The sequence below is a fragment of the Pseudomonas muyukensis genome, assembly GCF_019139535.1.
GTDB classification, from domain to species: Bacteria; Pseudomonadota; Gammaproteobacteria; order Pseudomonadales; family Pseudomonadaceae; genus Aquipseudomonas; species Aquipseudomonas muyukensis.
Map to the genome: position 1 here is coordinate 4,515,656 of NZ_CP077073.1, position 228,901 is coordinate 4,744,556.

Annotated in this window: 209 protein-coding genes, 6 tRNA genes and 1 pseudogene (1 of these 216 only partly in view); 68 read left to right on the top strand and 148 right to left on the bottom strand. The window is 64.8% G+C overall.

Translation table 11 applies throughout. The features are described 5' to 3' along the window. The 4 genes in view from ccmD to ccmA are tightly spaced (at most 46 nt apart) and all read right to left on the bottom strand, a layout consistent with a single transcriptional unit that may run on beyond the window. Positions 1–27, bottom strand: partial view of a heme exporter protein CcmD gene (gene ccmD / locus KSS95_RS19845; RefSeq protein ID WP_011534872.1) — the 5' end (the start) only. 150 nt of this gene lie to the left of the window's left edge; only the first 27 of its 177 coding nucleotides appear in the window; the start codon lies at positions 25–27; its stop codon lies off the left edge, out of view. Beyond that, positions 24–791, bottom strand: a complete 768-nt coding sequence (locus KSS95_RS19850) for a heme ABC transporter permease (protein ID WP_217848948.1) — start codon at positions 789–791, stop codon at positions 24–26. Before KSS95_RS19850 ends, ccmD begins: the two co-directional genes overlap by 4 nt. 46 nt (positions 792–837) lie before the next feature. Then, positions 838–1,506, bottom strand: a complete 669-nt coding sequence (ccmB, locus tag KSS95_RS19855) for a heme exporter protein CcmB (protein WP_134693825.1) — start codon at positions 1,504–1,506, stop codon at positions 838–840. Further along, positions 1,503–2,135, bottom strand: coding sequence for a cytochrome c biogenesis heme-transporting ATPase CcmA (gene ccmA / locus KSS95_RS19860; RefSeq protein ID WP_217848950.1), 633 nt, complete (start codon positions 2,133–2,135; stop codon positions 1,503–1,505). The genes ccmB and ccmA overlap by 4 nt, the downstream gene beginning before the upstream one ends. Positions 2,136–2,298: 163 nt before the next feature. On the opposite strand from ccmA, the gene fliK reads away from it, so the two are divergent. The 4 genes from fliK to KSS95_RS19880 all read left to right on the top strand — a co-directional run bounded on the left by fliK (position 2,299) and on the right by KSS95_RS19880 (position 10,356). Then, positions 2,299–3,873: a flagellar hook-length control protein FliK gene (fliK, locus tag KSS95_RS19865; protein WP_217848952.1), complete on the top strand. Its 1,575-nt coding sequence runs from the start codon at positions 2,299–2,301 to the stop codon at positions 3,871–3,873. Then, positions 3,870–4,205, top strand: a complete 336-nt coding sequence (locus KSS95_RS19870; RefSeq protein WP_217848954.1) for an EscU/YscU/HrcU family type III secretion system export apparatus switch protein — start codon at positions 3,870–3,872, stop codon at positions 4,203–4,205. Before fliK ends, KSS95_RS19870 begins: the two co-directional genes overlap by 4 nt. Positions 4,206–4,286: 81 nt before the next feature. Next, positions 4,287–7,034 carry a dermonecrotic toxin domain-containing protein gene (locus KSS95_RS19875; RefSeq protein ID WP_217848956.1) on the top strand — a complete coding sequence of 916 codons (2,748 nt, stop codon included), beginning with the start codon at positions 4,287–4,289 and terminating at the stop codon, positions 7,032–7,034. A gap of 646 nt (positions 7,035–7,680) precedes the next feature. Further along, entirely contained in the window at positions 7,681–10,356 is a 2,676-nt protein-coding gene (locus KSS95_RS19880) for a dermonecrotic toxin domain-containing protein (RefSeq protein ID WP_217848958.1), read from the top strand. 38 nt (positions 10,357–10,394) lie between these two features. On the opposite strand, the gene KSS95_RS19885 is transcribed toward KSS95_RS19880, so the two are convergent. The 55 genes from KSS95_RS19885 to KSS95_RS20155 all read right to left on the bottom strand — a co-directional run bounded on the left by KSS95_RS19885 (position 10,395) and on the right by KSS95_RS20155 (position 65,395). Beyond that, positions 10,395–10,790, bottom strand: coding sequence for a DUF2802 domain-containing protein (locus KSS95_RS19885; RefSeq protein ID WP_134693819.1), 396 nt, complete (start codon positions 10,788–10,790; stop codon positions 10,395–10,397). Between the two features lies 1 nt (position 10,791). After that, positions 10,792–11,271: a chemotaxis protein CheW gene (locus KSS95_RS19890; RefSeq protein WP_023630607.1), complete on the bottom strand. Its 480-nt coding sequence runs from the start codon at positions 11,269–11,271 to the stop codon at positions 10,792–10,794. Positions 11,272–11,338: 67 nt separating this feature from the next. After that, on the bottom strand, positions 11,339–12,265 hold the full coding sequence (locus tag KSS95_RS19895) for a CheW domain-containing protein (protein WP_217848983.1): 927 nt from the start codon (positions 12,263–12,265) through the stop codon (positions 11,339–11,341). Next, positions 12,265–13,053 (bottom strand): ParA family protein, encoded by a 789-nt coding sequence (locus KSS95_RS19900; RefSeq protein ID WP_217848985.1) that lies wholly within the window; start codon positions 13,051–13,053, stop codon positions 12,265–12,267. Before KSS95_RS19900 ends, KSS95_RS19895 begins: the two co-directional genes overlap by 1 nt. A gap of 82 nt (positions 13,054–13,135) precedes the next feature. Next, the gene (motD, locus tag KSS95_RS19905) at positions 13,136–13,993 is read right to left on the bottom strand and encodes a flagellar motor protein MotD (protein WP_134693816.1); all 858 of its coding nucleotides are present in this window, start codon (positions 13,991–13,993) and stop codon (positions 13,136–13,138) included. Positions 13,994–13,996: 3 nt separating this feature from the next. Beyond that, on the bottom strand, positions 13,997–14,737 hold the full coding sequence (locus KSS95_RS19910) for a flagellar motor protein (RefSeq protein WP_134693815.1): 741 nt from the start codon (positions 14,735–14,737) through the stop codon (positions 13,997–13,999). Then, entirely contained in the window at positions 14,737–15,864 is a 1,128-nt protein-coding gene (locus tag KSS95_RS19915; protein WP_217848987.1) for a protein-glutamate methylesterase/protein-glutamine glutaminase, read from the bottom strand. The genes KSS95_RS19910 and KSS95_RS19915 overlap by 1 nt, the downstream gene beginning before the upstream one ends. Positions 15,865–15,909: 45 nt before the next feature. After that, positions 15,910–18,156, bottom strand: coding sequence for a chemotaxis protein CheA (locus KSS95_RS19920; RefSeq protein ID WP_217848988.1), 2,247 nt, complete (start codon positions 18,154–18,156; stop codon positions 15,910–15,912). 12 nt (positions 18,157–18,168) lie between these two features. Further along, the gene (locus tag KSS95_RS19925; RefSeq protein WP_134693812.1) at positions 18,169–18,957 is read right to left on the bottom strand and encodes a protein phosphatase CheZ; all 789 of its coding nucleotides are present in this window, start codon (positions 18,955–18,957) and stop codon (positions 18,169–18,171) included. Between the two features lie 18 nt (positions 18,958–18,975). After that, positions 18,976–19,350, bottom strand: a complete 375-nt coding sequence (locus tag KSS95_RS19930; RefSeq protein WP_134693811.1) for a chemotaxis response regulator CheY — start codon at positions 19,348–19,350, stop codon at positions 18,976–18,978. Between the two features lie 103 nt (positions 19,351–19,453). Further along, positions 19,454–20,194 carry an RNA polymerase sigma factor FliA gene (gene fliA / locus KSS95_RS19935; RefSeq protein ID WP_134693810.1) on the bottom strand — a complete coding sequence of 247 codons (741 nt, stop codon included), beginning with the start codon at positions 20,192–20,194 and terminating at the stop codon, positions 19,454–19,456. After that, the gene (gene fleN / locus KSS95_RS19940) at positions 20,191–21,024 is read right to left on the bottom strand and encodes a flagellar synthesis regulator FleN (RefSeq protein WP_016393812.1); all 834 of its coding nucleotides are present in this window, start codon (positions 21,022–21,024) and stop codon (positions 20,191–20,193) included. Before fleN ends, fliA begins: the two co-directional genes overlap by 4 nt. A gap of 114 nt (positions 21,025–21,138) precedes the next feature. After that, positions 21,139–22,452 (bottom strand): flagellar biosynthesis GTPase FlhF, encoded by a 1,314-nt coding sequence (flhF, locus tag KSS95_RS19945; protein WP_134693809.1) that lies wholly within the window; start codon positions 22,450–22,452, stop codon positions 21,139–21,141. Between the two features lie 11 nt (positions 22,453–22,463). Then, positions 22,464–24,593, bottom strand: a complete 2,130-nt coding sequence (flhA, locus tag KSS95_RS19950) for a flagellar biosynthesis protein FlhA (RefSeq protein WP_217848990.1) — start codon at positions 24,591–24,593, stop codon at positions 22,464–22,466. Positions 24,594–25,568: 975 nt separating this feature from the next. After that, on the bottom strand, positions 25,569–26,711 hold the full coding sequence (flhB, locus tag KSS95_RS19955; protein ID WP_217848992.1) for a flagellar biosynthesis protein FlhB: 1,143 nt from the start codon (positions 26,709–26,711) through the stop codon (positions 25,569–25,571). 2 nt (positions 26,712–26,713) lie between these two features. After that, positions 26,714–27,490 carry a flagellar biosynthetic protein FliR gene (gene fliR, locus KSS95_RS19960; protein WP_217848994.1) on the bottom strand — a complete coding sequence of 259 codons (777 nt, stop codon included), beginning with the start codon at positions 27,488–27,490 and terminating at the stop codon, positions 26,714–26,716. Positions 27,491–27,497: 7 nt separating this feature from the next. After that, positions 27,498–27,767, bottom strand: coding sequence for a flagellar biosynthesis protein FliQ (gene fliQ, locus KSS95_RS19965; RefSeq protein ID WP_023630488.1), 270 nt, complete (start codon positions 27,765–27,767; stop codon positions 27,498–27,500). A gap of 21 nt (positions 27,768–27,788) precedes the next feature. After that, positions 27,789–28,544, bottom strand: a complete 756-nt coding sequence (gene fliP / locus KSS95_RS19970; protein WP_217848996.1) for a flagellar type III secretion system pore protein FliP — start codon at positions 28,542–28,544, stop codon at positions 27,789–27,791. Next, complete coding sequence (fliO, locus tag KSS95_RS19975) at positions 28,544–28,993, bottom strand: flagellar biosynthetic protein FliO (RefSeq protein WP_217848998.1); 450 nt, start codon at positions 28,991–28,993, stop codon at positions 28,544–28,546. The genes fliP and fliO overlap by 1 nt, the downstream gene beginning before the upstream one ends. Then, entirely contained in the window at positions 28,994–29,452 is a 459-nt protein-coding gene (gene fliN / locus KSS95_RS19980; protein WP_134690820.1) for a flagellar motor switch protein FliN, read from the bottom strand. A 46-nt stretch (positions 29,453–29,498) separates the two neighbouring features. Next, positions 29,499–30,467, bottom strand: coding sequence for a flagellar motor switch protein FliM (fliM, locus tag KSS95_RS19985; protein ID WP_134690822.1), 969 nt, complete (start codon positions 30,465–30,467; stop codon positions 29,499–29,501). A gap of 10 nt (positions 30,468–30,477) precedes the next feature. Next, positions 30,478–30,975: a flagellar basal body-associated protein FliL gene (gene fliL, locus KSS95_RS19990; RefSeq protein ID WP_217848999.1), complete on the bottom strand. Its 498-nt coding sequence runs from the start codon at positions 30,973–30,975 to the stop codon at positions 30,478–30,480. A gap of 290 nt (positions 30,976–31,265) precedes the next feature. Beyond that, a complete protein-coding gene (locus KSS95_RS19995; RefSeq protein WP_217849001.1) occupies positions 31,266–32,612 on the bottom strand; it encodes a flagellar hook-length control protein FliK in 1,347 nt (448 codons plus the stop codon). 73 nt (positions 32,613–32,685) lie between these two features. Beyond that, complete coding sequence (locus KSS95_RS20000) at positions 32,686–33,024, bottom strand: Hpt domain-containing protein (RefSeq protein ID WP_217849003.1); 339 nt, start codon at positions 33,022–33,024, stop codon at positions 32,686–32,688. Between the two features lie 67 nt (positions 33,025–33,091). Beyond that, positions 33,092–34,783, bottom strand: a complete 1,692-nt coding sequence (locus KSS95_RS20005; protein ID WP_217849005.1) for a fused response regulator/phosphatase — start codon at positions 34,781–34,783, stop codon at positions 33,092–33,094. 8 nt (positions 34,784–34,791) lie between these two features. Further along, complete coding sequence (locus KSS95_RS20010; protein WP_217849007.1) at positions 34,792–35,097, bottom strand: STAS domain-containing protein; 306 nt, start codon at positions 35,095–35,097, stop codon at positions 34,792–34,794. A 202-nt stretch (positions 35,098–35,299) separates the two neighbouring features. Continuing rightward, complete coding sequence (fliJ, locus tag KSS95_RS20015) at positions 35,300–35,752, bottom strand: flagellar export protein FliJ (RefSeq protein WP_217849009.1); 453 nt, start codon at positions 35,750–35,752, stop codon at positions 35,300–35,302. Positions 35,753–35,758: 6 nt separating this feature from the next. After that, positions 35,759–37,114, bottom strand: a complete 1,356-nt coding sequence (gene fliI, locus KSS95_RS20020) for a flagellar protein export ATPase FliI (protein ID WP_217849011.1) — start codon at positions 37,112–37,114, stop codon at positions 35,759–35,761. Further along, a complete protein-coding gene (gene fliH, locus KSS95_RS20025; protein ID WP_217849013.1) occupies positions 37,104–37,877 on the bottom strand; it encodes a flagellar assembly protein FliH in 774 nt (257 codons plus the stop codon). Before fliH ends, fliI begins: the two co-directional genes overlap by 11 nt. A 176-nt stretch (positions 37,878–38,053) precedes the next feature. Further along, positions 38,054–39,073 (bottom strand): flagellar motor switch protein FliG, encoded by a 1,020-nt coding sequence (gene fliG / locus KSS95_RS20030; RefSeq protein WP_028692791.1) that lies wholly within the window; start codon positions 39,071–39,073, stop codon positions 38,054–38,056. After that, a complete protein-coding gene (gene fliF / locus KSS95_RS20035) occupies positions 39,066–40,844 on the bottom strand; it encodes a flagellar basal-body MS-ring/collar protein FliF (protein ID WP_217849015.1) in 1,779 nt (592 codons plus the stop codon). Before fliF ends, fliG begins: the two co-directional genes overlap by 8 nt. A gap of 15 nt (positions 40,845–40,859) precedes the next feature. Continuing rightward, on the bottom strand, positions 40,860–41,192 hold the full coding sequence (gene fliE, locus KSS95_RS20040; RefSeq protein WP_217849017.1) for a flagellar hook-basal body complex protein FliE: 333 nt from the start codon (positions 41,190–41,192) through the stop codon (positions 40,860–40,862). A gap of 106 nt (positions 41,193–41,298) precedes the next feature. Continuing rightward, on the bottom strand, positions 41,299–42,678 hold the full coding sequence (locus tag KSS95_RS20045; RefSeq protein ID WP_217849019.1) for a sigma-54-dependent transcriptional regulator: 1,380 nt from the start codon (positions 42,676–42,678) through the stop codon (positions 41,299–41,301). Continuing rightward, positions 42,678–43,892, bottom strand: coding sequence for a sensor histidine kinase (locus KSS95_RS20050; RefSeq protein WP_217854044.1), 1,215 nt, complete (start codon positions 43,890–43,892; stop codon positions 42,678–42,680). Before KSS95_RS20050 ends, KSS95_RS20045 begins: the two co-directional genes overlap by 1 nt. Before the next feature lie 272 nt (positions 43,893–44,164). Continuing rightward, positions 44,165–45,640: a transcriptional regulator FleQ gene (gene fleQ / locus KSS95_RS20055; protein WP_217849021.1), complete on the bottom strand. Its 1,476-nt coding sequence runs from the start codon at positions 45,638–45,640 to the stop codon at positions 44,165–44,167. 165 nt (positions 45,641–45,805) lie between these two features. Further along, positions 45,806–46,102, bottom strand: a complete 297-nt coding sequence (fliT, locus tag KSS95_RS20060) for a flagellar protein FliT (RefSeq protein ID WP_217849023.1) — start codon at positions 46,100–46,102, stop codon at positions 45,806–45,808. Between the two features lie 9 nt (positions 46,103–46,111). Further along, complete coding sequence (gene fliS / locus KSS95_RS20065) at positions 46,112–46,513, bottom strand: flagellar export chaperone FliS (RefSeq protein ID WP_217849025.1); 402 nt, start codon at positions 46,511–46,513, stop codon at positions 46,112–46,114. Positions 46,514–46,641: 128 nt separating this feature from the next. Further along, a complete protein-coding gene (fliD, locus tag KSS95_RS20070; RefSeq protein WP_217854045.1) occupies positions 46,642–48,030 on the bottom strand; it encodes a flagellar filament capping protein FliD in 1,389 nt (462 codons plus the stop codon). An 83-nt stretch (positions 48,031–48,113) separates the two neighbouring features. Further along, complete coding sequence (locus KSS95_RS20075) at positions 48,114–48,464, bottom strand: flagellar protein FlaG (RefSeq protein WP_217849027.1); 351 nt, start codon at positions 48,462–48,464, stop codon at positions 48,114–48,116. Between the two features lie 75 nt (positions 48,465–48,539). Next, positions 48,540–49,982, bottom strand: a complete 1,443-nt coding sequence (locus KSS95_RS20080) for a flagellin N-terminal helical domain-containing protein (RefSeq protein WP_217849029.1) — start codon at positions 49,980–49,982, stop codon at positions 48,540–48,542. A 402-nt stretch (positions 49,983–50,384) separates the two neighbouring features. Further along, positions 50,385–51,314 (bottom strand): ketoacyl-ACP synthase III, encoded by a 930-nt coding sequence (locus KSS95_RS20085; RefSeq protein ID WP_217849030.1) that lies wholly within the window; start codon positions 51,312–51,314, stop codon positions 50,385–50,387. Positions 51,315–51,597: 283 nt separating this feature from the next. Beyond that, the gene (locus tag KSS95_RS20090) at positions 51,598–53,160 is read right to left on the bottom strand and encodes a flagellar hook-associated protein 3 (protein WP_217849032.1); all 1,563 of its coding nucleotides are present in this window, start codon (positions 53,158–53,160) and stop codon (positions 51,598–51,600) included. A 12-nt stretch (positions 53,161–53,172) separates the two neighbouring features. Then, positions 53,173–55,215, bottom strand: a complete 2,043-nt coding sequence (gene flgK, locus KSS95_RS20095; protein WP_217849034.1) for a flagellar hook-associated protein FlgK — start codon at positions 55,213–55,215, stop codon at positions 53,173–53,175. A 10-nt stretch (positions 55,216–55,225) separates the two neighbouring features. After that, complete coding sequence (gene flgJ, locus KSS95_RS20100; RefSeq protein WP_217849036.1) at positions 55,226–56,425, bottom strand: flagellar assembly peptidoglycan hydrolase FlgJ; 1,200 nt, start codon at positions 56,423–56,425, stop codon at positions 55,226–55,228. Positions 56,426–56,436: 11 nt separating this feature from the next. Next, positions 56,437–57,546, bottom strand: a complete 1,110-nt coding sequence (locus tag KSS95_RS20105) for a flagellar basal body P-ring protein FlgI (RefSeq protein ID WP_437179561.1) — start codon at positions 57,544–57,546, stop codon at positions 56,437–56,439. A 12-nt stretch (positions 57,547–57,558) separates the two neighbouring features. Further along, positions 57,559–58,254 (bottom strand): flagellar basal body L-ring protein FlgH, encoded by a 696-nt coding sequence (gene flgH / locus KSS95_RS20110; RefSeq protein ID WP_217849039.1) that lies wholly within the window; start codon positions 58,252–58,254, stop codon positions 57,559–57,561. Between the two features lie 79 nt (positions 58,255–58,333). After that, a complete protein-coding gene (gene flgG / locus KSS95_RS20115; RefSeq protein WP_217849041.1) occupies positions 58,334–59,119 on the bottom strand; it encodes a flagellar basal-body rod protein FlgG in 786 nt (261 codons plus the stop codon). A gap of 48 nt (positions 59,120–59,167) precedes the next feature. After that, positions 59,168–59,908, bottom strand: a complete 741-nt coding sequence (locus KSS95_RS20120; protein WP_217849043.1) for a flagellar basal body rod protein FlgF — start codon at positions 59,906–59,908, stop codon at positions 59,168–59,170. Between the two features lie 161 nt (positions 59,909–60,069). Next, positions 60,070–60,258, bottom strand: coding sequence for a hypothetical protein (locus tag KSS95_RS20125; RefSeq protein WP_134690853.1), 189 nt, complete (start codon positions 60,256–60,258; stop codon positions 60,070–60,072). A gap of 67 nt (positions 60,259–60,325) precedes the next feature. Further along, positions 60,326–61,648: a flagellar hook protein FlgE gene (flgE, locus tag KSS95_RS20130; RefSeq protein WP_217849045.1), complete on the bottom strand. Its 1,323-nt coding sequence runs from the start codon at positions 61,646–61,648 to the stop codon at positions 60,326–60,328. Positions 61,649–61,678: 30 nt separating this feature from the next. Next, positions 61,679–62,377, bottom strand: coding sequence for a flagellar hook assembly protein FlgD (gene flgD, locus KSS95_RS20135; RefSeq protein ID WP_217849047.1), 699 nt, complete (start codon positions 62,375–62,377; stop codon positions 61,679–61,681). Positions 62,378–62,390: 13 nt separating this feature from the next. Further along, entirely contained in the window at positions 62,391–62,834 is a 444-nt protein-coding gene (gene flgC, locus KSS95_RS20140) for a flagellar basal body rod protein FlgC (protein WP_104445064.1), read from the bottom strand. Positions 62,835–62,836: 2 nt separating this feature from the next. After that, on the bottom strand, positions 62,837–63,244 hold the full coding sequence (flgB, locus tag KSS95_RS20145; RefSeq protein ID WP_104445063.1) for a flagellar basal body rod protein FlgB: 408 nt from the start codon (positions 63,242–63,244) through the stop codon (positions 62,837–62,839). Between the two features lie 340 nt (positions 63,245–63,584). Continuing rightward, a complete protein-coding gene (gene cheR, locus KSS95_RS20150; protein ID WP_217849049.1) occupies positions 63,585–64,412 on the bottom strand; it encodes a protein-glutamate O-methyltransferase CheR in 828 nt (275 codons plus the stop codon). A gap of 53 nt (positions 64,413–64,465) precedes the next feature. Further along, on the bottom strand, positions 64,466–65,395 hold the full coding sequence (locus KSS95_RS20155) for a chemotaxis protein CheV (protein ID WP_104445061.1): 930 nt from the start codon (positions 65,393–65,395) through the stop codon (positions 64,466–64,468). 63 nt (positions 65,396–65,458) lie between these two features. On the opposite strand from KSS95_RS20155, the gene flgA reads away from it, so the two are divergent. The 5 genes from flgA (at position 65,459) to KSS95_RS20180 (ending at position 68,721) form a co-directional block, all read left to right on the top strand. After that, positions 65,459–66,208, top strand: a complete 750-nt coding sequence (gene flgA, locus KSS95_RS20160) for a flagellar basal body P-ring formation chaperone FlgA (RefSeq protein WP_217849051.1) — start codon at positions 65,459–65,461, stop codon at positions 66,206–66,208. 174 nt (positions 66,209–66,382) lie between these two features. Further along, positions 66,383–66,697, top strand: coding sequence for a flagellar biosynthesis anti-sigma factor FlgM (flgM, locus tag KSS95_RS20165; protein ID WP_217849053.1), 315 nt, complete (start codon positions 66,383–66,385; stop codon positions 66,695–66,697). Positions 66,698–66,744: 47 nt separating this feature from the next. Then, a complete protein-coding gene (locus KSS95_RS20170; RefSeq protein WP_217849055.1) occupies positions 66,745–67,212 on the top strand; it encodes a flagella synthesis protein FlgN in 468 nt (155 codons plus the stop codon). Positions 67,213–67,292: 80 nt separating this feature from the next. Continuing rightward, the gene (locus tag KSS95_RS20175) at positions 67,293–68,036 is read left to right on the top strand and encodes a flagellar brake protein (RefSeq protein ID WP_217849057.1); all 744 of its coding nucleotides are present in this window, start codon (positions 67,293–67,295) and stop codon (positions 68,034–68,036) included. 139 nt (positions 68,037–68,175) lie between these two features. After that, the gene (locus tag KSS95_RS20180; protein WP_217849059.1) at positions 68,176–68,721 is read left to right on the top strand and encodes a hypothetical protein; all 546 of its coding nucleotides are present in this window, start codon (positions 68,176–68,178) and stop codon (positions 68,719–68,721) included. Between the two features lie 38 nt (positions 68,722–68,759). Here the strand turns inward: KSS95_RS20180 and KSS95_RS20185 are convergent, their stop codons facing one another. The 3 genes from KSS95_RS20185 to bkdR all read right to left on the bottom strand — a co-directional run bounded on the left by KSS95_RS20185 (position 68,760) and on the right by bkdR (position 72,188). Beyond that, complete coding sequence (locus KSS95_RS20185) at positions 68,760–70,100, bottom strand: MFS transporter (protein ID WP_217849061.1); 1,341 nt, start codon at positions 70,098–70,100, stop codon at positions 68,760–68,762. 130 nt (positions 70,101–70,230) lie between these two features. Continuing rightward, positions 70,231–71,472 (bottom strand): glutamine synthetase family protein, encoded by a 1,242-nt coding sequence (locus KSS95_RS20190; RefSeq protein WP_217854046.1) that lies wholly within the window; start codon positions 71,470–71,472, stop codon positions 70,231–70,233. A 227-nt stretch (positions 71,473–71,699) separates the two neighbouring features. Further along, the gene (gene bkdR / locus KSS95_RS20195; protein ID WP_217849063.1) at positions 71,700–72,188 is read right to left on the bottom strand and encodes a Bkd operon transcriptional regulator BkdR; all 489 of its coding nucleotides are present in this window, start codon (positions 72,186–72,188) and stop codon (positions 71,700–71,702) included. 198 nt (positions 72,189–72,386) lie between these two features. Here bkdR and KSS95_RS20200 point away from each other — a divergent pair, with 198 nt between their 5' ends. From KSS95_RS20200 to lpdA, 4 genes are read left to right on the top strand one after another with little or no spacing between them, the layout of a single operon-like run. Further along, positions 72,387–73,619, top strand: a complete 1,233-nt coding sequence (locus KSS95_RS20200) for a 3-methyl-2-oxobutanoate dehydrogenase (2-methylpropanoyl-transferring) subunit alpha (protein ID WP_217849065.1) — start codon at positions 72,387–72,389, stop codon at positions 73,617–73,619. Between the two features lies 1 nt (position 73,620). Further along, positions 73,621–74,679: an alpha-ketoacid dehydrogenase subunit beta gene (locus tag KSS95_RS20205; RefSeq protein WP_217849067.1), complete on the top strand. Its 1,059-nt coding sequence runs from the start codon at positions 73,621–73,623 to the stop codon at positions 74,677–74,679. Further along, positions 74,680–75,951, top strand: coding sequence for a dihydrolipoamide acetyltransferase family protein (locus KSS95_RS20210; RefSeq protein ID WP_217849069.1), 1,272 nt, complete (start codon positions 74,680–74,682; stop codon positions 75,949–75,951). It abuts the gene before it with no gap. Positions 75,952–75,953: 2 nt separating this feature from the next. Further along, the gene (gene lpdA, locus KSS95_RS20215) at positions 75,954–77,333 is read left to right on the top strand and encodes a dihydrolipoyl dehydrogenase (RefSeq protein WP_217849070.1); all 1,380 of its coding nucleotides are present in this window, start codon (positions 75,954–75,956) and stop codon (positions 77,331–77,333) included. A 178-nt stretch (positions 77,334–77,511) separates the two neighbouring features. On the opposite strand, the gene KSS95_RS20220 is transcribed toward lpdA, so the two are convergent. Then, positions 77,512–78,510: a diguanylate cyclase domain-containing protein gene (locus KSS95_RS20220; protein ID WP_217849073.1), complete on the bottom strand. Its 999-nt coding sequence runs from the start codon at positions 78,508–78,510 to the stop codon at positions 77,512–77,514. Between the two features lie 221 nt (positions 78,511–78,731). On the opposite strand from KSS95_RS20220, the gene KSS95_RS20225 reads away from it, so the two are divergent. Further along, positions 78,732–79,289 (top strand): hypothetical protein, encoded by a 558-nt coding sequence (locus KSS95_RS20225; RefSeq protein WP_217849075.1) that lies wholly within the window; start codon positions 78,732–78,734, stop codon positions 79,287–79,289. 41 nt (positions 79,290–79,330) lie between these two features. On the opposite strand, the gene KSS95_RS20230 is transcribed toward KSS95_RS20225, so the two are convergent. Both KSS95_RS20230 and phnN read right to left on the bottom strand, forming a co-directional pair. Beyond that, positions 79,331–79,407: transfer RNA gene (locus KSS95_RS20230), tRNA-Arg, on the bottom strand. Between the two features lie 73 nt (positions 79,408–79,480). Next, complete coding sequence (gene phnN, locus KSS95_RS20235; protein WP_217849077.1) at positions 79,481–80,104, bottom strand: phosphonate metabolism protein/1,5-bisphosphokinase (PRPP-forming) PhnN; 624 nt, start codon at positions 80,102–80,104, stop codon at positions 79,481–79,483. Positions 80,105–80,450: 346 nt separating this feature from the next. On the opposite strand from phnN, the gene KSS95_RS20240 reads away from it, so the two are divergent. Next, entirely contained in the window at positions 80,451–80,777 is a 327-nt protein-coding gene (locus KSS95_RS20240) for an Arc family DNA-binding protein (RefSeq protein WP_003254499.1), read from the top strand. Between the two features lie 251 nt (positions 80,778–81,028). Here the strand turns inward: KSS95_RS20240 and mgtE are convergent, their stop codons facing one another. The 9 genes from mgtE to alaS all read right to left on the bottom strand — a co-directional run bounded on the left by mgtE (position 81,029) and on the right by alaS (position 88,008). Continuing rightward, positions 81,029–82,471, bottom strand: a complete 1,443-nt coding sequence (gene mgtE, locus KSS95_RS20245) for a magnesium transporter (protein WP_217849079.1) — start codon at positions 82,469–82,471, stop codon at positions 81,029–81,031. Positions 82,472–82,965: 494 nt separating this feature from the next. Then, positions 82,966–83,042, bottom strand: a tRNA-Arg gene (locus KSS95_RS20250). A 70-nt stretch (positions 83,043–83,112) separates the two neighbouring features. Beyond that, positions 83,113–83,189: transfer RNA gene (locus KSS95_RS20255), tRNA-Arg, on the bottom strand. Between the two features lie 70 nt (positions 83,190–83,259). Beyond that, a tRNA-Arg gene (locus KSS95_RS20260) sits at positions 83,260–83,336 on the bottom strand. 70 nt (positions 83,337–83,406) lie between these two features. Further along, positions 83,407–83,483: transfer RNA gene (locus tag KSS95_RS20265), tRNA-Arg, on the bottom strand. A 61-nt stretch (positions 83,484–83,544) separates the two neighbouring features. Continuing rightward, positions 83,545–83,635 (bottom strand) — tRNA-Ser (locus KSS95_RS20270). A 72-nt stretch (positions 83,636–83,707) separates the two neighbouring features. Then, positions 83,708–83,896 (bottom strand): carbon storage regulator CsrA, encoded by a 189-nt coding sequence (csrA, locus tag KSS95_RS20275; protein ID WP_003254503.1) that lies wholly within the window; start codon positions 83,894–83,896, stop codon positions 83,708–83,710. 168 nt (positions 83,897–84,064) lie between these two features. Continuing rightward, positions 84,065–85,300, bottom strand: a complete 1,236-nt coding sequence (locus KSS95_RS20280) for an aspartate kinase (RefSeq protein WP_217849081.1) — start codon at positions 85,298–85,300, stop codon at positions 84,065–84,067. An 83-nt stretch (positions 85,301–85,383) separates the two neighbouring features. Next, the gene (alaS, locus tag KSS95_RS20285) at positions 85,384–88,008 is read right to left on the bottom strand and encodes an alanine--tRNA ligase (RefSeq protein WP_217849082.1); all 2,625 of its coding nucleotides are present in this window, start codon (positions 88,006–88,008) and stop codon (positions 85,384–85,386) included. 240 nt (positions 88,009–88,248) lie between these two features. Between alaS and KSS95_RS20290 the strand changes: the two genes are divergently transcribed. Then, complete coding sequence (locus KSS95_RS20290; protein ID WP_217849084.1) at positions 88,249–89,424, top strand: M91 family zinc metallopeptidase; 1,176 nt, start codon at positions 88,249–88,251, stop codon at positions 89,422–89,424. A 15-nt stretch (positions 89,425–89,439) separates the two neighbouring features. Here KSS95_RS20290 and astE read toward each other — a convergent pair whose 3' ends face one another. The 13 genes from astE to acs all read right to left on the bottom strand — a co-directional run bounded on the left by astE (position 89,440) and on the right by acs (position 104,026). Beyond that, complete coding sequence (gene astE / locus KSS95_RS20295; RefSeq protein WP_217849086.1) at positions 89,440–90,447, bottom strand: succinylglutamate desuccinylase; 1,008 nt, start codon at positions 90,445–90,447, stop codon at positions 89,440–89,442. Positions 90,448–90,457: 10 nt separating this feature from the next. Beyond that, positions 90,458–90,745, bottom strand: coding sequence for a topoisomerase II (locus KSS95_RS20300; protein ID WP_134690889.1), 288 nt, complete (start codon positions 90,743–90,745; stop codon positions 90,458–90,460). Positions 90,746–90,761: 16 nt separating this feature from the next. Further along, on the bottom strand, positions 90,762–92,111 hold the full coding sequence (gene astB, locus KSS95_RS20305; protein ID WP_217849088.1) for an N-succinylarginine dihydrolase: 1,350 nt from the start codon (positions 92,109–92,111) through the stop codon (positions 90,762–90,764). Between the two features lie 23 nt (positions 92,112–92,134). Further along, complete coding sequence (astD, locus tag KSS95_RS20310; protein WP_217849090.1) at positions 92,135–93,598, bottom strand: succinylglutamate-semialdehyde dehydrogenase; 1,464 nt, start codon at positions 93,596–93,598, stop codon at positions 92,135–92,137. Then, entirely contained in the window at positions 93,599–94,627 is a 1,029-nt protein-coding gene (gene astA / locus KSS95_RS20315) for an arginine N-succinyltransferase (protein ID WP_217849092.1), read from the bottom strand. A 55-nt stretch (positions 94,628–94,682) separates the two neighbouring features. Then, the gene (gene aruF / locus KSS95_RS20320) at positions 94,683–95,702 is read right to left on the bottom strand and encodes an arginine/ornithine succinyltransferase subunit alpha (RefSeq protein ID WP_217849094.1); all 1,020 of its coding nucleotides are present in this window, start codon (positions 95,700–95,702) and stop codon (positions 94,683–94,685) included. A gap of 140 nt (positions 95,703–95,842) precedes the next feature. After that, a complete protein-coding gene (locus KSS95_RS20325; RefSeq protein ID WP_217849096.1) occupies positions 95,843–97,063 on the bottom strand; it encodes an aspartate aminotransferase family protein in 1,221 nt (406 codons plus the stop codon). 325 nt (positions 97,064–97,388) lie between these two features. Beyond that, a complete protein-coding gene (gene argR, locus KSS95_RS20330; protein WP_217849098.1) occupies positions 97,389–98,369 on the bottom strand; it encodes a transcriptional regulator ArgR in 981 nt (326 codons plus the stop codon). A 103-nt stretch (positions 98,370–98,472) separates the two neighbouring features. Continuing rightward, positions 98,473–99,237 (bottom strand): ABC transporter ATP-binding protein, encoded by a 765-nt coding sequence (locus KSS95_RS20335; protein WP_011534967.1) that lies wholly within the window; start codon positions 99,235–99,237, stop codon positions 98,473–98,475. Positions 99,238–99,259: 22 nt separating this feature from the next. After that, positions 99,260–99,958, bottom strand: a complete 699-nt coding sequence (locus KSS95_RS20340; protein WP_134690911.1) for an ABC transporter permease — start codon at positions 99,956–99,958, stop codon at positions 99,260–99,262. Beyond that, positions 99,955–100,644, bottom strand: a complete 690-nt coding sequence (locus tag KSS95_RS20345; RefSeq protein WP_028691070.1) for an ABC transporter permease — start codon at positions 100,642–100,644, stop codon at positions 99,955–99,957. The genes KSS95_RS20340 and KSS95_RS20345 overlap by 4 nt, the downstream gene beginning before the upstream one ends. A gap of 91 nt (positions 100,645–100,735) precedes the next feature. After that, positions 100,736–101,521 (bottom strand): ABC transporter substrate-binding protein, encoded by a 786-nt coding sequence (locus KSS95_RS20350; RefSeq protein WP_217849100.1) that lies wholly within the window; start codon positions 101,519–101,521, stop codon positions 100,736–100,738. 543 nt (positions 101,522–102,064) lie between these two features. Continuing rightward, on the bottom strand, positions 102,065–104,026 hold the full coding sequence (gene acs / locus KSS95_RS20355) for an acetate--CoA ligase (RefSeq protein WP_217849102.1): 1,962 nt from the start codon (positions 104,024–104,026) through the stop codon (positions 102,065–102,067). 406 nt (positions 104,027–104,432) lie between these two features. On the opposite strand from acs, the gene KSS95_RS20360 reads away from it, so the two are divergent. Further along, positions 104,433–104,687 (top strand): DUF2790 domain-containing protein, encoded by a 255-nt coding sequence (locus KSS95_RS20360; RefSeq protein ID WP_134690915.1) that lies wholly within the window; start codon positions 104,433–104,435, stop codon positions 104,685–104,687. Positions 104,688–104,902: 215 nt separating this feature from the next. Here KSS95_RS20360 and KSS95_RS20365 read toward each other — a convergent pair whose 3' ends face one another. Further along, the gene (locus KSS95_RS20365) at positions 104,903–106,462 is read right to left on the bottom strand and encodes a sigma-54-dependent transcriptional regulator (RefSeq protein ID WP_217849104.1); all 1,560 of its coding nucleotides are present in this window, start codon (positions 106,460–106,462) and stop codon (positions 104,903–104,905) included. 255 nt (positions 106,463–106,717) lie between these two features. Between KSS95_RS20365 and phhA the strand changes: the two genes are divergently transcribed. The 5 genes from phhA (at position 106,718) to KSS95_RS20385 (ending at position 110,755) form a co-directional block, all read left to right on the top strand. Further along, on the top strand, positions 106,718–107,506 hold the full coding sequence (gene phhA / locus KSS95_RS20370; RefSeq protein ID WP_217849106.1) for a phenylalanine 4-monooxygenase: 789 nt from the start codon (positions 106,718–106,720) through the stop codon (positions 107,504–107,506). A 38-nt stretch (positions 107,507–107,544) separates the two neighbouring features. Further along, entirely contained in the window at positions 107,545–107,901 is a 357-nt protein-coding gene (locus KSS95_RS20375; RefSeq protein ID WP_062574779.1) for a 4a-hydroxytetrahydrobiopterin dehydratase, read from the top strand. Next, complete coding sequence (locus tag KSS95_RS20380; RefSeq protein ID WP_217849108.1) at positions 107,898–109,094, top strand: amino acid aminotransferase; 1,197 nt, start codon at positions 107,898–107,900, stop codon at positions 109,092–109,094. Before KSS95_RS20375 ends, KSS95_RS20380 begins: the two co-directional genes overlap by 4 nt. Before the next feature lie 243 nt (positions 109,095–109,337). Beyond that, on the top strand, positions 109,338–109,466 hold the full coding sequence (locus tag KSS95_RS24650; protein ID WP_263974800.1) for a hypothetical protein: 129 nt from the start codon (positions 109,338–109,340) through the stop codon (positions 109,464–109,466). Positions 109,467–109,567: 101 nt separating this feature from the next. Next, positions 109,568–110,755, top strand: coding sequence for an MFS transporter (locus KSS95_RS20385; RefSeq protein ID WP_217849110.1), 1,188 nt, complete (start codon positions 109,568–109,570; stop codon positions 110,753–110,755). A 58-nt stretch (positions 110,756–110,813) separates the two neighbouring features. Here the strand turns inward: KSS95_RS20385 and ydiJ are convergent, their stop codons facing one another. Next, on the bottom strand, positions 110,814–113,834 hold the full coding sequence (gene ydiJ / locus KSS95_RS20390) for a D-2-hydroxyglutarate dehydrogenase YdiJ (protein WP_217849112.1): 3,021 nt from the start codon (positions 113,832–113,834) through the stop codon (positions 110,814–110,816). Between the two features lie 161 nt (positions 113,835–113,995). Between ydiJ and KSS95_RS20395 the strand changes: the two genes are divergently transcribed. Further along, a complete protein-coding gene (locus tag KSS95_RS20395; RefSeq protein WP_217849113.1) occupies positions 113,996–114,877 on the top strand; it encodes a LysR substrate-binding domain-containing protein in 882 nt (293 codons plus the stop codon). Positions 114,878–114,956: 79 nt separating this feature from the next. Here the strand turns inward: KSS95_RS20395 and KSS95_RS20400 are convergent, their stop codons facing one another. The 6 genes from KSS95_RS20400 to KSS95_RS20425 form a co-directional block, all read right to left on the bottom strand. Further along, positions 114,957–116,375 carry an amino acid permease gene (locus KSS95_RS20400; RefSeq protein ID WP_217849115.1) on the bottom strand — a complete coding sequence of 473 codons (1,419 nt, stop codon included), beginning with the start codon at positions 116,373–116,375 and terminating at the stop codon, positions 114,957–114,959. A gap of 858 nt (positions 116,376–117,233) precedes the next feature. Beyond that, a complete protein-coding gene (rluB, locus tag KSS95_RS20405; protein ID WP_217849117.1) occupies positions 117,234–118,304 on the bottom strand; it encodes a 23S rRNA pseudouridine(2605) synthase RluB in 1,071 nt (356 codons plus the stop codon). 128 nt (positions 118,305–118,432) lie between these two features. After that, the gene (scpB, locus tag KSS95_RS20410; protein ID WP_217849119.1) at positions 118,433–119,191 is read right to left on the bottom strand and encodes an SMC-Scp complex subunit ScpB; all 759 of its coding nucleotides are present in this window, start codon (positions 119,189–119,191) and stop codon (positions 118,433–118,435) included. 11 nt (positions 119,192–119,202) lie between these two features. Then, the gene (locus tag KSS95_RS20415; protein ID WP_496198556.1) at positions 119,203–120,030 is read right to left on the bottom strand and encodes a segregation and condensation protein A; all 828 of its coding nucleotides are present in this window, start codon (positions 120,028–120,030) and stop codon (positions 119,203–119,205) included. Continuing rightward, positions 120,027–120,656 (bottom strand): L-threonylcarbamoyladenylate synthase, encoded by a 630-nt coding sequence (locus KSS95_RS20420; protein ID WP_217849120.1) that lies wholly within the window; start codon positions 120,654–120,656, stop codon positions 120,027–120,029. Before KSS95_RS20420 ends, KSS95_RS20415 begins: the two co-directional genes overlap by 4 nt. A 13-nt stretch (positions 120,657–120,669) precedes the next feature. After that, complete coding sequence (locus KSS95_RS20425) at positions 120,670–121,530, bottom strand: PHP domain-containing protein (RefSeq protein ID WP_217849122.1); 861 nt, start codon at positions 121,528–121,530, stop codon at positions 120,670–120,672. A gap of 67 nt (positions 121,531–121,597) precedes the next feature. Between KSS95_RS20425 and KSS95_RS20430 the strand changes: the two genes are divergently transcribed. The 6 genes from KSS95_RS20430 (at position 121,598) to KSS95_RS20455 (ending at position 125,856) form a co-directional block, all read left to right on the top strand. Beyond that, on the top strand, positions 121,598–122,194 hold the full coding sequence (locus KSS95_RS20430; protein ID WP_134690939.1) for a septation protein A: 597 nt from the start codon (positions 121,598–121,600) through the stop codon (positions 122,192–122,194). A 1-nt stretch (position 122,195) separates the two neighbouring features. Further along, positions 122,196–122,495 (top strand): YciI family protein, encoded by a 300-nt coding sequence (locus tag KSS95_RS20435; RefSeq protein ID WP_217849124.1) that lies wholly within the window; start codon positions 122,196–122,198, stop codon positions 122,493–122,495. Between the two features lie 212 nt (positions 122,496–122,707). Continuing rightward, a complete protein-coding gene (locus tag KSS95_RS20440) occupies positions 122,708–123,100 on the top strand; it encodes an SH3 domain-containing protein (protein ID WP_217849126.1) in 393 nt (130 codons plus the stop codon). 7 nt (positions 123,101–123,107) lie between these two features. Further along, on the top strand, positions 123,108–123,785 hold the full coding sequence (locus KSS95_RS20445; protein WP_134690945.1) for a response regulator transcription factor: 678 nt from the start codon (positions 123,108–123,110) through the stop codon (positions 123,783–123,785). Between the two features lie 253 nt (positions 123,786–124,038). Next, positions 124,039–124,455, top strand: coding sequence for a Spy/CpxP family protein refolding chaperone (locus KSS95_RS20450; protein ID WP_217849128.1), 417 nt, complete (start codon positions 124,039–124,041; stop codon positions 124,453–124,455). A 69-nt stretch (positions 124,456–124,524) separates the two neighbouring features. Next, on the top strand, positions 124,525–125,856 hold the full coding sequence (locus tag KSS95_RS20455; RefSeq protein ID WP_217849130.1) for a sensor histidine kinase: 1,332 nt from the start codon (positions 124,525–124,527) through the stop codon (positions 125,854–125,856). 32 nt (positions 125,857–125,888) lie between these two features. Here KSS95_RS20455 and KSS95_RS20460 read toward each other — a convergent pair whose 3' ends face one another. After that, entirely contained in the window at positions 125,889–126,446 is a 558-nt protein-coding gene (locus KSS95_RS20460) for an NAD(P)H nitroreductase (protein ID WP_217849132.1), read from the bottom strand. A gap of 158 nt (positions 126,447–126,604) precedes the next feature. On the opposite strand from KSS95_RS20460, the gene KSS95_RS20465 reads away from it, so the two are divergent. Continuing rightward, complete coding sequence (locus KSS95_RS20465) at positions 126,605–128,059, top strand: TrkH family potassium uptake protein (RefSeq protein WP_217849134.1); 1,455 nt, start codon at positions 126,605–126,607, stop codon at positions 128,057–128,059. Here the strand turns inward: KSS95_RS20465 and KSS95_RS20470 are convergent. After that, the gene (locus KSS95_RS20470) at positions 128,016–129,062 is read right to left on the bottom strand and encodes an AraC family transcriptional regulator (RefSeq protein WP_217849136.1); all 1,047 of its coding nucleotides are present in this window, start codon (positions 129,060–129,062) and stop codon (positions 128,016–128,018) included. The two genes, KSS95_RS20465 and KSS95_RS20470, sit on opposite strands and share 44 nt — an antisense overlap. A gap of 155 nt (positions 129,063–129,217) precedes the next feature. On the opposite strand from KSS95_RS20470, the gene KSS95_RS20475 reads away from it, so the two are divergent. Beyond that, positions 129,218–129,529: an Mpo1-like protein gene (locus KSS95_RS20475; RefSeq protein ID WP_134690956.1), complete on the top strand. Its 312-nt coding sequence runs from the start codon at positions 129,218–129,220 to the stop codon at positions 129,527–129,529. A 320-nt stretch (positions 129,530–129,849) separates the two neighbouring features. On the opposite strand, the gene KSS95_RS20480 is transcribed toward KSS95_RS20475, so the two are convergent. Beyond that, the gene (locus KSS95_RS20480; protein ID WP_217849137.1) at positions 129,850–130,665 is read right to left on the bottom strand and encodes a UDP-2,3-diacylglucosamine diphosphatase; all 816 of its coding nucleotides are present in this window, start codon (positions 130,663–130,665) and stop codon (positions 129,850–129,852) included. Positions 130,666–130,788: 123 nt separating this feature from the next. Between KSS95_RS20480 and KSS95_RS20485 the strand changes: the two genes are divergently transcribed. Beyond that, the gene (locus KSS95_RS20485; protein ID WP_217849139.1) at positions 130,789–131,583 is read left to right on the top strand and encodes an AraC family transcriptional regulator; all 795 of its coding nucleotides are present in this window, start codon (positions 130,789–130,791) and stop codon (positions 131,581–131,583) included. Between the two features lie 140 nt (positions 131,584–131,723). Continuing rightward, a complete protein-coding gene (locus KSS95_RS20490) occupies positions 131,724–132,611 on the top strand; it encodes a DMT family transporter (RefSeq protein WP_217849141.1) in 888 nt (295 codons plus the stop codon). Here the strand turns inward: KSS95_RS20490 and KSS95_RS20495 are convergent, their stop codons facing one another. Further along, a complete protein-coding gene (locus KSS95_RS20495; protein WP_217849143.1) occupies positions 132,612–132,893 on the bottom strand; it encodes an Rdx family protein in 282 nt (93 codons plus the stop codon). A 66-nt stretch (positions 132,894–132,959) separates the two neighbouring features. Between KSS95_RS20495 and KSS95_RS20500 the strand changes: the two genes are divergently transcribed. Beyond that, a complete protein-coding gene (locus KSS95_RS20500) occupies positions 132,960–135,143 on the top strand; it encodes a patatin-like phospholipase family protein (RefSeq protein WP_217849145.1) in 2,184 nt (727 codons plus the stop codon). An 81-nt stretch (positions 135,144–135,224) separates the two neighbouring features. On the opposite strand, the gene KSS95_RS20505 is transcribed toward KSS95_RS20500, so the two are convergent. Both KSS95_RS20505 and recQ read right to left on the bottom strand, forming a co-directional pair. Next, complete coding sequence (locus tag KSS95_RS20505) at positions 135,225–135,662, bottom strand: MarR family transcriptional regulator (RefSeq protein ID WP_217849147.1); 438 nt, start codon at positions 135,660–135,662, stop codon at positions 135,225–135,227. A gap of 138 nt (positions 135,663–135,800) precedes the next feature. Further along, positions 135,801–137,948, bottom strand: coding sequence for a DNA helicase RecQ (recQ, locus tag KSS95_RS20510; protein ID WP_217849149.1), 2,148 nt, complete (start codon positions 137,946–137,948; stop codon positions 135,801–135,803). Between the two features lie 245 nt (positions 137,949–138,193). Between recQ and KSS95_RS20515 the strand changes: the two genes are divergently transcribed. Further along, entirely contained in the window at positions 138,194–138,781 is a 588-nt protein-coding gene (locus KSS95_RS20515) for a YecA/YgfB family protein (RefSeq protein WP_217849151.1), read from the top strand. A gap of 8 nt (positions 138,782–138,789) precedes the next feature. Continuing rightward, positions 138,790–139,155: a YbaN family protein gene (locus tag KSS95_RS20520; RefSeq protein ID WP_217849153.1), complete on the top strand. Its 366-nt coding sequence runs from the start codon at positions 138,790–138,792 to the stop codon at positions 139,153–139,155. 159 nt (positions 139,156–139,314) lie between these two features. On the opposite strand, the gene KSS95_RS20525 is transcribed toward KSS95_RS20520, so the two are convergent. Then, complete coding sequence (locus KSS95_RS20525) at positions 139,315–147,150, bottom strand: retention module-containing protein (RefSeq protein ID WP_217849155.1); 7,836 nt, start codon at positions 147,148–147,150, stop codon at positions 139,315–139,317. 479 nt (positions 147,151–147,629) lie between these two features. Between KSS95_RS20525 and KSS95_RS20530 the strand changes: the two genes are divergently transcribed. The 3 genes from KSS95_RS20530 (at position 147,630) to KSS95_RS20540 (ending at position 152,607) form a co-directional block, all read left to right on the top strand. Further along, the gene (locus KSS95_RS20530) at positions 147,630–149,003 is read left to right on the top strand and encodes a TolC family outer membrane protein (RefSeq protein WP_217849157.1); all 1,374 of its coding nucleotides are present in this window, start codon (positions 147,630–147,632) and stop codon (positions 149,001–149,003) included. A gap of 62 nt (positions 149,004–149,065) precedes the next feature. Then, positions 149,066–151,210 (top strand): type I secretion system permease/ATPase, encoded by a 2,145-nt coding sequence (locus KSS95_RS20535; protein ID WP_217849159.1) that lies wholly within the window; start codon positions 149,066–149,068, stop codon positions 151,208–151,210. 41 nt (positions 151,211–151,251) lie between these two features. Further along, complete coding sequence (locus KSS95_RS20540) at positions 151,252–152,607, top strand: HlyD family type I secretion periplasmic adaptor subunit (RefSeq protein ID WP_217849161.1); 1,356 nt, start codon at positions 151,252–151,254, stop codon at positions 152,605–152,607. A gap of 295 nt (positions 152,608–152,902) precedes the next feature. Here the strand turns inward: KSS95_RS20540 and KSS95_RS20545 are convergent, their stop codons facing one another. The 4 genes and pseudogenes from KSS95_RS20545 to KSS95_RS20555 all read right to left on the bottom strand — a co-directional run bounded on the left by KSS95_RS20545 (position 152,903) and on the right by KSS95_RS20555 (position 156,251). Beyond that, complete coding sequence (locus tag KSS95_RS20545) at positions 152,903–153,499, bottom strand: tRNA-uridine aminocarboxypropyltransferase (RefSeq protein ID WP_217849163.1); 597 nt, start codon at positions 153,497–153,499, stop codon at positions 152,903–152,905. A gap of 152 nt (positions 153,500–153,651) precedes the next feature. Next, positions 153,652–154,680, bottom strand: coding sequence for a methyl-accepting chemotaxis protein (locus KSS95_RS20550; protein ID WP_437179626.1), 1,029 nt, complete (start codon positions 154,678–154,680; stop codon positions 153,652–153,654). 234 nt (positions 154,681–154,914) lie between these two features. Further along, positions 154,915–155,259: pseudogene (locus KSS95_RS24925) on the bottom strand (PAS domain-containing protein); the annotation flags it as partial. 98 nt (positions 155,260–155,357) lie between these two features. Beyond that, positions 155,358–156,251, bottom strand: a complete 894-nt coding sequence (locus KSS95_RS20555) for a LysR family transcriptional regulator (RefSeq protein ID WP_217849166.1) — start codon at positions 156,249–156,251, stop codon at positions 155,358–155,360. 223 nt (positions 156,252–156,474) lie between these two features. Here KSS95_RS20555 and speB point away from each other — a divergent pair, with 223 nt between their 5' ends. Both speB and KSS95_RS20565 read left to right on the top strand, forming a co-directional pair. Beyond that, positions 156,475–157,425, top strand: coding sequence for an agmatinase (gene speB / locus KSS95_RS20560; protein WP_217849168.1), 951 nt, complete (start codon positions 156,475–156,477; stop codon positions 157,423–157,425). A gap of 276 nt (positions 157,426–157,701) precedes the next feature. Further along, complete coding sequence (locus tag KSS95_RS20565) at positions 157,702–159,081, top strand: sodium:solute symporter family protein (RefSeq protein ID WP_217849170.1); 1,380 nt, start codon at positions 157,702–157,704, stop codon at positions 159,079–159,081. Between the two features lie 699 nt (positions 159,082–159,780). Here the strand turns inward: KSS95_RS20565 and KSS95_RS24655 are convergent. The 3 genes from KSS95_RS24655 to ptrR all read right to left on the bottom strand — a co-directional run bounded on the left by KSS95_RS24655 (position 159,781) and on the right by ptrR (position 161,121). Further along, complete coding sequence (locus KSS95_RS24655; protein ID WP_263974801.1) at positions 159,781–159,906, bottom strand: hypothetical protein; 126 nt, start codon at positions 159,904–159,906, stop codon at positions 159,781–159,783. A gap of 77 nt (positions 159,907–159,983) precedes the next feature. Beyond that, positions 159,984–160,112 (bottom strand): PA1414 family protein, encoded by a 129-nt coding sequence (locus KSS95_RS24660; protein WP_256660254.1) that lies wholly within the window; start codon positions 160,110–160,112, stop codon positions 159,984–159,986. Positions 160,113–160,227: 115 nt separating this feature from the next. After that, entirely contained in the window at positions 160,228–161,121 is an 894-nt protein-coding gene (gene ptrR, locus KSS95_RS20570; RefSeq protein ID WP_217849172.1) for a putrescine utilization regulator PtrR, read from the bottom strand. Positions 161,122–161,227: 106 nt separating this feature from the next. Here ptrR and KSS95_RS20575 point away from each other — a divergent pair, with 106 nt between their 5' ends. Beyond that, positions 161,228–162,448 (top strand): YbfB/YjiJ family MFS transporter, encoded by a 1,221-nt coding sequence (locus tag KSS95_RS20575; protein WP_217849174.1) that lies wholly within the window; start codon positions 161,228–161,230, stop codon positions 162,446–162,448. Here the strand turns inward: KSS95_RS20575 and KSS95_RS20580 are convergent. Together KSS95_RS20580 and KSS95_RS20585 are read right to left on the bottom strand one after the other, a co-directional pair. Next, positions 162,399–163,325, bottom strand: a complete 927-nt coding sequence (locus KSS95_RS20580) for a DMT family transporter (RefSeq protein ID WP_217849176.1) — start codon at positions 163,323–163,325, stop codon at positions 162,399–162,401. The two genes, KSS95_RS20575 and KSS95_RS20580, sit on opposite strands and share 50 nt — an antisense overlap. Before the next feature lie 91 nt (positions 163,326–163,416). Then, the gene (locus KSS95_RS20585) at positions 163,417–163,821 is read right to left on the bottom strand and encodes a transcriptional regulator (RefSeq protein WP_217849178.1); all 405 of its coding nucleotides are present in this window, start codon (positions 163,819–163,821) and stop codon (positions 163,417–163,419) included. A 141-nt stretch (positions 163,822–163,962) separates the two neighbouring features. Between KSS95_RS20585 and KSS95_RS20590 the strand changes: the two genes are divergently transcribed. Further along, entirely contained in the window at positions 163,963–164,232 is a 270-nt protein-coding gene (locus tag KSS95_RS20590; RefSeq protein WP_134691001.1) for a hypothetical protein, read from the top strand. Positions 164,233–164,244: 12 nt separating this feature from the next. On the opposite strand, the gene KSS95_RS20595 is transcribed toward KSS95_RS20590, so the two are convergent. The 3 genes from KSS95_RS20595 to KSS95_RS20605 all read right to left on the bottom strand — a co-directional run bounded on the left by KSS95_RS20595 (position 164,245) and on the right by KSS95_RS20605 (position 166,245). Next, positions 164,245–164,478: a BrnA antitoxin family protein gene (locus tag KSS95_RS20595; protein ID WP_217849179.1), complete on the bottom strand. Its 234-nt coding sequence runs from the start codon at positions 164,476–164,478 to the stop codon at positions 164,245–164,247. Beyond that, positions 164,435–164,734, bottom strand: a complete 300-nt coding sequence (locus KSS95_RS20600) for a BrnT family toxin (protein WP_217854048.1) — start codon at positions 164,732–164,734, stop codon at positions 164,435–164,437. The genes KSS95_RS20595 and KSS95_RS20600 overlap by 44 nt, the downstream gene beginning before the upstream one ends. Positions 164,735–164,919: 185 nt before the next feature. Further along, complete coding sequence (locus KSS95_RS20605; RefSeq protein ID WP_217849181.1) at positions 164,920–166,245, bottom strand: DEAD/DEAH box helicase; 1,326 nt, start codon at positions 166,243–166,245, stop codon at positions 164,920–164,922. A 144-nt stretch (positions 166,246–166,389) separates the two neighbouring features. Here KSS95_RS20605 and KSS95_RS20610 point away from each other — a divergent pair, with 144 nt between their 5' ends. Beyond that, positions 166,390–167,691 carry a mechanosensitive ion channel family protein gene (locus KSS95_RS20610; protein ID WP_217849183.1) on the top strand — a complete coding sequence of 434 codons (1,302 nt, stop codon included), beginning with the start codon at positions 166,390–166,392 and terminating at the stop codon, positions 167,689–167,691. Between the two features lie 138 nt (positions 167,692–167,829). Then, positions 167,830–169,035: an MFS transporter gene (locus tag KSS95_RS20615; RefSeq protein ID WP_217849185.1), complete on the top strand. Its 1,206-nt coding sequence runs from the start codon at positions 167,830–167,832 to the stop codon at positions 169,033–169,035. A 12-nt stretch (positions 169,036–169,047) separates the two neighbouring features. On the opposite strand, the gene KSS95_RS20620 is transcribed toward KSS95_RS20615, so the two are convergent. The 3 genes from KSS95_RS20620 to KSS95_RS20630 form a co-directional block, all read right to left on the bottom strand. Next, positions 169,048–169,920, bottom strand: a complete 873-nt coding sequence (locus KSS95_RS20620; RefSeq protein WP_217849187.1) for a carboxylate/amino acid/amine transporter — start codon at positions 169,918–169,920, stop codon at positions 169,048–169,050. 183 nt (positions 169,921–170,103) lie between these two features. After that, positions 170,104–170,703 carry an FMN-dependent NADH-azoreductase gene (locus tag KSS95_RS20625; protein ID WP_217849189.1) on the bottom strand — a complete coding sequence of 200 codons (600 nt, stop codon included), beginning with the start codon at positions 170,701–170,703 and terminating at the stop codon, positions 170,104–170,106. A gap of 110 nt (positions 170,704–170,813) precedes the next feature. Further along, entirely contained in the window at positions 170,814–171,128 is a 315-nt protein-coding gene (locus KSS95_RS20630) for a 3-phosphoglycerate kinase (protein WP_217849190.1), read from the bottom strand. A gap of 49 nt (positions 171,129–171,177) precedes the next feature. Here KSS95_RS20630 and KSS95_RS20635 point away from each other — a divergent pair, with 49 nt between their 5' ends. The 4 genes from KSS95_RS20635 to KSS95_RS20650 are packed head-to-tail and all read left to right on the top strand — an operon-like array spanning position 171,178 to position 175,362. Then, positions 171,178–172,101 (top strand): LysR family transcriptional regulator, encoded by a 924-nt coding sequence (locus KSS95_RS20635; protein ID WP_186661216.1) that lies wholly within the window; start codon positions 171,178–171,180, stop codon positions 172,099–172,101. Between the two features lie 13 nt (positions 172,102–172,114). Continuing rightward, positions 172,115–172,927, top strand: a complete 813-nt coding sequence (locus KSS95_RS20640; protein ID WP_217849192.1) for an alpha/beta fold hydrolase — start codon at positions 172,115–172,117, stop codon at positions 172,925–172,927. Beyond that, positions 172,921–173,478 carry a peptidylprolyl isomerase gene (locus KSS95_RS20645; RefSeq protein ID WP_094010027.1) on the top strand — a complete coding sequence of 186 codons (558 nt, stop codon included), beginning with the start codon at positions 172,921–172,923 and terminating at the stop codon, positions 173,476–173,478. Before KSS95_RS20640 ends, KSS95_RS20645 begins: the two co-directional genes overlap by 7 nt. Positions 173,479–173,529: 51 nt before the next feature. Beyond that, positions 173,530–175,362 carry an ABC transporter ATP-binding protein gene (locus KSS95_RS20650; protein WP_217849194.1) on the top strand — a complete coding sequence of 611 codons (1,833 nt, stop codon included), beginning with the start codon at positions 173,530–173,532 and terminating at the stop codon, positions 175,360–175,362. 155 nt (positions 175,363–175,517) lie between these two features. Here the strand turns inward: KSS95_RS20650 and KSS95_RS20655 are convergent, their stop codons facing one another. Continuing rightward, a complete protein-coding gene (locus KSS95_RS20655; protein ID WP_217849196.1) occupies positions 175,518–176,645 on the bottom strand; it encodes a GNAT family N-acetyltransferase in 1,128 nt (375 codons plus the stop codon). 239 nt (positions 176,646–176,884) lie between these two features. Between KSS95_RS20655 and KSS95_RS20660 the strand changes: the two genes are divergently transcribed. Next, on the top strand, positions 176,885–178,129 hold the full coding sequence (locus tag KSS95_RS20660) for a putative porin (RefSeq protein ID WP_217849197.1): 1,245 nt from the start codon (positions 176,885–176,887) through the stop codon (positions 178,127–178,129). Between the two features lie 210 nt (positions 178,130–178,339). On the opposite strand, the gene KSS95_RS20665 is transcribed toward KSS95_RS20660, so the two are convergent. Together KSS95_RS20665 and hrpA are read right to left on the bottom strand one after the other, a co-directional pair. Next, positions 178,340–179,461 carry a beta-ketoacyl-ACP synthase III gene (locus tag KSS95_RS20665; RefSeq protein ID WP_217849199.1) on the bottom strand — a complete coding sequence of 374 codons (1,122 nt, stop codon included), beginning with the start codon at positions 179,459–179,461 and terminating at the stop codon, positions 178,340–178,342. A 257-nt stretch (positions 179,462–179,718) separates the two neighbouring features. Further along, positions 179,719–183,624, bottom strand: a complete 3,906-nt coding sequence (hrpA, locus tag KSS95_RS20670) for an ATP-dependent RNA helicase HrpA (RefSeq protein WP_217849201.1) — start codon at positions 183,622–183,624, stop codon at positions 179,719–179,721. 500 nt (positions 183,625–184,124) lie between these two features. On the opposite strand from hrpA, the gene KSS95_RS20675 reads away from it, so the two are divergent. Beyond that, complete coding sequence (locus KSS95_RS20675) at positions 184,125–185,489, top strand: glutamine synthetase family protein (protein ID WP_217849203.1); 1,365 nt, start codon at positions 184,125–184,127, stop codon at positions 185,487–185,489. Between the two features lie 26 nt (positions 185,490–185,515). Then, the gene (locus tag KSS95_RS20680) at positions 185,516–186,823 is read left to right on the top strand and encodes an NAD(P)/FAD-dependent oxidoreductase (RefSeq protein WP_217849205.1); all 1,308 of its coding nucleotides are present in this window, start codon (positions 185,516–185,518) and stop codon (positions 186,821–186,823) included. Between the two features lie 160 nt (positions 186,824–186,983). Here the strand turns inward: KSS95_RS20680 and fadD1 are convergent, their stop codons facing one another. Further along, entirely contained in the window at positions 186,984–188,681 is a 1,698-nt protein-coding gene (fadD1, locus tag KSS95_RS20685) for a long-chain-fatty-acid--CoA ligase FadD1 (protein WP_217849207.1), read from the bottom strand. 342 nt (positions 188,682–189,023) lie between these two features. Continuing rightward, positions 189,024–190,712 carry a long-chain-fatty-acid--CoA ligase FadD2 gene (gene fadD2 / locus KSS95_RS20690; RefSeq protein WP_217849209.1) on the bottom strand — a complete coding sequence of 563 codons (1,689 nt, stop codon included), beginning with the start codon at positions 190,710–190,712 and terminating at the stop codon, positions 189,024–189,026. 202 nt (positions 190,713–190,914) lie between these two features. Here fadD2 and KSS95_RS20695 point away from each other — a divergent pair, with 202 nt between their 5' ends. Together KSS95_RS20695 and KSS95_RS20700 are read left to right on the top strand one after the other, a co-directional pair. Continuing rightward, complete coding sequence (locus tag KSS95_RS20695) at positions 190,915–191,859, top strand: alpha/beta hydrolase (protein WP_217849211.1); 945 nt, start codon at positions 190,915–190,917, stop codon at positions 191,857–191,859. A 33-nt stretch (positions 191,860–191,892) separates the two neighbouring features. Then, the gene (locus tag KSS95_RS20700; protein ID WP_134693593.1) at positions 191,893–192,363 is read left to right on the top strand and encodes a MaoC family dehydratase; all 471 of its coding nucleotides are present in this window, start codon (positions 191,893–191,895) and stop codon (positions 192,361–192,363) included. A gap of 35 nt (positions 192,364–192,398) precedes the next feature. On the opposite strand, the gene KSS95_RS20705 is transcribed toward KSS95_RS20700, so the two are convergent. The 5 genes from KSS95_RS20705 to KSS95_RS20725 form a co-directional block, all read right to left on the bottom strand. Continuing rightward, entirely contained in the window at positions 192,399–193,637 is a 1,239-nt protein-coding gene (locus tag KSS95_RS20705) for an RNA polymerase sigma factor (RefSeq protein ID WP_217849213.1), read from the bottom strand. 47 nt (positions 193,638–193,684) lie between these two features. Continuing rightward, positions 193,685–194,029: a YciI family protein gene (locus KSS95_RS20710; RefSeq protein WP_217849215.1), complete on the bottom strand. Its 345-nt coding sequence runs from the start codon at positions 194,027–194,029 to the stop codon at positions 193,685–193,687. Between the two features lie 43 nt (positions 194,030–194,072). Continuing rightward, the gene (locus KSS95_RS20715; protein ID WP_217849217.1) at positions 194,073–194,498 is read right to left on the bottom strand and encodes a YybH family protein; all 426 of its coding nucleotides are present in this window, start codon (positions 194,496–194,498) and stop codon (positions 194,073–194,075) included. A 108-nt stretch (positions 194,499–194,606) separates the two neighbouring features. Continuing rightward, positions 194,607–195,248 (bottom strand): LysE family translocator, encoded by a 642-nt coding sequence (locus tag KSS95_RS20720; RefSeq protein ID WP_217849219.1) that lies wholly within the window; start codon positions 195,246–195,248, stop codon positions 194,607–194,609. A gap of 82 nt (positions 195,249–195,330) precedes the next feature. Next, positions 195,331–196,284, bottom strand: coding sequence for a threonine dehydratase (locus KSS95_RS20725; protein ID WP_217849221.1), 954 nt, complete (start codon positions 196,282–196,284; stop codon positions 195,331–195,333). A 90-nt stretch (positions 196,285–196,374) separates the two neighbouring features. On the opposite strand from KSS95_RS20725, the gene KSS95_RS20730 reads away from it, so the two are divergent. Further along, positions 196,375–197,718, top strand: coding sequence for an aminotransferase-like domain-containing protein (locus KSS95_RS20730; protein ID WP_217849223.1), 1,344 nt, complete (start codon positions 196,375–196,377; stop codon positions 197,716–197,718). A gap of 44 nt (positions 197,719–197,762) precedes the next feature. On the opposite strand, the gene KSS95_RS20735 is transcribed toward KSS95_RS20730, so the two are convergent. Next, positions 197,763–198,020 carry a DUF2790 domain-containing protein gene (locus KSS95_RS20735; protein WP_217849224.1) on the bottom strand — a complete coding sequence of 86 codons (258 nt, stop codon included), beginning with the start codon at positions 198,018–198,020 and terminating at the stop codon, positions 197,763–197,765. A 255-nt stretch (positions 198,021–198,275) separates the two neighbouring features. On the opposite strand from KSS95_RS20735, the gene KSS95_RS20740 reads away from it, so the two are divergent. Next, positions 198,276–198,716: a GNAT family N-acetyltransferase gene (locus tag KSS95_RS20740; RefSeq protein WP_217849226.1), complete on the top strand. Its 441-nt coding sequence runs from the start codon at positions 198,276–198,278 to the stop codon at positions 198,714–198,716. On the opposite strand, the gene def is transcribed toward KSS95_RS20740, so the two are convergent. The 3 genes from def to KSS95_RS20755 all read right to left on the bottom strand — a co-directional run bounded on the left by def (position 198,671) and on the right by KSS95_RS20755 (position 200,562). Further along, a complete protein-coding gene (def, locus tag KSS95_RS20745) occupies positions 198,671–199,207 on the bottom strand; it encodes a peptide deformylase (RefSeq protein WP_217849228.1) in 537 nt (178 codons plus the stop codon). The two genes, KSS95_RS20740 and def, sit on opposite strands and share 46 nt — an antisense overlap. Continuing rightward, complete coding sequence (locus KSS95_RS20750; protein WP_217849230.1) at positions 199,207–200,163, bottom strand: YihY/virulence factor BrkB family protein; 957 nt, start codon at positions 200,161–200,163, stop codon at positions 199,207–199,209. Before KSS95_RS20750 ends, def begins: the two co-directional genes overlap by 1 nt. A 219-nt stretch (positions 200,164–200,382) precedes the next feature. Further along, positions 200,383–200,562: a CsbD family protein gene (locus tag KSS95_RS20755; RefSeq protein ID WP_023629533.1), complete on the bottom strand. Its 180-nt coding sequence runs from the start codon at positions 200,560–200,562 to the stop codon at positions 200,383–200,385. Positions 200,563–200,735: 173 nt separating this feature from the next. Between KSS95_RS20755 and KSS95_RS20760 the strand changes: the two genes are divergently transcribed. Next, positions 200,736–201,116 carry a hypothetical protein gene (locus KSS95_RS20760; protein WP_134693582.1) on the top strand — a complete coding sequence of 127 codons (381 nt, stop codon included), beginning with the start codon at positions 200,736–200,738 and terminating at the stop codon, positions 201,114–201,116. Here KSS95_RS20760 and KSS95_RS20765 read toward each other — a convergent pair whose 3' ends face one another. The 5 genes from KSS95_RS20765 to KSS95_RS20785 form a co-directional block, all read right to left on the bottom strand. After that, complete coding sequence (locus KSS95_RS20765) at positions 201,117–201,953, bottom strand: CvfB family protein (RefSeq protein WP_217849232.1); 837 nt, start codon at positions 201,951–201,953, stop codon at positions 201,117–201,119. Between the two features lie 116 nt (positions 201,954–202,069). Then, positions 202,070–203,746, bottom strand: coding sequence for a peptidoglycan D,D-transpeptidase FtsI family protein (locus tag KSS95_RS20770; protein ID WP_217849234.1), 1,677 nt, complete (start codon positions 203,744–203,746; stop codon positions 202,070–202,072). After that, on the bottom strand, positions 203,743–204,090 hold the full coding sequence (locus KSS95_RS20775; RefSeq protein ID WP_217849236.1) for a peptidoglycan-binding domain-containing protein: 348 nt from the start codon (positions 204,088–204,090) through the stop codon (positions 203,743–203,745). The genes KSS95_RS20770 and KSS95_RS20775 overlap by 4 nt, the downstream gene beginning before the upstream one ends. Continuing rightward, positions 204,075–204,512, bottom strand: coding sequence for an OmpA family protein (locus tag KSS95_RS20780; RefSeq protein ID WP_217849238.1), 438 nt, complete (start codon positions 204,510–204,512; stop codon positions 204,075–204,077). The genes KSS95_RS20775 and KSS95_RS20780 overlap by 16 nt, the downstream gene beginning before the upstream one ends. 107 nt (positions 204,513–204,619) lie before the next feature. Continuing rightward, positions 204,620–205,912 (bottom strand): serine hydrolase, encoded by a 1,293-nt coding sequence (locus KSS95_RS20785; protein ID WP_217849240.1) that lies wholly within the window; start codon positions 205,910–205,912, stop codon positions 204,620–204,622. A 49-nt stretch (positions 205,913–205,961) separates the two neighbouring features. Here KSS95_RS20785 and KSS95_RS20790 point away from each other — a divergent pair, with 49 nt between their 5' ends. Both KSS95_RS20790 and KSS95_RS20795 read left to right on the top strand, forming a co-directional pair. Next, positions 205,962–206,873, top strand: a complete 912-nt coding sequence (locus KSS95_RS20790) for a LysR family transcriptional regulator (RefSeq protein ID WP_217849242.1) — start codon at positions 205,962–205,964, stop codon at positions 206,871–206,873. Between the two features lie 123 nt (positions 206,874–206,996). After that, entirely contained in the window at positions 206,997–207,857 is an 861-nt protein-coding gene (locus KSS95_RS20795; RefSeq protein ID WP_217849243.1) for a DUF6279 family lipoprotein, read from the top strand. Between the two features lie 107 nt (positions 207,858–207,964). On the opposite strand, the gene aceK is transcribed toward KSS95_RS20795, so the two are convergent. Further along, on the bottom strand, positions 207,965–209,680 hold the full coding sequence (aceK, locus tag KSS95_RS20800; RefSeq protein ID WP_217849245.1) for a bifunctional isocitrate dehydrogenase kinase/phosphatase: 1,716 nt from the start codon (positions 209,678–209,680) through the stop codon (positions 207,965–207,967). 161 nt (positions 209,681–209,841) lie between these two features. Here aceK and KSS95_RS20805 point away from each other — a divergent pair, with 161 nt between their 5' ends. Beyond that, positions 209,842–210,717, top strand: coding sequence for a DMT family transporter (locus KSS95_RS20805; protein WP_217849247.1), 876 nt, complete (start codon positions 209,842–209,844; stop codon positions 210,715–210,717). A 37-nt stretch (positions 210,718–210,754) separates the two neighbouring features. On the opposite strand, the gene KSS95_RS20810 is transcribed toward KSS95_RS20805, so the two are convergent. From KSS95_RS20810 to cysK, 3 genes are all read right to left on the bottom strand, one after another. Continuing rightward, entirely contained in the window at positions 210,755–211,636 is an 882-nt protein-coding gene (locus KSS95_RS20810; RefSeq protein ID WP_217849248.1) for a DMT family transporter, read from the bottom strand. A gap of 383 nt (positions 211,637–212,019) precedes the next feature. Beyond that, positions 212,020–212,955 (bottom strand): aspartyl/asparaginyl beta-hydroxylase domain-containing protein, encoded by a 936-nt coding sequence (locus tag KSS95_RS20815; RefSeq protein WP_217849250.1) that lies wholly within the window; start codon positions 212,953–212,955, stop codon positions 212,020–212,022. Between the two features lie 156 nt (positions 212,956–213,111). Next, positions 213,112–214,086 carry a cysteine synthase A gene (gene cysK, locus KSS95_RS20820; protein WP_217849252.1) on the bottom strand — a complete coding sequence of 325 codons (975 nt, stop codon included), beginning with the start codon at positions 214,084–214,086 and terminating at the stop codon, positions 213,112–213,114. Between the two features lie 133 nt (positions 214,087–214,219). On the opposite strand from cysK, the gene KSS95_RS20825 reads away from it, so the two are divergent. From KSS95_RS20825 to KSS95_RS20835, 3 genes are all read left to right on the top strand, one after another. Continuing rightward, on the top strand, positions 214,220–215,302 hold the full coding sequence (locus KSS95_RS20825; protein WP_217849254.1) for a DUF748 domain-containing protein: 1,083 nt from the start codon (positions 214,220–214,222) through the stop codon (positions 215,300–215,302). Between the two features lie 191 nt (positions 215,303–215,493). Beyond that, positions 215,494–216,339, top strand: a complete 846-nt coding sequence (locus tag KSS95_RS20830; protein ID WP_152953989.1) for an AAA family ATPase — start codon at positions 215,494–215,496, stop codon at positions 216,337–216,339. A 13-nt stretch (positions 216,340–216,352) separates the two neighbouring features. Next, complete coding sequence (locus KSS95_RS20835; protein WP_217849255.1) at positions 216,353–217,531, top strand: vWA domain-containing protein; 1,179 nt, start codon at positions 216,353–216,355, stop codon at positions 217,529–217,531. 111 nt (positions 217,532–217,642) lie between these two features. On the opposite strand, the gene KSS95_RS20840 is transcribed toward KSS95_RS20835, so the two are convergent. The 4 genes from KSS95_RS20840 to KSS95_RS20855 are packed head-to-tail and all read right to left on the bottom strand — an operon-like array spanning position 217,643 to position 221,337. After that, positions 217,643–218,581 carry a 5-oxoprolinase subunit C family protein gene (locus tag KSS95_RS20840; protein WP_217849257.1) on the bottom strand — a complete coding sequence of 313 codons (939 nt, stop codon included), beginning with the start codon at positions 218,579–218,581 and terminating at the stop codon, positions 217,643–217,645. Further along, positions 218,578–219,264 carry a 5-oxoprolinase subunit PxpB gene (pxpB, locus tag KSS95_RS20845; RefSeq protein ID WP_217849259.1) on the bottom strand — a complete coding sequence of 229 codons (687 nt, stop codon included), beginning with the start codon at positions 219,262–219,264 and terminating at the stop codon, positions 218,578–218,580. The genes KSS95_RS20840 and pxpB overlap by 4 nt, the downstream gene beginning before the upstream one ends. Continuing rightward, positions 219,261–220,040 carry a 5-oxoprolinase subunit PxpA gene (locus tag KSS95_RS20850; RefSeq protein ID WP_217849261.1) on the bottom strand — a complete coding sequence of 260 codons (780 nt, stop codon included), beginning with the start codon at positions 220,038–220,040 and terminating at the stop codon, positions 219,261–219,263. The genes pxpB and KSS95_RS20850 overlap by 4 nt, the downstream gene beginning before the upstream one ends. A gap of 10 nt (positions 220,041–220,050) precedes the next feature. After that, positions 220,051–221,337 (bottom strand): MFS transporter, encoded by a 1,287-nt coding sequence (locus tag KSS95_RS20855; RefSeq protein WP_217849264.1) that lies wholly within the window; start codon positions 221,335–221,337, stop codon positions 220,051–220,053. Between the two features lie 129 nt (positions 221,338–221,466). Between KSS95_RS20855 and KSS95_RS20860 the strand changes: the two genes are divergently transcribed. After that, positions 221,467–222,378 carry a LysR family transcriptional regulator gene (locus KSS95_RS20860; RefSeq protein ID WP_217849266.1) on the top strand — a complete coding sequence of 304 codons (912 nt, stop codon included), beginning with the start codon at positions 221,467–221,469 and terminating at the stop codon, positions 222,376–222,378. A gap of 235 nt (positions 222,379–222,613) precedes the next feature. Here KSS95_RS20860 and KSS95_RS20865 read toward each other — a convergent pair whose 3' ends face one another. The 3 genes from KSS95_RS20865 to KSS95_RS20875 are packed head-to-tail and all read right to left on the bottom strand — an operon-like array spanning position 222,614 to position 224,444. After that, positions 222,614–223,135, bottom strand: a complete 522-nt coding sequence (locus KSS95_RS20865) for a DUF2937 family protein (RefSeq protein ID WP_217849268.1) — start codon at positions 223,133–223,135, stop codon at positions 222,614–222,616. Between the two features lie 9 nt (positions 223,136–223,144). Continuing rightward, positions 223,145–223,918, bottom strand: a complete 774-nt coding sequence (locus tag KSS95_RS20870; protein ID WP_217849270.1) for a class II glutamine amidotransferase — start codon at positions 223,916–223,918, stop codon at positions 223,145–223,147. 16 nt (positions 223,919–223,934) lie between these two features. Further along, on the bottom strand, positions 223,935–224,444 hold the full coding sequence (locus tag KSS95_RS20875) for an MFS transporter (protein WP_217849271.1): 510 nt from the start codon (positions 224,442–224,444) through the stop codon (positions 223,935–223,937). 125 nt (positions 224,445–224,569) lie between these two features. On the opposite strand from KSS95_RS20875, the gene KSS95_RS20880 reads away from it, so the two are divergent. Together KSS95_RS20880 and KSS95_RS20885 are read left to right on the top strand one after the other, a co-directional pair. Further along, positions 224,570–226,612: a S9 family peptidase gene (locus tag KSS95_RS20880; protein ID WP_217849273.1), complete on the top strand. Its 2,043-nt coding sequence runs from the start codon at positions 224,570–224,572 to the stop codon at positions 226,610–226,612. A 175-nt stretch (positions 226,613–226,787) separates the two neighbouring features. Beyond that, on the top strand, positions 226,788–227,261 hold the full coding sequence (locus tag KSS95_RS20885) for a cyclic nucleotide-binding domain-containing protein (RefSeq protein ID WP_217849275.1): 474 nt from the start codon (positions 226,788–226,790) through the stop codon (positions 227,259–227,261). 137 nt (positions 227,262–227,398) lie between these two features. Here the strand turns inward: KSS95_RS20885 and KSS95_RS20890 are convergent, their stop codons facing one another. Beyond that, complete coding sequence (locus KSS95_RS20890; protein WP_217849277.1) at positions 227,399–227,674, bottom strand: hypothetical protein; 276 nt, start codon at positions 227,672–227,674, stop codon at positions 227,399–227,401. Positions 227,675–227,806: 132 nt separating this feature from the next. Between KSS95_RS20890 and KSS95_RS20895 the strand changes: the two genes are divergently transcribed. Both KSS95_RS20895 and KSS95_RS20900 read left to right on the top strand, forming a co-directional pair. Next, positions 227,807–228,172, top strand: coding sequence for a YajD family HNH nuclease (locus tag KSS95_RS20895; protein ID WP_023632486.1), 366 nt, complete (start codon positions 227,807–227,809; stop codon positions 228,170–228,172). A 71-nt stretch (positions 228,173–228,243) separates the two neighbouring features. Then, the gene (locus KSS95_RS20900) at positions 228,244–228,714 is read left to right on the top strand and encodes an RNA methyltransferase (protein ID WP_046856681.1); all 471 of its coding nucleotides are present in this window, start codon (positions 228,244–228,246) and stop codon (positions 228,712–228,714) included. Positions 228,715–228,901: the final 187 nt, after the last annotated feature.

A 228,901-nucleotide genomic window follows, 5' to 3' on the forward strand; every position in this document is an offset into this window, starting at 1 on the left:
GAAATCACTGAAGGACGCGAAGCTCATCTGGCGGCCTCCCGGCCCAGGCTGTTCAACACTTCATCGCGCACCCAGCTGGCGCGGGCCTCGCGCTTGAGCACTTCGAGGCGCATGCGCAGCAACAGCACGGCGCCAAAGAAGCAATAGAAACCCAGCGCCGTAATCAGCAGCGGCGCCCACATTTGCACCGGCATCGCCGGCTTTTCGGTGAGGGTGAAGGTGGCGCCCTGGTGCAGGGTGTTCCACCACTGCACCGAGTACTTGATGATCGGGATGTTGACCACGCCGACGATCGCCAGCACCGCGCAGGCCTTGGCCGAGCTGTCGCGGTTGCTGATCGCCTGGCCCAGGGCGATGATGCCGAAATACAGGAACAGCAGGATCAGCATGGAGGTCAGGCGCGCGTCCCACACCCACCAACTGCCCCAGGTCGGCTTGCCCCAGATCGCCCCGGTCACCAGCGCCACCGCGGTCATCCAGGCGCCGATGGGCGCCGCGCATTGCAGCGCGACATCGGCCAGTTTCATTTTCCACACCAGCCCCACCACCCCGGCCACCGCCAGCAGCACATAGCAAGACTGCGCCAGCATCGCCGTGGGCACGTGGATATAGATGATGCGGAAACTGTTGCCCTGCTGGTAGTCCTGGGGGGCAAAGGCCAGGCCCCAGGTGATGCCGACCAGCAGCAACAGGATGGCGGAGACGGTCAGCCACGGCAGCATGCGGCCGCTGATGGCATAGAACCATTTGGGGGAACCCAGCTTGTGGAACCACGTCCAGCTAATTTTCATCAGGGTACATCCAGGGTATTGGCCGGGCTGCGGTGCCCGGGACTCGTTATTCGCCGACGCTGATCTTCAGCCCGGCCGCTATCGCAAAGGGTGCCAGTGTCACGGCCAGGGCAGTCAGGCTGGCAAGCCAGAGCAGATGACCGGTGGCCGGCATATTCTGCAATGCCGCCTGCAACGCACCACTGCCCAGGATCAATACAGGGATATACAACGGCAGAATCAGCAGCGCCAGCAGCAGGCCGCCGCGCTTGAGACCGACCGTCAGCGCCGCGCCCACCGCGCCAAGCAGGCTCAGCACCGGCGTGCCCAGCAGCAACGAGGCCAGCAGCACCGGCAGGCAACTGGCCGGCAGGCCGAGCATCAGCGCCAGCAGTGGCGCCAACAATACCAGCGCCAGCCCGGAAAAGATCCAGTGCGCCAGCACCTTGGCCAGCACCAGCATGGCCAGCGGATGGGGCGAGAGCACCCACTGTTCCAGCGAACCATCCTCGAAGTCGCTGCGAAACAGCCCGTCCAGCGACAACAGCACGGCCAGCAGGGCCGCGACCCAGACCAGCCCCGGCGACAAGGTTTGCAACAATTGTGTCTCGGGGCCGACCGCCAGGGGGAACAGCGCCACCACGATGGCGAAGAACACCAACGGGTTGGCCAGCTCCGCCGGGCGACGGAACAACAGGCGCGCCTCGCGGCGCAACAACAAAAGAAATACGCTCATGCCGCCCACTGCCCCAGGTTCAACTCGCGGTAGCCGCCCGGCTTGCGCGCAAGCGAGTGGTGGGTGGTCAGCACCACGGTACCGCCTTGCTCGCAATGGGCCGCCAAGTGCGCCTCCAATTGCGCCACGCCCTGTTTGTCGAGGGCGGTGAAGGGTTCGTCGAGGATCCATAGCGGCGGGCTGTCCAGGTACAACCGGGCCAGGGCCACACGACGCTGCTGGCCGGCGGACAGGGTATGGCTGGGAACATCCTCGAAGCCACGCAGGCCAACGGCCTGCAGCGCCTGCCAGATCGCCTCGCGCCCTGCGGGGCGGTGCAGCGCGCACAGCCAGGCGAGGTTTTCTTCCGGGGTCAGCAGGTCCTTGATCCCGGCGGCATGGCCGATCCACAGCAGGATGCTGGCCAGGGCGTGACGCTGCTCGGCCAGGGGCTGGCCATTGAACAGGATCTGCCCGGCGGTCGGCTGCATCAGCCCGGCCAGCAGGCGCAGCAGGCTGGTCTTGCCGCTGCCATTGGGGCCGGCGATCTGCAACATGTCGCCGGGACGCAGCTCGAAGTCCAACTGCTCGAACAGCAGCCGCCAGTCGCGCTCGCAGGCCAGGCCCGCGGCTTGGAGGTGAAGGGTCACGGTATCGCCTTATGCAATGTGGCCTTGCGCCCGGTAGCGATCGCAAGGCCTTGTCTCAAGTCGCCTCAAGCCCTGCCGTTATACTGGCAGTGGCGGGCAGGCGGCATTATTACACGCGGTGCCGCCCTGCCAAGAGGGCGGGTTCGACAGGTTGTATACAATCATGACTGAAATCAATAGTCTCGGCGCTCAAACTGCGGTAAGCCCCCAGGTGGCCAAGGCCGCCATGACCGGCGAACTGCTGCGCCTGCTGCAGGCCCAGCCAGGCTTGCTGCCGCCCGGCGAAAGCGCCGAGGCCGAGGTGGTGAGCCTGCGCCAGGTCGGCCCGGACTTCCAGTTGCTGCTGCGCCTGACCCAGGCCAATGGCAGCCAGAGCCAGGTACTGGCCAATGCCAGCCAGCCCCTGGCCCCTGGCAGCCAGATTATTGTCAGCCAGCCCGACAGCAACCGCCTGGCGGTCATGGTGCAACTGGGCAACGCCGCCAGCGTCGCCACCCTCACCCAACTCGACACCCGCCAGGTCCCGCTTGGCACCCTGTTGCAGGGCAAGGTCCTGACCAGCCAGGCGCTGCCTCCGGCGCCTGGCGAAACCACCAGTTTCCGCTCGCTGGTGAGCCTGCTCAACAGCAGCCAGGCCGGCGCCACCCTGGTCATCGACAGCCCGCGCCGGCTACCCCTGGGCAGCCTGCTCAGCGCCGTGGTGCAAGGCGACCAGGCCCTGCGTTTCGTGCCCCTGAGCGGTCGTCAGGACCAGCTGGCGGTCACCCAGCACCTGTCGACTCAACAAGCCCAGCAAGCCTCGCTGCCGGGGGTGCTCAACGTGCTGCAGCGCATCGCCAGCGCCCCGGATGCCGGTGTCGAATTGCGCGCCAGCGCCGAGCGCCTGCTCGCCAGCCTGCCCGACGCGCGGCAACTGGGGGATGCGAAGAACCTCGCCCAGGCGCTCAACGACAGCGGCACCTTCCTCGAGGCCAAGCTGCTCGGCGGCCAGGCCGCCACCGTCGCCCCGGACCTCAAGGCGCAGTTGATCCGGCTGGTGGCCCAGGCCCTGCCCAACCAGCCGGGCCACCCCGCCCAAGCCCTGCCCCCCAGCCTGGCCGGCACGCCCCTCGCCCACGCCCTGCCGGGCCTGGCCCGCAGTGCCCTGGGCATGCTCGGCCAGGTCAGCCCGCGCCCCTTGCCCAGCGCTTTCCCCTTGCCCTCGCGGCTGCTGCAGAAGCTGGAAAGCGAGGGCGACCTGCAGCAACTGCTGCGCCTGGCCGCGGCGGCAATTTCCCGGCTGCAGAGCCATTCGCTGTCAAGCCTGCAGCAGACCGGCAACCTCGATAACGGCAACCAACAGACCACCTGGCAGAGCGAGATCCCGGTGCGCCACGGGCAGGAGTTCATTCCCCTGCAAGTGAAGCTGCAACGCGAGGAAACCCCGCAACAGCAAGCTGACCGCGAACGCGATCAGCACGACCCGCTGCAGGCCTTGTGGCGCATCGAACTGGCCTTCGACCTGTCGCCGCTCGGCCCGCTGCAAGTCCAGGCACAGCTGGCCCAGGGGCGCCTGTCCGGCCAGTTGTGGGCACAACAGGAACACACCGCGCGCCTGATCGACAGCCAGTTGGGCACCCTGCGCGAGCGCCTGCTGGCCCGCGGCCTGGACGTCGGCGACCTGGAGTGCCACCCTGGCACCCCGCCGCAAGGCCCGCGCACACGCCTGGAACAACGCTGGGTGGACGAGAACGCATGAGCAAAAAGCCACCACGCCAGGCCATCGCCCTGAACTACGATGGCCAGCAGGCCCCGACCCTGACCGCCAAGGGCGACGACGAGCTGGCCGAGGCCATCCTCGCCCTGGCCCGCGAGCACGAGGTGCCAATCTACGAGAATGCCGAGCTGGTGCGCCTGCTGGCGCGCCTGGAGCTGGGCGAGCAGATCCCCGAAGCGCTGTACCTGACCATCGCCGAAATCATCGCGTTCGCCTGGCAGCTGCGCGGCAAGGTGCCGGTCGGTTTCAGCGACGAACCCGCCGCCGAGCGTGATATCACCCCACAACTGCCAGGCCTGCCCTACCGCCCTTGATGGCGGGTGGTAACCCGCTGCCGCTCGCGCGCAGGCCGCATCGATCATCCTGGCGCCCCCTTTCCATGCTGGGTCACCACGATGAACACCCGTTACGTCAGCCATGCCGGTGTACGCTTTGTAAGCGACCACCTCAAGGACTTCCCTCGCCCTGATCGCGCCGCAGCCACGGCCATCCGCAACTGGGCCGCTCGCCGCGGCCAAACCCTCGACCCCGACCGTACCGATGTGGTCGTGCTGCACCATCAATGGCGCCACGGCATTGGCGAGGTTGGGGTGGTGACAGAAAAAATGACACTGACCCAGGCGGTGCTGGCCAACTGGCAGGGCGAGTCGAGCAACAACCTCCTCGGCGCAGCCTTCGGCAGGCCGTGGGCCGGAAGTTTTCCGGATAGCCAACGCATCACCCTGGTCGACCGGCTCGACCCGCCGCAGCCGCTGTCCAACGCTGGCGCCTACGGCATCTACAACGGTCTTTTCCGCCAGACCGTTCCCAGCGAGTACAGCGCCCGCACTCATGTCGCGCTCGCGGCGGAAGACTTCCAGCAGTTCATCTGGGACCTCGACTTCCACACGACCTACAAGACCATGCTGGATACCTACTGGCAGCGCCGCGCCAGCAGTCACCGCCTGGCGGCGAAGATCGCCTTCATCACCGCCTGCAACCGCCAGGTCGCCGAAGGCAGCCTCGACGACCCGGCGCGCCGGCTTGCCTGGCGCGCGGCGGGGCTGGAGCAGGCGCCCGCACCCTTGCACCTGCGCTTTCTCAACATCTATGGCTATGTCGCCACCGACCTGCTGCAGATCAGCGACCCGGCAAGCGGCCTGACCCTGCTCTACATCCCGGGCAACGCCGCGCCGCTGCATGCTTTCGCCAGCCCCAGCGCGCTGCAGGACTGGGTCGCCAGCCAGTGTCGCAACCGCGACACCCGCGCCGCGTTGCAACAGCACTTCGCCCTGGCCGACGTACCCGACGGCCTCGACTTCAGCGGCCTGGCCACCGCGCTTGACGGCCTTGGCCTGTACCCCGCGCCCAACCACCTGTCCAGCAACCGCCCAGGGTTCACCGCCGAAGGCCTTTGGCAGCCACACACCTACGTCAACTACAAGCCCGAGCAGTACAGCCCGCTGATCGAGGACGACCTGTTCCTGGCCCTGACCCAGCAGCAACGCACGCGCAGCTACGAGGATGCCGCCTACCGCATCACCGGCAACGGCGCAGTGAACAAAGCCCGCTGGCGGGGCTACCTGAACTCGGCGGTCAACCTGCTCGCTCCGCTGGCTATCGTGGTGCCAGAACTGGCGCCGATCTTCGCCCTGGGCGGCATCGCCCAGTTTGGCCTGGGTCTGGATCAAGCCATCTCTGCGCATGGCCAGCAGGCGCGTGCCGAGGGTGTGGGCAACGCCACCTTCGGCCTGCTCAATGCCCTGCCACTGGTGCATGCAGGCCTGACCCGCGAGGTAGCGCTATACCGGGCCAAGAACGAGGCTTTCATCGCGCCACAGCAGGTCAATGGCCGCCTGGGCTACCCACTGAGCCCAGTCTCGCCACCGCACCTGCCGGTCGACGAGGTCGCGCCTTACTTTCATATTCCCGATGCCATTGCGCCAATCCCGGGGGCCGATGCCGCCACCTACGCAGCCATCGACCGGGTCCCTCGCTACGACGGCACACCCGACCTGCTGAGCGCCTCGGTGGGCGGTTACAACGCCGAGATGGTCTACGACCTGGAGAGTGACAGCTTCATCTTCGAAGGCGACCTCAACGAAGTCGACCCGCTCCATTACACTCCCCAGGCCGGCAGCCGCGACCTGCTGCCGGTGAACCTGCGCAACCGGGCCGTCAGCCACCCGATGCGCATGGCCACCCTGCGCGCACTCGGCGTGGACCTGCACCTGCCGGTGGCGATACCTGATGTGCCAACCACCGGCATGCGGCCCATTCCACGGCAGTTCCTCGGTCTGTGGGTAGGCGACAGGCTCATCGACACGCCATTGCTGACCAACCTGGGCAACAACGCCGCGCGGCTCGACGGCACCTCATATAACCTGCGCCTTTATCTGTCCCAGGCCAACGCTGGCGCCTACGCCGAAAACCTGCGCCTGCTGGGCATCCATGCACCCGGCGTCCAGGTGCTGGCCCTGGAACAACAGCCATGGTTCAGCCGTTTTCGAGAGAGCCCCTACCATGCCCAGTACCAAGCCGCGATTGCCGGCGGCAACTTCTCGTCGGCCTCGGATGTATTGCGTTATCCAATGCTAGATAGCGAGGGCGGCATCTACATGGACGTGGACGACAGCCTGCTGGCCGTGGGAGAGCATCCTCACGTCGCCGCCGGCCAGCCGCTCGGCAACCCCGGCGAAGCCATCGAACACGTCGAGCTCAGAACCCGCGACGACGGGCTGCTGCTGTTCCCACCGATGTCCAATGAAAAGCTCGGCATGAACTGGCAGTTCAATACCAGCGTGATCGGCAGCCATGCCGACAACCCGACATTGCGGGCGATCAGCGAGGAAATGCGCAGCCGCTACCTGGCCGAACCAGGCTTCTATGCCAGCCGGCCCAGTTTGCGCCAGGACCCGCAGGGCTTCTATCGCTATGCCGCCAAACTCAACCGCCTGACCGGTCCCGGGCTGCTCACCGACGTGGTCGACCGGCACCTGCCGACGCTGAAGATCCTGCGCCAGATCACCAACCTGTACCAGATGCCCCGTATCAACGCCGGCCTGTACGTGGACCTGGACCGCTATCGGGCGGTCTCGCGGCAGTTGCTGCCGTTCAATCGCCTGGTGCGCGTGGGTGGCAATCACTCATGGGCCAAGCCCTGAAGGCCTGACACCTCCACCGAGCCAGTAGGAGCCAGCCTTGCTGGCGAACCAGGCGCCGCGGTGGATGGCACCGGCCATGCCGGTGTTCGCCGGCAAGCCGGCTCCTACAACGTTACGGCCTGCAATCCCTGTAGGAGCCAGCCTTGCTGGCGAACCAGGCGACGCGGTGGATGGCACCGGCCATGCCGGTGTTCGCCGGCAAGCCGGCTCCTACAACGTTACGGCCTGCAATCCCTGTAGGAGCCAGCTTGCTGGCGAACCAGGCGCCGCGGAGGATGGCACCGGCCATGCCGGTGTTCGCCGGCAAGGCCGGCTCCTACAACGGTTACGGCCTGCAATACCTGTAGGAGCCAGCCTTGCTGGCGAACCAGGCGACGCGGTGGATGGCACCGGCCATGCCGGTGTTCGCCGGCAAGGCCGGCTCCTACAACGTTACGGCCTGTAATCCCTGTAGGAGCCAGCTTGCTGGCGAACCAGGCGCCGCGGAGGATGGCACCGGCTGCGCCGGTGTTCGCCGGCAAGGCCGGCGCCTACAACCGTTTAGCGGCCAAGGACTGAGCGCCTCGAGGTAGTAAGCATGTACAACAAGTCGAGCCATGGCCCTCGCTACCGTGGCGTCTCATTTCGCCACAACGGTAGCCTTCCCATGAGCTCGACCCTGGTAAACGCTGCGGGCAAACAATTCGTCCGCGACCACCTTAAACACATTCCGCAGCCCTACGAGCAAGCTTCCATCGCCATGCGTGCCTGGCTGCAAGAACAAGGTCATGACCTCGACCCGGATCAGACAGACGTCGTCACCCTGCGCTACCACGGCAATCATGCCGTCATCGACCAGCGCCTGTCCCTCACCCAGGCACTGCTCTCGGACTGGCAGGGTGAAAGCGAGGTCCTGGTCGGGATTTTCACAGGCCACTGGGCAGGCCGCTTTCCACAAGGGGCTCTGACCATTGTCGATCGCCTCCCAGATATCGGGACGCTCAACGGCGCCCTCACCTACAGCGTCTTCAACGGCCTGTTCCGCAGGACCACCCCGCAGCGCTACGACAGCACCACGCTCTTGTCGGTGGATGTCGAGGCCATGCAGAAATACATCTCGCACCTGAATTTCCACACCCTCTTCGTCTCGCAGCTGGATGCTTACTGGCAACAGGGTACGCACAGCCATGCCCAGTCCCTGCAACTAAGCTACCTCGCCGCCTGCAACAAGCAGGTTGCGCAAGGTTCATTGAGCGAGGCTGGCCGACAGATGGCCTGGCAAGCCGCCGGGGTGATGGAGAGGGTCGACAACCTGCAGGTCAGGCCCCTGAACGTGTATGGCTACGCTGCCACCGACCTGATCTACATCAAACGCCCAACACAACCACAGGTGCTGCTGTACCTGCCAGGCAACGCTGCGCCCTTCCATGAGTTCGACACCTTGTCGGCCATGCAGGACTGGTTCGCGCAACAGTGTCGCGACAGCGCGAAGCGCCAGCGGCTGCGCCAATACTTCAAGATGTCCGACGCCCCCGACGGGTTTAATTTCAGTGGCCTGGATACTGCCCTCCAGGGCCTTGCCGCCTACCCACAGCGCTACGAACGAGGCTATGAGTCCGGTTTTACCTACGACGGCTACTGGCCCGCTGGCGAATACGTCAACTACAAGGCCGACCATTACAGCCCAGTGCTCGAAGGAGACCTGTTCACCGCCATTACCGAGCGACAGCGAGAACACAGCCTGGACGATGCGCATTTTTCCATCACCACCAATGCCCAAGTGTCCAAGGCACGCTGGCGCGGCTACCTGGTGACCACGCTCAATCTGGTGGCGCCCCTGGCCCTGGTGGTTCCCGAGCTGATTCCACTGCTCGCCGTCGGCGGTATCGCGCAGCTTGGCCTGGGGATCGACCAGATCGTCAACGGCAAGACCGCCCAGGACACGCCAGATGGCCTGGAAAACATCGGGTTCGGCCTCTTGAATGCCACCCCCTTTGCCGCCTTGGCTGCCGAGCGCGTGCGCATGTTCTTCCCAGGAAAAAGCTCGAGATTCATCGTGCGCGTGAATGATCGGCTGGGCCACCCGCTGGGGCCAACCCGGCCGCCGCGGTTGGAAGACTACTTCTCCCCGCCCGCGCCCCCGGTGCCGAGCAACCAGATCATCAGGCTGCCGACCAGCAGGCTGGACGGTACCCGTGGAATCTTGGCGGCCCTGAGTGCCGACGGCGCTGAGCGACAGGCCGCAGAAGTGCTGTACGACCCAGAAAACGATGCATTCCGCCTCAAGTCGCAGGCTAACGAGGTGAATCCACCCTACTACCAGATCACTGACGGAACGGCCGACCTGCACCCAGTCAACCTGTCCGCACGCCAGGTCGACGATCAGATGCGCGAAGCGACACTGGAAAAACTGGGGGTTGAGCTGGAACTCCCCCTCGACATGCCCCCCGAGGACGACAACAGCCCTGCGCTTGCACTGAAAAAGCAAGTGCTCAGCCTCTGGGTCGGCAACAAGGAAATTCCAGCGCATCTGCTGAGCAACATAGCAGCCAATGCCAGGATGCTTAAACAAGCGGGCTATGACTTCAAGTTATACCTGACCCAGACCGACAAGGCCTTGTTCAATACCAACAGAGCAGCGCTGCAAACCTTGATCGACGACGGAGTTCTGGACTTGCGCCCGCTGGAGGATGAACAGTTCTTCAAGACCTTCATCGACTCTGCAAACCACGCTCAATATCAGCACGCCCTGACCGGCGAGGGCGCAAACTTCTCATCGGCTTGCGACGTGCTCCGCTACCCTATGCTGTTCGACGAGGGAGGCATTTACATGGACATCGATGATGAAGTGGTCCATGTCGCGGACACCGTGCCGCCCTTTGTAAAACTCTCCATCACCGACCTGCACACCCCCAAGGAAGGGCTTATCCTGGGCGCGCCGATGGACAATGAGCTGATGAACATGCAGTGCCATTACAACACCAACGCGATCGGCAGCCATGCGCAAAACCCGCTGCTGACACAGATCTCGGAAGAGATGGAGTTTCGCTACGCGCAAAACACCACGTTCTACGACAGCAAGCCGGCAAAAGGCGAGCCGGCGTTTGAACACTATGTCCAAGAGTTGAGCAGGATGACCGGGCCTGGCTTGCTTAACGATGTGATTGCCGAGTACATGCCGCGCCTGGAGTTTCTGCGAAAAGTCATCAAGCTGGAGTCCATACCGATGACCGTTCGTGGTTATTTCACCGAGCCGCTGGCGGCAGACATCAAGCTTGCCCGGGAACGCGACCTGGCACTGACCACGGTGATCAAACCCGGCAACGAGCACTCCTGGAGCTGACCCTGAAAAAAACCGGGCGACTGACGTCGCCCGGTTCATCACTCGCCGCGGTGCAGCTTGCTCATCAGCTGCGCCTCGGCCTGGGTCAGGCCGCAGGTCTGGGTCAGCTCTTCGACACTGGCGCCCATCACCACCAGCTTGGCCGCCTGGGTGAAGGTGACGCTGTTGGGGTCGCGTTGCTCGAGTTGCTGCAGTTTCTCGGGCAACGGCGCGACCACCGCGCGCAGTTCGTGGATCGCCTCGCCCATGCGCACGGTGCCGTTCTGGTAGTCGTCCAGGCGCTTGGCCAGGTCCTTGATGCGCTGGTCACGCAGCGCATCGCCCTCGGCCTGCTGGGCGGCCAGCTCGCGCTGGCGCTTGCTGTAGTTGAGGAAGAACCACAGGCTCAGCGCCCAGAGCAGCGCCAGGAAGATGACAGCAACCTCGAAGATCAACTCAGATGTTCTCCAGCTCGGACCACTCTTCCTCGGTCATCATCTTGTCCAGTTCGACCAGGATCAGCAGCTCGCCGTTCTTGTTGCAAACGCCCTGGATGAACTTGGCCGACTCTTCGTTGCCGACATTCGGCGCGGTCTCGATCTCCGACTGGCGCAGGTACACCACTTCAGCGACGCTGTCGACGAGGATACCGACCACCTGCTTGTCCGCCTCGATGATGACGATGCGGGTGTTGTCGGTGACTTCGCTGGACATCAGGCCGAAGCGCTGGCGGGTGTCGATCACCGTCACCACGTTGCCGCGCAGGTTGATGATGCCCAGCACGTAGCTCGGTGCGCCCGGTACCGGGGCGATCTCGGTGTAGCGCAACACTTCCTGCACCTGCATCACATTGATGCCGTAGGACTCGTTGTCCAGACGGAAGGTGACCCATTGCAGGATCGGATCTTCGGAACCTTGTGCAGACGACTTTTTCATTCCCCTAGCCCTCTAAATCCGCCTTTGGCGGTGTGCTCTGTGTAGCCGCGGCAGTAGCGGCGTTGATTCAGTTGTGTTTGGTGTTCATCTGCTTGACCGCGCCACTGGCGATCAGCTCGGCCAGTTCGGCCACATCGAGCAGCGCGCACATGTGTTCGATCACCGTGCCCGCCAGCCACGGACGCTGGCCGCGTTGGCTGCGCCACTTGATCTCGGCCGGGTCCAGGCGCAGCGAACGGCTGACCTGGTGTACCGCCAGGCCCCATTCGTAGCCCTGCACGGAAATCACGTACTGCAGGCCCTGGCGAAAATCGTCGCGGTAGCGGTCGGGCATGACCCAACGCGCCGTATCCAGCACCTTGAGGTTGCCCGCCTGGCACGTGAGGATGCCGAGGAACCAGTCCGGCTGGCCGAACAGCGGTGTCAGCTCCTGCCCGGCCAGGGTGTAGATCGAACCGAGGCAGACCAGGGGGACCGCCAGGGTCAGGCCGGCCACGTCGAACAGCAAGCATTCGAACGGCTCGGCGGCCCAGGCCGGACGCCCATCGACCGTGGCCGGTGGGGTCGGCGCAGCAGGCGCGACCGGGGCCTGCAGTTCGACCAGTGGCACCACCAGCTCGGCGGCCGGGGCTTCGCTGGGTAGCGCAATGCTGGCTTCGGCCACCTGGGTGGTTGCCACCACGCTGACCACCGGCGCCTCTACAGGGGGCGCCGGGGGCAGAACAGTGGGCAGGACCTTGGCGTGCGGCTCGGCGAAAGGCCGTGCCGGTGCCGGCACAGGCGCAGGCGCGTCCTGACGCTGGGCGTCGCGGGCCTGCTCCTCACGGACGGCCGCCTCGAATTCATCGCTGGGCGCCGCTTCGATCGCCGGCGCGCTGACTGCCGGTGCATGCTCCGGCAGGTCGAATATTTCGGTGGCCTCCTGCAGCAACCCATCGAGGTAGGACTGCAGGGCCATCTGGGGCTTGCTGGTGATAGGCCGCGCCTGGTTCATCACGCCACCTGCAACGCAGAGCGGTAGGTAAGCAGGTGCTTGAGCAGCGCCCGGTAGGCCACCACACCACGGCTCTTGCCGTCGAACTGCGACGGCGTGACACCGTTGCGGCTGGCGTCGCGCAGGCGCGTGTCAACCGGGATGTAACCCTGCCAGACCTGCTCGCCATAGGTGTCGCGCAGCACTTTCAGGGTGCCCAGCGAGGCCTGGGTACGGCGGTCGAACAGCGTGGGCACGATCTGATACGGCAGCGCCTGCTTGCGCGAGCGGTTGATCATGCCCAGGGTCCCGACCATGCGCTCCAGGCCCTTGACCGCAAGGAACTCGGTCTGCACCGGGATCACCAGTTGCTGGCTGGCGGCCAGGGCGTTGACCATCAGCACGCCGAGCAAGGGCGGGCTGTCGATCAAGGCGAAGTCGAAATCCTGCCACAGCTGCGCCAGACTCTTGGCGATCACCAGGCCCAGGCCGCTCTGCCCTGGCGACTGGCGCTCGAGCACCGCCAACGCGGTGCTCGACGGCAGCAGCGAGATGCGCTCGTCGCTGGTGGGCAGCAGCAGTTGGCCCGGCAGGCCCTCGGGCACCGTGCCCTTGTGCAGGAACAGGTCATAGCAACTGTGCTCGAGCGCGTCGGGGTTATGCCCGAAGTAGCTGGTCATCGAGCCGTGGGGGTCCAGGTCGACCACGACCACGCGCTTGCCCGCCTCGGCCAGCAGGCCGGCCAGAGCGATGGTGGTGGTGGTCTTGCCGACGCCACCTTTTTGATTGGCTACTGCCCAGACTCTCATAGGACAACTCTTGACTCGTTAATGTCGCCGAACCCTGTGGAAACCGGCTCCCACAGGCACGCGGCGACAGAGAATTGACGAGTTATTGCCCCGCCACCGATGCAGGCGTGGCTGGTGCACTTTGTGTGCCAGCCCGGCGCAGCGCGGCATCGGGGGTGGCATTGGCGCTGCCGCTGCCGGTCAGGCTGCGACGTACCTCGAGGTTGCGCGAAATCACCAGGACCACGCGGCGGTTGCGCGCGCGGCCCTCGGCACTGTCGTTGCTGGCCACCGGCTGGTACTCGCCGTAGCCCACCGAGGCCATGCGCGCCGGGTTGACCCCTTCCATGGCCAACAGGCGGACGATGCTCGCCGCCCGCGCCGAGGACAGTTCCCAGTTGGTCGGGTACTGGGCGGTGCGGATCGGCAGGTTGTCGGTGAAGCCCTCGACGTGCACCGGGTTGGCGAACGGCTTGAGGATCTTCGCCACCTTCTCGATGATCTCGAAGGCGACATCGCTGGGCATGGCATCGGCACTGGCAAACAGCAGCGAGGAGTTGAGCTCGATCTCGACCCACAGCTCGTTGCCGCGCACTGTCATCTGGTTGGACTTGATCAGGTCACCGAAGGCATCGCGAACATCGTCGCTGATGGTCTTGAGCGGGTCGGCGCTACTCTGCGCCAGGCCCGCGTCGGTCTGCTCGCTGTCCTTGATCAACGGCTCGGCCGGGCGCACCGACAATGGCCGCTCCTCGCCGATGGGGATCGGCTTCATGGTCCGATCGGGGTCGTTGAACACCCCGATCAGCGCCTGGGAGATGACCTTGTACTTACCCTCGTTGATCGAGGAGATCGAGTACATGACCACGAAGAAGGCGAACAACAGGGTGATGAAGTCGGCATACGACACCAGCCAGCGTTCGTGGTTTTCATGTTCCTCGGTATGACGACGGCGGGCCATGGCTTACTCCATGAAGCCTTGCAGCTTCAGCTCGATCGAGCGCGGGTTCTCGCCTTCGGCGATCGACAGCAGGCCCTCGAGGAGCATTTCACGGTAGCGCGACTGGCGCAGGGTGATGGCCTTGAGCTTGTTGGCGATCGGCAGCAGGATCAGGTTGGCGCTGGCCACGCCATAGATGGTGGCGACGAAGGCCACGGCGATGCCGTTGCCCAGCTGCGACGGGTCGGCCAGGTTGCCCATCACGTGGATCAGGCCCATGACCGCGCCGATGATGCCGATGGTCGGCGCGTAGCCGCCCATGCTCTCGAACACCTTGGCAGCCTGGATGTCACGGGCTTCCTGGGTCAGGAAGTCGACTTCGAGGATGCTGCGGATGGCTTCCGGCTCGGCGCCATCGACCAGCAGTTGCAGGCCCTTGCGCGCATAAGGGTCGGGCTCGGCGTCGGCCACGCCTTCCAGGCCCAGCAGGCCTTCCTTGCGCGCGGTCAGGCTCCAGTTCACCACCCGGTCGATGCCGCCCACCAGGTCGACCCGTGGCGGGAAGAAGATCCAGCGCACGATCTGCAAGGCGCGCTTGAACGACGACAGCGGCGACTGCAGCAGCGCCGCCGCCAGCGTACCGCCCAGCACGATCAGCGCGGCCGGGCCGTTGAGCAGCGCGCCAACGTGGCCACCCTCGAGGAAGTTGCCGCCGACGATGGCGACAAAGGCGAGGATCAGGCCGATAAGGCTGAGGACATCCATCAGACGCACGCCTCGACCAGGTGCTTGCCGATTTCGTCCAGGCTGTACACGGCATCGGCCAGGTTGGCCTTGACGATGGCCATGGGCATGCCATAGATCACGCAGCTGGCTTCATCCTGCGCCCACACGGTGCTGCCGCCCTGCTTGAGCAGGCGCGCGCCCTCGCGGCCGTCGGCGCCCATGCCGGTGAGCACCACCGAGAGCACCTTGTCGCCATAGGACTTGGCCGCCGAACCGAAGGTGATGTCGACGCAAGGCTTGTAGTTCAGGCGCTCATCGCCCGGCAGGATCTTCACCGTGCCACGGCCGTCGACCATCATCTGCTTGCCACCGGGGGCCAGCAGCGCCAGGCCTGGGCGCAGCACGTCACCGTCCTCGGCTTCCTTGACGCTGATCTTGCACAGCTTGTCGAGACGCTCGGCAAAAGCCTTGGTGAAAGCCGCCGGCATGTGCTGGATCAGCACGATCGGCGCCGGGAAACTGGCCGGCAGTTGCGTCAGCACGCGCTGCAGGGCCACCGGGCCGCCGGTGGAGGTACCAATGGCCACCAACTTGTAAGGCTTGCGCTTGGGCGCCGGCGAGTGCGCGCCAGCCGGTGCCGCGGCTCGGGCCGAGGCGGCGGCGGTACGCGCCGGGGCGCTGCTGGCCAAGCTGCTGGCCGGGGCATGGCTGCTGGCCGCAGCGGGCGCGGCGGCCGGGGCCGGGGCGGCATAGGCGCTGAAACGGCGGTTGCTGCGCGAGATGGTGTGGACCTTCTCGCACAGCATCTGCTTGACCTTCTCGGGGTTGCGCGAGATGTCCTCGAAGTTCTTCGGCAGGTAGTCGACCGCGCCGGCGTCCAGCGCATCGAGGGTAACCCGGGCGCCTTCGTGGGTCAGCGAGGAGAACATCAGCACCGGCGTCGGGCAGCGCTGCATGATGTGCCGCACCGCGGTGATGCCGTCCATCATGGGCATTTCGTAGTCCATGGTGATGACATCGGGCTTGAGCGCCTGCGCCTGGTCGATCGCTTCCTTGCCGTTGGTCGCGGTGCCCACGACCTGGATCGTCGGGTCCGCCGAGAGAATTTCCGAGACACGGCGGCGGAAGAAACCGGAATCATCCACCACCAGGACCTTGACTGCCATAAACACTCCATTAGGCGGCGCACCCGCCTGGGCGCGCCACCGAAATCAAATACGCCGGGCGGCGTAACGCTTGAGCATGCTCGGTACGTCGAGGATCAGCGCAATGCGCCCGTCACCGGTGATGGTGGCGCCGGACATGCCCGGGGTCCCCTGCAGCATCTTGCCCAGCGGCTTGATCACCACTTCTTCCTGGCCGACCAGCTGGTCGACGACGAAGCCGATGCGCTGGGTGCCAACCGACAGGATCACCACATGGCCTTCGTGCTGCTCTTCGTGCTCGTGGTCCTGGACCAGCCAGCGCTTGAGGTAGAACAGCGGCAGCGCCTTGTCGCGCACGATCACCACTTCCTGGCCGTCGACCACGTTGGTGCGCGACAGGTCGAGGTGGAAAATCTCGTTGACGTTGACCAGCGGGAAGGCAAACGCCTGGTTGGCCAGCATTACCATCAGCGTCGGCATGATCGCCAGGGTCAGCGGCACCTTGATGACGATCTTCGAGCCCTGGCCCTTGGCCGAGAAGATGTTGATCGAGCCGTTGAGCTGGGAAATCTTGGTCTTCACCACGTCCATGCCGACGCCGCGGCCGGACACGTCGGAAATCTCGGTCTTGGTCGAGAAACCCGGGGCGAAGATCAGGTTGTAGCAGTCCGACTCGCTCAGGCGGTCGGCCGCGTCCTTGTCCATCAGGCCCTTTTCCACGGCCTTGGCCCGCAGCACGCTGGGGTCCATGCCCTTGCCGTCGTCGGAGATCGACAGCAGGATGTGGTCGCCCTCCTGCTCGGCGGACAGCACCACGCGGCCTGTGCGCGCCTTGCCGGAGGCCTCGCGCTCGTCGGGCATCTCGACGCCATGGTCGACGGCGTTGCGCACCAGGTGCACCAACGGGTCGGCCAGGGCCTCGACCAGGTTCTTGTCCAGGTCGGTCTCTTCACCGACCAGCTCCAGGTTGATCTCTTTCTTGAGCTGGCGGGCCAGGTCGCGGACCAGGCGCGGGAAGCGGCCGAAGACTTTCTTGATCGGCTGCATGCGGGTCTTCATGACCGCGGTCTGCAGGTCGGCGGTGACCACGTCGAGGTTGGACACGGCCTTGGACATGGCCTCGTCGCCGCTGTTCAGGCCCAGGCGCACCAGGCGGTTACGCACCAGCACCAGTTCGCCGACCATGTTCATGATTTCGTCCAGGCGCGCGGTGTCGACCCGCACGGTGGTTTCCGCTTCGCTGGCGCCATGTTTCTCGGCGGCAGCGGCCGGCGCACGGGCTGGCGCGGCAGGCTTGGCGGCAGGCGCCGGTGCGGCGGCGGCAGGCGCCGGTGCGGCGGCGGCAGGCGCCGGCGCTGGCTTGGCAACCGGCTTGACCTCGGCCTTGGGCGCCGCCGGTGCGGCAGTCACGGCGGCGGCAGGGGCCTCGGCCGCGACGGCGTCGCCGGAGAACTTGCCCTTGCCGTGCAGCTGGTCCAGCAGCGCTTCGAACTCGTGTTCGCTGATGTTTTCGTCGCCTGCGGCAACTGGCGCGGCACTGGTGGGCGCTGCGGCCGCCGGCAGGGCGTCGACGGCAAAGGTGCCCTTGCCGTGCAACTGGTCGAGCAGCGATTCGAACTCATCGTCGGTGATTTCGTCGCTGCTCGGCGCCACGGCCGCGGGCTCGCTGACGGCCGCTTCAGCCGAGAACTGGCCCTTGCCATGCAACTGGTCGAGCAGCGACTCGAACTCGGCGTCGGTGATTTCGTCACCCTCGCCTGTGACCTGCTCGCCTTGCAGCTGCTCGTGAACGGCTGCTTCGGCCTTGACCGCATCCAGCGAATCGAGCAGTTGCTCGAACTCGGTGTCGGTGATGTCGGGCTCGGCGGCCGCTGCTTCGGCGACCGGCTCGGCCTCGACCACTGCAGCCGGTGCTTCGGCGCCACCCGGCTCGGCCAGGCGCGACAGCGCCGCCAGCAGTTCCGGGGTGGCCGGGGTCACGGCGCTGCGCTCGCGCACCTGGCCGAACATGCTGTTGACCGTGTCGAGTGCCTCGAGCACCACGTCCATCAGCTCGGCATCGACCCGGCGCTCCCCTTTGCGCAGGATGTCGAACACGTTCTCGGCGATATGGCAGCACTCCACCAGCTCGTTGAGCTGGAGGAAGCCGGCGCCCCCTTTTACAGTGTGGAAACCGCGGAAAATCGCATTGAGCAGGTCCGCGTCATCGGGCCGGCTTTCCAGCTCGACCAGTTGCTCGGACAGTTGCTCGAGGATTTCGCCGGCTTCTACCAGGAAATCCTGGAGGATTTCTTCATCGGCGCCGAAGCTCATTAAACGTGCTCCTTAAAAACCCAGGCTGGACAGCAGATCATCGACATCGTCCTGACCGGACACGACGTCTTCACGCTTATCGGCATGAATCTGCGGACCTTCACCCCGAGTCGGATGTTTTTCTTGATCTTTTTCAGCACGCAGCTGCTGGTGGTCATGTTCGATGCCGGCAAAGCGGTCGACCTGACTGGCCATCAGCACGAGCTTGAGCAGATTGCTTTCTACTTCGGTGACCAGCGCGGTTACCCGCTTGATCACCTGGCCGGTCAGGTCCTGATAGTCCTGAGCCAGCAGAATGTCGTTGAGGTGGCCCGAGACCTTGCGGTTGCCTTCGGCACTGTGCGTCAGGAAACTGTCGACGCGCTTGACCAGCTCGCGGAATTCCGGCGCCGCCACTTCGCGGCGCATGAAGCGCTGCCAGTCGGCGGACAGGTCCTGCGCCTCGCTCGCCAGTGCATTGAGCACCGGGGTGCTCTCCTCCACCAGGTCCATGGTGCGGTTGGCGGCACCTTCGGTGAGGCGCACCACGTAGGAGAGGCGCTCGGTGGCATCGGTGATCTGCGAGACTTCCTCGGCCTGCGGCATCGCCGGGTCGATCTGGAAGCTGACGATCGCGCTGTGCAGCTCGCGGGTAAGCTTGCCCACCTCCTGGTACAGGCCGCGGTCGCGGGTCTGGTTCAGTTGGTGGATCAGCTGCACGGCCTCGCCGAACCGGCCGCGCTCAAGGCTCTCGACCAGTTCCTGGGCATGCTTTTTCAGGGTTGATTCGAACTCACCCAGCGAGTTGTTGATTGACTCCATGGCGCCCCCTGACGTGACTCAGCCGTTGACGCGTTCGAAGATCTTCTCGATCTTTTCTTTGAGCACCTGGGCGGTGAAAGGCTTGACCACATAGCCATTGACGCCGGCCTGGGCCGCTTCGATGATCTGGTCGCGCTTGGCCTCGGCAGTCACCATCAGCACGGGCATGCCCTTGAGACGGTCGTGGGCACGCACCTTGCGCAGCAGGTCGATACCGGACATGCCGGGCATGTTCCAGTCGGTCACCAGGAAGTCGTAATGCCCGGCTTCGAGCATCGGCAGCGCCGTGGTGCCGTCGTCGGCCTCTTCGGTATTGGTGAAGCCCAGATCACGCAACAGGTTCTTGATGATCCGCCGCATCGTCGAAAAGTCGTCAACGATGAGGATTTTCATGTCTTTGTTCAATTAGACCTCCAAGCAGTCTTAAACGCGCTCGGCGCCGAGCGCGCAGTCAATCAATTCGGCACCACAAAATACGACTGCATCGAACCTTGGCTCAACGCGCCCGCCATTCACCCAGACGGCTGCGCAGACGTGCCGCGCACTGGCTGTGCAACTGGCTGACACGCGACTCGCTGACCCCCAGCACCTCACCGATTTCCTTGAGGTTCAGCTCTTCGTCGTAGTACAGCGCCAGGACCAGGCGCTCGCGCTCCGGCAGGTTGGCGATGGCATCGGCCAGGGCGGCCTGGAAGCGCTCGTCCTCCAGGTCCCGCGATGGCTCCAGCTGGCCACTGGCTCCGTCCTCGTGCAGCCCTTCGTGTTCGCCGTCCTGCAGCAGGTCGTCGAAACTGAACAGGCGGCTGCCCAAGGTGTCGTTCAGAATCCCGTAGTAATCATCGAGACTCAATTGGAGTTCGGCAGCAACCTCGTGATCTTTAGCGTCGCGACCGGTCTTTGCTTCAACACAGCGAATCGCATCGCTGACCATGCGCGTGTTGCGGTGCACCGAACGCGGTGCCCAATCGCCCTTGCGCACCTCGTCGAGCATGGCGCCACGGATCCGAATACCGGCGTAGGTCTCGAAGCTGGCGCCCTTGCTGGCATCGTACTTGTTGGCGACTTCCAGCAGGCCGATCATGCCGGCCTGGATCAGGTCCTCGACCTGGACATTGGCCGGCAACCGGGCCAGCAAGTGGTAGGCGATGCGCTTGACCAGCGGCGCGTAGCGTTCAACCAGCTCGTACTGGGCGTCCTTCGCCGCCTTGCTGTACATCTTGAAACCGCTCGCGTTCATAGCACGGGCCCTGCGCTGGTGGGTTGCACCAGGCGCTCGACGAAGAACTCCAGGTGGCCCCGCGGGTTGGCAGGCAGCGGCCAGCTGTCGACCTTCTGCGCAATGGCCTTGAAGGCCAGCGCGCACTTGGACCGAGGGAAGGCCTCATAGACCGCCCGCTGCTTCTGCACCGCCTTGCGCACGCATTCGTCGTAAGGCACGGCGCCAACGTATTGTAGGGCGACGTCGAGGAAGCGATCCGTGACCTTGGTCAACTTGGCGAAAAGGTTGCGACCCTCCTGCGGGCTCTGGGCCATGTTGGCCAGCACGCGGAACCGATTCATGCCGTAGTCGCGGTTGAGCAGCTTGATCAGGGCGTAGGCGTCGGTGATCGAGGTGGGTTCGTCGCACACCACCAGCAGCACTTCCTGGGCGGCGCGAACGAAGCTGACCACCGAGTCACCGATACCCGCGGCGGTATCGATCACCAGCACGTCGAGGTTGTCGCCGATCTCGCTGAAGGCCTGGATCAGCCCGGCATGCTGCGCCGGCGCCAGGTGCACCATGCTTTGCGTGCCGGAGGCCGCCGGCACGATGCGCACACCGCCCGGTCCCTGCAACAGCACGTCGCGCAGTTCGCAGCGGCCCTCGATGACATCGGCGAGGGTGCGCTTGGGCGTGAGCCCCAGCAGCACGTCGACATTGGCCAGGCCCAGGTCGGCGTCCAGCAACATGACCCGGCGGCCGAGCTCGGCCAGCGCCAGGGACAGGTTCACTGAAACGTTAGTCTTGCCGACGCCACCTTTGCCACCGGTCACGGCGATCACCTGTACGGGATGCATGCTACCCATGTCTGTTCTTTACCTTGTCTCGCTTGGACCCAGGCCACATGAGGGGCTGAACAGTCAAGGCCACGGTCCGGCCGGACAACCCCATGATGTAGGTACTTTGCACAGTATTCACCCTCAACCCGCGCGCTTGCCAGGGTTGTGGTACAGATCAGCGAACATGTCGGCCATGGCCTCGTCGCTGGGCTCGTCCTGCAGCTGCACGCTGACCGCGCGGCTCACAAGTTGGTGCTTGCGCGGTAATTGCAGGTCGTCGGGAATGCGCGGGCCATCGGTCAGATAGGCCACCGGCAGTTCGTGACGGATGGCCAGGCTCAGCACTTCGCCAAGGCAGGCCGTTTCGTCCAGTTTGGTCAGGATGCACCCGGCCAGGCCACAGCGCTTGTAGCTGTGGTAGGCGGCAGTGAGCACCTGTTTCTGGCTGGTGGTTGCCAGCACCAGGTAATTCTTCGCGGCGATACCGCGCCCGGCCAGGGTTTCCAGTTGCATGCGCAGGGCCGGGTCGCTGGCCTGCAGGCCGGCGGTGTCGATCAGCACCACGCGCTTGCGCAGCAGCGGCTCGAGGGCCTGGGCCAGCGACTCGCCCGGGTCGACGTAGGTGACCGGCACATTGAGGATTCGCCCCAGGGTCTTGAGCTGCTCCTGGGCGCCGATACGGAAGCTGTCCATGCTCACCAGCGCCAGGTTGTTCGCGCCGTACTTGAGCACATAGCGTGCGGCCAGCTTGGCCAGGGTGGTGGTCTTGCCCATGCCGGCCGGGCCGACCATGGCAATTACCCCACCCTCTTCGATGGGCTCGATCTCGGGCACGTCGATCATCCGCGCCAGGTGCGCCAGGACCATGCGCCAGGCCTGGCGCGGCTCTTCGATTTCGGCGGTGAGCTCGAGCAGTTCGCGGGCCAGGCCACCGGACAGGCCCAGGCGCTGCAGACGGCGCCAGAGATTGGCCTGCTGCGGCTTGCTGCCCTGCAGTTGGCTCCAGGCCAGCGAACCGAGCTGGACTTCGAGCAGCTCGCGCAGGCCATTGAGCTCGAAGCGCATGGCATCGAACAGGCGTGGGTCGACCGCCGCCGCGGCCGGAGCGGCCACTGGCGCGGGTTCATCGACCTGCGGCTCGATCAGCGGCTCGGACGCGGTCAGCGACTGGCCGGCAAACAGCTGGCGATTGCCACCCTCGCCCGCTTCGCCACGGCCGCTCAGCTCAGCCTGGGCGGTGACGATGCGCGACTGGGTCTTGCGCAGCTCGTCCTCCAGCTCGACGTTGGGCACGCGCGGGGCCAGGGCGGACAGCTTGTAGTCCAGCGCAGCCGTCAGTTCGACACCGCCAGCGATGCGCCGATTGCCGATGATGGCGGCGTCGGAGCCGAGCTCATCACGGACCAGCTTCATGGCCTGACGCATATCGGCGGCGAAAAAACGCTTAACTTGCATAACCCACTACCTCAGCCATTGGGGCCCACGGTGGCAACGATGGTGACTTGCTTGTTGTCAGGTATTTCCTGATACGCCAAAACATGCAAATTCGGTACAGCCAGGCGACCGAAGCGCGACAGCATGGCGCGGATCGGGCCGGCAACCAGGAGGATGGCCGGCTGGCCCTGCACTTCCTGGCGCTGGGCGGCTTCGATCAACGAACGCTGAAGCTTTTCGGCCATGCTCGGCTCAAGAAGAACACCGTCTTCCTGACCTTGCCCGGCCCTTTGCAAACTATTGAGCAAAATCTGTTCCAACCTTGGCTCCAAGGTGATCACAGGCAGCTCGGACTCAACGCCGACAATGCTTTGCACGATGGCGCGACACAATCCGACACGCACCACCGCCACCAGCGCGGCGGTATCTTGACTCTTGTTCGCATTGTTGGCGATGGCTTCGGCAATGCTGCGGATGTCGCGCACCGGCACCTGCTCGGCAAGCAACGCCTGCAACACCTTGAGCAGCCCCGACAAGGAAATGACACCCGGCACCACTTCCTCGGCCAGTTTCGGCGAGACCTTGGCCAGTACCTGCAGCAATTGCTGCACCTCCTCATGCCCGATCAGTTCATGGCAGTGCTTCTGCAGGATCTGGTTGAGGTGCGTGGCGACCACGGTACTGGCGTCCACCACGGTGTAGCCCAGCGACTGCGCCTGGGCGCGCTGGCCAACGTCGATCCACACCGCCTCCAGGCCGAATGCCGGGTCGTGCGCGGCGATGCCGTTGAGGGTGCCGAACACCTGGCCGGGGTTGATCGCCAGCTCCCGGTCCGGATAGATCTCGGCCTCGGCCAGGATCACCCCCATCAGGGTCAGGCGGTAGGCGCTGGGGGCCAGGTCGAGGTTGTCGCGAATATGCACGGTGGGCATGAGGAAGCCCAGGTCCTGGGAAAGCTTCTTGCGCACGCCCTTGATGCGCGCCAGCAGCTGGCCACCCTGATTGCGGTCGACCAGCGGGATCAGGCGGTAACCGACCTCCAGGCCGATCATGTCGATGGGGGTGACGTCGTCCCAGCCCAGCTCCTTGGTTTCCATGGCGCGCTGCGGCGAGGGCAGCAGATCCTGCTGGCGCTGGGCTTCCTCCAGCGCAACCACCTTGGCCTTCTGCTGCTTCTTCCAGACCAGATAAGCCCCCCCACCGGCCAATGCCCCGAGGCTGAGGAAGGCAACGTGGGGCATGCCTGGCACCAGGCCCATGACGATCATCAGCGCCCCGGAAACCGCCAGGGCCTTGGGCGAATCGAACATCTGCCGGTTGATCAACTTGCCCATGTCCTCGGAGCCCGAGGCGCGGGTGACCATGATCGCGGCGGCGGTGGACAGCAGCAGCGATGGCAACTGCGCCACCAAACCGTCACCGATGGTCAGCAGGGCGTAGACCTTGCCGGCGTCGCCGAAGGTCATGCCGTGTTGCAGCATGCCGATGAGCATGCCGCCGATCAGGTTGATGAACAGGATCAACAGGCCGGCGATGGCGTCACCGCGCACGAACTTGCTGGCACCGTCCATCGAGCCGTAGAACTCGGCTTCCTGGGCGACTTCGGCGCGACGGGCCTTGGCCTGGACCTGGTCGATCAGGCCGGCGTTGAGGTCGGCGTCGATGGCCATCTGCTTGCCGGGCATGGCGTCGAGGGTGAAGCGCGCGCTGACCTCGGAGATGCGCCCGGCGCCCTTGGTCACCACCACGAAGTTGATGATCATGAGGATGGCGAACACCACCGCACCGACGACGTAGTTGCCGCCGATCACCACTTCGCCGAAGGCCTGGATCACCTTGCCGGCGGCGCCGTGGCCTTCTTGGCCGTGGAGCATGACCACGCGGGTGGAGGCGACGTTGAGGGCCAGGCGCAGCAGGGTCGCCACCAGCAGGATGGTGGGGAACGCGGCGAAGTCCAGTGGACGCAGGGCGTAGACGCAGACCAGCAGGACCACGATCGACAGGGCGATGTTGAAGGTGAAGAATACGTCGAGCAGGAACGGTGGTATCGGCAACATCATCATTGCCAACATCACCAGCAGCAGCAGCGGCACGCCCAGGTTGCCCCGGCCGAGACCGGCCAGGTTGTTGCGGGCGTTGCTGATTAACTGAGTGCGATCCACCGCGAGTCCTCTTCAAGCAAAACTTTGACGCCTGTGTGGCGCCTGGCGCTGCCTTTGCAAGAAGCTTTCCAACTTTTGGGGATGGGGGATTTTCTTGGGGGGCGGGGGCGGGGGCGGGGTCGGGGTCGGGAATTGTTTTGGCTTTTGTATGCGCATTCATTTGCTGTGCCGACGTACAGTCACCCTTCCGCCCTTACGGCGGCCTACTTTTGTCGTGGCAAAAGTAGGCAAAACCGTTCCGCTCCGTTCATCCGGCCCCTACGCTACGCTCCGGGGTTCCCTCGCTCCGTTCTTGCTCCCGTGGGTACCGCGCTGTAGGGCCCATCCTGGGCCCCAGCGCTCGACGGCCATCCATGGCCGTCGCCCCACTACGCAAGAACTCCGCTCGGCCTCCTGAAGTCGCAATTGGCGGCGCCTGGGCTATCGCGCACTTAGAAGCAAAATCAAGAGCAGTTCAAGAGCAGATCAAGAGCAGATCAAGAGCAGAGATTTATGGTTTGTTAGTTGGAACTGTGTTGCTTGTCCAGACGCCATCGAGGGTAAAGCCCACTCCCACGATTGGCCACTTTATCGGCTTGGCGTGGAAGCGGGCTTGCCCCGCGATGCGATCCAGAGTTCCCCCTAATTCAACTAGCGATTAGCTGCGTCAGTGCAGGCGCCGCCCCTAACTTCGCGACTTCAGGAGGCCGAACGCAGGCCTTGCGTAGGGAGGTGACGGGCATGGATGCCCGTCAAGCGCTGGGGCCCAGGATGGGCCCTACAGCGCGGTCCTCCCGGGAGCAAGGCCGGAGTGAGGGAACCCCGGAGCGAAGCGTAGGGGCCGGATGAATGGAGCGAGGATTTTTTGGTTCCTTTTTGATCCTTCAAAAAGGGACCCGCCGTAAGGGCGGAAAGGTGACTAAGCGTCGATATAGAAAATGAATGCGCATACAACTCGCAAAACAAACAACAAACAACAAACAACAAACAACAAACTCAACTATCCCGCCGCAAATCCTCAGGAATCGGCAAATCCTTGTTCAACGGATCAGGCGCCTTACCCCTCCCCGCCCGATACTGCCGAATCTGGAACACATAAGCCAACACCTGCGCCACCGCCAGGTAAAGCCCCGCCGGAATCTCCTGCTCAAGCTCGGTGGAATAGTAGATCGCCCGCGCCAGGGCCGGCGACTCGAGAATCTGCACCTTGTGCTCCACCCCGATCTCGCGAATCTTCAAAGCCATGAAATCCGTGCCCTTGGCCAGCAGCAACGGCGCCGAGCCGCCCTTCTCGGGGTCGTACTGCAAGGCCACCGCATAATGGGTCGGGTTGGTGATGATCACGTCGGCCTCCGGCACCGCCGCCATCATCCGCCGTTGCGACATCTCCCGCTGCAACTGCCGGATCCGCTGCTTGACCTCAGGCTTGCCCTCGCTGTCCTTGTACTCGTCCTTCACTTCCTGCTTGGTCATCTTCATTTTCTTGTTCGTCTGGAACAGCTGGTACGGCACATCGATCGCCGCGATCAGCAACAGCCCAGCCGCCATCCACAAGGCACTCCAGCCCACCACCTGGACGGCATGGATGATCGCCTGCTCCATGGGCTCGTTGGCGATCGCCAGCAACGCCTGGCGGTCGCTGGCCAGCACCAGCAACGCCACCATCAGGATCATGATGAACTTGGCCACCGCCTTGAGCAGCTCGGTCAGCGCATTCATCGAGAACATGCGCTTGATCCCCGACAGCGGGTTCATGCGGCTGAACTTCGGCTGCAGCAGGCTCCCGGAGAACAAAAAACCACCCAGGGCGATGGGTGCAACGAAGGAAATGACGAACAACAGGATCAGGATCGGCTGCACCGACCAGATCGCCATCTTGCCCGAGGCCAGCAGGAACGCCCCCATGCTCCGCTCATCGACGATCACCTCGCGGGGCAGGCTGAAATTCATGCGCATCAGCGTCATCAGCGTCTCGGCCAGGTAGCCGCCGAAGGCCAAAAGCCCACCCGCCCCCGCCAAGGTCACCGCAACGGTATTGAGCTCCTTGGAGCGGGCAACCTCACCTTTCTCGCGCGAGTCGCGCTTGCGCTTCTCGGTGGGTTCCTCTGTCTTGTCCTGACCGCTCTCGCTTTCTGCCATGCTCAGCGCGCCCGTGCCAGTTCACGCAGCCACTGCAGCGCTTCGCTGGCCAGTGCCTGGTAGTGGGAAAGGATATCGGCCAGGCCGACCCAGAAGATGCCCATGCCCAGCACCAGGGTCAGCGGGAAGCCGATGGAGAAAATGTTCAACTGCGGCGCGGCCCGGGTCATCACGCCGAAGGCGATGTTGACCACCAGCAGCGCGGCGATGGCCGGCAAAATCAGCAGCAACGCCGCCCCCAGCACCCAGCTCAGGCGCCCGGCCATTTCCCAGAAATGACCGACCACCAGGGCATTGCCCACCGGCAAGGTGGTGAAGCTCTCGGTCAGCACCTCGAACACCACCAGGTGGCCGTTCATCAACAAAAACAGCACACTGACCAACATGGTCATGAACTGGCTGATCACCGTGACGTTGACACCGTTGGCCGGGTCGACCATGGAGGCGAACGCCATGCCCATCTGCACGGCAATGATCTGCCCGGCGATGACGAAGGCCTGGAACAGCAACTGGAGGGAAAAACCGAACAACGCGCCGACAATGATCTGCTCGGCGCACAGCAGCATGCCACGCAGGCTCAGCGGGTCGACTTCAGGCAACGGCGGCAGGCCGGGCACGATCACCACGGTGATCGCCACGGCGGCATACAGGCGCACCCGCGCCGGCAGCATCTTGGTGCCGAAGATCGGCATGGTCATCAACACCGCCATCACCCGGAACAGCGGCAGGATGAAGGTGGCGACCCAGGTGCCGATCTGCGTGTCGGTCAGCTCCAGCATGGCGGCATCAACCGATCAGCTGCGGAATGCTGGTGTACAGGCCGATGAAGTACTCCATGAACTTCTGCACCAGCCAGGGCCCGGCGACGATCAGGGTGATCAGCATCACCAGCAGGCGCGGCAGGAAGCTCAAGGTCTGTTCGTTGATCTGCGTGGCAGCCTGGAACATCGCCACCACCAGGCCGATCAGCAGGCTCGGCACCACCAGCACGGCCACCATCAGGGTGGTCAGCCACAAGGCATCGCGGAACAGGTCGACGGCGACTTCAGGTGTCATGGGAAGCTCTCCTTGACGGCGTCAGACACCGCCGAAACTGCCGGCCAGGGTACCCATGATCAGCGCCCAGCCATCGACCAGGACGAACAACATGATCTTGAACGGCAACGAGATGATCAATGGCGACAGCATCATCATACCCATGGCCATCAGCACGCTGGCGACCACCATGTCGATGATCAGGAACGGGATGAAGATCATGAAGCCGATCTGGAACGCGGTCTTGAGCTCCGAGGTGACGAACGCCGGCACCAGGATGGTCAGCGGCACCTGCTCGGGCCCGGCGATGTCGGTGCGCTTGGACAGGCGCATGAACATGTCCAGGTCGCTTTGCCGGGTCTGCGTCAGCATGAACTCCTTCAGCGGCCCCTGGGCCTTGTCGATGGCCTGCTGGGCGGTCATCTGCTCGGCCAGGTATGGCTGCAGCGCGTCCTTGTTCACCCGCTCGAACACCGGCGCCATGATGAACATGGTGAGGAACAGCGCCATGCCGGTGAGCACCTGGTTCGACGGCGTCTGCTGCAGGCCCAGGGCCTGACGCAAGATGGAGAAGACGATGATGATGCGGGTGAAGCTGGTCATCAGGATGACGAACGCCGGAATGAAGCTCAGCGCCGTCATGATCAGCAGGATCTGCAGGCTGACCGAATACTCCTGCTGGCCGTCCGCGCCATTGGACAGGGTGATGGCCGGAATCGACAGCGGGTCGGCGGCCAGGGCCAACGGCGCAGCCAGCAGCAGCGCCAGGGTCAACAACACGCGCAGTGCGCCGCTCATCACTTCTTGTCCTTCTGGTCCTTGCCCATCAGCTCGAGCAGCCGCTGGGCGAATTCCGGCGCGGCCTGGCGGGTGCCGGCGGGCACTTCGACAGGCTCGGCCAGCACATGCAAGGCCTCGATACTGCCTGGGGTGTGGCCGATGAGGATCTGTTCCTTGCCCACCTGTACCAGCAGCAAGCGATCACGCGGGCCGATGGCGCGGCTGCCGACAATCTCGATCACCTGGGCGCCCCGCTGCACCGAGCTTTGCATGCGCCGCAGCAGCCAGGCCAGGAAGAAGATCAGGCCGACCACCAGCAACAGGCCGAAGACCATCTGCGCCAGTTGCCCGCCCAACCCGCCGGGCGCGGGCGCCGCAACCGGCACCGCGGACACCTCGGCGGCCATCGCCGCCTCGCTCGCCAGCAATGCGCCCAGGGCCATGACGGCCCGCACCATGCCCTTCACTCAGCGCAGCTTCTTGATACGTTCGCTGGGGCTGATCACGTCGGTCAGGCGAATGCCGAACTTCTCGTTGACCACCACCACTTCGCCGTGGGCGATCAAGGTGCCGTTGACCAGCACGTCCAGCGGCTCGCCAGCCAGGCGATCGAGCTCGATCACCGAACCCTGGTTGAGCTGCAGCAGGTTGCGGATGCTGATCTCGGTGCTGCCCACTTCCATGGAGATGCTCACCGGGATGTCCAGGATCACGTCCAGGTTCGGGCCTTCGAGGCTGACGTTCTCGTTGGGCTTGGGCGAGCTGGCGAACTCTTCCATCGGCAGGCGGCCGGTACCCGAGGCGTCGGCAGCCAGCAGCGCGTCGATGTCGGACTGACCGGCATCGCCGGTCTCTTCCAGGGCCGCGGCCCACTCATCGGCCAGGGCCTGTTCCTCGGGAGAAGTGATCTCGTTTTCGTTAGCCATGATTTCCTCGACAGGCATTCAATACGTTAGAGCGACCGGCACGCCGTCAGCGGCGTTCGATCGGGTCGATGATCTGCAGCGACAGGGTGCCCTTGTGCGAACCCAGCCGCGCCTTGAACGACGGCACGCCGTTGGCGCGCAGCACCAGGTGCTCGGGGAGCTCCACCGGGATCACGTCGCCCGGCTGCATGTGCAGGATGTCGCGCAGCTTGAGCTGGCGCCGGGCAACCGTGGCCGAGACCGGCACATTGACGTCCAGCACGTCCTCGCGCAGGGCCTTGACCCAACGCTCGTCCTGGTCGTCCAGGTCGGACTGGAAGCCGGCATCGAGCATTTCGCGCACCGGCTCGATCATCGAGTAGGGCATGGTCACGTGCAGGTCGCCGCCGCCGCCGTCCAGTTCGATATGGAAGGTCGAAACCACCACCGCCTCGCTGGGGCCGACGATGTTGGCCATGGCCGGGTTGACCTCGGAGTTGATGTACTCGAAGTTGACCGGCATGATCGCCTGCCAGGCTTCCTTGAGGTCGACGAAGCACTGGTCCAGGACCATGCGCACCACGCGCAGCTCGGTCGGGGTGAACTCTCGGCCCTCGATCTTGGCATGCCGCCCGTCGCCGCCGAAGAAGTTGTCCACCAGCTTGAACACCAGCTTGGCGTCGAGAATGAACAGCGACGTGCCGCGCAGTGGCTTGATCTTGACCAGGTTCAGGCTGGTCGGCACGTACAGCGAGTGCACGTACTCACCGAACTTCATCACCTGCACGCCGCCCACCGCCACGTCGGCGGAGCGCCGCAGCAGGTTGAACATGCTGATGCGCGTATAACGGGCGAAACGCTCGTTGATCATTTCCAGGGTCGGCATGCGCCCCCGGACGATACGGTCCTGACTGGTCAGGTCGTAGCTCTTGATGCTGCCGGGCTCGGCGGCACTTTCGGTTTGTACCAGCCCATCGTCCACCCCATGCAACAGGGCATCGATCTCATCCTGGGACAGCAGGTCCTGCACGGCCATCTATGTGCTCCTACTGCAATACGAAATTGGTGAACAGCAGCTGGTCGACGACCGGCCTGCCGACTTCTTTCTGCGCCACTTCCTGCACCACCGCGGTGGCTTTCTGGCGCAGCATCTCCTGGCCGACCGGGCTGCTGGCGAGGGTATCGAAGCCCTGGCCGGAGAACATCATCACCAGGTTGTTGCGGATCACCGGCATGTGCACTTTCAGCGCTTCGAGGTCAGCCTGGCTGCGCCCCTGCATGGTGATGCTCACCTGCATGTAGCGCTGACGGCCATTCTGGTTGAAGTTGACCACGAAGGCCGGTGCCAGGGGCTCGTAGATCGCCGCTGCCTTGACGTTGCTCTGGGCCGCATCCGCCGCGGGCGCCGACTCGCTCTTGTGCATGAAGAACCAGGTTGCGCCCACCGACAGGCCGACCGCCAGGAGCAGGGCCAGCACCAGCAGCAGGATCAGCTTGAGTTTGCCTTTAGTGGCGGGGTCTTTCACTGCGTCGCTCTTCGCCATGCCAATAATCCGTCGTCCATCGCGGTTTCAAAGAAGGATGACGTGGCTTGAGCAAGTGTTATGCCAGATTTGTCAGTTGCGCAGATTGTGTTCGCCAGCCCATCGCGATGAAGGGCACCGGCTGCGCCGGTGTTCGCCGGCAAGCCGGCTCCTACAATGCCGCGACCCACCTGAACCCTGTAGGAGCCAGCCTTGCTGGCGAAGCAAGCGCCGCGATGGACGGCACCGGCTGCGCCGGTGTTCGCCGGCAAGCCGGCTCCTACAATGCCGTGGCCCGCCTGGACGCTGGCTCAGGCGTAGTAGTCGACCGCGCTGTCGCCCACCACCATCTGCTGCTCCACTGGGCGCGCGGCATCGGCCAGCTCGCCGCCCTCGGCGCCCGCCTCGGCACGGCGTGCGGCGACGCCCGACAGGCTGCTCGAACCACCCTGCTGCGCCTGCTGTTGCTGCTGGCCGCGAGACTGGTCGGCAACGCTGACATCCGGCTGGGCCAGGCCCTGCTGGGTGAACAACTCGCGCAGGCGATGCACCTGGCTGTCGAGCGCATCACGCACACCGGCATGACCGCTGACGAAGTGAATCTGCGTCGACTGGTCCGCCGCGACATTGACGCGAATGTCCAGGCGCCCCAATTCAGCAGGCTCGAGCTGGATATCCGCCGACTTGAGGTTCTGGCTGGACAGGTACATCACCCGGTTGACCAGGCCCTCGGTCCAGGCCCCCTGGTTCATCGCCAAGGGCTGCTGCAGCGGGCTCGGGGTCGCCGGCACGGCATTGGCGACTTTCGCGGTCACTGCCTGGGTCAGGTTGGCCAGGCGATTGGCGAAGTCATCGACCCGCGTATCACTGTTGGCGCCCTTGATATCCTTGAGACCGTCGTCGAGCAGGCCGGCGAAAGCCTTGTCGCCGTGCTCGGCATGCCCCGCCTCTGGCTCGCCCTTGCCGGCCAGATTCGCCAAGGTATTGACGGCAACACTGGCGGGGTCGGCGGGTTGCTGACTGGTTTCACTGCGTGGGCTTACCGCATGGGCCGAGGTCGTGCCCTTGGCCTGGGCGTCCTGCTCGAGCGCCAGGCGCAGGGTCGGCATGTCGGCCAGCGGGTCGGCTTCAGGGTCGAACGCGGCCTTGGTCGCCTCGTCCACCGCGCCGAGCGTCGCCGGTACCGGCGCAGCTGCCGGCTGCAATGGCGGCTGCACCGCCGCCTGCAATACCGGCGCCACCGCCTCGGCCTGGGCCTGGAGCAACTGCGCCCCCGGCTGGGCATCGGTTACCTGCCCGGCCACCAGGCTGGCGTCGAGCGGCGCGGTCGCTTCGCTGTCGGTGCTGTCATCGCTGTCGCTGGCGGGCAGCGGCCTGATAGTCGATGGCAAGCGCTTGCCGTCATCGGCAACCGTCTGCGCACTGCTGCCGCCCGCCTTGCCGCCGGCGGCAGGCTCCGCCGCGTCACGATTCTTGCCAGGCGCAGCCTTGTCGTCACGCGCCGGCACACTGTCACGCCCCTGATTGGCCATGACCTTGTCGAAGCCGCCCCCCTGCTCGGGCGCCGCCTGCTGCGGCTTGTCCGCCGCGCCGACAGGCGGACGCGGAGCCTTGCTCAACAGGCCGGCTTGCAACAATGGATTGGGTGCGACAGGCATTGAAAGGTCTCCGCGCCAGAAACTGAAAAATCATATCTGGAGCAGGAAAAGCAAGACTCGCGCCAAGTTTGCGCTACTGCGCGGAAATTCGTTGCCGCTCACCTCGGTAGAACCGCTGGACTTCGAGGTACTCCTGATCGATGCGATTGATCAGGTCTTCGATGCCATACAGCGGCTGTTGCCGCACACGGTCCTCGAGCTGCTGGCACAGAGACGCCAATCCCCTGGCGCCCATGTTACTGCTGCTGCCTTTGAAGCTGTGCGCCGCCATCCCGAGCTCGCCAGCATCCTTGGCCTCATGCAGCTGGCTCAGGCGCCGCTCGGAATCCTCCAGGAAGGTTTCCAGCAACTGCAGGTAGCCATCTTCCATGACCTCGCGCAGGTCATTCAGCACCTTGTGATCAATATGCATGTCCACTTGCTCACTCCCTGATCAAGCCTGATTGCGCCAGGGCCGGCACCTGCCCGACCCATGTCGCTCACCATTCGAAATCCACCTGCGCCACACGCCCACCCTCCAGCCAGCGAGCACGCAACCCCAGGGTTCGCACCAGGCTCAGCCCACGACCACTGAAGCCCTGCGCGGCCGGACCATCGGCCAGCACCTGCGCCACATCGAAGCCCCCGCCACTGTCGCGGACTTCAATCATCAGACGCCCGCCAGCCCCTTGCGGTTCCACCCGCAGGTCGATGCGGACAAAGCCCGCAACCTGCCCCGCCAAGCGTTCGGCACGCTGCCGATAGTACTCCGCGAACCCCTGGGCGTCTTGCTTGAGCCGTGAATTCAGCCCAAGCACACCGTGTTCCAGGGCATTGGAGTACAACTCGCTGAGCACACTGTGCAATCGGCCGCTGCTGGGCCGCAGGCCATGGATCTCCTGCAGCAGTTGCACCAGGTAAGGCACGGGGTTGAAACGCCGCAGACTCTCCCCGCGCAACTCGAAATGCAGCGACCAGTCCAACGGGCTGGAACGCCCGCTGTCGGAGTAGACCACCGCCGCCGCGGCCACCTGTCCGGGCCCAAGCATACGGATGTCGCACAGGCTGATGTCATCGCGCGTCTGCCCGCCGAAACGCGCCAGCGCCTGCATGACCTCGTCGAACAGGCAGGCCGGCTGGCGATTGCTCGCCAACACCTCACGCAAGCGCTGCACGCCGAACAGACGCTCCTGGGCATCAGCGCTATCGACCACGCCATCGGACAACAGGAACAGCCGCTCGCCAGCCGCCAGCGGCATGACCTCGGTGCTGTCGTCGAACTGCTCGGCACTCAGGATACCCAGCGGCAGATGCCGCGATGGCAACACCGCCAGCACCTCGCCCGCAGCGGACAAGCGGTAGCCATCGGGCATCCCGCCATTCCACACCTCGACCGTGGCGCGCTGGAAGCTCAGGTTGAGCAACAGCGCGCAACAGAACATGTCCACGGGCAGGATGCGCTTGAGCTTGGCGTTCATCTCGCGCAATGTCTCGACCAGGCCGTAGCCCTTGGCGGTCATGCCGTAGAACACCTCGGCCAGGGGCATGGCGCCCACCGCGGCGGGCAAGCCGTGGCCGGTGAAGTCGCCGAGCAGCACATGCATGTCGCCAGACGGCGTGAACGCGGCCAGCAGCAGGTCGCCATTGAACAGCGCATAGGGCGATTGCAGGTAGCGGATGTTCGAGGCATTCAAGCAACCGGCATGGGCGACCTTGTCGAACACCGCCTTGGCCACCCGCTGCTCGTTGAGCAGATGATGGTGGTGCCGGGTGATCTGGTCGCGCTGCTCGAGCACCGTGGCCTGCAGCCGGCGCAAGCGGTCCATGGCGCGGATCTTGGCGCCGAGGATCACCGCACTGTAGGGCTTGGCCATGAAATCGTCGCCCCCGGCCTCGAGACAACGCACCAGCGCCTGCTCCTCGTTGAGCGAGGTGAGAAAGATGATCGGCACCAGCGCCTCGCCGGCCAGCGCCTTGATCTGCCGCGCCGCCTCAAAACCGTCCATCACCGGCATCAGGGCATCCAGCAACACCAGTTGCGGACGGTGCCGGGCAAACAGCGCGACCGCCTGTTCGCCGTTTTCCGCGGTGAGCACCTCATGGCCCTGGCGCCGGACGATCTGCGCCAGCAACAGGCGATCGGCGGCGCCGTCTTCGGCCACCAGCACGGTCAACGCCTGTTCGGTCGGCATGACCACACTCAACTGATGTCGAACAGCTTTTCGAAGTTGGAAATAGCCAGGATCTTGCGCACATCCGGGCTGGCGTGGACCACGCGGATATCCGCCTCCTCGCCGCCGACATGGTCGCGCAACAGCAGCAACATGCCCAGCGCCGAGCTGTCGAGGTAGGTGGCCTCCTTCAGGTCGACCACCACCGAATCCGGCTTGGGCCGCTGGCGCTCGTAGGCCTCGCGAAACTCCTGATGCTTGCCGAAATCGAAACGACCCTTGACCTTGATCGTCAGCTTTTTCCCTTCCTGTGAAAAATCAGCTTCGACTGCCATGCCAGCGATTCCTTCGATGATGGCGAATGCGACTCCTGAAGGTTTAGCAGTGCGCACCCCGGGCTGCAAGCTTGCCCTGTGGGCGTAATCGCCTTGGCCGGCCTGTACCGGCCAAGCCTGAAAGCCATACAGCCCCTGCAGGAGCGGCTTTAGCCGCGAACACCGGCACAGCCGGTGCCATCCAACGCAGCGCGCGACCGGCTCAGTGGGGATTTTGCCGCGGCAAGCGCTGGGACAGCTCATCGAGCAATTTCTGTTCGCGCTTGTCCTCGGCCCGGCGCGCTTCGTCCATGTACCGCTGCACCAGCTTGCGCAGCCCTTCGACCCGGGCATAGGTCTGCTGCCAGGTATTGCGCGCGTTATTGAGGTTGGTCTGATGCCAGGCCATGCTTTGACGCTGCTGGGTCATCGCTGTTTCCAGCTGCCCGAGAAAGCGCTGGTAGTTGACCAGCCAGTTACCGTCGACCCCTTGCGAGCCACGGTTGATCCACTGCTGCTGGTAGGCCTCGCGAAAACTCTCGAGCTCGGCCAGCTTGGCCTGGGCGTCACCGAGCAGCTTCTGGAAGTGCCCCAGGCGCTGGGCAGCCTTGCGCTCAGCCTCCTCGGCCATCTCCACCACCGGTGCCAGGCGCGCGGCTCGGCTGGGCTGGGCCATGGCCTATCAACCCGCCGGCGGCGCGAACACCGCGGCCAGCTCTGCACGGCTCTGCGCCATGCCGACGTTTTCGTCCAGGCGCTGGCGCAGGAAGTCCACCAGCTTGGGCTGCAGGGCGATGGCCAGGTCGGTTTCCGGATCGCCGCCGGCCACATAGGCGCCGACGCTGATCAGGTCACGGCTCTGCGACAGGCGCGACCACAACTGCTTGAACTTCTGCGCCTGGCGCAGATGGTCCGGATCGACCACCTGGGGCATGACCCGGCTGATCGAGGCCTCGATGTCGATGGCGGGGTAATGCCCCTCCTCGGCCAGGCGCCGAGACAGCACGAAGTGACCATCGAGCACACCCCGCGCCGAGTCGGCGATCGGGTCCTGCTGGTCGTCGCCTTCGGACAGTACCGTATAGAAGGCCGTGATCGAACCACCACCGGGCTCGCCGTTGCCGGCACGCTCCACCAGCTTGGGCAGCTTGGCGAACACCGAAGGCGGGTAACCACGGGTGGCCGGCGGCTCGCCGATGGCCAGGGCGATCTCGCGCTGGGCCTGGGCGAAACGCGTCAGCGAATCCATCAGCAACAGGACATTCTTGCCCTTGTCGCGGAAATACTCGGCGATACGCGTGCAATACATGGCCGCGCGCAAGCGCATCAGCGGCGCGTCGTCGGCGGGCGAAGCCACCACCACCGAACGCTTGAGCCCCTCCTCGCCAAGGATGTGCTCGATGAACTCCTTGACCTCGCGACCCCGCTCACCGATCAGCCCAACCACGATGATCTCGGCCTCGGTAAAGCGGGTCATCATGCCCAGCAGCACCGATTTACCGACACCGGTACCGGCGAACAGGCCCAGGCGCTGGCCACGGCCAACGGTAAGCAGGCCATTGATGCTGCGGATGCCCACGTCCAGCGGCTGGCTGATCGGGTCGCGGTTGAGCGGGTTGATGATCGGCCCATCCATAGGCACCCAGTCCTCGGCCTTCATGCCGCCCTTGCCGTCCAGCGCACGCCCGGCGCCATCGAGCACCCGGCCAAGCATGCTCATGCCCATGGGCAGGCGACCGCTGTCGTCCAGCGGCACCACTCGCGCCCCCGGCGCCAGGCCGACGATACTGCCAACCGGCATGAGGAACACCTTGCTGCCGGCAAAGCCCATCACCTCGGCTTCGACCTGCACCGGGTGGTAGCTGTCATCGTTGATCACCAGGCAGCGGCTGCCCACCGCCGCGCGCAAGCCCTCGGCCTCGAGGGTGAGGCCGACCATGCGCAGCAGGCGACCTTCGACGATCGGCTGCTCGGGCAGCTTCACCGCGTCGGCGTAGCCTTCCAGGCGCTTGCCGAAACTGGTGCGATCAAGGCGCATCGGCTTGATCCTGGTCGGCACCCAGCTCGACCGAAATGTCCGGCGCCGCCGGGTGCAGCGCCTGGTCATGGGATTGGTCGAACAATTGCGCAATGGCCTTGTCGATCCGCGTTTCCATGGTTGCGTCGATGCGGCTATGGGCGGTTTCGATGCGACAACCCCCTGGCAGCAGCGCCTCGTCCTCGAGCAGCTTCCAGTTTTCCTCGTGACGCTCGCGCAGGGCCTTGGCCAGCTCGAAGTCCTGGGGGTTGAGGTGGATGCGGATATTGTCGGCACCCATCGGCAGCAGTTTCAGCGCTTCACGCAGGACATGGGTGATCTGGCTGGAGTCGCCGCGCAGCTCGCGGCCGATGACCTGGCGGGTCATGCCCGCCACCAGTTGCACCAGCGCCTTTTCGATCTGGGTGTCTTGCTCGGCGATCGGCTCGAGCAAGTGACCCATGACCTGCTCGAGGCTGGCCAGCTTGGCCGCCAGGGCCACTTCGGCCTCCTGGCGCACCTTCAGCTGGGTGCTGTGGAAGCCCTCTCGCTCACCGGTGGCAAAGCCTTCGTTGTAGGCCTCCTGGCGGATGGCCTCGAGCTCCTCGAGGGTCAGTGGCTGGACTTCGTCCAGCGGCACCTCTTCGACTTCTTCCTCGATGACTTCCGGCTCGGGTTCTGGCTCGGGCTCCGGCTGCGGGTCGAAGCTGGGCAACGCCCACACGTCGACGCCCTCGAGGTCGCGGGCGCGGATCAGGTCGCTGGGGTGTTCGGTGGTGGACATGTTTTCAGGTACTCAAAAGCCATCTGCAAGCAACGCGCCCCCTGTAGGAGCGGCCTTGTGTCGCGAAAGGGCTGCACAGCAGCCCCACGATCTCGATGTCACCGCAAAATTGCCGGGGCAGCCTTGCTGCCCTTTCGCGACACAAGGCCGCTTCCACAGTGTCACCAGTCGCTGGCTTAGATCATTTCCTCGGCGCCCTTGCCGCCAAGCACGATCTCGCCGGCCTCGGCCATACGGCGGGCGATGGTGAGGATTTCCTTCTGCGCCGTTTCCACGTCGCTGACCCGCACCGGCCCCTTGGCCTCCAGGTCGTCGCGCAGCAGTTCGGACGCACGCTTGGACATGTTCTTGAAGATCTTGTCCTTGACCCGCTCGTCGGCGCCCTTGAGCGACACCACCAGCACGTCCGAGGACACTTCGCGCAGCAGCGCCTGGATACCGCGGTCGTCGACATCGGCCAGGTTGTTGAAGACGAACATCAGGTCTTCGATCTGCTCCGACAGGTCGCTGTCGATCTCGCGGATCGCGTCCATCAGCGCACCTTCCACCGAGCTGTCGAGGAAGTTCATGATGTCGGCGGCGCGCTTGATGCCACCCAGGGTGGTACGCGCGGCGTTGGAGTTGCCCGAGAACTGCTTCTCGAGGATCTGGTTCAGTTCCTTGAGCGCAGCCGGTTGCACGGTGTTGAGCGACGACACGCGCAAGACGATGTCCAGGCGCACCTTGTGGTCGAAATTGCTCAGCACCTCACCGGCCTGGTCGGGGTCGAGGTAGGCGACCACGATGGCCTGGATTTGCGGGTGCTCGTAGCGGATGACGTCGGCCACCGCGCGCGGCTCCATCCACTTGAGGCTGTCCAGGCCGCTGGTGTTGCCACCGAGCAGGATGCGGTCGATCAGGCCGTTGGCCTTGTCCTCGCCCAACGCCTGGTTGAGCATCTTGCGGATATAGCCGTCGGAGCCGACACCCAGGCTGGTCTGGTCGCCGACGATCTCGACGAACTCGCTCATCACCTGCTCGACCTGCTCGCGATGGACGTTGCCCATCTGCGCCATGGCCACACCGACCCGCTGCACTTCCTTGGGCCCCATGTGGCGCAGCACCTGCGCGGCATCGGTCTCGCCGAGCGAGAGCAGGAGGATGGCCGCCTTGTCGACGCGGCTCAGCTTGGCGGTAATGGCTCGATTGTCACTCATCGGCGTTGATCCACTCTTTCACGACCTGGGCCACGCGGCCCGGGTCTTCGGCCACCAGGCCCTTGATTGCGTTGAGCTGTGCCTCGTAACCCTCGCTGGGGCTTGGCAACAGAATGCTTGTCGGGCCACCCAGGCTGACGCGGTCGTTGGCCAGTTCGCCATCCAGACCGATCATGCCGCCCAGCTCCATGTCGCTGTCCGTGGCCGCCTGCTTGCCGCCACCTGTGATGTTGTTGAGCACCGGACGCAGCACACCGAACACCAGTACCAGGATGAACAGCACGCCCAGCACTTGCTTGACGATGTCCCAGAACCACGGCTGCGAGTAGAACGGAATGTCGCCCAGCTCGTCGCCACGGTCGGCGGCGAAGGGCACGTTGATCACGGTGACACTGTCGCCGCGGCTGGCATCGAAGCCCACCGCGTCCTGCACCAGGCGGGTGAAGCGCGCCAGGTCCTCGGCCCCCCAGGGGGTGCGGGTGGCTTCGCCGCTGGCGGCATCCAGCTTGACCTGGTCGTCCACCACCACCGCCACCGACAGACGAGTCAGGCGACCTTGCTGCTGGCGAGTGTGGCTGATGGAACGGTCCAGCTCGAAGTTCTTGGTGCTCTGCTGGCGCTTGTCGCTCGGGTACGGCGCCAGCATCGGCTGGCCGGTGGCCGGGTCCATGATCTGCTGGCCGTTGGCGTCCACCAGCGGCTGACCTGGCTGGATGGCACCGGCCGGGGTGGCGGCAGCCGTGGCATTCTCAGGCGCGGAGGCACCGGCCGGTGGCTGGTTGCTCAGCGCGCCCGGCACACCCTGCGGGCCCTGGCTGCTGGCACGCTGTTCGTTGACCGACTGCTCGCTGCGCAGGGCCGGCTGATCCGGGTTGAACTGCTCGGAGGTGGATTCGACGGCGCTGAAATCGACGTCGGCCGACACCTCGGCCTTGTAGCGATCGTTGCCCAGCACCGGCTGCAGGATGTTGTGCACGCGCTGGGTGAGCAGGCCTTCCATGCGGCGGCTGTAGTCGAACTGCTTGCCGGCCATGGTCAGGGCGGTGTCCTGCAACTGGTCGGAGAGCAGATTGCCCTTCTGATCGACCACGGTCACCTGGGACTTGTCCAATTCCGGCACGCTGGTCGCCACCAGATTGACGATGGCCATCACCTGGCCGGCCTCCAGGGCGCGGCCCGGGTACAGCTCGACCAGCACCGAGGCGCTCGGCTTGCGTTCGTCACGGACGAACACCGAGCTTTTCGGAATCGCCAGGTGCACACGGGCAGCCTTGACATTGTTCAGGCTCGAAACGGTACGTGCCAGCTCGCCTTCCAGGCCACGGCGGTAGCGGGTGGCTTCCATGAACTGACTGGTACCCAGCCCCTGGTCCTTGTCGAGCAGCTCGAAGCCGACGTTGCCGTCGCTGGGGGCCACGCCGGCAGCGGCGAGTTTCAGGCGCGCACGGGAGAGGTCGTCGGCCTTGACCAGCAGCGCGCCGGAGTTGGGCTCCACGCGGTAGGGAATGTCGGCCGAGGCCAGGGTATCGATCACCTGCTTGGTGTCCATGCCTGCCAGGCTGCCGTACAGCGGCCGGTAATCCGGCTGCTGCGACCAGAGCACCACGGCAAAGCCGATGGCCACGCTCGCGGCCAGGCCGACCAGCAGGCCAACCTGACGCAGCATGGGCATCTGCGAGATGTTTTCCAGGAACGACATGCCGAACAGCGGCGGCTTGGCTGCTGGCGGGCCACTCTTGGCGGGGGCGTTATCGACGACTGCTTCGGCCATGACTCACTCTCGCCCTTATACCGGCATCTGCATGATGTCCTGGTACGCCTGTACCAGCTTGTTGCGCACCTGGGTCAGGGCCTGGAACGACACGGAGGCTTTCTGCGAGGCGATCATCACGTCGGTCAGGTCGACCCCGCTCTTGCCGATCTCGAAGGCGTTGGCCAGCTGGGTGGACGCCTGCTGCGTCTCATGCACCTTGCCAATGGCCTGGCCGAGCATGTCGGCAAAGCTGCTCTGCCCTGGCGCCAGCTCGGGCGCGGCAGCGGCCTTGGGCAGGGACATGGCATCGGCCTGCATGGCACGCATGTCCAACATCAGACGATTGAATTCAACACCTTGGGTCATGGACTTCTCTCTCCGGCGGCCGCATTTTTTTGACACTCATGCAGCGAATGAGCTGGAACTAGCAAGAGGAGTGCCAGCCAGCCCAGGGACTATTCAAAACAGTGCTTCAGCCGAACAGGCTGGCCTCGACATCGAAGCCGGCGTCACGCATCTGCGCCAGCTTGTAACGCAGCGTGCGCGGGCTGATCCCCAGGCGCTCGGCAGCTTCCTTGCGGCGCCCGCGTTCGGCGCGCAGGGTGTCGATGATCATCTGGAACTCGTGACGACGCATGTCATCCTCCAGGCCGCCCACCTCAGCCCCCGCCCCGGCAGCCGTATCGACGCATAATGGCGAAGTAGTGGCCACTTTCGGCGACGACAATGGAATGGCGCCAGCCAGACAGAAATCCGCCGCCTCTATGACGCCGCCCTGCTGCAGGATCAACGCCCGCTGCAGGGCGTTGTCCAGTTCACGCACATTGCCCGGCCAGGCGTAGGCCTGCAGGCAGGCGCGCGCATCGGCAGACAGGGTTACCCGGGCATGGCGCATCTTCGCCACATGCCGGGCCAGCAGGCGCTCGGCCAACGGCAGGATATCGGCAGGCCGCTCGCGCAGTGCCCGCCAGGCCATGGGGAATACCGACAGGCGATAGTAGAGGTCTTCACGAAAACGCCCCGCCGCGACCTCGCCGGCCAGGTCGCGGTTGGTGGTGGCCAGCACCCGGATATCCAGCACGATCGGCTTGCGCCCACCAACCCGCTCGACCTCGCGCTCCTGCAACACGCGCAGCAGCTTGGCCTGCAAGCCCAGCGGCATTTCGGAAATTTCGTCCAGCAGCAAGGTGCCGCCATCGGCCTGCTCGAACTTGCCCGCCTGGGCGGCGATGGCGCCGGTGAATGCGCCCTTCTCGTGGCCGAACAGTGTGGCCTCGAGCATGTTGTCGGGGATCGCCGCGCAGTTGATCGCGACGAAGGCCTGGCCCGCGCGCGGCGACTGCTGGTGGATATAGCGGGCGAGCACTTCCTTGCCCGTGCCCGACTCACCGGAAATCAGTACCGTGGAATCGCTGCGCGCAACGCGCACGGCCAGCTCCAGCAATTGCCGGCTGGCCGGCTCGCAGGCCACCGGCCCCTCCTCTTCCGCGGCGCCCACGGCATGCCGCGCCACCAGGCTGAGCAGGGCCTTGGGCTCGAATGGCTTGACCAGGTAATCGGCAGCGCCTTGGCGCATGGCATCGACCGCCCGCTCCACCGCGGCATGGGCAGTCATCAGCAACACCGGCAACTGCGGCTGCTGGCGGCGCAGTTGCGCCAGCAACTGATGGCCGTCCATGCCCGGCATGTTGACATCGCTGACCACCAGGGCGAAGGCCTCTTCATCCACCACCCGCAACGCCTCTTCGGCGCTGCCGACGGCACGGTGGGCGAACCCGCCGATCTCCAGGGTATCGGCCAGGGCCTGACGCAACACACGATCATCCTCGACCAGCAGCACCTTGATACTCATCACCCCCTCTCCTCACGCGCCTCGAACAGTGGCAGTACCACCGTCACACAGGTACCGCGGCCAAGCTTCGAACGCAGGCGCAACTCGCCACGATGGGCGCGAACCACGGCCTGGACCACCGCCAGGCCCAAGCCGGTGCCGGTGGCCTTGGTGGTCAGGAAGGGTTCGCCCACGCGCTCCAGCAACTGCGCATCGATTCCGCTGCCAGCATCGCTGACACACAGGTGCAAGACCCCCTCGCGGCGCAGCAGGTGCACTTTCAGCCGCGCCGGCTCGGCGCTGGCCTGCAAGGCATTCTCGATGAGGTTGAGCATGGCGCCGACCAAGGTATCGCGATTGCACAGCACCTCACCCAGCTGGGTATCGCACTGCCAACGCACCGCATGCCCCTGGACATGGGCTTGCGCCGCCTGCTGCAAGGCCTGAAACAATGCCTTGGGGCTGATCCGGTCATTGAGCGGCAGCTCGCCGCGGGCGAACACCAGCATGTCGCGCACCTGGTGCTCGAGCTCGTGCAGGCGCTCCTTGAGGTTGCCGGCGAAGCGCTGGCGGGTTTCCCCCGGCAGGTCCTGCGCAGGGTCAGCCAGGTGGCTGGCGTAGAGCATCGCGGCCGACAGCGGCGTGCGGATCTGGTGGGCCAGCGAAGCCACCATGCGCCCCAGCGACGACAAGCGCTGATGGCGCGCCAGCTGATCTTGCAGGCGACGGGTTTCGGTCAAGTCGTTGAGCAGCACCAACTGGCCGGGCTCGGCATCCAGCGAGCGCGTGGCGATCGACAGGCGGCGCCCGTCGCGCAGGGAAACCTCGTGGCCATCGTCCTCGCGCGGCGCAAAGCTGCGGGCGATCACCTGCCGCCAGAGCACGCCGAGCAACGGCTCGCCGAGCAATTCGCAGGCCGCCGGGTTGGCCTCGCGCACATAGCCATCGCCATCGATCACGATCACCCCGCCGGGCAGCAGGTCGAGCAGGTTCTGCAGGCGATTGGCCAGGCGCTCCTTCTCATCCAGCTCGGCCATGCGCTGGCCGCTGACCACCGCCAGCTCACCCTTGAGCTCGCTGACCCGGGCCTCGAGCAGGTTGTAGGACTGGCTCAGCTGGCTGGAAACCTGATCGAACAGGGCGAACGCCTGCTCAAGCCCCTGCCGGCTTTCCTGCTCGAGCGGGGTATGCCCGCGCGGATCGGGGGCTGGGGAACGGTGGGCGGCCTGGGGCATCGTGCTCTCTCGCATGGCTGACCGTCATAAAAACGGTATGTTGCCTGCGGTGTAGCAATAGCCGTGCCGGAGATGGGGATAAAGGAAAGTTGTCGGGCGGGTTGTTGATCAGGCTCAAGGAGCATGGGTCTGAGCCGGCCTGGTTTCTGTGCGAGTAATCCAGGGGCCGCGCAGTGCCCCCTGATTACAGCGCTGAGCCGATGCCGCCGCGCGCCCCTTTCGCGACACAAGGCCGCTCAAGGCACGCGCAAACCTGCGCAGCCGCCAGCCCATCACTCGTCAGCCTGCTCCTCGCCACCCTGGCGGCTCATGCCGTACTTGCGCATCTTCTCCACCAGCGTGGTGCGACGGATGCGCAGGCGCTCGGCGGCGCGCGCAACGATGCCGTTGGCATCATCCAGCGCCTGCTGGATCAAGCCCTGCTCCAGGCTGCCAAGGTAATCCTTGAGGTCCAGCCCTTCGGGCGGCAGCATCGCATGGTTGGCGAAGTTCGGCGCATGCCCGTTGATCGCCACGCGCTCCTCGAGGTCGGAGCGCAGGCTGTCGACCAGTTGCTCGTCCTCGTCGTCGACGTAGCGGAACTTCTTCGGCAGCTCGGCGACCCCGATCACCCCGTACGGATGCATGATCGCCATGCGCTCCACCAGGTTGGCCAGCTCGCGCACATTGCCCGGCCAGCCGTGACGGCACAGCGACATGATCGAGGCAGAGTTGAAGCGGATCGACCCACGTTTCTCGTGCTCCATGCGCGAGATCAGCTCGTTCATCAGCAGCGGGATGTCTTCCACCCGCTCACGCAGCGGCGCCATCTCGATGGGGAACACGTTCAGCCGGTAATACAAATCTTCGCGGAAGGTGCCGTCCTCGATCATGGTCTCGAGGTTCTTGTGCGTCGCGGCGATGATGCGCACGTCGATGCTCTGGGTCTTGTTGCTGCCCACGCGCTCGAAAGTACGCTCCTGCAATACCCGCAGCAGCTTGACCTGCATCGGCAGCGGCATGTCGCCGATCTCGTCGAGGAACAGGGTACCGCCATTGGCCAACTCGAAACGCCCGGCGCGGCTGGTGATGGCCCCGGTGAAGGCGCCCTTCTCGTGGCCGAACAGCTCGCTCTCGAGCAGCTCCGCCGGGATCGCCCCGCAGTTGACCGGCACGAACGGCGCTTCGCGACGCTTGGAGTGGTAGTGCAGGTTACGCGCCACCACCTCCTTGCCGGTACCGGATTCGCCGAGAATCAACACGCTGGCGTCGGTGTCGGCCACCTGCTGCATCATCTGCCGCACATGCTGGATGGCACGGCTGGTGCCGACCAGGCTGCGGAACAGATTAGGCTCGCGCTGGCGACCACGCTCGCGGGCCTGGTCGTACATCTCGCGATAGACCTGGGCACGGTGCAGCGAATCGAGCAGCTGGCTGTAGCTGGGTGGCATCTCCAGGTTGGAGAGCACGCGACGGCGCAGGTCCTCGGGGAACTCCGCGGAAGAAATTTCACCCAAAAGCAGCACCGGAAGGAACTCATCCCACCCCGCCACTGTCTTTAGGAGCCCCAGCACGCTGGCTGGCGCATTTACGGTCCCGATCAGGACACACAGCACTTCACGGCTGGAAGACAAACCTTCGACCACCTGCTGCCAGTCCTGGCTGGAGCAAGAAAGGTTTTCTTCGCCGAGAAAATTCAGGACCACCGCCAGATCGCGGCGGCGTTCGCTGTCGTCATCGATCAGGAGAATCTTGGTTTCACGCCACATGCAATAGCAACTTCCCTAGTCATATCGGCGCCCGAAGGCGTGCACGACATCATTCCGACTGAATGGTCAGTGTTCGGACGTCTGAATTTCGAAAACAGCCACTAGTAAAGTCAAAAAGACTGTAACAGTCAAATTTATGGCGCCTCTTACTCAGTTCGGTGCATCTTAACTGAATAAATGGTAAACCTTCGAAGCATTCTTTGCTTGCTTGATCTGGGTCATCTCATCGGCGATCGCCTGGCGCTCACCGATGGTGGCGTCGAGCAGGTCGCGATAGACCGCCAGCAAGCCTTCCAGCCGCTCCTTGACCAGCGCCTCGTCGAGGCTCGGCGCACTGAGCATGTCGTCGATGCAGGTGCGGCAGCTCTCGTCGAGCGTGCGAATGGCTTCCCAGTCGCGCGCGGCCAAGGCATCGCGCAAGGCGTCCTGGGTTGCTTCGAAACGTTGCAGCTCGCTGCTCATCCTGCCTCCTCAGCCGACCGGCTGTGCATCGGCAATCGCATCCCAGCCGCTCTTGACGGTGATCAGCAGTTGCGCGACCTCGTCGATGATCGCCGGGTCGTTGTCGATGTTAGCCTGCATCAGGCGATTGGTCATGTAGGCGTACAGGCTCGACAGCTGCTCGATGTAGGCCGGATCATGGCTTTTCTGCGCATCGAGGCCGTCGTTCAAACCGATGATGATGTCGATCGCCTTGCCCAGCATCAGGCCTTTTTCAGCGATGTCGCCACGGGCCAGCGCACCTTTGGCCTGGGCCATGCGATCGAGCCCACCCTCCATCAGCATCTGCACCAGGCGATGGGGCGTTGCTTCGGAAATCTGGGCATGGGAATTGACCTTCTGGTACTGACGAAGGGCTCTCATGGGATTCATCTTGCGACCTCGTGACGGGCAAAAACGGTAGGTTCGATAGTCCCTGTATCGGGCCGGCGGCGAAAAACTTTACCGGCCGATGACATGAAGCCGGGCATCATGCCCGGACTTCACGCGACGTTCACGGATTATTTGTCGTTCTTGGCGTTGTTCAGCGCATTCAGCGTGCCCAGCACGTTGTTCTGCTGCTGGCGCAACTGCGAGACCAGGGTATCCATGTTGTTGTACTTGTCCTGCAAGCTGACCCGCAGGGCTTCCATACGTGCATCGAGGGTGTCCTGCTCGGTCTTGAGCTTGGTCAGGCTCTCGGACAGCGTTTTAGAACGCTCGGCAAGGGTACCGGTGCTGGCCTTGGCATAAGGCTCGGTGACTTTCTGTAGGCGAGCGAGCATGCCGTCCTTGCCATTGAAGATACTGGTCAGGTCGGCGGCATTGGTGGCCGCGGCCTTGTCCCACTTCTTGTCGTCCAGGCTCAGCATGCCACCGTCCTGGGACGAAGTGACGCCGAATGCGGCCAGAGACTTCATCACGCCGTTACCGGACAGTGCGTTCATCTCTTCACGGATCGACGATACCAGGGCACGCATGGAGGCATCCCCTGTAAGCGCCGCCGGCGTCATGGTGCCATCGGCGTTCTTGGTCACCCGGGTTTCCGCATTGACCACCTTCATCAATGCGTTATAGCTGTCAATAAAACCCTTCAGGCCCGACTTCAGAGCAGTGGTGCTGGTGGTCAACGACAGCGTGGTCTTGACCAAGGCTTCGCTATCCTTTTCCTTGGGAGAGACACCGACCAACTTGATATTCAGACCGCTCACCGCGTCACTGATATCGTTGGTCTTGGACTCCATGGCAATGCCATCAAGCGTGTACTTGGCATTTTGCGGCGTTTCCACAACGGTATAACCAGTATCAAGACCAGAATTGCCCGACAGGGTGATATCGGAGCCAACGCCCATCTTGCTGGAGGTGATCACCAAGCGCGAACCCGAGGCATCGGTCAGCACGTTAGCACTCAAGCCGGCGGTCCCGAACTGGCTGTTGATCGCCTCGCGCACTTGCTGCAACGTGGCCCCCGGAGGGACGCTGACATCATGCCCCTTGCCATTCTGGGTGATGGTCAGCGTGGTTGCCGTGGTGCCGGGATTGACCACGCTATTCGCACCACCGGCATACACCTTGGTGGACACCTTGGAAGCAGACGCCAATTTTTCCACCTGCAGACTGAACGAGCCATTGGCTGCGCCCGCGCCAGCGGTAATGGTGGCGACCTTCTCATCCGAAGACTTCAATGCCAAACCGCCGAAGCTGTTGTCGTTGGTCATGCTGGTCAACGCGCCACGGAAGGCATCCAGGGCCGCCTGGATCTTACCGATCGAGGACAATGTGGTGGTTGCCTTCAGTGTCTGGGTATTGATCTGTGCCTGCTTCGGCGCCTTTTGCGCGTCCACCAGGGACTTCACAATCGCCTGGGTATCGATGCCCGAACCGATACCGCTGATTGTTGAACCTGCCATCATTGCTCTCCTTGTACGGTGGCTGCCGGATCCTTGGCGGAAAAATCCCTCAAAAGATCGACAGCAACAAAAATCATGCCAGCCTATGCCTTGCCGTCGAACAGCAGGCTGCCAGCTTCGCTGAGGCTTTGTGCCAGCTTCAGCGCGGTTTCCGACGGGAGTTGGCGGATCACGTCACCCGATTCGGTGGCGATCACCTTGACCACGACCCGGCCGGTGGAATCATCAATGGAAAAATCCAGCTTGCGCTGGCTCGACTGGACGAAATCACGAATTTCGCCAACCGCCTTCTCCAGGTCCTCGCGGGTATGCGGCTTGTCGTCCGCGGCCGCTGCCTCCTGCACCTTGGCAGGCGCCAGTGGCTCCTTTACAGCAGCCACCGGCTGGGGCGGCACCGCAGGATACACCTGGCTCAGCTTGACACTCATGTCCATGCTTCGAACTCCTCATGTCAAAAAGGCGAAAGGGCACGTAAACGCGCCCTTCCACCTCTTACTCAGGCGCCTGAATTACTGAAGCAGTTTCAGGACCGAGGAAGGCAGCTGGTTAGCCTGCGACAGGATCGCAGTCGAAGCCTGCTGCAGGGTCTGCTGCTTGGTCAGCTCTGCAGTTTCCGAAGCGAAGTCCACATCCTGCACGGTGGAGCGGGCAGCGGTGGAGTTCTTCTGGATGTTCTGCAGGTTGTCGACGGTGGTGGTCAGACGGTTCTGGGTAGCACCCAGGCCCGAACGGACGCTGTCGATCGAACCAATGGCCTTGTCGATAACGGCCAGGGCGTTTTGGGCCTTGGTGGCGTCGGTGACGTCGGTGTTGGAGATGGTGGTCTTGGTCGACGAAGCGGCAGCAGTTGCGCTGAACAGGTTGGTAACACCGGTACCGTTCAGAGCGTAACCCTTGGCGGAATCCAGCGATACAGCACCGGTAGCGACCATGTCAGCAGCGGTCAGAGCAGTACCGGCTGCAGCGTAGGTACCGTCGCCAGCGCGGGTGTTGGCAGTGATACCTGCCTGGGCACCAGCATCAGCGGCTTTGAACTTGATGTTCTCACCGGTATCGGACTTGATCGACAGCGAACCGTTGGATTCGTCGTAGTTGACGCTGATACCCAGCTTGGCTGCGTTGGACTTCAGCTGTTCGGCCAGGTCTGCAGTCTTGGTGACACCAATGATCTTGACAGTTTGACCACCAACTTCCAGATCGAAGTTAGCCTGAGCAGGGGTAGCACCGGCGATGGCAGCAGCATCAACGCCCAGTTTAACTTCGGTGCTGGCAGTAGCGGTCAGACCACCAATCGCGCCATTCATGTTGGCAGCGATAGTCTTGGCCGAATCGCCAGCAGCGATAGCTACGTCCTTGGTCTGACCATTACCAGTTACGGTGATGGTGCCCGCGGTAACGCCAGCGGCGTTCGGAGCCATAGCAACGCTCTTGATCTGCTGGGAACCGATGTTGCTGGCAGCAACGTTTTCCAGAGTCAGGTTGATGGTTTCGTTGGCGTTGGCGCCGACCTGAATGGCCTTGGTGCCGTACGAACCGTCCAGCAGCTTCTGGCCACCGAAGGTGGTGGTAGCGGAAATACGGTTCAGCTCAGCGGTCAGAGCCTGGTATTCGTCGTTGTTCGACTTACGGTCGTCGGCGCTCAGGGAGCCAGTGGCCGAGGACAGAGCCAGGGTACGCATCTTCTGCAGGATGTCGGTCGAAGCCTGCATCGCGCCTTCGGCGGTCTGGGCGATCGAGATACCGTCGTTGGCGTTCTTGACTGCCTGGCCCAGGCCGTTGATCTGGCTGGTCAGGCGGTTGGCGATCTGCAGGCCGGCAGCGTCGTCTTTGGCGCTGTTGATGCGCAGGCCGGAAGACAGGCGCTGCATCGAAGTGGTCTGTGCGGTGCTGGCCTTGTTCAGGTTAACCTGAGTAGTAACCGAAGCAATGTTGGTGTTTACAGTTAAAGCCATGACGAAATCCTCGTTGGATGGGTACTGCGGCTTCCGGCCCTGGCATCCGCCGGGTATGGCCTAGAGAACCTTCGTAATGGTTATCGTCGTCTGCGTGGGTTGCTTGAGGGCATTTTCAAAAAAAAAATGCCATCACCCCGCCACCCCTACAAAATCAGGGGGTTAAGGAAGACCGGGGCGACCAGCGGCCTGAGGCAAGCGACCTGCGCATGACGGAAACAGGCTTGCTGGCAAAATCGCCGCGGGAGCCGGTTTGCCGGCGAGCACCGGCACAGCTGGTGCCAGACACCGCACCGCCTGGTTCGCCAGCAAGGCTGGCGCCTACACGTTCGCGCACCAGGCGAACGCATAAAAAAAACGCCTGGCGGGATGCGCCAGGCGTTTTTTTGATCAGGCCAAAGGTCAATCCCGATACAGGATCGCCGACCCCCACGACAAGCCCACGCCAAAGCCACTGATGGCCACGCGCTTCCAGCTGCTGTCGAGCATGTGTTTCTGCAGCAGCAGCGGCACGCTGGAGGACACGGTGTTGCCGGTCTCGAGCATGTCCTTGACGAACTTCTCCGGGTGCTGCTCCTCGAAGCGACGCGCCACGGCATCGACGATGGCGGCGCTGCCCTGGTGGATGCAGAACGCGTCGATGTCCGCCGACTGCAGGCCGCTGGCCTCGAGCAGCTCGTGCAGGTGCGCCGGCACCTTGACCAGGGCGAAGTTGAACACCTGGCGACCGTTCATGAAGAAGGTGCCATCGCTGACCTTCAGGTGCTCGGCCCCCGAGCCATCGGTACCGAAGCGCGCCTCGCCCAGCTGCCAGACGGCGTTTTCGCCCATCCAGGTGGCGGTGGCGGCATCGCCGAACAGCATGGTGGTGTTGCGGTCTTCAGGATCGACGATCTTCGAATACGGGTCGGCGGTGATCAGCAAGCCGTTCTTCAGCCCCGCCGCCTGCATGAAGCCTTTGATGGCGTACAACCCATAGACATAGCCGGAGCACCCCAGCGACACGTCGAACGCCGCCACCCGGGTGGACAGGCCCAGCTTGTCCTGAACGATCGCCGCGGTGTGCGGCAGCCCTTCTTCGTCACCGTTCTGGGTGACCACGATCAGCACGTCGATCGCCTGCGGATCGAGCTCGGGATTGTTGGCGAACAGTGCCCGGGCGGCTTCGACGCACAGGTCGGAGGTTTCCTGCTCAGCGGCCTTGCGCGGCAGGAAGGAGGCGCCGATCTTGCCGAACATGAACGCTTCGTCCTTGCCGAACTTCGCACCCTGGACATAGTTGTCCAGGCCAGCGGTAGGCACGTAACTCGCAATGCTTTTGATGCCAATCATTCTGGCTTCCCAATGAAAACAGCCAAAGACCACCACTCGATGAATTGAGGGCGCCAATACCGGGTCGAAACCGCTGCAGCCCGAGACAGACCGAAACCAGGCTGTCGCTCGCACACCGGTAACAAAATGCTGCAGCTACTGCCGCATAGGATACAGGGAAGATGCGCGATTTGACTCATTGGTCACACTCATTTATCGCGAAAGGCCCGGCACCGCCGCGCCACAGACACGAAAAAGCCCCGGCAGCACGAAGCTGGCCGGGGCTTTTTTAGCGCAGGCGCAATCAGAGCTTGTTGAACAGGCTCAACTGGGAGATCCGCGAGAACGCCAGTTGCGAGGCCTCGAGCATGGCCTGCTGCAAGGTCAGCATGATCGACGCCTCAGCCATGTCGGTATTGCCGATGGCGTCCTGGGTGATCTTGTTGGCCGTGCTCAGGCTGGTGTTCTCCTGACGCTGGATATCCAGCGAGTTGCCACGGGCACCGATCGAGCCCCGGGTGATATCGACCTGTTCACGGGCGCTGGCGAAGTTGGCCACCGCCGAGGCGACGGCGTTCTTGATCGCGATATTGTCACCCGCGGTGCCGGGCGGCGCATCCAGTGCCGCACGCAGCTGGCTGAGGGTCTCCAGCACGCTCTGGTTCTGGTGGTTGTTGGCATTGACGGCGAACTGGTCACCGGCCTGCGGCGCACCGGACACCTGGTAGGTCACGCCGGCCACCGTCAACGCTGGCGCGGTGAAGGTGCCGCTGGCCACCGGCTTGCTGTCGGCGGTCAAGGGCTGGGCGTAGAACTCGTAGGTGTTGGCACCGGTGAACTTGATCACCGCACCGTTGCTCGGGAAGGTGCTGCGGTAAGCCGCCTGGTCGGTCACGGCGCTGCTGGTGACCTGGGCACTGGACGGGTTGCCGGCACCGCGCACGGTGGTCAGCGAGTCGGGGCGTGCCTGCACGCTGAACTCACGGCCCGCCACGATGGCATTGGCGTCCTCGCCTTCCTTCAACGAAACCGTGACCTCGAACTCGACACCGCGCAGGGCGATGCGGTTGCCACCCTCGGTCTTGCTGTCGAAGGTGCCGTTGGTCGGGGTTTCAGCGGTGATGTCATTGCCCATGGCATCGGTCACCATGTACTGGGTAGCACTGGTGAAGGTGATCTTGTAGGGCTGGCCCGCGGTGAAGCTGCTGTTGAAGCTGTTGTTGGAAGTCAGCAGGCCCGGCGAGAGCGCGACCTTGCCATCGTCGACCGGCGGCGCCACCAGGCTGGACTCGGTACGGCTCTTGTTCTTGGCCGAATCGAAGATACTGAAACCGGTGTCGTTGGTGGCCAGGCTCAAGGTGTCGGACACCTGCAGGCTCAGCTGGGTCTGGTCGCCCTGGTAGCTGTAGGTGCCATCGGCATTGCGCACATAGGGCGGCGACGAGGTCTTGGTACCGCCGAACATGTAGTCGCCGTTGGCATCGCGCGAATTGAGCAGGCCGAAGATGTTGGCTTCGATTTCCTTCAGCTCGCTGCTGATGGACACGCGATCGGCATCGGTCACCCCGGCGCCACCGGCGCGCAGGGCCAGCTCGCTGGCGCGCTGCATGGCGTCGTTGATGGTGGCCAGCACGCTCTCTTCCTGCAGCAGCGAGTTGTTCACCGTGGTCATGTTGCCGTCGTACTGCTTGAGCAGCGCCTGTTGCTGCTGCAGCAGCAGCAGGCGCGCGGCACCCACCGGATCGTCGGCGGCGGTCTGGATCCGCACGCCGCTGTCGATCTGGGTCTTGCTCTTCATCAGGTCGGCGAAGTTCTTGGTGTAGCTACTGGCGCTCGCCTCATAGAACTGAGCGGTGGAAATACGCACGATGGCTACTCCTTACAAAGCGTTGATCAGGATGCTGAAGGTTTCTTGCGCCGCCTTGATGATCTGCGACGATGCGGTGTAGTAGTGCTGGAACTTGATCAGGTTGGCCGCCTCATCGTCCAGGTTGACACCGGAAACCCCGTTGCGGCTCTCCTTGGCCGAGTCGAGCACGGCCTTGGTCGCGACGGTATCGATTTTGGCCTGGTTGGCCTTGGCCCCGACCCGCTCGACCAGCGAGGCATAGGACGAGGTGAAGCTGGAGCCGGTACCGGAGTTCAGGCCGACCGTGGACTTGGTCTGCAGCCCGAGCAGCGCCTGGGCGTTGCGGTTGTCCGACTTGCCATCGGCATTGAAACCGAAGGTGAAGCTGTCGTTGGTGGCCGGGCTGCCGCCCACGGTGGTCTCGACGCTGAAGGTGCGCGGGTTGCCGCTGCCATCGAGGATCGGCGCGCCCGTGGCATCGCGCATCGGCACATTGATGGTCAGCTTGTTGTCCTGGCCCGGGACGATGGTGCCGGTGCCGATGGAGACGCCCTTGGAGTCGTACAGGGTGTAGCCCTGGGTACCCCCGCTGGCGGCCTGGAACACCATGCGCACTGGCATCGAGTGCTTGATCGAATCCTGGATCAGCGCGGTATCGGCGCCGCCGTAGATATTCAGCTTGTCGCCCAGGTTCGGCTGGGTAATGGTGCCGCTGCCGGTATTGCCGCTGCCCACCACGCCATTGATCGGCCCGGCGAAGGCCAGCTTGTTGGCGTCGGTGAGCACGGTATTGATCGAACCTGCCGCCGAACGGGCCGGGCTGACCTTGAAGCTGTCGCCAGCCGCCAGGCCACCGCCGTTCAGAGCGAGGGTGAAGCCGTCGATCACCGGTGGTGGCGTGGTAGTCAGGTCGAAGTTGCCCATGTCGGTGCCGTCGGAGCGACGCACGCTGTACTGGTTGGGGCCGGTGAACTTGACTTCGTAGTCGTAGGTGGTCAGCGCACCACTGTTGGCGATGGTCACGTCCAGGTTGCCGGAGCCGGCGCTGTTGTTCGACGAGGCCAGGCTGCGCTGGCTGATCGCCGCAGCGCTGTTGATGCTGGAGAACAACGCGCTGCCGAACTGCCCATTGGCGTCCAGGCCCTGCCCCAGCTGGCTGTTGATGCTGTCGGCCACCACCAGGGCGACACGCCCCAGCTCGTTCATCGACGGATTGAGCACGTCGTTGCGATAGCGCAGCAGGCCGCCGATCTGCCCACCACTGGCCACCGAGGTGACATCCGAGGAGAAGTTCGGGTAGTTGATCTGCAGGCTGTACTGGCTCTTGTCGGCGGCGCTTGGCACGGCGCTCAGGGTGTTGGCGCGATTACCGGTGACCAGCGACTGGCCATTACCCATGTACACATCGTAGTTGCCGTCGCGCTCCTGCACGGTGACGCCAACCAGCTCGTTGAGCTGGCGCACCGCTTCGCTGCGCGCATCCAGCAGGTTGTTCGGCGAAGCGCCAGAGGCCGACAGCTGGGTGATCTGCTTGTTGAGATCGGCAATGCTCGAGGTCAGCTTGTTGACCTGCCCGGAGAGGGTCTCGAGCTGGCTGTTGATGCTGCTGTTCTGCTTGTTCATCTCGCTGGAGATGGAGTTGAACCGGTTGCTCAGGGTCTGCGCCTGGGTCAACAGCAACTGCCGGGAGGCGATATCGCTAGGCTTGGCCGAAGCGGTCTGCAAGGCCGAGAAAAAGGCGGTCAGCACCGAGCTGATGCCGGTGCTGCTCTCGGCCAGCAGTTTGTCGATACCCGTGATCTGATCCTGGAATGCCGCCGCATCGGTATTGAGCGAGGTCGCGGTCTGCAGCTGGTTGTCCAGGTAGGCGTTGTAGATGCGACGCACATCCGACAACGTGGTGCCGGTACCGACAAAGCCTGCGCCGATGTTGTGCGACGGCCCCGTGGTCTGGATGGTTTGCTGCCGCGAATAACCGGAAACCGCCGCGTTGGCAATGTTGTTACCGGTGATGGCCAACGCGGTCTGGCTGGCATTCAGGCCCGACAGCCCGATCGAGATCAGGTTAGACATGGTTCAATCCTTATAGATTCGTGGTAGTGCCAGCCATGGCGTATTCCTGGGTCGGCTGCAGTTGCCGGGCAATGCTGATGATCTTGCGGGCATAGTCCGGGTCGGTGGCGTAGCCAGCCTTCTGCAGCTCTCTTGCAAACTGTTCCGGTTTATCGGCCGAGCCGACGGCATCTTTATAGCGACTGTTGTTCTGCAACAGGCTGACCAGGTCGTGGAAGCTGTCCTGGTACGAGTCGTAGGAACGGAACGCCGCCGTCTCCTTGACGAACTGGCCGCCGCGAAATTCGCTGGTGATCGCCCTCGCCTCGCCACCCTGCCAGTTACCGGTGGCCTTGATGCCGAACAGGTTGTGGCTGCTGCTGCCATCGGGGTTGCGCATCACCGACTTGCCCCAACCGGTTTCCAGCGCGGCCTGAGCCACCAGGTAGCGTGGGTCGATGCCAATGCGCTTGGCCGCTTGCTCGGCCATCGGCAGCATGGTGGCAACGAACGCGTCGCTGTCGCTGAAGGCCTTGTTCGGCGCCAGCGGCGGCTGGGCCACGGCGCGGCCGATAATACGCATGCCCTCGCGCTCGCGTGGCGCGGCGAAGGTCTGCGCTGGCTGCCAGTCGCCACGGGCGACACCGGCCAGCGACGGCCCGTTGCGCTGGGGCAAGGCGCTATCGCCGGTGGCGCCCGCCGCCGACGGCACGATGCCGGCCAGCAGGCGATCGGTAAGCTTGCCCGGCAGCGCCAGGCGCCGCGAGTTGAGCGCCGCCACATCGTTGCGCCCGGCCGCGGCCTGTTCGCCCCGCGCCGGCTGGGCCACACGACCACCACCCCACAATGCTGGCGCCGGGCCGTCGATACGCGGGAACGGGCTGTTGTTGACCGCTCCACTCTTGTTCTTGCTCAACTGGCGCACCAGCACGTCCTGCAGGCCGATACCACCACCCTCGCGGGACATGCTGACCGCCAGCTGCTGGTCGTACATGTCGCGGTACTGCTTGGTGGTGTCGCTGTTCATCGGGTTTTCTTCGTCGGCCAGCACATCGCTGGCCTTGCGCGAGGCTTTGAGCATCTCGCTGACGAACAAGGATTCGAACTCCTGGGCCACCTTGCGGATGTTGCCCTCGCTGTCGCGATCGCCGTGCTTGAGCGAGCTCAGGCGATTGAGGTCGGTGAAGGCGCCGCTGTCGGCCGGGCTGGAAATCAGGCTCTTCGGATTCATCCCAGGCCTCCTCAGATCACGATCAGGTCGGCTTGCAACGCGCCGGCCTGCTTCAGGGCTTCGAGGATCGCCATCAGGTCGCTGGGCGCCGCGCCGACCTGGTTCACCGCACGGACGATCTCATCCAGCGTGGTGCCCGGGCCGAACTTGAACATCGGCTTGGCTTCCTGCTCGGCATTCACCCGCGAGCGCGGCACCACCGCGGTCTGGCCATTGGAGAACGGCCCCGGCTGGCTGACGATCGGGTCTTCGGTGATGGTCACGGTCAGGCTGCCGTGGGTCACCGCCGCCGGCGACACCTTGACGTTCTGGCCAATGACGATGGTACCGGTGCGCGAATTGATGATGACCTTGGCCACTGCCTGGCCCGGATCGATCTCGAGGTTCTCCAGGATCGACAGGTAGTCGACACGCTGGCTCGGGTCCATCGGCGCGGTCACCCGCACCGAACCACCATCGATGGCCTGGGCGACACCTGGGCCGAGCAGCTCGTTGACCTTGTCGACGATGCGCTTGGCGGTGGTGAAGTCCGGGCGATTGAGGTTCAGGGTCAGGCTGTTGCCCTGGTTGAAGCCGCTCGGCACCGCACGCTCGACGGACGCGCCGCCGGGAATCCGCCCGGCCGACGGAACGTTGACGGTGATTTTCGAGCCGTCGCGACCCTCGGCGTCGAACCCGCCCACCACCAGGTTGCCCTGGGCGATGGCGTAGACGTTGCCGTCGACCCCTTTGAGCGGCGTCATCAACAGGCTACCGCCGCGCAGGCTCTTGGAGTTACCGATGGACGACACGGTGATGTCGACCACCTGCCCCGGCTTGGCGAACGCCGGCAGGTCGGCATGCACCGACACCGCCGCAACGTTCTTCAACTGCACGTTGCCTGACCCCGGCGGCACCTTGATGCCGAACTGCGAGAGCATGTTGTTGAAGGTCTGCAGGGTGAACGGCGTCTGGGTGGTCTGGTCACCCGTGCCGTTGAGGCCCACCACCAGACCGTAGCCGATCAGCTGGTTGGCGCGCACACCAGAGATGCTGGCGATGTCCTTCAGGCGCTCGGCATGGGCACCGAACGCGCAGGACAGGAGCAAGGTCGCGGCAATCAACCGCCTAGCGTTGAACATGGTCATCCGTACTCAGAAAGGCCAGAGCGGGCTGATGAAGAAACGGTCCAGCCAACCCGGCTGGCTGGCATCGGCGAACGAGCCGGTGCCCGAATAGGTGATGCGCGCGTCGGCCACACGGGTGGACGGCACGGTGTTGTCGGTGGCGATGTCGTCGGCGCGCACCAGGCCGGCAATGCGCACCAGCTCTTCACCGGTGTTCAAGGTCATCCACTTTTCGCCGCGCACGGCGATGATGCCGTTGGGCAGCACCTCGGCCACGGTGACGGTGATCGAGCCGGTCAGGGTGTTGCCCTGGGTGGCCTTGCTGTCGCCCTTGGTGCTGCGGTCACCGCTGTAGCCGGCCTCCAGGGTCAGGTCGCCGCTGCCCAGCGGGTTGTTGGTGTTGGGCACGGTACCGAACAGCGAGGTCAGGCCAAGGTTGGCCTTGCTGTTCTTCTGGATCTGCGAGCCGGCGTTCTTGCTCGCCGAGGTGCGCTCGTTGAGGGTGATGGTGATGATGTCGCCGACCCGGAACGCCTTGCGATCGGTGTACAGGCTCTGTTCGAAACCGGCCTGGTAGATCGAGCCATTGTTGGCCGCTGCCGGCAGCGGGGTGCGCGGCAGGACCGGCGCATAGTACGGGTCGTTGGGCTTGGGCGTCGGCGCGACGCAACCGGCCAACAACACCACCCCCCCCAGGGCGAATACGGACAACGAACGCATCATGACACTTACCTCACGGTGAAACAGGCGCTGCAACAACGAGCGCAGAGTCAACGGCCCGCGCCAGGCAGGCCGCCAGGGCTTACAGCTGCTGGGTGACGAACGACAGCATCTTGTCGGCGGTGGAGATGACCTTGGAGTTCATCTCGTAGGCGCGCTGGGTGGTGATCATGTTCACCAGTTCTTCGACGGTGCTGACGTTGGAAGCTTCCAGGGTCTGCTGCTCGGTGGTGCCGAAGCCGTTCAGGCCCGGGGTACCGACCTGCGGCGCGCCGCTGGCGGCGGTCTCCAGGAACAGGTTGCCGCCGATGGCCTGCAGGCCGGCCGGGTTGATGAAGTCGGCGGTCTGGATGTTGCCGATGATCTGCGCCGCCGGGTTGCCCACGGTGGTGATCGACACAGTGCCGTCCTTGCCGACGGTGAAGGTCTGCGCATCTGGCGGCACGACGATGGCCGGCTCCAGGGCAAAGCCGTTGGCGGTGACGATCTGGCCGTCGGAGTTCAGGTGGAAGGTACCGTCACGGGTGTAGCTCACGGTGCCGTCCGGCTGCAGGATCTGGAAGAAGCCACGGCCGTTGACCGCCATGTCCAGCGGGTTTTCGGTGGTCTGCAGGCTGCCGGCGATGAAGCTCTTCTGTGTGCCGACGATGCGCACACCGGTACCGACCTGCAGGCCCGAAGGCAGTTCGCTGTCCTGGGTCGACTGGGCGCCGGGCTGACGCTTGATCTGGTACAAAAGGTCCTGGAACTCGGCACGATCGCGCTTGAAGCCGGTGGTCGAGACGTTCGCCAGGTTGTTGGAGATGACCGCCAGGTTGGTGTCCTGGGCGGACAGGCCGGTTTTCGCGACCCAAAGAGCTGGAAGCATTTAGTGTTCTCCTCGTGCGCCTGTTTTTCGGCACCCGTTCAAATGTGATTAGCCGATTTGCAAGACGCGCGCCATGGCTTCATCGCCTTCCTTGGCCGCGTTCATCATCTTGACGTGCAGTTCGAACTGACGGGACAACGCCAGCACCGAGGTCATCTCCTCGACCGCGTTGACGTTGCTCGATTCCAGGAAGCCCGAGACCACGCGGACATTGACGTCGGCGTCGGCGGGCTGGCCATTGCCGGTGTGAATCATGCCGTCCAGGCCCTTGGTCAGGCCCTTGATGTCCGGGTTGACCAGCTTGATGCGGTCGACCTCGGCCATCACCCGCGGATCCTCGCCCATGGCGCGAATGCTGATGGTGCCGTCGTCGCCCACCTCGACCTGCTGCTCCGGCGGAATGGCGATCGGGCCGCCATTGCCGATCACCGGCATGCCGTTGCCGGCGCGCAGCACGCCCAGGGCGTCGATGTTCAGGCTGCCGGTGCGCACGTAGGCTTCGCTGCCATCGGGCGCCTGCACGGCGATGAACCCCTTGCCGGCCACGGCCACGTCCAGCGGACGGCCGGTCTCGACCAGGGCGCCTTCGCTGAAGTCGGTGGCCGGACGCTCGGTCATGGCGAAGGCGCGCGCCGGAAAGCTGTCGCCGAACACCGGCATCGAACGCGCCTGCTCCAGGTCACGCTGGAAACCGTTGGTGGAAACGTTCGCCAGGTTGTTGGCATGGGCCTTCTGCGCCAGCGCGTTCTGGCTGGCGCCGGTCATGGCCACATAAAGCATCTTGTCCACAGCATCTCCTCTACGCGAACCTTGCCGCGCTGTCGTTGGCAAGGATGAAGCAATTATCGAACCAAACTGACAAAGCCCTTTAACACGGGGCTTTCAGGGGCCCACGCCAGCGCAAGCGTCAGTTTGTCGGCGAATCGTTGCCGCTGCCGGCAACTGCCGCGTCAGTCGGCGCGACACGCGCCGTTGGTGTAGGGGCCGGAATGGCGCTTCCAGCCCTCCCCCGGGTCGTTGGCCGAGCACATGTAGCGCCCGGTCGCCAGGCTCTGCCACTGGTACCAGGGCGCCGGCGCGGCCTGCAGCGACAGCGCCAGCAACAAGGCGCCGGCAGCCACCAGCATCGACTTGTTCATGGCATCTACCTCCTCTGCCAGACGTGAAAAAGCCCCTGCAAGCAGGGGCTCGATCACGCCATGCTCATCAGGTCATCTGGATGATGGTCTGCATGATGGTGCTTTCGGTGGAAATGGTCTTGGCGTTGGCCTGGTAGTTGCTCTGCGCCTTGATCAGGTTGACCAGCTCACCGGTCAGGTCGACGTTGGAGTCTTCCAGAGAGCTGCCGGCAATGCGGCCCAGGGTACCGGTGTCCGGCTCGCCGATGATCGGCACGCCCGACGCGTAGGACTCTTTCCAGGCAGTGGCGCCGACCGGGGTCAGGCCTTGCAGGTTGGCGAAGTTGGCGATCACCACCTGGCCGATCACCTTGTTCTGGCCGTTGGTGAAGTTGGCGAACATGTTGCCGCTCTGGTCGACGGTCAGGCCGGCGAGTTCACCGGTGGCGTAGCCGTCCTGGTCCTTGGCGGTGGTCGCCGAGGCTGCGTTGAACTGGGTGGTGGCCAGCATGTCCAGGGTCACGCCACCGACGCGAGCAGTGGCGCCGTTGCCCACCCAGGCACCTGCCGCGTTCTTCTCGGCCGGCACCCAGTTGTTCAGCTGGAAGGTCTTGTCGGCGGCGATGGTCAGGCCACCGGGAACCGCGCCAGCAGCCATGGCCGCGGTATCCAGCTTGCCTGCCGAGGTAAACGGCAGCTTGTTGACCAATGGCGTGGTCAGCGTCGGGTCGGCCGGGTTACGGCCGGCGATGGTGGTGTACATGGTCCAGGAGTTGGTGCCGGCATCCTTGACGAAGTACTGGTTCATCTGGTGCTCGTTACCCTGGCTGTCGTACACCGGGGTGTTGAAGGTGTAGTTGTAGCTGTTGACATTGGTCGGGTCGAACGGCGAAACCGTCGGCGCATTGGCGCTGGAGTTCAGGTTGACGGTCTCGGAAATGCGCCCGGTCGGCTTCGGCGCCAGGTTCGAGGTGTCGATCTTCAGGTCGGTCAGCACGCCCGGGATCACCTTGCCGTTTTCATCCACCGGATAGCCCTGCAGGTTGGCGCCGCTGGCGTTGACCACGTAGCCTTCCTTGTCGCTGTAGAAGGCGCCGGCACGGGTATAGATGCGCGAGCCATTGTCGTTCAGGGCGAAGAAGCCGTTGCCGTCGATGGCCATGTCCAGCGCCTGGCCGGTGCCATTGATGTTGCCGGGGTTGAACATCTGCGAGACCGCCATGGTCTTCACGCCGCTGCCGACCTGGGTCTTGCCGCCGGCAGTGCCGCGGATCGATTGCGAATACTGGTCGCCGAACTCGGCGCGCGACGATTTGAAACCGGTGGTGGCGACGTTGGCAATGTTGTTGCCGGTAACGTTCAGGGATTTGTTCGCCGCATAGAGACCGCTAAGGCCGATATTGAAAGACATGTACTCGCTCCTTGTGCCGATTCTGCGGCGTTAAATTCCGATGGTGGTGACTTTGGAGATGCCGACTTTGCCGATGCCAGCCAGGTCGAGCATCATCTCGCTGCCATTCTGGAAGCTGACACTGTTGACCTTGGCCGGCAGCAACGTGGCCAGCGTCTTGGCCTTGCCGTCGACCTTGGTCTCGGCGCTGAAGGTGTAGTTGCCCGGGTCGACCTTCTCGCCCTTGTCGTTGGTGCCATCCCAGATGAAGTCGGCGGTACCGGCCTTCTGCGCGCTCAGCTCGATGGTCTTGACCACCTTGCCGTCCTTGTCCTTGATGGTGACCTTGCCTTCGCTGATGTTCGACGGCACCACGACCTGGCCATTGAAGCTCTTGGTGGTGTCGACCACGGCCTTGTCGGTCTGCACAATCACCGAACGGCCGACCAGCGAGGTCGCCTGCAGCGCCTGGGACGAACCGATGCCGGTGAGGATGCCGTCAACCGACTCCTTGAGCGACTGGATGCCTTCGAGGCTGCTGAATTGCGCCAGCTGCGCAACGAACTCGCCGTTGTCCTGGGGATCGAGCGGGTTCTGGTTCTTCATCTGCGTCACCAGCAACTGCAGGAACGCGTCCTTGCCCAGCGCGCTGCCGGCCTGGCCGGTGCTGCCGTTGTTCTTGCTGGTGGGCTTTTGCAGTGACTCCAGATAGCCGCTGCCAACCTGGTTATCGGTATTGGTGGTAGTCATTTCGGCTCCCTGCTTACTGACCCAGGGTCAGCACTTTCTGCATCATGTTCTTGGCGGTGTTCATCAGCTCGGCGTTGGTCTGGAACGCACGGCTGGCGGAGATCATGTCGGCCATCTCCTCGACCACGTTGACGTTCGGGTAGTAGACGTAGCCGTCCTTGTTCGCCGCCGGATGGTTCGGCTCGTAACGCGCCTCGAGGTTGCTCTGGTCCTCGATGATGCCCTTGACCTGCACGCCCTGCCCCGCCTCGCCCTGGTCCTCGAACAGCGACTGGCCGGCGCCGGCCTGGGCCTGCTGGAAGGTGGTGGCGAACACCGGATGGCGGGCGCGGTAGGTCTGGTCGATGCTCGAGGAGACGGTCTCGGCGTTGGCGATGTTCGAGGCGACGGTGTTCAGGCGCGTGTTCTGCGCGCTCATGCCGCTACCGGCGATATTGAAGACACTGGCAAGGGACATGGTCACTCTCCACGCAGGGCCGATACCAGCCCTTTGAATTTACTGTTGAGCAGGGTGAAGCTGGCCTGGAAGCCAACGGCGTTTTCCGTGTAGTTCGATTGCTCGATCTGCGCGTCCACGGTGTTCTGGTCGATCGACGGCTGCATCGGCGTGCGGTACTTCAAGGTGTCGTCCATCATCGCCAGGCCCTCGGCCTCGATATGGCGATTATTGGTGCGATCCAGGGCGATACGGCCTTTCTGCTGCTTGTCGGACTCGGCGGCGAGCACCGACGAGAAGTCCATGTCGCGCGCCTTGTAGTTCGGCGTGTCAGCGTTGGCGATGTTGTTGGCCAGCACCTCGGCACGCTGGGCACGGAAGCCCAATGCCTTTTCGTGGATGCCAAGCGCCTTGTCGAAGCTGATGCTCATGTCGGGGAACCTTCGAAGGTTGACCAGAGTTTCGTTGGCTAACGCTAAAGCAAGGGCTGTGCCAACCAAGAAAAAGCCTGTCAACCCGGGCCTTCGAGCTGAAACAGCAGGCCGCCGCTGCCAGAAAAGCGGCAAAGTGCTTCCGCTTTGCAGTCGCCAGGCGGCAATCAGACAGCCACCGAGGCGGCAAAACAAAATATTGACGGCATCCACACCGACACGATCGCTGCGCCTGGCTCGCCAGCAAGGCGGGTGCCCATGCGTGGAAGACGTTAAATCGACAGGCATGAAAAAGCCGGCATCTCGCGGTGCCGGCTCCCTTTGCCCTTTGCCACCCGCCTCACTTGGCCTGGTAGATGATCCCCGGGCTGCACTGCACCATCTGGTAGTGGTCCGGCAGGCCATTGAGCGCCTCGGACGCACCCAGGAACAGATAGCCGCCCGGCTTGAGCGTGCCGTGGATGCGCATCAGGATGTCCTTCTTGACCTGGGCCGAGAAGTAGATCAGTACATTGCGACAGAACACGATGTCGAACTTGCCCAGCGGCGCGTAGCTGTCGAGCAGGTTGTACGAGCGGAACTCGACGCGGCTGCGAATCGGTGGCTTGACCGCCCAACGCCCAGGCCCCTTGGTGTCGAAGTAACGCTGCAAACGCTCCTGGGACAAGCCGCGGGCAATGGCCAGGCTGTCGTACTCGCCGGTCTTGCAGTTGTTGAGCATGGCGCCGGAGAGGTCGGTGGCGACGATCTGCGCGCCCATCTTCAACTGGCCCAGGTTGCTGCGCTCGAACTCGTCGATGGCCATGGAGATGGAATACGGCTCCTGCCCCGACGAACAGGCCGCCGACCAGATACGTAGACGCTGGCCGGGGTTGCCCTTGATGAACTCCGGAATCACCTTGTTCTTCAGTACCTCGAACGGGTAGGTGTCGCGAAACCAGAGTGTCTCGTTGGTGGTCATGGCATCGACCACCTGCTCGCGCAGGCCACCGCGCGGCTGGGTCTGGATGCGCTGCACCAGTTCGCCCAGCGACTTGATGCCCTGCTGCTCCATCAGCTTGTTGAGACGGCTGGAGACCAGGTACTGCTTATTCTCGCCCAGCAGGATGCCACAGGCTTTCTCCAGGAAGACCCGGAACTGTTCGAAATCCAAATTACCCGTAGACAATGCTGCCGCCTCTTTTTATATGTCGCTTGCGCCGGGGACGCGCCCCGGCCGTTTCAATGTGCCGCCTTGATCCGATCGACCACGCGCTGGGCGAGGTCATCCGGCTTGAACTTGGCCAGAAAATCGTCGGCGCCGACCTTCTTGACCATGGCCTGGTTGAATACCCCAGACAGCGAAGTATGCAGGCAGATGTGCAGTTTTTGCATGCGCGGGTCGCTGCGAATCTCCGCCGTGAGGGTATAGCCGTCCATTTCTGGCATTTCAATATCGGAAATCATCATGAGGAACTCCTCCTCCGGACGCTTGCCTTCGTCCACCAGCTTGCGCAGGTAGTCCAGGGCCTGGCGACCGTCGTTGAGCGCCACAACCTCGACCCCGACCGTCTGCAGGCAGCGGCTGACCTGCTTGCGCGCCACCGACGAGTCATCGACCGTCAGCACCCGCAACAGCACCGCCTTGTCCTGCACCTCGGCATCGATCACCCCTTCGGACACCGACTCGGACGACGGCGCCACTTCGGCCAGCACCTTCTCCACGTCGATGATCTCGACCATGCGGTTGTCGACCCGGGTGACCGCGGTCAGGTAGTGATCGCGCCCGGTACCCTTGGGTGGCGGATGGATCTCTTCCCAGTTCATGTTGACGATGCGCTCCACCGAGTGCACCAGGAACCCCTGGGTCTTGGTGTTGTACTCGGTGATGATGACGAAACTCTTGCGCGTCTCTTCCTGCAGGCCCGGCAAGCCGGTGGCCATCGACAGGTCGAGGATCGGGATGGTCGCCCCGCGAATGTTGGCCACACCGCGCACCACCGGATGGGACTTGGGCAGCAGTGTCAAATCCGGGCACTGCAGCACCTCGCGGACCTTGAACACATTGATGCCATAGAGCTGGTCGCCATTGAGGCGAAACAACAGCAGCTCCAGGCGATTCTGCCCCACCAGCTGCGTGCGCTGGTTGACCGAATCCATCACTCCAGCCATGCCGGACTCCTTCAACGATTGCCTATGTACCAAGTCGGCACGGGCTTTGCTTTTTTGAGCGCCATGTACACGAAAACGACATTTTTCCGACGACTGACGCGCCTGCTGACCGGATCCCTGGCCGCATTGTGCCTGATGGTACCCGGCACCCAGGCGCTGGCGGACGCTTTTACCTTGCCTGAACAGCTTATCGGTGTCACTCAAGGGTTTCTTGAATTCACCGTGGAGGATTATCTGGCGACCACCCAGACCCAGGGTCGCTACGAGATCCAGGTGAACAAACTCGACCCGCGCCTGCGCATGCCGCAGTGCAGCCAGCAGCTGGACGCCTCGCTGGAAGGCCCCACGCCGCTGGGACGGGTGACGGTGAGGGTGCGCTGCGACGGCGCGGCGCCCTGGACGGTATTCGTGCCGGCGCAGGTGCGCCTGCTGCGCGACGTGGTGGTCATGACCCGCCCACTCAAGCGCGACAGCGTCATCGGCGAAGGCGACGTGGCCCTGCGCGAGCGCGATGTCGGCAGCCTCGGCCAGGGTTACCTGACCCAGCTGGACCAGGCGGTGGGCCTGAAATTGCTACGCCCGACGGTAGTCGACCAGTTGCTCACCCAGCAACATCTGGAGCAGGCCGAGGTGGTGCGCAAGGGCGATCATGTGGTGATCGTCGCCCGCAGCGGCAGCCTCAGCGTGCGCATGCCCGGCGAAGCGCTGGACAAGGGCGGGCTGCAAACCCAGATTCGGGTGCGCAACCTCAACTCCAAGCGAGTGGTCAAGGCCCGGGTGACCGGGCCCGGACAGGTCGAGGTGGCCATGTAATCCTGGCTGCAAGACGATGACGCAAAGCTGGCGGTGAGGAACCGAGGGCCCTAAACTGTGTCAGAAATCGGGTTGCGCAAGCTGCGCTTTGCGCCAGTATGGTTTTCCTGCCTAAAGTTTTCTTCGGGTTGGCCGAAAACCAGGCATGCGTCCTAATACCCAGGGGTTCTGATCATGGTCATCGACTTCAGTCGTTTGAATAATTCTCCGTCCATCACGGGCGGTGTTCGCGGCAATGCCGCGCCAGGCACCGCCGAAAAAACCGGCGAAGCCAGCGAGGCGCCCAAACGCGCCAGCGCCAGCGGAGAAGCGGTACATCTGAGCCCTGAGGCCCAGCAATTGCAGAAGATCAGCGACAAGCTGCGCGATCAGCCAACCGTCAACAGCGCCCGTGTGGCCGAGTTGAAACAGGCCATCGCCGACGGCAGCTACAAGGTCGATGCCGACCGGGTCGCCAGCAAACTGCTTGATTTCGAAGCCCAGCGCTGACCTTCAGGCGCGCTGACTTCAAGGACGCAACACGCCAAGAGTTAGCCATGCACGACATCACTCTGCTGCAACTGATCGAAAACGACATCGCGCCCACGCAGGAACTGCTCGAGCTTCTGCAAAACGAAGCGATAGCCCTGCACGGCCGCGACATGGTGGTGCTGGAGCAGATCCTGGCCCGCAAGCAGTCGTTGATCATCTTGCTCGAGCAGCAGGGTCGGCGCCGCAGCCAACTGCTCGCCAGCCTCGGCCTCAGTGCCGATCGCGCCGGCGCGCAAGCCCTGGCGGCCCAGTCGAGCAATGGCCAGGCGATCCTCGCCCGGCTCGACGAGCTGAGCCAACTGATGGACGCCTGCCAGCAGGTCAACGCGACCAACGGCCAGATCATCCAGGTGCAGCAGCACGTCACGGCCAACCAGGTCAGAATCCTTCAGGGCGGCGATTCTCCGTCGCTCTACGACAGCCGTGGCGGTACCTCGCCGATGGCCAAGCCCCGGGCGATCAGCCAAGTGTGATTAGTGGTATCAAGGCACGGAACATACTGGCAAAATGCCGTTAATTGCGTGTGTCGTTTTTGCCTGGAGATTGAAAACCCGTGTTCAACGAATCCGATGCTCCCCAGCCACCGAAGGTGCTGAGCACTCCTTTGGAGATTGCGGCCAACCTGCGCCAGCTGCTGGAGAGCCACGACCCGCTGATCATCAGCTTCCATGAACGCAGCCAGCGCTTCCAGAGCTACGTGGTGCATGTCGACCGCGAGGCCGGGGTACTGGCGTTGGACGAGATGATCCCGCGCGACGGCGAAAAGTACATCGAGAACGGCGAAGCGTTTCGCATCGAAGGCTTCCATGACGGCGTGCGCATTGCCTGGGAAAGCGACACCCCGCTGACCATCAGCGAGATCGACGGCCACCGCTGCTACCGCGGCCCGCTGCCCACGGAAGTCACCTACCATCAGCGGCGCAATGCCTTTCGCGCCGCGCTGAAGTTGTCGCAACTGGTCGACGTGACCCTCGACGGCACCCACCTCAAGGGTAACGGCGCCCTGCGCGGCAAGCTGCTGGACATCTCTGCCACCGGCTGCAAGCTGCGCTTCGAAGGCAATGTCGAAGACCGCCTGCAACTGGGCCAGGTCTACGAGCGTTTCAAGGCCGGCAACCCGCTGGGGCTGACCGACACCATGGTCGAGCTGCGCCACCTGCATTTCGAGGAGCGCATCAACACCACCTTCGCCGGGGTACGCTTCCATAACCTCAACGGCCAGGCGCAACGCAAGATCGAGAGTTTCGTCTACCAGTTGCAGCGCGAAGCGCGCAGGTTCGACAAGGACGATTACTGATCGTCGAACGCCACCTACGGGTGGCGTTTTCATGCCGCCGACGCGCACGCCAGGACACGCTTCCCGGTTCCACCCCCCGCCAGTCACTGCCACGCTCCGACAAGCCCCATTGCGGGTCGCCTTCATGATCGGAGAAGCTATGATCCAACGTGACTTTACCGCCGAACTGCACTGCCAGTATGGGCAGATAGTTGTTACCAGCGTGCCTTCGTCAGAGGACGATGGCATCCAGCATGCTCTGCGCAAAAACTGGCTCGTCGTCGACCAGGGCAATGACCCTGCCTGGTTCAGGCGCCTCACCTTCCACTTCAAGTACCTCAAGACCGATGGCGCTCGCCACCACTACCAGATCGAGATTGCCGAACCCTCATCGATCAAGCGACAGCGGTTGGAGAAAAGCACCAACAATTGGCTGAAATTCTATGATCACCTGGCGCTGGGAAATACCGCGCACTTGAGTTTCCTGAACCTGACTGCGCGACGCCAGTACTGGAAAATTCAAGTGCTTGGGGAGTGGGACGGTGACATGGCCAGTGCGCAGCAGGTCGAGTTCTACTTGCGCGACGCGGCGGTATATCGCGTCGCCAATACCTACTCCGCGCTGTATGACTACTTTGGTTTGCATGCCGGTCCCGATGACGGCGACATCCTGAAGTTCCACCTGCGCAACATCACGCTGGTCTGATACAGCACCTGCCAGGTCGGCCATCAATGCCAGGCCCGTCAACGCAAGCTGTCGCCGCCTGCCTGTGGCCGGGCACCCTGCCCTTCGCCTGCCTGTTCTGCCTCGGTATCCTCCGCCGCCACCGGTGCTTGCATGACCTCCTGCACGGTCTGCTCATCGACCCGCGGGTCGAGCGCCGCCGACAACGGCGAGCCGGCCGCCGGCATCGCCACGTGGCCGAGCGGGGCATCCTGGACCTGGTGCAAGCCGGTCACCGCTTTCGGCCGGATTCGCCACACCAGCACCAGCGCAAAGAACAGGAAGAAGGCATACAGCATCTGCGCGCCGAACAGCTTCATCAGCACACCGGCAGCCAATGGCCCGATGCAGGCGCCAACGCCGTAGGTCACCAGCAGCATGGCGGTCAGCGACACCCGCCGCTCGCTCTCCACATGGTCATTGGAGAACGCCACCGCCAATGGATACAGGCAGAACTGCAACAACGAAATGACAAAGCCGATGCCGAACAGCAGCGCCAGCGGCACGCTCGGCAGGATGGCCAAGGGCGCCGACGCCAGCGCCAGGCCGCTCGCCACGCTGCGGATCAGCACGGCGCGGTCATAGCGGTCGGAGAGCCAACCCAACGGCCATTGCACCACCAGGCCGGCGAAAATACAGCTGCCCATGAACAAGCCGATCTGCTCGGTGGACAGCCCCTGGTTGGCCGCGTACAGCGGCGCCAGGCCATAGAAGGAGCCGACTATCAAACCCGCACCCAACACCGTCGACAGCGACTGTGGCACGCGCTTGATGAACAGCTTCGGCTCCATCGGCGCCGGGCGCAACGGCGCGGGGTGGATGCGCCGGGTCATGGCCACCGGCACCAGGCACAGGGCAAAGCACATGGCCACCAGCATCAGCAGCTCCGGCCCCAACTGCGGGTGTAGCACCAGGATCAACTGGCCGAGCACCAGGCCCAGGTAGGAGGCGATCATGTAGCCGCTGAACACCGCCCCGCGATGCTTGGCATCGGCCTGTTCGTTGAGCCAGCTCTCGATGACCATGTATTGGCACATCATGCCCAGGCCTACGATCATCCGCAGCCCGACCCAGGCCGGCAGCCAACTGGTCAGCCCATGGCCGAGCACGGCCGCGCCGACAATACCGGCACAGGTGGCGTAAGCCCTGATGTGCCCCACCCTGCCGATCAAGCGGTGGCCAATCTTGCCGCCCAGGGCCAGGCCGAAATAGTTGGCGGCCATCAGCGCACCGACCCACAGGCTGTCGACATGCTCGGCGGCCAGGCGCAATGCCAGGTAGGTACTGAGCAAGCCAGAGCCGATCAACATCATCAAGGCAGCGAAATACAGCGACTGAAACGGCTTCCAGATAGTGCGCATACGTCCCGTCGGGCTCCTTCGTCAGGTGGCGTTGGGTGCAGGGCTAGCATAAGAGCAAATCATCGACCGCGCAGGCCCCAAACCGCGAAATGCGCCGCTGACGGCGCGCCCACTACAGGTTGTGTCGCGCTCAGGCCTGCGCCGCCAGCACGCGTCGCTCCCACGGCGTGATTTCGTCTAAGAAGTCGGCCAGCTCGAGGGTCTTGCTGGCGATGTAGCCTTCGATGAACTCACGGCCGAACAGTTCCCGGGCCAAGGCACTGTGCTTGAGGCGCTGCAGGGCCGCATGCAGGGTACAGGGCAGGCTCAGGTGCTCGGGCACCTCGAACTCGCCCTGGATGGCCGCGGCCGGCACGATCTGCCGCTCGATACCATGCAGGCCGGCAGCCAGGCTCGCGGCGATCGCCAGGTAGGGGTTGGCGTCGGCGCCCGGCAAACGGTTCTCCACCCGTCGCGCCGCCGGCGCGCTGGCGGGGATACGCAGGCCGGCGGCACGGTTGTCCTCTGACCAGCAGGCGTTGTTGGGCGAGGCGTACGGGTGGCACAGGCGCTGGTAGGAGTTGACGTTGGGCGCGAACAACAGGGTGAAGTCGGCCAGACAAGCCTGCAAGCCGCCGATGAAATGGTGAAAGGTATCGGTCGGGGCGCCGTGTTCGTCGCTGAACAGGTTACGCCCACTGGTGCTGTCGACCAGGCTCTGGTGAATATGCATCGAGCTGCCGGGGGTGTGCGCCAGGGGCTTGGCCATGCATACCACGATCAGGCCGTGCTTGAGCGCGACCTCCTTGAGCAAGTGCTTGAACAGGAAGGTCTGGTCGGCCAACAGCAGCGGGTCGCCGTGCAGCAGGTTGATCTCGAACTGACTGACGCCCATCTCGTGCATGAAGGTGTCACGCGGCAGGCCCAGCGCCGCCATGCAGCGGTACACCTCGTTGAAGAACGGACGCAGGCCGTTGTTGGAGCTGACGCTGAACGCCGAATGGCCCATTTCCCGACGCCCATCCTTGCCCAGCGCAGGCAAGAACGGCTGGCTCGGATCGGTGTTGGGGGCGAAGACGAAGAACTCCAGCTCGGTGGCCACCACCGGCGCCAGGCCACGTTCGGCATAGCGGGCGAGCACCGCCTTCAGCTGAGCGCGGCTGGACAACCCCGACGGCCGGCCATCGAGCTCGACCGCATCGCAAATGGCCAGGGCACGCGGCTCGTCACTCCAGGGCAGGCGGTGAATCTGCGCCGGGTCAGCCACCAGCGCCAGGTCGCCGTCGTCGCTGCCGTAGAACTTCGCCGGCGGGTAGCCGCCCATGATGCATTGCAGCAACACCCCGCGCGCCATCTGCAAGCGCCGACCTTCGAGGAAACCCTCGGCAGTCATCACCTTGCCGCGGGCGACGCCGTTGAGGTCGGGGGTGACGCATTCGATTTCATCGATGCCCTGCAGCTGTTGGGCCTGGTGATGCGGGCCTGCGGTCGTCATGACGCTGTCCTTGTTGTTGTGTTGGCATGCCGGAGTGGCGATGAACACAACATAGGCCGTGGGTGTTTAAAATATCAAGCACCCAAGTGCGCGGTCTTCGCCGGCAACGCCGGCGCCTGCACGCCTCAAGGTTCACGCAAGGTCATGCCATTGGCCGGCAACGGCAACGCGGTCTTGTAGCGCACCTGCTTCAACGCGAAGCTGGAACGGATATTGGCCACCCCCGGCAGCCGCGTCAGGTAGTCGAGAAACCGCTCCAACGCCTGGATGCTTGGCAGCAGCACCCGCAACAGGTAATCCGGGTCGCCCGTCATCAGGTAGCACTCCATTACCTCCGGGCGCTCGGCGATCTCTTCCTCGAAGCGATGCAGCGACTGTTCCACCTGCTTCTCCAGGCTGACATGGATGAACACATTGACGTCCAGCCCCAATGCCTCGGGCGACAGCAAGGTGACCTGCTGGCGAATCACTCCCAACTCCTCCATGGCCTTGACCCGGTTGAAGCACGGCGTGGGCGAGAGGTTGACCGAGCGCGCCAGCTCCGCGTTGGTGATGCGGGCGTTTTCCTGCAGGCTGTTGAGAATGCCGATATCCGTACGATCCAACTTACGCATGAGACAAATTCACCTGGTTTTTGTGTTTGTGCGGAATGTTTATCTTCCCCGCCGGGCAAAGGCAACGAACTTGAGAGAAAAATTCTCCGGCCATCCCCCTATGATGTAAAAGACGCTGACTTGCCAGTCACAAGCCGGTACTCAGCGGCGGCCGCTTCAAAGCTCACAAAAACAACATTCGAGCGAGCGTAAAAAGCAATGAACGAGTACGCCCCCCTGCGTCTGCATGTGCCCGAGCCTACAGGCCGGCCAGGCTGCCAGACCGATTTCTCCTACCTGCGCCTGAACGACGCCGGTTCTGTGCGTAAACCGCCCATCGATGTCGAACCCGCCAATACCGCGGACCTCTCCTACAGCCTCGTGCGTGTGCTCAACGAGCACGGCGACGCCGTTGGCCCCTGGGCCGAGGGCATCGACCCGCAGGTGTTGCGCCAGGGCATGCGCGCCATGCTCAAGACGCGTATCTTCGACAGCCGCATGGTCGTCGCCCAGCGCCAGAAGAAGATGTCCTTCTACATGCAGAGCCTGGGCGAGGAAGCCATCGGCAGCGGTCAGGCCCTGGCCCTGAACCGCAGCGACATGTGCTTCCCCACCTACCGCCAGCAGAGCATCCTCATGGCCCGCGACGTGTCGCTGGTGGACATGATCTGCCAGTTGCTGTCCAACACCCGCGACCCGCTCAAGGGCCGCCAGTTGCCGATCATGTACTCGGTGCGCGAAGCCGGCTTCTTTACCATCAGCGGCAACCTCGCCACCCAGTTCGTCCAGGCGGTCGGCTGGGCCATGGCCTCGGCGATCAAGGGCGACACGAAAATCGCCTCGGCCTGGATCGGCGACGGCGCCACCGCCGAGTCCGACTTCCACACCGCGCTGACCTTCGCCCACGTCTACCGCGCCCCGGTGATCCTCAACGTGGTCAACAACCAGTGGGCGATCTCCACCTTCCAGGCCATCGCCGGGGGCGAGTCGACCACCTTCGCCGGCCGTGGCGTGGGCTGCGGCATCGCCTCGCTGCGGGTCGACGGCAACGATTTCATCGCGGTCTATGCCGCCTCGCGCTGGGCCGCCGAACGCGCCCGCCGCGGCCTGGGCCCGACGCTGATCGAATGGGTCACCTACCGCGCCGGCCCACACTCCACTTCGGACGACCCGTCCAAGTACCGCCCGGCCGACGACTGGAACCACTTCCCGCTGGGCGACCCGATCGCTCGCCTGAAGCAGCACCTGATCAAGGCCGGCCACTGGTCCGAGGACGAGCACCAGGCGGTCAGCGCCGAGCTCGAGGCCGAGGTGATCAAGGCGCAGAAGGACGCCGAGCAGTTCGGCACCCTGAGCAACGGCCATATCCCCAGCGCCGCCTCGATGTTCGAGGACGTGTACAAGGAAATGCCCGATCACCTGCGCCGGCAGCGCCAGGAACTGGGGGTCTGAGATGAACGATCACAACAACAGCATCCATCTGGAAAACGCCATGTCCACCACCACCATGACCATGATCCAGGCCCTGCGCTCGGCCATGGATGTCATGCTCGAGCGCGATGACAACGTGGTGGTCTATGGCCAGGACGTTGGCTACTTCGGCGGCGTGTTCCGCTGCACCGAAGGCTTGCAGACCAAGTACGGCAAGTCGCGCGTGTTCGACGCACCGATCTCCGAGAGCGGCATCGTCGGCACCGCCGTGGGCATGGGCGCCTACGGCCTGCGTCCGGTGGTCGAGATCCAGTTCGCCGACTACTTCTACCCCGCCTCCGACCAGATCGTCTCGGAGATGGCCCGCCTGCGCTATCGCTCGGCCGGCGAGTTCATCTCGCCGCTGACCCTGCGCATGCCCTGCGGCGGCGGCATCTACGGCGGCCAGACCCACAGCCAGAGCCCCGAGGCGATGTTCACCCAGGTGTGCGGCCTGCGCACGGTGATGCCATCCAACCCCTACGACGCCAAGGGCCTGCTGATCGCCTCGATCGAGTGCGATGACCCGGTGATCTTCCTCGAGCCAAAGCGCCTGTACAACGGCCCGTTCGACGGCCACCACGACCGTCCGGTGACGCCGTGGTCCAAGCACCCGCACAGCGCGGTGCCAGACGGCTACTACAACGTGCCGCTGGACAAGGCGGCGATCACCCGCCCAGGCAACGACGTCACCGTGCTGACCTATGGCACCACCGTGTATGTCTCGCAAGTGGCGGCCGAGGAGAGCGGCGTCGACGCCGAGGTCATCGACCTGCGCAGCCTCTGGCCGCTGGACCTGGAAACCATCGTCGCGTCGGTGAAAAAGACCGGCCGCTGCGTGATCGTCCACGAAGCCACCCGCACCTGCGGCTTCGGCGCCGAACTGGTGTCGCTGGTCCAGGAGCACTGCTTCCACCACCTCGAGGCGCCGATCGAACGCGTCACCGGCTGGGACACACCCTACCCCCACGCACAGGAATGGGCGTACTTCCCAGGCCCTTCACGGGTAGGCGCGGCATTGAAACGGGTCATGGAGGTCTGAATGGGCACGCACGTCATCAAGATGCCGGACATTGGCGAAGGCATCGCGCAGGTCGAGTTGGTGGAATGGTTCGTCAAGGTCGGCGACCTGATCGCCGAGGACCAGGTGGTGGCCGACGTCATGACCGACAAGGCCACCGTGGAAATCCCCTCGCCGGTTGCCGGCAAGGTACTGGCCCTGGGCGGCCAGCCAGGTGAAGTGATGGCGGTCGGCAGCGAGCTGATCCGCATCGAGGTCGAAGGCAGCGGCAACCATGTCGACACGCCGCAGGCCAAGGCAGTGGAGCCGGCACCCGCGCCGGTGCAGGTGGCAAGCCAACCGGCGCCGCGCCTCGAGGCGCAACCTCAGCAGCCTGCCGTCCAGCCTACGGCGGCGCCGATCGTGCCGCGCGAGGCCCACGACAAGCCGCTGGCCTCCCCCGCCGTGCGCAAGCGCGCGCTGGATGCCGGTGTCGAGCTGCGCTACGTGCATGGCAGCGGCCCGGCCGGGCGCATTCTGCACGAAGACCTCGACGCCTTCATCAGCAAGCCGCAGAGCAGCGCCGGCCAGGCCCCGAGCGGCTATGGCAAGCGCACCGACAGCGAGCAGGTGCCGGTGATCGGCCTGCGCCGCAAGATCGCCCAGCGCATGCAGGACGCCAAGCGCCGCGTCGCCCACTTCAGCTACGTCGAGGAAATCGACGTGACCAACCTGGAGGCCCTGCGCCAGCAGCTCAACGCCAAGCACGGTGAAAGCCGCGGCAAGCTGACCCTGCTGCCGTTCCTGGTGCGCGCCATGGTCGTCGCCTTGCGCGACTTCCCGCAGATCAACGCCACCTACGACGACGAAGCCCAGGTCATCACCCGCCATGGCGCAGTGCACGTGGGCATCGCCACCCAGGGCGACAACGGCCTGATGGTGCCGGTGTTGCGCCATGCCGAAGCCGGCAGCCTGTGGAGCAACGCCAGCGAGATCGCCCGGGTGGCCCATGCCGCACGCAACAACAAGGCGAGCCGCGAGGAACTGTCCGGCTCGACCATCACCCTGACCAGCCTCGGCGCGCTGGGCGGCATCGTCAGCACGCCGGTGGTCAACACCCCGGAAGTGGCGATCGTCGGTGTCAACCGCATGGTCGAGCGGCCCATGGTGGTCGACGGCCAGATCGTCGTGCGCAAGATGATGAACCTGTCCAGCTCGTTCGACCATCGCGTGGTCGATGGCATGGACGCCGCCCTGTTCATCCAGGCCGTGCGCGGCCTGCTGGAACAACCCGCCTGCCTGTTCGTGGAGTGACCATGCAACCGATCATCGACACCACCCTGCTGATCATCGGTGGCGGCCCCGGCGGCTATGTAGCCGCCATCCGCGCCGGGCAACTGGGCATCCCCACCGTGCTGGTCGAAGGCCAGGCACTGGGCGGCACCTGCCTGAACATCGGCTGCATCCCCTCCAAGGCGCTGATCCATGTGGCCGAGCAGTTCCACCAGACCAGCCGTTACACCGAGCCATCGCCACTGGGCATCAGCGTATCGTCGCCGCGCCTGGACATCGGCCGCAGCGTCGAGTGGAAGGACGGCATCGTCGATCGCCTCACCAGCGGCGTCGCCGCCCTGCTGAAAAAGCATGGCGTCAAGGTGATCCACGGCTGGGCGAAGATCCTCGACGGCAAGCGCGTCGAAGTCGATGGCCAGCACATCCAGTGCGAGCACCTGCTGCTGGCCACAGGTTCCAGCAGCGTCGAACTGCCGATGCTGCCGACCGGTGGGCCGGTCATCTCGTCCACCGAGGCCCTGACCCCCAAGGCACTGCCCCAGCACCTGGTGGTGGTCGGCGGCGGCTACATCGGCCTGGAACTGGGCATCGCCTACCGCAAGCTCGGTGCCAAGGTCAGCGTGGTCGAAGCGCGCGAGCGCATCCTGCCGACCTACGATGCCGAGTTGACCGCGCCGGTGGCCGAGTCGCTGAAGAAACTGGGCATCGCCTTGTACCTGGGCCATAGCGTCGAAGGCCATGCCGACGGCTGCTTGCTGGCCAGCGATGGCCAGGGCGGGCAACTGCGCCTGGAGGCTGACCAGGTACTGGTGGCCGTGGGCCGCCGTCCACGCACCAAAGGCTTCGGCCTGGAAAGCCTGGACCTGAAGATGAACGGCGCGGCCATCGCCATCGACGAGCGCTGCCAGACCAGCATGCGCAACGTCTGGGCCATCGGCGACGTGGCCGGCGAGCCAATGCTGGCGCACCGGGCCATGGCCCAGGGCGAGATGGTCGCCGAAATCATCGCCGGCAAACCTCGGCGCTTCGAACCCAGCGCCATCGCAGCGGTGTGCTTCACCGACCCGGAGGTCGTGGTCGTCGGCAAGACCCCGGAGCAAGCCAGCCAGCAGGGGCTGGACTGCATCGTCGCGCAGTTCCCCTTCGCCGCCAACGGCCGGGCCATGACCCTGGAGTCTAAGACCGGCTTCGTACGGGTGGTGGCGCGTCGCGACAACCACCTGATCCTTGGCTGGCAAGCCGTGGGGGTGGCGGTCTCCGAGCTGTCCAGCGCCTTCGCCCAGTCACTGGAGATGGGCGCGCGCCTGGAGGACATCGCCGGTACCATCCATGCTCACCCGACCCTCGGCGAGGCGGTACAGGAAGCGGCACTGCGGGCCCTGGGGCACGCACTGCATATCTGAGTCACTGAAGCGGCAATTTGGCCCGCTGCGCCCCAGGCGCCGCGGGTCTTTTTTTAACATCGTCCATCGCCTCGCCTGGTTCGCCAGCAAGCTGGCGCCTACGCGGCGGGGTACGCCGCAAACGTGCAGGAGCCGGCCTTGCCGGCGAACACCGGCAAAGCCGGTGCCATTCATCGCGTCACTCAGCCACGGCATTCTTGCCATCGGCCTTGGCCCGGTACAACGCCTGGTCGGCCCGTTCGAGCAAGCGCGCGGCGTCGTCACCCTCCTGCCATTGCACCACGCCATAGCTCATGGTCAGCTGGCAATCACCAATCGCTGCCATCGGCCCCATCGCCTGGCGAATCGCCACGGCCAGCGCACGGGCCTGGTCAAGGTCGCCACCCGGTAGCACCACCGCGAACTCGTCCCCGCCCCAGCGCGCCAACAGGTGTTGAGGCCGCAGGCAGGTGCGAATGCGCTCGGTCACCTCGATCAACGCAGCATCGCCGCGGGCATGGCCATGGCGGTCGTTGATCGGCTTGAAGTCATCCAGGTCCATGGCGATCAACGCCAGTGGCTCGCGGAAACGGCCGGCGCGCTCGCACTCCTGCTGCAAGGTCTTTTCCAGACGATAGCGGTTGGCGGTGCGAGTCAGCGCATCGCGTTCGGCAAGCTCACGGTTCTCGTCCAACTGCCGCTGCAATTGCTGGTTGACCCACGACAGCTCGCGGGTGCGTTCGGCGACTTGGGTCTCCAGCGACTGGTTGCGTTGTTCCAGGCCCGCCACCAGGCGCTTGCCGGCATCGATGTTGCGGTGCGCGCCCAGCATGCGGGCCACCGAGCCATCCGGGTTGCGGGCAATGATATGACCGCTGTCCTCGATCCACAGGTAGCTGCCGTCCTGGCAGCGGCAACGATACTCGATGCGGTAACGCTCGTTGCGCTGGTTGATGTAGGCCTCGAAATGCGCCATCACCCGCGGATAGTCCTGCGGGTGGATCACGCTCTCCCAGGTCAGCACCGAGTTGGCCATGGAATGGCTGGCATAGCCCAGCATCGCGTACCAGCCAGGGTTGCGGTAGACATACCCGCTGTTGGCATCCCAGTCCCAGATGCCATCGCTGATCAGATCGAACAAGGTGTGCAGTTGCTGCTCGGTAAAACCCGCTGGAATCGGCTTGATTGCCTGACTCATGGACGCTCTCCTTGGTATCCAGCAACTGCGCCCCGGTCACGGTGCTGCCGACATTCATGATGATTGCCGCAGGCGGCAATCCTGTTCCTCTCGCGGGCAAGCATATTCCGTGCACGCAACCCCCGGAATAGCCCGAACGGTCTATTTCACGGAACATTGCGTACTGGCACAGCTTTTGCCACTTTCGTCCGGTCTTTTGCTTCTAGTCCATGGAGGAAACCATGCTTATCAATGCAACCGGCCTGGGTTGGCACAACGTGCAACAGCACAGCAGCAGCAGCAGCAGCAGCAGCAGCGAACAGCCAGCCTTCCAGGCCATCCCCGCGACCGGCAAGGCCGACGCGCAGCAGAACAGCCAGGGCAGCACAGCGCAACAAGGTGCCGAGGACAGCGGCAAGGAGGCGTTTGCCAAGCTGATGGCCAAGCTGCAGAACCCTCGCGCCGATGCTACAGGCCAGGCCCGCACGGCCAAGCAGGAAGCCCCCGATGCCCTGCAGGAGTTCCGCGACTACATGGCCAAGTCACCGGCGCAGAAGATCAAGGAAAAAATGCTTCAGGAACTTGGCCTGACAGCGCAAGAGTACGATGCCCTGCCGCCGGAGCAGAAGCTGATAATCGACAAGCAGATCGCCCTGCGCATCAAGGAAGACACCGAGCTGAAGATCCAGGCCCGTCTTGCGCAGCAGCAGTACCGCGCCCAGGCGCCAGGCATGGTAGCTGAGGTGGCGAACAAGACGACTGAACAGGACATCGAAAAGCGCTATTCCCCCAAGCTTTGAACAATCGACGGCGCGATGAACAGGTGGGGGAAATCTGAAGATGGCGTCCCAGGCAGGATTTGAACCTGCAACCTTCCCCTTAGGAGGGGGATGCTCTATCCAATTGAGCTACTGAGACATGCGAGCCGCCAGCGAACGCTGTACGACGGGACGGCGAGCATGTTAACCAGCATGCCGCCGTTTGTCATGCCTCAATCGGGCAAATTGCATGTGGGGTTTTTCGCAAGGCTCGACCGGATTATCCCCTGCTCGCCCAGCAAGCGGAGCAAGGCGCGCAACGCTTCTGCCAATGTAGCCGAATTGTCCAGCACATGGACGTCGGCATCATAGGCTTGCAGCCGGTCGTTGCGGGCCAGCCGCTGCTCGATGTCCTCGAGGCTTTCCCGCCCCCTGGCGAGCAAACGCTCGCGCAAGACCTGGGGCGATACCGCCAGGCCCACCGCCAGCAGGTCGGGATAACGGCGCCGGGCAGCCGCCAGGTGACCACGGGAGCCGTTGATCAGCACCGACTTGCCGGCGTCAAGCCACCGGTCGACCTGGATGGGAATGCCATAGCGCAGGCCATTGGCCTGCCAATCCAGGGCAAACGCCCCGGCTTCGTGCATGGCCTGGAACTGCGCCTCGCTCACGCCGTGAGCGTCTTCGCCCTTGGCCTCGGCGGAACGGGTGATGACCCTGCGGGCCACTTCCACCCCGCCCGCGCGCAATGGCTCACGGGCGGCATCGATCAGGGAATCTTTTCCCGCGCCAGACGGTCCTATGAGCAATATCACTCGTGCGCTTGAGATCATCCCGTTGCTTGCGTCATATTGCATAGCCACTATGCTCAATGTGAAGGAAACCCGCAAATTGTAAGCTTTTCCCTTGGCGTTTGTTGCTTATTACCAGATTTTGACGACAAACGTCTGACACTGCCGAACACGGATGTATGTGAAACTTTTCAAACCAGTGCTCATTTCTGATAATTGGTACTGGCAAAAAGCCTTTATCCGGCTCACTATTTGTCACAGAATTGACGCCAAGGAAACGGCGACCATGAGGCAAGATGAACACCCAAAATCACATCACGGTTGAACATTTTGTCGTCGCCGCGGTCGTACTTCCACCGTGCGGCCAATTTGAGAACCGCTTCCCCTGAACCAGAACAACCGGTCAATTTATATGCGCCCAATGAAACAGGCTATCTATTCGAGCCGCACCGCTGACAAGTTCGTCGTTCGCCTGCCAGACGGGATGCGTGAGCGCATTGCCGAGGTAGCGCGCAACCATCACCGCAGCATGAACTCCGAGATCATCGCACGCCTGGAACAGAGCCTTATCCAGGAAGGTGCGCTGGGCGACGAGCTGAGCATGCGCCTGGACAGCCCAGAGCTCAGCCTGCATGAACGCGAGCTGCTGCAGCGCTTCCGCCAACTGTCTCACCGCCAGCAGAACGCCCTGGTCGCCCTCATCGCTCACGATGTGGAAATGGCCGCAGACGCGTCCTGATCGCGCTTTACCGCCGCACACAAAAAAGCCAGCGCAAGCTGGCTTTTTTGTGGGTGCTACATTCTGCCTTGGCTTCTGCAGCGGCCTTGCTGGGGCGCCGGGCCGGTCGCACTGGGCTGGCAACGCAGGCCCAAGACCTGCGCATCATACAGAACTGCCGGGGCTGCTCGCGACACAAGGCCGCTCCTACAGGGATCGCACAGCCTTCAAGACTGCGCTGTACTGCTGCGGCAAAGGCTGCGGCAACAGGCTCAGAGCAGGAACACCGTGGCCAGCCCCAGGAAGATGAAAAAGCCGCCACTGTCGGTCACCGCAGTGATCATCACGCTGGAGCCCATGGCCGGGTCGCGACCCAGGCGGGTCAGGGTCATCGGGATCAACACCCCCATCAAGGCGGCCAGCAGCAGGTTGAGGGTCATGGCGGCAGTCATCACCAGGCCCAGCGACCAACTGCCATACAGCCAGAACGCCACCGCACCTATCACTCCACCCCAGATCAGGCCATTGATCAGCGAAACCGCCAGCTCCTTGCGCATCAGGCGGCTGGTATTACCCGGCGAGACTTGGTCCAGGGCCATGGCGCGGACGATCATGGTGATGGTCTGGTTGCCCGAGTTGCCACCGATACCCGCCACGATCGGCATCAGCGCGGCCAGGGCGACCAGTTTTTCGATGGAGCCTTCGAACAGGCCAATGACCCGCGACGCCACGAAGGCGGTAATCAGGTTGATGGCCAGCCACGCCCAACGGTTGCGCAGCGATCGCCAGACCGAGGCGAAGATGTCTTCCTCTTCGCGCAGACCCGCCATGTTGAGCACTTCGCTTTCGCTCTCCTCACGGATCAGGTCGACCATCTCGTCGATGGTCAAACGACCGATGAGGCGATCGCTCTTGTCTACCACCGGCGCGGAAACCAGGTCGTAACGCTCGAACGCCTGGGCGGCATCGTAGGCATCTTCCTCGGGATGGAAGGTCACCGGGTCATTGGCCATGACCTCCGCAACTTTCTTGTCCGGGTCGTTGACCAGCAATCGCTTGATCGGCAGCACGCCCTTGAGCTTGCCGTCGTAGTCGACCACGAACAGCTTGTCGGTATGCCCCGGCAGCTCCTTGAGTCGGCGCAGGTAGCGCAACACCACTTCGAGGCTGACGTCCTCACGGATGGTCACCATCTCGAAGTCCATCAGCGCGCCGACCTGCTCCTCGTCATAGCTCAGGGCCGAACGCACGCGCTCGCGCTGCTGCGCATCGAGGCTTTCCATCAGCTCATGGACAACGTCGCGCGGCAGCTCCGGCGCCAGGTCGGCGAGTTCGTCGGCGTCCATTTCCTTGGCGGCGGCCAGCAGCTCGTGATCGTCCATGTCGGCGATCAGGGTCTGGCGAACGGCGTCGGAAACTTCGAGCAGAATATCGCCGTCGCGGTCCGAGCGGACCAGCTGCCAGACCGTCAGGCGGTCTTCCAGCGGCAGGGCTTCGAGGATATAGGCGATGTCGGCGGGGTGCAGGTCATCGAGCTTGCGCTGCAACTCGACGAGGTTCTGGCGGTGGACGAGGTTTTCCACCAGGTCATGGTGGTGACCTTCCTGACGGTGGGTCAGGTCCTCGACTACCCGCTGGCGCTGCAGCAGTTCGATCACCTGGGCCAGGCGATCCTGCAGGCTTTCCTGAGCTTTCTTTACTTCGATTTCGGTCATAGGCGAACTCCACTCCCAGCAGCGGAGCACGCCGGGAGAATCAATCGGTCAGATCTTGCGGTATGAAGCGCGTTAAGGAGTAACTACTGGGTAAGTCCATGGTGGGATTCCACAAGCCCCGGCGGGGCTGACGGGCGCAATCATACACTGTGTAAGCTGTCGGATCGCTTAAATTTTTTGGCCAGAACAATCGTTTGCGTGATAAAGCTATGACAACGCTCGAAGCCAACAGTGCGACGGCGGGCCTGGTGCAAAAAGCACATCGCATTCAGTACCCCGAACAATTAGCGGCTGACCTCGACCTGCAGGCGCCAGCCTTGCTGGCCAACCAGGCGACACGATGGTTGGGCACCGGCTGCGCCGGTGGTCGCCGGCAAGGCCGGCTCCTACACAGACCGCGAGACCTCTACAGAAAAGCGTAGATGCACATCCGTGACAATTCAGCGCGCCAGAAAAACAAAAAGCCCGCTCAAATGAGCGGGCTTCTTGATGTATGGCGGACTCAGGAGGATTCGAACCTCCGACCGCTCGGTTCGTAGCCGAGTACTCTATCCAGCTGAGCTATGAGTCCGTGGGGTAGTTTTAGACCAGGTTACCACTGGTGGGTTGAAGCCGCCTTGCAAGCAAAGCCACTTCAAAAGTGGCGGACTCAGGAGGATTCGAACCTCCGACCGCTCGGTTCGTAGCCGAGTACTCTATCCAGCTGAGCTATGAGTCCGTGGGGTAGTTTTAGACCAGATTACCACTGGTGGGTTGAAGTCGCCTTGCAAGCAAAGCCACTTCAAAAGTGGCGGACTCAGGAGGATTCGAACCTCCGACCGCTCGGTTCGTAGCCGAGTACTCTATCCAGCTGAGCTATGAGTCCGTGGGGTAGTTTTAGACCAGGTTACCACTGGTTGATTGAAGTAGCCTTGCAGGCAAAGCCACTTCAAAAGTGGCGGACTCAGGAGGATTCGAACCTCCGACCGCTCGGTTCGTAGCCGAGTACTCTATCCAGCTGAGCTATGAGTCCGTGTCTTGCTGCTGCAGGTCGCTCAAACGTTTTAGCCGTTTACAGCGCCCTGCGCGAATAATGGCGGTGAAGGGGGGATTCGAACCCCCGATACCCTTATGAGGTATACTCCCTTAGCAGGGGAGCGCCTTCGGCCACTCGGCCACCTCACCGCAACACGAGGCGAATATTAAACACACCCTTCCTCGTTTGCAACCCTTTTTTTGAAAAAAACTTCAAAAAAATTAAAGGCTTGGCTCCTCGTCCTTCTCTTTCTTGATCCGCAGGTAGATTTCCTCACGGTGAACGGCCACTTCTTTAGGCGCGCTCACGCCAATACGCACCTGGTTGCCTTTGACACCCAGGACCGTCACGGTGATCTCACCGTCACCAATGATCAGGCTCTCGGCGCACCGACGAGTCAGAATCAGCATAGTTTTCTCCTCACATGAATCTTCAGGGACAACAGTCTTTAAAAGCAGGGCCTGGCCGGGGACGACGGCCAGGGCCCAGGTCAACCCGCCAATGGCGCCTGGACAGGGGCACCAGCAGCGGCCAGAAACGCGAAGGGCGCGGCAAGCCGCGCCCCTCCAGGCAGCGTGTCACTCACCCTGTCGGGCGGGAGCGTCGAGTTCGAACGCGGTGTGCAGCGCACGAACGGCCAGCTCCAGGTACTTCTCTTCGATAACCACCGAGACCTTGATCTCGGAGGTGGAGATCATCTGGATGTTGATGCTCTCCTTGGCCAGGGCTTCGAACATGCGGCTGGCAACCCCCGCGTGGGAGCGCATGCCGACGCCGACGATCGACACCTTGGCGATCTTGGTGTCGCCGACCACTTCACGCGCGCCGATCTCGCGGGCGGTGTTTTCCAGTACGCTCAGCGCCTTCTCGTACTCGTTGCGGTGCACGGTGAAGGTGAAGTCGGTGGTGTTATCGTGCGAAACGTTCTGCACGATCATGTCCACTTCGATGTTCGCGGCGCTGATCGGGCCGAGGATCTTGAAGGCAACGCCAGGGGTGTCCGGGACGCCACGAATGGTCAGCTTGGCTTCATCGCGGTTGAAGGCGATACCGGAAATGATCGGCTGTTCCATGGATTCCTCTTCATCGATGGTAATGAGGGTACCCGGACCCTCCTTGAAGCTGTGCAGCACGCGCAGCGGGACGTTGTACTTGCCGGCAAACTCCACCGAACGGATCTGCAGCACCTTGGAGCCGAGGCTGGCCATTTCCAGCATCTCCTCGAAGGTGATCTTCTCCAGGCGCTGGGCCTGGGGCACGACACGCGGGTCGGTGGTATAGACGCCGTCGACATCGGTGTAGATCTGGCATTCATCGGCCTTCAGGGCCGCCGCCAGGGCCACGCCGGTGGTGTCGGAACCGCCACGACCGAGGGTGGTGATGTTGCCGTGCTCGTCGACCCCCTGGAAACCAGCCACCACCACCACGCGCCCGGCCTTGAGGTCGGCGCGGATCTTCTGGTCGTCGATCTGCAGGATGCGCGCCTTGTTGTGCGCGCTGTCGGTGAGGATGCGCACCTGGTTGCCGGTGTAGGACACCGCCGGCACGCCGCGCTTCATCAAGGCCATGGACAGCAGGGCGATAGTGACCTGCTCGCCGGTCGAAACGATCACGTCCAGCTCACGCGGCTCCGGCTTGTCGGAGATCTGCTTGGCCAGGTCGATCAGGCGGTTGGTTTCCCCGCTCATCGCCGACAGCACGACCACCAGGTCGGTGCCTTGCTCGCGGAATTTCTTGACCTTGTCGGCAACCTGCTCGATCCGCTCGATGGAACCGACAGAGGTACCGCCAAATTTCTGTACGATCAACGCCATTTCAAAGGTGCCTCAGCCCACAAGGGCCCCAAAAAACAATCCAACATGAAGCGGCCGGTGACTAGACCACCGGCCGCCCCATCTCAAAGACCCTGCTCGGCGAACGGCACGGCCAGGGCCAGGGCCTGGTCCAGCGCGGCGACGTCGACGCCACCCCCCTGGGCCATGTCCGGACGACCACCGCCCTTGCCACCCACCACTGCAGCGGCTTGCTTCATCAGATCGCCAGCCTTGAGTTGGCCGGAGAGGTCCTTGGTCACGCCAGCCACCAGCACGACCTTGCCCTCATGCTCGCTGCCCAGCAGGATCACTGCATGGCCGAGCTTGTTCTTCAGTTGATCGACGAGCGCCAGCAGGGCCTTGCCATCCTGCCCATCCAGGCGGGCGGCGAGAACCTTGGCACCCTTGACCTCAACGGCCGCGTTGGAGAGATCATCCCCGGCGGCGCTGGCGGCCTTGGCCTGCAGCTGCTCGAGCTGCTTTTCCAGCTGGCGGTTGCGCTCGAGCACAGCCGACAGCTTGTCGATCAGGTTGTCGCGATTGCCCTTGACCAGTTGCGCGGCTTCCTTGACCTGCTCCTCGGCAGCGTTCAGGTAGGCCAGCGCGGCGGCGCCGGTAATCGCTTCGATACGGCGCACGCCAGAGGCCACGCCGCCTTCGCTGGTGATCTTGAACAGGGCGATGTCGCCGGTACGCTTGGCGTGGATACCGCCGCACAGCTCGACGGAGAAATCACCGCCCATGCTCAGCACGCGCACGGTGTCGCCATATTTTTCGCCGAACAAGGCCATGGCGCCCTTGGCCTTGGCGGTCTCGATATCGGTCAGCTCGGTTTGCACCGGCGTGTTCTTGCGCACCTCACGGTTGACGATGTCTTCCAGGGCCTTGATCTGCGCAGGCGTCACCGCCTCGAAGTGGCTGAAGTCGAAACGCAGGCGCTGGCTGTCGACCAGCGAGCCTTTCTGCTGCACGTGCTCGCCCAGGACCTGGCGCAGCGCTTCGTGGAGCAGGTGGGTGGCCGAGTGGTTCAGCGAGGTGGCGTGCTGCACGTCGGCATCGACCTTGGCCTCGACCGGCGAGCCGATGACCAGCGCGCCGCTGGCGACCACGCCGTGGTGCAGGAAGGCGCCGCCGGTCTTGGTGGTATCGCGCACGTCGAAGCGCGCAGCGCCCGCCTGCAGGTAGCCGGTGTCGCCGACCTGGCCACCGGACTCGGCGTAGAACGGCGTGCGGTCGAGCACGACCACGCCCGCCTCGCCTTCGCCCAACTGGTCGACCGACTGGCCATCCTTGTACAGGGCGACGATCTTGCCCTGGCCTTCGGTGGCGTCGTAGCCGAGGAAGTCGGTGGCGGTGTCGACCTTGACCAGGCTGTTGTAGTCCATGCCGAAGGCGCTGGCGGAACGGGCTCGCTCACGCTGGGCCTCCATCTCGCGCTCGAAGCCGGCTTCATCGATGGTCAGCTCGCGTTCGCGGGCGATATCGGCGGTGAGGTCCATGGGAAAGCCGTAGGTGTCGTACAGCTTGAACACCACGTCGCCCGGTACCACCTTGCCCTGCAACTGGGCCAGGTCCTGCTCGAGGATGCGCAGGCCTTGCTCGAGGGTCTTGGCGAACTGCTCTTCCTCGGTCTTGAGCACGCGCTCGATGTGCGCCTGCTGGCCCTTGAGCTCTGGGAAGGCTTGGCCCATCTCGGCCACCAGCGCGGCGACGATCTTGTGGAAGAAGCTGCCCTTGGCGCCCAGCTTGTTGCCGTGGCGGCAGGCGCGACGAATGATGCGGCGCAGCACGTAGCCGCGGCCTTCGTTCGACGGCAGCACGCCGTCGGCGATCAGGAAGCCGCAGGAGCGAATGTGGTCGGCGACCACTTTCAGCGACGGCTGGTCATCGTTGCTGCAGCCAATGGCTTGGGCAGCGGCGGCCAGCAGGCTCTGGAACAGGTCGATCTCGTAGTTCGAGTGCACATGCTGCATCACCGCACTGATGCGCTCCAGGCCCATGCCGGTATCCACCGACGGCGCCGGCAGCGGGTGCAGGACGCCGTCGGCGGTGCGGTTGAACTGCATGAAGACGTTGTTCCAGATCTCGATGTAGCGATCGCCGTCCTCTTCCGGCGAGCCGGGTGGGCCGCCCCAGATGTCGGCGCCGTGGTCGTAGAAGATCTCGGTGCACGGGCCGCACGGGCCGGTGTCGCCCATGGTCCAGAAGTTGTCGGAAGCGTACGGCGCGCCTTTGTTGTCACCGATGCGCACCATGCGCTCGGCCGGCACGCCGACTTCCTTGGTCCAGATGTCGTAGGCTTCGTCGTCGCTGGCGTAGACGGTGACCCAGAGCTTTTCCTTGGGCAGGTTCAGCCACTTGTCCGACGTCAGGAAAGTCCAGGCGAAGGTGATGGCATCGCGCTTGAAATAGTCGCCGAAGCTGAAGTTGCCCAGCATCTCGAAGAAGGTGTGGTGGCGGGCGGTGTAACCGACGTTTTCCAGGTCGTTGTGCTTGCCACCGGCGCGCACGCACTTCTGGCTGCTGACCGCGCGAGTGTAGGCGCGCTTTTCCTGGCCGAGGAAGCAGTCCTTGAACTGGTTCATACCGGCGTTGGTGAACAGCAAGGTCGGGTCATTGCCCGGGATCAGGGAGCTGGAGGCGACGCGAGTATGTCCCTGCTCTTCGAAGAAGCGGAGGAAGGCTTCACGGATTTCTGCGCTTTTCATAGGTTCTTCCACGGAAACGGCGGTCACACGTCGAATCGACGAAACGACGGCAAAGGGCGCCATTATATCCAGCCTGAGCGACGGTTGCAGTGGGTTTATAAGAGGAAACCGTCAATCAGGGATGAAATGACCTTCATTTGCGCTGTCCGCGCCCTCGGCGCGGGATTGATTTATGTAGTGCCGATACAGCGGCCTGCTCTCCAAGAATGGCCACACCCATTACGTGAAGACGGAGCACGCATGTCCAGCACTGACAGAATCAAGATCGGCACGACCGCCGAGCACATTCACAGCACCCATGACCTTCCCTACGAGGACGCGACCCTCAGCGTGGAGCTGCTGCCACCGCCGCCGATCCCGGCCAGCCCGGGCCTGTTGATCAGGGTGAAGATGCAGGGTGTGCGACTGAACATCGATCGCGGCGTGGACGGTGTGTCCCTGAGCCTGCCAAGCGCCTACTACTTCATTGCGCTGGACGAGCGCGAGCCCGTGCAGATCTGTACCGGTGACGGCGATGACACCATAGCCCTGGTCGCGCAAACCGGCACTGCGGTCGCCGTGCAAACCGGCGCGGGCGACGATGTGATTGTTGGCAGCACGGGCACGAATGGCAATATCGTGGTCGATGCCGGCCCGGGCAACGACCGCATGGAAGTGTCAGGCGCCGGTATCGCAACACTGTATGGTGGCAGCGGCAACGATGTGATGCGCGCTAGCACTGCACAAGCCAGCCTGTTTGCGGGCACTGGGGATGACATCATCGAAAGCCAAGGCGCCGCGATCATCAGTGCGCCAAGTGGCACGAACCACATCACCTGCGTGGTCGGTCGCGACCAGGTGTACAGCAATGCCGATTCCCAGATCATCGCCAGCAGCGCTGGCGTCGCCCTCCCCACCACAGGCGCCCATGCCGGCTATCAGGCGATCACCATCGAGGGCGACACCGCCTATCGTAGCCGCGTGAGCGATCTGCTCGCACTGCTGGTCACCACCACGGCGGGCAATAAACTACTGACAAGCCTCGACGCAAGCGGCGCCCAGATAACCATCAAGGAAATCGGTTCGCTGGACAACGCCTACTACAAGCCCGACGGCGTGCTTGGTGACCCCACCGTGCGCGGCATCGACCAGCCAGGTGACAGGCTGCGGGTCGGCATGATCGGTTTCAACCCCCTTGCGCAAAGGCCCCACACACCTGCTGCAGTGATCCTGTTCCACGAACTCTGCCATGCCTGGAACCACGTCAACGGCACGGTCTTGCCAGAGCACGAAAACCAGGTCACCGGCTTGCCAACGGCGCACAGCTTCGATTTTGACGGTGATCCCGACACCCCGCCCAGCAACACCAACCCGGACCCGTTCAACGAAAACGCGCTTCGCCACGAACTCGGCCTGCCACGGCGCAATACCTACTGACAGGCCAGCACCCCATTATCCAAGCTGTCCGCCCTTGTCAGGGACGACCAGAATCCCCGCCCTCAGGCCATTCTTGACCTTGGGGTTGGGGAAGATGATCCGCGCCCCCTCCTCCTCGACCACCCAGCGCGTCTCGGCCAGGTCTTCGGCCAGCAGGTAGCCCTTGCTCAGCTCGGAGAAGTTCTCGATGTCCGCCGGCAGGTGCAGGTGGAAGCTGTCGCTGTGCTTGATGATCTCGCGGGCGACGCTGAACAGCTTGAGGCCGTCCAGGCTCTGTTCGGTCTGGGGCTCGGTGTTTTCGATGAGGTGGATCAGGCGCGCTTCGAGCTTGTCGAGGTTGACTTGCTCGTTCTGCCCGAAGGGGCGGGCCTTGCCCAGCTCCAGGGTGAAGGCTTCGGCGTCGAGCTGTTCGTAGGTGAACGCGCTGAAGGTGATCGACGACTTGCTCTGCAGCAGCACCGCCTCCATGCCGGCCGCCGCCAGGCGGGCCAGCTCGCGACGGGAGTGCTTGCGCCCTTCCTTGTAGGGATACAGGGCGAACTGCTCGATCTTCGAACCGCGGATGGCGGTATGCAGGTCGTAATGCAGGCGCGCGCGCTCGGGCTTGCTGAAGAACACCCGGGCGAACTGCTCGAGCTCGGCGGCGCGCAGCGCCTCGAAGCCGCTGGAAAGCTCGTGTCGACCATTGAACAGGCGGTTGATGTCCTGTTCGATGAAGCGCTCGCCCTTGCGGATCGCCGGCGGATTGCCAAACAGGAACAACACCCGCGCGCGCGGCTTGATGGAGCCATCGGCCACACCGTGCAGGAGTTTTTCCAGCAACTCGATCGGCGCCGTCTCATTGCCATGGATACCGGCCGACAGCAACAGGTCGAGGCCACTGTCCTCGGCCTCGGGCGGACGCACTTCCAAGGCGCCCTCCCCCAACCAGCGCAAACGCACGCCCCTGGGCGTCACTTGGGTCTTCTCGGCCGGTTCGTGATCGGTCAGGGTCAGCTCAAGCAGTTTGCCAAGGGCGAGCATGGGCGCTTCCTTAGTGGTGGTGGCCGCAGTCCGGGCCGTGGACGTGGTCGTCGTCACCGGCATCGGCCGGCTCCATTTCCAGTTGCAGGCTGACCAGGTTGGTAGCCATCGGGCGCAGCAGCAGGTTGGCGTACTCGGTGTCGTCTTCCTCGACATCCACGCCGATCAGCAGTTGGCCGCGGCCATCTTGCTGAATCCATACTTCCTTGCCTTGCCAGACCACGGCAAAGCGGGTGCAGGAGGTTTCCAGCTGGGTGCCGTCTTCATCTTCCAGGATCAGGCGCAGGGCGTCGGACATTAGGGTGTTCTCTCTATCAAGGTTGGCGTTGGAACGGATAGACCGAGCCCAGCTTGAGAATCTGGGTCAGCTCATCCAGTGCCGTGCGGCATTCCACCAGCAACTGCGGGTCGGCCAGGTCCGCCTCGCCCAGGCGATCGCGGTAGTGCTTGTCGACCCACTGCACCAGGGTGTCGTACAGCGAGGCGGTCATGATAACGCCTTGGTTGACCGCCGCCAGCTCCGATTCCTTCAGCGCCACGCGCAGGCGCAGGCAAGCCGGGCCACCGCCGTTCTGCATGCTCTGCTTGAGGTCGAACACCTTGACCTCGCGCACCGGGCCGCCTTCGCAGGTCAGCTGGCCCAGGTACGCCCAGACGCGCTCGTTGTTGCGGCACTCCTCCGGCACCACCAGCAGCATCGAGCCGTCGGCGCGGCTGAGCAGTTGGCTGTTGAACAGGTAGGAACGCACCGCGTCCTCCACCGTCACCGCCGAACGCGGCACGCAAATCGCCTGGAACTGGCCTCCCTTGCTGGCCAGTTTAGCTTGCAGTTGACCAAGCACCGCGTCGGTCTCGAGGAAGGCGTCCTCGTGGTAGAACAGCACCTCGCCGTTGCCCACCGCGATCACGTCGTTGTGGAACACGCCCTGGTCGATCACCGCCGGGTTCTGTTGAGCGTAGACCACGCCGTCGTCGCGCAGGCCGTGCAGGCGAGCGACGGCCTGCGAGGCCTCCAGGGTCTGGCGCGCCGGGTACTTCTGCGGCGCGGGGTAGCGGCTGTCGAAAGCGCTGCGGCCATAGACGAAGAACTCGACCCCGGCATCGCCGTAGGCGCGGCAGAAGCGGGTATGGTTGGCCGCGCCTTCGTCACCGAACTGCGCCACGGCTGGCAGCGCGTCATGGTGGGCGAAGACCTTGTCATTGTTGAACATCGCGCCGAGCACGCGGCTGGTGGTCGGGTGCTCGATGCTGCGATGGTACTTGCAGTTGAGGTTGGCGGCGGTGAAATGCACGCGACCGTCGGCCGTGTCGGCACTCGGGCTGACGGTAGCGGCGTTGGCCACCCACATGCTCGATGCCGAGCAACTGGCGACCAGCAGCGGCATGGCCTCTTTTGCGGCACGCTGGATCACTTCGGCATCGCTGCCGGTGAAGCCCAGGCGACGCAACGCAGCGACATCCGGGCGCTCCTGCGGCGCCAGCACGCCCTGCTGGAAGCCCATTTCCATCAGCGCCTTCATCTTCGCCAGGCCCTGGCGCGCGGCTTCGCGCGGGTTCGACCCCTGCTGGCTGTTGCTCTGCGAGGCCACGTTGCCGTACGACAGGCCGCCGTAGTTGTGGGTCGGCCCCACCAGGCCATCAAAATTCACTTCGTAGGATTTCATCGGCAAGGCTCCGAGACCTGTTGTTATAGGGTGACGCCCGGCGTCAGGGTCGCCGGCAGTGCAAGGCTCGCGGTCTCCAGCGAAGCCACGGGGTAGGCGCAGTAGTCCGCCGCGTAGTAGGCGCTGGCGCGGTGGTTGCCGCTGGCGCCGACACCACCGAAGGGCGCGCTGCTGGCGGCGCCGGTCAACTGCTTGTTCCAGTTGACGATGCCGGCGCGGCTGCGCAACCAGAAGTGCTGATAGCGGGCGTTGGAGTCCGACAGCAGGCCAGCGGCCAGGCCGTACTGGGTGTTGTTGGCTTCCTCGATCGCCGCGTCGAAGTCGACATAGCGGATCACTTGCAGCAACGGGCCGAAGAATTCTTCGTCAGGGCGCCCAGCCACAGTGGTGACATCGATGATGCCTGGCGTGAGCAAGGCGGCCCCGGCTTGCGGCTGGGTCATTTCCAGCAGCGCCACGGCACCCTTGCTGATCAGCTGGGCCTGGGCGGCCAAAAGCGCTTGGGCAGCTTGCAGCGAGATCACCGAGCCCATGAACGGCGCGGGCTGCTGGTCGAATGCGCCGACACTGATGCCGCGGCTGACCTCGACCAGGCGCTGGATGAGCGAATCCCCCCATGCGCCCTGCGGCACCAGCAGGCGACGAGCACAGGTGCAGCGCTGGCCGGCGGAGATGAAAGCCGACTGGATGATGGTGTAGACCGCGGCGTCGAGGTCCTTGACCTCGTCGACCACCAGCGGGTTGTTGCCGCCCATCTCCAGCGCCAGGATCTTGTCCGGACGACCGGCGAACTGCTGGTGCAGCAGGTTGCCGGTGCGACTGGAGCCGGTGAAGAACAAGCCGTCGATACCTGGGTTGGCGGCCAACGCCACGCCGGTTTCGCGGGCGCCTTGAACCAGGTTGAGCACTCCGGCCGGCAGGCCGGCTTCGACCCAGCACTTGACCGTCAGCTCAGCGACCTTTGGTGTCAGCTCGCTAGGTTTGAAAACTACGCAGTTGCCTGCCAGCAGCGCCGGAACAATGTGTCCGTTGGGTAGGTGGCCGGGGAAGTTGTACGGGCCGAACACCGCGACCACGCCATGGGGCTTGTGGCGCAGCACGGCGGTAGCGTCCGCCAGCGGGCCGCTCTTCTCACCGGTACGCTCACGGTAGCTCTGCACCGAAATGGCGACCTTGTTGACCATGCTGGTCACTTCGGTGGCCGATTCCCACAGTGGCTTGCCGGTTTCTTCGCCGATGCAGCGCGCCAGCGCCTCGGCATTGGCCTTGAGCTTCTCGGCAAAGGCCTCCAGCACGCCGATGCGCGCCTCCAGGCTCAGCGACGCCCAGGCCGGAAACGCCTGACGGGCGGCCTGCACGGCGGCATCGACCTGGACAGCATCGGCGCCCTGCCCTTGCCAGACCACTGCCTGGGTGACGGGATTGAGCGATTGCAGGGCTTCGCCCTGGCCTGCCTGCCATTGGCCGGCGATGTAATGCGTGTTCATTTACTGGGCCTCCCGGCTGGCGGACACAGGCACCGCGCGCACATTGTCACCCGCGCCCAGGCGCAGGCGCTTGGCGGTCTGCGGATCGACCACCAGGGTGCCGGCGGCGAGGCGCGCCGGTGCGGCGGTGATGCGGCAGTCTTCGCGCTTGCGGTTGTGGATGATGTAGGGGGTGGCGTCGTCGCCCGGGGTGCCGACGGCCAGCACCAGGGTCTCGCTGTCACGCACGGCGCGGATTTTCGAGGTCTCGCACTCGATGGCCGGGCCTGCATCGAAGATGTCGACGAAGCCCTGGTAGTTGAAACCTTCGCGCTTGAGCATGGCCAGCGCAGGCTCGGTGTCTGTGTGCACGCGGCCGATGACATTGCGCGCGGCCTGCGAAAGGAAGCAGGTGTACAGGGGGAACTTGGGCATCAGTTCGGCAATGAACGACTTGTTGCCCACGCCGGTGAGGTAGTCGGCCTGGCTGAACTCCATCTTGAAGAAGTGCCGGCCCAGGCTCTCCCAGAACGGCGAACGGCCCTGCTCGTCGGACATGCCGCGCATCTCGGCGATGATCTTGTGGCCGAACAGCTCGGGGAATTCGGCGATGAACAGCATCCGCGCCTTGGACAGCAGGCGACCGTTGAGGCCGCTGCGATGGTCGCTGCGCAGGAACAGCGAGCACAGCTCGGAGTTGCCGGTCAGGTCGTTGGCCAGGAACAGGGTCGGGATCTCGCGGTAGATCTTCAGCTCCTGCGAAGCGCTGACGGTCAGGCCGACCCGGTAGTTGTACCAGGGCTCGCGCAGACCGACGGCGCCGGCGATGGCGCTGATGCCGACCACCAGGCCTTCGTCGTTCTCCAGCACGAACAAGTAGTCGGTATCCCCGCGCTCAGCCTCGCCACGGAAGCTTTTCTCGGCCCAGCCAACCCGCTGACCAAGGCGCTCCTCGTTGGCCGGGAGCGTGGTCAGACCAGTGGTGCCGGTGCTGCGAGCCAATTCGATCAGCGCGGGTAAATCGCTGCTGCGTACAGGACGAACGATCATGCTATCTCCTTGTGCGGCGGCCTGCGCCTGCCGCGAAACTCTCTGTTGCGGCTAATCAGACCGCGACCAGGCGCACGCTGGCGCCTTCGCCGACACCCAGGGCCTCGACGGCCTCAGTGCTCAGGCTCACCGGCTTGCCCGGCACCCAGTCCAGCTCCAGCAGCACCGCGCGGTAGTCCTGCAACTGGCCGTTGCACACCAGGTACGGGCGACCGCCCTTGGCCGGGGCGTCGTCGAGCTTGACCGGCACCACGCGGCTCTGGGCGATCGAACGGATGCCCGAGGTGCGCGCATGCAGGGTCGGGCCACCGTCGAAGATGTCGATGTAGTGCTCGGTCTCGAAGCCTTCGCGCATGAGGATGTCGAAGGTGATCTGCGCCCGCGGGTGCACCTGGCCCATGGCCTCTTGCGCGGCGTCGTCCAGCAGCGGCACGTAGATCGGATAGTGCGGCATCAGCTCGGCGAGGAAGGTGCGGCTCTTCAGGCCACACAGGCGTTCGGCGTCGGCGTAGTTGAGGTCGAAGAAGTTGCGCCCAATGGCATCCCAGAACGGCGACTCGCCCTGTTCGTCGCTGAAACCGACGATTTCGGTGACCACCGAATCGGCAAAACGCTCGGGGTGCGCGGCCATGAACAGCAGGCGACCGCGCGAGTTGAGCTCGGCGAAGGCGCTGTTGACCAACTCCGGCAGCACGTAGAAGCTGGTCAGCAGGCTGTTGCCGGTGAGGTCATGGCACAGCGACAGGACGTGGATCTTGTTGTGGATCTTCAGCTCGCGCGAGGCGTGTACGAAGGTCTCGTTACGGAAACTGTAGAACGGCTCGGAATAGCCGGCCGAGGCGACGATGGCCGAGCAGCCGACCAGCTTGCCGGTGGCGCTGTCCTCGAGCACGAAGAAATAGCTCTCCTCGCCATTGAAGCTCACTTCGGCGGCGAACGAGGTTTCCGAGGCGGCGATCTTGTCGCCCAGGCGAGCGGTGTCATCCGGCAGCGAGGTGACACCAATGGGGCTGTCGGCAGCCATGCGCTGCACTTCGTTCAGATCCGCCATTTGCGCGGGGCGCATCACCAGCATGGTGTCACTCCTTTCGGGAAAGCGCGCCGATCACATCGGCACGGAAAAACGACGGGCACGCGCCACTACCTGCAAGCAGGCCCGTACTGGAATTCAGGTATCGCCGACCCAGGCCAGAACCCGGGCCGGCGAAGGGCGGATCAGCCTTGCGTCAGCTTGCGCACGGCGCGCTCGAAGCGTGCCAGGCCTTCGTCGATGTCGGCGTCCTCGACCACCAGGCTCGGGGCGAAGCGCACCACGTCCGGGCCGGCCTGCAGGACCATCACGCCTTCTTTTTCGGCGGCGTTGAGGATGTCCTTGGCCTTGCCCTTCCAGGCGTCACTGAGCACACAGCCGATCAGCAAGCCAACACCGCGCACCAGGGTGAACAGGCCGGTTTCCTGGCCAAGCTGCTCCAGGCGGACCTTGAAGCGCTCATGCTTGGCCTTGATGCCCGCCAGGGTTTGCGGCGTGTTGACCACATCGAGCACGGCGCAAGCGACGGCACAGGCCAGCGGGTTGCCACCGTAGGTGGTGCCGTGGGTGCCGACGGCCAGGTGCTTGGCCAGCTCGCTGGTGGTCAGCATGGCGCCGATCGGGAAACCGCCGCCCAGGCTCTTGGCGCTGGTCAGGATGTCCGGCGTCACGCCGTAGTGCTGGTAGGCGTAGAGCGAGCCGGTGCGGCCGACGCCAGTCTGTACTTCGTCGAAGATCAGCAGGGCATTGTGCTCGTCGCACAGCTTGCGCGCGCCTTCAAGATAGGCTTTGTCGGCCGGAACCACACCGCTCTCGCCCTGGATGGGTTCGATGACCACCGCGCAGGTCTTGTCCGAGATCTGGGCCTTGAGCGCTTCCAGGTCGTTGTACGGAACGTGGCTGATGCCGGTGATTTTCGGGCCGAAACCGTCGGAGTACTTGGGCTGCCCACCGACACTGACGGTGAACAGGGTGCGGCCGTGGAAACTGTTCACGGTGGCGATGATTTCGTGCTTTTCAGGGCCGAAGCGGTCGTGGGCGACACGACGGGCCAGCTTGAAGGCGGCCTCGTTCGCTTCCGCGCCGGAGTTGCAGAAGAACGCGCGCTCGGCGAAGGTCGCGTCCACCAGCTTGTGCGCCAGGCGCAAGGCCGGTTCGTTGGTGAAGACGTTGGAGACGTGCCAAAGCGTATTGGCCTGCTCGGTCAACGCCTTGACCAGTGCCGGATGGCAGTGACCCAGGGCGTTCACGGCGATGCCGCCGGCGAAGTCGATCAGCTCGCGACCCGACTGGTCCCAGACGCGGGAGCCCTCGCCACGCACGGGAATGAACGCCGCAGGGGAGTAGTTCGGCACCATGACCTGGTCGAAATCGGCACGTTGCACCGGGGCTTGCTCAACGGACATCTGAGTCTCCTGAAGAGGAACGCTGGCCTGGAAGTGGCGAGCGATGGAGGGATTGTAAGGACTGATCGACGCCTGTCCTTGCTGCCAGGCGACAACTTGTTACAGCGCCAAACCCTGTTTTTGCAAGGTTTTCGGCAATGCGACAAACAGTGTCGCAATCGCGCAGTGTACGGGAGAGAGCAAGCTGGGTGAACGGATGTTCACACGATAAAGAAAGGCCTGGGTGCAGGGCATCAGTTTTGTGTTGTCGCGAAAACCGAGCGCCGCCCGCGCGGCGCTCGATCTAATCACCCCCGCAAAAGCCGAGGCATGCACCCTGGATGAATCAGCTGCGCTCGGCCGGCGCCGAACTCAGCTCGAACGGGCTGCTGCTGCGGCGCTGGTTGCGGTCCTCGCGCGGCGTGGCGCCGAAGAAGTTGCGGTACGCGCTGGAGAAATGCGGCCCGGAGGAAAACCCGCAGGACAGCCCGATCTGGATGATCGACTTGCTGGTCTGCATCAGCATCTGCCGCGCCTTGTTCAGGCGCAGCTCAAGGTAATACTGGCTGGGCACGCGGTTGAGGTACTGCTTGAAGATCCGCTCCAGTTGGCGCCGCGACACGCACACATGCTGGGCGATCTCGTCAGTGGTCAGCGGCTCTTCGATATTGGCCTCCATCAGCAGCACCGCCTGGGTCAGCTTCGGATGGCTGGAACCCAGGCGGTTCTGCAGCGGAATGCGCTGGCGCTCGCCCCCCTCGCGAATACGCTCGACCACCAGCTCCTCCGATACCGCACCGGCCAACTCGGCACCGTGGTCGCGGGCCAGCACCGCCAGCAGCAGGTCGGTCACCGCCATGCCGCCGCAGGCCGTCAGGCGGTCACGGTCCCAGTCGAACAGGTGGCTGGTGGCGATCACCTTGGGAAAGCGCTCGGCGAAGTCATCCTGCCAGCGCCAGTGCACCGCGGCGCGGTAGCCATCGAGCAGGCCCAGCGCCGCCAAAGGGTACACCCCGGCGGACAGCCCACCGATCATGCAGCCGCCACGCGCCAGCTGCTTGAGCGCGCTCGACAGCGCCGAGCCGACGGCCGCCGGCGGCTCATCGGCCAGCAGGAACAGCTTGTGACAGCCCTCCAGGCGACCGTTCCACGCCTCGCCCGGCAAACGCCAGGCACCTTCCTGGGTCGCCTCGGCCTGCAGGTAGGCGAGCTCGTAGACCACATCCGGATGCACCCGCTGGGCCACCAGCAACACCTCTTCCGCCAGCGCCAGGGTCAGCGGCTTGGTGCCGGGCCAGATGAGAAATCCGATTCGCTGGGTGGTCATAGGGCGTGGTCCAAAACCTGGAAAGGAAGGTTCGCGCTCGTGGCGCCGGGGCATGCAACGTGCGTTGCGCAGCATGCCCCATCATGGTGCAAAAGTGCAGCCTTTACTTGAGGCTGCCAGACAGGAACTGCTTGAGGCGCTCGGATTGCGGATTGACCAGCACCTCGCGCGGGCAGCCGCGCTCTTCGACCAGGCCCTTGTGCAGGAACACCAGCTGGTTGGAAACTTCGCGGGCGAAGCCCATCTCGTGGGTGACCACGACCATGGTGCGGCCTTCCTGGGCCAGCGACTGCATGACCTTGAGCACATCGCCCACCAGCTCCGGGTCGAGCGCCGAGGTTGGCTCGTCGAACAGCATCACTTCAGGCTCCATGGCCAGGGCACGGGCGATGGCCACGCGCTGCTGCTCACCGCCGGACATGTGCCCGGGGAAGGCATCCTTGCGATGGGCGACGCCCACCTTGGCCAGGTAGTGCTCGGCCTTTTCCAGCGCTTCTTTCTTGTTCACGCCCAGCACATGCACCGGCGCCTCGATGACGTTCTCCAGCGCGGTCATGTGCGACCACAGGTTGAAGTGCTGGAACACCATCGACAGGCGCGAGCGCATGCGTTGCAGCTGCTTGGGGTCGGCGGCCTTCAGCGCGCCGTCCTTGCCGGCCACCAGCTTGAGCTCTTCGTTGTTGAGCAGGATCTTGCCCGCGTGCGGCTGCTCGAGCAGGTTGATGCAGCGCAGGAAGGTGGATTTGCCCGAGCCGCTGGAGCCGATGATGCTGATCACGTCGCCCGCCTTGGCTTCGAGGGAGACGCCCTTGAGCACCTCGTGGCTGCCGTAGCGCTTGTGCAGGTCTTGGATTTGCAGTTTGTACATGCTGTCGGTTCTCACAGAGCGGTCAGTGCTTGCGCGGCGCCAGGTAGCCGAGCCAACGGCGTTCGGCCAGCTTGAACAGGCGCACGAGGATGAAGGTCAGGCACAGGTAGAACACGCCCGCCGTGATATAGGCCTCGAAAGGCAGGTAGTACTGGGCGTTGACCGTGCGCGCGGCACCGGTGATGTCGATCAGGGTGACGATCGACGCCAGGCTGGTGGTCTGCAGCATCATGATCACTTCGTTGCTGTACTGCGGCAGCGCCCGGCGCAGCGCCGAGGGCAGCAGGATGCGGCGGTACATCTTCATGCGCGACATGCCGATGGCCTTGGCCGCCTCGATCTCGCCATGGGGCGTGGCCTTGAGGCTGCCGGCGATGATCTCGGCGGTATAGGCACTGGTGTTGACGGCAAAGGCCAGGCAGGCGCAGAAGGTCGCGCTGGACAGCCATGGCCACAGGAAGCTCTCGCGCACCGCCTCGAACTGGGCCAGGCCGTAGTAGATCAGGAACAGCTGCACCAGCATCGGCGTGCCGCGAATCACATAGGTGTACAGCCAGGCGCTCATGTTCACCAGCGGCTGCTTGGACACCCGCATCAGGCCCAGCGGGATGGCCGCCAGCAGACCGAAGAACAGCGACAGCGCCAGCAGCTTGAGGGTGGTCAGCAGCCCGCCGATGTACAGCGGCAGCGCCTCCCAGATCACGTTGTAGTCGAAGATCATAGTTCAGCCGCCTTGACGCCCACCGAGTAGCGCTTCTCGAGATACTTCAACGCCAGCAGCGAGACACTGGTCAGCACCAGGTACAACGCCGCCACCGCCAGGAAGAAGGTGAAGGGTTCGCGGGTGGCGTCGGCCGCCTGCTTGGCCTTGAACATCATGTCCTGCAGGCCGACCACGGAAATCAGCGCGGTCGCCTTGGTCAGCACCAGCCAGTTGTTGGTGAAGCCCGGGATCGCCAGGCGAATCATCTGCGGCACCATGATCCGGAAGAACACCTGCACGCCGCTCATGCCATAGGCGGCACCGGCCTCTGCCTGGCCCTTGGGAATACCCAGGAAAGCGCCGCGGAAGGTTTCCGACAGGTACGCGCCAAAGATGAAGCCCAGGGTGCCGATGCCGGCCACCAGCGGGTTCAGGTCGATGTAGTCGTCATAGCCGAGCAGCGGCGCCACCCGGTTGATGATGTCCTGGCCACCGTAGAAGATCAGCAGGATCAGGACCAGGTCGGGGATGCCACGGATCACCGTGGAATACAGATCCCCCAGCCAGGCCAGCCAGCGCACCGGCGACAAGCGCAGCGCCACGCCGATCAGGCCGAGGACGATGGCCAGGGCCATCGACGACAGGGCGAGCTGTAGCGTCAGCCACGCCCCGTCGAGGATGACTGCCCCATAGCCTTTCAACATGATTGGGATTCCTCAGGGCTTGGGAATGAAAAATGGTGCAAACCTCAGAGCTTCTGCTGTTTGCACCATTGCACAGGTGAAACGCGACGGATTACTTCGCGTCTGGACCGTAGATATCGAAGTTGAAGTACTTCTTCTCGATCTCTTTGTACTTGCCGTTGGCACGGATCGCGTCGATGGCCGCGTTGATGCGCTCGGCATTGGCCTTGTCACCCTTGCGCAGGGCGATACCGATACCGTCACCGAAGTACTTCGAATCGGTGAAGGCCGGGCCAACGAAGGCGAAGCCCTTGCCCGCGTCGGTTTTCAGGAAGCCGTCCTCGAGCAGGGTGGCGTCGGCCACGGTGCCGTCCAGGCGACCCGCGGCAACATCCAGGTAGATTTCGTTCTGGGTGCCGTAAGGCACGACAGTGGCGCCTTTGGCGGCCAGGACTTCCTTGGCGAAGCGATCGTGGATCGAGCCACGCTGCACGCCGATCTTCTTGCCCTTGAGTTCGTCCAGGCTGTCGCTGACGGCGGTGCCTTCCTTCATCACCAGGCGGGCTGGCGTCAGGTAGTAGCGCTTGGTGAAGTCGACCGACTTCTTGCGATCTTCAGTAATCGACATGGACGACAGGATGGCGTCGATCTTGCGCACCTTCAGCGCCGGGATCAGGCCGTCGAATTCCTGCTCGATCCAGGTGCACTTGGCCTTCATCTCTTCGCACAGGGCGTTGCCGATGTCGTAGTCGAAGCCGGCGATGCTGCCGTCGGGCTGCTTGAAGGCGAAGGGTGGGTAGGCGGCCTCGATACCGATCTTCAACGGCTTCTCATCGGCCTGCGAGACCAGGGAAAACACGGAAAGCGCCAGGGCGCCAAGCAGTGCGAGCTTCTTCATCAGGTAACTCCATCGGTACGGGGCAATACAAGGCAGTTGTAACGGCTGCCCGATATGCGAATGGTTACAACGCGAGCCGCGCAGGGTTCGACCAAGGTCGCAGACCACGAGCGAGTGAGTGGCATTTTAGCGACAGCCCGGTAGTCGATATTTCTTCAAAGCGACAACTAGTTACAGAAGCGCCTGGAACCGCGGCGGGCGATATTGACAGCTCCTGCAGATTATGCAAGAGCAAAAAAGAAATAACCCATACACAAAGCAATAAGCGGGCCCATTATTCGCAAACCCTTGTATTCCGGCAAGCGCAGCGTGCCTGGATGCAAGAAATGCTGTCAGAAACGCGGCTTTTTCGCACATGAATGTTTCTGGATGCCCCGGTTTTGTGCGAATGGGGTGACAACAGGGGTTACCGATGAATGTCGGCGTAACACCCTTTCAGTAAAGCAAAAACCCCGCCGGCTGCCCGGCGGGGTTTCAGTTGGCGAGCAGATCGCGGGGCAAGCCCGCGCCCACCGTGGGCGCAATCCCGCCCCACGACCGCGCTCAGGCCGACGCCAGGCTCATCGCCTTGTGGGTATCGATCAGGTGCTGCACCACGCCAGGGTCGGCCAGGGTCGAGATATCGCCCAGGGCGTCGTACTCGCCAGTGGCGATCTTGCGCAGGATCCGGCGCATGATCTTGCCCGAACGAGTCTTCGGCAGCCCCGGCGCCCACTGGATCACATCCGGCGAGGCGATCGGGCCGATCTCCTTGCGCACCCAGTTCTTCAACTCCAGGCGCAGTTGCTCGCTGGGCTCCTCACCGGCATTGAGGGTGACGTAGACATAGATGCCCTGCCCCTTGATGTCGTGTGGCACGCCTACCACCGCGGCCTCGGCGACCTTCGCATGGGCGACCATGGCGCTCTCGATCTCGGCGGTGCCCATGCGGTGGCCGGAGACGTTGAGCACATCGTCCACCCGGCCGGTGATCCAGTAGTAGCCATCCTCGTCGCGACGAGCGCCGTCACCGGTGAAGTACATGCCGCGGAAGGTCTTGAAGTAGGTGTCGACGAAGCGGTCATGATCGCCGTACAGCGAACGCGACTGGCCCGGCCAGGAATCGAGGATCACCAGGTTGCCTTCGGCGGCGCCCTCGATCAGGTTGCCCAGGTTGTCCACCAGCGCCGGCACCACGCCGAAGAACGGGCGGGTCGCCGAGCCCGGCTTGAGGCCAGTGGCCCCTGGCAGCGGGCTGATCAGGATGCCGCCGGTCTCGGTCTGCCACCAGGTGTCGACGATTGGGCAGCGCTCCTTGCCGACGGTCTTGTAGTACCAGTTCCAGGCTTCGGGGTTGATCGGCTCGCCCACCGAGCCCAGCAGGCGCAGGCTGGAGCCATCGGCACCGGCCACCGCTGCCTCGCCCTCGGCCATCATGGCGCGGATGGCGGTTGGCGCGGTGTAGAGAATATTGACCTTGTGCTTGTCGACGATCTTCGACACCCGGGTGATATCCGGGTAGTTCGGCACGCCCTCGAACAACAGCGTGGTAGCACCATTGGCCAGCGGGCCGTAGACGATGTAGCTGTGGCCGGTGACCCAGCCCACGTCGGCGGTGCACCAGTACACCTCGCCCGGGCGGTAGTCGAACACCCGCTCGTGGGTCAGCGCCGCGTACACCAGGTAACCGCCGGTGGTGTGCAGCACGCCCTTCGGCTTGCCGGTGGAGCCGGAGGTATAAAGGATGAACAGCGCCTCCTCGGCCCCCATCTCCTTGGGCGCGCAGTGGCTGGAGGCAACCTTCATCAGGTCTTCGAACCAGATGTCGCGGTGCTGGTGCCAGGCGATCTCGCCACCGGTGCGCTTGCACACGATGATCTTCTGCACGCTGTTGGTTTCGGGGTTGGTCAGGGCCAGGTCGACATTGGCCTTGAGCGGGGTACGCCGGCCGCCACGCAAGCCTTCGTCGGCGGTGATCACCACCTTGGACTTGCAATCGATGATGCGCCCGGCCAGGGCCTCTGGCGAGAAGCCGCCGAACACCACCGAGTGGATCGCGCCGATACGGGCACAGGCCAGCATGGCGACCACGGCCTCGGGGATCATCGGCATGTAGATGGTGACCACGTCGCCGCGGTGCACGTCCTGGCCACGCAGGGCGTTGGCGAACTTGCAGACCTGCTCGTGGAGCTCGCGATAGGTGATGTTGCGGTGCTCGGAAGGGTCGTCGCCCTCCCAGATGATCGCCAACTGGTCGCCGCGCGTTTCGAGGTGGCGGTCCAGGCAGTTGTAGGAGACGTTCAGAGTGCCATCGGCGAACCACTTGATATCGACATGGTGGTCGTCGAACGAGGTCTGCTTGACCTTGGTGAAAGGCTTGATCCAGTCCAGACGCTGGGCCTGCTCGCGCCAGAAGCCGTCCGGGTTGATCACCGATTGCTGGTACATGGCCTTGTAGGTGGCCTCGTCGGTCAGGGTACTGGCCGCAACCTCGGGACGAACGGGATACAGTGGAGCCGCACTCATCTGTGTTACCTCGGTGTAATAGTTGTTTTTGTATGGAACCGTTTGTAACTGTACCAGAGCGGCAAACACCATTCGACGTTGGTAGTAACGCGCCGCCCCGGCCACTCGGTGCTTTTGCGCAACCGCTCTAACCCATGGCATTCAGCCACTTCAGGCAAAAAAAACCGCGCAGCGCCGAGGGATTGTTACAGATTCTGTCAAAAGACTTTATCAAAACCCGCTCTGTTTCAGCCCAGGCCAGCCTCCTAGAATTCACCTCGCCAGCAACGGCAACGCGATTAACTTGGTAACAGCCCCCACGAAGGCAACGTTAATCCGCACTTCATCCTGATAGTTGAAACTTGCTGTACTCGCGGCGCCATCAGCGCCGCGTGCCCCCTCACGACCTTAGATAGGTAAATTGAAAATGAAAGCTTTACTGGTATTGGTACTTGGCAGTCTTTGCGGCGCGGCACTTGCCGGCGAGGCAAACAATGCCGAGCAGATTCCGGTTGAACAGTACAGTTATTCGCAGCACCTGGACATCGCCCGCGTTATTTCCATGAGCGAAGTACCCAATGTTTGCGAAGTTGTACCGGCACGCATGACCTACGAAGACTCCAAGGGTCAGAAGCACATTCTCGAATACCGCGTGATGGGCAACGGCTGCTCCAACGGCTAAGGCCACAGACTCAGCACAAGGCCAGGCCGCTGCGCCCCGACCGCGCCACGCGCGATCCTGCAGGAGCGGCCTTGCCGAGGCGCCGGACCGGTCGCAAAGGGCTGCGCAGCGGCCCCTGCATGTCGATACTTACAGATATCGCAGGGGGCCACGTTGCGGCCCTTTCGCGACACGAGGCCGCTCCTACAGGGGCAGGCGATACCTGCCGAATAAATTCACTCCGCCGACTTGCCCAGCGCATACTCACGCAACTTGTTGGCGATCGTCGTGTGCGACACCCCCAGGCGTTTACCCAACGCGCGACTACTTGGATATTCGCCTAGCAAACTTTCCAATACCGCACGCTCAAAACGCCCGACAATTTGCGAAAGATCACCGTCCAGTGAAAAATCGCCCAAGGGCTGGCGCACGCCATAGTCTGGCAAACGAATATGCTCGCTCTTTACAACACCGCCTTCACATAACGACACCGCCTGGAACAATACGTTTTCCAGTTGCCGCACGTTGCCCGGCCAATGGTACTGGCCCAACTTGTCCATCGCCGCGGCGGCCAGGCGTGGCATCGGGCAACCGATCTGCCGGCTGGCCTGGTCGAGGAAGTGCTGCACCAGCCCTTCCAGGCCATCCATGCATTCGCGCAGTGGCGGAATGTGCAGCGACAGCACGTTGAGCCGGTGGTACAGGTCCTGGCGGAACTCGCCGCGCGCGCACAGCTCGGACAGGTCGACCTGGGTCGCGCAGATCACCCGCACATCCAGGTACACCTCTTCGTCGCTGCCAACCCGGCGGAAGCAACCGTCCTGCAAGAAGCGCAACAACTTGACCTGCAAGCGCGGGCTCATCTCCCCCACCCCATCGAGGAACAGCGTGCCGCCGGCCGTCAGTTCCAACAAGCCAAGCTTGCCCTCGGCCCGCGCACCTTCGAACGCCCCCGGCCCATAGCCGAACAGTTCGGTCTCGGCCATCGACTCGGGCAGGCCGGCGCAATTGAGCGCCATCAACGGCGCCTGGCCGCGCGGGCTGGCCAGGTGGCAGGCACGCGCCAGCAACTCCTTGCCAGTGCCGGTTTCGCCCTCGATCAGCAGCGGCGCATCCAGTGGCGCCATGCGCCGCGCCTCGCGCACCACCGCGGCCATCACCTTCGAGCTCTGGAAGATGCTGTCGAAGCCACGCAACTCCTGCTTGCGCACGTTGTAGATCCGCTCGCCGATACGGTCGGCACGGTGCAGGGTCAACACCGCGCCAGCCAGGGCCTCGCTCTCGTCGTGCTCCGATTGCAGCGGCGCGATATCGGCCAGGAACACATCGCCCTTGACCTTGATGCGCAGGCCGTTGATCCGCGATTTGTTGGCGCGCACCAGCTCCGGCAGGTCGAAGTCCTCGACATAGCGCGACAGCGGGATCCCCGGCACTTCGTCGACCCGCACCCCAAGCAACTGGGCCGCGCCGCGGTTGCCGGCGACGATGCTGCCGCCCATGTCGATCGACAGCACCGGGAAATCCAGCGCCCCAAGCAACGCATTGAGCTCCATGTGCCGGCGCTCGCTGGGCATCAGCCCGACACGCTTGACCCCGAACACCCCGGCGATGGACTCGAACTTGGGCCGCAGTGCCTGGAACTGCAGGTTGATCAGGTTCGGGCAGTGCAGGTAGATGGCGTTGCCGTGGTCGCCGCCGACCTCGCCACGCAGCACGTTGATGCCGTACTCCACCAGCAGGTTGAGGATGTCGCGCAGGATGCCGATACGGTTCTGGCAATGCACTTTGATACGCATGGGAGCTCTCGAAGCGGGCAGGAATTTATTCGGCCCGCGGAAAAGTCGTAAAGATAAGCTGACAAAATCGCCTTGAAGGCCAGCCGGATGAGCGCCATTTTCCGGGATCAGCGCATTTTTGTAAAATTATCGTTACAAAAACCCTGCAAACGGATATCGACATGACAGTCAAACACCCGTGCAAAGCGCCAAGGACGGAGTTATCACTAAGGGTACGCCCTGAACATAACAAGAATGTCCTCCCAGGAGAGCCACATGAAACAGACGCAATACGTGGCCCGTGAGCCCGATGCGCACGGCTTCATCGACTACCCGCAGCAAGAGCATGCGGTGTGGAACACCCTGATCACCCGCCAGCTGAAAGTCATCGAAGGCCGGGCCTGTCAGGAGTACCTGGACGGCATCGAGCAGCTCAAGCTGCCCCATGACCGGATTCCGCAACTGGGCGAGATCAACAAGGTGCTGGGCGCCACCACTGGCTGGCAAGTCGCCCGGGTACCGGCACTGATCCCCTTCCAGACCTTCTTCGAACTGCTGGCCAGCAAGCGCTTCCCGGTCGCCACCTTCATCCGCACCCCGCAAGAGCTGGACTACCTGCAAGAGCCCGACATCTTCCACGAGATCTTCGGCCACTGCCCGCTACTGACCAACCCGTGGTTCGCCGAATTCACCCACACCTACGGCAAGCTCGGCCTGGCCGCGACCAAGGAACAGCGCGTGTACCTGGCGCGCCTGTACTGGATGACCATCGAGTTCGGCCTGATGGAAACCGCCCAGGGCCGCAAGATCTACGGCGGCGGCATCCTCTCCTCGCCCAAGGAGACCGTCTACAGTCTTTCCGGCGAGCCCGAGCACCAGGCCTTCGACCCGATCGAAGCCATGCGTACGCCGTATCGCATCGATATCCTGCAGCCCCTGTACTTCGTCCTGCCGAACATGAAGCGCCTGTTCGACCTGGCCCACGAAGACATCATGGGCATGGTCCACCAGGCCATGCAGTTGGGCCTGCACGCACCGAAGTTTCCACCCAAGGCGGCTGCCTGAGCCGCCCTGTCGATAACAACTCCAAACGGAAAACACCCATGAATGCCTTGAACCAAGCCCACTGCGAAGCCTGCCGCGCCGATGCGCCAAAAGTCACCGACGAGGAACTGGCGGTACTGATCCGCGAGATCCCGGACTGGAACATCGAGGTGCGCGACGGCCACATGGAACTCGAGCGCGTGTTCCTGTTCAAGAACTTCAAGCACGCCCTGGCCTTCACCAACGCCATCGGCGAGATCGCCGAGGCCGAAGGCCACCACCCGGGCCTGCTGACCGAGTGGGGCAAGGTCACCGTGACCTGGTGGAGCCACTCGATCAAGGGCCTGCACCGCAACGACTTCATCATGTGCGCACGCACCGACGAGGTCGCCAAGACCGCCGAAGGGCGCAAGTGATGCACTTCGCGGCCATCGGCCGGGTCCCCGGCGACCCGATCCTCGGCCTGATGGAGGCCTACGCCCGCGACGCCAACCCAGCCAAGTTCGACCTGGGCGTCGGCGTGTTCAAGGACGCCCAGGGCCTGACGCCGATTCCCGCGGCGGTCAAGCAGGCCGAGCAACGCCTGGTCGAGCGCCAGGCCAGCAAGAGCTACGTCGGCGGCCATGGCGACGCGGCCTTCGGCCGCCTGGTCAGCGAACTGGTACTGGGCAGCGCTTCGCCGCTGCTCGCCACCCAGCGCGCCGGCGCCACCCAGACCCCGGGCGGCACCGGCGCCCTGCGCCTGGCGGCGGAGTTCATCGCCAACTGCCTGCCAGGCCGTGGCCTGTGGCTGAGCGACCCGACCTGGCCAATCCACGAGACGATCTTTGCCGGGGCCGGCTTGCAGGTGTCGCACTACCCCTATGTGGGCGCCGACAACCGCCTGGATGTCACCGGCATGCTCGCCGCCCTGGAGCAGGCGCCGCAAGGCGACGTGGTGTTGCTGCACGCCTGCTGCCACAACCCCACTGGCTTCGACCTCGGCCAGGACCACTGGCGCGCGGTGCTGGAGATCGTCAAGCGGCGCAACCTGCTGCCACTGATCGACTTCGCCTACCAGGGCTTCGGCGATGGCCTGGAGCAAGACGCCTGGGCGGTGCGGCTGTTCGCCGCCGAACTGCCGGAGCTGCTGATCACCAGTTCATGCTCGAAGAACTTCGGCCTGTACCGCGACCGCACCGGCGCCCTGCTGGTGTGCTGCCACGACAGCGAAAAGCTGCAGGACGTGCGCAGCCAACTGGCCCTGCTCGCCCGCAACCTGTGGTCGACGCCGCCAGACCACGGCGCTGCGGTGGTCGCCGAGATCCTCGGCGATCCGGCGCTCAAGGCGCTGTGGGTCGAAGAGGTCGACGCCATGCGCCAGCGCATCGCCGAACTGCGCCTGGGGCTGGTCGAGGCCCTGGCGCCCCACGGCCTGGCCGAGCGCTTCGCGCACATCGGCGCGCAACGCGGCATGTTCTCCTACACCGGGCTGAACCCGGAGCAGGTGCGCCAGCTGCGTGAGCGGCACAGCGTGTACATGGTCGGCACTGGCCGGGCGAACATCGCCGGGGCCGATGCCCAGCGCCTGGAGCAGCTGGCCGCGGCCATCGCCGACGTCTGCCGCTGAAACCCGGTCGACCCGGCGTGGCGGTGGGCGTGCCCCGCGATAGCACTATCGTGGGGCAGGCCCACCCACACGCCGCCCCCCCCCCTGACACGCCTGCTGGCCGATAGCCGCCCGGAAAAACCGATAAGCGCGGCGGAAAATTCTCAAACTGTCATCCAGACTGCTGTATCCTGCCCCAGCTTTTCGAAGCCTCACACGCGCCATGGCGCCGCCTTTTCACTCACACTTGCGAGGAACGACGAGATGCATGAAATCCCGAATCTTCCCTTCCCAAGCCTGAACCCCGAAGAGCAATCCGTTGCCGCCCACGCCGAACCGACGCCCGCCGTCGAACAGGACGGTGACGATCAATCCAGCGCCGACCAGGAATAACCCGCGCACCATCCGACAGTGTGAAAACGGCTGACCTGCGGGAGCTTCCCCGTCATCACGTTTTCACACCGTCCAGAAGCCACTACCCGCCGAAGGCCCTCATGCCCGATTCACCGCGCCCCCTTGCGGTCACCCTGCAAGTCGTCTCCATCGTCCTCTTCACCTTCATCGGCTACCTGAACATCGGCATCCCCCTGGCCGTGCTGCCCGGCTACGTGCACAACGACCTGGGCTTCAGCGCCGTGGTCGCCGGCCTGGTGATCAGCGTCCAATACCTGGCCACCTTGCTCAGCCGCCCCACCGCCAGCCGCATCATCGACAACCTGGGCAGCAAGCGGGCGGTGATGTGGGGCCTGGCCGGCTGCGGCCTGAGCGGCGTGTTCATGCTGGCCTGCCACTTCCTCACGCCCTGGCCCTGGCTGAGCCTTGCCTGCCTGCTGGTCGGACGGCTGGTGCTGGGCAGCGCGGAAAGCCTGGTGGGCTCGGGCTCGATCGGCTGGGGCATTGGCCGGGTCGGCGCGCAGAACACGGCCAAGGTGATCTCCTGGAACGGTATCGCCAGCTACGGCGCCCTGGCCATCGGCGCGCCCCTGGGGGTGCTGATGGTCAAGAGCCTGGGGCTGTGGAGCATGGGTGCGAGCATCATCCTGCTCGGCGTGCTCGGCCTGCTGCTGGCCTGGCCCAAGCGCGCCGCAGCAGTGGTCGCCGGGGTGCGCCTGCCGTTCCTGCGGGTGCTGGGCAAGGTGTTCCCCCATGGTTGCGGGCTGGCACTGGGCTCGATCGGTTTCGGCACCATCGCCACCTTCATCACCCTGTACTACGCCAGCCGTGCCTGGCCCAACGCCGCACTCACCCTGAGCCTGTTCGGCGCCAGTTTCATCTGCGCACGGTTGCTGTTCGGCAACCTGATCAACCGCATTGGCGGTTTTCGCGTGGCGATCGCTTGCCTGTCGGTGGAAACCCTGGGGCTGCTGATGCTATGGCTGGCCCCCAACGCGGGGCTGGCCCTGGCGGGCGCGGCGTTGAGCGGGTTCGGATTCTCGCTGGTGTTCCCGGCGCTCGGGGTAGAGGCGGTGAACCAGGTGTCGGCGGCCAACCGCGGCGCGGCGGTGGGCGCGTATTCGTTGTTCATCGACCTGTCGCTGGGGATCACCGGGCCCCTGGTGGGCGCCGTGGCGGCGGGCTTCGGCTTTGCCTCGATGTTCCTGTTCGCGGCGGCGGCAGCGGGATGCGGGCTGATACTGTGCCTGTACCTGTACCGCCAGGCGCAAGGCTTGCGCAGGGCCTGAACCCATTCACCGGCAAGCCGGCTCCTATGCAGGAGCCGGCTTGCCGGCGAACCCGCCGTCAACGCTGTACGTATTGCAGCACCACCTCCAGCGGATGGCGCAACTGCTTTTCGGTCATGCGCTTGACCTGGCTACGGCACGAATAACCGGTCGCCAGCGCCTCCCCGCTCTTGTCCAGCTTGCTCGCCCAGGACTGCTCGAAAATGGTCTTCGAGGTCGCCTGGTTGCGCGCCTCGTGCCCATAGGTGCCGGACATGCCGCAGCAACCGGTGGCCTCGGTGACCAGCTTCAGGCCCAGGCGCGCGAACACCTGCTCCCACTGCCGGGTACTCGCAGGCACATTGGTCTTCTCGGTGCAGTGGGCCATCAGGCGGAACGGGCCGGCGTTGACTGCGGCTTGCTCGGGCAGCACCTCCATCAGCCACTCCTGGGGCAGCAGTACCTGCGGGCAACCGTCCAGCCCCTCGACCTTCTGGTACTCCTGGCGATAGACCAGGGTCATCGCCGGGTCCAGCCCCACCAGCGGCACGCCGCAATCGGCCAGGGCCTTGAGTTGGGTCGCGTTGCGGATCGCCGCCTTGGCGAAGGCGCCAAGGAACCCCTGTACATGCAGCGGCTTGCCATTGGCGCTGTACGGGGCAAGGAAGACCTTGTGCCCCAGGCGATGGGCCAGCTCGATGAACGCGGCCAGCAGTGGCGTTTCGAAGTAACGGGTGAAGGCGTCCTGCACCAGCACGATGCTGCGTTCGCGCTGCGCCGGGGTCAGCTCGCGCAGGGCCGGTACGCTGGCCACCTGGACCCGGCAACGCGTCAGGGTGGACTGGAAGTTGAAGCGGCTGATCAGTGGGCTGTCGACCATGCCGACCCGCTCAGCCAGCAAGCGGCTCACCCACTTCGAGCCCATCACCGCGTTGTACAGCCCCGGCGCATGGGCCAGGTAAGGGATGCTGAACTCCAGCGAGCCGATCAGGTAGTCGCGCAGCGGGCGCTGGTAACGGCCGTGGTACAGCTCAAGGAAGCGCGAACGGAAATCCGGCACATTGACCTTGATCGGGCACTGCCCCGCGCACGACTTGCACGCCAGGCAGCCGGCCATGGCGTCGTACACCTCATGGGAGAAGTCTGCCTGCCCTCGCTGTTGCGCCCGGCTGTTGCGCAGCCTGGCAGGCAGCCCCTTGAGCCAGGAAGCCCGGCGCTGGGCGGCGGCAAGCACGTCGATATTGGCCTCGCCCTGCAGGCGCAGCCATTCACGGATCAGCGAGGCACGGCCCTTGGGCGAGTGCTGGCGTTCGCGGGTCGCCTTCCACGATGGGCACATGGCATCGTTAGGGTCGTAGTTGTAGCAGGCGCCATTGCCATTGCAGTACACGGCGCTGGCGAAGTCCTGCCACACCCGCTCGTCGATGGTGCGGTCGAGGTCGCCGCGCAAGGTCACGCCGTCCACCGCAGTCAGGCCCTCGGCACTGTCAGGCGGGGTGCAGATCTTGCCAGGGTTGAGCTGGTTGTGCGGGTCGAAGGCGCCTTTCAGGCGTTGCAACGCCGGGTACAGCTCGCCGAAGTATTCCGGCACGTATTCCGAGCGCAGCCCCTTGCCGTGCTCACCCCACAGCAGGCCGCCGTAGCGTTTGGTCAGCGCCGCCACGGCATCGGAGATCGGCTTGACCAGCGCCGCCTGGGCCGGGTCCTTCATGTCCAGGGCCGGGCGCACGTGCAACACGCCGGCATCGACATGGCCAAACATGCCGTAGGCCAGGCCGTAACCGTCGAGCAAGGCGCGGAAGTCGGCGATGTAGTCAGCCAGTTGCTCTGGCGGCACCGCCGTGTCCTCGACGAAGGGTTGCGGCCGCACCTCGCCCTCGACGTTGCCCAGCAGCCCCACCGAGCGCTTGCGCATGGTGTAGACGCGGGTCACGGCCTCGGCACCTTCGGCCAGGGTATGGCCCAGGCGCTCGACGCTGGTGTCGCGCTGCAGATGATCGATGAAGGCCTGCACCCGGGCGTTGACCTCGGCCGGTTCGTCGCCGCAGAACTCCACCAGGTTGATGCCCAGGGTCGGCCGTCCGGGGTCGGCGGGGAAGTATTCGGCGACGCTGTGCCAGACAATGTCCTGCATCGCCAGCATCAGCACCTTGGAATCCACCGTCTCGATCGACAGCGGCTTGAGCGCCATCAGCGCATTGGCATCGCGCAGGGCATCCATGAAGCTGGTGTAACGCACATTGACCAGCACCGCATACTTGGGGATCGGCAGCACATTGAGCTTGGCCTCGACCAGGTACCCCAGCGAGCCCTCGGCGCCACACAGCACACTGTTGAGGTTGAAACGGCCCTGCTCGTCGCGCAGGTGCGCCAGGTCGTAGCCGGTCAGGCAGCGGTTGAGCTTGGGGAAGGTGCTTTCGATCAGTTCGCCCTGGGTCTGCTGGATCTCGCGGGCCATGCGGTACACCGCACCGGCCCGGCCCGGCGCGGCACAGGCCTGCTCCAGCGCCGCATCGTCGAGCGCCAGGCTGTGCAGGCGCTCGCCACCGAGCAGCACGCTGTGCAGCTCGAGCACGTGATCGCGGGTCTTGCCGTAGGTGCAACTGCCCTGGCCGCTGGCGTCGGTGTTGATCATGCCGCCTACGGTTGCGCGGTTGGAGGTGGACAGTTCCGGGGCGAAGAACAGCCCGTGGGGCTTGAGCGCGGCGTTGAGCTGGTCCTTGACCACCCCGGCCTGGACCCGTACCCAGCGCTGCTCGAGGTTGATTTCGAGGATGTTGTTCATGTGCCGCGACAGGTCGACGACAATGCCGTCGGTCAGCGACTGGCCATTGGTGCCGGTGCCACCGCCGCGCGGGGTGAGCTTGATGTCACGAAAGCGCGTCTCGGCCATCAGCGTGGCGACCCGCGCCACATCCTCGGCATCCAGCGGGAACACCGCTGCCTGGGGCAGGCGCTGGTAGATCGAGTTGTCGGTGGCCAGCACCGTGCGGGTGCCGTAGTCGGCGCTGATCTGGCCACGGAAGCCGCTGAGCTTCAGGGCTTCGAGGAATTCGGGGTACTGGGCGGCAGGCGCGCGGGGCGGCAGCTGGGCGATCATCGAAGGATGGCCTCTATTCGATATTGGCTAATTCACGAGATGTTGCGTTTCCTGCAACTACGGTATGAGTGATCCATACCGCATGACGAATGCGCCCATGTTCCTGTAGTTTTGCGCCAGGGGCAAACGGATATTCCCGCCGCTATCGATGAGCTTTATGAATGAATTACCGCCACCTCACCCCGTCGATGTCACTGCTGCTGGCCTTCGAGGCCGCCGCCCGGCATGAAAGCTATACCCGCGCCGCCGCCGAGCTGTCGCTGACCCAGAGCGCGGTGAGCCGCCAGGTGCAGGCGCTGGAGCAACAGCTCGGGCTGACGCTGTTCCGCCGCGAGGGCCGCCAGGTGCAACTGACCGATGTCGGGCGCCTGTACCAGCGCGAACTCAGCGAAGCCCTGGGGCGTATTCGCAGCGCCACCCTGCAGGCCCTGGCCTATCAGTCCGGGGTCGGCACCCTGCGCCTGGCGACGCTGCCGACCTTCGGCTCGAAGTGGTTGCTGCCGCGCCTGCATACCTTCTACGGCGCGCATCCCGGCATGCTGGTGCATATCCATTCACGCATCGAAGCGATCAACTTCGACACCAGCCAGATCGACGCTGCCATCGGCGTGGCCAGCCATGACCTGCCCGGGCTGGTCTGCCATCGCCTGCATGCCGAGGAGCTGGTGGTGATCCTGCCGCCACAGGGCCGTGACGATGGCCCATGGAGCCCGACGCGGATCAGTGGCGAGGTCCTGCTCAACGTCGCCAACAACCCCCACGCCTGGGGCGAGTGGTTCTCCCACCACGCCCTGCCCCACCGCGCCATGCGCCTGGGGCCGAGCTTCGAACTGACCTCGCACCTGATCCAGGCCGTGCGCGCCGGCATCGGCATTGGCCTGGTGCCGCGCATCCTGGTGGCGGAGGAGCTGGCCAGTGGCGAACTGTTCAGCCCCGGAGCGCCATTTGCCAGCCAGCGCAGCTACTACCTGATCTACCCACCGCGCAACGAGGCCCTGCCTTCTTTAAGGGCGTTTCGAAGCTGGCTGCTCGAACAGATATGAACACGCCAGCGCGGGACCAAGGCCCAATAAAAAGCCCGATGCCAGTCACCTGGCATCGGGCTTTTCAAGCAGCGATCGCTTACTTGGCGATGCTACCGGCCGCGCCATTGGCCTGCGGCCCGCGCTTGCTCTTGAGCTGGTAGGCCAGGTACATCACCACCAGCCAGACCGGCATCGCGTACACCGATACCTGAATGCCCGGAATCTGCAGCATGATACCCAGGATCAGCACCACGAACGCCAGGACCAGGTAGTTGCCGTAGGGGTACCACAGCGCCTTGAACAGCGGCTTCTGGCCAGTACGGTCCAAGTGTTGGCGGAACTTCAGGTGCGAGTAGCTGATCATCGCCCAGTTGATCACCAGGGTTGCCACCACCAGCGACATCAGCAACTCCAGTGCGTTCTGCGGCATCAGGTAGTTGAGCAGCACCGCAATCAGGGTCACCGCCGCCGACACCAGGATCGAGCGCACCGGCACGCCACGATGATCGACCTTGGCCAGGGCCGCCGGGGCATCACCTTGCTCAGCCATGCCCAGCAGCATGCGGGCGTTGCAGTAGGTGCCGCTGTTGTAGACCGACAGCGCCGCGGTCAGCACCACGAAGTTCAGCAGGTGCGCGGCGACATCGCTGCCCAGCAGCGAGAACACCTGGACGAACGGGCTGCTGCCATAGCTGCCGCCGGAGGCGTCGATGCTCGCCACCAGGGTATCCCATGGGGTCAGCGACAGCAGCACCACCAGGGCACCGACATAGAAGATCAGGATGCGGTAGATGACCTGGTTGATCGCCTTGGGGATCACGGTCTTTGGCTTGTCGGCCTCAGCGGCGGTGAAACCGAGCATTTCCAGGCCACCGAAGGAGAACATGATGAACGCCAAGGCCATCACCAGGCCGCTGATGCCGTTGGGGAAGAAGCCGCCATGCGACCACAGGTTGGCCACGGTCGCGTCCGGGCCGCCGCTGCCGCTGGTCAGCAGGTAGGCCCCCAGGCCGATCATGCTGACGATGGCCACCACCTTGATGATGGCGAACCAGAACTCGGCCTCGCCGAAGAACTTCACGTTCATCAGGTTGATGGCGTTGATCAGCAGGAAGAACGCTGCCGCGGTGACCCAGGTCGGGATTTCCGGCCACCAGTAGTGCACGTACTTGCCCACCGCCGACAGTTCCGACATGCCCACCAGGATGTACAGCACCCAGCAGTTCCAGCCCGACAGGAAGCCGGCGAAGCCGCCCCAGTACTTGTGGGCGAAATGGCTGAAGGAGCCGGCCACCGGCTCCTCGACGATCATTTCGCCGAGCTGGCGCATGATCATGAAGGCAATGAAGCCGCAGATGGCATAGCCGAGGATCATCGAAGGCCCGGCGGATTTCATCACGCCGGCGGAGCCCAGGAACAATCCGGTGCCGATGGCGCCGCCTAGGGCGATCAGCTGGATATGACGGTTCTTCAAGCCACGCTTGAGTTCACCAGACTGTGAATTATGTCCACTCATGAACGAAGTCACCTGCTTGTTTTTATCTGTGACGGAATCGGACCCACCGCGCTCGTGGCGCAGCGGAATGGGCAAGGTGGTTACCTTGGTACTTGTGACAGGAGGTCGCACAGGGCCTTGGCGGCCAGGGGCGGATCAACCGGGTGTCAGCAAGCGTGCGCGGTACGCAAGGGAGTCACAGGTAAAACGCGGCGCATTGTATACCCCTGCAAACGCGCAGGCGTCAACGCGTTGCATCGTTTCCTGTGGAAAAAACGCAGCGGTCCCGGGGAGAGAGCCTAAAAAGGCGAAGTGATCGGCGCGCATGACGCCTCCATTTGTTTGTTGTTCTTGGTGCCTGGCGATCCTGCCTGGCTTTGTACACGCAATGGCGCTATCTCAACGGTTGAACGCAGGTTTGGGAAGGGGGCTGCGGGTAGCGCACAGGCTCTGGGGCGGGATATTCGGCAAATTTTTGTTACGCGAAATGGAGAGACCTTGGAAATCAGTCATATTCGTAACGATTTTTTTACAATACGGTAAAAAAAGTTTACACGCCTCAGGGAAATTTCTTTTTGATCAGAGACTTGAGCCAGTTTCAGCCCCTGGGCGTGTAGCAGCCGGCTTGCCAGCGAACACCGGCATGGCCGGTGCCATCCCCCGCAGCGCCTGTTTCGCCAGCAAGGCTGGCGCCTACGGGTGTTGCAGGCCGTAATCGGCGTAGGAGCCGGCTTTGCCGGCGAACACCGGCATGGCCGGTGCCATCCTGCGCGGCGCCTGTTTCGCCAGCACGGCTGGCGCCTACGAAGCCAGGGAAGACCACACACTCGCGCACAAAAAAGCCAGCCCGAAGGCTGGCTCTGGCAACACCGAGACCGATCAGCCGCGCGGCTTCTCGCGCCCACGGCCACGCCCCGCCGGCTTATCGCCATCAGGGCGCGCCGGGCGCTTGCGCATCTCGCTCGGCCGCTCGGCCACCGCGCTGCCGCGACCACCCTTGCGCGGCGCGGCGTCTTCACGCGGCGCACGGGCCGGGCGCTCGCCCTGGCCTTCGGCAGCCGGGCGCAGGCTGCGCACACGCTCGCCACGGCCCAGCGGACGGGTCGACTTGCGCTGCAGGCGCTCGAGCTTGTCCTTGGCCTTGAGCTTCATCTCTGGCAGCGCCACCGGCTGCAGGCCGACTTCGGCGGCCAGGATGTCGATCTCGCCCTGGCTCATTTCGCGCCAGCGGCCCATCGGCAGGTCGGAGTTGAGGAACACCGGGCCGAAACGCACGCGTTTCAGGCGGCTGACCACCACGCCCTGGGACTCCCACAGGCGCCGCACCTCACGGTTGCGGCCTTCCATCACCACGCAGTGGTACCAGTGGTTGAAACCTTCACCGCCCGGTGCCTTCTGGATGTCGGTGAACTTGGCCGGGCCGTCCTCGAGCATCACCCCAGCCTTGAGGCGATCGACCATGTCGTCGTCGACCTCGCCACGCACCCGCACCGCGTACTCGCGGTCCATCTCGTAGGATGGGTGCATGAGGCGGTTGGCCAGCTCGCCATCGGTGGTGAACAACAGCAGGCCGGTGGTGTTGATGTCCAGGCGACCGATGTTGATCCAGCGCCCCTCTTTCGGACGCGGCAGGCGGTCGAACACGGTCGGGCGGCCTTCCGGGTCGTCGCGGGTGCAGATTTCGCCGTCGGGCTTGTTGTACATGATCACCCGGCGGGTGGCCTCGGCGGCCTCCACGCGCTTGATCAGCTTGCCATCGACGGTGATGGCGTCGTGCAGGTCGACGCGCAGGCCGAGGGTGGCCTCGACGCCGTTGACCTTGATACGACCCTGGCTGATCCAGGCCTCGACGTCACGGCGCGAACCGACGCCAATGCGCGCCAGCACCTTCTGCAGCTTTTCGCCGGACGGCGGGGTGGGTTGTTGGTCTTGCAGATCTTGGTCACTCATCTGGGCACCTCCCGGTGTAGTAGTGAAAGCGGGCGCGCATCATACGCGGTTCGGCGGGTTAACGCATCTGGAGGGTAGAAGGTTTTTCGTGCCCTGCCTGCAGATTCCGCCCAAAGGTGGCGACCCCACTAGACCTTCGGCTCGGCCTCAGGCGCCTGCGCCTCATCGCGCAAATCATCGAAATCGGTCTTGAGCCCGTCTTCCATGGCATCCAGTTCCACCAGCAGCGAGCGGAAGCTGGTCTCGTCCTTGGGCCCCTGTTCTTCGCCCTCCTCGCCCAGGCTGGCGTCGGCCAAGGCCTGCAAGTGCGCCGGTACCGGCGCCTCGTCCGGGTCAAGTTCAGGCTCCAGTTCCATCTCGCGCAGTTCGGCCAAGGCCGGCAGCTCGTCGAGGCTCTTGAGGTTGAAGTGATCGAGAAACGCCTTGGTGGTGGCGAACATCGCCGGGCGCCCCGGCACCTCGCGGTAACCGACGATACGGATCCACTCACGCTCCATCAGCGTCTTGATGATGTTGCTGTTCACCGCCACGCCGCGCACGTCCTCGATCTCGCCACGGGTGATGGGCTGGCGGTAGGCGATCAGCGCCATGGTCTCGAGCAGCGCCCGCGAATAACGCTGGGGACGCTCTTCCCACAGGCGGCCAACCCAGGGCGCGTAGTCCTCGCGAATCTGCAGGCGATAGCCGCTGGCCACCTCCTTGAGTTCGAACGCGCGCCCGGCGCAGGACTTGCCAAGCACCTCGAGGGCTTTCTTGAAAACGCCGGGCGCCGGGCGCTCGGCCTCCTCGAACAGCTCGTACAGGCGCTCGAGGGATTGCGGCTTGCCCGAGGCGAGCAGGAAAGCCTCGATCAGCGAAGCCAGTTCGCGGGGTTCGTTCAGGTTCATCGGTCGTCAGGTCACTCTGCCCGCGCGCGGACGTGGATCGGGGCGAAAGGCTCATTTTGCACCAGTTCGATCAGCGATTCCTTCACCAGCTCGAGAATCGCCATGAAGGTCACCACCACGCCGAGCTTGCCCTCCTCGGCGCTGAACAGCTCGACGAAGGGCACGAAGCCACCGCCCTTGAGGCGCTCGAGCACGTCGCTCATGCGCTCGCGGGTCGACAGCACCTCGCGGGTGATCTGGTGGCTCTCGAACAGGTCGTTGCGGCGCATGACCTCGGCCATCGACAGCAGGATCTCCTCCAGCGCTACCTCCGGCAACAGCTTGCGCACCTTGGCCTGGGGCGCTTCCAGGCGCGGCACCACGACATCGCGACCGACCCGGGGCAGTTCGTCGATGCCCTCGGCGGCGGCCTTGAAGCGCTCGTACTCCTGCAAGCGACGAATCAGCTCGGCGCGCGGATCGCCCTCTTCTTCCTCGACCTCGCTGGAGCGCGGCAGCAGCATGCGCGACTTGATCTCGGCCAGCATCGCGGCCATCACCAGGTACTCGGCGGCCAGCTCCAGGCGCACGCTCTTCATCAGCTCGACGTAGCCCATGTACTGGCGGGTGATCTCTGCCACGGGGATGTCGAGAATGTCGATGTTCTGCTTGCGAATCAGGTACAGCAGCAGGTCCAGCGGGCCTTCGAAGGCCTCCAGGATCACTTCCAGGGCGTCCGGCGGGATATACAGGTCCAGCGGCAGTTCGGTCAGGGCTTCGCCGTAGACCAGGGCCAGTTGCAGCTGTTGCGGCGCTTCGGCCTCCAGGGCCGGCGCCTCGGGCGCTTCCAGCTGGCTCACGCGTTGACCAGGAACGGCGTGGGGTCGCCGCAGCCTTCGCGAATCAGTTCCGGTTCGTCACCGGACAGGTCGATGATGGTGGACGCCTTGAGGTCACCGAAGCCGCCGTCGATGATCAGGTCGACGTGGTGCTCCAGGCGCTGGCGGATCTCGTAAGGGTCGACCATCGGCTCATCAAAGCCCGGCAGGATCAGGCTGACGCTCATCAGCGGCTCGCCAAGCTCTGCGAGCAGCGCCAAGGTGATTGCATGCCTCGGCACGCGCAGGCCGATGGTGCGGCGCTTCTCGTGCAGCAGCAGGCGCGGCACCTCGCGGGTACCGTTGAGAATGAAGGTGTAGGGCCCGGGCACATGGGCCTTGAGCAGGCGGAAGGTGCCGGTATCGACCTTGGCGTACAAACCCAGCTGGGACATGTCGCAGCACATCAGGGTGAAGTTGTGGGTCTTGTCCAGGCCCCGCAGCTTGCGGACCCGCTCGATGGCCGCCTTGTTGCCGATCTGGCAGCCCAGCGCGTAGGCCGAGTCGGTCGGGTAGACCACCACGCCACCCTTGCGGATGATCTCCACGGCCTGCTTGATCAGGCGCGCCTGCGGGTTCTCCGGATGAATCTGGAAAAATTGGCTCACGTAGTCGTCCTGTTCATACCGCCATAGGCTGTTCATGTCGGAATCGGCGCCACAGGGGTGGCAGGTCCTCGGGCAATGGCCGGTAGGCACCGATCTCGCCCCAGGTGCCGGGGCCGTGGAAATCGCTGCCGGCACTTGCCAGCAGGCCGAACTCACGGGTGAGGATGGACAGCGTTCCCACCTGCTCGGGCGGCATCATCCCATTGACCACTTCCAGTGCCTGCCCTCCAGCCTGAATATAGTCGGCAATCAGCCGTCTGCGCTTGCTGCGGGTCAGATCGTAGTGCATGGGATGAGCCAGGCTCACCCAGGCGTTGGACTCGCGCAGGGTGGCGACAGTTTCCTCGAGGGTCGGCCAGTGCAGCTTGACGTCGCCCAGCTTGCCGGCGCCCAGCCACTTGCGAAACGCCTCGCCGCGGTCCTTGACGAAGCCGGCGCGCACCAGGAACTCGGCAAAATGCGGTCGCGCCGGGGCATTGCCGCTGTCGCCCAGTTCCTGCTGCACCGCCCGCGCGCCTTGCAGCGCGCCCGGCATGCCCTTGGCCGCCAGCTTGCGGTCGATCTCCTCGGCGCGCAGCCAGCGGCCACGGTGCAGGCCGTCGATCGCCTCGAGCAATGGCGCGGCATCGAGGGGGAAGTCATAACCCAGCACATGAATGGTGGCGCCGCCCCAGGTGCAGGACAGCTCCACGCCGCTGACCCAGCCCATGCCCCGTTCGGCGCAGGCCTGGCGCGCCTCGGGCAGGCCGTCGATGGTGTCGTGGTCGGTGAGCGACAGCGTGCGCACCCCGTGCTCATGGGCCCGGGCCACCAGTGCCGTGGGCGACAGGGCGCCGTCGGAGGCCGTGCTGTGGCAGTGCAGATCAACATTCATGGAGGAGCGCTTTCGCTGGAATCGATGTTTGTTATTATGCCGTCACATCCCGCTTCTGGCTGCCACTGTGAAACAATTCATCGATTTCATCCCGCTGCTGCTGTTCTTCATCGTCTACAAACTCGACCCGCGCCCCGTCGAAATCGCCGGCCACGGCTTCGAATTCGGCGGTATCTACAGCGCCACGGCGATGCTCATCGTCAGTTCCCTGGTGGTTTATGGCGCGCTGTTCCTGCGCCACGGCAAGCTGGAAAAAGGCCAGTTGCTGACCCTGGTGGCCTGCCTGGTGTTCGGCGGCCTGACCCTGGCCTTCCACAGCGAGACCTTCCTCAAGTGGAAGGCGCCGGTGGTCAACTGGTTGTTCGCCCTGGCCTTCGCCGGCAGCCACTTCATCGGCGACCGGGTGCTGATCAAGCGCATCATGGGCCACGCCCTGAGCCTGCCGGAGGCCATCTGGACGCGCCTGAACCTGGCCTGGATCGGTTTCTTCCTGGTGTGCGGCGCGGCCAACCTGTTCGTCGCCTTCACCTTCCAGGACATCTGGGTCGACTTCAAGGTGTTCGGCAGCCTGGGCATGACCGTGATCTTCCTGGTGGCCCAGGGTGTCTACCTTTCGCGCCACCTGCACGACGCCGACCCTTCCACCTCCAAACCCAAGGACTGACATGCTCTACGCCATCATCGCCAGCGACGTGGAAAACTCCCTGGACAAACGCCTGGCCGCCCGCCCGGCGCACATCGAGCGCCTGCAGCAGCTCAAGGCCGAAGGCCGCGTGGTACTGGCCGGGCCGCACCCGGCCATCGACAGCAACGACCCTGGCGCCGCCGGTTTCAGCGGCAGCCTGATCGTCGCCGAGTTCGACTCGCTGGCCGCCGCCCAAGCCTGGGCCGATGCCGACCCCTACCTCGCCGCGGGCGTGTACGACAAGGTGGTGGTCAAGCCGTTCAAGCAAGTCCTGCCGTAACCTCGAAATCGTGCCCCTGTGGGAGCGGCCTTGCGTCGCGAATGGGCTGCGCAGCGGCCTTGGCCATTGAGTTGTCAACGCGGGTTCCGGGGGCGCTTTGCGCCCCTTTCGCGACACCAGGCCGCTCCCACAAAGACGCGCTCGGCGTTCCAACTCATAAATCCCGACAACCGGCCGACAACCTCCTGAATCGATTCGAATCAGGAGTTCCAATGCGTCAAGGTCCGATGTCCCTGTTGCTTTGCCTGTTGCTGCTGTCCCCTTTCGCCGCGGCCGAGCAGCCGTTGTCGCTGGAAGCCGGGGCGCGGATCACCGAGCTGCAGCAGCGCCTGGAAGAAAGCGAGAAGCAGCGCGACGCGCTGAACCTGCAACTGCAGCGCCAGGACAGCGAGCGCGAGAGCGCCCAGCTCAGCCGCCTGCGCCAGGACAACCAGCGCCTGAAGCTGGCGATCAAGGAGCTGCAAGCCGGCGCCAGTGCGCCCCGACACCTGTTGACCGACCAGCAGCAATGGTTCCTGATCGGCTCGGTCGTTGCACTGTTGTCGGCTGTCTGCGGTATCTTAGCCAGCGGCGGACACAGAAGACGCCGTCAATGGTTGAATTGAGTGAGACATGAGCGAGCTGTTACTGATTGATGATGACCAGGAACTGTGCGAGCTGCTCGGCAGCTGGCTGACCCAGGAAGGGTTCGCGGTACGCGCCTGCCACGACGGCCAGAGCGCGCGCCAGGCCCTGGCTGCCCATGCGCCGGCGGCGGTGGTGCTGGACGTCATGCTGCCGGACGGCAGCGGCCTGGAACTGCTCAAGCAACTGCGCAGCGAACACACCGACCTGCCGGTGCTGATGCTCTCGGCCCGCGGCGAGCCACTGGACCGCATCCTCGGCCTGGAACTGGGCGCCGACGACTACCTGGCCAAGCCCTGCGACCCACGCGAGCTCACCGCCCGCCTGCGCGCAGTGCTGCGCCGCAGCCACCCCAGCGCGCCCAGCAGCCAGGTCGAGGTCGGTGACCTGGTGTTCAGCCCGGTGCGCGGAGTGGTCAGCATCGACCAGCGCGAGATGACCCTCACCCTCTCCGAAAGCCGCATCCTCGAGGCACTGCTGCGCCAACCCGGCGAGCCGCTGGACAAGCAGGAACTGGCGCAGATCGGCCTGGGCCGCAAGCTCACGCTCTATGACCGCAGCCTGGACATGCACGTCAGCAACCTGCGCAAGAAGATCGGCCCACACCCCGACGGCCGCCCGCGCATCGTCGCGCTGCGCAGCCGTGGCTACTACTACAGTCTCTGACTGCGGCTAGAACCCTGTGGGGGCGGCCTTGCGTCGCGCCGGGGCGCGAAGCGGCCCCGGCGATCTTTGCAAAAACGCTGATATTCCGGGGCTGCTGCGCAGCCCTTTCGCGACACAAGGCCGCTCCTACAGAATCCGCGCCGCGACGCCTTTGATCTTTACCCAGCCTTTACCCTCGCCTGACCGCCCTTGACCTTGAACTCCCTAGACTGGGCTCATCCGGTAACCACCGGCCCCTGAAAGGAGAGACACCATGCGCAAGACCCTTATCGCCCTGATGTTCGCCGCCGCCCTGCCAACCGTGGCCCTGGCCATGCCCGAAGGCGGTCCGCGCCACGACGGCCCGCATCACCGCGGTGACGCGCCTTTCGCCCAGCTGGACCTGAGCCGCGAGCAACGCCAGCAGATCGGCAAGCTGATGGGCGAGCAGATGCAGCAGCGCCGCGAGATCACCGCGCGCTACATCGACAAGCTGCCCGCTGCCGAGCAAAAGGCCCTGAAAGACGAACTCAAGGCCAGCCACGACAAGACCGACAGCCAGGTGCGCGCACTGCTCAAGCCCGAGCAGCAGAAGAAGTTCGACGACCTGCAGAAGGAACGCGCCGCACGCAAGGCCGAATGGCAGGAGTTCAAGGCCTGGAAAGCTGAAAAAGCCGCCAAGGCCCAGTAAGCTGTCAGCCCGACGCCCGGCCCGCTCTCCAGCGGCCCGGGCTTTCGCCATTTCTCGGAGGTGCTCGTCTTGCGTTCACTGTTCTGGCGCATCCTGGCCAGTTTCTGGCTGGCCATCGCCCTGGTCGCCGGCCTGTCGATTCTGCTCGGGCACATGCTCAACCAGGACACCTGGATCCTCAGCCGCCATCCCGGGCTGAACGGCCTGGCCAGCCATTGGGCGCAGCATTACGAACAGGAAGGTGTCGAGTCGGCCCAGCGCTTCCTCGAACGCCGCAAGCACCACTACAAGATCGATGTGCAGGTACTCGACGACAGCGGCGAGGCCGTTGTCCCCGGCACCTTCCCGCGCCGCGCCGCCGCCTTCGAGGCGCGCCAGCACAACGACGAACGGCGCCTGCCCTGGCGCCGCCTGACCGAGGAATACACCAGCCCCGGCAGCGGCGAGACCTACCTGCTGATCTACCGCATCCCGCACCCGGAGCTGGCGGCCTGGCACCGCGAGAGCCTGATCTGGCCGCTCAGTGCCCTGGGCATAGCCCTGGTGGTGCTGACCCTGTTCAGCCTGCTGGTGACCCTGTCCATCACCCGCCCGCTGAGCCGCCTGCGCGGCGCCGTGCATGACCTGGGGCAGACCAGCTACCAGCAGAACAGCCTGGCGCGCCTGGCGGTGCGCCGTGACGAATTCGGCGTGCTGGCCAACGACTTCAACAAGATGGGCGCCCGCCTGCAAAGCCTGATCGGCAGCCAGCGCCAGCTGCTGCGCGACGTCTCCCATGAGCTGCGCTCGCCGCTGGCGCGGCTGCGCATCGCCCTGGCCCTGGCCGAACGCGCCGAAGCCGAACAGCGCCAGGCGTTGTGGCCGCGCCTGACCCGCGAATGCGACCGCCTGGAAGACCTGATCAGCGAGATCCTGGTGCTGGCCAGGGTCGACGCCGAACAGGCCCATGCCGAGCCGGTGGACCTCAATGCGCTGTTGGGCGGCGTGCGCAAGGATGCCCAGCTGGCCGCGCCGGAGCAGGACGTGCGGCTACAGATGCAACCGGGGCTGACCCTGCTGGGTTGGCCGACCTTGATCGAGCGGGCGGTGGACAACCTGCTGCGCAACGCCCTGCGCTTCAACCCCGCCGGACAGGCCGTCGAGATCGATGCCCAGCGCGAGCAAGGGCGTATCGTGCTGAGCGTGCGCGACCATGGCCCCGGGGTGGCAGCGCAACACCTGGCACAGTTGGGCGAGCCGTTCTTTCGGGCGCCAGGCCAGGAGGCAGCGGGGCACGGGCTGGGGCTGGCGATCGCACGCAAGGCGGTGGAGCGCCATGGGGGAACACTGGTATTGGCCAACCACCCGCAAGGCGGGTTCATCGCGACGCTGGACTTTCCCTGCGACAGCGCTGCTGGCTGACCGATCCAGGGGCTGGCGTGCAGCCCCGCAACTTACTCGCCCCAGGCGTTGACGTACTGCGCGGTGTCCAGCACTGGCGCGGTGCGCGGCTCGCCCATCGGCGTACCGACATACAGGTAGCCGATCACCTCTTCGTTCGCCTCCAGGCCCAGGCCCTTGTGCACATGGGCATCGAAGGCCATGTCGCCCGTGCGCCACACCGCACCGATGCCCTGGGCATGGGCGGCGATCAGGATGCCATGGGCCGCGCAGCCGGCAGCCAGGCGCTGCTCGATCTTCGGCACCTTGAAATGCTCCTGCAGGCGGGCGATCACCACGATCAGCAACGGCGCGCGCAACGGCATGGCGCGGGCCTTGTCCAGGGCGGCCTGGGCGGCATCGCCCTTGGCCTGCACGGCTTGGGCAAACAGCTCGCCAAGTTTCTCGCGGCCCTGGCCTTCGATGGTCAGGAAGCGCCAGGGGCGCAGCTGGCCGTGGTCCGGCGCACGCAGCGCCGCCTGGAACAGTGCCTCGCGTTGCGCGGCATTGGGTGCAGGTTCGCTCAGGCGCGGCACGGAAACACGGTTGAGCAATGCGTCGAGAGCCTCCATGGGCTACCCTCCTGAAAGACTGAAAGTGCCGCCATTGTGCACCAACCAGAAGGCCACGTGGGAGCGGGCTTGCCCCACGCCCCGGCCAATCGTGCGTTTACAAGACCAGGTCCATAGGTAGAATGGCGCCCTTTCCGTAGCGAGTCAGAGCAGATCACATGGCGTTGCCGACCTTAAGGATCATTGGTTTCATCATCGGCATCTTCCTGATCACCCTGGCGGTGAGCATGGTGGTGCCCATGGCGACCCTGGTGGTCTTCGAGCGCACCGGCGACATGCCGTCGTTCCTCTGGGCCAGCCTGATCACCTTCATCGCCGGCCTCGGCCTGGTCATCCCCGGCCGCCCGGAACACGTGCACCTGCGCCCCCGCGACATGTACCTGCTGACGGTCAGCAGCTGGCTGGTGGTGTGCGTGTTCGCCGCCCTGCCCTTCCTGTTGACCCAGCACATCAGCTACACCGACGCCTTCTTCGAGAGCATGTCCGGCATTACCGCCACCGGCGCTACCGTGCTCAGCGGCCTGGACACCATGTCGCCGGGCATCCTGATGTGGCGCTCGATGCTGCACTGGCTGGGCGGCATCGGCTTCATCGGCATGGCGGTGGCGATCCTGCCGCTGCTGCGCATCGGTGGCATGCGCCTGTTCCAGACCGAGTCCTCCGACCGCTCCGAAAAAGTCATGCCGCGCTCGCACATGGTCGCCAAGTCGATCGTCGCGGTGTACGTCGGCATCACCGTGCTCGGCAGCCTGGCCTTCTGGTGGGCAGGCATGAGCCCATTCGACGCGATCAACCATGCCATGTCGGCGATTTCCACCGGCGGTTTCTCCACCTCCGACCAGTCGCTGGCCAAGTGGGACATCCCCGCGGTGCACTGGGTCGCGGTGGTGGTGATGATCATGGGCAGCGTGCCGTTCACCCTCTACGTGGCGACCCTGCGTGGCCACCGCAGGGCGCTGATCAAGGACCAGCAGGTCCAGGGCCTGCTGGCCATGCTGGTGGCCACCTGGCTGGTGCTCGGTACCTGGTACTGGGCGACGACCGACCTGCACTGGCTCGACGCCCTGCGCCACGTGGCGCTGAACGTCACCTCGGTGGTGACCACCACCGGTTTCGCCCTGGGCGACTACAGCCTGTGGGGCAATTTCTCGCTGATGCTGTTCTTCTACCTGGGCTTCGTCGGCGGCTGCTCGGGCTCGACGGCTGGCGGCATCAAGATCTTCCGTTTCCAGGTCGCCTACATCCTGCTCAAGGCCAACCTCAACCAGCTGATCCACCCGCGCGCGGTGATCAAGCAGAAGTACAACGGCCACCGCCTCGACGAAGAGATCGTGCGCTCGATCCTGACGTTCTCGTTCTTCTTCGCCATCACCATCTGCATCATCGCCCTGTTGCTGTCGCTGCTGGGCGTGGACTGGATGACCGCGCTGACCGGCGCCGCCGGCACCGTATCGGGCGTAGGCCCGGGGCTTGGCGAGGTGATCGGCCCGGCCGGCAACTATGCCACCCTGCCCGATGCCGCCAAGTGGATCCTCGCCGGCGGCATGCTGCTCGGCCGCCTGGAGATCATCACGGTGCTGGTGTTGTGCATGCCGGCGTTCTGGCGTCACTGACCGCCCGCCGCAAGCGGTATTCGCTCGGCGTGACGGCGAACCAGCGGCGGAACGCCCGGTAGAAGTTGCTCGGGTCGGCGAAGCCCAGCAAGTAGGCGGTTTCCAGCAAGGTAGTGCCGGGCTGGGCCAGGTACTGCTCGGCCAGCTCGCGACGGGTGTCGTCGATCAGGGTCTGGAAGCTGGTGCCCTCGTCCTGCAGCCGCCGTTGCAGGGTGCGCTGGGACAGGTGCAGGGCCTGGGCCACCGTCTCGCGCTTGGGCTCGCCCTGGGGCAGGATGCGACACAGCACCTGGCGCACCCGGTGGGTCACGCGGCTGTCCGAAAAGCGCGCCAGGTATTCCCCGGCAAACCGGTCGTGCAGCACCGCCATCGCCTCGTTGGCGGTGGGCAACGGCGCCTCCATGTCGGCGCGCTCGAACACCAGCGCGTCATGCGGCGCACCGAACTGCAGCGGCGCATGGAACGCCGCCTTGTAGGGCTCGACATGCTTGGGCTGGCCCCCCTGGATCAGCACCCGCCGCGGCTGGATCGGCCGCCCGCTGAGCCAGGTGCACAGCGCCAGGGCGCAGGCCAGCGACGCTTCGCCACTGTGCCGGGTGGGCGGCAGGTGATCGCCATGCACGGTCAACACCAGGGCATAGCCGTCGGGCTCCAGGCGAAAGCTCAGGTCCGAACTTTCGGCGATGATCCGCTGGTAGCGCACCAGCCGCTCGAAGCCTTCGGCCAGGGTCCGGCTGGACATCAGCGCATAGCCCACCACATGGAAAGACGCCGGGCGCACCACCCGCGCCATGTTCAGGCCGATGGCCTGGTTGCCGGACAGTTCCACCGCCAGTTGCCACAGGCGGGTCATCGAGTCCTGGGTAAAGCGCGCGTCCGGATCGTCAAGGGCGGCGAAATCCAGGCCCAGTTGCCTGAACATCGCCGGGCAGTCGAGCCCTTCGAGCTCGAGTGCCTTGACAATGCCTGATGCCCAGCTGGCTGACGTGGTTCTCTCACTCATGGCGGCTTCTTGTGTTGATCGCTGCGGCGGTGAAGCGAAAGGATACTCAATTGGCGCCCAGGGTCACTGGCCAGCCCCCCAACTGACTCTAGACTCGATTCAGGCTCCACGCCGTGTATCCTGTAGCCAGACCCGCAGATCCGGAAAGCACCGCCATGACCAGCACCACGCAGTTCCGCAGTTTTGCCGAGTTCTACCCCTACTACCTGGGCGAGCACAGCAACCCCACCTGCCGTCGCCTGCACTTCGTCGGCACCGCGCTGGTGATCGCCCTGCTCGCCTACACCCTGGGCAGCGGCAAATGGCTGTTGCTGCTGGCCGTGCCGCTGGCCGGCTACGGCTTCGCCTGGGTCGGGCACTTCTTTTTCGAGAAGAACCGCCCCGCCACCTTCAGCCACCCGTGGTACAGCCTGGTTGGCGATTTCGCCATGTTCCGCGACATCCTGCTGGGGCGCATCGCCCTCTGATTGCAGGCTTGCTGAATGCTCTCGACCCGCCGCGGTTGGTACCCGCCACCGCGTCGCCTGGTTCGCCAGCAAGGCTGGCTCCTACGGAGATTGCAGGCCGTAACCGTTGTAGGAGCCGGCCTTGCCGGCGAACACCGGCCTAGCCGGTGCCATCCTCCGCGTTGCCTGGTTCGCCAGCAAGGCTGGCTCCTACGGGCATTGCAGGCCGTAACCGTTGTAGGAGCCGGCCTTGCCGGCGAACACCGGCACAGCCGGTGCCATCCTCCGCACCGCCTGGTTCGCCAGCAAGGCTGGCGCCTACAGGAAGCGCCGCGACTCGTTCAGGCCGTCTCGCCCAGTGCCGCCATGCGTTGCGCCGTCTCCCGGGCCTGGGCCTCGGCGAAACGGTAAAGCTCGATCTGCCCATCCCAATGCTCGATCAGCGCCGTGCACGACTCCACCCAGTCGCCACAGTTGAGGTATTCCACCGCGCCGACCTGGCGGATCTCGGCATGGTGGATATGCCCGCACACCACGCCCTGGAAGCCGCGCCGGGTGCACTCATGGGCGATGGCATCCTCGAAGTCGCTGATGAAGTTCACCGCGCCCTTGACCTTGTGCTTGAGGTACGCCGACAGCGACCAGTAGCCATAGCCGTAGCGGGCCCGCCAATGATTGAGCCAGCGGTTGAGCACCAGGGTGAATTCGTAGGCACGATCGCCCAGGAACGCCAGCCAGCGGTGGTAGCGGGTAATCACATCGAACTGGTCGCCGTGGATCACCAGCAGGCGCCGGCCATCGGCGGTCAGGTGCTCGGCCTCGTCCACCAGCTGGATGTTGCCGAGCATCAGCCTGGAATAGCGGCGCAGGAATTCATCGTGGTTGCCGGTGACGTAGATCACCTCGGTGCCGCGCTTGCTCAAGGTCAGCAGGCGGCGGATGACGTTGGTATGGGCTTGCGGCCAATAAATGCCGCTGCGCAGCTTCCAGCCATCGATGATGTCGCCGACCAGGTAGATACGATCGGCCTGGTAACCCTTGAGAAAGTGCGCCAGGTGCTCGGCCTGGCAGTCCCGGGTACCCAGGTGCACGTCGGAGATCCAGAGGGTGCGCACACGCTGCTTGCGCGAGGGTCGGGCGAGTTCGGCATGGGTCATGGGCAGGCTCCGGCGCTGTTTGCTGGAGACTGGCAGGCGCAGGTGACAGGTTGGTGGCAATCCGGTGACGATCTGCGCGCCGGCGCAGGGTGTACACTGCCTGCCTGCCCACGAGGACTTGCCATGACCACCGGCCCGCTGCTGTCGCTGCGCCATTACCGCCACGACCTGATCGCCCATAGCCACGACCATTCGCAACTGGTGTTCGGCTTGGGCGGGCGCCTGGATTTCGAGGTGCAGGGCCGCGGCGCGCGGATCGACCGCCAGGACCTGATGGTGGTGCCGGCCGGCGCTCACCATACCTGCGGCAGCCCGGCGGGTAGCCATTGCCTGGTGCTGGATGTACCGCCCGGGCCGTGGCTTGACGAACACTTGGGCGAGCATGTCGACAACAGCCGGCGCCTGCTCGACCGCCCCGGCGCCCTGAGCCTGGACAGCCGCCAGCAGCAGCTGGTCGACTGGCTGGCCGCCAGCCCCGTGAACGACCCATTGATCGCCCGGCAAGGGGCGGTTCTGCTGCTGGCCAGCCTGCACCCCCAGGCCGGCGCCTCGGCACTGGCCAACAAGCGCCTGCCTTATGCAGCCTTCGACGCGCACATCGAGCAACATGCCGCCTACCCGCTACAGGTCGCCGACCTGGCGCGCCTGGCCGGGCTGTCCAGCGCGCGCCTGCACGCTCGATTCGCCAGCGAAACGGGGATGACACCGATGGACTACATCCGCCAGCGGCGCTTGCTGATGGCGCGGCGGTTGTTGCGCGACACCCCGCTGCCGGTGGGCGAGGTCGCGGCTAGGGTCGGCTATGGCTCGCAAAGCGCCTTCAGCGCGGCAGTGCTGCGAACATTCGGTTGCACGCCGCTGGCGTTGCGGCGCGAGTCTGGCGACAACGGGCGCGAGGTTGGCGACAGAACTGCCTGAGGATCGAACATACACTGCTGCCTGTATCGACCTCATCGCGGGGCTAGCCCGCTCCCACAAGCCTTCTGCATGATCTGTGGGAGCGGGCTTGCCCGGCGATGGAGCCCGCACGCAACGCTCACCGCAGCCAAAGGATCACCATGAACCACCGCACCGCCCTCGGCGCCCTGCATATCGGCGCGCTGTTCTTCGGCCTGACCGGCGTCTTCGGCAAGCTGGCCACCAGCGCCAGCCCCTCGATCATCGTCTTCGGCCGCGCCGCCTTCGCCGTGCTCGCCCTGGGCCTGTTCGCCAGCCTGGCGCGCCAGGCCTGGGCCCCGCTGCGCGGCCAGGACCTGCGCCGCCTGCTGCTCGGCGGCGTGCTGCTGGCCGGGCACTGGGTGAGTTTCTTCATTGCGGTCAAGGTCGCCGGCGTGGCCATCGCCACCCTGGGTTTCGCCAGCTTCCCGGCCTTCACCGTGATCCTCGAAGGCATCCTGTTCCGCGAACGCATCCGCCGCAACGAAGCGCTGCTGGTGGTGCTGGTGAGCATCGGCCTGGTGCTGGTGACCCCAGCGTTCGACCTGGCCAGCGCCGCCACTGGCGGCCTGCTCTGGGCGCTGCTGTCGGGCCTGCTGTTCTCGCTGCTGTCGCTGACCAACCGCGCCGGCTCCGGGCGCCTGCCGGCCGTGCAGGCCGCGCTGTGGCAGAACCTGGTGGTGGGCCTGTGCCTGCTGCCCTTCGCCGCCCCTGGCCTGGGCGCCGTAACGCCGCAGGATTGGCTGTGGATCGCCCTGCTCGGGGTCTTCTGCACCGGTGTCGCCCACAGCCTGTTCGTCGCCAGCCTGGCGGTGATCAAGGCGCGCACCGCCGCAGTGGTGTTCGGCATGGAACCGGTCTACGGCATTGCCGTGGCCTGGGTGGTGTTTGCCGAAACCCCAACCCTGCGCATGCTTGCCGGTGGCGCGCTGATCATCTTCGCCATCGTCCTGTCCAGCCGCCTGGCCGCCGAGCAGCCGCCCCGCCAGGCCGTGGCCGAAGGCGCCTGATCAGCGGTCGTTATGGCCCAGGTCGCGCTGCGGGTCGATCTGGTCGCGCACCCGCTGCTTGAGCACCTTGGCCTCGGGAAAACCGCCGTCGGCCTTGCGCTCCCAGATCTGCACGCCGTCGCAGCTGATGTGGAACACCCCGCCCGTGGCGGGTGCCAGGGCCACCTGGCCAAGGTCGTCGGCAAAGGTGCTGAGCAGTTCCTGGGCCAGCCAGGCAGCACGCAGCAGCCATTGGCACTGGGTGCAATAAGTGATGACAATTTGCGGCTTGCTCTCGGACATGTCGGGGAACTCCGTGGGAAGGGCCGCTTATACTAGCGGTCTTTACCCTCTGGTTTGAGACTCACGATGCGCCGCTTGCTGTTCTGCTTCCTGCTGCTCACCTCCCTCACCGTGCAGGCCGCTGACGCGCCCCGGCCGAAGATCGGCTTGGTGTTGTCCGGCGGCGCCGCCCGTGGCCTGGCGCATATCGGTGTACTCAAGGCCCTCGAGGAACAGGGCGTGCGCATCGATGCCATCGCCGGCACCAGCATGGGCGCGGTGGTCGGCGGGCTGTATGCCTCTGGCTACAGCATCGCTGAACTGGAGAAGCTGGCCACCACCCTCGACTGGCAACAGGCGCTGTCCGACGCGCCACCGCGCAAGGACGTGCCGTTCCGGCGCAAGCAGGACGACCGCGACTTTCTGGTCAAGCAGAAGCTGAGCTTTCGCGACGACGGCAGCCTCGGCCTACCCCTTGGGGTGATCCAGGGCCAGAACCTGGCCCTGCTGCTGGAAAGCAAGCTGGCCCACACTGCCGACATTCGCGACTTCGACAAGCTGCCGATCCCGTTCCGTGCCGTGGCCACCGATATCACCAGCGGCGAAAAGGTGGTGTTCCGCCGCGGCCACCTGCCCCAGGTGATCCGCGCCAGCATGTCGATCCCGGCGGTGTTCGCCCCGGTGGAGCTGGACGGCCGCCTGCTGGTGGACGGTGGCATGACCGACAACATCCCGGTGGATGTGGTCCGCGAGATGGGCGTCGACCTGGCCATCGTCGTCGACATCGGTACGCCGCTGCGCAACCGCAAGCAGCTGGCCACGGTGGTGGATGTGCTCAACCAGTCGATCACCCTGATGACCCGGCGCAACTCCGAGGAACAACTGGCCAGCCTGCGCCGCGAGGACATCCTGGTGCAGCCGCCACTGGCCGCCTTCGGCGTCACCGACTTCGGCCGCGCCCAGGACATGATCGACGCCGGCTACCGCGCCACCCGCGGTCTCGACCCACGCCTGGCGCCGCTGCGCCAGCCCGAAGGCGACGCCAACCTGGCGGTGGCCCGCTCGCCACGCCAGCGCACGCCGATGATCACCGCGATCAGGGTGGAGAACGACTCCAAGGTCAGCGACGACGTGATCCGCTACTACATCCGCCAGCCCATCGGCGAACCGCTGGACCTCGGCCGCCTGCAGACCGACATGGGCACCCTGTACGGCCTCGATTACTTCGACCAGGTGCAGTACCGGGTGGTGCACAAGGGCGAGGACAACACCCTGGTGATCAATGCCCGCGGCCGCCGCGGCGGCACCGACTACCTGCGCCTGGGCCTGAACCTGTCCGACGACCTGCGCGGCGACAGCGCCTTCAACCTTGGCGCCAGCTACCGGGTCAACGGCATCAACCGCCTTGGCGCCGAATGGCTGACCCGCGCGCAGATCGGCGACCAGCAGGAGCTGTACAGCGAGTTCTACCAGCCGCTGGACGTCGGTTCGCGCTACTTCATCGCCCCCTACCTGGACCTGGGTTCGCAGAACGTCGAGGCCACCCTCGACAACGACCCGGTGGCCGAGTATCGCCTCGAGCGCTATGGCTTCGGCCTCAATGTCGGCCGGCAGATCGGCACCTACGGCGAGGTACGCCTGGGGGTGGGCAAGGCCTGGGGCAATGCCGAGGTGCGCATCGGCGACCAGGACCTGCCCAAGGTCAGCTTCAACGAGGGCTTCTATGAGCTCAAGTACTCGTTCGACACCTTCGACAACGTGTACTTCCCGCACAGCGGCGAGGACATCGGCCTGACCGTGCGCAAGTACGACAAGTCGCTGGACTCGGACCAGGACTACCGGCAATGGCTGGTCAACCTGGACAAGGCCATCAGCAGCGGAGCGAATACCCTGGTGCTGGGCGGGCGCTATGGAAGAACCCTGGATGACGCCGAGGTGGTGACCTCAAGCTTCGTGTTCGGTGGCGCGCGGCAGCTGTCGGGCTTTCGCCAGGACTCGATCTCTGGGCAGAACATGAGTTTGCTGCGGGTGGTCTACTACCGCCGCCTGACCCCACGGGCGTACCTGCCGCTGGACTTCCCGCTGTACCTGGGCGGCTCGCTGGAGCGTGGCCGGGCGTGGAACAACGACAATGAGTTCGACAGTGGCTACATCAACGCGGCGAGCATCTTCCTCGGCCTGGAAACGCCGCTGGGGCCGCTGAACCTGAGCTATGGGGTCAATGATGCCGATGAGAAGGCGGTGTACCTGAACCTGGGGCATACCTTCTAGAAACGATCGCGGGGCAAGCGCGCTGCCACACGTCATGCAGCCTAGTGTGGGAGCGGGCTTGCCCCGCGATTGACGAAGGGTTCAGGACTTCTCGAGATTACCAAGGATCTTTGCATGCACGCGCATGCACACTTCCATGTCGGCCTCGTCTATGCCGGTGAACAGCTCGACGCGCAAGGCATTGGCGATGGTTTCGATCTGCTCGATCAGCGGCTTGGCCGGCGGGCACAGCAGGATCTTCTTGGCCCGGCGGTCTTCCATCACCGCCTGGCGGCGCACCAGGCCCTGGCTTTCCAGGCTATCGAGCAGGCGGGCCAGGGTCGGGCCCTCGACGCCCACGCTCTGGGCCAGCTCACGCTGGGTCGGCGCCTCGTCGAAACGCGCCAGGTGCAACAACACCAGCCAACGCGCCTGCGAAAGGTTGAGCCCGGCCAGGCGGCGGTCCAGTTCGGCACGCCAACCCCGGGACATCTGGGCCAGCTGCATGCCGAAACGGTGTTGGTTGTCGGTCAGGGGCATAAGCAACTCAATAAACAGAACTAATTATTAGTCAGCTAATCATGACCCGACCGATCCGGCAAGGCTCAGCGCCGTGGAAAACGCGGATATTCCTGTAGGGGCATGACAAAGATCAGCAAATGGCACAAATGCCGGCAATCAGAGCTCGAACTCCGCCGCCAGCGCCGCGCGCACGCAGTGCAGCACCCCCTCGGGCACCCGCGCGCCGAACAGCGGCGCCACCACCGACACCGGCGGCAACTCGCCCTCGCCGTCGAGGAAGGCGTCCTGCACCTCCATCATCAGGTCCTCGGGCAAATCCAGCGCCTGCTCCAGGCTCAGTTCCTGGCGGCCAATGGCCTCGGCCAGCAGGCTGTAGACGTTCTTCTCGGTGCAGTCGAGCTGGCCGGCGATCTGCGCCGGGGTCATGCCGGCACGGGCCAGGCTGACCAGTTCGTGACGCAGGTCGAGCACCACCTTCGGCGCCTCCTCGGTGCCGCCAGCACCGTTGAGCACCTCGAGGAAGGCCTGGCCGTAGCGCTCCAGCTTGCGCGCGCCAACGCCGCTGACCTGGGCCATGTCGCTGAGGCTGGTGGGCATGCTGCGCAGCATCTCCAGCAGGGTCGAGTCGGGGAAGATGACGTAGGGCGGCACGCTGTGCTCCTCGGCCAGCTTGCGCCGCAGGGTGCGCAGTGCCTCCCACAGCTCGCGCTCCTCGGCGCGCACCAACTGGCTGGCCGGGCTGCTGCCGCTGCCGCTGGAGGCCTTGGCCGTGGTCTGCGGCTTGAGGTCGCGGCGCAGTTGCAGGTTCACCTCGCCGCGCAGCAGCGGCCGGCAGCTGTCGGACAGGCGCAGGCCGCCATAGCCTTCCAGGTCGATGTCCACCAGGCCACGGGCCACCAACTGGCGGAACAGCGAGCGCCATTCGGCCTCGGCCAGGGCCTTGCCGACACCGAACACCGAGAGTTTCTCGTGGCCGAAATTGCGCACTTTCTCGGTGTCCTTGCCCAGCAGCACGTCGACCAGGTGGCCGACGCCATAGCGCTGGCCGGTGCGGAACACCGCCGACAGCGCCTGGCGCGCAGGTTCGGTGGCATCCCAGGTCTGCACGTTGTCGACACAGTTGTCGCAATGCCCGCAGGGTTGCTCCAGCACTTCGTCGAAGTAGGCCAGCAGCGACTGGCGGCGGCAGCGGGTTTCCTCGCACAGCGCCAGCATGGCGTCGAGCTTGTGCTGCTCGATGCGCTTGTGGCGCTCGTCGCCCTCGGAGTTCTGCAGCATCTGCTTGAGCATCACCATGTCCTGCAGGCCGTAGGCCATCCAGGCATCCGATGGCAGGCCGTCACGGCCGGCGCGGCCGGTCTCCTGGTAATAGGCCTCGAGCGACTTGGGCAGGTCGAGGTGGGCGACGAAGCGCACGTTGGGTTTGTCGATGCCCATGCCGAAGGCGATGGTGGCAACCATGATCAAGCCTTCCTCGTTGAGGAAGCGGTGCTGGTTGGCGGCGCGAGTCTCGGCGGCCAGCCCGGCGTGGTACGGCAGCGCCGGGAAGCCCTGGTCGCAGAGGAACGCGGCGGTTTCGTCGACCTTCTTGCGCGACAGGCAATAGACGATGCCGGCGTTGCCGCGGCGCTCGCCGAGGAAGGCCATCAGCTGCTTGCGCGGCGCCTCCTTGGGCACGATGCGGTAGAAGATGTTCGGCCGGTCGAAGCTCGACAGGAAGCGCTCGGCGCCTTGCAGGTGCAGGCGCTGGACGATCTCCTCGCGGGTACGCATGTCGGCGGTGGCGGTCAGGGCGATGCGCGGCACATGGGGGAACAGTTCGGCGAGCTGGCCCAGTTGCAGGTATTCCGGGCGGAAGTCGTGGCCCCATTGCGACACGCAGTGGGCCTCGTCGATGGCGAACAGGGCGATGTCCAGGCCGCGCAGGAAGTCCAGCATGCGCGGCTGCACCAGGCGCTCGGGGGCCAGGTAGAGCATCTTCACCTCGCCGCGGCGCAGGCGCCCGGCCAGTTCACGCTGCTGCTCGGCGCTGAGCGTCGAGTTCAACGCCGCGGCGGCCACGCCCAGCTCGTCCAGGGTCGCCACCTGGTCGTCCATCAGCGCGATCAGTGGCGACACCACCACCGTCAGGCCCGGGCGCAACAACCCCGGCACCTGGAAGCACAGCGACTTGCCGCCGCCAGTGGGCATCAGCACCAGGGCGTCGCCGCCGCCTGCCACGCATTCGATGATCGCTGCCTGGCGCCCGCGGAAACTGTCGTAACCGAAGACATCCTTGAGGACGCGCTGAGCCTGTTCGAGCATTTGCCACTCCAAAATCGCCGTACCATCCTGGACTCAGGCTGGACGATAAATCCGCCGCGCACACACCGAATGCGTAAGCGGTTTTTGCCAGATGGCGCGAAAATCGCCAGCAGGCACGAAAAACCGCGGAGTATACCCGACTGCCGCGCCCCCCGGCATGCCCCGGTGACGGACGTTCCCTTTGCCCCGCAAGCGCCGCAAGGTGCTAGAATTCAGCATCGTTTATTCCCCAAGGTAGCCCTGTAATGTCCTTCGCCGAGCAACTGACCCGCCTGCAAGCCTTCCTCGATGCCGATGAGCTGCACGAAGAAGCGCTGGACTACGTCGCCGCCCACGGCTACCTGACCGCGCTGTCGATCTGCTCGGAGCAAGTTCCAGACCGTGAGTGGATCGACGCGCTGTTCGCCGAAGAACCCCACTACGCCAGCGAGGCCCAGCGCACCGAGATCGAAGCGACGCTGGTAGCCCTCAAAGCCCACATCGCTCGCCAGCTGGCCAGCGAAGAGGAGTTCGACCTGCCGTGCGAACTGGACCTGACCGACGAGCCGGACGACTCCGACCTGCGCGGCTGGTGCATCGGTTTCATGGAGGGCGTGTTCCTGCGTGAAGAGGCCTGGTTCGACAACTCCGAGGATGAAGTCAGCGAAATGCTCCTGCCGATCATGGTCGGCTCGGGCCTGTTCGACGAGCAGCCCGAGTTCGCCGACATCGCCAGCGATGCCAACCTGCAGGACGACATGATCGTACAGATCCCCGAAGCGCTGAGCGCGCTGTTCCTGTTGCAGCACGCACCGGACGAAAAACCTGCCGTACTCAAACCACGCCGCCACTGATCGACGTGGTGCGCTGCCTGCTGCTGGCCGCCGGCTGGCTCAGCGTTGCGCTGGGGGTGGTGGGGATCTTCCTGCCGGTGTTGCCCACCACCCCGTTCTTGCTGCTCGCGGCGGCCTGCTTTGCCCGCAGTTCGCCGCGTTTTCATGCCTGGCTGGTGCATCACCCGAAGCTCGGGCCATGGATCCGCGACTACCTCAGCGGTGAGGGCATCCCGCTCAAGGGCAAGGTCTATGCCATCGGCTTGATGTGGGCGAGCATCGGCTTGTCCTGCTACCTGGTGCCGCTGTTCTGGGCGCGGGTGTTCATGCTGACCAGCGCGGTGCTGGTCAGCGCCTACATCCTCAAGCAGAAAACCCTGCAGCGACCGGATTGATCGTGTAGGAGCGGCCTTGTGTCGCGAAAGGGCCGCAGATTTTTGCATCAACGCTGAAATTCTGGGGCCGCCTTGCGGCCCTTTCGCGACACTAGGCCGCTCCTACAAGGGAATGCATAAACCGCGATCATCAGCACGCCACGGCTCATCCCCCGCCGCTTACACCGTATCCACCTTCAACGAATGATCATTGAGCATGCCATTGATGATGGTCGCGGTATCGTGCCCCGCCGCGATCACCCCGCCCGCCCCGGCCGACACCCCGTAATGCTGCGCCAGGTCGACCCCGGCCAGGTCGATGGTCTGGGTCGGCGCGGCGCCGGCGACACTGCTGACCTCGATGGTCGACACCACGTTGCCGCCCGCGCCGCTGACCTTGAAGTGCAGGTAGTCGTCCAGTGACGCGCTGGTGGCGCTCTCGCCCTGCAGCAATTGCGACAGGTCGAGGCGATCGCTGCCAGGGGTGAAGTCGGTCACGGTGTCGTGCCCAGTATCGCCCTTCTGCCAGACGAATACGTCATTGCCGCTGCCACCGCTCAAGCTGTCGTCGCCGCGTCCGCCAATCAGCGTGTCGTTGCCCGCACCGCCCTTGAGCACATCGTTGCCCGCACCGCCGTTGAGCAGGTTGTCGCCATCATTGCCGATCAAGGTGTCGTTGTAGTCCGAGCCGACCAGGTTCTCGATGCCGCTCAGGGTGTCGAGCCCGGCTCCCACGGTGTTCTGCTGCCCGACATGGCCAAGGTCGACGCTCACCCCGGCGCTCGCCCGGGCGTAGCTGGCGGTATCGTTGCCGGCGCCACCGTCGAGCAGGTCGTTGCCCGGCCCGCCGATCAGCAGGTCGTTGCCGTCGCCGCCGTACAGGCTGTTGTTGCCTGCCCCCGCCACCAGCACATCGTTGCCAGCGCCACCGTTGAGCGTGGTGTCGCCGGTGCCGGCCAACAGCACATCGTCACCCGCGGTGCCGGTGAGCGTGTTGCCGGCCTGGTAGCTGATATCCACCGCGCCGGTGGCATAGCCACCATGGTTGTCGCTCACGGTGTAGCTGCCGTGGTAGGTGTCGTTGCTGGCGTTGCTGTAGTCCACCAGCATGCTCAGCTTGTAGTTTTCGGCAGCCTTGCTGTTGCCGGAGGCATTCTCGGTGTTGACCACATGGATGCTGTACACCCCGTCATGGCTGGCGGTGAAGCTGCCACCGTCGGCGATGCTCTGGTAGCTGCCGCCGGCGTCCTTCCACTCCATCATCAGGTTGCCGGCCGGGCGGTCATGGTCCAGGGTCAGGGTCTCACCCTTGCGCAGGGTGACGGTCAGGGTGTCCTCGTCGTTGGCGTTGCTGGTGCTGATCGACCCGAGGTAGCCGGCCACCACCAGGGCCGCGGTCAGGGTGCCGTTGAGGCTGGTGAACTCGCTGCGCGCCAGGTCGCGGAACTGGTTCTCGGTACGGTTCTGGGTGGCATCGAAGGTGATGGTGCGCGCCTGGGTGCCTGCCGTGAACCCCGCGCCCTTGTCGGCGAAGTCGGTGTTGAAGGTGATCGGCGCGGCGCTCAGGCGGTCGTGGTCGGCATCGCTGTCGTTGGCCAGCAGGGCCTCGGCCGGCACCGTCAGCGTGGCCCCGCTGATGTTGCTGATGATGTGGTCGGCGCCGGCCAGCGGCGCGCTGTTGCTGTTGATGTTCACCGTCAGGGTGGCGCTGCGGGTATCACCGTCGTTGTCGCTGGCGGTGAAGGTGAAGCGCTCGACCTGGCTGCTGCCGTTGTCCTTGGGTGGGGTGTAGGTGAATTCGCCGTTGTCCATGTTCACCAGCAAGGTGCCGCCCAGGCTGGTCTTGATGTTCAGGCTGTTGCCAACGGTATCGAACATGGCCTTGTCGACACCGCCGCTGACCGTGTAGCCGCCCTGCCCGCCATTGGCTTTCGGGTCGTAGGTGTAGGTGGTGCCATCCACCAGCAGCGCCTTGATGAAGCCTCCGTCGGCACCGAAATCACCGCCGCTCATCAGGCTGCCGGTGATCGGCGCCCCCTGCACGGTGCCGGACAGCACCGCGTTGAGCTGGTTGAGGTCGGTGACCACCACCGAGTTGGTGTCGGTGTGGCTGCTGCCGTCATAGGCCAGCGGGTTGAGGTTGCCTTCGTTGACGCCACTGCCCATGCCGATGGCGTAGGACTTGATCGCATTGTTGTCGAGGAAGGTTTCCCAGGCTGTCTCGCGCACGGCCGTCATCGAGTGCCCCGAGGTCGGCTCGCCGTCGGAGAAGAAGTAGCTGATGTTCTGCGCCCCCACCAGCTTGCCGGAGGTGACCCAGGCTTCCTGGGCCTTGCTGGCCGCCGAATCGTAGTAGGTCGAGCCGTTGGCCGTGAGCCCGGCGATCAGGCTCTTGGCTTCGCCGATCGTGACCCAGACCGGCGTCTGCAGCGTCGCGCCGGTGGCGAAGGTGACCACCTGCACCTTGATGTCGCCCATCTCGTCGTACTTGTCGAGCAGCGCGTTGATTGCCTGCTTGGCCAGCTCCAGGCGGCTCAGGCCCGGCACGCCGGAGGCGACGTCCATGCTGCCGGACACATCGATCACCAGCAGGATGTTGGAGTCGACCTGGCCTGGGATGATGCTGCGCACCGCCGAGGACACGCTTGGCAGATCGTCGACGATGTTGATGGCGATGGTGCTGGTGACGCTGTTGCCCAACGCGTCGGTGGCCTTGTAGGTGAAGTACTCGTTGAGGGTATTGGCACCGTCGTCGGCACCGCCAGGGGTCTTCGGTGCCGAGGTCAGGGTATAGGTATAGGAGCCATCGGCATTGAGCTGGAGCTGGCCGTACTGGCCGGTGCTGCTGCCGACCAGGCTGTAGGTCAGCGCGCCGACGCCACCGCTGACCGCACCGACCAGGCTGCCGGACGCGGTCTCGCTGCTGGCGCCCGGCTCGCTGCCGGTGACGGTGCCCGGGGCCAGGTCGTTGCCGTCCTGGATCAGGTCCAGGGCCTTCTCGTAGACGGTGACATCGTTGTCGACTGCCGCCACCAGCTTGCTGTCCTGGACATTGATGGTCAGGGTGGTGGTGCTCTCGTCACCGTCGGCATCGCGAATGGTGTAGACGAACACATCCGCCGCGCCAGCCGGCGCCACGCCGTTGGGGTTGGCATGGTAGGTGGCGGTGCCCTGGCTATCGAGGGTCAGGTAGCCATACTGGCCGACGATCGGGTCGCCCACATGGCCGCTGGCCGAGGTCGTGGTGTCGCTGCCGGCGCGCACGCCGACCACGTACTGGCCGTTGCCGCGCACATCGGCGCCGACCACATCGTTGTCCAGCACATTGCCGCTGACCGTGCCGCCTTCGCTGACGCTGATCACGTCGCTGTAGGCCTGCGGCATGTCGTCGACGATGCTGATCACCAGGGTACTGGTGCTGGTGTTGCCCAGCGCGTCCTTCACCTGGTAGGTGAAACTCTCGGTGACCAGGTTCGGGCCATCGTTGGCCGGCAGCGGCGAGCTAGCCGGCGAGGTCAGGGTATAGCTGTAGGTGCCATCGGCATGCAGCTGCAGTTGGCCGTACTGGCCCACGGCGTTGCCGACCAGGCTGAACGTCAACGCCCCTACCCCGCCACTGACCGCCCCGGCCAGCGAGCCCGCGGCGGTTTCACTGGTGGCGTGCGGGGCGCTGCCGGTGACGGTGCCCGGAGCCAGGTCGTTGCCGTCCTGGTACAGGTCCAGGGCCTTTTCGTAGACCTTGACCTGATCATCGACACAGGCCACCAGCTTGCTGTCCTGGACATTGATGGTCAGGGTGGTGGTGCTCTCGTCGCCGTCGGCATCGCGAATGGTGTAGACGAATACATCCGCCGCGCCAGCCGGCGCCACGCTGTTGGGGTTGGCGTGGTAGGTGGCGTTGCCCTGGCTGTCGAGGGTCAGGTAGCCATACTGGCCGGCGATCTGCTCGCCGACATGGCCGCTGGCCGAGGTGGAGGTATCGGCACCTGCGCGCACCCCGACCACATACTGGCCATCGCCGCGCACATCGGCGCCGACCACGTCGTTGTCCAGCACATTGCCACTGACCGTGCCGCCTTCGCTGACCGAGACCTCATCGCAATGGGCCTGGGGCACGTCATCGACGATGCTGACGACCAGGGTACTGGTGGTGGTATTGCCCAGCGAGTCCTTCACCTGGAAGGTAAAGCTTTCGCTGACCAGGTTCGCGCCGTCGTTGGCCGGCACCGGCGAATGGGCCGGCGCGGTCAGGGTGTAGGTGTAGCTGCCGTCGGCATTGAGCTGGAGCTGGCCGTACTGGCCGAGCGCACTGCCGACCAGGGTAAAGGTCAGGGCGCCGATACCGCCGCTCACCGAGCCGGCCAGCGAACCGCTGGTGGTTTCGCTGGTGGCGTGCGGGTCGCTGCCGGTGACCGTGCCGGGTGCCAGGTCGTTACCGTCCTTGTTCAGGTCCAGGGCTTTTTCATGGACCTTGGCCGTGTCATCCGGGCAGACCACCAGGGAAATGGCGTGGACATCGAGGGTGATGGTGGTCGTGCTTTCGTCGCCGTCGGCATCGCGGATGGTGTAGACGAACACATCCGTCGCGCCGGGTGGCGCCACGCTATCGGGGTAGGCGTGGTAGGTGGCGTTGCCCTGGGCGTCCAGGGTCAGGTAGCCATACTGGCCAGCCACGTTGCTGCCCAACTGGCCGAGGGCCGAGCTGGAAGTATCGCTACCTGCGCGTACGCCCACCACGTACTTGCCATCGGCCGGCACGTCGGCACCGATCACGTCGTTGACCAGCACGTTGCCGCTGACCGTGCCGCCTTCATAGACGTTGGCGAAGTCGCTGTGGGCCTTGGGCACGTCGTCGACGATGCTGATGACGATGGTGCTGGTGGTCGAGTTGCCCAGCGAATCCTTGACCTCATAGGTGAAGGTCTCGCTCAGCACGTTCGGGCCATCGTTGAGGTGGCTCGGCGAGTTCGCCGGGGACGTCAGGGTATAGGTGTAGCTGCCGTCCGCGTTCAGCTGGATCTGCCCGTACTGGCCCGTGGAGCTGCCAACCAGGGCATAGGTCAGCGCGCCGACCCCGCCACTGCTCGAGCCCGCCAGCGAACCGCTGGCCGTCTCGGCGGCCGAGCCCGGTTCGCTGCCGAGCACCGTGCCGCCTGCCAGGTCGTTGCCATCCTTGTTCAGGTCGAGGGCTTTCTCGTAGACCGTGACTTCGCTGTCGGCAGCGGCGATCAGCGAGCAGTCGCGCACATCGATGGTGATGGTGGTGGTGCTTTCGTCGCCATCGGCGTCACGCACGGTGTAGACGAACACATCGGTGGCACCGGGCGGGGCCACCGCGTTGGGGTTGGCGTGGTAGCTGGCGTTGCCCTGGGCGTCGAGGGTCAGGTAGCCGTACTGGCCGGCGACGTTGCTGTTCAACTGGCCGAGGGCGGAGGTCGAGGTGTCGGCGCCAGCGCGCACGCCGACCACGTACTGGCCGTCGGCCCGCACATCAGCACCGGAACTGTCGTTGTCGAGCACGTTGCCACTGACCGTGCCGCCCTCGACGACGCTGGCGGTGTCGGCCTCGGCCTTGGGCAGGTCGTCGACGATGTTCACCTCCAGCGTGTTGCTGGCGCTGCTGCCATCGGTGTCCGTCGCGGTGACGGTGAACTGCTCCGCCAGGTTGTTGGTGCCATCGCCCGTGGCGTGGCTGGCATTGTCGAGCAAGGTGTAGCTGTAGCTCACCACCCCGGTGGCGGGGTTGTAGCCGGTGATGGTCAGGGTGTTGCCCAGGTCGGTGGTGATCGACTGCGGGAAGCCCGCCGCCACGCCGCCACTGACCACGCTGATGCCACCCACGGTGAGGGTTTGCAAGCCATCCGGCGCGGTCACGCTGAAGCTGCCGCTCTGGGTCAAGGCGCCAGGGTTCGGCGCACTGCCGTCGGCCAGGTTTTTCTCGTAGACGGTCAGTTCGCCACCGTTCACGTCCAGGCCGCCAAGGGTGACCGAGTCGTTGAGGTTGAGCACGTTGAGGGTCAGGGTTGCGGTGCTGGTGTCACCATCGGCGTCCTTCAGGGTGTAGGTGAAGGTCTCTTCGCCGCTGCCGCCGCCGTGCAGGTTCTGGAAGTCGGCATCGCCCGGGTTGAGGGTGTAGGTGTAGGTACCATCCGCGGCCAGCACCAGGGTGCCGTAAGTGCCGACGAAAGTGCCCGCCACCACCGGGCCGCTGGCGATGCGGTCGGCGCCCTGCACATCGTTGCCCAGCACGTTGCCGGTGAGCTCCAGGTGCTGCTCGGTGGCCGTGGCGGGATTGGTGTCGTCCACGGCGTTGGGCACATCGTCGACGATGGTCACGTCCAGGGTGCCACTGGCGCTACTGCCATCGGTGTCGCTGGCAACGACCGTGAAGCTTTCCGCGAGGTTGTTGGCGCCCTCGCCGCTGGCATGGGTTTCGCTGGCGATGAGGGTGTAGCTGTAGCTGACCACGCCGGTGGCGGGGTTGTAGCCGGTGATGGTCAGGGTGTTGCCCAGGTCGGTGGTGATCGACTGCGGGAAGCCTGCCGCCACGCCGCCACTGACCACGCTAATGCCACCCACGGTGAGGCTTTGCAAGCCGTCCGGCGCCGTAACTGTGAAGGTGCCACTTTGGCTCAGCGCGCCTGGGGTAGGGGCACTGCCGTCGGCCAGGTTCGCCTCGAACACCATCAACTCGCCGCCTTCCACGTCCAGGCCGGCGAGGGTGACCGGGTCGTTCAGGTTGCTGACATTGAGGGTCAGGGTCGCCGTGCTGGTATCGCCATCGGCGTCCTTCAGGGTGTAGGTGAAGGTCTCCACCCCACTGCCGCCGCCGTGCAGGTTCTGGAAGTCGGCATCGCCCGGGTTGAGGGTGTAGGTGTAGGTGCCATCCGCGGCCAGCACCAGGGTGCCATAGGTGCCGACGAAGGTGCCCGCCACCACCGGGCCGCTGGCAATGCGGTCGGCGCCTTGCACGTCGTTGCTCAGCACATTGCCGGTAAGCTCCAGGTGCTGCTCGGTGGCGGTCAGCGCATTGCCGTCGTCCACCGCCCTGGGCACGTCGTCGCGGATGATCACATCCAGCGAGCCACTGGCCACGTCACCATCGCTGTCGCTGACCCATACCGGGAAGTGCTCGCCCAAGGTATTGTTGCCGGCCGCATCGGGATGCTGATCGGCACCGGTCAGGGTGTAGCTGTAGCTGACCACGCCGGTGGCCGGGTTGTAGCCGGTGATGGTCAGAACGTTGCCCAGGCCGGTGACGATGGACTGGCCGACGCCGGTCACAACCCCCGCCGTGACCACGTTGATGCCAGCGACACTGAGGTTGAACACCCCGTCGGCGGCCACCACGGTGAAACTGCCGGCCTGGGTCAAGGCCGCCGGGTTGCTCGCCGAGCCCTGGGGCAGGTTGGCCTCGTCCAGGGTCAGCTCGCCGGGGCTGACCTCCAGCCCATCGAGGCTGACCGGGTTGTCCGCCGCCAGCGGCGGCAGGCCGTTGTCGTCGTTCGTGTCGAGCGCGCCGAGTTCAAGGTTGGCCAACTGCGGGAAACCATTGAAGCCTGCGGTGGGAAAACCGATGGTGGGGTCCACCCGCCCGGCTACCTCGGTCAGGATCACGAAGCTGTGGCCGCCGCCCAGCGCCCCGGCCACACCGGCCGGGTTGCCGCCAGCCGCCGTCGCTTCGGCTTCCTGGGTGGGGTCAGCGCCCGCGGCGATGGCTTGCTGGATGCGCTCGACATCGCTGAGCTGGCCATCGTTGGGCACCAGGTCCGGGGTCTGCACATGGGGCGCGCGGTTGGCCAGCAGCTCGGGGGACATCTGCAGGCTGCTGTCACGCCCCAGGGTCAGCTCGGCGCCATTGTGCAGGCGCACCGCCACGGCACCGGCACTGCCGGTTTCCAGTTGTTCGCCGGCGAACAGGCGATCGCCCTCTACCAGCAGACGGCGATGCCCGTCATTGTCTACCGCGAATACCTGGCCGACTACCTTGCTGACTACACCGACTAATTTAGCCATGAGCGTACGCCTCCCCTGCCGATGGGCTTTTCGCAGATCAAGGCGTATCGGGTAGTTTGCGCAACGTTCCAACGGGTGGATCGTTGCTGTCACGTTCGTGAGAAATCACGCTCCGTGTGACGATGGCTGCGCCAGCGGTGATGGAGAATGGCCATTATCGAGTGCCATTTTTTTGTCGCCAAATTCCGCTTTCGCCCTCCTCCCCTCTCTCCTTAGCTGCAAAAAATCTGGAACTTTCTCCGAAGCCCGGAAACCGCCTGTACCGGCTGGTTCCCGCAAGCACCTGAATGAAACAATGTCTCGGATTCCTTAGACCGCATAAGTTTTTTTTCGCATATATCTTATGAAAAAATCTTCTTAGCTCGCCCGGTAAATGTTCTTAGCTCTGTTGTTACAAACCTGAAACGGTTTGATACCAATATTTCGTCATTTTTTTGGCGAATTGCAGGACTTTTTTCAAGACCAGGGAGATGTACCCCATGCGCGCTTTAACCCCCATCACCAGTGCGATTTTGTTGGCCATGGCGTGTGCCAACAGTCAGGCGATGTCGATCACCGAGGCTGTCCAGAACGCCGTGGACCAGCATCCTGAAATCAGCGCCAGCCGTAACAGCCGGCTGTCGGCCGACGAGGATGTGAAGTTCGCCCGCGGGGGGTACTACCCAACCGTCGACCTGGTCGCCGGCTACGGCCGGCAGCGCTCGGACAACACCAATACCCGCACCGTCGATGCCGACGGCAGGCGCAACCACAACAAAGAGACCCTCAGCTACACCCAGTCCGAGTTGCGTCTGCGCCAGATGCTGTTCGACGGTTTCAACACCGCCAACGAAGTCGGCCGTACCGAAGCGGTAGCCAACTCCCGTGCCTACTACACCCAGGCCACCGCCGAGACCGTGGCCCTGCGCGCGATCGAGGTCTACCTCGAGGTACTCAAGCGCCGCGAGCTGGTAACCCTGGCGCGCAACAACCTGCAGGCTCACCTGCGGGTCAACGACCAGATCGGCCTGCGCAGCGAGCGCGGCGTGGGCAGCACCGCCGACCTTGACCAATCCCGCGCCCGTCGCGCCCTGGCCGAGAACAACCTGGACACCGCCGAGGTCGACCTGGCCGACGCCGAGGCCAACTTCTTCAGCGTAGTCGGCCGTATGCCCGACGAGCTGGAAACGCCCAGCACCATCAAGGCCGAGGTGCCAGCCGATATCGCCGCCGCGCGCCAAGGCATGCTGGAGAACAACCCCTACCTGAAATCGGCCCAGGCCGACGTGCAGTCCGCCGAGCAGCAATACGAAGTGGCCAAGTCGCCCTTCTACCCACGCCTGGACGCGGTGCTGGCCACCGGTGCCAACAACAACCTCGGTGGCCAGAAAGGCCACGACAACAATGACTGGCAGGCCGGCGTCGAGCTCAGCTACAACCTGTTCCGCGGCGGCAGCGACAAGGCCCGCCTGCAGTCGGACGCGCACAAGATCAACCAGGCCATGGACATCCGCAACAACGCCCTGCGCGAGCTCAACGAGAACCTGAGCCTGGCCTGGAACGCCATGAACAACGCGCGCAAGCAAACCCCGAGCGCGCGCGAGTACGCCGAGACCACCCAGCGCGTGCGCGCCGCCTACCAGGACCAGTTCGGCCTGGGCCAACGCACCCTGCTCGACCTGCTCGACAGCGAGAACGAGCTGTACAACGCCAACCGGCGCTACACCGAAGTGCGCTACACCGAAGAGTTCTCCATGTACCGGCTGCTGGCCAACATGGGCGAACTGCTGAGCAAGCAGCGTATCTCGCTGCCGCCGGAAGCCATCGCCAAGAGCGAAGTCCGTAACGAGGCGAGGTTGCCCGACATGCGCTGACGCCTGGCAGGGAAGCCCTGCCAACGCCCGGTTGCCGTCCACCGCGACAGGAGTAGGCCATCGTGACCAGTCTGCAAAGCGCGCAACCGCGCCTGGATGTTGATGATCCGTTGCTCGATGGCCTGCTGATCCTGTGCAAGCTGCATGGCTGCCCGGCCAGCCGTGCCAGCCTGTGCAGCGGCCTGCCCCTGGCCGAGCAACGCCTGGGCCTGGCCCTGTTGCCGCGCGCCGCGGCCCGTGCCGGCTTGCAGGCGCGCCTGCTGCAGCGCGAGCTGAGCACCATTTCCCCCCTCAACCTGCCGGTGCTGCTGATCCTCAACGATGGGCGCAGCGCCGTGCTGCAGCGCTGGGGCGACAATGGCCGGGCGTTGCTGTTGCCGTGCGAGGCCGAAGGCGGCGAGCAGTGGGTCGAGCCGCAAACCCTGGCCGCGGCCTACAGCGGCCAGGCCCTGTTCGCGCGTCCGCGGCATAGCCTGGAGGACGTGCGCGCGCCGCTGATTCCGCGGGTCAACGCCTGGTTCCGCGATACCCTGCGCCATTCCCGCTGGCTGTACGGCGACGCCTTGCTGGCCAGCCTGCTGATCAACCTGCTGGGGCTGATGGTGCCGCTGTTCGTCATGCAGACCTACGACCGCGTGGTACCCAACCAGGCGGTGTCGACCCTGTGGGTGCTGGTCGCCGGCCTGTTCATCGGCACCGCCTTCGAGCTGGTGCTGCGCATGGTCCGCGCCCACCTGCTGGACCAGGCGGGCAAGAAGACCGACCTGATCCTCTCCGCCACCCTGTTCGAACGCATCACCGGCATGAGCATGAAGGCGCGGCCGGCCACCATCGGTGGCTTCGCCCAAAGCATCCACGACTTCCAGGGCCTGCGCGAATTCCTCACCGCGGTCACTCTGACCAGCATCATCGATTTGCCCTTCGTCGCCCTGATGCTGCTGGTGATCGGCCTGCTCGGCGGCTGGCTGGTGCTGATTCCGCTGGTGGCCTTCCCGGTGGCGGTGGGCCTGGCGCTGTTCATCCAGGTGCGCCTGCGCGACACCGTGCAAAAGAGCCTGAGCCTGGGCGCCGTGCGCCAGGCCCTGTTGATCGAGACCCTCGGCGGCCTGGAAACCCTCAAGGCCTGTGGCGCCGAAAGCGAGCGCCAGTACCAGTGGGAACACACCAACGGCGCCATCGCCCGGCTGGACGCCCATGCCCGCAACCTGTCGTCGCTGGCCAGCAACGGCACGCTGTTCATCCAGCAGTTCTGCGGCATGGCCACCATCGTCGCCGGGGTCTACAGCATCATCGCCGGCAACCTCAGTGTCGGCGCCCTGGTGGCCAGCTACATGCTCGGCAGCCGGGTGCTCGCCCCGCTCGGCCAGATCGCCGGGCTGATCACCCGCTACCAGCAGGCGCAACTGACCATGCGCAGCACCGACGCCTTGATGAGCCTGCCCCAGGAGCGCGAGGCCCGCCAGCAGGCGCTGGCGCACACCACGCTGCACGGCGGCATCAGCGTCAGCCATGCCACCTTTCGCTACCCAGGCCAGGTCGCGCCAGCGCTCAACGATGTCAGCGTCAACCTCAAGCCGGGCGAACGCATCGGCATCATCGGCCGCAGCGGCTCGGGCAAGAGCAGCCTGGCGCGCCTGCTGATGGGGTTCCACCACCCCGACGAAGGCCAGGTGTTGCTGGACAACCTCGACCTGCGCCAGCTGGACATCGCCGACCTGCGCAGCCAGATAGGCTACGTGGCCCACGACCTGCCGTTGCTGGCCGGCAGCCTGCGCGACAACCTGACCCTGGGCGCGCGCCATGTCAGCGACGCGCGCATGCTCGAGGTGGCCGAGCTGACCGGCGTCAGCGAGCTGGCCCGTCAGCACCCGCAAGGTTTCGACCGGCCGGTGGGCGAGCGTGGCCAGTTGCTGTCCGGTGGCCAGCGCCAGGCGGTGCTGCTGGCCCGGGCATTGTTGCTGGAGCCGCCGATCCTGATCCTCGACGAGCCCACCAGCCACATGGACAACAGCAGCGAGGAACAGCTGCGCCAGCGTCTGCTGGAGTGGGTGCCGGGCAAGACCCTGCTGCTGGTGACCCACCGCACCTCGATGCTCAGCCTGGTCGACCGTCTGCTGGTGCTGGACAACGGCAAGATCGTCGCCGACGGACCGAAGGAAGCCGTGGTCGACGCCCTGCGCAAAGGCCGGATCGGCGCGGCGCTGTAAACCAACCCCGCTCCCACCTTGCCACTTCGCCGAGGTAGCCCATGAGCCTTTTCCACAATGTGCGCAGTTACCTCCAGGGCACCGACAGCCGCGCCGAACGCGACTACATGCCGGAGCTGGCCGGCGCCACCTTGCAGGAGTCGCCCAGCCTGTCGCGCCTGACCGTATGGCTGGCGGCGATCCTGCTGCTGGTGGCCCTGGCCTGGGCCAACTTCGCGGTGCTCGACGAAGTCACCGTCGGCGAAGGCAAGGCCATTCCCTCGAGCAAGGTGCAGGTGGTGCAGAACCTCGAGGGCGGCATCGTCACCGAAATCTTCGTGCGCGAAGGGCAGATGGTCGACAAGGGCGCCACCCTGCTGCGCCTGGACGACACCCGCTTCAAGTCGAACAAGGGCGAGAGCGAGGCCGACCGCTACGCCCTCACCGCCCAGGTCGAGCGCCTGTCGGCCGAGGCCGAGGGGCGCCCGTTCGTGCTCTCCGACGAGGTTCGGGGCAAGGCGCCGCAAGTGGCCGAGGACGAGATCGCCCTGTACCAATCGCGCCAGCGACGCCTGGCCAGCGAAAAACAGACGCTCAACGAACAATTGCGGCAAAAGACCCAGGAGCTGGCCGAGTTCCGCTCCAAGGTCGACCAGTACCGCTCGGCGGTGGGCCTGCTGCAACAGGAGCTGGACATGTCCACCCCGCTGGTCGGCAAGGGCGCCATCTCGCCGGTGGAGATCCTGCGCCTCAAGCAGCGCAGCGTCGAGGCCCGCGGCCAGTTGAACGCCACCAACCTGGCGATCCCCCGGGCCGAGGCGGCGATCGCCGAGATTCGCAGCAAGGTCCAGGAGTCCGACGCCAGCTTCCGCTCCGAGGCCGCCAAGGAGCTCAACGACAAGCGCACGGAACTGTCGAAGATCACCGCCAGCAGCATCGCCATCGACGACCGGGTCAACCGCACCACGGTGGTCTCGCCGGTGCGCGGCATCGTCAAGCTGCTCAAGGTCAACACCATCGGCGGCGTGGTCCAGCCAGGCAGCGACCTGGTGGAGATCGTGCCGATCGAGGACAACCTGCTGATCGAGGCCAAGGTGCGGCCCCAGGACGTGGCGTTCCTGCACCCGGGGCAGACGGCGATGGTCAAGTTCAGCGCCTATGACTACACCATCTATGGCGGCTTGAAGGCCAAGCTGGAGCTGATCGGCGCGGACACCGTCACCGACGACAAGGGCAATGCGTTCTACCTGATCCAGGTGCGCACCGACAAGAACCACCTGGGCGGGGACAACAAGCCGCTGCTGATCATCCCGGGGATGGTGGCCACGGTGGATATCATCACCGGGCACAAGAGCGTGCTGGATTACCTGTTAAAGCCGGTACTCAAGGCGCGGACGGAGGCGTTGCGCGAGCGGTGATTGTCGGGATTGCGTGAGGGCTGCCAGGGGTTCGTCACAGCATTTTCGGCGCCTGTGAGATCGCGCAAGGCGTTCGCCGCAGCATCCTCAGCGCCTACAAGATCGAGCGCCGCGCGGGCGGCGCTCGATCTTGTAGGCGCTGAGGATGCCATGGCATGCACCTCCAGCCCTCCAACGGCGCAGCCGTTCAATCTCCCTGCAACGGACTCAACGTCCCACAAGGCTCACTGAACAAACGGCGAGACCACCTTCAGGGCGCTTTAACTGCAAAACCCAAAAGATCCCGAGACCTCGATCATTCACCGTGGTTGCGTGTGAACACATCCAACCCCATCGCCCTGATCTGCCCCTCGATCAACGCCTCGAATGGATTGAGCAACGCATCGAAGGCTGCCGGCGCCTCCAGTACATCCAGCGCCTGCACGATAGCCTCCAGGGTTGACACCGCCCCCGCCTCCGGCGCCTTGCGCAGCCGGTAGCGGGAGGGTTTGACCGCACCCAGGGTGACCCGTGGCAGGGCCTCCAACAGCGGGTTCAGGTAGAGCATCTTGCGCGCCTTGCGCCAGGTACCGTCCGGCACGATCAGCATCAAGGGCAGATGCTTATCCTGCCCGTAGCCTTGCAGGACCTCGGCCTCGTCACCAGGGAACAGCAACACGGGGCGATAGCCCGGCGTGGCCAGCAACGCCGCTAGATCGTCGAACACCTCGCCGATTCGCAACTCGGCATTGACCAATCCAAGGGCCGCCAGGCGCGCGGTGTTCAGGGCGTGGGCGGTCTCGCTGGGGTGCTGCAGCACGACCACCCGGGTACGGCTGTCGAGCTGCGGGATAAGCGGGCAAAGGCAATGGGCAAGCGGGCGCTGGCAGCGCTCGCAGCGGGGTCTGGACATCGTGGGCTCCTTGGGGCGGGTAGTTTGCCACAGGGTTGCCAGCGTCGGGTTGCCGCGAGGCGCTCGTGGGAGCGGGTTTGCCCCGCGACAAAACCGGCACCGCCATCGCCGGGCAAGCCCGCTCCCACGCCCCACGGTTACCCGCTGCAGCTTCAGCGGTTGAAACGCTCCGCCAGGCTGTGCAGGTAATCCGCCATGCGCTCAAGGTCCTGGCTGATCTCGGCGCCCTGCTTGGCCTGCCCGGCGCTCTCGTCGCACAGGTGGGCGATGCGCACGATCTGCTGGTTGATGTCTTCGGCCACGTGGCTCTGCTGCTCCGACGCCGTGGCCATCTGCTGGCTCATGCCGGTGATGCGGCTGACCGCCTGGGCGATCCCCGACAGCGCTTCCTGCACGGCCTCGACACTGTGCACGCTGTCGCTGGAGATCTGCTGGCCGCGGCTGGCGCTGGCCACCGCGCGGTCGGCGCCAGAGCGCAGGGTGGAGATGATGTGGTGGATTTCCTCGGTGGAGGCGCGGGTGCGCTGGGCCAGCGAGCGCACCTCATCGGCGACCACGGCGAACCCCCGGCCCTGCTCGCCGGCCCGTGCTGCCTCGATGGCGGCATTGAGCGCCAGCAGGTTGGTCTGTTCGGCGATCGAGGTGATCACGTCCACCACGCTGCCGATCGATTGGGTCTGCTCGGCCAGGGCATTGACCGCCTGGCCGATGTCGCTCACCGCCTCGCGCATGCTGCCCATGGCGCGCAGGCTCTGCTCGGCCAGGTCGCTGCCCTGCTGCGCCAGCTGGTCGGCGTCGCTGGCGGCGTGGGCGGTGCTCTGCACGTTGTGGGTGACCTGCTGGATGGTCGCCGCCATTTGCGCGATGGCGGTGGCCGACTGGTCGGTCTCGCTGCGCTGGCGGTCGAGCATCTGCGCCTGGGCATCGGACAGGTCGGCCGATTGCGCGGCCCGCGACTTGACCCCGACGCCGGCATCCACCAGGCGGGTCAACGCGGTCTGCAGGCGCGCCTCCTCGCTGATGATCGCCAGGTCGAGCTGGCCCTGCAGGCCCGGATTGTCGCTGTAGGTCAGCGCCACCAACGGGCTGGTGAAGGCCTTCGGGTGCTCCTGCAACGTGCGCCGGATCGACTGGTTCTGCCGGTGCTCGACCAAGTACCAGGCCGCCAGCAGGCTGGCCATCAGCACGCCGAGGGCGGCGTAGGGAGGCAGCCACAAGTAGCCGGCGGCCGCGACCAGGCCGGCGCCGATCAGCGGCCAGCCATGGCCGATGCCATGGGCCAGGCGCGCCACCACGGGCACCGCCGAGCGCCCGGCACGCAAGCGCGCGTAGAGCTGCTCGGCGCGGCGGATCTGCTCGCGGGTAGGCACCGAGCGCACCGATTCGTAGCCGCTGATGCGGCCATTCTCGTACACCGCGGTGACATAGGCGCTGACCCAGTAGAAGTCGCCGTTCTTGGCGCGGTTCTTGACCACGCCCATCCATGGCTTGCCTTGCTTGATGGTGTCCCACATATGGCCGAAGACCGCCGGCGGCATGTCGGGGTGGCGAACCAGGTTGTGGGGCTGGCCCACCAGTTCGTCGTAGGTGAAACCGCTGATGGCCACGAATGCGTCGTTGCAGTAGGTGATGCGGCTGTTCAGGTCGGTGGTGGAGATCAGCCGCTGGTCTTGGGAAAAGGTTCTTTCGTGCTCAGTGACGGGCAAATTCATGCGCATCGTTGGCGATCCCTTGCTTATCCAGATGAATGGGAAAATCATCAAAGCAAGTAGATATTTAGCAGATGGCCAGCACGTCAGCGGTCAAGTTTTGTAGGAAATCTACTCGTCCTGACAAAGTGCGTTGAACAACCCCGGGCTCAGCCCACGTTGAGCTGGCTCTTGAGCAGGTCGCGGAACGTCTGGATCAAGGGTTCCCGGCTGCGACCGCGGCGAATGATCAGGGAAAACGGCGCCTGGTAACCGAAGGTGGCCGGCGAAAGCACCCGCAGGTCGCCCTGGTCGACCCAGGCCTGGGCGTAGTGCTCGGGCAGGTAGCCGATGTAGGCGCCGGAGAGAATCAGAATCAGCTGCGCCTCCATGCTCTCCACGGTGGCCGCACTGTGCTTGAAGCCATGCCGGGCCAACTCGGCCTGGCTCCAATAGCCACGGCCGACCATGCGCTGCTGGGTGACCAGCGGCTCCGGGATGCGCCGTTCGGCGAACAGCGGGTGGCGGTTGCTGCAATACAGCCAGTGCTGCTCACGATACAGCGGCTGGTACAGCAGCCCGCTCATGCGCGAGGAGAACGCGCCGATGGCCAGGTCCAGGCGGTTGTCCTGCACGCCCAACTGCAACTCATAGGGGCTGGAGACCGACAGGTGCAGGTGCACCGCCGGATGCTCCTGGCTGTAGGCGCCGATGGCCTCGGCCAGCGGCAAGGCGCGGTCACCGACGGTGGAGTCGATCACCCCGAGGTTGAGGGTGCCGCGCAGTTCGCCCTTGAGCGCGGCAGCGTACTGTTCGAAACCATCCAGTTCGCCGAGCAGGCGCAAGGTCTCCTGGTGGAACAGTTCGCCCTTGCTGGTCAAGCTGAAGCCCCCCCGGCCACGGTGGCAAAGCACGATGCCCAGGGTGCTTTCCAGTTGGCTCATGTAGGTACTGATGGCCGAGGTAGACAGGTTGAGATCGCGCTGGGCATTGGCGAAACCCTGGTGGCGCACCACGCTGGCGAAGATACGCAGCAGTTTCAGGTCGGGCAACGAAGAGGCCATGCAACGAGGTTCCGCAGGCTGGATATGCCCGGAGTCTAACCCGGCTTGCTGCTGATAGTTCAGAAATTCCTGAAGTAAGTATTTGGCGGTAGCGATTCTTCCCGCGCACTACCTTGCGCAGACTGCGGCGAAATGCCCTGCCCGTCGCCTGCACACGGCGTCCTGGCGCGCGGCGGCACAGGTTCGAACAAACAGAACAATCGACCGACTGATGAGGCCCACCGTGGACAAGATTCTCCACCAACCACTGGGCGGCAACGAAATGCCGCGTTTCGGCGGCATCGCCACCATGCTTCGCCTGCCCCACCTGCAAAGCGCCGAAGGCCTGGACGCCGCCTTCATCGGCGTGCCGCTGGACATCGGCACCTCGCTGCGCTCCGGCACCCGTTTCGGCCCGCGGCAGATCCGCGCCGAGTCGGTGATGATCCGCCCCTACAACATGGCCACCGGTGCCGCGCCGTTCGACTCGCTGTCGGTGGCCGACATCGGCGACGTGGCAATCAACACCTTCAACCTGCTGGACGCGGTGCGCATCATCGAAGAGGCCTACGACCAGGTCCTCGAGCACAACATCATCCCGCTGACCCTCGGCGGCGACCACACCATCACCCTGCCGATCCTGCGGGCCCTGCACAAGAAGCACGGCAAGATCGGCCTGGTGCACATCGATGCCCACGCCGACGTCAACGACCACATGTTCGGCGAGAAGATCGCCCATGGCACCACCTTCCGCCGCGCCGTGGAAGAAGGCCTGCTCGATTGCGAGCGCGTGGTGCAGATCGGCCTGCGCGCCCAGGGCTACACCGCCGACGATTTCAACTGGAGCCGTCGCCAGGGCTTCCGTGTGGTGCAGGCTGAAGAATGCTGGCACAAGTCGCTGGCCCCGCTGATGGCCGAAGTGCGCGAGAAAGTCGGCGGCGGGCCGGTGTACCTGTCGTTCGACATCGACGGCATCGACCCGGCCTGGGCGCCGGGCACCGGCACCCCGGAGATCGGCGGCTTGACCACCATCCAGGCGATGGAGATCATCCGCGGCTGCCAGGGCCTGGACCTGATCGGCTGCGACCTGGTCGAAGTCTCCCCCCCTTACGACACCACCGGCAACACCTCGCTGCTGGGGGCCAACCTGCTGTTCGAAATGCTCTGCGTGCTGCCGGGCGTGGTGCATCGCTGACGGCAGCGACACAGCCCTGTTTTTGTAGGAGCGGCCTTGTGTCGCGATGGGGCGCGAAGCGGCCCCAAGGGCTTGGCCTCATGCACAATTGTCGGGGCTGCCACGCAGCCCATCGCGACACAAGGCCGCTCCTACAGAGCACCCAGCTTGCTTGACCCCGGCAGGAGCCATTCGGGAGGGCCATAGAGGCCCGCCAACACCACACAGGACCGCCGGGCGCCGTGAACCGTCCGGGCGGCCAATCTCGCCATAATAAAGATAATCGGGAGACCCCCAATGGCCTTGGACATCATCGTTGTACTGATCTATGCCGCCGGCATGCTCGGCCTCGGCTGGTACGGCATGCGGCGCGCGAAGACCCATGAAGACTACCTGGTGGCCGGGCGCAACCTCGGCCCGACCCTGTACATGGGCACCATGGCCACCACCGTGCTCGGCGGCGCCTCCACCGTCGGTACCGTGCGCCTGGGCTATGTCCATGGCATTTCCGGTTTCTGGCTGTGCGCCGCCCTGGGCCTGGGGATCATCGCCCTGAACCTGTTCCTGGCCAAACCACTGTTGCGCCTGAAGATCTTCACCGTCACCCAGGTCCTGGAGCGCCGCTACAACCCGATGGCGCGCCAGGCCAGCGCGGCGATCATGCTGGCCTATGCGCTGATGATCGCGGTGACCTCGACCCTGGCCATGGGCACCGTGCTGCAGGTGCTGCTGGATGTGCCGTTCTGGATGGCGCTGCTGTTCGGTGGCGGCGTGGTGGTGGTGTATTCAACCATCGGCGGCATGTGGTCGCTGACCCTCACCGACATCGTCCAGTTCGTGATCAAGACCGTGGGCCTGATGTTCATCCTGCTGCCGGTGTGCCTGTACAAGGCCGGGGGTTGGGACGCCCTGGTGGCCAAGCTGCCGGCCACCAGCTTCAGCTGGACCGCCATCGGCTGGGACACCATCATCACCTACTTCCTGATCTACTTCTTCGGCATCCTGATCGGCCAGGACATCTGGCAGCGGGTATTCACCGCCCGTGACGAGAAGGTCTGCCAGCGTGCCGGCACCACCGCCGGTGTCTATTGCGTGCTGTACGGCCTGGCCTGCGCCCTGATCGGCATGGCCGCCCACGTGCTGATGCCGGACCTGGCCAACCCCAACAACGCCTTCGCCGAGATGATCAAGGGCCAGTTGCCCGAGGGCATCCGCGGGCTGCTGATGGCCGCCGCCCTGGCCGCGATGATGTCCACCGCCAGCGCCGGCCTGCTGGCCGCGTCCACCACCCTGACCGAGGACCTGCTGCCGCGGCTGCGCGGCGGCAAGCAGTCGAGCCTGGGCATCAACCGCCTGTTCACCCTGCTCACCGGCTTGGTGGTGCTGGGCATCGCCCTGGCGGTGAACGATGTGATCAGCGCCCTGACCCTGGCTTACAACCTGCTGGTGGGCGGCATGCTGATCCCGCTGATGGGGGCGATCTTCTGGAAGCGCGCGACCACCGCCGGGGCCATTGCCAGCATGTCGCTGGGCTTTGCCACCGCGTTGCTGTTCATGTTCAAGGACGGCCTGGATGCCAATTCGCCGATCTACTACAGCCTGGCCATCGGCCTGGTGAGCTTCGTGGTGGTCAGCCTGGCTTCGCGCAAGCCGGTGAGCGCCGTGAAACTGGCCTGATGCCTTCTGTCCTGACCGCGCTCGTCGACCTTGCCGGCGAACACCGGCGCAGCCGGTGCCAGCCTCCGCGGTGCCTGCTTCGCCAGCAAGGCTGGCTCCTACGAGGCTGCGCTACAACGCAAAAGGCCGCCGCATCACCTGGATGCGGCGGCCTTTTATCTCGGCGTAGGAGCCGGCTTGCCGGCGAACACCGGCGCAGCCGGTGCCATCCTCCGCGCCGCCTGCTTCGCCAGCAAGGCTGGTTCCCACAGGGCTGCGCTACAACGCAAAAGGCCGCCGCATCACCTGGATGCGGCGGCCTTTTATCTCGGCGTAGGAGCCGGCTTGCCGGCGAACACCGGCGCAGCCGGTGCCATCCTCCGCGGTGCCTGCTTCGCCAGCAAGGCTGGCTCCTACGGGGCTGCGCTACAACGCATAAGGCCGCCGCATCACCTGGATGCGGCGGCCTTTTATTTCGGCGTAGGAGCCGGCTTGCCGGCGAACACCGGCGCAGCCGGTGCCATCCTCCGCGGTGCCTGCTTCGCCAGCAAGGCTGGCTCCTACGGGGCTGCGCTACAACGCAAAAGGCCGCCGCATCACCTGGATGCGGCGGCCTTTTATCTCGGCGTAGGAGCCGGCTTGCCGGCGAACACCGGCGCAGCCGGTGCCAGCCTCCGCGCCGCCTGCTTCGCCAGCAAGGCTGGTTCCCACAGGGCTGCGCTACAACGCAAAAGGCCGCCGCATCACCTGGATGCGGCGGCCTTTTATCTCGGCGTAGGAGCCGGCCTTGCCGGCGAACACCGGCGCAGCCGGTGCCATCCTCCGCGCCGCCTGCTTCGCCAGCAAGGCTGGTTCCCACAGGGCTGCGCTACAACGCAAAAGGCCGCCGCATCACCTGGATGCGGCAGCCTTCTTGTCGGTGGTCAGCGACGACGCGGCTGGCGTTTGCGCTGTTCTTCGTCGGTCGGGATCGGCACCGGCTGCAACGGTGGCGGGAGCAAGCCCAAGGCGACGGCGAGGTCGTGGAGCCAGTTGTACATGCGTTGGTTCATAATGCCCCCTTGACGGGTGGTCAATCAATCCTGCGATGCGTCATACAGATCATAGTCCCATGTCCTGTATGGCGCATGCTTCTGTTCTTACACATATGGGCGATTTTGACCCGGATCAAGCGCAGATGGCAGCTTCCGACGGTCGGTCAATCGTTTCGCTTTGTTGCAAATCGATCCAGGCCTGCAAATTTGCCCCACACATGCCCTGGCGCCACATCAGCCAGGTCTGCGCCTGGTCGAACGGCGCCTGCAACCGATGCACCCGCACCCGTTCATGCCCCGGCAGGCTGTCGAGCATCGACTGGGCCATCAACGCCACCCCCGCCCCGGCGATCACGCAGGCCAGCATGCTCTGGTACGACTCGATCTCCATCACCCGCCCCATGGGCGTGTGGGCATGGGCATACCAGGCCTCCAGGCGCATGCGGTACGAGCAGCCCTGGCGGAAGGTGAACACCGCCTTGCCCGCCACGTCACGGGCCGTTTGCACCGGCGGGTGTTCCGGGCTGGTGATGAGCACCAGCACCTCATCGCACAAAGGCACGCCATCCAACCCGGCCAGGCTCGGCGGGCCGTCCACCAGGGCTGCGTCCAAGGTATGGCCGAGCAGGCCCTCGAGCAGCTCGCCACTGGGGGCGGCACGCACTTGCAGGTTCACCGCTGGGTAAGCCTGGTGATAGCGCGCCAGCAGCGCGGGCAAGTGGATGGCCGCGCTGCTGTACATGGTGCCGAGCAGGAAGTCACCGGCCGGCTGGCCGCCCTGCACCGCGGCCATGGCCTCGTCGCGCAGGGCCGCCAGGCGGTTGGCGTAGTCCAGCAGCACCTTGCCCGCCGGTGACAACTGCAGGCGCTGACGCTCGCGCAGGAACAGCTCCACCCCCAGTTGTTCCTCGAGCTGACGCAGCCGCGTCGACAGGTTCGATGGCACCCGGTGCAGGCGCTCGGCGGCACGGGTCAGCGAGCCTTCCTCGGCCACGGCCTGGAAGATACGCAGTTGGCTGAACTCCATTAGATTCTCCAAAACAGAACAACTTGATCATCATTATTCAATTTTGTTGAAAGTCAATCCGCCCTACCCTGCCAGCCATCGCATTCCTTCGTGCAGGAGACGCTCCATGTCACCCTTCGTACAACTGCTGGCCAGCGCCGTGGCGCTGATGATGGCCATGGGCATCGGCCGCTTCGCCCTCACCCCGCAACTGCCCCAGCTGATCACCGAGGGCCAGTTCGACCTGACCGCCGCTGGCCTGATCGCCGCCGCCAACTACCTGGGCTACTTTCTCGGCGCGGTGGACGGCATGTTCGCCCGCCAGCCGGCCCAGGTGCGCCTGCGACTGCATGGCGGGCTATGGCTGTGCGTGGCGTTGACCCTTGCCTCCTGGGCCGCGGACGGTTTCTGGAGCCACCTGCTGCTGCGCTTTGGCACGGGCGTGGCCAGCGCCTGGGTACTGGTGATGATCACCAGCCTCAGCCAGCAACTGGCCAATGCCCATGGCCGGCAGCGGCTGGGTACCCTGGTGTTCGCCGGCCCCGGCGCCGGCATCGCGCTGACCGGCCTGCTGGCCCTGGCAGCGCACCTGCTGGGGCTGGGCTCGGCAACACTGTGGCTGATCTACGGGGTAGCCGCCCTGCTGATGCTGCTGGCTGTGCTGCCGTGCTTGCCACGGGCACTGGAGCCCGCACCAGCAGCAGCGCACGACGGCCCGCCCCAGGGCGCCGGCATCGGCCGCCTGGGCTTGGTCTACGCGCTGTACGGTATCGGCTACATCCTGCCCGCCACCTTCCTGGCGCAGATGGCCAACCAGCAGTTCCATGGCCAATGGCTGGCCGATCTGTTCTGGCCGGCATTCGGCCTGGCCGCAGCGCTCGGCGTGGTGCTGGCCAGCCTGCGCCGCCCCGGCCACACCAGCACCTGGTTGACCGCCACCTTGTGGCTGCAAGGGTTGGGGGTGCTGGCGTGCCTGTTGGGCGGCGGCCTCGGCCTGGGGCTGGGGGTATTGCTGTGCGGCGGGCCGTTCCTGGCTTGCATGCAACTGGTGATGCAACGCTCGCGGGAGCTGGCGCCCCATGCCACGCAGCGCAACGCCGGGCTGTTGACCGCCTGTTTTGCCCTGGGGCAGTTGAGCGGGCCGTTGCTGGCGGCGTTGAGCAGCCATTTCAGTGGAAGCTTGCAACCGGCGCTGGTGCTGGCGGCGCTGGGGTTGGGGCTGGCCGGGGTGTTGGTGCTGGCCGGTGGTGCGTCGCGCGCGGCGATCAACCCAAGTTCGCCAGCCTTGCCGGCGAATCCTAGCCCACAACCCTGCGCAACTGCTGGCGCACCCAGCCTTCGGCACTGACCAGGATCACCCCCAGCAGCACCATCACCGCGCCAATCACGAAGTTCAGGCTCAGCGGCTCATCCAGCAGCAACACGCCAAAGGTCACACCGAACAGCGGCGTGATGAACGAGAACACCGCCAGGTTCGATGCCAGGTATCTGCGCAATAGCCAGAACCAGGTCAGGTAGCTGATGAACGACACCACGATGCCCTGGAACAGCACACTGCCCACCGCCAGGGGCGTCAGGGCAAAGTCGGCGATCTGCCCGCTGAACAGGGCGATCACCAGCAAGCCGAGGAAGCCCACCGCCAGTTGGTAGAACAGGGTCAAGGTCACCGGCGCCTCGGACAGCCGCGAGCCACGCACCACCACCGTGGTCGCGCCCCAGGCCAGCCCGGCCAGGATTGCCAGGCCATCGCCCAATAGCATGCGCCCATCGAGCTGCTTGAGCGACACGCCCCCGGCGAAGGCCAGGGCAATGCCACAGAAGGCCAGCAGGATGCCTAGCCACTGCAGCCAGCGCAGCCGCTCGCTGGGCATCATGAAATGCAGCCCCAGGGCGGTGAAGATTGGCGCGGTATAGAGGAACACCGACATGTGCGCCGCCGACGTCAGCTTCAGCCCCTCGGCAATGAACAGGAACTCCAGCCCGAACAATGCCCCGGCCAGCAACCCGGCGCGCCAGGTGGTGCCCACCAACCCCCAGCCCTCACGCACGCACACCAGCAGGCCGACCAGCAGCGCGGCGATGCCGTTACGAAATGCCGCCTGCATCACCGGGGCGATGTCCACGGCGGCCGACTTGATCAGCACCTGTTGGCAGCCCCATACCAGGCACAGCCCCAGCATGACCTGAAAAGCGAAGGCGTCGGGGTTCTTGCGGGCCGCGGTCATGCGCGCCCCCTTGGCTGCTGCAACGTCATGGGCAAGGCTCGGCAGTGGAATGGATCCCGATTATTAGACGTCGAGCCTTGCCGATACCAGCCTAAATTGCGCCCCCGGCGATTCGTGCCTCGGCAGCGACCCGGTCGAAGGTGCTCTCGTCCAGCGCGTCTTCCTGCTCATCCAGCACCTGGCGCGGGTGCTCGAAGCCGGGGATGCTGCTGTCGATCAGGCTGAGCAGGCGCGAGCCACGCTCGGTGAGCACGAAATTTTCGCCGTTGCCGCCCTGCTCTTCGGGTCGGCTTTCGATGAAACCACGCTCGAAGAGGCTCTTTTCGTACTCGCAGGCGCGGGTCTTCAGATGGTCCAGGTCGCCGGGCGCTTGGCCCTTGGCTGCCAGGGCCGCGGCATGTTGCTCGGCGTAGGGGCGTGGGGTGAAGCTGTGACCGGCGCCGTTCTGCACTTCGTGCAGCAAGCGTTCGATCAGGTCCCAGTCGTAGGTGCTCATGGAGGGGGCCTCCTGCTGTGGACGGATGGGGTACATAAGGTGTGACCCAGGAGCCTTTCCAGGTGTTCCACTTTTTACGTGTCTGAACTTTTGCCAGGCCCCGACCATCAACCAGTATCATGCCCTGCAGAGGCCCGGACGATGAAAACCTCAACCTGCATCACCCTGTTCGCAAGCCTGCTGTGCAGCGCCCCCACTTGGGCTTGCACGCCAGAGGAAGCCACCCATAAAAGAGAAGAACTGGCCGGGCTGGTCAGCCAGCTCACCGAGCAGAACCCGCAAAAGGCCAAGGAGATCAATGACGAACTCCAGGGCATGGAGCTGGGCACGGCGAGCAAGGACCTGCCGGACAAATGCCAGTTGATCGACAAGCGCATCCAGGAACTGAAAGCCGCAGAGAAGAAGACCTGACTTGGATGGCGCTCAGCGCCGTTGCTGGGCCTGCATGTACTGGCGCAGCAACTGGTTGATGCGGGTCTGGTAGCCGGCGCCCTGCTCCTTGAACCAGGCCAGGACGTCGGCGTCGAGGCGGATGGTCACGGTCTGCTTGGCAGGCACCCGCAACTCGGCACGGCTGAAGAAGTCGTCGTCCAGCTCGGGGATGTCCGAGGTATCAACGGGTGGCTGTTGCTTGGTGGTTGCGGATGGTTTCGACATAGCGCTGTTCCTCGCGTCGGGTTGCTCGCCTGGCGGAAATGACTCGGATCACATCACCCGGCCTTTCGGTGTAGGCCACCACACAGACCCAGGCATTGATCCAGCCCATGCTGATCCAGCGCGGTTCCTGGTACTCGAACCGCTCGTCACGCAGCACCAGCATTGGCTGGCGAAACATGAGCGTGACAGCGTCAAAGTCGACACCATGCTTGCGGATATTGATCAGGTTCTTTTGCTGATCCCACTCAAATCGGATTGAGCCATCGTATTTACATACGTACATACGCTACACCTCCTTGGCGACAGATGCCATAGGAGTCTGGTGGGTTGGCGACAAAATGCCGGGGCAAAAAGGGCGTTTGGGAAATGGGCTACAAACGCCCGGGGAAGGCGTGAAGTAACCCGCCACCGTTGCGGTGGCGGGCTTGCTGCAAGTTGCGCTTACTCAGCGGCAGGCTTGCGCTTTTTCAGCGGTGCCAGGCCATCGGCACTGGCCAAGGGGGCCTTGCTCCTAGGCTTGGCGGCCGGCTTTTTCTTGGCGGCGCCCTTCTTGTCGGCACCAGCTTTCTTCTCGACCTTTTTCTTCTTGCTGCCGGCGGCCTTGCCCGAGGCCTTGACCTTCTTCGGCCCGTTGTAGGTGCCCTTGACCTCCTTGATGACGCGGCGCTCGAACTGCTGCTTGAGGTAGCGCTCGATGCTCGACATCAAGTTCCAGTCGTTGTGGGTGATCAACGAGATCGCCAGGCCTTCGCCACCGGCACGACCAGTACGACCCACGCGGTGCACGTACTCGTCGCCGCTGCGCGGCATGTCGAAGTTGATCACCAGGTCCAGGCCGTCGATGTCCAGGCCACGGGCGGCGACATCGGTGGCCACCAGCACCTTGGAGCTACCCTGTTTGAAGCGCTCGATGGCCTGCTTGCGGTCCTTCTGGTCCTTCTCGCCGTGCAGCACGAAGGCCTTCACGTCCTTGGCCACCAGGTGGCCATAGATACGGTCGGCCAGGGCACGGGTGTTGGTGAAGATGATCGCCTTGTCGAAGGTCTCGTTGGCCAGCAGCCACTGCACGATGGCTTCTTTATGCTGGTCGTGGTCGGCGGTGATGACCTGCTGGCGGGTGCCTTCGGCCAGTTGCGAGACGCTGTTGAGCATCAGGTGCTCAGGGTCCTTCAACACCTTGCCGATGATGTCGCGCAGGGCCGCGCCGCCGGTGGTGGCGGAGAACAGCAGGGTTTGCTCGCGCTGCTCGCACTCCTTGCACAGGCGCTCCATGTCTTCGGCGAAGCCCATGTCGAGCATGCGGTCGGCTTCGTCGAGGATCAGCACCTGCACGTGGGACAGGTCGAGGTTGCCGGCATTGAGGTGCTCCAGCAGGCGGCCCGGGGTGCCGATCAGCACATCAGGGACCTTGCGCAGCATCGCGGCCTGCTCCTTGAAGTCTTCACCGCCGGTGATCAGGCCCGCCTTGATATAGGTGAACTGCGAGAACAGCTGCACTTGCTTGAGGGTCTGCTGGGCCAGCTCGCGGGTCGGCAGCAGGATCAGCGAGCGGATCTCCACCCGTCCGCCTTTAAGGTCGACCAGGCGGTTGAGCAGCGGCAGGACGAAAGCCGCGGTCTTGCCGCTGCCGGTCTGCGCGGTCACCCGCAGGTCACGCCCTTGCAGGGCCAGGGGAATGGCCGCCGCCTGCACCGGGGTCGGCTCGACAAATTTCAGCTCGGCCACGGCTTTGAGCAGGCGTTCGTGCAGGGCGAATTGGGAAAACACGGGGGTAACCTCGGGCAAGTGCGAAAAATTCAAGTTGCATAGGGTAACGTTTTCCGCCGCCAGAACCGAATTTCTTTTGGCAACTTTGCGCCGATCCGCGCTCTAATGTCGCCTCGTACCGCTATACAGACCGTTTCCAAGCCCATGGACATCCAACGTTTCTGGCGTGACGCCCTCGACCTGTGGGGCACGCTCGACCAACACCCGATGCTGCACGCCGCCCTCGGCCTGATCGTGCTGCTGCTCGTCTCGCTGCTGATCGGCCGCCTGGCGCGCTTTCTGATCCTGCACTCCACCCGCTTGCTGGCACGGCAACCGGCGCTGCGCTGGCTGGACGACCTGCGCCACAACAAGGTGCTGCACCGCCTGGCCCAGACCACCCCGTCGCTGGTGGTGCAGTTCGGCCTCAAGCTGGTGCCGGAGCTGTCCACCACCGCCCAGCACTTCCTCGGCAACGTCGCCCTGGCCGTGACCCTGCTGTTCATGACCCGCGCCCTGTCGTGCCTGCTCGATGCCCTGCTGGACATCTACGCCCGCAGCGAACACGCCCGCACCCGCTCGATCAAGGGCTACATGCAGCTGGCCAAGATGATGCTGTGGATCTTCGCCGCCATCGTCATCGTCGCCACCTTGATCGACCGCTCGCCGCTGTTGCTGCTGTCGGGCCTGGGCGCCATGTCGGCGGTACTGCTGTTGGTGTACAAGGACACCCTGCTGTCGTTCGTCGCCAGCGTGCAGCTGACCAGCAACGACATGCTGCATGTCGGCGACTGGATCGAAATGCCCCAGGCCGGCGCCGATGGCGACGTGGTGGACATCACCCTGCACACGGTGAAGGTGCAGAACTTCGACAAGACCATCGTCTCGATCCCCACCTGGCGCCTGATGAGCGAGTCGTTCCGCAACTACCGCGGCATGCAGCAATCGGGCGGGCGGCGGATCAAGCGCAGCCTGTTCATCGACGCCGCCGGCGTGCGCTTTCTCAACGCCGAAGAACAGCGCCGCCTGGGCCAGGTCAGCCTGCTGGGCGATTACCTGAGCCAGAAACGCCAGGAACTGCACCAATGGAACGAAGCCCTGGGCCCGGTGGCGGAACTGTCGGCCAACCGCCGCCAGCTGACCAACATCGGCACCTTCCGCGCCTTCGCCCTGGCCTACCTGAAAAGCCACCCCAACGTGCACCCGGACATGACCTGCATGGTCCGCCAGATGCAGACCACCGCCGAAGGCGTGCCGCTGGAAATCTACTGCTTCACCACCACCACGGTGTGGGCCGAGTACGAGCGCATCCAGGGCGATATCTTCGACTACCTGCTGGCGGTGCTGCCGGAGTTCGGCCTGAGCCTGTATCAGCAGCCTAGCGGCAATGACATGCGCGCGGGCCTCGCCGCCCGGTCGCAGGCACAACCGCAGCCGCGCAGCCTGGAGACGCTGAGCGACGCGTGATCACCCAGGGCGCCCATGGGCGCCCTTTGCTTTTTGCCCCACAGGCCCACTACGCTAGGCGCAAAACGTCATCAAGGAAGATCGACGGTCCTTCCCTGATGACTGATCAACGCCACTCGCAGCTACCGTGAGCGAACCATGCGTCAGGATCTGTCCATCACCCCACCCCACGCCACCACCGACACCGCCCCGAGGCGCAAGGCCCTGGCCGCCGCCAGCCTCGCCCATGGCGTGCATGACGGCCTCACCGATGTCATCTACGTGCTGCTGCCCCTCTGGCAAGTCGCCTTCGGCCTCAGCTACGCCCAGGTTGGCCTGCTCCGCGGCGCCTACGCCGGGATGATGGCGGGCTTTCAACTGCTGGCCAGCAAAGGTGCCCGCCGCTGGGGGCGCGAAGCCCTGCTGATCCGGGGCACGGCGCTGGCCGGGCTGGCTTACCTGCTCGCCGCCCAGGCCAGCGACCTGAGCCTGTTGCTGATCGCCCTGATGCTCGCCGGCCTCGGCGCCAGTACCCAGCACCCGCTGGCCAGCGCCCTGGTCGCCGATGCCTACGACGGCAGTGGCAGGGTCAAGCAGGCCCTGGCCCAGTACAACTTCGCCGGCGATATCGGCAAGGCGGTGATTCCAGGGCTGACCGGCCTGGCGCTGGTGTACCTGTCCTGGCAGGCCAATGCCACGCTGCTCGGCCTACTCGGGCTTGGCGCGGCGGCGCTGCTGTGGGGGTTGTTGCGCCAGCCGCCTGCGCAGGCCGAACCTACCACCAAAGCCACACGCCAGCACCAGGCCGGCACACCCTCCGGCCTGACGGCGCTGATCGCCACCGGCACCCTCGACAGCGGCGTGCGCATGGGGTTTCTGACCTTCCTGCCGTTCCTGCTGCAGGCCAAGGGCGCGGCCACCGCCCAGATCGGCCTGGCCCTGGCGCTGCTGTTCATCGGCGGTGCATTCGGCAAGTTGTTCTGCGGCTACCTGGGGGCGCGCCTGGGACCGGTGCGCACGGTGATCTGCACCGAGTTGCTGACGGCCGTGCTGATCCTGGTGGCACTGCTGCTGCCGCTGCTGGCGCTGATGCTGGTCATGCCGCTGATTGGCGTGGCGCTCAACGGCACGTCTTCGGTACTCACCGGGCTGGTGCCGGATTTCGCCGGCCGCGCAAATCGCGAGCGGGTGTTCGCCTGCTACTACACCGGTACCGTGGGTGGTGGCGCGCTGGCCCCGGTGCTGCTAGGCGCGCTGTCCGACCATGCCGGGGTGACCCAGGGGCTGGTGGCGCTGGCCGGCACCTTGGCGCTGACCTTGCCGCTGTGCCTGGTGATACACCGTGGCCTGCGTCACCAGCTCTGAGCCTGGCGCGATTCAGGCCGCGCCCGGCGCCCTCAGGCGTTGCCCACCCAGGCGGCTCAGCCAGACCGACGCCAGGATGATCCCACCGCCCACGGCCAAGCGGCCCAGCGGCTCGTCCTGGTTCCAGATCAGCAGGTTGAGCAGCAGGCCTACCGGCACATGCAGGTTGTTCATCACCGCCAGGGTCCCCCCGGAAACCAGGCAGGCGCCCTTGTTCCACCAGTACAGCCCCAAGGCAGTCGGGCACAGGCCGAGGAACAGCAAGACCAGCCACTGGGTGTCGGTGCTCGGCAGATGCTGGGCATTGCCGAACAGCAGGAACGCCGGCAGCACCACCAACAGCGCACCCAGGTAGAAGTAGCCGAAACGCCGGTAGTGCGGCAGGTCGCTGGGGTTGCGCGCCACCAGGTGGCGGTACAGCACCTGGCCGGCGGCGTAGGTGAAGTTGGCCAGTTGCAGCAGCAGGAAGCCCATGAAGAACTCGCCGCTGACGGTGTCGAAGCGGATCACCGCGGCGCCGGCCACCGCCACCAGCGCGGCCAGCAGTGCCCAGGGATTGAAGCGGCGGTTCAGGGCGTCTTCGATCAGCGTGACATGCAGCGGCGTGAGGATGGTGAACAGCAGCACCTCGGGCACCGTCAACACGCGGAAACTCAGGTACAGGCAGACATAGGTGATGCCGTACTGCAAGGCGCCGATCAGCAGCATCGAGCGCATGAAGCGTGGCTCGACCTGGCGCCAGCGGGTCAGCGGCAGGAACACCAGCCCGGCCAGCAGCACCCGCGCCAGCACCGCGAAATAGCTGTCGACGTGGCCGGCCAGGTACTCGCCGATCAGGTTGAAGGAGTACGCCTGGATCAGCGCAACGATAAACAGGTAGCCCATGGTTGGCCCTCGTGGATCAAGGCGGCGACCTTAGCGGGTTGGGTCTGGCCAGTTCAACCCTGAGGATTGTGGGGCCGCTCCTACACAGGTTGCGCCACCGCAAAAAAAGCCCGGCCATCGCAATGGCCGGGCAGGTACACCCAAAGGAGCAACAAGGTGTCAGGGTTGGGAATTCGTCGCGGCTCAGGCCACCGCGGCCAGCCTGGCCTTGGCCTGGTTGAGGCCCTTTTCGTGGAACTCGCCGCTCATGTTCAGGCCTTCGGCGTGGATGAAGTCCACCTCGTGGATGCCGATGAAGGCCATCACCTGGCGCAGGTAGGGTTCCTGGTGGTCGCTGCTGGCACCGGCATGGATGCCGCCGCGGGCGGTCAGGACGATGGCGCGCTTGCCAGCCAGCAGCCCCTGCGGGCCGGTGGGGGTGTACTTGAAGGTGATGCCGGCGCGCAGCACATGGTCCAGCCAGGCCTTGAGGGTGCTGGGGATGGTGAAGTTGTACATCGGCGCGGCCATCACCAATACATCGGCGGCCAGCAGTTCGTCGGTCAGCGCGTTGGATCGCTCCAGCGCTTCACGCTCGGCGGCGCTGCGCTGCTCCTCGGGCTTCATCCAGCCGCCGAGCAGGTGGGCATCCAGGTGCGGCACCGGGGTCAGCGCCAGGTCGCGTACGGTGATCGCGTCGGCCGGGTGCGCCGCCTGCCACTGCTGGATGAAATCCTGGGTCAGTTGGCGAGAAACGGAATCCTGCTGGCGGGCGCTGCTTTCGATGATCAGTACGCGGGACATGGGTGCCTCCATCGGCGGTAAAGGGGTGCGATTCGATGGAGGTGAGATTAGAGGTTGACCTATCGATAAAAAAGCGTAAAAAGTGGGTTCAATCTATCGATTAATCAGTTTTATTCCGCCTTGCAGTCCAGCACGATGCGCAGCTTGATGATCTGCCGGTTGAACTTGGCCGTCACATCGACGCTCTTGCCGGCCGGCACGTTGACCCGGCGCACCCGTGGTGCCTCGGGCCCATTGCGGAAACTGACCTTGCACGCCGCCGCCACCTGCCCATAGTTGTTCAGGTTGATCGAGCCAATGTCGTAGGCAGTGTCATAGGCGGTGTAGTCGACCTTGACCCCGGTCATCTGCTTTTCCACGTCGATGGGATAAGCCATGGCCCCGAGGGGCAGGCACAGCAGCACGGCCAGACAACTTTTCTTCATAGGGCGCTCTCCTTGAGAAGAGCGCAGCTTAGGACAACAGGAGCCATAGATGAAAGCGCCGCGCGTAACCCTGGATCAGTGGCGGACCCTGCAGGCGGTGGTCGATCACGGCGGGTTCGCCCAGGCCGCCGAGGCCCTGCACCGCTCACAGTCGTCGGTGAGCTACACCGTGGCGCGCATGCAGGAGCAACTGGGCGTGCCGCTGCTGCGCATCGACGGGCGCAAGGCGGTGCTGACCGAGGCCGGCAGCGTGTTGCTGCGGCGCTCGCGGCAACTGGTCAAGCAGGCCAGCCAGCTCGAAGACCTGGCCCACCACATGGAACAGGGCTGGGAAGCCGAGGTGCGCCTGGTGGTCGACGCCGCCTACCCCAGCGCCCGCCTGGTGCGCGCCCTGAGCGCGTTCATGCCGCAGAGCCGCGGCTGCCGCGTGCGCCTGCGCGAAGAGGTGCTGTCCGGGGTCGAGGAGGTGCTGCACGAAGGCATCGCCGACCTGGCCATCAGCAGCTTCAACATCGGCGGCTACCTGGGTACCGAACTGAGCCCGGTGGAATTCATCGCCGTCGCCCACCCCGAGCATGCCCTGCACCGCATGGGCCGCGAGATTACCTTCCAGGACCTGGAAAGCCAGTTGCAGGTGGTGATCCGCGACTCTGGCCGCGCCCAGCCGCGCGACGTCGGCTGGCTGGGTGCCGAACAACGCTGGACGGTGGGCAGCCTGGGCACCGCCGCGACCTTCGTCAGCAGCGGCCTGGGCTTCGCCTGGCTGCCCCGGCACATGATCGAGCGCGAGCTGCGCGAAGGCGTGCTCAAGCCGCTGCCGCTGGATCAGGGTGGCAGCCGCCACCCACTGTTCTACCTTTACTCGAGCAAGGAAAAGACCCTGGGCCCGGCCACGCAGATCCTCATCGAATTGCTGCGCAATTTCGACACCGCGCCGCTGGACGTGCCCTTCGCCGCTCCCCCGCAAGCCTGAAAGGATCGCGCCCATGGCCTGTTTCGAACACGACGGATGCCTGCTGCATTACCAGGAACACGGCCAGGGCGAGCCCCTGGTGCTGCTGCACGGGCTGGGTTCGAGCAGCCAGGACTGGGAGTTGCAGGTACCCGAGTTCAGCCGCCATTACCGGGTGATCCTGATGGACATCCGCGGCCACGGGCAATCGTCCAAGCCGCGCCGGGGCTACCAGATCAAGACCTTCAGCGAAGACCTGCTGGCCTTGCTCCAGCACCTGGGCTGCGGCCCGGTGCATTTCGTCGGGCTGTCCATGGGCGGCATGCTCGGTTTCCAGTTTGCCGTCGATCACCCCGACTGGCTGCGCAGCCTGTGCATCGTCAACAGCGCCCCTGAAGTGAAGCGGCGCACCCCGAGCGACTGGCTCTGGTGGCTCAAGCGCTGGGGCCTGGCGCGGCTGCTCAGCGTCGAGACGGTGGGCAAGGGCCTGGCCGCGCGGCTGTTTCCCAAGCCGCAGCAAGCCGAGCTACGGCGCAAGATGGCCGAGCGCTGGGCGCGCAACGACAAACGCGCCTACCTCAAGAGCTTCGCTGCCATCGTCGACTGGGGGGTGCAGGAACGCATCGGCCAGATCCACTGTCCCACGCTGGTGATCGCCGCCGACCAGGATTACACCCCGATCGCCCTGAAACAGCGCTACGTCGCCCTGATGCCCAACGCCAGGCTGGCGGTCATCGCCGATTCGCGGCACGCTACGCCACTGGATCAACCTGACGACTTCAACCGTACCGTGCTGCAGTTCCTCGCAGCCGCCACCACCTCTCAAGGATCTTTGAGCCCATGCTGAAAAAACTTCTGCTCACCGCCTGCTCGGTCGCCTTCGCCACCAGTGTCATGGCCTCGGACAAGACCCCGCACGTGTTGCTGGACACCAGCTTCGGCCAGGTCGAGATCGAACTGAACGCAGAAAAAGCCCCGATCAGTACCAAGAACTTCCTCCAGTACGTCGACAGCGGCTTCTACAACAACACCATCTTCCACCGCGTGATCCCAGGCTTCATGGTCCAGGGTGGCGGCTTCACCGACCAGATGGTGCAAAAGAGCACCCAGGATCCGATCCGCAACGAGGCCAGCAACGGCCTGCAGAACACCCGCGGCACCCTGTCGATGGCGCGCACCTCCGACCCGAACTCGGCCACCAGCCAGTTCTTCATCAACGTCGCCGACAACGATTTCCTCAACCCGGGCCGCGACCGTGGCTACGCGGTGTTCGGCAAGGTCACCAAGGGCATGGAGGTGGTCGACCAGATCGTCAACTCGCCCACCACCGTCAAGAAAGGCATGCGCGATGTCCCGGCCGACCCGGTGTACATCAAGTCGGCCAAACGCATCGACTGACCACGCACCACACAGGGACGTGGGTCGGGTCATACAGGAGTCCTGTCACCCATGCTGTACCGTCGCTTCGAGCAGTTGATCGACATTTTCCGCGAGGCGCCCAGCGAGGCGCCTCCCGGCAAGGTCTGGCCCTTCTATCTCTACTACCTGCGTCAGGTCTGGCCGAGCTTCCTCGCCCTGCTGATCGTCGGCCTGATCGCCTCGCTGATCGAGGTGGCGCTGTTCAGCTACCTGAGCCGCATCATCGACCTGGCCCAGGGCACCCCCAACGCCAACTTCTTCAGCGAGCACAGCGCCGAGCTGATCTGGATGGTGGTGGTGGTGCTGGTGCTGCGCCCGGTGTTCTTCGGCCTGCACGACCTGCTGGTGCACCAGACCATCAGCCCGGGCATGACCAGCCTGATCCGCTGGCAGAACCACACCTACGTGCTCAAGCAGAGCCTGAACTTCTTCCAGAGCGACTTCGCCGGGCGCATCGCCCAGCGCATCATGCAGACCGGCAACTCGCTGCGCGATTCGGCGGTACAGGCGGTGGATGCCTTGTGGCACGTGCTGATCTACGCCATCAGCGCGCTGGTGCTGTTCGCCGAGGCCGATTGGCGGCTGATGCTGCCGTTGCTGGTGTGGATCGCCGGCTACATCGGCGCGCTGTACTACTTCGTGCCACGGGTGAAGGAGCGTTCGGTGATTTCCTCCGACGCCCGCTCCAAGCTGATGGGGCGCATCGTCGACGGCTACACCAACATCGCCACCCTCAAGCTGTTCGCCCACACCGACTACGAGCAGCAGTACGCCCGCGAGGCGATCAGCGAACAAACCGAGAAGACCCAGCTGGCCGCGCGGGTGATCACCAGCATGGACGTGGTCATCACCTCGCTCAACGGCTTGCTGGTGGTGTGCACCACGGGCCTGGCCCTGTGGCTGTGGAGCCAGGCGTCGATCACCGTCGGCGCCATTGCCCTGGCCACCGGCCTGGTGATCCGCATCGTCAACATGTCGGGCTGGATCATGTGGGTGGTCAACGGCATCTTCGAGAACATCGGCATGGTCCAGGACGGCCTGCAGACGATTGCCCAGCCGGTCAGCGTCAGCGACAAGCCCCAGGCGCCGGGGCTCAAGGTCAGGCAGGGCGGCGTGCGCTTCGAGCACGTAGGCTTTCACTACGGCAAGGGCAGCCAGGTGATCGACGCGCTCAACCTGGACATCCGTCCGGGCGAGAAGATCGGCCTGATCGGCCCGTCCGGTGCCGGCAAGTCGACCCTGGTCAACCTGCTGCTGCGCCTGTACGACGTGCAGGCCGGGCGCATCCTCATCGATGGCCAGGACATCGCCGAGGTCAACCAGGCCAGCCTGCGCGCGCAGATCGGCATGATCACCCAGGACACCTCGCTGTTGCACCGCTCGATCCGCGACAACCTGCTGTACGGCCGCCCCGACGCCACGGACGAGGAGGTCTGGGAAGCGGTGCGCCGGGCTCGGGCCGACGAGTTCATTCCGCAATTGTCCGACGCCCAGGGGCGCAGCGGTTTCGACGCCCATGTCGGCGAGCGCGGGGTGAAGCTTTCCGGCGGCCAGCGCCAGCGCATCGCCATTGCCCGGGTGCTGCTGAAGAACGCACCGATCCTGATCATGGACGAAGCCACTTCGGCGCTGGACTCGGAGGTCGAGGCAGCCATCCAGGAGAGCCTGGAAACCCTGATGCAGGGCAAGACGGTGATCGCCATCGCCCACCGCCTGTCGACCATCGCCCGCATGGACCGCTTGATCGTGCTGGACAAGGGCCACATCGTCGAGAGCGGCAGCCACGCTGAACTGCTGGCGCAGCATGGGTTGTATGCACGGTTGTGGCACCACCAGACCGGCGGGTTCGTCGGCGTCGATTGAGTTAGGCGCGGCCCCTATGGGAGCGGCCTTGTGCCGCGAAAGGGCCGCAAAGCGGCCCCGGCGATCTTTGTGTCAACGCTGAAATCCTGGGGCTGCTACGCAGCCCTTTCGCGACACAAGGCCGCTCCTACAGGGATAGCGTGTGGCCAGACACTTCAAACCTGGCGATACGGCAACATCCCCCGCGCCTGCTCGGCGTAGGCCATCACCCCTTCGCGTTCCTGGCGCAGGAAATCCGCGACCGCCCGACGCAACCCTGGGTGCAGCAGGTAATGCCACGAGCGCGTGATCACCGGCTCGAACCCACGAATCAGCTTGTGTTCGCCCTGGGCCCCGGCATCGAAGCGCTGCAAGCCTTCGCCGATGGCGAAGTCCATGCCCTGGTAGAAGCAGGTCTCGAAGTGCAGCCGGTCGAATTCGTCCAGGCAGCCCCAGTAGCGGCCATACAAGCTGTCGCCCCCCACCAGGCTGAACGCCATCGCCACCTCCCGCCCCTGCTGCCGGGCGATCACCACGCGGATGGCCTCGGGCATACGCTCGGCGACCAGGCTGAAGAATGCCCGGGTCAGGTACGGCGCACGGCGCCGCACCGCATAGGTGTTGGCGTAGCAGCGGTAGACGAAATCCCACTGCGCCTCGCTCAGCTGTTCGCCCCGGTACCAGGCGAAGTCGATGCCCTGCCCCGCCACCTGCTCGCGCTCCTTGCGCATCTGCTTGCGCTTGCGCGAGCTGAGGCTGTCGAGAAAATCCTGGAAGTCCCGGTAGCCGGGGTTGCGCCAGTGGAACTGGCAGCCCAGGCGCTCCATCCAGCCGGGCAGAGCGCCAATGGCCTGATCCAGCGCGGGGTCGGTGAAATTGATGTGCGCCCCGGACAACCCTCCCTTGCCCAGATACTCCGGGATCGCCTGCAACAGCAGCAGGCCCTCGGCTGGGTCGGCGGCCAGCAGCCGCGGCCCGCTCACCGGGCTGAACGGCACAGCGCCAAGCAACTTGGGGTAGTAGGCGATGCCGGCCCGCTCGCAGGCGTCGGCCCAGCCATGATCGAACACGTACTCGCCGAACGAATGCCACTTGCGGTACGCCGGCAGCAACGCGCGCACTTCACCGTCGCGCTCCAGCACCAGGTGCTCGGCAGCCCACCCCGTGTCGGGGGTTACGCTGGCGCTGTCCTCCATGGCCGTGAGAAAGGCATGGCGCAGAAACGGCTGGGCATCGGGCACCAGGGTATCCCAGGTGGTCGCCGGCAGGTCGCGCAGATGGGCAAGGCTGTGGAGGCTGATCACATTTGCAACTCGCTGAAGAGAGGGTGCCAGTATTGCCAAGTCGCCGGCGACACTCAAATGACAGGCCGCTGACTTAACAACAGTGCCACTGTTTAGACATTATTCTGTCATCCACCCCCGCAATACTTGCGCCTGTTTTCCGGAACCCCAGAACCTGTCTAGTCAGGCCCTTTCCGAAGACATGCCAACTTGGGGGCGGGCGCTTGAGCCTCCCCACTTTTTCCAACAGGGAGAACCTTATGCGTCTTGTTTCTACACTTACTGGAGTGAGCCTCACCGGCATGATGCTGGCTCTGAGTACTCCGGCCAGTGCTGCTGTCGACGCCAAGCTGCTCGAAATGCTCCGCGCCAATGGCTCGATCAACCAGGCGCAGTACAACGAACTGCAGGGCGACCTGGCAAAGGAAACCAAGGAAAAGGCCGACCAGAAAGCCCAGTCCGAGCGTCTGAGCTCCTTCGAACAAAAAGTGGCATGGGCCGCCAAGACCCAGATCAAGGGTGATGTGCGCCTGCGTTACGAAGACGTCAACGTCGACAACCCCAACAGCCGCAGCGGCAACCAGGACCGCGAGCGCGTGCGCGCCCGGGTCGGCTTCTACAGCGAGATCAACCCGCAGGTCGACGCCGGTATCCGCGTGGCCACCGGCAGCAGCTCGGACGCCCGCTCGACCAACCAGAGCCTGGACAACTACTTCGACAAGAAATCGCTGTGGGTCGACCTCGCCTACCTCGACTGGCACCCGACCGCCGTGCCCAACCTGCACCTGATCGGCGGCAAGATGATGCAGCCATGGGTGAGCATGGGCGACGTCATCTGGGACAGCGACATCAACCCTGAAGGCGTGGCGGTCACCTACAAGACCAACCTGGGTGCCGCCGAGCTGTTCGGCAGCGCCGGCCACTACACCCTCAAGGACAACGTCGACGGCGACGGCGTGCAGTTCAAGCACGACGCCCAGCTGTACCACGGCCAATTGGGCACCAAGTTCAATGCCGCCGATACCGTCAAGGTCACCGTGGGCGGCAGCATCTACGGCTTCGACAACGACAAGAAGTCGGCCGTGCTGCGCAGCTTCGGCAACACCACCGACGAGTTCAACCTGGTGGAAGGCTTTGGCCAGGTGGACTTCACCGGCTTCGCCATCCCGTTGTCGGCGTATGGCCAGTTCGTCAAGAACACCGAAAGCACCGACGGCGAAGACAAGGCCTGGCTGGCCGGCCTGAAAACCAAGGTCGGCGCCTGGAGCCTGGACTACAACTACCGCGATGTGCAGCGCAACGCCGTGGTCAGCCTGTTCACCGACTCCGACTTCGGCGCAGGTTTCACCGGCTCACGCGGCCACAAGTTCAAGGTGGGTTACGAGATCGACAAGAACTTCTCGCTGGGCGCGGCCTACCTGATGGCCAAGACCGACCTGTCGCAGTTGCCGAACAGCAATGCGGATGTAGACACGCTGCAGGTGGACCTGGAAGCCAAGTTCTAAGCGTTACGCTCCCTTGCTCCACGCTGAAGCGGGAAATGCCGACCCCATCCGGCATTTCCCGTTTTTTTGTTTACCTGCCAGAAAGCCGGGGCTGCTTCGCAGCCCTTTCGCGACACAAGGCCGCTCCTACAGGGAAATGCGTTCTCCTGTAGGAGCGGCCTTGTGTCGCGAAAGGGCCGCACAGCGGCCCCGGCATTCTCGAACTGAAAATCACCGCTTGCGCAGGATCACGCTACCAATCGAATACCCCGCACCAAACGAGCTCAGCACGCCCAGCGAGCCCTTGGCCAGGTCATCCTGGTACAGGTGGAAGGCAATCACCGAACCGGCCGAACTGGTGTTGGCATAGCGATCGAGGATCACCGGCGCATCTTCCTCGGCCACTTCACGCCCCAGCAGCTTCTTGACGATCAGGTGGTTCATGCTCAGGTTGGCCTGGTGCAGCCAGAAGCGCTTGACGTCAGACGGTTGCAGGTCGTTCTCAGCCAGGTGCTGGCCAATCAGCTCGGCGACCATCGGGCAGACTTCCTTGAACACCTTGCGGCCTTCCTGCACGAACAGCTTGTCACGGGCACCGATGCCCTCTTCGGCGGCGCGGTTGAGGAAGCCGAAGTTGTTGCGGATATTGTTGGAGAACGCGGTCAGCAGCTTAGTGCTGACGATATCGAACTGATGCTTCGAAGTCGCAAGGTCGGCCCGTTCGATCAGCACGGCGGTGGCGGCGTCACCAAAGATGAAGTGGCTGTCACGGTCGCGGAAGTTCAGGTGGCCGGTGCAGATCTCCGGGTTGACCACCAGCACCGAGCGCGACTGGCCCAACTGCACGCTGTTGGCGGCGGTCTGGATACCGAAGGTGGCCGACGAGCAGGCCACGTTCATGTCGAAGGCGAAGCCCTGGATGCCCAGCGCCTGCTGCACTTCGATGGCGATGGCCGGGTACGGGCGCTGCAGGTTGGAACAGGCGACGATCACCCCGTCGACATCGGCGGCGGTGCGGCCGGCACGCTCCAGGGCCTGGCGGGCAGCGGCCACGCCCATCTCGCAGAGGATCGATTGCTCGTCGTTGCTGCGCTCGGGCAGGCGCGGCTTCATGCGTTGCGGGTCGAGAATGCCCGCCTTGTCCATGACGAAGCGGCTCTTGATGCCCGAGGCCTTTTCGATGAAGGCGGCGTCGGACAGCGGCGCCGCCTCGACCTCGCCACGTTCGATGGCGGCGGCGTTGTCACGGTTGAAACGCTGTGCCCAGGCGTTGAAGGATTCCACCAGTTCTTCGTTGGAAATGCTCTGGGCCGGGGTGTACAGGCCGGTGCCGCTGATCACGACGTTGTGCACGGTCGTTCCTCTGGTCTGGGGCCGGCGCCGGACGGGCGCAGGCCAAAAATTGGGGTTCGATACTGGCACCTTGGTACCAGTTTGCAATCGTAATAATCCGTATTGGCGAGGGCTTTGCCCTCGATCGCGGGTAAACCCGCTCCTACAGGGCCACCACCGACTTCAGAATCGGCGATAAACCTGTAGGAGCTGGCTTGCCAGCGAATGGGCCGCAATGCGGCCGCAAATTCCTGCAAGTGTGCCACAAATCAGCGAGGTTAGGCTTCCACCTGCCCCCACTGTTTGCTCAGTCGCTTGTCGGAAATCGGCACCTTGGTACCCAACTGCTGGGCAAACAACGACACCCGGTATTCCTCCAGCAGCCAGCGGTAAAGGGTCAACTGCTCATCGCGCTTGCCTTCCTGGGCATGCTTGTCGGCGCGGGCCTGGTACTGCGCCCAGCAATTGGCCAGTTCGCCGCTCCACACCCGGTCCTTCTGCACCTGCGAACCCAGTTTTTCCAGGCGCAGTTCCACCGCCTTGAGATAACGCGGCAGTTCCTTGAACCAGGCACTTGGTGTCTCGCGCACGAAGCCCGGGTACACCAGGTTGGCCAATTGCTGCTTGATGTCGTTGAGCGCCACCGCCTGGGCCAGGTCGATCTTGCCCTTGAAGCGCTTTTGCAGGCCATGCCACAGCTTCAGCACCTCCAGGGTCTGGCGGGCCAGGCGTTCGGCGTGCTCGGCCCAGTTGCCGCGCTTGCGCTCGGCCAGCGAGGCCAGGCCCGCGCCATCACGTGGCAGCGGGTCTTCGCCTTCCAGCACACAGCTGTCGAGGCTGGCCAGGAGAATATCCTCGACCAACGCCTCGACCCGGCCCAGTTCACGGTACAGCAGCCCCAGCTCGGTCAGCCCCGGCAGCTTGCCGCGCAGGAACTTGGCCGGCTCCGCCAACTGCTGCAGCAACAAGCGTTGCAAGGCGCGACGGTGCTGGAACTCGGCTTCGGCCTGGGTCGAGAAGCGCCCCTCGCGCACCGTGCCATTGTCCTCGACCAGTGCCGGGTAAACCGTCATCGACAACCCGGCGATCTTCTGCTGCGCGGTCTGCGCCACCTGCGCGAAGGCCTTGGCCTGCACCGGCTGCTCGGCCTTCTCGCTGCGCGGCAGGGCCAGCGCGGCCTGGCTGGCGGCGGCAAAGCGCGCGGTCAGCTCGGCCAGGTCGCGGCCTTCGCCGAGGAACTTGCCCTGGGCATCGACCACTTCGATGTTCATGCGCAGATGGCCCTCGACCAGCCCGGCCGCTTCCGCCCAGGCCTCGTCCGACACGCGCGCCCCGGTCATGCGCAACAATTCCTGGCCCAGGGCCTGCGGCAATGCCCCCTGGCCGAAGCTCATGCGCGCCAGCGCCGCCTTGACGAAATCCGGCACCGGCACGAAGTTCTTGCGCAGGGCCTTGGGCAGGTTACGCACCAGGGCAATGCACTTGGCCTCGAGCAAGCCTGGCACCAGCCATTCCAGGCGCTCGCCCGGCAGGTTCGGCAACAGCGGCGCCGGCACCCGCACGGTCACGCCGTCACGCGGGTGGTTGGGCTCGAAGTGGTAGCTCAGCGACAGGCGCAGCTCACCCACCTGCAGGTGGTCTGGGTACTGCGCGGCGGTGACCTCGCTGGCCTCGCGGGCGAGCACGTCCTCCTCGCGCATGATCAGCAGGCTGGCGTCCTTCTGGCTGTTCATCCGGTACCAGCTGTCGAAGGTCGCGGTCTGGTGGATTTCTTCGGGCAGGCGCGCCTCATAGAAGGCGTACAGCGTCTCCTCGTCGGCAAGAATGTCGCGCCGACGGGCCTTGGCCTCCAGCTCGTCGAGCTGTTCGAGCAGGCGCTTGTTGGCCGCCAGGCACTTGGCCCGCGACTGGATTTCGCCGCCGACCAGGCCCTCGCGGATGAACAGCTCGCGCGAGGTGACCGGGTCGATCGGGCCGAAATGCACCGGGCGCCGGCCGACCAGGATCAGCCCGTACAGGGTGATCTGCTCGTAGGCCACCACCTGGCCGCGTTTTTTCTCCCAGTGCGGCTCGAAGTGGTTCTTCTTGATCAGGTGGCTGGCCAGCGGTTCGATCCAGTCCGGCTCGATCTTGGCCACCACGCGCGCGTACAGCTTGGTGGTTTCCACCAGCTCCGCGGCCATCACCCACTGCGGTCGCTTGCGGCCGATGCCCGAGGACGGGTGAACCCAGAAACGCCGCTGACGCGCGCCCTGGTAGTCGCCCTCCTCGGTCTTCTGGCCGATCTGGCTGAGCAGGCCGCTGAGGATGGCCTTGTGCAGCGGCTGGTAGGTGCACGGTTCCTTGTTCACCGCCAACTGCAAGTCGCGGCAGATCAGCGCCAGCTGGCGATGGGCGTCGCGCCACTCGCGCAGGCGCAGGTAGTTGAGGAAGTTCTTGCGGCACCAGTTGCGCAGCGGGTTGGCGGTCAGTGCCTGGCGCTGCTCCTCGAAACCACGCCACAAGTTGACCAGCGCGGCGAAGTCGGAATCGACGTCCTTCCACTGCGCATGGGCCTGGTCGGCGGCCTGCTGGCGCTCCGGCGGGCGCTCGCGCGGATCCTGCACCGACAGCGCGCTGGCGACGATCAGTACTTCCTGCAGGCTGCCCTGGCGGGCGCCTTCGAGCAGCATGCGACCCAACCGCGGGTCGATCGGCAGGCGCGCCAGTTGGCGACCCAGCGGGGTCAGCTGGTTCTCGCGGTTGACCGCCGAGAGCTCCTGCAACAGGTTGAACCCGTCGCTGATGGCCTTGCCATCCGGCGGCTCGATGAACGGGAAGGCGTCGATCGCACCCAGGCGCAGGTGCAGCATCTGCAGGATCACCGCGGCCAGGTTGGTGCGCAGGATCTCCGGGTCGGTGAACGCCGGCCGACCGTTGAAATCGTCCTCGCTGTACAGGCGGATGCAGATGCCCGGCTCGACCCGGCCACAGCGGCCCTTGCGCTGGTTGGCGCTGGCCTGGGACACCGCCTCGATGGGCAGGCGCTGGACCTTGGCGCGGTAGCTGTAGCGGCTGATGCGCGCGGTGCCGCTGTCGATCACGTAGCGAATGCCCGGCACGGTCAGCGAGGTTTCGGCGACGTTGGTCGCCAGCACCACGCGTCGGCCGCTGTGGGACTGGAAGATCCGCTGCTGCTCGGCCGGCGACAGCCGCGCATACAGCGGCAGGATCTCGGTGTGGCGCAGCTGCGCCTTGCGCAGGATCTCGGCGGCGTCGCGGATCTCGCGCTCGCCGGGCAGGAACACCAGCACATCGCCCGGGCCCTTGCCCTGGCTGCGTTCGTGCTGGGCGATCTCGTCGAGGCTGGCGAGGATCGCCTGGTCGACGGAAAGGTCCTCCTCGACCTGGTTGCCCTCCTCGTCGTGCTCGCTGGTCAGCGGCCGGTACCAGGTGTCCACCGGGTAGGTACGGCCGGACACCTCGATGATCGGCGCACCGTCGAAGTGCTGGGAGAAACGCTCCAGGTCGATGGTCGCCGAGGTGATGATCAGCTTCAGGTCCGGGCGACGGTGCAGCAGGGTCTTGAGGTAGCCGAGCAGGAAATCGATGTTCAGGCTGCGCTCGTGGGCTTCGTCGACGATGATCGTGTCGTAGCGCTCGAGAAAGCGGTCGTGTTGAGTTTCGGCCAGCAGGATACCGTCGGTCATCAGCTTGACCAAGGTGTTCGAATCGCTCTGGTCCTCGAAACGCACCTGATAGCCGACCAGCGCGCCCAGCGGCGTGCCCAGCTCTTCGGCGACCCGCGCCGCGACACTGCGCGCGGCGATCCGCCGGGGCTGGGTATGGGCGATCAGGCCATGACTGCCGCGGCCCAGCTCCAGGCAGATCTTCGGCAGCTGGGTGGTCTTGCCCGAACCGGTTTCGCCAGCGATCACCAGCACCTGGTGTTCGGCCAGGGCCTTCTTGATCTCGTCGCGCTTGGCGGCGATCGGCAAGCTGTCGTCGTAGCGGATGTGCGGCACGCTCTGCTGGCGCGCGGTCACCTGGGCGCAGGACGCCTGGACCCTCTCGACCCACTGTGCAAGCTTGCCCTCGTCGGGGCGCTTGCGCAGCTCGTGCAGTTGCCGACGCAATCGGTGACGGTCGGCGATCATGGCGTGGTCGAGGTTGTTCAGCAGTTGTTCGATGGCGTGGTCTGTCATGGGGCTTTTTAGTGATGCAGGTGAGGCCTGCTTTTTCATGATCGGCATTCGTAAGGGGTGGGATTGTCGCAGATTTGCCGGCCTGATGCTGCCTGTACCGGCCCTTTCGCCGGCAAGCCGGCTCCTACACCGACCCCACCCTGTAGGAGCCGGCTTGCCGGCGAACCCCCTCAGAATGTTTACCCAACCATGGAGTGAACGTCGCCATTCACTGCTTTAATCAACGTTACGCACCGTGTGAGTATCCAGAGCATGCTCCCCGCCCCGATCATTGCCCGCCCGCTCTCCCGCCCTTCGCAAGCGAAGGCCAGGGTCCGTGCCGGCGAAAATCCGCTGGTGCACATCATCCTCGCCTTCTGGGCCTTGTGGCACTGCCGCCACGCGCGTCCACCGGACACTTCGCCCACGCACCCCTGACCCGACCCGGCCTCATCGGCCGATTGTCTCAGCCTGACCGCTCGCCTGCGCGGCGGTCCTGCGTGTCCTAGAGCGAATCCACCATGCACTTTGCCCCTGCCGAGCACGCCAGGCGTTTCCTGGCCGACAACCCTGATATCGACCTGATCGAACTGTTCATCCTCGACGCCAACGGCGTGCCCCGCGGCAAGCTGCTGCACCGCGAGGAACTGCTGGCGGTGTTCGAAAGCGGCCGCCCGCTACCCAGCACCATCCTCGGCCTGACCCTCAACGGCGACGATGTCGAAGACTCCGGCCTGGTCTGGGACGTCGGCGACATCGACTGCCGCGCCTACCCGCTGGATGGCAGCCTGGTGCGCCTGCCCTGGCGCCGGGTACCGACCGCCGCCGTACAGGTCAGCATGCACCCCAGCGAAGGCCTGCCGGCCAGCGTGGCGGATCCGCGCCATGTGCTGCTGAAGGTCATCGACGCGCTCAAGGCCGACGGCTACCACCCGGTAATGGCCTGCGAGCTGGAGTTCTACCTGCTCGACCAGCAGCGCGATGCCCAAGGTCGGCCACAGCCGGCGCTGGACAGCGACGGTGGACGACCGCGCGGGACCCAGGTATATGGCCTGCGCGAGCTGGAGCAGATCGAACCCTTCCTCGCCGACCTCTATGCCGCCTGCAAGGCCCAGGGCATTCCGGCGCGCACGGCGATCTCCGAGTACGCGCCCGGCCAGGTGGAGATCACCCTGGAGCACGGTGACGCGCTGCAGGCCATGGACCAGGCTGTGCGCTACAAGCGCCTGGTCAAGGGCATTGCCAATGCCCATGGCATGCAGGCCTGCTTCATGGCCAAGCCATTCGCCCAACTGGCCGGCACCGGCATGCATATGCACCTGAGCCTGGCCGATGCCGCCGGCAACAACCTGTTCGCCAGCCAGGACAGGGCCGGCACCCCGCTGCTGCGCCAGGCGGTAGCCGGCATGCTGCGCCACCTGCGCGAATCGCTGTTGCTGTTCTGCCCCAACGCCAACTCGTACCGCCGCTTCCAGGCCAACAGCTATGCACCACTGGCGCCGACCTGGGGCGTGGACAACCGCACCGTCAGCCTGCGGGTGCCCGGTGGCCCGGCGGCCAGTCGCCATGTCGAACACCGCATCTGCGGCGCCGACGCCAACCCCTACCTGGCCGCCGCCGCGCTCCTCGCCGCCGCGCACCAGGGCATCGGCGAACAGCTCGATCCCGGCGCGCCGGTCGAAGGCAACGGCTATGCCCAGGCCAGCGAGTTCCTGCCCAGCGACTGGCTGGCTGCCCTGCAGGCCCTGGAGCAATCGACCTGGGCCCGGGAGGCGCTGGGCGAGGCCTTCCTCGGTGTGTACCTGAAGGTCAAGCGCGCCGAGCACCGCCAGTTCATGGCCGAGGTCGGCGAACAGGACTGGCGCTGGTACCTGCACCAGGCCTGAACCCCGAATCACGACAAGGAACACCCATGAACGCAGCAGTGAACAAAGGGCCGGCCCAGCGCGCGCCTTCCTACTACAGCGCCTCCCTCAACGACACCACCGAATACCCCACCCTCAAGGGCACGGTGCAGGTGGACGTGGCAATCATCGGCGGCGGTTTTACCGGCGTGGCCACTGCGGTGGAGCTGGCCGAGCGCGGCCTGAAGGTGGCCATCGTCGAGACCAACCGCATCGGCTGGGGCGCCAGCGGGCGCAACGGTGGCCAGGTCACCGGCAGCCTGTCGGGCGACGAGGCCATGCGCACGCAGATGCGCGACCGCCTGGGCGCCGAGGTGGACGACTTCATCTGGCACCTGCGCTGGCGCGGCCACCAGATCATCGAGCAGCGCGTCGAGCGCTACGGTATCCAGTGCGACCTCAAGCACGGCCACCTGCACGCGGCGATGAAACCGTCGCACATGACCGAACTGCGCGCCTTCGAGGCCGAAGCCCAGCGCCGCGGCATGGGCGAGCTGGTGCAGTTGCTCGACCGCGACGCCATGCAGCAGCACCTGCACAGCCCGCTGTACCTGGGCGCGTTGAAGAACCGCCGCAACCTGCACCTGCACCCGCTCAACCTGTGCCTGGGCGAGGCCCGCGCCGCCCATGACCTCGGCGCGCTGGTGTTCGAGAATTCCGAAGTGCTGGAGATCGTCCATGGCCCGCGCCCGGCGGTGGTCACCGCCCAGGGGCGGATCGAGGCGCGCCAGGTGATGCTGGCCGGCGACGTCTACCACAAGCTGGAAAAGCGCCAGCTCAAGGGCAAGATCTTCCCGGCCATGGGCGGCATCGTCACCACCGCGCCGCTGGGCGAGCTGGCCGAACAGATCAACCCACAGGACCTGGCGGTGTACGACTGCCGTTTCGTCCTCGACTACTACCGCCTGACCGCCGACAAGCGCCTGCTGTTCGGCGGCGGTGCCAACTACTCCGGGCGCGACTCGCGGGACATCGAAGGCGAACTGCGCCCGTGCATCGAACGCACCTTCCCGGTGCTCAAGGGCGTGCCGATCGAGTTCCAGTGGAGCTGCGCCATGGGCATCGTGGTCAACCGCATTCCGCAACTGGGCAAGCTGTCGGACAACGTCTGGTACTGCCAGGGGTATTCCGGGCATGGCATCGCCACCAGCCATATCATGGGCGAGATCATGGCCGAGGCGTTGACCGGTACGCTGGAGAAGTTCGACACCTTCGCGGCGTGCAAGCACATCAAGGTGCCGATGGGGGACTTGCTGGGCAACCCGCTGCTGGCGGCGGGGATGTGGTACTACCAGATGCTCGAGAAATTGCGCTGAGTCTTAACCCTACACAACCTCGCTGTGGGAGCGGCCTTGCGTCGCGAAAGGGGTGCGAAGCACCCCCATCGATTGACGCGTTATCGCTGATATCCTGTGGCCGCTTCGCGACCCTTTCGCGACGCAAGGCCACTCCCATACCGATCGCGCAGGCTGCGGATCAGGCGATCTTCTTCAGGCCCTGCTTCTTCAGCTCTTCGTCACGCAGTTCGCGACGCAGGATCTTGCCGACGTTGGTGGTCGGCAGGGCATCGCGGAACTCGATGGCCTTCGGCACCTTGTAGCCGGTGACGTTGGCGCGCATGTGCTCCATCACCTGCTCCTTGGTCAGGGTCATGCCCGGCTTGACCACGATGAACACCTTGATCACCTCGCCCGATTTCTCGTCGGGAATACCGATGGCCGCGCACTGCAGCACGCCCGGCAGGGCCGCGAGCACGTCTTCGAGCTCGTTGGGGTACACGTTGAAGCCCGAGACCAGGATCATGTCCTTCTTGCGGTCGACGATGCGCATGTAGCCGTCCGGCTGGATCAAGGCGATATCGCCGGTCTTCAGCCAACCCTCGCTGTCGATGATCTCGGCGGTCGCTTCATCACGCTGCCAATAACCCTTCATCACCTGCGGGCCCTTCACGCACAGCTCACCGACCTCGCCCAGGGGCAGTTCCTGGCCGTTGTCGTCGATGACCTTGCACAGGGTGGACGGCACCGGAATGCCGATGGTGCCGACCTGGTTGGCCTCGCTCGGGTTCACCGCCGCCACCGGGCTGGTCTCGGTCATGCCGTAGCCTTCGCAGATGGCGCAGCCGGTGACGGCCTTCCAACGCTCGGCCACGCTCAACTGCAGGGCCATGCCGCCGGACAGGGTGATCTTCAGCGAGGAGAAGTCGAGGTTGCGGAACCCTTCGTTGTTGCACAAGGCGACGAACAGGGTGTTCAGGCCGACAAAGCCGCTGAACTTCCACTTGCCCAGTTCCTTGACCATGGCCGGCAAGTCGCGCGGGTTGCTGATCAGCACGTTGTGGTTGCCGATCAGCATCATGGCCATGCAATGGAAGGTGAAGGCATAGATGTGGTACAGCGGCAGCGGGGTGATCAGGATCTCGCAACCTTCGTGCAGGTTGGCCCCCATCAACGCGCGGCACTGCAGCATGTTGGCCACCAGGTTGCGGTGGGTCAGCATGGCGCCCTTGGCCACCCCGGTGGTGCCGCCGGTGTACTGCAGCACGGCAACATCGTTGGGCTGCGGATTGGCCTCGGTGACCGCCCCGCCCTTGCCCAGCGCCAGCGCGTCGTTGAAACGCACGGCCTGCGGCAGGTTGTAGGCCGGGACCATTTTCTTCACGTACTTGATCACGCTGTTGATCAACAGGCGCTTGAGTGGTGGCAACAGGTCGGCCACTTCGGTGACAATGACGTGTTTGACCTGGGTCTTGGGCACGACCTTTTCCGCCAGGTGCGCCATGTTGGCCAGGCACACCAGGGCCTTGGCCCCGGAGTCGTTGAACTGGTGCTCAAGCTCGCGGGCGGTGTACAGCGGATTGGTGTTGACCACGATCAGCCCGGCACGCATGGCGCCGAACACGGCGACCGGGTACTGCAGGACGTTGGGCAGTTGCACGGCGATGCGATCGCCAGGCTTGAGGTCGGTGTGCTGTTGCAGCCAGGCGGCGAAGGCGCCGGACAGGGCATACAGCTCGCCGTAGGTGATGGTCTTGCCCAGGTTGCTAAAGGCCGGTTTGTCGGCAAAGCGTTGGCAGGATTGCTTGAGCACCGCCTGGATATTGGGGAATTCGTCAGGATTGATTTCCGCCGTAATTCCGGCTGGGTACTTATCCTTCCAAAAATGTTCGATCATGGAAGCCCGCTCCTTCAGCAACAGCGAATTCGGTACGCGTCGATGCGCTTATTATTGATATGGGATGACGGTTCATTGCAAACCGGATCATCTGAAAGCGCGCCGAGAGTAACAGCTTTGCCAGGGGTCGCCTAGAGGCCAAAGCGGCCCGCACGGTCACAAAAATGACTCAAAGAAATTTCCAGGTCATTTTTAGAGTAATTGTACAAAATGTCGCGAATTCGCCTGAAAACCTTGAACTAGAGCCATCTGCTTTAACTATGGGAGCGGGCTTGCCGGGCGATACGTCCTGCGCACCGCAAGCCCGCTCCCACAACACAAGTGCTCATCGGCCTTGCGGCCTCAGGCGATATCCCGCAGCTCGCGCCTGAGGATCTTGCCCACCGGGGTCATCGGCAGCGAGTCGCGCAGCACGATGTGCTTGGGCACCTTGTAGCCAGTGAAGTTGGCCTTGCAGAACGCCTTGAGCTCTTCGACGCTCACCCCGCCGGCACGCGGCACCACGAATAGTTTCACCGCTTCGCCGGTGCGCTCGTCCGGCACGCCGATGACCGCGCAGCTGGCCACCTGTGGGTGACTCATCAGGACATCCTCGATCTCGTTGGGGTACACGTTGAAACCCGAGACGATGATCATGTCCTTCTTGCGGTCGACGATGCGGGTGAAGCCATCCGCCTCGATCACCGCGATATCGCCGGTCTTTAACCAGCCTTCGGCGTCCAGCGCCTGGGCGCTGGCCTCGGGCTGGCGCCAGTACCCCTTCATCACCTGCGGGCCCTGGATGCACAGTTCGCCACGCTCGCCCAAGGGTTGTTCGTTGCCCTCGTCGTCGATCACCTTGAACGCGGTGCCCGGTACCGGGATACCCACAGTGCCCAGACGCGCCAGCTGGCCATAGGGGTTGCTGCTGGCCACCGGCGAGGTCTCGGTAAGCCCGTAGCCTTCGACGATGCGACAGCCCGTGAGCGCCTCCCAGCGCTCGGCGGTGGCCTTGACCAGCGCGGTGCCACCGGAGTTGGTGACCTTGAGCGCCGAGAAATCCAGCGACTTGAAGCCAGGGTGGTCCATCAGCGCGACGAACAGCGTGTTCAAGCCCAACAGCGCCGAGAAGCGCCACTTGCCCAGCTCCTTGATGAAGCCCGGGATATCCCGCGGGTTGGTGATCAGCACGTTGTGGTTGCCGGTGACCATCATGCACATGCAATTGGCGGTGAAGGCATAGATGTGGTACAGCGGCAGCGGCGCGATCATCACCTCCTGCCCTTCCTTGATCAGCGGCTGGCCATCCGGCCCGTGCTGGCCGAAACAGGCCAGCACCTGGAGCATGTTGGCCACCAGGTTGCCGTGGCTGAGCATGGCGCCCTTGGCCAGGCCCGTGGTGCCGCCGGTGTATTGCAACACGGCGACGTCATCGAGCACCTGCGGCACCGGTTTGTGCAGCAACTCGCGCCCCTGGCGCAGCACCTGCTTGAACGACACGGCCTGGGGCAACTGGTAGGCGGGCACCATCTTCTTCAGCTTGTCGACCACGGTGTTGACCAGCCAGCCCTTGGCCGCCGGCAGCAGGTCGCCCATCCTCGCCTCGATCAGGTACTCGATGGCGGTGTCCGCCAGCACCTCCTGGACCCGCTTGCCGAACATGTTGAGGAACACCAGGGCACGGGCGCCGGAGTCCTGGAACTGGTGGCGCATCTCGCGCTCGGTGTACAGCGGGTTGGTGTTGACCACCACCAGCCCCGCGCGCATGGCGCCGAACACGGCGATGGGGTATTGCAGGACATTGGGCATCTGCACCGCGATGCGGTCGCCCGGCTGCAGGTCGGTGTGCTGCTGCAACCAGGCGGCGAAGGCTGCCGAATGGCGCTCAAGCTCGGCGTAGCTGAGGGTGACGCCCAGGTTGCTGAACGCCGGGCGGTCGGCGAAGCGCTTGCAGGAGCGCTCGAAGACATCGACGACCGAGGTGTAGGCATTCATGTCAATGGTCGAAGGCACGCCCGCCGGGCGCTTGTCATTCCAGAAATCGGCTTGCATTTATTGTTGTTCCTCTGCCGGGACCGTCCCTGACCTGATTGCCTGATGGCAAAAAGGCGTTCAGCCGACGTTAGCAGCAATGCCGAAGGTGGCAAATACGCCAAGTGCCGCCATTAACATTGTGAATCTCTTTTCTGCCCTTCCTGCAATCGGCCGCTTTGCGCATACACTGTTGACCACCCCCTGCGCGCAAGGACCCGCCATGCCCCATGACGCCTTCTGGCTGCCCGCCAGCGAGCATTGCAGCCTGTACGTGCACCAATGGCTGCCGACCACGCCGGTCAAGGCCGTGGTGCTGCTGGCCCACGGCATGGCCGAGCATGCCGGGCGCTACCAGCGCCTGGGCCTGGCGCTCAATGCCGCAGGTTTCGCCCTGCTCGCCCCTGACCTGCGCGGCCATGGCCGCACCGCCGAGCTGGGCAACCTGGGCTTGTTCGCCCGACACAATGGCTGGAATGCCGTGGTCAACGACCTGGGGCTGCTGGCCCAGCACAGCGGCCAGCAGTTTCCCGGCACGCCGTTGTTCCTGTTCGGCCACAGCATGGGTAGCTACATCGCCCAGGCCTACCTGCTGCACCACAGCGCCAGCCTGCAGGGGGCGATCCTCAGCGGCTCGAACTTCCAGCCGGCAACGCTGTACCGCGCCGCGCGCCTGATCGCCCGGCTCGAGGCCTGGCGCCAGGGCCCGCTGGGCAAGAGCGCGCTGATCGACTGGCTGTCGTTCGGTTCGTTCAACAAGGCGTTCAAGCCCAACCGCACCGCGTTCGACTGGCTCAGCCGCGATGAGGCCGAGGTGGACAAGTACATCGCCGACCCGCTGTGCGGCTTTCGTTGCAGCAACCAGCTGTGGCTCGATCTCCTGCAAGGCCTGGCGCAGATCAGCCAGGCGCGGCAGCTGGCGCAGATCGATCCGAACCTGCCGATGCTGGTGATGGGCGGCGAATGTGATCCGGTGAGTGCCGGCAAGCGTCTCACCCGTCTGGCCGACGCCCTGCGCGCGACCGGCAACTGTCATGTACAGTTGCGCCTTTACCCCGGTGCACGGCACGAAGTGCTCAACGAAACCCATCGCGACGAGGTCTGCGCCGATATCATCGGCTGGCTGGAGCAGGCGCTGGCCCTTGGCCGCCCTGCCCGCAGCGAATGATAGCCGCCCTCGCCGCCCCACAAGGAAGCCCTGATGACCCAGGTCAGCAACACGCCTTACGAAGCCCTCGAAGTCGGCCAGAAAGCCGAGTACAAGAAGTCCGTGCAAGAGCGTGACATCCAGCTGTTCGCCGCCATGTCCGGCGACCACAACCCGGTGCACCTGGACGCCGAGTTCGCCGCCAAGAGCATGTTCAAGGAGCGCATCGCCCACGGCATGTTCAGCGGCGCGCTGATCAGCGCCGCGGTGGCCTGCACCCTGCCTGGCCCTGGCACCATCTACCTGGGCCAGCAGATGAGCTTCCAGAAGCCAGTGAAGATCGGCGACACCCTGACCGTGCGCCTGGAAATCCTCGAGAAGCTGCCCAAGTTCAAGGTGCGTATCGCCACCAATGTGTACAACCAGAACGACGAGCTGGTGGTGGCTGGCGAGGCTGAAATCCTCGCGCCGCGCAAGCAGCAGACCGTCGAGCTGGTCAGCCCGCCGGCGTTCGTCGCCAGCTGAAAGCACAGCGGCGCCTACAGATTACCGGTAGGCGCTCACCCCAGCTCGCGCAAGCGCCGTTCGATATGCCGGCGCTCCGGCCCCTGGCGGGTCAGCGCCAGCGCCTGCTGCCAGGCGGCGCGGGCCTGCTCGAGGTTGCCCAACTGCCGATGCAGCTCGGCCCGCGCGGCATGCGCCAGGTGATAGTCGCCCAGTTCCCCCCGCGCGAGGATCGCCTCGACCGCCTGCAACCCTGCCTGCGCGCCATCGCGCCTGGCCAACGCCGCCGCCCGGTTCAGCTCCACCACCGGCGACGGCCAGTGCCGTTGCAGCACCTCGTACAAACCGACGATCTCGTGCCAATCGGTCGCCTCGGCACTGGGCGCCTCGGCATGCACCGCAGCGATTGCCGCCTGCAAGCTGTAGGGGCCGATCTGGCGGCTGCGCAGCGCCTGCTGCAGCAACTGGCAACCCTCGTCGATCTGCGCCCGGTCCCACAACCGGCGATCCTGCTCGTCGAGCAGCACCAGCTCGCCACTTGCGTCGCTGCGGGCCTGTTGCCGCGAAGCCTGCAGCAGCATCAGCGCCAGTAGCCCGAGCACCTCGGCATCGGGCAGCAACTGCGCCACCAGCCGGCCCAGGCGAATGGCCTCGTCCATCAGTTCGCCGGTGGTCACAGCATCGCCCGAGGACGCTGAGTAGCCTTCGTTGAACACCAGGTAGATCACCCGCAGCACCGTCTCCAGGCGCTCGGGCAGCTCGGCCCGCTCGGGCACCTGGTAGGGGATCTTCGCCTCGCGGATCTTGGCCTTGGCGCGCACGATGCGCTGGGCGATGGTTGCCGGGCTCTGCAGGAAGGCATGGGCGATCTGCTCGGTGGTCAGGTCGCACACCTCGCGCAGGGTCAATGGCACCTGGGCGTCCGCGGCCAGCGCCGGGTGGCAGCAGGTGAAGATCAGCCGCAGGCGGTCGTCGGCCAGCAGTTGCTCTTCGCCCGGATCCTGCGCCTGGCCCTCGAGCAGCATGATCAGGTCGGCCTGGGAGCGGTCGAAGCGCGCCCGCCGGCGCAAGGCGTCGATGGCCTTGAAGCGGCCGGCAGAGACCAGCCAGGCCCGCGGGTTGTCCGGAATGCCGTCGCGCTGCCAGCGCTCGACGGCGATGAAGAAAGCATCGTGCATGGCCTCCTCGGCCAGGTCGAAGTCCCCCAAGAGGCGAATCAGGGTCGCGAGGATGCGCCGGGAGTCACGACGGTAGACCGCCTCGACCTCCAGACGCACCCGCCTTTCAGTGCTCATCGGATGGGCATTCCCTGCTGCGTCATGCGGGTGGTCCTCGCTCCCGTTCAGGGTTGCAGTTCACGTACCGGCCGTACCTCGACGCTGCCGACCCGCGCCGCCGGGATGCCCTTGGCGATGTTCAGCGCCTCGTTGAGGTCGCGGGCATCGACCAGGTAGAAACCGGCCAGTTGCTCCTTGGTTTCGGCGAATGGGCCGTCGGTCAGGCTCATGCGCCCGGCACGCACACGTACCGTGGTGGCCGTCTGCACCGGCTTGAGCGCCTCGGCGGCGAGCATGCGTCCAGAGCCGTGGATGGACTCGGCATAGGCCATGCACTCGGCGTCTTCGGGGCTGTCGGGCAAGCTGTGCAGCAGCGCTTCGTCACAATAGACCAGGCACAGGTATTTCATGATCGTCTCCGGCAGGTCGGTGGGTCATAGGCGATGGGCGGTATCAAGGCTTGAGGTTGAACAGGGCCTTCTGGGTTTGCATGTCGAACGGCGCCGACCAGTGTTCGTGGATCACCTGCCATTGGCCGCCGCTACGCCGGTAGCCAACGGTGGCACGCATGAAGCCGCACTGGCTTTCATCGTCGGACGGGCCACAGCGGTTGAGCCAGTGGGCCAGGCCCAGGTCGCCGTCGGCATGCACGGTCAACTCGGCCAGTTCGAACACCATCGGCCCGGTACAGTAGCCCATGCACATTTCCCAATGCGCGCGGTAGGCGGCCTTGCCTTTGAACTGCAGGGCCTGGATGGCATCGAAGGCCAGGATGTCGTCGGCGTAGGGTTGGACGATGCGCTCGATGTCACGCTCGCGCACGGCCTGCATCCAGTGCTCGATCAGTTGGCGGATCTCGGTTTGAGCTGCAGCATTCATCGGTGCTTTCTCCAGTGTTTGCCCGCGTGGCGCCGAACACATTTCGGCGCCTTCAACACTGGTCGAACGAGCACGTCGCGAATCGACAACAGGCTCGAAAAAACAGCCTCAGGCAGGCACGGCCAGGATGAACTCGCGATAACCCGACACAATCACATACCCGGCGAAATAGCAGAAAATCGCCGCCGACAGCAGGTAGGACCAGGTCAGCAGGCGATCGCCCAGCAGGCGCCCGCCATGGCTGGCGATGCCACACAGCGAGGCGCACCAGAACAGGCCCGCGGCAAAGAAACCGCCGAGGAACAAGCCGGCATCCAGCGCACTGCCCGCGCCGGAGCGGGAGATCAGCACACCGCCCACCGCGGCGAACCAGAGGATCGCGCTGGGCGATGACATGGCCAGGAAGATCCCGCGCAGGAACTCGCGCCAGCCCGACTCGACCACCACCTGGCCCTGCGACGCCAGGTGGCCGCCGCGCCATGCCGCCAGCAGCATTTTCACCGCGAACCACAGCAGCAGCGCCGAACCACCCAGCCATAACGTCCAGCGCACGCTTTCGAACTGCAGCAGCACGGTCATGCCGGCCAACGCCGCCAGGGCGTAGATCAGGTCACCGACGCAGGTCCCCAGCCCCAACCAGAAGCCTTGCAGGAAGCCACGTTGCATGGCCAGGGTGATCATGGCGATGTTGGCAATGCCGATGTCCAGGCACAGGGACAGGCTCAGAAGAAAACCGTTGGAAAAGGGCATGGTAGGCTCGGCCGCAAGCGAAACTCCGGATTGAACCCGAATCTGGCCTGGCGGTACAGGGCGAACATTCACGCAGGGTTGTTCATTCCGCCAGCACCTGTGCATAGCGCTGGCGATCGACATTGGCCCCGCTGAGCACTACCGCCACGCGCTTGCCGGCCTGGCGCTCACGCTCCTGCAACAACGCAGCCAGGCCCGCCGCACCCGCGCCCTCGGCAGTGTTGTGGGTGGTTTCGTGGTACAGGCGCATGGCCTCGGCGATCTCGCGGTCATCGACCCGCACGATCCGCGCTGCGTGTTCGCGCACCAGGGCAAACGCCTGCGGTTGCGGCACCCGACAGGCCATGCCGTCGGCGAAGGTATCGGCGCTGGCGGTGGTGACGATGCGACCCTGCTCGAAGCTACGGGCATAGGCATCGGCAGCGCTGGAGACCACCCCGACGATTTCGGTGGACAGCCCCAGCAGGTTGCGCGCCTGGATCAGCCCGCAGATGCCCGAGCCCATGCCAATCGGCACGTACACGCAATCCAGTTCGGCCACCGCCTCGAACAGCTCCAGGGCATAGGTGGCCACGCCACGCACCAGCTCGGGGTGGAACGACGGCACCATCGCATAGCCGCGCGCCTCAGCCAGGCGCGCGGCCTCCTCACGGGCCACGTCGAAGTCCACGCCATGCTCCACCAACTCGGCACCCAGGGCGCGCATGGCGGCGTTCTTCTCCCGCGAGTTGCCTTCAGGCACCACGATCACCAGCGGCAAACCAGCCTGGCGCGCCGCCAGGGCCATGCTCTGGCCGTGATTGCCCCGGGTGGCGGTAACCAACCCGCGCGGCACCTGGCCGCCGGCCAGCAGCGAGCGCACATAGACCAGCCCGCCGCGCACCTTGAAGGCACCGGTAGGGGCATGGTTCTCGTGCTTGACCCACACCTCGCAGCCCACCCGCTCGGCCAGCAACGGCCAGGCGTGCTGCGGGGTCGGCGGGACATGCTGGTGAACGAAGGCGGCGGCTTCACGCAGGGCGGGCAGGTCGAACATGGCGGGCGTCCTTATCGGCAGTGGGTTGAACCGATGCTAAGGGCCGGGCATTGTATGGGTCCAAACTTATATTGCATGGGCGACAATTTCGTGTGGCTTCCCACCCTGGCGGACAACGAGCAACCGCGCTACCTGGCGCTGGTCGAGGCCATCGCCGCCGCTATCGAGCACGGTGAGCTGAAAATGGGCGAGCGTCTGCCGCCACAGCGCCGCCTGGCCTGGGCCCTGGGCCTGAACCCAAGTACCACGCAGCAAGCCTACCGCGAGGCTGCCGCGCGGCACCTGGTCGCCGGCGAGGTGGGGCGCGGCACCTATGTGCTGGCGGGGAGCAAGGAGGCGACGCTGTTCCGGCTCAAGCAACCTGACCGTCAACAGCAGGTGATAGACCTGTCGACCAATGTGCCGGTGGCCGACCCGCACAATGATGACCTGGCGCACAGCTTGCGCGACGTGCTCGAGCAGGGACAAAGCGCCCTGCTCGACCACTACCTGGGGCCAGAGCAACTGCTGCTGGGGCGGATCCACGGGGCTCGCTGGCTGGCCAACCGCGGCCTGGCGCTTGCCCCCGAGCAGGTGCTGCTGTGCGGTGGCGCCCAACAGGCCCTGATCCTGGTTTTGCAGTCGCTGTGCCAGGCGGGCGAACCGGTGCTGGTCGAAGCGCTGACCGCACCGGGCATCAAGGCGGCCTGTCGCCAATTGCGCCTGCCGGTGCATGGCGTGGCCCTCGACGGCCAGGGCCTGCGCCCGGACGAGCTGGACCGGGTCGCCCGCGCCAGCGGCGCGCGGGTGCTGGTGACCACCCCGACCCTGCACAACCCGACCGCGGCCTGCATGAATGAGGCCCGGCGCCAGGCGCTGGCGCAAGTCGCCAAGCGCCACCAACTGTTGGTGATCGAGGATGACGTCTACGGCGCCTTGACCGACCAGCCGCCGCTCTACCCCTTGCTCGACGGCCGCGGCGTGCTGATCAGCAGCTTGTCCAAGACCGTGGCCGCCGGCCTGCGCCTGGGGTGGATCGCCGCCCGGCCAGAGCTGCTGGAACAGGTCGACCCCCACGCCCAGGCCACCCACTGGTCGGTGTCGCCGCTGAACCTGCACATCGCCTGCCAGTGGATCGCCGACGGCACCGCTGCCCGGCGCCTGGCCTGGCAGCGGCAAGAGCTGGGCGAACGTTGGCGCCTGGCGCGGACAATCCTGGGGGACGCGCTAGTGGCCGATGGCGTAGCCTCGCCCCATGCCTGGCTGGCCACGCCAACAGAGGCCGAGACACTGGTTGCGCGCTGCCGCGCCCAAGGGGTGGAGATCGTCCCGGCCAGCGTGTTCGCGGTAGGCACCGACAACGTGCCGGCGGTACGGGTCAGCCTGTCGGCGGCACGCAGCCGGGCCCAACTGAAACAAGGCCTGGAGCTGATACGTCGACAACTGTCGCTGTAGGCGCCGGCCTGGTCGACGAACACCGGCGCCCACGGCACGGGGCCTCAATTCAGCCGGCAACCCTCGCCCATGGCGCGGTACTGCAGGGTGTGCACCTGGCCCTGATGGTCCTCGTAGGTCATGGTGGCAGGCACCACGTCGCACACGTTGGGGATGGTCGACAAGCTGATGACACGCTTGATGTCGAGGTTGGTGGAGTAGTCGTATTGTTCGACCGCAGGTTGGCTGGAGGCGGTCTTGACCTCATCGGCGAGGGCGAACGAGGACATACCGACCAATGCAAGAATCAGTAGGGCTTTCATGGGTGTTGACCTTGATGGCTATCAAGCTGATCGCGTGACTTCTGAAGCCGTCAATGGCGCGGAGAAGTTGTCATCGACTGCGAAGATGACACGAAGTACCGATCCCGCTTTATCGTACTGCTGGGGGGATGTGGGAAATTTTACTCCCAGGCCGGAATAGTTGAACCCCGAACTAGGACAATCACCCTTGCCGTATTTGCAACAATCTGCGACAAAGCACGCCCGTCCGCACTCGCCCATGTTTACTCAAGCGCCATGAATTTCAGCCGCCTTGCCCCTCTCCAGCGCCGCCTGCTGGATCACTTCTACCGCCAGCATGGCTCACGCATGCGCGCGGCCGGCGAAGGCGAGCAGTGGGTAGCGCGCGCCGGTGAAATCATTGCTGGGGTGAACCTGACCCCTGTCACCGGCGGCCAGTGGCTGACCGCCCTGTTCGTCGCACCGCAATGGCGGGGCCAACACGTGGCCACGCGCCTGCTCGATACTGCGCTGAGAGATGCACCCGGCGCCACCTGGCTGTTCTGCCACCCAGACCTGGCGCGCTTTTACCAGAACCTGGCCTTCACACCCGCCATCGACCTACCCCAAGCCCTGGCCGCGCGCCTGGCCCGCTACCAGCGCAGCAAGCCGCTGATGGCGATGGTCCGCGGTCAGTCGTCGGCCACCTCGAGCCCGGGGAACAGCACCTCGGTGTAGCCGAACTTGCTGAAGTCCTGGATGCGCGAGGGGTACAGGCGGCCAATCAGGTGGTCGCACTCATGCTGCACCACCCGCGCGTGGAAACCGTCGGCGAAGCGGTTGATCGGGTTGCCCTCGGGGTCGATACCCGAATAGCTGATGTGCTTGTAGCGCGGCACCACGCCGCGCAGGCCTGGCACCGACAAACAGCCCTCCCAGCCGTCCTCGACCTCCATGGCCAACGGCGTGATCAGCGGGTTGAGGAGGATGGTCCGCGGCACCGGCTCGGCGTCCGGGTAGCGCTCGCTGCGCTCGAAGCCGAAGATCACCAGTTGCAGGTCGATGCCCACCTGCGGCGCGGCCAGGCCGACACCGCCGACATGGGCCATGGTCTCGAACATGTCGTCGATCAGTTGCTGCAGTTCGGCGCTGCCGAGCAGGTGTTCAGGTACCGGTGGGGCAATGCGCAGCAGGCGTTCATCGCCCATCTTGAGAATGTCGCGGATCATCAGGTGTTCGGCTCGCGGGTCTGGGGTTCGGGGGTTACCGGGTGCTCATGGCCGAGCACGGAAATGCTTTGCTGCGGGTTGGCCTCGTTGAAGTCCTTTTCGCCAGGGTCCTTGCCCTCGGCCGACATATGCTCGATCACCGCGTTCATCTCCGCGCCCAGCAGCAACACGGCGGCGGAGATATAGAAGTACAGCAGCAGCACGATGATCGCGCCGATACTGCCGTACATGGCGTTGTAGTCGGCAAAGGTCTTCACGTAGTAGGCAAAGCCCAGCGAGGCGACGATCCACACCACCACCGCCAGCACCGAGCCTGGGGTGATGAAGCGAAATTTCTGTTTCACATCGGGCATCACGTAATAGATCAATGCCACAGCCACCATCATCAGGATGATGATCGCCGGCCAGCGCAGGATGGTCCAGACCACCACCACCGCTTCCTCCAGCCCGACCTGGGAGGCGATCCACTCCATGACTTGCGGGCCCAGCACCATCAGCGCGGCGGCGGCCAGCAACATGCCGGCGATGCCCACGGTGTAGATGATCGACAGCGGGAAGCGCTTCCACACCGGGCGGCCCTCCGGCACATCGTAGGCGGCGTTCATCGCGCTCATCATCAGGCGCACGCCGGCCGAGGCGGTCCACAGGGCGATGACGATACCCACCGAGAGCAAGCCGCCCTTGGATTGCTGCAACTGGTCGATCACCGGGTTGACCTGCTCCAGGGCCTGGGGCGGCAGCACCAGTTCCGATTGCAGGCGCAACCAGGAGAAAAAGTCCGGCAGGTGCAAAAAACCGATCAGGGCGATCAGGAACAGCAGGAAGGGGAACAGCGAGAACAGCATCTGGTAGGCCAGCGCGGAGGCATAGGTGGACATCTCGTCATCGAGGAACTCCTTGACGGTGCGCACCAGCACGCGGTGCAGAGGCAGGCCGCGCAGGTCGGGAAAAATCATAGCGTCTCCTTTCGCCGCTTGATCTCGGAGGGTCGGCCAAGGCCATAGGCAGGCCTGGCAATGCAGACAAGTCTAATAGACCGTGCCGCAAGTGTGACGGCTCAATGGCAAATGCAGGAAAACGGCTACCCGAAGTAGAAGCCAGCCTTGCTGGCGAACAGCCCGCGTACGAGCCCGTTCGCCAGCAAGGCTGGCGCCTACAGTGGCGTCAAGCAGGCATCACGGCTTCTTCACGGCATCCTTGACCTTGCCCACCGCCTGTTGCGCCTCGCCCTTGAGCTCCTGGGCCTTGCCTTCGGCGCGCAGCTTGTCGTTGTCGGTGACCTTGCCGACGCCCTGCTTGATGTTGCCCACGGCCTCGTTGGCCAGGCCCTTCGCTTTGTCCTTGGTGCCACTCATGGGATGTCTCCTTGAAGGAAAGACACGGAAAATCGTGTCGACATCAGATCGACCCATGCCGCCTCGCCAGAGTTTCAATTTGTTGAGCGGGACGACACGAGCGCGGGCTTGCCCCGCGCAGGGCCCCGCCGCACAATGGCAGGCCAATCTAGCGTCAACCCGCAGGAACCTGCATGAAACTCGACAAGCCCACCGCCATCGCGCGGCGCAACGAAGCGCTGACCCGGCCGGTGCTCAACCGCGACAACACCCTGTTCGCCATCCTCGACCCCAAGCGCAACCTGTGGTGGTTCGAAGTGCCGGTGGCCCTGCTGCGCAAGGGCCAGCCCGACTGGGTCAACCTGCTGCTGCACACCCCGCAAACCGACGAACTGCAGCACCTGAAGGTGCCCACCAACTTCCTGCGCGCTCACCAGGAGCAAATGGAAGTGCGCAACCCCGGCAAGCGCCGCTCGACCATCAGCCTGGCCTTGAGCGCCGACCGCGACTCGCGGCTGCGCGACACCCGCCCGGGTGGCGAACAGCTGGATTTCAGCACCTTCGTGCAGGCCTGATCAGGCCCGCTCGATGCGATCGTCATGGATGACGATCCGGCCCTGCTTGAACAACGCGCCGATGGCCTTCTTGAAGTTGCCCTTGCTGACGTTGAACATCTGGCTGATCAGCGCCGGGTCGCTCTTGTCGCACACCGGCAGCACGCCACCGGCCGCCTCCAGGCGCTGCATGATCTGCTCGTGCAGGCTGTCGGCCAACGCCTGGCCCACCGGTTGCAGGCTCAGGGCGATCTTGCCGTCGTGGCGTACTTCCTTGATGAAGCCCTTCTCGTGCATCCCCGAACGCAGGAACTTGAACACTTCGTTCTTGTGGATCAGGCCCCAGTGGCGGTTGTTGATGATCGCCTTGAAGCCCATGGGCGTCTCGCCGGCCACCAGCAGCTCCACCGGCTGGCCGACCTGGTAGTCGACCGGGGCGAGGTCCAGGTAGCGATCCAGCTTGGCGGTGGCGGTGATGCGCCGGGTGCGCTTGTCCAGGTAGGCGTGCACCACGCAGTAGTCGCCGATCTTCAATGGCCGGGACTCTTCCGAGTACGGCATCAGCAAATCCTTTGACAGCCCCCAATCGAGGAAGATGCCGGCGCCGTTTATGTCCTTGACCTTGAGGCTGGCGAACTCGCCCACCTGCATCTTCGGCTTCTCGGTGGTGGCGATCAGCTGGTCTTCGCTGTCGAGGTAGATGAACACGTTGAGCCAGTCATCCAGCTCCAGCTCGGCGTCCTTGGGGAAGTAACGCCGCGGCAGGAGGATTTCGCCGTCGGCGCCGCCGTCCAGGTACAGGCCGAACTCCACGTGTTTCACGATTTGCAAACTGTTGTAACGCCCAAGCAGAGCCATTTCCGAAGATCCTCAAGACAAGGCGGCTATTTTCCAGAGACACAGGTGGATGTCAAAGATTGCCGCGCATTGACATCCAGGCCCTGACCTACGGTTCATCCAGTCTAGGCTTTCATTCAGTGGAGGTTGTCGGGCGCGACCTGATACAGGCGCAGCGCATGCGCCATTACCCGACTGAACACGGGCGCGGCCACCCGCCCACCGTAATAGCCATTGCGGATCGGGTCTTCGATTACCACGACCACCACGAAGCGCGGCGCGCTGGCCGGGGCAAAACCGGCGAAGATCGCCCGATAGGCGTGCCCCGAATAACCGCCGGAGCCCGCCCTGGACAGCCTTGCCGTGCCGCTTTTACCCCCCACTCGGTAGCCAGGCACCCGCGCCCGGTGGATCCCTCGACGGTCCTCGACCACCTGTACCAGCATGTCCCTGACCTTGTTCGCAATGCCAGGGCTCAGGGCCTGGGTCATCGCCGGCGGCGCCTCGACCCGTAACAGCGAAACCGGCAGCAGCCGGCCGCCGTTGGCCAAGGCGGCGTAGGCCCGGGCCAACTGCACCGCGGTCAGCGAAACACCGTAGCCATAGGCTAAGGTCGCCGTCTCGGCAGCTTGCCAGACCCTGCGCACAGGCAAGGCGCCCGAACGCTCGCCGGGAAACCGCGTACCGGTCACCTGGCCCAGCCCTGTACGCCGCAGCAACTCGTGGATTCGCGCGGCGCCAATGTCGAAGGCGACCGTGCTGATGGCAACGTTGCTCGAACGCACGAGGATCTGCGTCATGTCCAGCACTTCACCGGCGGTACGCGACGCATCGCGAATCAGATACCGCCCTACCTGCAAGGTGCCGGTCTCGACCTTCACGGTATCGCCCGGCAGCCAGCGGCCACTCTCCAGCGCCGCCGCTACCGCAAACGGCTTCAGGGTGGACGCAGGCTCGAATACATCCACCACGGCGCGGTTGCGCATCAACGAGGGGCGCAAGCGTGCGCGGTTGTTGGGGTTGAACGTCGGCTGGCTGGCCAGCGCCAGCACTTCCCCGCTGCGCACATCGAGCACCACGACACTGCCGGCCACGGCGGCATGCTCATCGAGGGCAAGGCGCAGCTCGCGGTTGGCGAGGTACTGCAACGGCAGGTCCAGCGACAACGCCAACGTCTGTCCCGGGCTCGCCGCCCGGCTGATACCCCGGTCCCCGATCACGCTGCCACGGCGATCCTTGATCAGCCGACGCAGCCCATCGACACCCCGCAAAGTCGCATCGAATGCCAGCTCCATGCCCTCGCTGCCGCGATTGTCCCGATCGGTGACGCCGACCACCTGGGCCGCGACCGCCCCCGCCGGGTAGAACCGCCGCGGCTGTTGCACGGTGTGCACGCCCAAGATCTGCTCGCGCTGCAACACCTGGACGAGCATCTGCCCCTGCTCCGGCGACAAGCCCCATCGCAGATAACTGAACGCCTTGTCGCGACGCCGGGTCAAGGTCGCCGCCAGCAACGGCAGGGGCACATCCAGTGCCTGGGCGAGCAGCGGCCACTTGGCTTGCTGCGTCATCAGTACCCTGGCATCGCCCCACACCGTCACCATTGGCGTACTGGCCGCCAGCGGCCGCCCGGCCCGGTCCGTGATCAGCCCACGCGAGGCGGCAACCGGCACATGGCGCAGGCTGCGTGCATCGCCCTGCTGGCGAAGAAACGCCGTATCGATGACCTGCAGGTAGACCACCCGGGCACTGACGATCGCCGCCATGAACACCACCAGAAAAACCACCACCCTGAAGCGCCAGCGCAGGTTCATTGCGCCAACCAGGCAGGTGCTGGGATATCGAGCAAGCGCAGCAGCCTCGCGTTGACACTGCCAGTGAGCGGCAGCTCGAAGTCCAGTTGCATCAGGTAGATGGCTTCCTGGGTGTGCGCCCCGGCAAGGCCATCGATCTCGCCGCGGTAGTATTCGCGGGCCTGCAATGCCCCTTGCAGCCTGGCCACCAAGGCCGTACCCAAGGGGGCCGAGCCTTCATGTTCCGGGACTGCGCGCGCCGAACAGGGCAGCGCAGCGCCCAGCACCAGCAGCCAGCACATCCCCAGGCTTCTCAGCGTGCCCCAGGTGGTCGAGCACCTGCGGTGGGTCAATAGGTCGTCCATTCGACCACCACCCGCCGGTTGCACTGCCGATCCTGCGCGGTCTGCCCATCGCGCTGCGGGTAGCGCTCGCCGTAGGCGGTGGTGTCGATCTGCTCGAACAAGGCGCCGTACTTGATCAGGTAGTAACCGACCATCTGCGCCCGAGCCTGGGCCAGCACCGTGTTCTGCTCGGGCGAGCCCAGGTCATCCGTGTGCCCCTCGATACGCACCTCTGCCATGGGGTGGGCGTTCAGGTAACGGCCAACAACCCGCAACTGGCGTTGCACGTCGCGGCTCACTTGCGCGCTGTCCGAGCCGAACAACACCACCAACCCCGCGACATTGTCCTGCTCGTCCGACAGTTGCTGAAGTTTCAACGCCTGCTGCTGATCGGCCTGCGCCAGGCTTACCCACAGCGCATCGGGGTCGCTGTCGGCACCCACACTGCATCCCGGCAACAGCAGTGCACATAGGACAAACCAAGACATCTGCAAGGCATTCATCGGCCACACGCTCATCAACTGAATGTTCCAAGGTTGTGCCCGCGCCATCAGACAGCGCAGGCCACGCAGACGCCGAGCCATTGCTGGAGCTTCAACAGCACCGCGTCCCACAGGCGACTGAACCAACCCGCCTGTTCAACCGTTTCCATCACCACCAGTGGCTTTTGCGCAATCGTCAGCGCATCCAGCTGAAAGTTGACGACGCCCACCACCTGGCCCTTGCGTAGCGGTGCCCGCAAGTAAGGTTCGTTGAGGATGGCACTGATCTTCACCGCGTCCGCCTTGCCATAGGGGACCGTGATCGCGGGACGCTCGCCGGCGTTGAGCCGCACAGTTCGCGCGGCGCCAAACCAGGCGCGCTTTTCGATGAAGGCCTCATGGGCCTTGATGGGCATGGCGGTCTCGAACGCGCGCAGGCCCCATTTCAGCAACTTCTCGGTTTCCTGGAACCTGGCGTGGTCGGAATCAGCGCCCATCACCACGGCGATCAAGCGCCGATTGCCCGAGACCGCGGACGCCACCAAGCTGAACCCTCCCTCCTGCGAGTTGCCGGTTTTCAAACCATCCACCTCCAGGCTGGTGCTCCACAGCAGGCGGTTGCGGTTGTACTGATGCACGCCGTTGAAAGTGAACGCCCGCTCTTTGAAAAGCGCGTATTCCTCCGGCAGGTCATGGATCAGCGCACGGCTGAGCACCGCCATGTCGCGCGCACTGCTGACCTGGCCGGCCGCCGCCAGGCCATGCACGGTCTTGAACGTGGTATTGCTCAGCCCTAGCACCTGGGCGGTCTCGTTCATCAACGTGACGAAGCCGTCCTGGCTCCCGGCGAGGTAGTTGGCCAGTGCGATACAGGCGTCGTTGCCGGAGGCGACGACCATGCCTTTGTTCAGCTCGGCGACCGATACCTGGTCACCCCGTTTGAGGAACATCAGCGAAGACCCTTGCAACACCGGATTCCCCGCGGCCCAGGCCTCAGTGCCTACATGCACCTTGTCAGCAGCTAACAGCGCCCCCGACTTCAGCGCCTGGCCCAGCAGATAACTGGTCATGATCTTGACCAGGCTGGCTGGCTCCACCGGCCTGTCGGCATTGCCCTCGGTCAGTACCGCGCCGCTGTCGGCGTCCATCAATATCCACGCCTGGGCAGCGATACCCGGTGCTCCCGCCCACTCATCGGCACGGGCGCCCGCGACGCCGATAAACACTTGCAACAGCAACAACCAATAAACCTGCCTGATCTTTTTCATCGCTTTTAAATCGCACCACATCAACAACTTGCAATAACACCCGGCCAGCAACTTTATGCAAAGTTCAGCGCCCGCCAGCAACATTGAAAACATGGTGAAGAGGCGTAGACTATAAATCAACGCGCTATAAAGGATATCTGTTATGAATTCAGTTGATATCGAAAGAATCGACCTCAACTTGTTGCGGGTATTCGTCGCCCTGATCGAAGAAGGCGGCGCCAGCCGCGCGGCGATTCGCCTCGGCGTCACCCAGCCCGCCGTCAGTGCGGCTCTGGGGCGATTGCGCGAGTTGTACGCCGACCCCCTGTTCGAGCGCACCGGCAGAGGCTTGCGGCCCACCATGCGCGCCAACGAACTGGCTCCGCTGATCAGCGAGGCGCTCAACCGCTGTCGCCAGGCCCTGGCGTTGTCGGCAGGGGGCAAGGAGGTCAATGGCCGCACGTTGACCATCGGCCTGTCGGACGACAGCGAGATCGCCCTGGGGCAACAGCTGCTGCAACGTGTCGAGCGACAGCTGCCGGGCTTGCGGATCATTTTCCGGCAGACCCACAGCGGCCTGGTCCAGGACATGCTCATGCGCCATCAGATCGACATTGCTGTCAGCGCCGGCGGCCTGTCCTCCCCGCTGATCGCCCGCCAGCGCCTGGGCAAGGGCAACTACCTGGGCATTGCCGACGCCAACAACCCCGTGCCGACCAGCGCGCAGGACTATGCCCAGCGCCCGCACTTGCTGGTATCGTCCGCCGGCTACGTCGGCATTGTCGACGAAGGGCTCAATGCCGCAGGCTACAAGCGTCGTATCAGGGCCTCCACCTCACACTTCGCGGCAGTCCCGTTCCTGCTCGTCGACACCGATTTGATCACCACGGTCCCCACCCATGCCGCACTGGCGTTGGAACGGATCAGCCGCATCCGGAGCTTTGCCTGCCCCGTGCCCATGCCGTCCTACGAGCTGGAGATCGGCATGCGCGTGGGCAGCAAGCACGACACGGCGCTGCTGCAGGTCAGGGAGCTGATCATCGAACTGGTGGCGGGATCGTTTCGCCTCGGCTGATCGTTCCCGCCGCGCAGGCTACGCTGGAAGTAAAGCCATCCGGCAGGCCTCGCCCAACCGCGCAGGAACCTGCCGGGCTGGCTGCGCGTCTATCGCCAGGTCAGTCCTCGCAAGGATTCGCCCATGCCATCACGCCTGACCCACGCCCTGCTGCTGATCCTCGGCATCACCCTGGCCCTGGCCGCCTGCAGCCGCATCGACCTGGCCTACCGCAACCTCGACCGCCTGGTACCCTGGTCGCTGGGCGACTACCTGGACATGAACCGCGAGCAGAAGCGCCTGCTCGACGAACAGCTCAAGGCGCACCTGGCCTGGCACTGCAAGACCCAGTTGCCGGGCTACCTCGACTGGCTCGACCGGGTGCGGCTGATGGTGGCCAGCGACTCGGTCACCGACGATGCCCTGCGCCAGCGCACGACCGAGGCACGCCAGGCCATCGGTCGGGTCGCCGAGCAGATCACCCCGTCTGCCACCGAGCTGCTGCGCGGCATGAGCGACGAGCAGGTGAGCGAGATGCGCCGGGCGTTCCGCGAGGACATCGAGCAACGGCAAAAGGCCTATGTCGACACGCCCCTGCCCGAGCAGGTCGAGAATCGCGCCAAGCGCATGCAGAAACGCCTCGAGCCGTGGCTGGGCGAGCTGAATGCCGAACAGCGCCTGCGGGTGATGAGCTGGTCACAGGCGCTGGGCGACCAGAACCGCCAATGGATCGCCAACAGGGCCCATTGGCAGCAGCAACTGGTGCTGGTGATGGACCAGCGCGCCACGCCCAGCTTCGAGCCCCGGCTGGCGCAGTTGCTGCAACGCAAGGAAAGCCTGTGGACGCCCGAATATCGCCTGGCGTTCCAGAACACCGAGCGCCAGGCGCGCAGCCTGCTGGTGGATCTGCTCAAGCAGAGCAGCCCGGCGCAGCGGCAGTTCCTGCAACAGCGGCTGGGCAAGGTGCGGGCGGACTTCAGCGAGCTCAAGTGCCTGAAGGGGTGAGTGGCGACTATCGGCCTTGCCTTGCGCTGGATGGCGCCGGCTGCGCCGGTATCGCGGGGCAAGCCCGCCCCCACGCGCCCTCGCTCACCGGGGCCAGCTGCGCCTGATCAACGGCCTTTGCGCCGATACGGGAACACATCGATCACCTTCCCCGCGCGAATCGCCTCCTGCAGCCCCTTCCAGTAATCGGCATCGTACAGCTCGCCATGCAGCCGGCTGAATAGCCGGCGCTGGCCGCTGTCGGCGAACAGGAACGGCGGGAACTCCTCGGGGAACACGTCATGTGGGCCGATCGAATACCACGGCTCGCCGGACATCTCGTCCTCCGGATAGCGCGGCGGCGGGATATGCCGGAAATTGACCTCGGTGAGGAAGCTGATCTCGTCATAGTCGTAGAACACCACGCGGCCATGGCGGGTGACACCGAAGTTCTTCAACAGCATGTCGCCGGGGAAGATATTCGCCGCCGCCAATTGCTTGATCGCCAGCCCATAGTCTTCCAACGCTTCCAGCACCTGGGCCTCGCTGGCCTGCTCCAGGTACAGGTTGAGCGGGGTCATGCGCCGTTCGGTCCAGCAGTGGCGGATCAGCACGCTGTCGCCTTCAAGGGCCACAGTGGACGGCGCGACCTCCAGCAATTCGGCCAGGCAATCGGGGTCGAACTTGCCGCGCGGAAAGCGAAAGTCGGCGAACTCCTGGGTATCGGCCATGCGCCCGACACGGTCGACGCTTTTCACCAGGCGGTACTTCTCGATCACCGTGGCGCGGTCGACGGTCTTCGACGGCGAGAACCGGTCCTTGATGATCTTGAACACCGTGTTGAAGCCCGGCAGGGTGAATACGCTCATGACCATGCCGCGCACGCCCGGGGCCATGACGAAGCGGTCGTCGCTGCTGGCCAGGTGGTTGATCAGCGCCCGGTAGAACTCCGACTTGCCATGCTTGTAGAAACCGATGGAGGTATACAGCTCGGCAATGTGCTTGCCCGGCAGCATGCGCTTGAGAAAGTTGACGAACTCGGCCGGTACTGGCACATCGACCATGAAGTAGGAACGAGTGAAGGAGAAGATGATCGACACCTGCGCTTCGTCGGTGATCAAGGTATCGGCCTCGATGCCGTGGCCTTCACGGTGCAGTAGCGGGATCACCAGCGGCCATTGCTCGTCGGGGGTGTACAGGCGGCCGACCAGGTAGGCGCCCTTGTTGCGGTACAGCACCGACGTGAACAGCTCTACCCTCAGCGCCGGGTCCTTGCAGACCCAGTCGGGCAGACAGTCGCGCAGTTGCTCCTCGAGCCGCGCCAGGTCGCCCTGCAGGTCCGCGTAGGCCACGCTGAACGCATAATCGGCGAAGATCGCCCGCAACAGCCCCTGCAGCCCGCCACCGAGGGCGTAGGTGCGGGTCTGCGCCGCGCGCTCGTGGCCGCGCATGGAGGGGCGGGTGGTGTGGATGAACATGCAGCCATCGCTGATCAGGTCGTGGCTGAACAGGCTGCAGAACAGCGAGTTGTACCAGGTTTCCGACAGTTCATCGTCCAGGCGCGGGTCGATCAGGCGAATGTAGGCGCTCTTGACCAGCGGCCATTGCTCGACATCCAGCAGCACCTGCGCCTCGAAGTGCTGGCGCAGCCGGTCGCGCGCCTCGGCGACCTGCTCCTCGTAGAGGTTGATGCGCGCCGCCGCCGCCTGCTGGATGTCCTGCCAGCGCGCCTGTTCGAAACGTTCGCGGGCGCCCAGGGTGATACGGCGAAAATGCTCGCGGTAATCGTCGAAGCCATCGAGGATCATCCGGGCGATATCCGTGGCGGGCCAGGGTGGGGTCATGCGCGTGCCTCTGTGCATTGGTCACCGCAACAGCTTAGCCGGCCCAGGAACAATCGTTCGTGGGTAATCTTGCGCACAGCCCGTCACACAGCAAGAAAGCACAAGAATCGCCCGGTTCCCTGACGTACACTCGCGCCCCAGCCCCCCGCCGGAGACCACCCGTGAGCCCCATCGCCCTCGCCCGCCTGCTGACCCTTGCCGCTGTCTGGGGCGCCAGCTTCCTGTTCATGCGCATCATCGCCCCCGAGCTGGGCACGGTGCCGACCGCGTTCTTTCGCGTGTCGATCGCCTGCCTGGGGCTGATCGCCATCCTTGCCGCCGCCCGCGTGCGCTGGGACTTCGACGGCAAGCTGGGGGCCTGCCTGGTGCTGGGCATGATCAACTCGGGGATCCCAGCCACCTTCTACTCGGTGGCGGCGCAGGTGCTGCCGGCCGGCTACTCGGCGATCTTCAACGCCACCACGCCGCTGATGGGGGTCTTGATCGGTGCCTTGTGCTTCCGCGAGGCGATGACCCTGCCCAAGCTCTGCGGGATCTTCCTCGGGCTGTTCGGCGTCGGCATCCTCAGCGGCGCCGGGCCGGTGGCGCTGGACATGGCCCTGGTGCAAGGCGCCCTGGCATGCCTGGCGGCCACCACCTGCTATGGCTTCGCCGGTTTCCTGGCGCGGCGCTGGGTCGCTACCCTGGACAGCCGCCTGTCGGCGCTGGGCAGCATGCTGGGGGCCACGCTGCTGCTCAGCCCATTGTTCGCCTGGAGCGCCTTGAGCCAACCGCCGGCCAGCTGGGGTGGCTGGCAGGTATGGCTGTCGCTGCTCGGGCTCGGGCTGCTGTGCACGGCATTCGCCTACATCCTGTACTTCCGCCTGCTCAACGAGATCGGGCCGGTCAAGGCCAGCACCGTGACCTTCCTGATTCCGGTGTTTGGCGTGCTGTGGGGGGCGTGGCTGCTGGATGAGCCACTGTCGATGGCCCACCTGTATGGCGGGGTGTTGATCGGCGCGGCGCTATGGCTGGTGCTACGCCCGGCACGGTCGTGACGTGGGCGCGGGCTTGCCCCGCGCCCACCGATTCATCTCAAGCCTCAGCCGTGCGCAACGCCGGCTTGCGGAACACGAACAGCAACCCGACCACGATCAACCCCATCCCCAGCAGGCTGAGCGGTGCCAGGCGGTTGCCGAAGATGATGAAATCCATCACCGCGGTCACCGCCGGCACCAGGTAGAACAGGCTGGTGACATTGACCAGGTTGCCCCGGGCGATCAACCGGTACAGCAGCAACGTGGCCAGCAGCGAGACCACCAGCCCCATCCACAGCAGGGCGCCGACAAAGCTGGCGTTCCACTGGACATGCAGCGGCTGGAACGGCGCGAACAGCGCGCACAGGGCAAAACCTGCGATGTACTGCAGCGGCAAGGTGCCCATGGGGTTGTCGGTGATGCGCTTTTGCAGGATCGAACCGCAGGTCATGCTGGCCAGCGCCAGCAGGGCGAACAGCATCCCGGCCAGGGACAACCCGCCCAGGTTGATGCCCTGATAGACCACCATCACCAGGCCGCCCAACCCAAGCCCCAGGCCGAACAGCCGGCTCCACGAGCGTTGGCGCTCCATCAGCGCCACGGTGAGGATGGGTTGCACGCCCATGACCGTGGCCATGACCCCTGGCGTGACATGGGTGCTGAGCGCCAGCAGGTAGAAGATCTGGTAGGCGCCGAGCAGCACGCACCCGGTCCCCAGGGCGCGCAGGATGCCGGCGCGGCTGCGCGGCCAGCGCAGCCCCAGCAAGGGGCCGATCAACAGCAGGCCGGCCAGGGCCAGGGCCGAGCGCAGCAGCAGGAAGGCGAAGGGGCTGGCCTGGGCCAGGCCGAGCTTGGAGACGATCGCCCCGCTGCTCCACAGCAGGACGAACAGGCTGGTGGTGGCCGCCGAGGCCACGGATGCTTTGGAAAAGACTGACATGTGTTGCCACCTGTATGGGCAAGTAAAGCCGTACGGGCGGATCTATCGCCTGATGCAGGGATAGCCGACCGTGTTCAGTGAGTTGCGCGTGCGGTGGGGAGGCGGCCAGCGGCCGATCAGCCCAGCACCACGACTGCGCGAGGAGGCGGAGCTACGCCGCCTACCACGCCACTGACAGGTGGTGGATAGTGACTGATCATGGCCGGCTGCTGGCTGCCACGCACGACAACGCCCGCGACAGGCGCGAGAACGTCAGCAGTGGTGGAGGGGATGCCAGGCATGAACAGGTCTTCTGGAAGGAAAGTGCTTGGGAATATAGCGGGGGAATCCTCGTGGGGCAAGCCCACTCCCACCGGGGAGCGGGTTTGCCCCACGAGGACGACTCAGAACAACCAGCGATACAGGGCGTAGGCCACCACCACCGCCAGCACTGGCCGCAGGATGCGGTAGGCCTTGGGGTTGGCGCGCTTGAACCGCTTGACCCGGGTACTGATGACATTGCTGAAGCGCTTGCTCCAGGCATAGGCTTGGTTGATCCCGCCGACGCGCTCGTCATCGGTGTTCTGCGGCGCGGTGGCACGGCCGAGGAAGGCGCTGACCTTACGGTTGATGCGGGTCATCAGCGGGCTGTTGAGCGGGCGTTCGACGTCGCAGAACAGGATCACCCGGGTAACCTCGGTTTCGTTCTTGACCCAGTGCACGAAGGTCTCGTCGAACATCACGTCCTCGCCGTCACGCCAGGCGTACGGCTGGCCGTCGACGTAGATGCGGCAGTTGTCCGAGTTCGGCGTCGACAGCCCCAGGTGGTAGCGCAGGGAGCCGGCGAACGGGTCGCGGTGCGGGTTGAGATGGCTGCCGCCGGGCAGCAAGGCGAACATCGCGCCCTTGACGTTGGGGATGGCGCTGACCAGCTCGACGGTCTTGGGGCAGAGCATCTCGGCCGACGGCAGCGGCTTGTCGTACCACTTCAGGTAGAAGCGCTTCCAGCCCTTCTTGAAGAACGAGCCGAAGCCGGCGTCGTTGTCTTTTTCCGCCGCGCGGATGTAGCCCTCGTCGAACAGGCGCATGGCCTCTTCGCGAATCACTTGCCAGTTGTCCTTGAGCACATCCAGTTCAGGGAAGCGCTGGCGATCCAGGTAGGGCTTGGAGGGCACGCCGGAGAACAGGTACATCAGGCTGTTGTAGGGGGCGAACAGCGCCGAATGGTTGACGAACTGGCGCAGTACCGGCAGGCGTGCCTTGCCGCGCAGGTGCACGAACAGCACGCTGCCGAAGAACACCAGCAGGACACCCGCCTTGGCGACGAAGGAAAAGGTCATGCAACACTCCTTGGAGGGGAAATCAGGCCATCCCCAGATAGCCGGACATCATAAACCCATCAGGAGCAGCTGCAAGCCAGAAGCTGCAACCGGCAAGCTCAAGCTGATCCGCGTCAATACGGCCGCGCCTTCAACTTGCCGCTTGCAGCTTGTCGCTTACTGCTGATTCTCCTGCTCGCTGAACATATCGCTGAACAGCATGCTCGACAGGTAGCGCTCGCCCGAGTCCGGCAGGATCACCACGATGGTCTTGCCCTGCATCTCCGGCTTCTCGGCCAGGCGCACCGCCGCCGCCATCGCCGCGCCGCAGGAAATACCACAGAGGATGCCCTCCTCCTGCATCAGGCGGATGGCCATGGCCTTGGACTCTTCATCGGTCACCGTCTCGACCTGGTCGACCATGGCCAGATCGAGGTTCTTCGGCACGAAACCAGCACCGATGCCCTGGATCTTGTGCGGGCTGGGCTTGAGCTCCTCGCCGGCCAGGGTCTGGCTGATCAGCGGCGAGCTGACCGGCTCGACCGCCACCGACAGGATCGACTTGCCCTGGGTGTGCTTGATGTAGCGCGACACACCGGTGATGGTGCCGCCGGTACCGACGCCGGCCACCAGCACATCCACCGCGCCGTCGGTGTCGTTCCAGATCTCCGGGCCGGTGGTCTTCTCGTGGATGGCCGGGTTGGCCGGGTTGTCGAACTGGCCCGGCAGGAAGTACTGCGCAGGATTGGAGGCGACGATTTCGTTGGCCTTCTCGATCGCGCCCTTCATGCCCTTGGCCGGTTCCGTGAGCACCAGCTCCGCGCCCAGGGCCTTGAGCACCTTGCGTCGCTCCAGGCTCATGGACGCCGGCATGGTCAGGATCAGCTTGTAGCCGCGGGCGGCGGCGACGAAGGCCAGGCCAATGCCGGTGTTGCCCGAGGTCGGTTCGACGATGGTCATGCCCGGCTTGAGCTTGCCGCTGCCTTCGGCGTCCCAGACCATGTTCGCGCCAATCCGGCATTTCACCGAGTAACCCGGGTTGCGCCCCTCGATCTTGGCCAGGATGGTCACCCCACGCGGGGCAATGCGGTTGATCTGCACCAGCGGCGTGTTGCCGATGGAATGGGCGTTGTCTGCGTAGATACGGCTCATGGCAGGGGTCCTTGAACATGAAGGTGCAGGGAAAACCATGAGGGTAAGCCCGTAGCAGAGGGGCGTAAAGCCCGTTCGAACTCGGCCGGGCGTGCGGCGGTCAACCGCACAAGCCCCCCTGCGGAGAAACCCGATGAAAGCGCGTTATCGCTGGCCGCTGGGCGGCCTGGCCGGCCTGCTGGTGCTGCTGGTGCTGCTGGTGGCCCTGCACCTGGCCCTGCCCTACCTGGTCCGTGACTACCTCAACGACAAGCTGGCCGACATGGGCGACTACCGCGGCCAGGTCCGCGACGTGGACCTGGCCTGGTGGCGCGGCGCCTACCAGATCAACGGCCTGAAAATCGTCAAGGTCAACGCCAAGGTGCCGGTGCCGCTGCTCGACGCGCCGCTGATCGACCTGTCGGTGAGCTGGCATGCGCTGTGGTACGACCGCGCGGTGGTCGCCGCAGTGACCTTCGTGCGTCCACAACTGAACTTCGTCGACGGCGGCAACAAGCAGAACTCGCAGACCGGCCAGGGCACCGACTGGCGCCAGCAACTGGAGAAGCTGCTGCCCATTACCCTCAACGACGTGCGCATCGAGCAAGGCACCCTGACCTTTCGTAATTTCAACTCCAAGCCACCGGTCGACCTCAAGGCCACGCACCTGGAAGCCAGCATCCGCAACCTGACCAACGTGCGCGACGAACAGGGCCGGCGCGATGCCCGCTTCGACGGCACCGCGTTGCTGCTGGGCAACGCCAAGGTAGAGAGCCGCGCCACCTTCGACCCCTTCAGTGACTTCGACGACTTCGAATTCCGTCTGCGCGCCACCGGCATCGAGCTGCGTCGGCTCAACGATTTCGCCAGCGCCTACGGCAAGTTCGACTTCAATGCCGGGCATGGCGACCTGGTGATAGAGGCCGAGGCCGAGAACGGCCGGCTCAAGGGCTATATCAAGCCACTGCTGCGCGATGTCGACGTGTTCAATTGGCAACAGGATGTGCAAGACCAGGACAAGGGCTTCTTGCGCTCGATCTGGGAGGCCGTGGTGGGCGCCAGCGAAACCGTCCTGAAAAACCAGCCAAAGAACCAGTTCGCCACCCGCGTGGCGCTCAGCGGCAGCGTGCACCAGCAAGACATCAGCGCGTTTTCGGCGTTCCTGCAAATCCTGCGCAATGGCTTCATCCAGGCCTTCAACGCACGCTACGAACAGCCACCGCCCAATGCCGACTGAGCCCTGGGTGACGGACCATTCAGGGACTGAATACCCGGTCTGCGTTTTCACGCGTCGGTCGTGGCGTTATAGTCGCTGGCACATCAATAAACAGGTATTGCCTGGGCCGGCCCTATCGCCGGCAAGCCGGCTCCTACAGGGAGCGGGTCTGCCCGCAATGACGCCAGCCAGCTACCCCAGAGGATCGGTTCATGAAGTTCGAAGGCACCCGCGACTACGTCGCCACAGACGACCTGAAGCTGGCGGTCAACGCGGCCATCACCCTGGAGCGTCCGCTGCTGGTCAAAGGCGAACCGGGCACCGGCAAGACCATGCTCGCCGAGCAACTGGCCGCCTCCTTCGGCGCGCGCCTGATCACCTGGCACATCAAGTCCACCACCAAGGCCCACCAGGGCCTGTACGAGTACGACGCGGTCAGCCGCCTGCGCGACTCGCAGCTGGGCGTGGACAAGGTCCACGACGTGCGCAACTACCTGAAGAAAGGCAAGCTGTGGGAGGCCTTCGAGGCCGACGAGCGGGTGATCCTGCTGATCGACGAGATCGACAAGGCCGACATCGAGTTCCCCAACGACCTGCTGCAGGAACTCGACAAGATGGAGTTCTACGTCTACGAGATCGACGAGACCATCAAGGCCAAGCAGCGACCGATCATCATCATCACCTCCAACAACGAAAAAGAGCTGCCCGACGCCTTCCTGCGCCGCTGCTTCTTCCACTACATCGCCTTCCCCGACCGCGGCACCTTGCAGCAGATCGTCGACGTGCACTACCCGAACATCAGCCAGTCGCTGGTCAGCGAGGCGCTTGACGTGTTCTTCGACGTGCGCAAGGTGCCGGGCCTGAAGAAAAAACCCTCCACCTCCGAGCTGGTCGACTGGCTCAAGCTGCTGATGGCCGACAACATCGGCGAGGCGGTGCTGCGCGAGCGCGACCCGACCAAGGCCATCCCGCCTCTGGCCGGCGCCCTGGTAAAGAACGAGCAGGACGTGCAACTGCTCGAGCGCCTGGCCTTCATGAGCCGGCGCGGCAACCGCTGACAGGAGCCGGGGCATGCTGCTCAACCTGTTCAATGAAATGCGCGCGGCCAAGGTGCCGGTGTCGGTACGCGAGCTGCTCGACCTGCACCATGCCCTGCAAAAGGGCGTGGTGTTCGCCGACATGGACGCCTTCTACTACCTGGCCCGCGCCATCCTGGTGAAGGACGAACGGCACTTCGACAAGTTCGACCGGGCGTTCGCCGCCTACTTCAAGGGCCTGGAAAACCTCGACCGGCATCTCGAGGCGTTGATCCCTGACGAATGGCTGCGCAAGGAGTTCGAACGCTCGCTGACCGACGAGGAGCGCGCGCAGATCCAGTCCCTGGGCGGGCTGGACAAGCTGATCGAGGAATTCAAGAAGCGCCTCGAAGAGCAGAAGGAGCGCCACGCCGGCGGCAACAAGTGGATCGGCACCGGCGGCACCAGCCCGTTCGGCTCGGGTGGTTTCAACCCCGAGGGCATTCGCGTCGGCGAGGCCGGCAAGCGCCAGGGCAAGGCGGTAAAGGTGTGGGACCAGCGCGAGTACAAGAACCTCGACGATCAGGTCGAGTTGGGCACGCGCAACATCAAGCTGGCCCTGCGCCGGCTGCGCAAGTTCGCCCGCGAAGGCGCCGCCGAAGAGCTGGACATCGACGGCACCATCGACCACACCGCCCGTGACGCCGGCCTGCTGAACATCCAGATGCGCCCCGAGCGGCGCAACACGGTGAAGCTGCTGTTGCTGTTCGACATCGGCGGCTCGATGGACGCCCACGTCAAGGTCTGCGAGGAGCTGTTCTCGGCCTGCAAGACCGAGTTCAAGCACCTGGAGTACTACTACTTCCACAACTTCGTCTACGAGTCGGTGTGGAAGAACAACCTGCGCCGCACCTCGGAGCGCTTCTCCACCTTCGACCTGCTGCACAAGTACGGCGACGACTACAAGGTGGTGTTCGTCGGCGACGCGGCCATGGCGCCCTACGAGATCACCCAGCCGGGCGGCAGCGTCGAGCACTGGAACGAAGAAGCCGGGTACGTGTGGATGCAGCGCTTCATGGAGAAGTTCAGGAAGATCATCTGGATCAATCCCTACCCCAAGCAGGCCTGGGACTACACCGCCTCGACCCACCTGGTGCGGGACCTGATCGAGGACAAGATGTACCCGCTGACCTTGCAAGGGTTGGAGGATGGGATGCGTTACCTGTCCAAGTAGCTAATGCCCTGGGGCCGCTCTGCGGCCCTTTCGCGCTCCTACAGGAAATCGCGTTCTCTCTGTAGGAGCGGCCTTGTGTCGCGAAAGGGCTGCAGAGCAGCCCCAAAATTCTCAAAGCCAACGCCGACCAAAGGCCTGCTGCTCCCGCCAGGCCTCATCCTGCACCACCGCCCTGAACCTTACCGTGGCTCCCGGCATGCACTGTGCCAATTGAGCCAGCGCCAACGGTGTCAGCGCCCCCAACCGTGGATAACCGCCAATGGTCTGCCGGTCATTGAGCAGGACGATCGGCTGCCCGTCCGGCGGCACCTGAACAGCGCCGAGCGGGATCCCTTCTGAGATCATCGGTGCGCCCTGATAGACCAGTTGCGGCCCGAGCAGGCGAATACCCATGCGGTCGGCACGGCTATCCAGCGTCCAGTCACGGTTAAACGCCTCGAACAGGCTGGTGCCACTGAAATCGCCGATCTGCGCCCCCATCACCAGGTCCAGCACAGGTTTGTCCGCATACACCGGCCGCAACGCTTCAGGCACGTGGGAGCGGCGGTTCGGCGCCCCGACTTGCCCCACGATGGCTTCAGCAGCATGCAGCAGTTCCCCTTTCATCAACGCCCGGCCCTGGCCGTCAACCCCGCCCAGCGCTTCCCGAACCACCGTGGCACAACTCCCCAGTACCGACTTGCCCACGAACCCGCCCGGCACCGCCAGGTAAGCACGTACCCCCTGGCGAGGCTGACGTAGCGTCAGCTGCTGGCCCTTGCCGAGGTTGAAGCGGGTCCAGGACGCCACGGCCTGCCCGTCGAGCTGCGCATCCAGGTCGGCCCCGGCCAGCGCCATCACGCAGTCCTGCTCGGCAACCACGCTGAAGCCGCCGAGGGCAATCTCCACCACGGCGCTGTCCAGGGCATTGCCCAGCAGCCAGTTGGCCCAGCGCATGGCCACCCAGTCCAGTGCGCCGCCCTGGGTCACCCCCAGATGCCGCACGCCGAAGCGCCCACCATCCTGCAATTGGCACAGCGCGGTGCTGGCCTCGATCCTCAACTGGCTCATGCCTGGGCCTCCAGCGGGCTGTCATCACCGCCCAGGTTGATGAACTCGGCATGCCCGACCGCCACGAAACGCACCCGGTCACCGGGCTGCAGAAGACTGTGGCCGCGCTCGAACAGGCGCAGCGGGGTACGGCCAATCAGGTTCCAGCCCCCGGGCGAAACAGCCGGGTACGCTGCGGTCTGGCGTTCGGCAATGCCGACACTGCCCGCCGCCACGCGCTTGCGCGGGGTGCTCAGGCGTGGCGTGGCCAGGCGTTCGTCGACCAAGCCCATGAAGCCGAAGCCGGGCGCGAAGCCCAGGGCGAACACCGGGTAGTCACGGCTACCGTGCAGGGCAATCACCTCGTCCTCGCTCAGCCCGCTGCGCGCCGCCAGCAGCGGCAACTCGGGCCCGACGCTGGGGTGGTACCACACCGGTATCTGGTGCCGGCGCCCGCCACTGCCGGCATCCGGCTGCAGCCCTTGCAGCGCATGCTGGATGCGCTGGCGCGCCTCGCCCGGTGCCAGGTCGAACTGCACCAGCAGCGTGGTATAGGACGGCACCAGGTCGATCAACTGTTGGCCGAAAGCCTCGCGCAAGCGTTGGCTGGCGGCAAGGATCCACGGCATGTTGGCTTCATCGATGGCATCGAACAGCCGCACCATCAGGCTGTCGATGGCCACCACTTCGATACGTGGGGTCATGCTTGCTCCAGCGCGTCCAGGGCCTGGCGGATCTGCCGCACGGCCGCCACCGAGCCGTCGTTGTCGCCATGCACGCACAAGGTGCTGGCATGCAGCTGTACTTCACTGCCATCGTCGGCCAGCAGCACCTCGCCCCTGGCCAGGCGCAGGGCTTGCTCGACCACCAGCGCCGGGTCGTGATGCACGGCATTGGCCAGGCGCCGCGACATCAGGTGGCCGCTGGCGGTATAGCCGCGGTCGGCGAAGGCCTCGAACCACAGCGGCACACCGACCGCGTCGCCCAGGGCCTGGGCGGCGCGGTCGTCGGCGGTGGCCATGAGCATCAGCGGCAGGCCGCTGTCGAACGCCGCCACCGCCTCGAGCACGGTACGCAGGATGTCCGGGTTGGCCATCATGTCGTTGTACAGCGCACCATGTGGCTTGACGTAGGCGACCCGACCACCCAGCACCTTGCAGATGCCGTCCAGGGCGCCGATCTGGTAGTGCAGCAGGTCGCGAATCTCCTCGCTGCTGCACGCCATGGACCGACGGCCGAAACCAGCCAGGTCCGGGTAGGCCGGGTGCGCGCCGATCGCCACCCGGTGCTCCAGCGCCAGGGCCACGGTACGGCGCATGGTGCCGGGGTCACCGGCGTGGTAGCCGCAGGCGATGTTGGCGCAATCGATGAAGGGCATGACCTTGGCATCCTGGCCCATGCGCCAGTTACCGAAGCTCTCGCCCATGTCGCAGTTGAGCAGCAGGCGTTTCACTTCGCGCACTCCTGTTTCGATGTTCATCCAGCCTACCTTAGCGCGCCTGGAGTTGTTTGCCGCGGGTTTCCGGCAGGCTCAACGCCGCCAGGATCACCACGCCGTAGGACACCGCGGCGAAGGCGCCAATACCCAGGCCCAACGGGATCTTTTCACCCAGCAGGCCGATCAGCAGCGGGAACAGCGCCGCGATGACCTTGCCGATGTTGTAGCAGAAACCCTGCCCCGAGCCGCGCACGCGGGTGGGGAACAGTTCGGTGAGGAACGCGCCCATGCCGCTGAAGATGCCCGAGGCGAAGAAGCCCAGCGGGAAGCCCAGCCACAGCATCACCTGGTCGCTGACCGGCAGTTGGGTGTAGAGCAGCACGATGACGAACGAGCCCACGGCGAACAGGATGAAGTTCTTCTTGCGCCCCAGCAGGTCGCACAGGTACGCGCTGACCACATAGCCGATGTAGGAGCCGACGATGACCATGGCCAGGTAGCCGCCGGTGCCGAGCACGCTCAGGCCGCGCTCGTTCTTGAGGAAGGTCGGCAACCACGAGGTGATGGCGTAGTAGCCGCCCAGCGCACCGGTGGTCAGCAGCGAGGCGCGGATGGTGGTCCAGAGCATGCCGGGGGCGAAGATCTCGTAGAAGTGCGAAGGGGCCTCGGCCTTTTCCACGGCCTTGGCCTGGCGGTAGATTTCCGGGTCCTTGACCAGGCGCCGGACGAAGATCACGAACAGTGCCGGCAACAGCCCCAGCAGGAACAGCGCGCGCCAGGCCTGCTCGGCCGGCAACCAGGTGAACAGCAGCGCGTAGAGGATCGCGGTCAGGCCCCAGCCTATCGCCCAGCCCGACTGCACCATGCCCACCGCCTTGCCACGGTCCTGGGCGCGGATCACCTCGCCGATCAACACCGCGCCGGCGGTCCACTCGCCACCGAAGCCAAAGCCCATCAGGGTACGGGCGATCAGCAATTGCTCGTAGTTCTGGGCGAAGCCGCACAGGAAGGTGAAGAAGGCGAACCACAGCACCGTCAGCTGCAAGGTGCGCACCCGGCCGATGCGGTCGGAGAGAATCCCGGCGATCCAGCCGCCCAGGGCCGAGGCGATCAGGGTGCTGGTGTGGATCAGCCCGGCCTCGGCGGTGGTGATGCCCCACAGCATGATCAGGGTGGGGATGACGAAACTCAGCATCTGCGTGTCCATGCCGTCCAGGCCATAGCCGATCTTGCAGCTCCAGAAGGTGCGGCGTTGCTGGGAGTCGATGTCGCGGTACCAGGCGAAGGGGCCGCTCGAAGATCGGGCGGGGGCCTGCTGCTGCACGCCGGTCGGGTTCATGATTGCCTCGGCTTGTTGGTATTGTTCTACGGGCGACGTCGAGGTCGCGGCCTGGACGCCATGTTCGAAGGCCGGTGCCCCGGCCGTCCAACGAGAAAAACCGTCGGTCTGGAACAAGAAAAACTGATCATGAACCTCCGTTTCCTCGAAACCTTCGTCTGGGTCGCCCGGCTCAAGAGCTTCCGCCTCACCGCCGAGAAGCTGTTCACCACCCAGGCCTCGGTGTCCAGCCGCATCGCCGCGCTGGAGGCCGACCTGGGAGTCAAGCTGCTGCTGCGCGACTCGCGTGGGGTCAGCCTGACCCCCGAGGGCGGCAAGGTGCTGGAGTACGCCGAGCGCATGCTCGACACGGCCAAGGCCATGAAGCAGTCGCTGGACAGCGACCGGGCCAAGACCGGGCGCATCCGCCTGGGGGTCATGGACACGGTGATCCACACCTGGATGAGCGCGCTGGTGGCGGAACTGGGCGAGCGTTACCCGCAGGTGGAGATCGAGCTGGTGGCCGACACCGCGCTGAACCTGCGCGAACAGCTGCAAAAGGGCTTTCTCGACGTGATCCTGCAGACCGACCTGCTGCGCGAGGCATCGATCCGCAGCCAGGACCTGGCCCGCTACCCCATGGGCTGGCTGGTCGCCGCCGGCTCGCCGCAGCACCGCGCCTACGCCGACCTGGCGCAGCTGGCCCGCGAGCGGATCATCACCTTCTCGAAGAACTCACGGCCGCACCAGGAAGTGCTCAGCCTGCTGCAGGGCGCCGGGGCCGAGGCGCCGCGGCTGAACTGCGTGAACTCGGTGGCGGCCATCACCCGTCTGCTGCGCGACGGCTTCGGCATCGGCGCCTTGCCACCGGCGCTGGTGGATGGCGAATTGAGCCGAGGTGAACTGGTGCTGCTCACCGGCTTGCAACCGCCGCCGAGCCTGGAGCTGGTAGTGGCCTGGCAAACCGGTGTGGCGCTGGTGGACGAGGTGGTGGGGGTTTGCCGGCAGGTGCTGGAGCGCTATGCGCGGGATGTGGGCGGGCAGCGGATCGTGCTGGTCTGAAAGGCCCTTTCGCCGGCAAGGCCGGCTCCTACAGGTTGGGCGCGGCCCCTGTAGGCCAGCCTTGCTGGCGAACCTAGTGTGGTGTTTCACAAATAACGACCCTAATTCGCGCGTGCTTTTTGCGCTCATGCCGCGTTGTCGCTCCTCGCCGTAGCTGGGCTACGACTCGTCGCGACGCCTTGCTTGAGCACAAAAATCACGCGCGAATCATGGGTCGTATTTGCAAAACACCACACTAGCGCCAGCTCTCTTTCACCGCCTTGCGCCGCCCACCGAGGATCACCCAGCCCAGCACCAGCAACAGGCTCTCGACCACGAACGCCAGCACGAACCCGCTACCGATCCCCCAGCCGATCGCCTCGGGCACCAACAGGATCTGATAGCTGTAGCCCTTGAGCGTCTCCTCGCGCAGCGCCGGCTCCGGCTGCACCAGCACATGCCAGGTGCGGCTCACCCACGAGCCTTGCAGGGCCTGCCATTCATGCTCCAGCGCCTGGTTGCGGATCAACAGGCTGTCGATGCTGTTGGCATCGCTGTTGAACACCGGGTCATCACTGCCACGGTAATGCCGCACCAACGCCTGCAAGTCGCCATTGAAGAAGCGCTGCGCGGTCTGGCGGAAGCCGTCGAGGGCCTGGCGCGACTCGAGCAGGTGCGCCTCGACGCGCTGGCTGTAGTCCTTGACCAGGCCAGGCACCTGGATACCGGCCAGCAGGCCGAAGGTGAACAAAAGCAGGCGCAGGTAACTTCTGAACATGCCGGGTCCTTAGCTCTGCCCGTGGGCAACGCACTCGCCGTGGCGCCACAGGGCCCATTGACCCGGGCCATAGCGGTTCCAGGTCTCGTTCTCGGTCAGGGCCTCGGTGGCGATCACCGTGACCACGTCGTTGGGGGTGGTTTGCGTGTGGAAGTCGACGATCAGGTCGACGTCCTTCAAGCGCGCCGCGCCAAACGGCGCGCGGCGGGTAATGTGTACCAGCTTGGTCGAGCAGAAGCAGAACAGCCAGTCGCCATCGCTGAGCAGGCAGTTGAACACGCCCTTGCCGCGGTACTCGGCGCAGGCCTCGACCAGCACCGGCAACAGTTGCTCGACCGCCACCGGCTCGGGGAAGGCTTCGCGCACGCGGTTGAGCAAATCGCAGAACGCCGCCTCGCTGTCGGTGTCGCCCACCGGCCGGTAGAACGTGCGCAAACCACTGAAGTCACCCAGCTGGCCGTTGTGCGCGAAACACCAGTTGCGCCCCCACAGCTCGCGCACGAACGGGTGGGTGTTGGACAGGCAGACCTTGCCGACGTTGGCCTGGCGAATATGGCCGATGACCACTTCGCTCTTGATCGGGTAGCGCTGCACCAGGTTGGCCACTTCCGACTCGCTGCTCGCCGCCGGGTCCTGGAACAGGCGCAGGCCACGGCCTTCGTAGAAGCCGATGCCCCAGCCGTCGCGGTGCGGGCCGGTACGCCCGCCGCGCTGCATCAGGCCGGTGAAGCTGAAGACGATATCGGTGGGGACATTGGCGCTCATGCCCAGCAGTTCGCACATGCTCGCGGCTCCTGGCTTACAGACGTGGCTCGACCCGGCCCTGGCCGGGGCCGGCGCGACGCACCGGGGCGGCCGGCGGCTCGTCGCGGTAGCGGTCCTGGCGGTTGGCGACCACCGGCGTCTCGACCATGGCCTGGTCATCGTCCTGCTTCTGCCGCTGGGCGGCGGCCTCGCGCTGGGCGCGGCGCTCGCGGGCACGCTTTTCCAGCGGCCAGCGGATCAGGACGAAGACGATGTACAGGGCAAAGGCGAGCATGCCGTACATGGCCAGGTCCGAGGCGGCGCGCCAGGCGTTGTTGCCGACCTTGAAGGCGACGTCCAGCGCGGTGATGGCGATGGCCGGGGCGAAGCTCTCCTTGACCGGGTCGACGATGGTCGGGGCAAACAGCAGCACGGCGATGATCACCCGCAGCGGCTCGCGCAGCCAGCGCCACATCCAGCCGGTCAGCTTGAAGCCCACCAGCAGGCAGCCCAGGGCGGCAACGGCGTACAGGCCCCAGGCCAGCGTATAGTCGTGTTCGGTCATGGTGTTCGTGCAAGCCAGGCGAAGAGACGCCTATGATAAACACTTTTCCCGGCGCAGGCTGCCCCCGCACCGCAAGGGACCTGCAGCGACTCCTCGCGAGGGGTCCACAATCGACGAGATCACCCATGCCCCTACCCCTTCCCGCCCCGATCGCCCATCAAGCCGAAGGCCACGACCCCTACGCCTGGCTGCAGCAGCGCGACACCCCCGAGGTCCTGGCCTACCTGGAAGCGGAAAACGCCTACCAGCAAGCCGTCCTCGCCGACCAGGCCCCGCTGCGTGAACAGCTGTTCGAAGAAATCAAAGGCCGCATCCTCGAGACCGACCTGTCGCTGCCCTCGCCCTGGGGCCCATACCTCTACTACACCCGCACCACCGCGGGCGACGAATACCCGCGCCATTATCGCTGCCCGCGCCCGGCCGACGACAGCAACACCGTCGATGCAAGCCACGAGGAGCTGCTGCTCGATCCCAACGCCCTGGCCAATGGCGGCTTTCTTTCCCTCGGCGCCTTCAGCGTCAGCCCTGACCACCGCCTGCTGGCCTACAGCCTGGACACCAGCGGCGACGAGATCTACACCCTGTACGTCAAGGACCTGGCCAGCGGCGCGCTGACCACCCTGCCCTTCGACGACTGCGATGGCAGCATGACCTGGGCCAATGACAGCCAGACGCTGTTCTTCGCCGAACTTGACGACACGCATCGCCCCTGGCGCCTGCGTCGCCACACCCTGGGCGAGGCTGGCGCCGCCACGGTGTTCGAGGAAGCGGACGGACGCTTCTTCCTGCACTGCTACCGCGCCAGCTCCGAGCGCCAGCTGGTGCTGCTGCTCAACAGCAAGACCACCAGCGAGGCCTGGGTGCTCGACGCCACCACGCCACAGGCTGACTTCACCTGCCTGGCGCCGCGGGTCGAAGGCCACGAATACTTCCCCGACCACGGCCAGTTCGACGGCCAGTGGCGCTGGTTCGTGCGCAGCAACCAGGCCGGCATCAACTTCGCCCTGTACCACGCGCCGGCCGACAGCGTGCCGACCCGCGAGCAGTGGCAGGTGCTGGTACCGCACCGCGACGACGTCATGCTCGAAGGGCTCAGCCTCAATGCCACGGCGCTGTCGCTGAGCCTGCGCGAAGGCGGCCTGCCGATCATCGAGGTGCACCCACAGGGCTTGCCGGCCTACCGCGTCGAGCTGCCGGACGCGGCCTACAGCCTCTACGTGCAGGACAGCCTGGAGTTCGCCAGCACGCGCATCCGCCTGCGCTACGAGGCGCTCAACCGCCCGGCCCAGGTGCGCCAGCTGGAACTGGCCACGGGTGAGCAGCAGGTACTCAAGCAGACCCCGGTACTGGGTGCGTTCGACGCCGACGACTACATCAGCCAGCGCCTGTGGGCGGTGGCCAAGGACGGCACCCGGGTGCCGATCAGCCTGGTGCGCCGCCGCGCCGACGAGGGCCAGTGCGTACCGTTGTACCTCTACGGCTACGGCGCCTACGGCGAAAGCCTCGACCCGTGGTTTTCCCATGCCCGCCTGAGCCTGCTGGAGCGCGGCGTGGCCTTCGCCATCGCCCATGTGCGCGGCGGCGGCGAACTGGGCGAGGCCTGGTACCGGGCCGGCAAGCAGGCACACAAGCACAACAGTTTCGACGACTTCATCGCCTGTGCCGAGCACCTGATCGCCGCGGGCGTGACCACCCGCGAGCGCCTGGCCATCAGCGGCGGCAGTGCCGGCGGCCTGTTGATGGGCGCGGTGCTCAACCTGCGCCCGGAGCTGTTCCGTTGCGCCATCGCCGAAGTGCCGTTCGTCGATGTGCTCAACACCATGCTCGACCCCGAGCTGCCGCTGACCGTCACCGAGTACGACGAATGGGGCAACCCCGAGGAGCCAGAGGTGTACGCGCGGATCAAGGCCTACGCCCCCTATGAGAACGTCAAGGCCCAGGCCTACCCGGCCATGCTGGTGATCGCCGGCTACAACGACAGCCGCGTGCAGTACTGGGAAGCGGCCAAGTGGGTGGCACGCCTGCGCACGCGCAAGACCGACGACAACCTGCTGCTGCTCAAGACCGAGATGGGTGCCGGCCACGGGGGCATGAGCGGGCGCTACCAGGGGCTGCGCGACGTGGCGCTGGAGTATGCGTTCGTCTTCAATGAGCTGGGCGTGGCGTAAAACGCGATTTTCGTTGTCATAGGGTGCGCAACGGCGAGGGCTTTGCCCTCGTTTCGCGACACAAGGCCGCTCCCACAGATTCCGCGCTATGCCTGTGGGAGCGGCCTCGTGTCGCGAAACGGCTGCGCAGCAGCCCCGACAATTCCAGGACAGCACCCGGTGAGAACAACAACACATGCCCGACACCCAGCACCTGAACGCCGAAATCCGCGACATGCTCATGGACTGCGGCCTGTTCGACACCCTGCAGCCCGGTGACTTTCTCGCCGCCGCTGGCTACTTCAGCCTCACCGCCGTCGCCCAGGGCCAGACCCTGTTCAGCGAAGGCGACGCCGGCACCTTCATGTGCATCCTCCACCGCGGCGTGGTTTCGGTGCGCAAGACCGACGCCAGCGGCGCCCTGATGGAGATCGCCACCCTGCGCAAGGGCCGCGCCTTCGGCGAGATGGCAGTGCTCGATGGCGAACGCCGCTCGGCCACCTGCGTGGCCGCCAGCGACTGCCAACTGCTGACCCTAGGCAAGGACTCGCTGGAAAGGATGCTCAACGAAGCGCCACGGATTGCCGCGCGCATCATCCGCGCCCTGGCCGTGGCGCTGTCCAAGCGCCTGCGCATGCAGGACGGCCAGCGCCTGTCGCAGCAGGTTTAGGCTCTGTACGACGAGCCTTGATACTCGTTCATGCTGCGTTGAAAACCGCCTCGCAATGCTCATGTACGCCAGTACACTGCGCTTGCTCGGCTGTTTTCGCCTGCCTGACCTTCGTCTCAAGACTTTTCATTCAGAGCCTAGTCGGCCTTGGGCGCAGGCTTCGGCGGCGTCGACTGCAACCCCGGCAACGGCTGGTCCTTGGGCGGCCCTGGCACCGGCATCGCTGGCAGCAGCGGAGCACCGGGCCGGTTGGCGCCGGCCTTGGGCGGCGTGCTCGGGGTGATCTGCGGGTAGGGTGTCGGCGTCGGCGTCCCCGGTGCCCCCGGGACGGTCGTGAGCGGCCGCTGCTGACCTGCAGCATCGGCCAACGGCACTGCGCCAAGCAACAGTGCGGCGAGGATCGCATGCAACATCTGCAGCCTCCTGTCAGAAACCTTCCTACAGGCTATGCCCAATGGCGCATTTTTGCCTGTCCGCCCGCCCGACTGGCGCGCTAGACTCAAGAACATAACCGTCATTGCCCTGATTAGAAAAAAGGTAACACCATGAGTTCCACCTCCGACGCCACCGCCCGCCTCGACCGTATCCTCGCCGACGCCAAGCGCGACAAGGAAATGGGCTACCGCGACAAGGCGCTGAAAATGTACCCCCACGTCTGTGGCCGCTGCACCCGTGAGTTCTCCGGCAAGCGCCTGTCGGAACTGACCGTGCACCACCGTGACCACAACCACGACAACAACCCACAGGATGGCTCCAACTGGGAGCTGCTGTGCTTGTACTGCCACGACAACGAGCACGCCCGCTACACCGACCAGCAATATTTCAGCGAAGGCTCGCTGAGCACGCCGAAGGTTGCCGTGGCCACCCACAACCCGTTCGCCGGCCTGGCCGCGCTGATGAAGAAGGACTGACCGTCGATTGCCGCCCCCGGCGTGTCGGCAAGCCCGTATAATCGCGCTTTTTTTGCGAAGGGCCCCGACACGTGGCGAACAAACGGTACAGCTGCATCGGCCTGTTCAACCCCAAATCGGCCGAGAACGTCGGCTCGGTGATGCGCGCGGCAGGCTGTTATGGCGTCAACTCGGTGTTCTACACCGGCAAGCGCTATGAGCGCGCCCGCGATTTCGTCACCGACACCAAGCGGGTGCACTACGACATCCCGCTGATCGGCATCGACGACCTGCAACGCATCATCCCGTTGGGCTGCACGCCGGTGGCGGTGGAGCTGGTGGACGGTGCGCGGCCGTTGCCCGAGTACACCCACCCGGACCGGGCGATCTATATCTTCGGGCCTGAGGATGGCTCGTTGAGCGAGGACGTGCGTGGTTGGTGCGAAGAGACCATCTACATCCCGACCCAGGGTTGCATGAACCTTGCGGCGACGGTCAACGTGGTGCTGTATGACCGCATGGCCAAGGGCCTCAATACCCGCTCGGGGCCGAAGTTCAAGTAGGCCGGTCAGGCCCTTTCGCCGGCAAGGCCGGCTCCTACAGCTGTGTCCTCCTGCACCCGCTGGAACTGCCCGGTTGCCGATGCCGATTAAGAGGCTAACGCCAAACCCAGCGAGCGACAGCTGCGTCAGTGCAGGCGCCGCGCGTAACTTCGCGACTTCAGGAGGCCGGAGCGGCAAGCATTGATCG

Coding starts and splice junctions, on each gene's coding strand:
- KSS95_RS19850 (WP_217848948.1), bottom strand. CDS start 791: ATGAAAATTAGCTGGACGTGGTTCCACAAGCTGGGTTCCCCCAAATGG.
- ccmB (WP_134693825.1), bottom strand. CDS start 1,506: ATGAGCGTATTTCTTTTGTTGTTGCGCCGCGAGGCGCGCCTGTTGTTC.
- fliK (WP_217848952.1), top strand. CDS start 2,299: ATGACTGAAATCAATAGTCTCGGCGCTCAAACTGCGGTAAGCCCCCAG.
- KSS95_RS19870 (WP_217848954.1), top strand. CDS start 3,870: ATGAGCAAAAAGCCACCACGCCAGGCCATCGCCCTGAACTACGATGGC.
- KSS95_RS19875 (WP_217848956.1), top strand. CDS start 4,287: ATGAACACCCGTTACGTCAGCCATGCCGGTGTACGCTTTGTAAGCGAC.
- KSS95_RS19880 (WP_217848958.1), top strand. CDS start 7,681: ATGAGCTCGACCCTGGTAAACGCTGCGGGCAAACAATTCGTCCGCGAC.
- KSS95_RS19890 (WP_023630607.1), bottom strand. CDS start 11,271: ATGAAAAAGTCGTCTGCACAAGGTTCCGAAGATCCGATCCTGCAATGG.
- KSS95_RS19895 (WP_217848983.1), bottom strand. CDS start 12,265: ATGAACCAGGCGCGGCCTATCACCAGCAAGCCCCAGATGGCCCTGCAG.
- KSS95_RS19900 (WP_217848985.1), bottom strand. CDS start 13,053: ATGAGAGTCTGGGCAGTAGCCAATCAAAAAGGTGGCGTCGGCAAGACC.
- motD (WP_134693816.1), bottom strand. CDS start 13,993: ATGGCCCGCCGTCGTCATACCGAGGAACATGAAAACCACGAACGCTGG.
- KSS95_RS19910 (WP_134693815.1), bottom strand. CDS start 14,737: ATGGATGTCCTCAGCCTTATCGGCCTGATCCTCGCCTTTGTCGCCATC.
- KSS95_RS19915 (WP_217848987.1), bottom strand. CDS start 15,864: ATGGCAGTCAAGGTCCTGGTGGTGGATGATTCCGGTTTCTTCCGCCGC.
- KSS95_RS19920 (WP_217848988.1), bottom strand. CDS start 18,156: ATGAGCTTCGGCGCCGATGAAGAAATCCTCCAGGATTTCCTGGTAGAA.
- KSS95_RS19925 (WP_134693812.1), bottom strand. CDS start 18,957: ATGGAGTCAATCAACAACTCGCTGGGTGAGTTCGAATCAACCCTGAAA.
- KSS95_RS19930 (WP_134693811.1), bottom strand. CDS start 19,350: ATGAAAATCCTCATCGTTGACGACTTTTCGACGATGCGGCGGATCATC.
- fliA (WP_134693810.1), bottom strand. CDS start 20,194: ATGAACGCGAGCGGTTTCAAGATGTACAGCAAGGCGGCGAAGGACGCC.
- fleN (WP_016393812.1), bottom strand. CDS start 21,024: ATGGGTAGCATGCATCCCGTACAGGTGATCGCCGTGACCGGTGGCAAA.
- flhF (WP_134693809.1), bottom strand. CDS start 22,452: ATGCAAGTTAAGCGTTTTTTCGCCGCCGATATGCGTCAGGCCATGAAG.
- flhB (WP_217848992.1), bottom strand. CDS start 26,711: ATGGCAGAAAGCGAGAGCGGTCAGGACAAGACAGAGGAACCCACCGAG.
- fliR (WP_217848994.1), bottom strand. CDS start 27,490: ATGCTGGAGCTGACCGACACGCAGATCGGCACCTGGGTCGCCACCTTC.
- fliQ (WP_023630488.1), bottom strand. CDS start 27,767: ATGACACCTGAAGTCGCCGTCGACCTGTTCCGCGATGCCTTGTGGCTG.
- fliP (WP_217848996.1), bottom strand. CDS start 28,544: ATGAGCGGCGCACTGCGCGTGTTGTTGACCCTGGCGCTGCTGCTGGCT.
- fliN (WP_134690820.1), bottom strand. CDS start 29,452: ATGGCTAACGAAAACGAGATCACTTCTCCCGAGGAACAGGCCCTGGCC.
- fliM (WP_134690822.1), bottom strand. CDS start 30,467: ATGGCCGTGCAGGACCTGCTGTCCCAGGATGAGATCGATGCCCTGTTG.
- fliL (WP_217848999.1), bottom strand. CDS start 30,975: ATGGCGAAGAGCGACGCAGTGAAAGACCCCGCCACTAAAGGCAAACTC.
- KSS95_RS19995 (WP_217849001.1), bottom strand. CDS start 32,612: ATGCCTGTCGCACCCAATCCATTGTTGCAAGCCGGCCTGTTGAGCAAG.
- KSS95_RS20000 (WP_217849003.1), bottom strand. CDS start 33,024: ATGCATATTGATCACAAGGTGCTGAATGACCTGCGCGAGGTCATGGAA.
- KSS95_RS20005 (WP_217849005.1), bottom strand. CDS start 34,783: ATGCCGACCGAACAGGCGTTGACCGTGCTGGTGGCCGAAGACGGCGCC.
- KSS95_RS20010 (WP_217849007.1), bottom strand. CDS start 35,097: ATGGCAGTCGAAGCTGATTTTTCACAGGAAGGGAAAAAGCTGACGATC.
- fliJ (WP_217849009.1), bottom strand. CDS start 35,752: ATGGCCCAGCCCAGCCGAGCCGCGCGCCTGGCACCGGTGGTGGAGATG.
- fliI (WP_217849011.1), bottom strand. CDS start 37,114: ATGCGCCTTGATCGCACCAGTTTCGGCAAGCGCCTGGAAGGCTACGCC.
- fliH (WP_217849013.1), bottom strand. CDS start 37,877: ATGTCCACCACCGAACACCCCAGCGACCTGATCCGCGCCCGCGACCTC.
- fliG (WP_028692791.1), bottom strand. CDS start 39,073: ATGAGTGACAATCGAGCCATTACCGCCAAGCTGAGCCGCGTCGACAAG.
- fliF (WP_217849015.1), bottom strand. CDS start 40,844: ATGGCCGAAGCAGTCGTCGATAACGCCCCCGCCAAGAGTGGCCCGCCA.
- fliE (WP_217849017.1), bottom strand. CDS start 41,192: ATGACCCAAGGTGTTGAATTCAATCGTCTGATGTTGGACATGCGTGCC.
- KSS95_RS20045 (WP_217849019.1), bottom strand. CDS start 42,678: ATGAGTATCAAGGTGCTGCTGGTCGAGGATGATCGTGTGTTGCGTCAG.
- KSS95_RS20050 (WP_217854044.1), bottom strand. CDS start 43,892: ATGCCCCAGGCCGCCCACCGTTCCCCAGCCCCCGATCCGCGCGGGCAT.
- fleQ (WP_217849021.1), bottom strand. CDS start 45,640: ATGTGGCGTGAAACCAAGATTCTCCTGATCGATGACGACAGCGAACGC.
- fliT (WP_217849023.1), bottom strand. CDS start 46,102: ATGAGCAGCGAGCTGCAACGTTTCGAAGCAACCCAGGACGCCTTGCGC.
- fliS (WP_217849025.1), bottom strand. CDS start 46,513: ATGAATCCCATGAGAGCCCTTCGTCAGTACCAGAAGGTCAATTCCCAT.
- fliD (WP_217854045.1), bottom strand. CDS start 48,030: ATGGCAGGTTCAACAATCAGCGGTATCGGTTCGGGCATCGATACCCAG.
- KSS95_RS20075 (WP_217849027.1), bottom strand. CDS start 48,464: ATGGACATGAGTGTCAAGCTGAGCCAGGTGTATCCTGCGGTGCCGCCC.
- KSS95_RS20080 (WP_217849029.1), bottom strand. CDS start 49,982: ATGGCTTTAACTGTAAACACCAACATTGCTTCGGTTACTACTCAGGTT.
- KSS95_RS20085 (WP_217849030.1), bottom strand. CDS start 51,314: ATGATTGGCATCAAAAGCATTGCGAGTTACGTGCCTACCGCTGGCCTG.
- flgK (WP_217849034.1), bottom strand. CDS start 55,215: ATGTCTAACCTGATCTCGATCGGGCTGTCGGGCCTGAATGCCAGCCAG.
- flgJ (WP_217849036.1), bottom strand. CDS start 56,425: ATGAATCCGAAGAGCCTGATTTCCAGCCCGGCCGACAGCGGCGCCTTC.
- KSS95_RS20105 (WP_437179561.1), bottom strand. CDS start 57,546: ATGTTCAACGCTAGGCGGTTGATTGCCGCGACCTTGCTCCTGTCCTGC.
- flgH (WP_217849039.1), bottom strand. CDS start 58,254: ATGATGCGTTCGTTGTCCGTATTCGCCCTGGGGGGGGTGGTGTTGTTG.
- flgG (WP_217849041.1), bottom strand. CDS start 59,119: ATGCTTCCAGCTCTTTGGGTCGCGAAAACCGGCCTGTCCGCCCAGGAC.
- KSS95_RS20125 (WP_134690853.1), bottom strand. CDS start 60,258: ATGAACAAGTCGATGCTGGTGGCTGCCGGCGCCTTGTTGCTGGCGCTG.
- flgE (WP_217849045.1), bottom strand. CDS start 61,648: ATGTCTTTCAATATCGGCCTTAGCGGTCTCTATGCGGCGAACAAATCC.
- flgD (WP_217849047.1), bottom strand. CDS start 62,377: ATGACTACCACCAATACCGATAACCAGGTTGGCAGCGGCTATCTGGAG.
- flgC (WP_104445064.1), bottom strand. CDS start 62,834: ATGTCCCTTGCCAGTGTCTTCAATATCGCCGGTAGCGGCATGAGCGCG.
- flgB (WP_104445063.1), bottom strand. CDS start 63,244: ATGAGCATCAGCTTCGACAAGGCGCTTGGCATCCACGAAAAGGCATTG.
- KSS95_RS20155 (WP_104445061.1), bottom strand. CDS start 65,395: ATGGCTGGAGTGATGGATTCGGTCAACCAGCGCACGCAGCTGGTGGGG.
- flgA (WP_217849051.1), top strand. CDS start 65,459: ATGTACACGAAAACGACATTTTTCCGACGACTGACGCGCCTGCTGACC.
- flgM (WP_217849053.1), top strand. CDS start 66,383: ATGGTCATCGACTTCAGTCGTTTGAATAATTCTCCGTCCATCACGGGC.
- KSS95_RS20170 (WP_217849055.1), top strand. CDS start 66,745: ATGCACGACATCACTCTGCTGCAACTGATCGAAAACGACATCGCGCCC.
- KSS95_RS20180 (WP_217849059.1), top strand. CDS start 68,176: ATGATCCAACGTGACTTTACCGCCGAACTGCACTGCCAGTATGGGCAG.
- KSS95_RS20185 (WP_217849061.1), bottom strand. CDS start 70,100: ATGCGCACTATCTGGAAGCCGTTTCAGTCGCTGTATTTCGCTGCCTTG.
- KSS95_RS20190 (WP_217854046.1), bottom strand. CDS start 71,472: ATGACTGCCGAGGGTTTCCTCGAAGGTCGGCGCTTGCAGATGGCGCGC.
- bkdR (WP_217849063.1), bottom strand. CDS start 72,188: ATGCGTAAGTTGGATCGTACGGATATCGGCATTCTCAACAGCCTGCAG.
- KSS95_RS20200 (WP_217849065.1), top strand. CDS start 72,387: ATGAACGAGTACGCCCCCCTGCGTCTGCATGTGCCCGAGCCTACAGGC.
- KSS95_RS20205 (WP_217849067.1), top strand. CDS start 73,621: ATGAACGATCACAACAACAGCATCCATCTGGAAAACGCCATGTCCACC.
- KSS95_RS20210 (WP_217849069.1), top strand. CDS start 74,680: ATGGGCACGCACGTCATCAAGATGCCGGACATTGGCGAAGGCATCGCG.
- lpdA (WP_217849070.1), top strand. CDS start 75,954: ATGCAACCGATCATCGACACCACCCTGCTGATCATCGGTGGCGGCCCC.
- KSS95_RS20220 (WP_217849073.1), bottom strand. CDS start 78,510: ATGAGTCAGGCAATCAAGCCGATTCCAGCGGGTTTTACCGAGCAGCAA.
- KSS95_RS20225 (WP_217849075.1), top strand. CDS start 78,732: ATGCTTATCAATGCAACCGGCCTGGGTTGGCACAACGTGCAACAGCAC.
- phnN (WP_217849077.1), bottom strand. CDS start 80,104: ATGCAATATGACGCAAGCAACGGGATGATCTCAAGCGCACGAGTGATA.
- KSS95_RS20240 (WP_003254499.1), top strand. CDS start 80,451: ATGCGCCCAATGAAACAGGCTATCTATTCGAGCCGCACCGCTGACAAG.
- mgtE (WP_217849079.1), bottom strand. CDS start 82,471: ATGACCGAAATCGAAGTAAAGAAAGCTCAGGAAAGCCTGCAGGATCGC.
- csrA (WP_003254503.1), bottom strand. CDS start 83,896: ATGCTGATTCTGACTCGTCGGTGCGCCGAGAGCCTGATCATTGGTGAC.
- KSS95_RS20280 (WP_217849081.1), bottom strand. CDS start 85,300: ATGGCGTTGATCGTACAGAAATTTGGCGGTACCTCTGTCGGTTCCATC.
- alaS (WP_217849082.1), bottom strand. CDS start 88,008: ATGAAAAGCGCAGAAATCCGTGAAGCCTTCCTCCGCTTCTTCGAAGAG.
- KSS95_RS20290 (WP_217849084.1), top strand. CDS start 88,249: ATGTCCAGCACTGACAGAATCAAGATCGGCACGACCGCCGAGCACATT.
- astE (WP_217849086.1), bottom strand. CDS start 90,447: ATGCTCGCCCTTGGCAAACTGCTTGAGCTGACCCTGACCGATCACGAA.
- KSS95_RS20300 (WP_134690889.1), bottom strand. CDS start 90,745: ATGTCCGACGCCCTGCGCCTGATCCTGGAAGATGAAGACGGCACCCAG.
- astB (WP_217849088.1), bottom strand. CDS start 92,111: ATGAAATCCTACGAAGTGAATTTTGATGGCCTGGTGGGGCCGACCCAC.
- astD (WP_217849090.1), bottom strand. CDS start 93,598: ATGAACACGCATTACATCGCCGGCCAATGGCAGGCAGGCCAGGGCGAA.
- astA (WP_217849092.1), bottom strand. CDS start 94,627: ATGATCGTTCGTCCTGTACGCAGCAGCGATTTACCCGCGCTGATCGAA.
- aruF (WP_217849094.1), bottom strand. CDS start 95,702: ATGCTGGTGATGCGCCCCGCGCAAATGGCGGATCTGAACGAAGTGCAG.
- KSS95_RS20325 (WP_217849096.1), bottom strand. CDS start 97,063: ATGTCCGTTGAGCAAGCCCCGGTGCAACGTGCCGATTTCGACCAGGTC.
- argR (WP_217849098.1), bottom strand. CDS start 98,369: ATGACCACCCAGCGAATCGGATTTCTCATCTGGCCCGGCACCAAGCCG.
- KSS95_RS20335 (WP_011534967.1), bottom strand. CDS start 99,237: ATGTACAAACTGCAAATCCAAGACCTGCACAAGCGCTACGGCAGCCAC.
- KSS95_RS20340 (WP_134690911.1), bottom strand. CDS start 99,958: ATGATCTTCGACTACAACGTGATCTGGGAGGCGCTGCCGCTGTACATC.
- KSS95_RS20345 (WP_028691070.1), bottom strand. CDS start 100,644: ATGTTGAAAGGCTATGGGGCAGTCATCCTCGACGGGGCGTGGCTGACG.
- KSS95_RS20350 (WP_217849100.1), bottom strand. CDS start 101,521: ATGAAGAAGCTCGCACTGCTTGGCGCCCTGGCGCTTTCCGTGTTTTCC.
- acs (WP_217849102.1), bottom strand. CDS start 104,026: ATGAGTGCGGCTCCACTGTATCCCGTTCGTCCCGAGGTTGCGGCCAGT.
- KSS95_RS20360 (WP_134690915.1), top strand. CDS start 104,433: ATGAAAGCTTTACTGGTATTGGTACTTGGCAGTCTTTGCGGCGCGGCA.
- KSS95_RS20365 (WP_217849104.1), bottom strand. CDS start 106,462: ATGCGTATCAAAGTGCATTGCCAGAACCGTATCGGCATCCTGCGCGAC.
- phhA (WP_217849106.1), top strand. CDS start 106,718: ATGAAACAGACGCAATACGTGGCCCGTGAGCCCGATGCGCACGGCTTC.
- KSS95_RS20375 (WP_062574779.1), top strand. CDS start 107,545: ATGAATGCCTTGAACCAAGCCCACTGCGAAGCCTGCCGCGCCGATGCG.
- KSS95_RS24650 (WP_263974800.1), top strand. CDS start 109,338: ATGCATGAAATCCCGAATCTTCCCTTCCCAAGCCTGAACCCCGAAGAG.
- KSS95_RS20385 (WP_217849110.1), top strand. CDS start 109,568: ATGCCCGATTCACCGCGCCCCCTTGCGGTCACCCTGCAAGTCGTCTCC.
- ydiJ (WP_217849112.1), bottom strand. CDS start 113,834: ATGATCGCCCAGCTGCCGCCCCGCGCGCCTGCCGCCCAGTACCCCGAA.
- KSS95_RS20395 (WP_217849113.1), top strand. CDS start 113,996: ATGAATTACCGCCACCTCACCCCGTCGATGTCACTGCTGCTGGCCTTC.
- KSS95_RS20400 (WP_217849115.1), bottom strand. CDS start 116,375: ATGAGTGGACATAATTCACAGTCTGGTGAACTCAAGCGTGGCTTGAAG.
- rluB (WP_217849117.1), bottom strand. CDS start 118,304: ATGAGTGACCAAGATCTGCAAGACCAACAACCCACCCCGCCGTCCGGC.
- scpB (WP_217849119.1), bottom strand. CDS start 119,191: ATGAACCTGAACGAACCCCGCGAACTGGCTTCGCTGATCGAGGCTTTC.
- KSS95_RS20425 (WP_217849122.1), bottom strand. CDS start 121,530: ATGAATGTTGATCTGCACTGCCACAGCACGGCCTCCGACGGCGCCCTG.
- KSS95_RS20435 (WP_217849124.1), top strand. CDS start 122,196: ATGCTCTACGCCATCATCGCCAGCGACGTGGAAAACTCCCTGGACAAA.
- KSS95_RS20440 (WP_217849126.1), top strand. CDS start 122,708: ATGCGTCAAGGTCCGATGTCCCTGTTGCTTTGCCTGTTGCTGCTGTCC.
- KSS95_RS20445 (WP_134690945.1), top strand. CDS start 123,108: ATGAGCGAGCTGTTACTGATTGATGATGACCAGGAACTGTGCGAGCTG.
- KSS95_RS20450 (WP_217849128.1), top strand. CDS start 124,039: ATGCGCAAGACCCTTATCGCCCTGATGTTCGCCGCCGCCCTGCCAACC.
- KSS95_RS20460 (WP_217849132.1), bottom strand. CDS start 126,446: ATGGAGGCTCTCGACGCATTGCTCAACCGTGTTTCCGTGCCGCGCCTG.
- KSS95_RS20465 (WP_217849134.1), top strand. CDS start 126,605: ATGGCGTTGCCGACCTTAAGGATCATTGGTTTCATCATCGGCATCTTC.
- KSS95_RS20470 (WP_217849136.1), bottom strand. CDS start 129,062: ATGAGTGAGAGAACCACGTCAGCCAGCTGGGCATCAGGCATTGTCAAG.
- KSS95_RS20475 (WP_134690956.1), top strand. CDS start 129,218: ATGACCAGCACCACGCAGTTCCGCAGTTTTGCCGAGTTCTACCCCTAC.
- KSS95_RS20480 (WP_217849137.1), bottom strand. CDS start 130,665: ATGACCCATGCCGAACTCGCCCGACCCTCGCGCAAGCAGCGTGTGCGC.
- KSS95_RS20485 (WP_217849139.1), top strand. CDS start 130,789: ATGACCACCGGCCCGCTGCTGTCGCTGCGCCATTACCGCCACGACCTG.
- KSS95_RS20490 (WP_217849141.1), top strand. CDS start 131,724: ATGAACCACCGCACCGCCCTCGGCGCCCTGCATATCGGCGCGCTGTTC.
- KSS95_RS20495 (WP_217849143.1), bottom strand. CDS start 132,893: ATGTCCGAGAGCAAGCCGCAAATTGTCATCACTTATTGCACCCAGTGC.
- KSS95_RS20500 (WP_217849145.1), top strand. CDS start 132,960: ATGCGCCGCTTGCTGTTCTGCTTCCTGCTGCTCACCTCCCTCACCGTG.
- KSS95_RS20505 (WP_217849147.1), bottom strand. CDS start 135,662: ATGCCCCTGACCGACAACCAACACCGTTTCGGCATGCAGCTGGCCCAG.
- recQ (WP_217849149.1), bottom strand. CDS start 137,948: ATGCTCGAACAGGCTCAGCGCGTCCTCAAGGATGTCTTCGGTTACGAC.
- KSS95_RS20515 (WP_217849151.1), top strand. CDS start 138,194: ATGTCCTTCGCCGAGCAACTGACCCGCCTGCAAGCCTTCCTCGATGCC.
- KSS95_RS20525 (WP_217849155.1), bottom strand. CDS start 147,150: ATGGCTAAATTAGTCGGTGTAGTCAGCAAGGTAGTCGGCCAGGTATTC.
- KSS95_RS20530 (WP_217849157.1), top strand. CDS start 147,630: ATGCGCGCTTTAACCCCCATCACCAGTGCGATTTTGTTGGCCATGGCG.
- KSS95_RS20540 (WP_217849161.1), top strand. CDS start 151,252: ATGAGCCTTTTCCACAATGTGCGCAGTTACCTCCAGGGCACCGACAGC.
- KSS95_RS20545 (WP_217849163.1), bottom strand. CDS start 153,499: ATGTCCAGACCCCGCTGCGAGCGCTGCCAGCGCCCGCTTGCCCATTGC.
- KSS95_RS20550 (WP_437179626.1), bottom strand. CDS start 154,680: ATGGCCAGCCTGCTGGCGGCCTGGTACTTGGTCGAGCACCGGCAGAAC.
- KSS95_RS20555 (WP_217849166.1), bottom strand. CDS start 156,251: ATGGCCTCTTCGTTGCCCGACCTGAAACTGCTGCGTATCTTCGCCAGC.
- KSS95_RS20565 (WP_217849170.1), top strand. CDS start 157,702: ATGGCCTTGGACATCATCGTTGTACTGATCTATGCCGCCGGCATGCTC.
- KSS95_RS24660 (WP_256660254.1), bottom strand. CDS start 160,112: ATGAACCAACGCATGTACAACTGGCTCCACGACCTCGCCGTCGCCTTG.
- ptrR (WP_217849172.1), bottom strand. CDS start 161,121: ATGGAGTTCAGCCAACTGCGTATCTTCCAGGCCGTGGCCGAGGAAGGC.
- KSS95_RS20575 (WP_217849174.1), top strand. CDS start 161,228: ATGTCACCCTTCGTACAACTGCTGGCCAGCGCCGTGGCGCTGATGATG.
- KSS95_RS20580 (WP_217849176.1), bottom strand. CDS start 163,325: ATGACCGCGGCCCGCAAGAACCCCGACGCCTTCGCTTTTCAGGTCATG.
- KSS95_RS20585 (WP_217849178.1), bottom strand. CDS start 163,821: ATGAGCACCTACGACTGGGACCTGATCGAACGCTTGCTGCACGAAGTG.
- KSS95_RS20590 (WP_134691001.1), top strand. CDS start 163,963: ATGAAAACCTCAACCTGCATCACCCTGTTCGCAAGCCTGCTGTGCAGC.
- KSS95_RS20595 (WP_217849179.1), bottom strand. CDS start 164,478: ATGTCGAAACCATCCGCAACCACCAAGCAACAGCCACCCGTTGATACC.
- KSS95_RS20610 (WP_217849183.1), top strand. CDS start 166,390: ATGGACATCCAACGTTTCTGGCGTGACGCCCTCGACCTGTGGGGCACG.
- KSS95_RS20615 (WP_217849185.1), top strand. CDS start 167,830: ATGCGTCAGGATCTGTCCATCACCCCACCCCACGCCACCACCGACACC.
- KSS95_RS20620 (WP_217849187.1), bottom strand. CDS start 169,920: ATGGGCTACCTGTTTATCGTTGCGCTGATCCAGGCGTACTCCTTCAAC.
- KSS95_RS20625 (WP_217849189.1), bottom strand. CDS start 170,703: ATGTCCCGCGTACTGATCATCGAAAGCAGCGCCCGCCAGCAGGATTCC.
- KSS95_RS20630 (WP_217849190.1), bottom strand. CDS start 171,128: ATGAAGAAAAGTTGTCTGGCCGTGCTGCTGTGCCTGCCCCTCGGGGCC.
- KSS95_RS20635 (WP_186661216.1), top strand. CDS start 171,178: ATGAAAGCGCCGCGCGTAACCCTGGATCAGTGGCGGACCCTGCAGGCG.
- KSS95_RS20640 (WP_217849192.1), top strand. CDS start 172,115: ATGGCCTGTTTCGAACACGACGGATGCCTGCTGCATTACCAGGAACAC.
- KSS95_RS20645 (WP_094010027.1), top strand. CDS start 172,921: ATGCTGAAAAAACTTCTGCTCACCGCCTGCTCGGTCGCCTTCGCCACC.
- KSS95_RS20650 (WP_217849194.1), top strand. CDS start 173,530: ATGCTGTACCGTCGCTTCGAGCAGTTGATCGACATTTTCCGCGAGGCG.
- KSS95_RS20660 (WP_217849197.1), top strand. CDS start 176,885: ATGCGTCTTGTTTCTACACTTACTGGAGTGAGCCTCACCGGCATGATG.
- hrpA (WP_217849201.1), bottom strand. CDS start 183,624: ATGACAGACCACGCCATCGAACAACTGCTGAACAACCTCGACCACGCC.
- KSS95_RS20675 (WP_217849203.1), top strand. CDS start 184,125: ATGCACTTTGCCCCTGCCGAGCACGCCAGGCGTTTCCTGGCCGACAAC.
- KSS95_RS20680 (WP_217849205.1), top strand. CDS start 185,516: ATGAACGCAGCAGTGAACAAAGGGCCGGCCCAGCGCGCGCCTTCCTAC.
- fadD1 (WP_217849207.1), bottom strand. CDS start 188,681: ATGATCGAACATTTTTGGAAGGATAAGTACCCAGCCGGAATTACGGCG.
- fadD2 (WP_217849209.1), bottom strand. CDS start 190,712: ATGCAAGCCGATTTCTGGAATGACAAGCGCCCGGCGGGCGTGCCTTCG.
- KSS95_RS20695 (WP_217849211.1), top strand. CDS start 190,915: ATGCCCCATGACGCCTTCTGGCTGCCCGCCAGCGAGCATTGCAGCCTG.
- KSS95_RS20700 (WP_134693593.1), top strand. CDS start 191,893: ATGACCCAGGTCAGCAACACGCCTTACGAAGCCCTCGAAGTCGGCCAG.
- KSS95_RS20705 (WP_217849213.1), bottom strand. CDS start 193,637: ATGAGCACTGAAAGGCGGGTGCGTCTGGAGGTCGAGGCGGTCTACCGT.
- KSS95_RS20710 (WP_217849215.1), bottom strand. CDS start 194,029: ATGAAATACCTGTGCCTGGTCTATTGTGACGAAGCGCTGCTGCACAGC.
- KSS95_RS20715 (WP_217849217.1), bottom strand. CDS start 194,498: ATGAATGCTGCAGCTCAAACCGAGATCCGCCAACTGATCGAGCACTGG.
- KSS95_RS20720 (WP_217849219.1), bottom strand. CDS start 195,248: ATGCCCTTTTCCAACGGTTTTCTTCTGAGCCTGTCCCTGTGCCTGGAC.
- KSS95_RS20725 (WP_217849221.1), bottom strand. CDS start 196,284: ATGTTCGACCTGCCCGCCCTGCGTGAAGCCGCCGCCTTCGTTCACCAG.
- KSS95_RS20735 (WP_217849224.1), bottom strand. CDS start 198,020: ATGAAAGCCCTACTGATTCTTGCATTGGTCGGTATGTCCTCGTTCGCC.
- KSS95_RS20740 (WP_217849226.1), top strand. CDS start 198,276: ATGAATTTCAGCCGCCTTGCCCCTCTCCAGCGCCGCCTGCTGGATCAC.
- def (WP_217849228.1), bottom strand. CDS start 199,207: ATGATCCGCGACATTCTCAAGATGGGCGATGAACGCCTGCTGCGCATT.
- KSS95_RS20750 (WP_217849230.1), bottom strand. CDS start 200,163: ATGATTTTTCCCGACCTGCGCGGCCTGCCTCTGCACCGCGTGCTGGTG.
- KSS95_RS20755 (WP_023629533.1), bottom strand. CDS start 200,562: ATGAGTGGCACCAAGGACAAAGCGAAGGGCCTGGCCAACGAGGCCGTG.
- KSS95_RS20760 (WP_134693582.1), top strand. CDS start 200,736: ATGAAACTCGACAAGCCCACCGCCATCGCGCGGCGCAACGAAGCGCTG.
- KSS95_RS20765 (WP_217849232.1), bottom strand. CDS start 201,953: ATGGCTCTGCTTGGGCGTTACAACAGTTTGCAAATCGTGAAACACGTG.
- KSS95_RS20770 (WP_217849234.1), bottom strand. CDS start 203,746: ATGAACCTGCGCTGGCGCTTCAGGGTGGTGGTTTTTCTGGTGGTGTTC.
- KSS95_RS20775 (WP_217849236.1), bottom strand. CDS start 204,090: ATGGACGACCTATTGACCCACCGCAGGTGCTCGACCACCTGGGGCACG.
- KSS95_RS20785 (WP_217849240.1), bottom strand. CDS start 205,912: ATGTTTTCAATGTTGCTGGCGGGCGCTGAACTTTGCATAAAGTTGCTG.
- KSS95_RS20790 (WP_217849242.1), top strand. CDS start 205,962: ATGAATTCAGTTGATATCGAAAGAATCGACCTCAACTTGTTGCGGGTA.
- KSS95_RS20795 (WP_217849243.1), top strand. CDS start 206,997: ATGCCATCACGCCTGACCCACGCCCTGCTGCTGATCCTCGGCATCACC.
- aceK (WP_217849245.1), bottom strand. CDS start 209,680: ATGACCCCACCCTGGCCCGCCACGGATATCGCCCGGATGATCCTCGAT.
- KSS95_RS20810 (WP_217849248.1), bottom strand. CDS start 211,636: ATGTCAGTCTTTTCCAAAGCATCCGTGGCCTCGGCGGCCACCACCAGC.
- KSS95_RS20815 (WP_217849250.1), bottom strand. CDS start 212,955: ATGACCTTTTCCTTCGTCGCCAAGGCGGGTGTCCTGCTGGTGTTCTTC.
- cysK (WP_217849252.1), bottom strand. CDS start 214,086: ATGAGCCGTATCTACGCAGACAACGCCCATTCCATCGGCAACACGCCG.
- KSS95_RS20825 (WP_217849254.1), top strand. CDS start 214,220: ATGAAAGCGCGTTATCGCTGGCCGCTGGGCGGCCTGGCCGGCCTGCTG.
- KSS95_RS20830 (WP_152953989.1), top strand. CDS start 215,494: ATGAAGTTCGAAGGCACCCGCGACTACGTCGCCACAGACGACCTGAAG.
- KSS95_RS20835 (WP_217849255.1), top strand. CDS start 216,353: ATGCTGCTCAACCTGTTCAATGAAATGCGCGCGGCCAAGGTGCCGGTG.
- KSS95_RS20840 (WP_217849257.1), bottom strand. CDS start 218,581: ATGAGCCAGTTGAGGATCGAGGCCAGCACCGCGCTGTGCCAATTGCAG.
- pxpB (WP_217849259.1), bottom strand. CDS start 219,264: ATGACCCCACGTATCGAAGTGGTGGCCATCGACAGCCTGATGGTGCGG.
- KSS95_RS20850 (WP_217849261.1), bottom strand. CDS start 220,040: ATGAACATCGAAACAGGAGTGCGCGAAGTGAAACGCCTGCTGCTCAAC.
- KSS95_RS20855 (WP_217849264.1), bottom strand. CDS start 221,337: ATGAACCCGACCGGCGTGCAGCAGCAGGCCCCCGCCCGATCTTCGAGC.
- KSS95_RS20860 (WP_217849266.1), top strand. CDS start 221,467: ATGAACCTCCGTTTCCTCGAAACCTTCGTCTGGGTCGCCCGGCTCAAG.
- KSS95_RS20865 (WP_217849268.1), bottom strand. CDS start 223,135: ATGTTCAGAAGTTACCTGCGCCTGCTTTTGTTCACCTTCGGCCTGCTG.
- KSS95_RS20870 (WP_217849270.1), bottom strand. CDS start 223,918: ATGTGCGAACTGCTGGGCATGAGCGCCAATGTCCCCACCGATATCGTC.
- KSS95_RS20875 (WP_217849271.1), bottom strand. CDS start 224,444: ATGACCGAACACGACTATACGCTGGCCTGGGGCCTGTACGCCGTTGCC.
- KSS95_RS20880 (WP_217849273.1), top strand. CDS start 224,570: ATGCCCCTACCCCTTCCCGCCCCGATCGCCCATCAAGCCGAAGGCCAC.
- KSS95_RS20885 (WP_217849275.1), top strand. CDS start 226,788: ATGCCCGACACCCAGCACCTGAACGCCGAAATCCGCGACATGCTCATG.
- KSS95_RS20890 (WP_217849277.1), bottom strand. CDS start 227,674: ATGTTGCATGCGATCCTCGCCGCACTGTTGCTTGGCGCAGTGCCGTTG.
- KSS95_RS20895 (WP_023632486.1), top strand. CDS start 227,807: ATGAGTTCCACCTCCGACGCCACCGCCCGCCTCGACCGTATCCTCGCC.